Here is a 224,391-nt window from a genome sequence, read left to right on the forward strand (position 1 = left end):
GAGCTGGCCGAGGAGATCGTCTCCCGCACCCCCGTGGAGCGGGTCAGGCTGGTCAACTCCGGCACCGAGGCCACCATGTCGGCTATCCGGCTGGCCCGCGGCTTCACCGGCCGCTCCAAGATCGTCAAGTTCGCCGGCTGCTACCACGGCCACGTCGACTCGCTGCTGGCCGCGGCCGGCTCCGGCGTGGTCACGCTGGGGCTGCCCGACACCCCCGGCGTCACCGGCGCCACCACGGCCGACACGATCGTGCTGCCCTACAACGACGCCGTCGCGGTCGAGGAGGCGTTCACCGAGTACGGCAACGAGATCGCCTGCGTGATCACCGAGGCGTGCCCGTCCAACATGGGCGTGGTGCCGCCGATCGACGGGTTCAACCAGCTGCTGCGCCGGCTGTGCGACAAGGCGGGCGCGCTGCTGATCATCGACGAGGTGCTCACCGGCTTCCGGGTCACCCGCTCGGGCTGGTACGGCCGCGAGGGCGTGGCGGCCGACCTGTTCACCTACGGCAAGGTCATGGGCGGCGGCCTGCCCGCCGCCGCGTTCGGCGGCCGCGCCGAGGTCATGGACCACCTGGCCCCGGCCGGGCCGGTCTACCAGGCGGGCACCCTGTCGGGCAACCCGCTGGCCACCGCCGCGGGCCTGGCCACGCTGCGCAACTGCACACCCGAGGTCTACGCGAAGGTCGACCGGGCGGCGACCCTGGTCGGGCAGTGGGTGACCGAGGCGCTGACGAAGGAGGGCGTCCCGCACCGGCTGCAGGCCGCGGGAAATCTCTTCTCCGTCTTCTTCACCTCGGAGCGCGTGATGGACTTCGCCCACGCGCAGAAGCAGGACTCGGCGGCCTACGCCGCGTTCTTCCACGAGGCGCTCGACCGCGGCGTCTACCTGCCGCCCTCCTCCTACGAGGTGTGGTTCCTCAGCGCCGCCCACGACGACGCCGCACTGGAGCGGATCGCCGACGCGCTGCCGCACGCGGCGAGGGCGGCGGCCAAGAAGACCGGCTTGCCCGGGACGTGAGGGTAACCTGATCCAGCCATGACTGAGACCACCATCGTTCATCTCCTGCGTCACGGTGAGGTCCACAACCCCCGAGGCGTGTTGTACGGCCGTCTTCCGGATTTCCACCTCAGCGAGGACGGGCATCTGATGGCCAAGGCCGCTGCCGGCTGGTTCGCCGGCCGGAACGTCGCCGCGCTCTACACCTCGCCGCTGGACCGGGCGAGGGAGACGATCGCGCCCCTGGCCGCGGCCACCGGGCTCGATCCGGTGATCGACATGCGGCTGATCGAGGCCGACAACAAGTTCGAGGGCGAGGTCTTCCGGATGGGAAGGCTGGTCGACCCTCGGGTCTGGCGCCGGTTCGCCAACCCGTTCCGGCCGTCCTGGGGCGAGCCCTTCCAGGAGGTCGCGGACCGCATGTGGTCCTTCACCCAGGAGGCCCGGGAGGCCGCGCGCGGCCGGGAGGCGGTGTGCGTCAGCCACCAGCTGCCGATCTACACCGCGCGCAGGCTCGCCGAGGGGGTGCGGCTGTGGCACGACCCGCGCCGCCGCCAGTGCGGCCTGGCCAGCGTCACCAGCCTCGTCTTCGAGGGCGAGGCGCTGGTCCGGGTGGAGTACGCCGAACCGGCCGCCCATCTGGTCAGGCACCCGAGCATCCCGGGCGCCTGAGCCCGGGTACAGTCACGTACTACAGCTCGTAGTGCATGAGGAGTACCCCTGATGATCCGCCGTGCCGTCGCGCCCGCCCTCCTGGCGGCCGCCGCGCTGATGCTGGCCGCTGGTTGTTCCGGAGGCGGTACGGCTGCCGAACCGGGTGAGCCGATCCCGGCCGGCGACCGCCGCTCGCCCGCCGCCGCGGTCGCGGGCGAGACCCTGGAGGGCGAACCGCTCGACCTGGCCTCCTACGAGGGCAAGGTCGTGGTCGTCAACTTCTGGGCGTCCTGGTGCGGTCCGTGCCGTGCCGAGGCGCCGGCGCTGGAGGCGACCTACCAGGAGAACAAGGACGAGGTGGCGTTCCTCGGCGTCGACATCAAGGACACCAGGGACGGCGCCAAGGCGTTCGTGCGCAAGTACGGCAGCACCTACCCGAGCCTCTTCGACCCCGAAGGCAAGATCACCCACTCCTTCTCCTCGGTGAACCCGAGCGCGCTGCCGACCACCCTGATCCTGGACCGCGAGGGCCGGGTCGCGGTGCAGTTCCCGGGCATCGTGCACAAGTCCCGGCTCGATCCGGCCCTGGCGAAGATCGTCGCGGAGAAATGATCCTCGCCGCGGGAGTCGAGGAGACCATCACCAGCGGCACGCTGGCGCTCGCGCTGCCGCTGGCGGCGCTGGCGGGCATGGTCTCCTTCCTCAGCCCCTGCGTGCTGCCGCTGGTCCCCGGCTACCTGTCGTACGTGACGGGCATGACCGGCGAGGACCTGGCCGAGCGGCGCAGGGGCGGGCTCGTGACGGGCGTCGCGCTGTTCGTCCTGGGCTTCACGCTGGTGTTCATGGCCTACGGGTTCGTGTTCGGCGGGCTCGGCCACTGGCTGAAGTCCTACGAGGAAGTGATCACCCGGGTCCTGGGCGTGGTCACGATCGGCATGGGCCTGCTGTTCATGGGCTTCTTCGTCAACCTGCAGCGCACCTTCAAATCCGCCAGGCTGCCCGATCCGGGGCTGGCGGGCGCCCCCCTGCTGGGGCTGCTGTTCGGGCTGGGCTGGACGCCGTGCATCGGCCCCACGCTGACCGCCATCCAGTCGCTCGCCCTGTACGAGGCGACCCCGGTGCGCGGCGGGGTGCTCTCCTTCTTCTACTGCCTGGGCCTGGGCCTGCCGTTTCTGCTCACGGCGCTGGCGTACCGTAAGGCGCTCACCGTCTTCGGGTGGGTGAAACGCCACTACCGGCTGGTGATGCGGCTGGGCGGCGGCATGCTCGTCCTGATCGGGGTACTGCTGGTCACCGGGCTGTGGACCGAGTTGAACAACGAGCTGCGGGTGTGGATCGGCAGCTTCGGGACGGTGATCTAGATGGGTCTGACAGGGTGGCTGCGCTGGGGCTGGCGGCAGCTGACGTCCATGCGGACGGCGCTGATCCTGCTCTTCCTGGTGGCGCTGGCCTCGGTGCCGGGCTCGATCTTCCCCCAGCGGGGCCAGTCGCCGGAGCGGGTCGTCCAGTACTTCGAGGAGCACGAGACGCTCGCGCCCTGGCTGGACCGGCTGTCGCTGTTCGACGTGTTCGCCGCGCCGTGGTTCGCGGCGATCTACCTGCTGCTGTTCGTCTCGCTGGCGGGCTGCGTCCTGCCGCGCTCCTGGCAGCTCCTGCAGAACGTGCGGTCCCGGCCGCCGGCCGCGCCCAAGCGGTTCGGGCGGCTGCCGCAGAGCGCGGAGTTCCGCTCCGACGAGACGCCCGAGCAGGTGCTGGAGCAGGCCCGCCAGGCGCTGCGCAAGCGGCGGTTCCGCACGGTCGCGGACGACGGTTCGCTCGCCGCGGAGAAGGGCTACCTGCACGAGGCGGGCAACCTGGTCTTCCACCTGTCGCTGCTGGCGCTGCTCTTCGCCGTCGGCCTCGGCGCGATGTTCGGCTACCGGGGCAACCTGCTGCTGACCGAGGACACCGGCTTCTCCAACTCGGTGGCGTACTACGGCGAGTACCACCCCGGGCACATGGTCGACCCCGACGACCTCGCGCCGTTCCAGGTGACCCTGGACGACTTCGAGGTCGACTTCGTCTCCTCGGGCGAGCAGGTCGGCCAGGCCAGGGAGTTCACCGCGAGGATGACGTACCGCGAGAGGCCCGGCGCCGCCGAGCGCTCCGAGACGGTCAGGGTGAACCACCCGCTGGAGGTGAGCGGGGCGAAGGTCTACCTGCTGGGCCACGGCTACGCCCCGACCTTCAAGGTCACCGACGGCAGGGGGAACGTCGTCTTCGACGACGCGGTCCAGTTCCTGCCGATGGACTCGGCCAACCTCGCCTCCGAGGGCGTCATCAAGGCCCCCGACGCCGAGCCTCAGCAGCTGGGCTTCCAGATGATGTTCTGGCCCACCGCCGCGCCCACGCCGGACGGCTCCTCGGTCTTCTCCTCCTTCCCCGGCCCGCTGAACCCGATGGTCGCGGTGGTCGGCGCCTTCAAGGGCGACCTCAACATGGACTCGGGCGACCCCCAGTCGGTGTACGAGCTGGACGCCGAGAAGCTGGAGATGGTGAAGGTCGAGCGCAGGGCGATGGGCGTCGGCGAGACGCTGAAGCTGCCGGACGGGGCGGGCGAGATCACCTTCACCGGCTTCAAGGAGTACGCCTCGCTGACCGTCACCCACGACCCCGGACGCGTCCCGGCGCTGGTCGCCGCCTCGCTGGCGGTCGCGGGCCTGGTCGTCTCGCTGATGACCCGGCGCCGCAGGGTGTGGGTCCGTGCGAGCGCCGGAGAGGACGGGCGTACGGTGGTCGAGGTCGGCGGCCTCACCCTGGGTACCCCCACCGTCGAGTTCGACGACCTGCTGCGCGAACTGCGCCCCGAGGAACCGGAACCGGAGCCGGAACCGGCCTCCGCCGGAACGATCAAGGAGTGACACGGTGGTCGACACCGAACTCGCCGACCTGAGCAACAACATGTTGCTCGGCGCGGTCCTGCTGTACGTGGTGGCGATGCTGGGCTACGCGGCGGACCTGGCCTTCACCCCCCGCCCGGCGAAGGCGCGGGCCAAGGAACTCGTCGGCGCGGGCGCCCCGGTGGAGGGGAGCGCCGACGACGGCGCCGAACCCGCCGCCGCCCCGCGCCGCGACTGGGGCCGGTTCGCCGTGGTCATCACGGTGTTCGGCTGGCTGCTGCACGCCGGCGGCGTGGTCTCCCGCGGCCTGTCGGTCTCCCGCTGGCCGTGGGGCAACATGTACGAGTTCGTGGTGGCGATCTGCCTGGCCGCGGTGGCGGGCTTCCTGGTGCTGATGATCCGCAACAAGGCGCGCTACCTGGGCGCGTTCGTCATGCTCGCCGTGGTGCTGGGCCTGGGCGCGGCCACCATCTGGCTCTACCAGGCGCCCGGCGAGCTGGTCCCGGCGCTGAAGTCCTACTGGATCGCCATCCACGTCGGCGCCGCGATCGTCTCCTCCGGCGGGTTCACCGTCGGCTTCGTGGCCACGCTGCTCTACCTGGCCAAGGCCCGGCACGAGGAGAAGGCCAAGGAGGGCTTCCTCGACCGGCTGCCCGGCTCCACGGTCCTGGACGACCTCGCCTACAAGGCGACCATGTTCGTCTTCCCGGTCTGGACGTTCTCCATCATCGCGGGCGCGATCTGGGCGGACGAGGCCTGGGGCCGCTACTGGGGCTGGGACCCCAAGGAGACCTGGTCGTTCATCGTCTTCGCCATCTACGCCGGCTACCTGCACGCGCGGGCGACCGCGGGCTGGAAGGGTCGCAAGGCGGCGGTCGTGGCCACCGTCGGCTACGCGGCGCTGCTGTTCAACCTGGTCGGCGTGAACATCTTCCTCGAAGGCCTGCACTCCTACGCCGACGTTTAATGTGATCTTGTGCCTTTTCACGCTTGAATGGATGGAAGTGTCCATGAGGAGCGGGAGAAGGCCATGCGCTGGGGTCGACACCGGAGATCCGCCGACACGTCCCCGCGGGTCTCGCTCACCGAGGTGCGGCCCCGGGAGTCCCAGCCCAGGGACCAGGGCGGGCGGTTCCGCGCGGCGGGCCGCGACTACAGCGCCTACGAGCTGGACGAGTCGCCGGAGGAGCCCGAGAAGTCCTTCCGGGTCCCTCCGCACTCCCCGGACCATCCCTGGGGCGGGGACGGCAGGCTGCACTGCGGCCCGCTGGAGTCGATCCTGCACCGCCAGTGGGACCTCGCCGAAGGCTCTCCGCCGCCCGAGGTGATCCGGGCGGTGGAGAGCCTCGCCATGCTCCCGGAGCGGCTGAAGCTGAAACTGGCGGTCGGGCTCGACGGCATCTACGTCGGACCCGGCGGAGTGCCCGATCTGGACGACATGGGCGCTCTCAAGGGCAGGAGCCTGCCCTCGGGGCGCGCCACGTGGGACATCTGCGCGGGCGCCTACGGCAACCGCAAGGTGGTGGTGGGGGACCGTCCGTCCCCCACCCCGGATGTGATGATGCACGAGATCGGCCACGCCTTGGACGACGTGGACGATCCCGAGAACGGATGGGTCTCCGACGGAGACGACTTCCAGCGGCTCTATATCGCCTGCGTGCCATTCCTGCAGAGCGACTTCCATCACCAGAAGGGTGTGCTCGGAAGGCGCGAATTCTTCGCCGACGCCTTCGCCGCCATCGCCTCGCACCAGCGTCCCGCCCTCGTCGACATGCTGGGCGGCAACATCCGCCTGGCACTCGACGTGATGCTCTTCTTCAACCGCCGGTACGGAATCTGAGGGGTACGAGGATGTACGTGATCAGACTCGCCAACGGGAGGCTTCTCGTGCCGCACGGCGAGCTCACCGAGTCGGACGAGATCGTGCAGGCCTACGTGGAGATCGGCCCGGACGATCCCGACTACGAGCGGTTCGCCGAGAAGGCGCGCACCGAGGAGGAACTGGCCGGAATGCGTGAGCGGTGGCGGCGTGATGACGAGGCCCTGCGCCTGCAGTTCGAGGAGTGGAAGGCGAATCTGCCCGAGGAGTCCACCGGTCCCGGAACCCCGCCGGGGCCGGTGGGTGACTAGCGGACCTCCGCCAGCGGCTCGTCTCCGCGCAGCAGCGCGTGCACCTCGGACTCGCGGAACCGTCGGTGGCCCCCCGGAGTACGGATGCTGCTGATCCGGCCGGCGGCCGCCCACCGGGTGACCGTCTTGGGGTCTACCCGGAACAGGGCCGCTACCTCACCGGGGGTCAACAGACGCTCACTAGTGCTTTCCACGGATTCTCTCCCCTTTTGTCCCGCTCTGGACGCGGGTGGATAGATTCCAAGTGTGCCGGGTCGAGACCGATTCATGCCTTGTTTTCGGAAAACATAACTTTGAGTGACGCCCCGAACAGGCATTATCTCGTAAAGTAACAATGACATGCCTCGCAGCAGTCCCCCGAAGCCCGCTGACACCACCCTTGACCATGGCATACGCCCTCGGACGGGGGGTCGCGGACGGTGCCGCCGGACCGGCGCCGGACGCCCCTCCTCCGGTGCGCGCGCCGTTCGGAGGGATAGGCTCCCGGGCATGTCCGATCTGGTCACCCTGGCGGAGATCGAAGCGGCCGCCCGCCGGCTGGCGGGGGTCGCGGTGCGCACCCCGCTCGTGCGCTACCCGGACGTGCCGCTGTGGATCAAGCCCGAGTCGTTGCAGCCGGTGGGCGCGTTCAAGCTGCGCGGCGCCTACGCGGCGATGACCTCCGCGCCCCTGGGCAGCCCGCTGCCCGCCGGGGTCGTGGCGCACTCCAGCGGCAACCACGCCCAGGCGGTCGCCTACGCGGCGCGGGAGCTGGGCGTCCGGGCGGTGCTGGTGATCCCCCACGACGCGCCGGAGGTCAAGGTCTCCGAGTGCGTCCGGCTCGGCGCCGAGGTGGTCCTGGTGGAGCCGACGATGGAGGCCAGGACCCGCACGGCCGAGCAGCTGGCGCGGGCGCACGGCTACGAGCTCATCGCCCCCTTCGACGACCGGCGGGTGATCGCGGGCCAGGGCACGGTCGGGCTGGAGATCATGGCCGACCACCCGGGGCCCGGGGTGGTGCTGGTGCCCGTGGGCGGGGGAGGGCTGCTGGCCGGCACGGCCGTGGCGGTCAAGAGCCTGCACCGGGGCACCCGGGTGGTCGGCGTCGAGCCGGCCCTGGCCGCGGACGCGCGCGACTCCTTCCTGCTGGGCCGCCCGGTGTCGTGGGACATGGCCGAGACCCGGCGCACGGCCGCGGACGCGCTGCGCGTCGACCGGGTCGGCGACCTCCCCTTCCAGCACATCACCGAGTACGTGGACGACATCGTCACGGTGACCGAGGAGGAGATCCGCGAGACGATGCGGCTGCTGGCGGTGCGCACCCGCCTGGTCGCCGAGCCCGCGGGGGCCGTGGCCGCGGCGGCGTTCCTCTTCCACCGGGACGAGCTGCCCCCGGGCGAGGGAGTGGCGGTCCTGTCGGGCGGGAACGTGGACCCGGCACTGCTCTTCCCCGCCTGAGGGCACCCTGAACCAGGGCTCGCCCGACCTGGGGATAACCTCGAAGGACCATGCGTTCAGTCATCGTCTACACCCTCGCGCGCCTCCTGCTCGTCGCGGCCACGGCCGCGATCCTCTATCTGATCGGCCTGAGCGGCCTGCTGAACCTCGCGCTGGCCTTCCTGATCTCCGGAGTCGTGAGCTACGTCGTGCTGTCCAGGCAGCGCGACCAGGTCTCCGTCGCCCTCACCTCCAAGATGCGACCCCGGCGCGAGGGCACCGCCGGGGACACGCCCGTCGCGGATTAGGCTGCTCCCCATGACCCGCGCTGATCTGGACAAGAAGCCCTCCGACGTGGCCGCGATGTTCGACGACACGGCCGAGCGGTACGACCTGCTCAACACCCTCATGACGGGCGGCCAGGACCGCGCCTGGCGCAGGGCCGTGGCCCGCGCCGTCGACGCGCGTCCCGGCGAGCGGGTCCTGGATCTGGCCGCGGGCACCGGCACGTCCACCGCCGCGCTGGCCGAGAACGGCGCCGAGTGCGTCGCGTGCGACTTCTCGCTCGGCATGCTCCAGGTCGGCACGCGGCGGCAGGAGGGAAAGAGCGGTGTGACGTTCGTCGCGGGCGACGCGCTCCGCCTGCCCTTCCGCGACGCCTCCTTCGACGCCGTCACCATCTCCTTCGGGCTGCGCAACGTCGCCGACACCGAGGCCGCGCTGCGCGAGATGCTGCGGGTGACCCGGCCGGGAGGCCGCCTGGTGATCTGCGAGGTCAGCCACCCGACGAACCCGCTGCTGGCCGCCGGGCACCGGCTGCACCTCAAGGTGGGGCTGCCGCTGCTGGCCAGGGTGAGCTCCAACCCCGACTCCTACACCTACCTGGCCGAGTCCACGCTGCGCTGGCCGGACCAGCCCGCGCTGGCGGCGCTGGTCGCCGGGGCCGGCTGGGAGCGGGTCCAGTGGCGCGACCTCACCTTCGGGGTCGCCGCGATCCACCGCGCCCGCAGGCCGCAGGACGTGCCCGCCTGAGGGGGTCGCCGTGACCTCCGCGCCGTCCGGTGTTTCACCTGGTGAAGTCGGCGACGCTTCAATTACCGAACAGTAACAGCCTCGCCAGTCCATCCCTTGCGCAACGGGTGTAGCCTCGCAACGAAGGGTGCTTGTGAAGTAGTTCACAAACGCACTTGCCGCAGCGTAGCGAAAAGGGTTGGAAGTTGAGCGAGCATTCCCCCGAAGCCGCCGACGTGGTGGTCGTGGGCGCCGGTCCTGCCGGCTCCACCACGGCCTACTACCTGGCACAGACGGGTCTGAAGGTCCTGCTCCTGGAGAAGGCGACCTTCCCGCGGGACAAGATCTGCGGGGACGGCCTCACCCCCCGGGCGGTACGGCAGCTCATCGCGATGGGCGTGGACATCAACGCCCCCGGCTGGATCCGCAACAAGGGCCTGCGCATCTACGGCGGGGGAGTGCGGCTGGAGCTGCCCTGGCCCGAGCTCGCCACCTTCCCCGACTTCGGGCTCGTGCGCCCGCGCATGGACCTGGACCAGCTGCTGGCCGAGCACGCGGTGAAGGCCGGCGCCACCCTGCTGCAGAACACCACGGTCACCGAGCCGATCATCGACGAGCGCACCGACCGGGTGGTGGGCGTGCGCACCAAGGACGGCAGGGAGTTCCGCGCGCCGCTGGTCGTGGCCGCCGACGGCAACTCCGCCCGGCTCGCGCTGGCCATGGGCATCCGCAAGCGCGAGGACCGCCCGATGGGCGTGGCCGTCCGGCGCTACTACGAGACCCCGCGCCACGACGACGACTACCTCGAGTCCTGGCTCGAGCTGTGGGACGGCGAGCGGCTCCTGCCCGGCTACGGCTGGGTGTTCGGGTGCGGGAACGGCACCTCGAACGTCGGGCTCGGCCTGCTCAACACCTCCAAGTCCTTCCAGAACACCGACTACCGCGAGATGCTCCGCCGCTGGACCGCCGGAATGCCCAAGGAGTGGCAGTTCGACGAGGAACACGCGACGGGACCGACCCGCGGCGCGGCCCTGCCGATGGGTTTCAACCGGCAGCCGCACTACTCCCGGGGCCTGCTGCTGGTGGGCGACGCCGGGGGCATGGTCAACCCGTTCAACGGAGAGGGCATCGACTACGCGATGGAGTCGGGCCACCTGGCCGCCGACATCATCGTGCAGGCGCTGGCCAGGCCGACCGCGGCACAGCGGGAACGGGCGCTGTACGAGTACCCCCGCATCCTCAAGGAGGAGCACGGGGGCTACTTCACGATCGGGCGGGTCTTCGTGAAGGCCATCGGCGACCCGCGGGTGATGAAGTTCGTCACCCGGCACGGGCTGCCGCACCCCACGCTGATGCGGTTCACGCTGAAGCTGCTGGCCAACCTCACCGACCCGCGCGGCGGCGACGCGATGGACCGGATCATCAACGCGATGACCAAGATCGCGCCGAACGCCTGATTTCTGCCCACAACTGAACCCACCGGTACGGACCAATGCGCGTTCTCACTAGGATGATGCAGCTCACAAGGGTGAGATGCATCACGAGCTATGAGGGGGGTGTGTAAACCCGTGGACCTCTACTACCCGATCGTCGTACTGGCGGCGCTGGCGGCGGCCTTTGCCATCGGTTCGGTGATCATGGCGGCCTTCACCGGGCCGAAACGCTGGAACAGGGCGAAGCTCGAGGCCTACGAATGCGGGATCGAACCGACCCCGCAGCCGGTCGGCGGCGGACGCTTCCCCGTGAAGTACTACCTCACGGCGATGCTCTTCATCGTTTTCGACATCGAGATCATCTTCTTGTATCCCTGGGCCGTCGCCTTCGACAGCCTGGGGATCTTCGGTCTCATCGAGATGGTGCTGTTCATCGCCACCGTCCTCGTCGCGTACGCCTACGTCTGGCGGCGCGGCGGCTTGGAGTGGGACTGATTCACATGGGTCTGGAAGAGAAACTTCCCAGCGGGTTCCTGCTCACCACGGTCGAGCAGGTGGCCGGCTGGGCACGCAAGAGCTCCCTGTGGCCGGCGACCTTCGGTCTCGCCTGCTGCGCCATCGAGATGATGTCCGCGGGCGACCCGCGGCACGACTTCTCCCGGTGGGGCATGGAACGCGCCTCGGGATCGCCGAGACAGGCGGACCTGATGATCGTCGCGGGCCGGGTCAGCCAGAAGATGGCCCCCGTCCTGCGGCAGGTCTACGACCAGATGTCGGAACCCAAGTGGGTGATCGCGATGGGTGTCTGTGCGTCTTCTGGAGGCATGTTCAACAACTACGCGATCGTCCAGGGGGTGGACCACATCGTACCAGTGGACATCTACCTGCCCGGATGCCCCCCGCGGCCGGAGATGCTGCTGGACGCGATCCTCAAGCTGCACGACAAGATCCAGAACACCAAGCTGGGCGCGCAGCGCGAGAAGCAGGTACAGGAACTGGAGCGGGCGAAGCTCCGGCAGCTGCCGCTGCTGGGCCAGGCGGGAGCGCGGTCATGAGCGACATCGTCCAGCGCCGCGGCATGTTCGGTGCGAGCACCACGGGCGACACCTCCGGGTACGGCAGGCTGGTGGTGCCCCAGCCGGCGCGGGAGTCCACGCCCCGTCCCTACGGCGAGTACTTCGACGAGATCGCGGACGAGCTGGACCGGTCCGGTTTCTCTGACGCGGTCGAGCGCGTCGTGGTTCATCGCGGAGAGATAACTTTCCACGTGAAGCGCGAACGGCTGCTGGAGCTGGCCAGGACGCTGCGCGACGAGCCCGCGCTGCGGTTCGAACTGCTGTCCGGCGTCTCGGGCGTGCACTACCCCGCCGAGACCGGCAGCGAGCTGCACGCCGTCTACCACCTGCTCTCGATCACCCACAACCGGCGCATCCGGCTGGAGGTCGGCGTCCCCGACGCCGACCCGCACGTCGACTCCCTGGTTCCGGTGTACCCCACGGCCGACTGGCACGAACGGGAGACGTGGGACTTCTTCGGGATCGTCTTCGACGGCCACCCCGCGCTGACCAGGATCGAGATGCCCGACGACTGGGTGGGCCACCCCCAGCGCAAGGACTACCCCCTCGGCGGCATCCCCGTCGAATACCGCGGCGCGGAGATCCCGCCGCCGGACGAGCGGAGGTCGTACTCATGACCACCACCTACGATGCCTACAAGGCGGGAGCCACCGACGACGGGGCGGCCGAGGGCCGGGTGTTCAACCTCGCCGGTTCCGACTGGGACGAGGTCGTCGAGGGCGCCAAGGACGGCGACACCGACGAGCGCCTCGTGGTCAACATGGGCCCGCAGCACCCGTCCACCCACGGCGTGCTGCGGCTCATCCTGACCCTCGACGGCGAGACGGTCGAGAAGGTGCAGGTCGGCATCGGCTACCTGCACACCGGCATCGAGAAGAACATGGAGTTCCGGACCTGGACGCAGGGCACCACGTTCTGCACCCGGATGGACTACCTGGCTCCGATCTTCAACGAGACCGCGTACTGCCTGGCGGTCGAGAAGCTGCTGGGCGTCACCGACCGCATCCCCGAGCGGGCCAACGTCATCCGGGTGCTCATGATGGAGCTCAACCGGATCTCCTCCCACCTGGTGGCGATCGCGACGTTCGGCCTGGAGCTGGGCGCGACCACGGTGATGCTCAACGGGTTCATCGAGCGCGAGTACACCCTCGACCTGTTCGAGGAGATCACCGGGCTGCGCATGAACATGGCGTACGTCCGCCCCGGCGGCGTCGCCCAGGACCTCGGCCCGGCCGCCATCGCCAAGCTGCGCGACTACCTCAAGCGCATGCCCGAGCGGTTCAAGCAGATGCGCAAGCTGCTGGACGCCAACCCGATCTACCTGGCGCGGACCAAGGACATCGCCTACCTCGACCTGACCGGCTGCATGGCGCTGGGCATCACCGGCCCGGTGCTGCGCTCCACCGGCCTGCCGTGGGACCTGCGCAAGTCCCAGCCGTACTGCGGTTACGAGACCTACGACTTCCAGGTGCACACGCAGGAGTCCTGCGACGTGTACGGCCGCTACCTCGTCCGGATGGCCGAGATGGAGGAGTCGCTGAAGATCGTCGAGCAGTGCGTCGAGCGGCTCACCAAGGGCTCGGCCAAGGACGGCCCGGTGATGATCGAGGACAAGAAGATCGGCTGGCCCGCGCAGCTGGCCATCGGCACCGACGGCATGGGCAACTCGCCCGCCCACATCGGGCACATCATGGGCGAGTCCATGGAGGCCCTGATCCACCACTTCAAGCTGGTGACCGAGGGCTTCCGGGTGCCGGCCGGCCAGGCCTACGCGGCGATCGAGTCGCCGCGCGGGGAGCTGGCCGCGCACGTCGTCTCCGACGGCGGCACCCGGCCCTTCCGGGTGCACTTCCGGGATCCGTCGTTCACCAACCTGCAGGCCACGGCCGCGATGTGCGAGGGCAGCTTCGTCGCCGACGTCATCGCCGCGGTCGCGTCCATCGATCCCGTGATGGGAGGCGTTGACCGTTGAGCCACTTTCCTGAGGGCTCCCCGTACGACGTGGAGACCAGGCAGCGTCTGGAGCAGGACGCCAAGGACATCATCGCCCGCTACCCGCAGCCGCGCAGCGCGCTGCTGCCGCTGCTGCACCTGGTGCAGTCGCAGGACGGGCACATCACCCAGGAGGGCGTGCAGTTCTGCGCCGACATGCTCGGGATCACCCCGGCGCAGGTCGTCGGCGTCGCCACCTTCTACACCCAGTACAAGCGGGCGCCGATGGGCGAGTACCACGTGGGCGTGTGCGTCAACACGCTGTGCGCGGTGCTCGGCGGCGACGAGATCTGGGAGTCGCTGAGCGAGCACGTGGGCGTCGGGCACGACCAGGCCACCGAGGACGGCAAGGTCTCGCTGGAGCGCCTGGAGTGCAACGCGGCCTGCGACTACGCGCCGGTCATGATGGTCAACTGGGAGTTCTACGACAACCAGACACCCGAGAGCGCCAAGCGGCTCGTCGACGACCTGCGGGCCGGACGCCCGGTGCCGCCCACCCGCGGCGCGGACGGCCTCTGCTCGTTCAAGGAGGCCTCGCGGGTCCTGGCCGGGTTCAACGACGGCCGCGCCCACGAGGGCGTCCAGGCCGGCCCCGAGTCCCGGATCGGCGTCGAGCTGGCCAAGGAGAAGGGCTGGGAGGCGCCGTGAGAGAGCGAAGCGAACGAACCAGAAGGCACAGCCCGCTCTTCGCCGCGAGGCCGACGAAGGAGGCATCGTGACCACCCTTACCCCCGTTCTCACCAAGAACTGGGACCAGGCGGACTCGTTCACGCGCACGGCGTACGAGCGCAACGGCGGCTACCAGCCGTTGCGCAAGGCACTGGGCATGGAGCCCTCGGCCATCGTCGACGCGGTCAAGGACTCCGGTCTGCGCGGTCGCGGCGGCGCGGGATTCCCCACCGGCATGAAGTGGGGCTTCCTCGCCCAGGGCACGGGCAAGCCCACCTACCTGGTGGTCAACGCCGACGAGTCCGAGCCGGGCACCTGCAAGGACATCCCGCTCATGATGGCCGACCCCCACGTGCTCGTCGAGGGGGTGATCATCAGCTCGTACGCGATCGGCGCGCACCAGGCGTTCATCTATGTGCGCGGTGAGGTCCTGCACGTCATCCGCAGGCTCAGGCAGGCGGTGGAGGAGGCCTACGAGGCCGGATACCTCGGCAGGGACATCCTCGGGTCCGGGTTCGACCTGGACCTCGTGGTGCACGCCGGCGCCGGAGCCTACATCTGCGGCGAGGAGACCGCGCTCTTGGACTCTCTGGAGGGGTTCCGGGGCCAGCCCCGGCTCAAGCCTCCCTTCCCGGCCGTCGCGGGCCTCTACGGCGGGCCCACCGTGGTGAACAACGTCGAGTCGATCGCCTCGGTTCCCTCGATCGTGGACCGCGGCGCCGACTGGTTCGCCTCCATGGGCACCGAGAAGTCCAAGGGATTCGGGATCTTCTCGCTGTCGGGGCACGTCACCAGGCCCGGCCAGTACGAGGCGCCGCTGGGCATCACGCTGCGCGAGCTGCTGGAGATGGCCGGCGGGATCCGCGAGGGCCACGAGCTGAAGTTCTGGACGCCGGGCGGCTCCTCCACGCCGATCTTCACCGCCGAGCACCTCGACGTCCCGCTGGACTTCGAGTCCGTCGGCGCGGCCGGATCGATGCTGGGCACCCGGGCGCTGCAGATCTTCGACGAGACGACCTGCGTGGTGCGATCCGTGCTGCGCTGGACGGAGTTCTACGCGCACGAGTCCTGCGGCAAGTGCACGCCGTGCCGCGAGGGCACCTACTGGCTCAAGCAGATGATGAAGCGGCTGGAGGCGGGGCAGGGCACCGAAGAGGACCTGTCGACCCTCAACGACATCGCCGACAACATCCTCGGCCGGTCGTTCTGCGCCCTCGGCGACGGCGCGACCAGCCCGATCCACTCCTCGATCAAGCACTTCCGCGAGGAGTACCTGGCGCACTTCTCCCACGGCGGGTGCCCCTTCGACCCCGCCAAGTCCACGAAGTGGGGTGCATAAATGACTGCGACCTCCGAGACGGGCGTCGTTCCGCAGGAAGACCTGGTCACCGTCACCATCGACGGCTTCGAGGTCAGCGTCCCCAAGGGCACGCTGGTCATCCGGGCCGCCGAGCTGCTCGGCATCCAGATCCCGCGGTTCTGCGACCACCCGCTGCTCGACCCGGTCGGCGCCTGCCGCCAGTGCCTGGTGGACATCCCCGACGCCGGCAACGGCAGGGGCTTTCCCAAGCCGCAGGCGTCCTGCACCATCCCGGTCGCGCCCGGCATGGTCATCAACACCCAGCTCACGTCCCCGGTCGCCGACAAGGCGCAGAAGGGCGTGATGGAGTTCCTGCTCATCAACCACCCGCTGGACTGCCCGGTCTGCGACAAGGGCGGCGAGTGCCCCCTGCAGAACCAGGCGATGTCCAACGGGCGCGGTGAGTCGCGGTTCGTCGAGCGCAAGCGCACGTTCCCCAAGCCGCTGCCGCTGTCGTCGCAGGTGCTGCTGGACCGGGAGCGCTGCGTGCAGTGCGCCCGGTGCACCCGCTTCTCCGAGCAGATCGCGGGCGACCCGTTCATCGACCTGTTCGAGCGCGGGGCCAAGGAACAGGTGGGCGTCGCGGACGGCAAGCCGTTCTCGTCCTACTTCTCCGGCAACACCGTGCAGATCTGCCCGGTCGGCGCGCTCACCGGCGCTGCCTACCGGTTCCGGGCCCGGCCGTTCGACCTGGTGTCGGTGCCGTCGGTGTGCGAGCACTGCGCGTCCGGCTGCGCCCAGCGCACCGACCACCGGCGCGGCAAGGTCACCCGCCGCCTCGCCGGCGACGACCCGCAGGTCAACGAGGAGTGGAACTGCGACAAGGGCCGCTGGGCCTTCACCTACGCCACCCAGCCCGACCGGCTGCGCCACCCGCTGGTCCGCAACGCCGAGGGCGTGCTGGAGCCCGCCTCGTGGCCCGAGGCGCTCGCCGCGGCCGCGGCGGGGCTGGCCGGCAAGAAGACCGGTGTCCTGACCGGCGGGCGGCTGACGCTGGAGGACGCCTACGCGTACTCCAAGTTCGCCCGCATCGCGCTGGGCACCAACGACATCGACTTCCGGGCCCGGCCGCACACCGCCGAGGAGGCCGACTTCCTGGCCTACGGCGTCGCCGGGCACGGTATCGAGGTCTCCTACCAGGACCTGGAGAACGCGCCGGTCGTGCTGCTCGCGGGCCTGGAGCCCGAGGACGAGTCGCCGATCGTCTTCCTGCGGCTGCGCAAGGCGGTGCGCAAGAAGGGCATGAAGGTCCTGTCGATCGCACCGTTCGCCACGGACGGGCTGCGCAAGCTCGAAGGCAGGCTGCTGCAGGCCGGTCCGGGCGGTGAGCCGGAGGCGCTGAGCATCACCGGTGAGGCCGCCGAGGCGCTGGCCGCCGAGGGCTCGGTCATCCTGGTCGGCGAACGGCTCGCGCAGTCCACCGGGGCGCTGAGCGCCGCGGTGCGGCTCGCGCAGACCACCGGGGCCAGGCTGGCCTGGGTGCCGCGCCGCGCGGGAGAGCGCGGAGCGCTGGAGGCCGGTGTGCTGCCCGGCCTGCTGCCGATCGGCCGCCCGGTCGGCGACGCCGCGGCGCGGGCCGAGGTCGCGCGGGTCTGGGGTGTCGCCACCCTGCCGGACGAGCCCGGCCGCGACGGCGCGCACATCCTGGCCGCCGCCGCGTCCGGCGAGATCGAGGCGCTGCTGGTCGGCGGGGTGGACCCCTACGACCTGGAGCACCCGCGGTTCGCGCTGTCGGCGCTGGAGGGCACCGGTTTCGTGGTCAGCCTGGAGCAGCGGGTCAGCGCGGTCACCGACCGCGCCGACGTGGTGCTGCCGGTCGCGGCCGTCCAGGAGAAGTCCGGGACGTTCGTGGACTGGGAGGGCAGGGGCCGCCCGTTCGAGGCGGCGCTGAAGACGCCGAGCGCCATGTCGGACCTGCGGGTGCTGGGCGCCCTGGCCGACGAGCTGGACGTGCACCTGGGCCTGCCCGACCCGGCCGCGGCGCGCCGGGAGCTGGCCGAGCTGGGCGCGCACCGGGGCGAGCGCCCCGACGCGCCGGGCACGCTGGCGGACTTCACCTTCACGCCCGCCTCGGGCGAGGCGGTGCTGGCCACCTGGCGGCTGCTGCTGGACGACGGGAGCATGCAGGACGGCGAGCCGCACCTGAAGGGCACCGCGCGTCCCGCGGTCGCCCGCGTGTCGGCCAAGACCGCGGCGGAGAACGGGCTGAACGGCCTGGTCACCATCGCCACCGACGAGGGCGCGATCACGGTCCCGCTGCGGATCGACGACCTGCCCGAGGGAGTCATCTGGCTGCCGGCGAACTCGTCCGGCAAGAACCTGCTGCGCGAGCTCGGCGCCACGACCGGCAGCATCGTGAAGATCGGAGGTGTGGGCTGATGGGTCCCGATCCGTCGCTCCCCGCATTCGGCCAGGACCCGTGGTGGCTGATGCTCGGCAAGGTGCTGGTCATCTTCGTCTTCCTGGTCCTGACCGTGCTGCTGTCGATGTGGGTGGAGCGCCGCATCATCGGCCGCATGCAGCTGCGCGTCGGCCCCAACCGCGCCGGGCCGTTCGGCCTGCTGCAGGGCCTGGCCGACGGCGTGAAGCTGGCGCTCAAGGAGGACATCGTCCCCTCGGGCGTCGACAAGATCATCTTCTGGACGGCCCCGGTGGTCGCCGCGATCCCGGCGTTCGTGTCCTTCGCCATCATCCCGTTCGGGCCGACGGTCTCGATCTTCGGCCACCAGACGCCGCTGCAGGGCACCGACCTGCCGGTCGCGGTCCTGCTGGTGCTGGCGATGGCCTCCATCGGCGTCTACGGGATCGTGCTGGCGGGCTGGTCGTCCATGTCGCCCTACTCGCTGCTGGGCGGCCTGCGCTCCAGCGCCCAGGTCATCTCCTACGAGATCGCGATGGGCCTGTCGTTCGTGGCGGTGTTCCTCTTCGCCGGCACGCTGTCCACGTCCGGCATCGTCGAGGCGCAGGCCGACCGCTGGTTCGCGGTGGCGCTGCTGCCCTCCTTCGTGGTCTACGTGATCACGATGATGGGCGAGTCCAACCGCATCCCGTTCGACCTGCCCGAGGGCGAGGGCGAACTGGTCGCCGGCTTCCACACCGAGTACTCGTCGCTGAAGTTCGCGATGTTCTTCCTCGCCGAGTACATCAACCTCGCCACCCTCTCGGCCCTGGCCACCACCCTGTTCCTGGGCGGCTGGCGGGCCCCGGCGCCGATCTCCACCGTGTGGGCCGGCGCCAACGAGGGCTGGTGGCCGGTGCTGTGGTTCCTGGTCAAGATCTGGGCCTTCATCTTCTTCTTCATCTGGCTGCGCGCGTCCCTGCCCCGGGTGCGCTACGACCAGCTGATGAAGCTGGGCTGGAAGGTGCTGATCCCGTTCTCCCTGGGCTGGATCCTGCTGGTGGCCACCATGCGGGCGCTCACCCGGGAGGGCTACGGCACCGGCACCCTGGTCGTCGTCGCCGCGGTCGTGGTGGCGCTGGCCCTGGGCGCCTCGGTGCTCTACGACATGATCCGCAAGGACAAGCAGGCCGTCTCCGAACCGGACGACAAGGCCAGGGCCGAACGGGAGGACCCGTTCGCGGGCGGCTTCCCGGTGCCCCCGATGGACGCCCCGCACTACCACGGGACGTCCCCGCAGAAGGAGGTCGAAAGTGGGGTTCACTGACTTCCTGAACCCGGTGAAGGGCTTCGGAGTCGCGTTCCACCAGCTGTTCACCAAGGTGGAGACCGTCCAGTACCCCGAGGTCAAGAAGCCCACCGCGCCCCGGTTCCACGGCCGGCACCAGCTCAACCGCTGGGCGGACGGCCTGGAGAAGTGCATCGGCTGCGAGCTGTGCGCCTGGGCCTGCCCCGCCGACGCGATCTACGTCGAGGCGGGCGACAACACCGAGGACGAGCGCTTCTCCCCGGGCGAGCGCTACGGCCGGATCTACCAGATCAACTACCTGCGCTGCATCCTGTGCGGGCTGTGCATCGAGGCGTGCCCGACCCGGGCGCTGACCATGACCAACGAGTACGAGCTGGCCGACGACAGCCGCGAGTCGCTGATCTACACCAAGGAGATGCTGCTCGCCCCGCTGCGCGAGGGCATGGAGCAGCCGCCGCACGAGATGCGGCTCGGCGAGACCGAAGAGGACTACTACCGCCTCGGCCTCGGCGCCAAGGACGGTGACTTCTGATGGTGGCGTTCTGGATCCTCGCGGTGGTCTCGGTGGCTGCCGCCCTCGGCATGATCTTCCAGCGCAAGGCCGTGTACTCGGCGCTGCTGCTGGCCGTGGTCATGCTCAGCCTGGCCGCGCTGTACGCGGTGCAGGACGCGCCGTTCCTGGCGCTCGTGCAGGTGATCGTCTACACCGGCGCGGTGCTGATGCTCTTCCTGTTCGTGCTGATGCTGGTCGGCGTCGCCACCGTCGACTCGCTGGTGGAGACCCTCTCCGGCCAGCGGATCTGGGCGGCGGTCGCGGGCCTGGGCTTCGCCGGGCTGCTGGTCTTCGGCATCGGGAACGCGGTGTTCGCCGCCGACGCCGGTCTGGCCGCCGCCAACGGCGAGGGCAACGTCATGGGCCTGGCCCGGCTGATCTTCAACAAGTACGTGTTCGCCTTCGAGGTGACCAGCGCCCTGCTGATCACCGCGGCGCTCGGCGCGATGGTGCTGGCGCACAAGGAGCGCGTCTCGCCCAAGGCCAACCAGCGCCAGCTGTCCGAGCAGCGGTTCAAGTCCGGGGAGCACCCGGGCAACCTGCCCAGCTCGGGCACCTACGCCCGGCACAACGCGGTCGACATGCCCGCGCTGCTGCCGGACGGCTCGGTCGCCGAGCGCTCGCTCAACCCGGTGCTGACCGCCCGCGGCGACACCGTCGACCGGCATGCCGACCTCGCCGGCGAGAGCCAGACCGAGGCGATCGCTGGCGACGTCGAGGCAGTCGAGAAGACCGTAGAGGAGGCCCAGAAGTGAGCCATTACCTCATCCTGTCGGCGCTCCTGTTCAGCATCGGCGCGGTGGGCGTCCTGATCCGCCGCAACGCCATCGTGGTGTTCATGTGCGTCGAGCTCATGCTCAACGCCACGAACCTCGCGTTCGTGAGCTTCTCCAAGATGCACGGCAACCTGGACGGCCAGGTCATCGCGTTCTTCGTGATGGTCGTCGCGGCCGCCGAGGTCGTGGTGGGGCTGGCGATCATCATGACCATCTTCCGTTCCCGCAGGTCCTCGTCGGTCGACGACGCGAGCCTGCTGAAGTACTGAGGGGCTTGGGGACGTGGAAACACATCTGGTTGCGGCCACCGGGCTTCAGGCCTACGCGTGGCTGCTGATCGCCCTGCCCCTCGCGGGAGCGGCGATCCTGCTGCTGGGCGGGCGCGCCACCGACAAGTGGGGCCACTATCTGGCCACCGCGCTGTCGGGCGGCGCGTTCGTCCTCGGCTTCCTCATGTTCTGGCAGATGCTCGGCTACCCGGGCGAGGAGCGCGCCCGGAGCGTGCACCTCTACCAGTTCATCAAGACCGGCTCGGTCGACGTCGACATGGGCCTGCTGCTGGACCAGCTGTCGATCAGCTTCGTGCTGCTCATCACGTTCGTCGGCACGCTGATCCACGTGTACTCGATCGGGTACATGGCCGAGGACGCCAACCGGCGGAAGTTCTTCGCCTACCTGAACCTGTTCGTGGCGTCCATGCTCCTGCTGGTGCTGGCCGACAACTACCTCGGCCTGTTCGTCGGCTGGGAGGGCGTGGGCCTCGCCTCGTACCTGCTCATCGGGTTCTGGCAGCACAAGCCCACCGCGGCCGTCGCCGCCAAGAAGGCGTTCGTCGTCAACCGCGTCGGTGACATGGGCCTCGCGATCGCGATGATGCTCATGTTCGCCACCTTCGGCACCGTCTCCTACACCGGCGTCTTCGGCCTGGTGGAGAACCCGGCGGTGTCCGAGGGCGTCATGACCGCGCTCGGCCTGCTCCTGCTGCTGGGCGCGTGCGGCAAGTCCGCCCAGCTGCCGCTGCAGTCCTGGCTGCTGGACGCGATGGAGGGCCCGACCCCGGTGTCGGCGCTCATCCACGCGGCCACCATGGTCACCGCGGGCGTCTACCTGATCGTCCGCTCCGGCGTGATCTTCGAGGCGTCCCCGACCGCCCAGCTGGTGGTCGCCATCGTGGGCGCGGTCACGCTGCTCGCCGGTGCGATCATCGGTTGCGCCAAGGACGACATCAAGAAGGCCCTCGCGGGCTCGACGATGTCGCAGATCGGCTACATGGTGCTCGCCGCGGGCCTCGGCCCGGTCGGCTACGTCGTGGCGATCGGCCACCTGATCACGCACGGCTTCTTCAAGGCCGGCATGTTCCTGGGCGCCGGGTCGGTGATGCACGCCACGGAAGACGACGTGAACATGCGCAGGTATGGGGCGCTGCGCAAGCTGCTGCCCATCACCTTCGGCACGTTCTTCCTCGGCTACCTCGCGATCATCGGGGTGCCGCCCTTCGCGGGCTTCTTCACCAAGGAGGGCATCATCGAGGCGGCCTGGGACCAGAACGTGGTCCTGGGCGTCTGCGCGATCGCGGGCGCGGCCATCACCGCGTTCTACATGTCCCGCCTGATGTTCATGACCTTCTTCGGCGAGAAGCGCTGGGACCCCGACGTGCACCCGCACGAGTCGCCCGCGGTGATGACCGTGCCGCTGGTGATCCTGGCGGTCGGCTCGGCCGGCATGGGCGCCTTCCTCATGCTGGGCGGCAGGTTCGAGTCGTTCCTCGAGCCGGTCACCCGCACCCCGCACGCCGAGCACCACCTGATCACCCTCAACGGGGTCGTCACCCTGGTGCTGGTGGCGGTCGGCGTGGCCATCGCCTGGGTGAAGTACGGCGCCCGCCCGGTGCCGCAGACCGCTCCCCAGGGTTCGGCGCTCACCACGTTCGCCCGCAAGGACCTGTACGGGGACGCCCTGAACGAGTCGCTGTTCATGCGGCCCGGCCAGTGGCTGACCCGGCTCGCGGTGTTCTTCGACAACCGCGGCGTGGACGGGCTCGTCAACGGCCTGGCCGCCCTCATCGGCGGCACGTCCGGCCGGGTCCGGCGGCTGCAGACCGGCTACGTCCGGTCGTACGCCCTGTCCATGTTCCTCGGCGCGGGCCTCCTCGTCGCCGCACTGCTGGTGGTGAGGATCTGATGCTCTCCGCACTCATCGCCCTTCCCGCCCTGGGGGCGCTGGCCGTCGGCCTGCTCCCCAGGGGGAAGGACCAACTGGCCAAACCGATCGCGCTGGCGATCTCGGTGGCCGTCGCGGTCTACGCGATCGTGCTGGCCTTCGGCTACGACACCACGTCCGCCGAGCGCTTCCAGCTCACCGAGACGTACTGGTGGATCGAGTCGTTCGGCGTGCACTGGGCGCTCGGGCTCGACGGCGTCTCGCTGACGCTGGTCCTGCTGTCGGTCATCCTCGTCCCGCTGGTGCTGCTGGCCAGCTGGACGCCGGCCGACCGCTACGGCGGGGCGTCCACCGACGACGTCCCCGAGCGTTCGGCGAAGGGCTACTTCGCCCTGATCCTCTTCATGGAAGCGATGATGATCGGCGTCTTCGCGGCGACCGACGTCTTCCTCTTCTACGTCTTCTTCGAGGCCATCCTCATCCCGGTCTACTTCCTGGTCGGCCGGTACGGGGGACCGCAGCGCTCGTACGCGGCGGTCAAGTTCCTGCTGTACTCGCTGTTCGGCGGGCTGCTCATGCTGGCCGCCGTCATCGGCCTGTACGTGGTCGGCGGCAGGAACTCGTTCCTGCTGAGCGACCTGACCGGTCTCGACATCGACCCGGCCACCGCCAAGTGGCTCTTCCTCGGTTTCTTCATCGCGTTCGCGATCAAGGCGCCGATGGTGCCGGTGCACACCTGGCTGCCGGACACCGCGGGGCAGGCCCCGGCGGGCGCGCTGGTGCTGATCGTCGGCGTGCTCGACAAGATCGGCACCTACGGCATGATCCGCTTCTGCCTGGAGCTGTTCCCCGGCGCGTCGAGGTGGGCGACACCGGTGGTGATCACCTTCGCGGTGATCAGCATCATCTACGGCGCGGTCCTGGCCATCGGCCAGGTCGACCTCAAGCGGCTCATCGCCTACACCTCGATCAGCCACTTCGGGTTCATCGTGCTGGGCATCTTCGCGATGACGACGGCCGCCCAGTCCGGGGCCATGCTCTACATGGTCAACCACGGGTTCTCCACGGGCGCGCTGTTCCTGGTCGTCGGGTTCCTCATCTCGCGCCAGGGCTCGGCCCGGATCGACGCCTTCGGCGGGGTCCAGAAGGTCGCGCCGCTGCTGGCCGGGACCTTCCTGGTGGCCGGCCTGTCCGGCCTGGCGCTGCCGGGCCTGTCGTCGTTCGTCTCGGAGTTCCTGGTGCTGGTCGGGACGTTCTCCCGCTACCAGGTGGCCGCGATCATCGCGACCTTCGGCATCGTGCTGGCCGCGATCTACATCCTGTGGGTCTACCAGCGGGTGGCCGGCGGTCCGTCCCTGGTCGACTTCCCCGATCTGAGCAAGCGCGAGCTCGCCGCCATCGGGCCGATCCTGGCGATCATCGTGGCCCTCGGCTTCTTCCCGCAGCCGATCCTCAAGGTGATCAACCCCTCCGTGGAGCGCACGCTGACGGTCGTGGAGCAGAACGATCCGCAACCGACCGTCGCAGAGGCTCCCACTAGTCCGGGAGTGAGGCCGTGACCGCTTCAGTTCTCGCCGCGGGGAACATCCCCGCACCGCACGTGGAGTACGACCTCGTCGCGCCGCTGCTGCTCGTCTTCGGAACGGCCGTGCTCGGCGTCCTGGTCGAGGCGCTCTTCGGCCGGAGGTGGCGGCCCCGGATCCAGGTGCCGCTGGCGTTCGCCGGGCTCGGCGCGGCGTTCGTGTGGACCGTCATCCTGGCGGTCAACGCGGACCCGCACCAGGTGGCGGCCGAGGGCGCGCTCGGCATCGACGGGCCGACCCTCTTCATCCAGGGCACGATCCTGGTGCTGGCGATGCTCAGCATGCTGCTCATCGCCGACCGCCGGCAGGACACGTTCGCGGCGCAGGCCGCGGCGCTGCCGGGCACCGACGCCGAGGCGCGCGCCCTGGCCGGCGGGTCCGAGCACACCGAGATCTACCCGCTCACCCTGTTCGCGGTCGGCGGCATGCTGATGTTCCCGGCCTCGAACGACCTGCTCACGATGTTCGTGGCGCTGGAGGTCATGTCGCTGCCGCTGTACCTGCTGTGCGGTCTGGCGCGCCGTCGCCGCCTGCTCTCGCAGGAGGCGGCGGTCAAGTACTTCCTGCTCGGCGCGTTCTCGTCGGCGTTCTTCCTGTTCGGCATCGCGCTGCTGTACGGGTACTCGGGCAGCATGTCGCTCGGCGACATCGCCCAGGTCGTCCAGACGGGGCAGACCATCGTCCCCGAGGAGGTCGTCGGCCGGGTCCAGCCGCAGGAGGCCACCGAGGCGCTCCTGTACGGCGGTGTGGCGCTGCTGGCCGTCGGCCTGCTGTTCAAGATGGGCGCGGTGCCGTTCCACTCCTGGAAGCCCGACGTCTACCAGGGCGCGCCGACCCCGGTCACCGCGCTCATGGCGTCCGGGACGCTGGTCTCGGCCGTCGGCGCGCTGCTGCGGGTGTTCTACGTCGCGCTGGAGAACATGCGCTGGGACTGGCGTCCGATGATGTGGGCGGTGGCCATCATCACGATGGTCGTCGGCTCGATCGTGGCGATCACCCAGACGGACATCAAGCGGATGCTGGCCTACTCGTCCGTCGCGCACGCGGGCTTCCTGCTCACGGGCGTGATCGCCACCTCGGAGAACGGCCTGTCCTCGGTGCTGTTCTACCTGGCCGCCTACGGCGCGACGACCATCGGCGCGTTCGCGGTGGTGACGATGGTGCGCGACACCTCCGGCGAGGCGGGGCACCTGTCCCGCTGGGCCGGCCTGGGCAAGCGCTCCCCGGCCGTCGCGGGGATCTTCGCGTTCTTCCTGCTGGCCTTCGCCGGCATCCCGCTCACCAGCGGGTTCACCGGGAAGTTCGCGGTGTTCCGGGCGGCCTTCGAGGGCGGTGCCGCGCCCCTGGTGGTGGTCGGCGTGCTCAGCTCCGCCATCGCGGCCTTCTTCTACGTGCGTGTGATCGTGCTCATGTTCTTCAGCGATCCGGAGCCGGAGGGCCCGTCCGTGGTGGTGGCACCGGCCACCGCGGCGGCGGTGGCCCTGGGTCTTGCGGCTACTGTGGTACTCGGCGTGCTGCCGCAGCCGCTGCTGGACCTGGCCGGTCAGGCCGCCGGTCAGCTTTTCGTGCGTTAGAAGGGGTCTACTCCTGTGGGTGCTGCCGTGCCGTTCGGCCTGCGTGTGGACGACGCGCTGGCCGCGCAGATGCAGCGGGGGCTCGAGGACGTCGAGTCCCTGCTGCTGGAGACGGTCGACAGCGAGGAATCGCTGCTCACCGAGGCGTCCCAGCATCTGGTGACGGCCGGGGGCAAACGGTTCCGGCCCATGCTGGTGCTGCTGGCCGCGCAGTTCGGCGACACGTCGGCACCGGGAGTCGTCCCGTCCGCCGTCGTGGTGGAGCTGACCCATCTGGCGACGCTCTACCACGACGACGTGATGGACGAGGCCCCGCTGCGGCGGGGCCAGGCGTCCGCCAACTCGCGGTGGACCAACACCGTGGCGATTCTCACAGGCGACTACCTGTTCGCCCGTGCCTCGGACCTGCTGGCCGACCTCGGCACCGAGGCGGTGCGGATCCAGGCCCGCACGTTCGCCCGGCTGGTGCGAGGTCAGATCCAGGAGACCGTGGGGGTCCCCGAGGACGGCGACCCCCTCAAGCACTACCTGCAGGTGGTCGCCGACAAGACCGCCTCGCTGATCGCGACCTCGGGCCAGTTCGGGGCGATGATGGCCGGGGCCTCCCCGGCGGTCGTGGACACGCTGACGTCGGCGTGCGAGAAGATCGGCGTCGCCTTCCAGCTCTCCGACGACATCCTGGACGTGGCGTCCGAGACCGCCCAGTCGGGCAAGACGCCCGGCACGGACCTGCGCGAGGGCATCCGGACGCTGCCGATGCTGCACGTCCTGGCCGGTGACGACCCGGCCGACGCGCGGCTGCGGGAACTGCTGTCCGGGCCGATCGCCGACGACGGCGACCACGCCGAGGCGCTGCGGCTGCTGCGGGCCCACCCGGCGATGGCACGGGCCAAGGCCGACACCCGGCGGTGGGCGGAGGACGCCCGGGCCGAGCTGCTCACGCTCCCGGACGTCCCGGCACGGGCGGCGCTGGCGAGCCTGTGCGACTACGTGGTGTCCCGGACGGGCTGAGGGCTCAGTCCTTGGTCAGGTAGAACATGCCGGCCGCGCCGTCCGTCGACTGCGTGGCCCTGGCCAGCTTCTTCAGCGGCATGACATGGGTGCCGCCGTTGAAGTAGTAGTTGTACGGGTCCCAGATGGTGACGGTCTTGGCGCGCTTGTCGTACCCGTAGGCGATGATCAGATGGCCGGGGTTGCCGTCGATGAGCCCCTTGTACCAGGGCAGCCGCTTCATGTAGACCTGCAGCGGCACCGCCTTGCGCAGCACGCCGACGTCGTGCACGACCCGCTTGGCGAGCCGGCCCGGCTTGTTCGCGTCGTAGGCGAGGGAGAAGCGGTAGCCCTTCTTGCTCGCGTAGGAGTTGAGCACCCGGATGGCGTCGTAGTCGTAGGTGCCGTAGGGGGAGCGGGTCTTCATCTTCCGGGCCAGCGTCTTCTGGCCCACGTTGATGCCGAGTTTCGCCAGGGAGATCGAGGCGCCGGCCGGTGCGCACCACAGCGGCCGCGACTGGTACACCCTGTCGATCTTGAGGGTGAGACGGGAGGGCGAGCCCGAGACGCTGATCCCCTTGGCCTCCGCGGGGGCCGGAGGCTGGAGCACGACGAGCGTGGCGGTGAGCGCGGTGCCGGACACCAAGCTCGCGAGTACCTTGTTCACCTTGGCGGAACTCCGGACAGTCGGGGTGGTTCGTGCGGTAAGCCTGCCGAAGAGAACTGACCGGTGCAAGTGTCTCAGGCGGCAGCAGCGGCGACGGTTTCTCCGGCGCGGGTTTGACGGGCGGTACGTAGAGCGTCCCAGGTCAGTATCGACAACGCCACCCAAACAAGGGTGAAACCTATCCACCTGCTGGGTGGCATCGCCTCATGCTGTATCAGCAGTCCCACCAGGAACTGCAGCACCGGGGCGACGTACTGCAGGAGCCCGAGGCTGGTGAGCGGCAGGCGCTGCGCGGAGGCGTTGAAGAGCATCAGCGGGACGGCGGTGACGATCCCCAGGGTCAGGATCAGCAGGACGTTCCCGGTGCCCGCATGGCCGAAGGCGGCGGTGCCCTGGGCCTGCGTCCAGGCCATCAGGCCCAGCGCGGGCAGGGCCAGGACGGCCGCCTCGACCGTCAGGCTCTCGGCCGAGGGCATCGCGGCGCGCTTCTTCATCAGCCCGTAGGTGCCGAACGACAGCGCCAGGACGAGCGCGATCCACGGGGGCCTGCCGTAGTCGGAGGTCAGCACGGCCACCGCGACGGCCCCGACGCCCAGGGCGGTCCACTGCCACGCCCGCAGCCGCTCTCCCAGCAGGAGCACGCCTATGAGCACGGTGACCAGGGGGTTGATGAAGTAGCCGAGGGACGCCTCGATGGTGTGCCCGGAGTTGACCGCGATGATGTAGGTGACCCAGTTGACCGCGATCACCACCGCGGCGACGGACAGCAGCAGCCACTGGCGGCGGGTCATGCGGCGGATCCAGCTCCAGTTGCGGGCGGCCGCCAGCAGCAGCCCGACGGCCACCAGGGTCCAGACGACGCGGTGGGCGAGGATCTCGCCGGCCTCGGCCGGTTTGAGCAACGGGAAGTACAAAGGGAACAGACCCCAGAGCGCGTAAGCCGCGAAACCGTAGATCAGTCCCTTTCGTATTTCCATGTCGCGAAGGCTATCAACCAGTAATGAGTAACAACAGAGTCGCTCATGTCACGCCCGGCTGTCCGTGATGGCACCCCCGCCGGGGGAGGGAAGCGGCCCGGACCGGTTAGTCTGACAAGGTGTTCGGATTCGCGAAGACTGAGATGGTCACCCCGGAGAAGGCGCTTCCGGGCAGGGACAACCCCGTGCCCGTCGCCCCCCGTCACACCGTTCTGTCGGGCCCGCTGGCGCCGCCCTACCCCGACGGAGCCGAGGTGGCGGAGTTCGCCCTGGGCTGCTTCTGGGGCGCGGAACGCAAGTTCTGGCAGCTGGACGGTGTCCTGTCGACCGCGGCCGGCTACGAGGGCGGCTACACCCCCAACCCCACCTACGAAGAGGTCTGCTCCGGCCTCACCGGCCACGCCGAGGCCGTCCGCGTCGTCTACGACCCCTCCCGCATCTCCTACGAGGCCCTCCTGAAGGTCTTCTGGGAGTCCCACGACCCCACCCAGGGCATGCGCCAGGGCAACGACGTCGGCACCCAGTACCGCTCCGCCGTCTACACCCGCACCGAAGCCCAGCGGACCGCCGCCGAGGCCTCCCGAGCCGCCTACCAGAAGGTCCTCACCGAAGCCGGCCTGGGCGAGATCACCACCGAGATCACCCCCGCCACCGACTTCTTCTTCGCCGAGGACTACCACCAGCAGTACCTGTCGGACGCCAAGAACCCCGACGGCTACTGCGGTATCGGCGGCACCGGCCTCTCCTGCCCGATCGGCGTCGCCCCTGCGGAGTGAGGCCCTGGACGGATCGCGACGAGCTCGCGATCCTCTGGGCCGAACACTGCTGCCTCACTTTTCCTGACGACCTCAAGTTCACCGAGGGGCTGGACGAGTCCGTCCTGTTGGATCTGTACATTGCCGGGGCGGTGACGACCTGCCTTCGCGGCAGCCCTCTGAATCCGTTCGTCGTCCGGACGTTGCGGGAAGGGGCCACGTTGCTGCGCCGGTCCCTACGCAGGATCCCGCAGGGGGAGGGGCGTTCGTACGCTGTGCGCTTGATCCGGATGTCGAGATTGGCGTTGAACGAGCATTTCAGAGCAGTCACAGACTGATCTGATCATCTCCGAGGTCGAGCAGGTGCCCCGCTGCGTCAGCCTCATACGGGGTGGCCCTGCTCTCGCGGTTCGGTGACGACGAAGCGCCCCCGGCACCCTCGTTCGGCCTTCTCGCGCGGAAGTCCTGCCTGGTCCCGCTCGCCACTGCGGCGTTCTACATCGAGCTACTCGCAGAGCAAGGCGTGCTGCTGGGCGAGCCGTACACGCGGCAGCTCGACGGGAAGCTGCGAGAGCTGCGGTTCCATCTCGACGCCGAGGCCGTGCGCGTGACGTACTGGATAGCTTCGGGCAGGCGGATCATCCTGCTCACCGTGTTCCACAAGACCCGCATGCGGGAAGATCGAGAAGTCGCGCGGGCCCGTCGAGCACTGCGGTTGTGCGTGGCCGAAGCGCATACGGTGGACGCTGGGAAAGGGGAGGCCGATGAGTGAGCGGTCCGAATGGGACACGTTGCGGGATCGGCGTATGGCCGAACCCGGAGCGGCTGAGGCTTATGCGGCCACCCGGTTGGCCTACGAGTTGGGGTGTACCGTTCGCGCACTGCGGGAGGGGCGCGGATGGACCCAGAGCCGACTGGCCGAGGCCGCTGAGATGACGCAGTCGGCCGTGGCCAGATTCGAAGCCGGCGGTACCGTCCCGACGCTGCCGGTTCTCGAGCGCCTCGCCACGGCCCTCGGCGCCGAACTTGTCGTGCAACTCCGCACTCCGGCCGCATGAATCAGGCCAGAACACCTGGCAACCGCTATCACCAGCAGTACCTGTCGGACGCCAAGAACCCCGACGGCTACTGCGGCATCGGCGGCACCGGCCTCTCCTGCCCGATCGGCGTCGCCCCGGCCGATGGCTGACTCGTGTGGGAGTCCTGCCGATCGGTCGTTCTGCTCTGGCCGGGTGTTGCGAGACCCTCTTGCTTTGCTACTTGAAGTAGTAAACTCGGGGCATGGGCATGCCGGAACGGGAGTACGGGCTGGGTGAAGGCCCGTCGGTGAAAGCCAGCGTCTCTCTGCGAGCGGGAAACATCAGCGCGGTTCGACGAAGGGTGGGAGCGCGGGGGTTCTCCGCCTATGTCGATGCCGCGGTGGAGCGGCAGATCGAACGGGACCTGCTCGAAGAGGCCCTGCAGGCCAACGAGAGGGAAGCGGGGCCGATCCCCCAGGCGTTGCGGGATGAGGCGACGGAGCTGTTCCGTGCAGTGAAGGCGGCGGCCGAGTTGCAGGAGGGGGCGGAGTGGAGCGTGCACGAAGCAGGCTGACCGCCGGAACCTTGATCCTCGACTGCGAGGGGCTGGTGAAGTGGTGCCAGGCCGATCAGCGGGTCACCGCACTGGTCAGGGAGGCTCAGGACAACGACTTCCGCGTGGTCGTCAGCGCCCTCACTCCTGTCGAGGCCCAAGATGTCCGCACCAAACCGGACCGGCTCCGCTGGTTTCTGTCCAGGCTTCGCATCGAGCCGGTCACGGAAGAGATCAGCACGGCCGCGATCGATCTGTTGCGCACCCATCGCCTGCACGGGCATAAGTATGCGATTGACGCGGTTGTCGCCTCTATCGCTCTCCAGGCTCCGAAACCCGTCATCCTCCTTACCTCTGATGAGGACGACATGACCACCCTTTGCGGCAAGACGGTCAAGGTCGTTCCTGTGTGACCGCGCTCCCGAACACGTGATCAGGAGCCCTTCTCAGGTCCGCCGAGGACTGCCACCGGCAATGTCTCTCCGACGCCAAGAATCCCAACGGCCACTGCGGCAACGGCGTCTCCTGCCCGATCGGCGTCGCTCCGGCGGATGGCTGATCTGCGCGGTACGAGCCCGGCGAAAGGGCGGATGGGATCGGCGACCACGGTCCTGGAGGCGGTCATGTCATTTCATTGGGAGTCGCATGATCTCGGCTGGGACACCGCTGCTGCCGGACGTGGTCCGGGCGTATCCGTTCTCGTGGGGCTCCGGCTTCGTCTGGCCGTCGGAGACGGGGGAGAACGAGAAGAATCTGGCCTATGCGCGGGCTGTGCTCGAAGCATGCCTGCCTCGGGACGTGCTCGCCTTGCCCGAGCCGCCGGAGGAGCCGGTCGTCTGGGACTGCGAGGACGACGGGTACCCCGGGTGGGCGGGGGTCCGGGCCGTTCTGCGCGAGCGCATGCCCTACGCCCGGCACGTCACCGCGGAGCGCATGGCCGGTGCCAAGGCCGAGTGCGCTCGCCAGGGCATCGTCACCACGGACTTCGAGGAGGTCTGGGTCCGGCGCATCACCGCCTGGATCGCCGAGCAGACCCTGCACTGGTGCGGACTTGTGGTCGATGACGAAGAGGCGCTCACGCCCTGGCTCATGGACCTCGCGGAGCTGTACGCGCAGCGGGGGATGGCCGCCGAGAAGGCCGTGTGGGCGCTCCGCTGTACCAAGGCCGTGCCCGAGAGCCGTGCGGCTCTGACGCGATTGGCCGCGTACAGGGGACTGCCGGACGGGATCCGGGAGCAGATCGTGCACGAACTCCGCTCATGACCCGACCGCCGGTAGCACCCGCTCGGATCACCGTCCTTCCGCTGTCACCGGCACATCGTGTTGGCGGGCGCGGACATCTCCTGGTTTTCCGATGCGGGCGCGCCGCGCGGCCACCTGCCTGGTCGCGTCCTCACATGGCGCTGAGGCAGCCCGTAAGTTTGGCTTCCGGGTGAACGGTGATGAGGAGGGTTCGATGACCGCCCTGCCGGGAGACAGCTGGCTTTGCAGCATCCGTCCCCAGACCGAACTCGTCACCGCCGAGGAGTACGAGGCGCTCCCCGAGGAGATCGCCAGGGCGATCGAGATCGTCGACGGTTGCGTGGTCTACTGCGCGGCGCCCACGCCTGACCATCAGACCGCAGGCAGGCGGCTGGCCAACATGCTGGAACGTCATGCCCGTGACGCGATGGGCGAAGGGCATGAGCGCCTCACCGTGAACAATGACGTGGATCTGCGGTTATCGGCACCTTCATGAAGGACGAGTCCGGGAACGTCCCCAGCATCAGCAACCCGATCCCCATCGTCATCGACTGGGCGGAACTCGAGTTCCGAGTCCGGGCGGACAGTGCGGACCGGCTCGGGATGTCCGGTGGGGAACCGGCGGGACCACGCGGTCGTGGTGGCTGCGGGAGTTCCTCTTGATGACTCGTTCCCACCACCGAAGCCGAACAAGGCGTACGCGTAAATTCCGGTGGCGTCGGGATCGCGACCGGCGTTTTCCCGTTCGACGTGCGGACATGCCGTAGGGCAGGCCTGAGCCGGTTCGTTGGTCGAAGGCGTACGTCCGTACCGGATCGAGGTGGAGCTCGTGGGGGCCGAGGCAATCCGCGGTCAGGGCGGCGACGGGGGCGCCGCAGGGGCAGGACCGGTTGAGTCCTCCGGTACCGGAAGGGCCGCAGCAGCCGTGGTCGTTCGGCAGGTCGGGCAACGGCCGGAGGCCGGGCACGTCGTCCGGGTGCACGACGAAGGTGTTGACGGCTCCTGCGGAGATGGCCGGTGATCCGTTGATCAGCATGGTGGGGAATCGCGGTCGTGCGGGTACCGGCAGGGCCGGGTCGTGTGGAATGTAGGGCGCTCCCCAGGGTTCTGTCTCGACCGCGTAGTGGCCGGCGGGCACGGTGGAGGGTGCCAGCCGGGTCTTCTTGTCGCGGTCGCCGTCGCGAACCTTGAACTCGGGGACGGCGGGTAGCTCCGTGAGTTCGCGGGTGAGCGCGACTCCGCATCTGGAACAGAAGAAGATGGCCATGGGGCCGGGTCGCTTTCTGGGCCTTTGAATGGGGGGTGGCGGTGTGCCCACTGATGTTTATGGCGGGATCGAGGTCCTGGATCCTCATTATGATGAGGATTTCTGTGCGGAGGGCCCCTGGGTGCTCGCCTTGGATCTTTCGTTGTTGTGCTTCGACGGCGACCACACGGCCTTCGGCTGTCTGTTCGGGGTTCGGAACACAGCCGGATGGGATCCGGTCGTGCCTGCTCGAGGGCTGCCCTCCGATGCCTCCGCAGGAGTTCTTCGGCAGTACGAGGAATACCGGAACGAGTGGCACAGCCCCACCTGGGCGACGTGGAAAGAATTGCGGGACATCGATCTGGGCGAGACGCCGGTCGGGGTCCGCGGTCTGGTGACGGCGCTGGACACCGCTGACTCGGCCCTCCACCGGCTGTACTGGGTGTCCGACGTGTGGAACGCCTCGCTGGTCGAGCGTTTCGGTGTTCCGCCGCTCGGCGGGACTCCGGTGGCCGCCGATTACGGCGAATGGGCCGTGGGGGACGCGCGGCTTCGTTACGAGCGCTTCACGCGGCGGCAGGCCATAGGGCCTGGTAGCGACTGGGAGCACGTCTTCAACGTGATGGAGGCGCTGGCCGGGCGTTTCGGTGCGGAAGGGGTCCGGCTGGTGGTGTACTTCGACTGATCAGGCGCACACCGCCATTCCATTTCCCAGGTCCTTCTCAAACTTCGAGAAGGCTCGCCTTGGGTTGCTCCGGTGCGGGCGAAGGGACGCGTAGGGCGATCGCGGAAAGCACTGCAAGCGACCCGAGGACGGTCATGGCGACTGCCATGCCTCCGGCTCCGGCGTTGAAAAGCGGGGCGACGGCGAATCCTCCGGCGAGGGAGACGGCTCCGGAGAGGAAGCTGAGCAGGCCGGTGTAAGTGCCGAACCTTCCGGATGGCGCGCAGTGGGTGACGGCCTGGAACAGGGCCGACTGCATGATGCCGGCGGCCAGGCCATGAAGGACGGCGGCAGCCATCAATACGGCGATCCGGCTGTGATGGTCGGAAGGCGTGGCCAGCAGGACGAGATAGCCCGCGGCCGCGCAGAGCAGGCCGATGCGGAGCAACCCGGGGCGTTCGCCTCGGCCGCCGCACCACGGCTGGATCGCGGCCGTGGCCACCGCCACCGTGCAGAAGAACAGGGTCGTCGTGCCGGAATCCGCCTCTTTCAACGGGATCACGGTCGTGACCTGGGAGGTGAGCAGGGTGCTGGGGGCGGCGACCAGGGCGAACCGGAGGAAGCCGCGGTCCCGGAACACCGCCGACACCCCTTCGGTGAAGCTCCGCGCGTCCGGCCGGGTGCCCGCCTGAGAAGCGGGCACCCGGCGCAGCAGGAGGAACAGCACGGCCCCGGCCGTCCACGCGCCCGTCGTCACCGCCGTCAGCAGCCCGAACCCTCCGGCCAGCAGCGCCAGCCCGAGGGGAGGACCGGTCACCGCGGCCAGCTGACCGGCGATCACGTAGGCCGAGAAGCCGCGGGAGCGGTGCCGCGGCGCCACTCCGGCCAGCACGGACTGGGCGGCCGGGTGGAACAGGGCACCGCCGACCGCCATCACCACCACCGCGACGAGCAGGCCGCCGACCCCGTCGGCGGTGCCCAGCAGCGCGAACGACACGGCTCTCAGGGCGCAGGCCAGCGCTCCCGTACGTGCCGGGCCGACCGCGTCGGTGAGCGCCCCGGCGGGGAGGAACAGCATGTTCTGGACCGCGACGCGCACGGTGAGCACCACCGTGATGACACCGGCGAGCATGCCGAGGTCCTGGTGCAGGTGCGCGACCACGTGCGCCATCACCGCGTAGTAACCGAGCGAGATGGCGAGCTGGATCGCCACGACCACCGCGATCACGCGGCGGTCGGCGAGCGCCCGACGTACGTGCGGTGCGGTGGTCATGGCGGCGGGGTCCTCATGCGTGCGCGGCGTCCGTCAGGACCGGGGGAGGACGTCGAGGGCCTGCAGCAGGGTCCGGGCGAGCGGGACGCGCTTGGCGGTGTCCCCGTCGGCCTCGACGTCGATGTTGAGCGCGAAGGTGTAGAGGTTACCGCCGCGCTCGACCCAGCCCACCCACCAGCCGATGCCGGGCTCGGTCGACATGCCCCAGCCGGTCTTGGCGAACAATGCGTAGCCGTCCTTCTCCTCGACCTTCAGCAGGTCGCGCACCGTCAGCTGGTTGTGCCTGGACGCCGGCAGCTGCTGCCGGGCCAGCCGGGACAGGAAGCGGGTCTGCTCGACCGCGGAGATCTCCAGCGGGCCGTCGAGCCAGAAGCGGTCCACGACGGCGCCGATCTCGCGGTCGCCGTAGTGCAGCCGGTTCACCCACCGCCGCTCGCGTTCGGCGCCGATCCGGCGGGCGAGCGTCTGGAACACCGGCACGTTGGACGCCCGGACCGCGTCCCGCAGGTTCATGTCCTGCTCCCACTCGGGGAAGGGCTGCGGCTGCCCGCCGTAGGGGATCACCTCGTTCTCGTCCTGGACGACCCGGGTCTCCAGCGCGATCAGGCTGTGCGGGATCTTGAACGTGGAGGCGGGGATCAGCCGCTGCTCCGCCCGCTGCAGGTCGACGACGGTCGTCCGTCCCCGCTTCACGTCCAGGAGCGCGAACGTTCCGCGCACTCCCGCCTCGCGGAACGCCGCTTGGAGGTCGTCCCGCACGACCGGGCTGCTCGGGGCGGCCGCCTGGGGCACCGCGCCGCGGACGGTGTCGGCGCCGGTGGCGGGGACGGCGTGGACGGCTCCGCCGAGCAGCGCGGAGGCGGTCAGGACGGCCGCGCCCAGCGCCGCACGCAACCGGGTACGGGGGAGGGGGTGGTGCATGTCGGGCTCCTCGCTCTCGATCTTCGTAGGTGAGAGCAGACCAGAGCCCGGCAGATCATGTCCAATATCCATATGGAAAGAACATCTATATGAACATGGATATCACTGCTGGTCAGATGGGGTAGATCGCGGAAATTCCGGGCGGATTTCGCGCCGGAAGTCGGGGCCCGGCGGGAAGCGTGCTCCCGCCGGGGCCGGGTCAGCGGGGGACCGGGATGAAGGCCGGGGCGTCGGGGAAGACGAGGCTGCGGGTGGGCAGCGGGATGGAGATTCCCTCGGCGCGGAAGCGGGTGTGCAGGCGCTTGACGAACTCGTGCTTGACGATGAACTGGTCGGTGAAGTCGCGGGTGCGGAGGATGACGGTGAAGTCGATGCTGGACTCGCCGAAGGTGTGGAAGCGGACCAGGGGGTCGTAGTCGGGGACGCCGCCCTCGACCTCGGTCATCACCTCCTTGCCGACCTCGATGACGACCTTCTCGACGTGCTCGAGGTCGCTGTCGTAGCCGACCTTGGCCTGAAGGAGGAGGCCCATGTCCTGCTCGGGCTGGTGGTAGTTGGTGAGGATCGCGGCGGCGAACTTGGCGTTCGGAACGATCACCAGGTTGTCGGACATGGTGCGGACGGTGGTCTTGCGCCAGTTGATGTCGACGACGTGGCCCTCCTCGCCGGTGCTGAGGCGGATGAAGTCACCGGGCACGATCGTCTTGGACGCCAGGATGTGCACGCCGGCGAAGAGGTTGGCCAGGGTGTCCTGCAGGGCCAGGGCCACGGCCAGGCCGCCGACGCCCAGGGCGGTCAGCAGCGGGGTGATCGACACTCCCAGGCTCTGCAGCAGCACCAGCGTGCCGACCACGAACACGATGGTGCGGGTGATGTTGGCGAAGATCGTGACCGACTGGGAGATGCCCGACCTGGCCAGGGCGATCGAGCCGACGATGCCGCCCGCCAGCCGTGCGGCGGCCAGCGTCACCGCGAAGATCACCAACGCGACCAGGACCTGCCCGATCACCGTCCGCACGCTCGGCTGGAACCTCAGGACCAGCACCCCGATCCAGGCGCCCGCCGTCGCCGACAGGACGACGGCCAGGTCGTACAGCAGCCGCAGGATCAGGTCGTCCCAGACCCAGGTGTTGCCCTCGGCGCGCCGGATCAGCCGGCGCAGCACCAGCCGGAGGGCCACTCCCATGCCCAGCATGACCGCCACCACGACGGCCGCTCCGACGACACGTCCCCATTCAAGCTCAGGCACGACGATCCATTCTGTGTAGGGAAAAGGGGGATCTCGCCTGATGGTAAAGGGATCATGCGCTTCACGCCCGTGGACGGCGCTTTTGGCGGGGCGCCTCCCGCGGACCCGGGAAACGGTTCCGCGGGAGGCGGGGGGCGTCCGTTCGGGGGGAGGGCCACCGGCGGTCCCTGCTGGATTGACCCGTGAACCCACCATCGAAATGCACCATGATCCGGGTCTTTTGTGGTTCTAGGGTCGAGATCATGACACCTCAGCGCATGAACTTCACGACCGCCGCCCCCCACGTCTTCAAGGCCGTGTACGCCCTGGACGCGGCAGCGCGGAAGGGGCTCGACCCGGTCGTCGTCGAACTGGTGCAGATCCGAACATCGCAGCTCAACCGGTGCGCGTACTGCATCGACTACCACACGAAGGACGCCCGCAAGGCGGGCGAGACGGAGGAGCGGATCTACCAGCTCAGCGCCTGGGAGGAGTCGCCCCTCTTCACCGAGCGGGAGCGCGCCGCCCTGGCCCTCACCGAGGCCGTCACCCTGCTCCCGGGCGGCGTCTCCGACGAGGTGTACGACCGCGCCGCCGCGCACTTCCCGGAGCGGGAACTGGCCCAGCTCATCGCCGTGATCTTCACCGCGAACACCTGGAACCGGATGAACGTCACCACGCGCAAGACCCTGGGGACCGAGTGACCGCCGTTCTCGAGACCCGCGGCGAAGGCCGTTCCGCCCTGAAGGGCTGGCTCGCCGTCGCCGCGGTGACGCTGGGGATCTTCGCCCTGATGACGTCCGAGCTCCTGCCCGTCGGGCTGCTCACCCCGATCGGCACCGCGCTGGACGTCTCCGCGGGCACGGCGGGCCTGATGGTGACCGTCCCCGGCCTGGTCGCGGCGTTCTCGGCACCCCTGGTCACCGTGGCCACCGGGCGGGTGGACCGGAGGCTGGTCCTGGTCGTCCTGGTCGGCCTGATGGGCGCGGCCAACCTGGCTTCGGCGTTCGCGACGAACTTCGCCGTCGTCCTGGCGGCGCGCTTCCTGATCGGCGTCAGCGTCGGCGGCTTCTGGTCGATCGCCGGGGGCATCGCGCTGCGGCTGGTGCCGGAGCGGCACGTCGCCCGGGCCACCGCGGTGATCTTCGGCGGGGTCGAGACCGCCTCGGTCCTGGGCGTGCCGACCGGCACCCTGCTGGGCGAGCTCAACGGCTGGCGCACGGCCTTCGCGGCGGTCGGCGTCCTCGGCCTCACCGCGCTGGTCCTGCTGGTGTTCCTGCTTCCGGCGCTTCCCGCCGAACGGACGATCAGGCCGGCGGACCTGCCCGCTCAGTTCCGCGACAACGCGGGCGTCCGTCTCGGCATCCTCATGGCGTTCCTCATCATCACCGGACACTTCGCCGCCTACACGTTCGTCCGTCCGATCCTCCAGGGCGACGGTGTCGACGACGGCATGATCAGCGTGCTCCTGCTGGTGTTCGGCGTCGCCGGGATCTGCGGGAACTTCATCGCCGGAGCCCTGATGCCGCGGCATCTGCGGCGGGTCGTCGCGGGCATCGCCGTGATCCTCGCCTCGACGATGGCGCTGTCCGCGCTGCCGGTCGGCGGAACCGCCTCGTCCGCCGTCCTCCTGGCGCTGTGGGGCCTGGGCTACGGAGCCGTGCCGGTGACGTTCCAGACCTGGATGCTCCAGGCCGCCCCCGACGCCCCCGAGGTCGCGACGTCCCTCTACACCTCGGTGTTCAACCTGTCGATCGCCCTCGGCGCGCTGTTCGGCGGATTCGCCATCGACTCCCTCGCCGCAGGCGGCCCCCTGTGGCTCGGCGGGATCCTGTGCGCGCTCACCCTGCTCGCGCTCGGCACGTCGGGGAAGGGGAAGGCCCCCGCCCGGGGGAGAGATGGGGCGGGGGCCGGGGGGAGGGAGGTCAGTGCCTGAAGGCGGACTTCACCGTGCCGGGGGAGAAGAAGACCGTCTCGCCGGTGGCGTCGTTCACCGCGTCGTTGTCGGTGGCGATCCAGACGCGTCCGGCGCCGGTGACGCCCAGGCCCTCGACCTTCTCCTGGGTCCAGCCGCCGAGGCCGCGCAGGTCGGGCAGGAGGTCGCGCTCCAGGCGCTTGGCGAGGACGGGCAGGCCCTCGCCGGGCGCCCCGGCGGGCAGGGCGACCGAGTAGACCTTCTTGTGGGCGGCGGCGGTGCCGGACGCCTTGTCGCGCTCGACCAGCAGGAGCCGGCCGTCGGCGAGGGTGATCTCGGACAGGCCGTTCCAGTTCGCGGCGCTCGCCGAGGGCTCGATCGGGTAGCCGAACCAGGCCCACTCGCCGGAGGCGGGGCTGTAGCGGCCGAGGCGGACGACGTTCGCCGGGTCGCCGGCGAGGGGGCGCTGGAGGGCCGTCCAGACCTGCTCGGCCGCTCCGGAGTCGGCGACGGTGACGCCTTCGAGGCCCTGGGAGCCCAGCCGGGAGGCGATGTCCTCCGGGAGCGCCATCTCCTGCTGGACGGCCCCGGAGGCGTCCAGGCGCACCAGAAGGTTGCCCGGCCCCTTCGCGCCCTCGGAGGCGAGCCAGAAGCCGCCGCCGGGCCGTGCGGCGATGCCCTCCGCGTCGTAGGCGGCCGGAGCGCCGTCCTTGGTGACGGTCAGCGCCTCGGTGATCGTCGCGGGCTTCTCGCCGGTGTCGATCGTGAAGATCTCGGTGGGCTTGTACGCGGAGTCCCACACGCCGTACAGGCCGTCGCGGCTGCCGGGGACGGTGGACAGGCCCGACAGGGCGCCCCAGCCGATCGGGGCGCCGTCCTGGGAGGCGGAGACCAGGCCGGGAACCTCCGGCTTGCCGAGCCGGAAGACCTGGACGCCCGCTCGCAGCCCCGCGGAAGCGTCGTCGTTCTCGCTGGAGACGATGAACATGCCGCGTGACGGCACCGCCAGCAGGCCCTCGGGCCCGGCGTTGGTCGGCAGGAACTGCACGAACCGCGGCCGTGACGGGCGGTTCACGTCGTACACGGCGACGAAGTTCGACCGCTCGGAACCCACGAAGGCATAACGGCGGCCCTTGTAGGTCGCGACGGTGAGGCCTTCGGGCTCGCTGCCCTTGTTGCCTGCGCGGTCGTCGTTGTGGTGCCCGTACCGGACGGCCAGGTGCTCGAAGGTGTTCCCCGCGTCCCAGAGGACGTTCCCGCGGTCGTCGAACACCGTCCAGCCGCGGCTGCCGCCCTTCCAGTCGCCCTCGTTGGCGGTCGCCAGCGTACGGTCGTCGATCCAGGAGATCGCGTCGGGCTCCCGGGGGACGTCCTTGATGGTGCCCGTGAGCGAGATCTCGCCGTCCTCCTCGGTGTCGACACCCGTCACGGTGACGCTCCCGGCGGAGAAGACCCGCTCGATACGCCCGGTCCGCAGGTCGACGATGGCGATGCCGTTGTTCTCTTGGAGCGTGACGGCGACCTCGCCCCGGCGGTTGATCGTCACGTACTCGGGCTCGGGGTCCTGCGGGGCGTCCAGCCCGGCCGCGGTGAACGAGGGCAGCGCGCTCCCGTCCGCCCGGGTGAACGCGACCTTCCGCAGCCCCCACCGGGCCGGGTCCGCGCCCTTGAGGTCGAGGATCTGCAGGAATCCGGCGGGCGCCTGCGGGAGGTCGCCCTCTTCGCCCCCGGCCGGGGCGGCCTCCTCGTCCCGCTCGTTCTCGATGGCGACGGCCGCGTAGCGCCCCGACACCGCGATCGAGTCGGGCTGCCCGCCCAGCCCGATGCTCCGGACGGTCCTGCGGTCCTTGATCCGGATCACGTCGATCCGCCCGGACGGCTCGGTGTGGCTCTCGCTCGTGTCGACGACCACCAGCGCGTACGGCCCCGTGACGGCCACCGACGTCGGCTCGGCGTCCCCGAGGCTCAGCGTCCCCAGCCCCCTGGGCCGGTCGGGGGCGCTCAGATCCAGGAACCCGATGCGCCTGCCGGGCGCGTCGGTGTAGACCAGCGTCCGCCCGTCCTGGCTGACGGCGCTGATCTCCGCGACGGTCTCCTCGTCACCGCCGCCGTTCTGGTGCACGGGATAGGTCGCGAGCCGCTCGAACAGCGGGCCCTTCGGCTCGGCACCGGCCGGTGTCGTTCCGGACATCCCGGCGAACACCACGGCTCCCGCCGCCAGCCCGGCAGCCCACCGCACACGTCGTCGCATCGTCTCTCCCGCTCCGTTCCCCAACACGCGATCGAGCTTCGCAGCGCCCTGGAACGAACGGATGAATACCGGACGACCCCCGTCTGAAGCCCGATGGGAATCCGGGCTCGGCGGACGGCGGGAAAGGGGCGGCGAGGAGGGGTGCGGGGGGCTGAAGTAGGGTCGGGGGATGCGGATCTGCTGCGAGCGCATGCGTGCTCAGCTGGAGCGGCACTGCTCCGTGCACGACGATCCGTACCGCTGTCCGGACCGCCTGGTGGTGCATTCGGCGGAGTTCGGGGTGTGGGGCCTGGTCGTCCGCGGGGAGGGGCGGATGGCGGTGCCGATCGCCTTCTGCCCGTGGTGCGGGACGAGACTGGCCGGCCTCGTGGAGGCCGCCCGGTCAGTAGGGAAGGATCCGGCCTGAAGGGGTGCGCAGGTCCAGTGACTGGGGCTTGCGCGGGACTCGTGGAAGCTTGACGATCTGCTGCTGTCGTGCCATTTCGATCATCTCCCCTCATCCAGCGGCGGTGAACCGCCGGAATCGTCACCTGAGGCGGGAGAACCGCCAGGTTCTGGTGAGCTTATGCGACGTCAGGTGGTCGTTCATCCGATTTTCCGGTGCTGGCTATCACTCGGAGCGATCGTATGGTGTCTTGGGGTCAGGTCGCATCCACTTCGAAACGACACGCTTTCGGGGCTGGGAGCCGGTATGGGAGATCGGCGATGACCCTCCCGGGCTTCCTCGAGGGATACCCAGGGTGAAGCAGGAAAAAACGTTCCAAACCAATCGGCCGTCCCCGGGGCGCCCACAGCCCCGGGGACGGCGGTCTCAGGAGGTGACGTCCTTGGCGCGAAAGCGCCGGAACGCCAGCGCGAAGAGCACCAGGGCGTAGGTCACCGACAACGACGCGCCCTGGATCATGCCGGTCCAGGAGACGTCCGGCTGCAGGGCGTCCATCCAGGCGTAGCTGAAGCGGGTGGGCAGCAGGTCCCGCCAGTCGCCCAGCGCGGTGACCGCGTCCAGCATGTTGCTGACGATCACCAGCCCGACGGCGCCGCCGACCGCGCCCAGCGGCGAGTCGGTCAGCACCGACAGCAGGAACGCCAGCGCCGCCACGACCAGCTGGGCGACGAGCGAGTAGCCGACGATGATCGCCATGCGCCCGAAGGCGGTCTCGGCCGGGAACGTGCCGCCGGTCGGCAGGGTGATGTCGGACCACCCGAACGCCAGCGTCCCGGCCAGCAGCGACATCAGCGGCAGCACCAGGACCGCCGCCGTGGCGTACCCCAGCGCGACGATCAGCTTCTGCCGCAGCAGCCTGTCGCGCGGCACGGGCGCGGCCAGCAGGTACCGCAACGAGGACCAGCCCGCCTCGCTGGCCACGGTGTCGCCGCAGAAGAGCGCCACGGTGACCACCAGCAGGAACCCGGTGGAGACGAACAGGGTGAACAGCGCGAAGTTCAGCCCGCTGGTGGTGGCCACGTCGGCCAGGCTCATCCGCCCGTCCGGATCGTCGCCGTCCCCGCCGAGCCGGAACGCCAGCACCAGGATCCACGGCAGGAGCAGCAGCAGCCCGAAGGTGACCAGGGTCCGCCGGCGCCGGAACTGCCGGACGGCCTCGACCCGCAGCGGCAGCGGCCCGCTCATGTCCCACTCCCGATGATCTCCAGGAAGACGTCCTCCAGGCCGCGCCCGCCGACGATCTCGGCGACGGGCCCGTCGGCGACCTTACGCCCGCGCGCCATCACCACGACGCGGTCGCAGGTCTGCTCGACCTCGCTGAGCAGATGGCTGGAGACGATGACCGTCCGCCCCCGCTCGGCGTACCGGACGAGAACCTCGCGCATCTGCCGGATCTGCGGCGGGTCGAGCCCGTTGGTGGGCTCGTCGAGCACCAGCAGGTCGGGCAGCCCGAGCATCGCCTGGGCGATGGCCAGCCGCTGCCGCATGCCCTGCGAGTAGGTGCGGACGGGCCGCGCCAGCGCCTCGTCGGTGAGCGCGGCGACCTCCAGCGCCTCCGCCATGCGGGAGTCGGCGGCGGGCCGCCCGGTGGCCCGCCAGTACAGCTCCAGGTTGTCGCGCCCGGACAGGTGCGGCAGGAATCCGGGGCCCTCGACGAACGAGCCGAGCCGGGCCAGGACGGGCGCGCCGGGCCCCACGCGGTGGCCGAAGATCCGGATCTCCCCGCCGTCGGGATGGATCAGGCCCATGAGCATGCGCAGGGTGGTGGTCTTGCCCGCGCCGTTCGGCCCGAGCAGCCCGAGGACCTGCCCCTTCTCGACCCGGAACGACAGGTCGTCCACGGCCTTGTAACCGTTGCGGTAGGTCTTGGTGAGCCCCGTGATCCGCAGGGGCACCTCCGCGGACGCCTCGTCGAAGTCGCCGTCCCGCTTCCGCGGCCGCCGCGCCAGCAGCGCCGCGGCCGCGGCCAGCGCCGCGGCCGGCGCGACCCACACCCACACGGGCGGCCGCCGCACCGGCGCGGTCAGGGCGGGCACGGACGGCACGGACAGCCCGGAGACCGCCGAGATCTCGTAGGTCAGCGGCTCGGTCGGCCCGGCGAACCCGTAGTCGGTGGTGGAGAGCACGACCTGGAGCCGGTGCCCGCGGCTGAACTCGTAGTCCAGCGCGGGCAGGGCGATTTCGGCCTCCCCGTCGACCCGCACGGGCGTCGCGAGGCGCCGCGCGAGGGTCGCCCGGCCGCCGGGGGCGACGTCGTAGAGCTTGGCGAAGAGCGTCGCCTCGCGGTCGGTCCTGATCCGCACGCGAGGCGAACCCGTCACCCGCAACGACGAGTCCAGCGGTTCGGTGGTGAACGTGGCGTTCTGCCCGGCCATGTCCAGGCTGGGCACCCCGCCCAGGGAGCCCAGCGTGCTCAGCGCGCCCAGGCCGGGCAGCGCCGAGATGGAGGCGGGCACCCCGCCCGCCGGGTTCTGCACGGACTGCTCGCCGCCCTCCAGGGGCAGTTCCCGCGCGGCGTTCTCCAGCCCGGGATAGGTGCGGGCGGTGGCCGCCGCGACCTCCTGCCGTCCGCTGCGGGAGTCGACCCCGCCGCCCCGCGTGACGGTGAAGGCGGGCGGCAGCACGACGTCCTGCTCGCCCTTGAGGTAGTGGTCGAACCAGTCGGAGGTCAGCCCGGAGAGCCGCTCGGTCTCCGGCTCGCCGCCGTCGTGCCCGCCCTGGAACCAGACGACGGAGACGGGCCCCTCGGCCGCCCGCGCGTTCTGGTCGGCCTGGTCCAGCGGGAACAGCGAGTCGCTCTGCCCCTGGATGAGCAGCGTCGGCGCCTTCACGGGCGGCGCGGTGGCGGGCGAGGAGTCGCGCAGGAGATCCCACGCCTCGTCCGTGGCCCGCCCCGTCTGCGCGACCTCCTGGTACATCTCGCAGACGGACGGCAGGAACCGCCCGCAGGCCGTGGACCCGTCGGACTCGCCCGTGAAGAACAGGCCCGCCCACAACTTCTTGAACACTCCGCCGGGAATCAGCGACTGCGACAGGTCGTGCCAGGTGACGGACGGGACGATCGCGTCGACGCGCCCGTCGTAGGCCGCCGTCAGCAACGAGATCGCACCGCCGTAGGAGGGCCCCGCCATGCCGACGCGGGGATCGCCCTCCCCGTCCAGCCGCACCTCGGGCCGCTTCGCCAGCCAGTCGATCAGCTGCCGGGTGTCCTTGACCTCGTAGTCGGGCGAGTTCAGCGCGATCTGCCCCTCGGAGCGCCCGAACCCCCGCGCCGACCACGTCAGCACCGCGTAACCCTGCCGGGCGAGCCTGCGCGCCGCCCCGGCCTGGGAGTCCTTGCTGCCGCCGAACCCGTGCGCCAGCAGCACCGCCGGTGCCTTCTCCGCCCCGACGGGCCGGTAGAAGGTCGCGTCCAGCGCCACCTTCTGGTCGTCCTTCGGCCCGTCGACGACCGGGATCCGCACCGTCTCCTGCCGAACGGCGGGTGCGCCGTCCCCGGAGAGGACGTAACCCCCACCCGCCGCGAGCACGCCGACCGCGGCCGCACCCGCGACCCATCGCCGCCTCATGGCGCAGATGGTACGCCAGTGACCCGTAAGCCGGAGATCAAGAAAAGCGCCCGGTCACCTCCCGCGACGCGGCCGCCGGCGCAGCACGGCCCGCAGCCCCGCCAGTCCCAGGAACGCGGCGAGCAGGCCGCCCGCCGCCACCGCGGCCATGGTGCGCAGGACCGGAGCGTAGGTCCGGGCCTCCTCGCCGACCTCGCTGAGCAGCCCGAGGTCGTTGTCGTCGACGATGTCCTCCATGATCGACTTATGCCAGGGGCGGGCTCCGCGCAAGCCCAAGCAGAGGTCAGCGTTGCGGCGGGGTCAGCTCCGCCCGCCGGTGAGGTCGTGCACCAGCCGCTCGGCGTCGGAGCGGGTGAACCGGCCGGTGATGACCACCTCGCCCCCGGTGATCGGGCTGTCCACCCAGGGCGCGGCGACGACCTCGCCGTTCACCACCACGACGATCTGCTTGCCCCGCTGGGCCCGGGTGAGCCCGGCGAACGCCTCGCTGTCCGCGCCCACCAGCTGGAGGATGACCCCGTGGCTGTCGTCGCGCAGCAACCGCACCCCGGCCTCGCCCACCCTGCGGATGACGATGCCCTCGGTGACCTGGTAGCAGGACGGCTCGGGCCCGGTCACCCCCCTGGTGCCGGCCGGGCAGGCGCCCTCCGTCCGCTGGACGACGGGGTAGAGCAGCAGCGGGGAGGCCAGCTCCACCCGGCTCTGGCGGGCAGCCGCGACGACGACGCCGGTCGTCGCCACCGCGGCGGCGCACAGTGCGATGACGACGACCGCGGCGAGCATCGTGATCTTCGGCTGTCTGCGCACCCCGCCAGTCTTGCAGAAAAAGATCCCCGGAAAAGGGAAGGACCCGGGCACACGGCCCGGGTCCCCTGAGCTCCGGGGTCACCCCCGCGCCGGCTCGGTCAGTCGATCCGCCAGGTGTCTCCGCTGCGCAGGAGCGCGGCGAGGTCGCCGCGGCCCTGCCTGTCCTTGGCCTCGGCCACCTGCTCGTTGAGCAGCGAGTCGTAGGACGGACGCGGCGCCGAGCGGAACACGCCGATCGGGACGTGCGTGAAGGCCGGCTGGTCCAGCCGGGACAGGGCGAACGCCAGCGACGGGTCCGGGTCGTGCGCGTCGTGCACCACCACGCCGGCCTCGTCCGGGGTGCCGACCCGGAAGCCGAAGCCGTCCTGGATCAGCGCCTTGTCGCGGTCCCTGCCGAAGACGATCGGCTGACCGTGCTCCAGCCGGACGGTGATGTCGTCCCGCTGGTCGGCGTCCTTCAGCGGTTCGTAGGCGTTGTCGTTGAAGATGTTGCAGTTCTGGTAGATCTCCACCAGAGCCGCGCCCTTGTGCTCGGCCGCCTGCCGCAGCACCGACTGCAGGTGCTGGCGGTCGGAGTCGATCGTGCGGGCCACGAACGCGCCCTCCGCGCCGATCGCCAGGGAGATCGGGTTGAACGGGTGGTCCAGGGAGCCCATCGGCGAGGACTTGGTGACCTTGCCGAGCTCCGAGGTGGGCGAGTACTGGCCCTTGGTCAGACCGTAGATCCGGTTGTTGAACAGCAGGATCTTGATGTTGACGTTGCGGCGCAGCGCGTGGATCAGGTGGTTGCCGCCGATGGACAGCGAGTCGCCGTCACCGGTGATCACCCACACCGACAGGTCCTGCCGGGCCGAGGCCAGGCCGGTCGCGATCGCCGGGGCGCGCCCGTGGATCGAGTGGAACCCGTAGGTGTTCATGTAGTACGGGAACCGCGAGGAGCAGCCGATTCCCGAGATGAACACGGTGTTCTCGCGCTTGATGCCCAGCTCGGGCATGAAGCTCTGCACCGCGGCGAGGATCGCGTAGTCACCGCACCCGGGGCACCAGCGCACCTCCTGGTCGGTCTTGAAGTCCTTGGCCTTGAGCGGGATCTCGCTCTTGGGCACCAGGGCCAGCGCTTCACTCACTGTCCATCACATCCCGGATCACATCGGCGAGCTCTTCGGCCTTGAACGGAAGGCCGCGCACGCGGTTGTAGCCGACCACGTCGATCAGGTACTTGGCGCGCAGGAGGGTGGCGAGCTGTCCGAGGTTGATCTCGGGCACGATCACCTTGTCGTAGGACTTCAGGACCTCTTCCATGTTCGCGGGGAACGGGTTGAGGTGGCGCACGTGCGCCTGGGCGATCTTTCCGCCCGCCTTGCGGACGCGCCGCACGGCCGCGGAGATCGCGCCGTACGTGCCGCCCCAGCCCAGCACCAGCACGCGGGCGTCGCCGTCCGGGTCGTCCACCCGCAGCGGCTCGACGTCGCCTGCGATTCCGTCGACCTTGGCCTGGCGGAGCCGGGTCATCAGGTCGTGGTTGTCGGGGTCGTAGGAGATGTTGCCGGAGCCGTCGGCCTTCTCCAGGCCGCCGATCCGGTGCTCCAGACCCGCGGTTCCCGGGATCGCCCACGGGCGGGCCAGGGTCTCGGGGTCGCGCTTGAACGGCTGGAAGTCCTCCTGCAGCGGCTCGGCGAAGTTCGCCTCGATCACCGGCAGGTCCTCGACCTCGGGCAGCTTCCACGGCTCGGAGCCGTTGGCCAGGTAGCCGTCGGACAGGATGAACACCGGGGTGCGGTACTTGACCGCGATCCGCGCCGCCTCGACCGCCGCGTAGAAGCAGTCGGCCGGGGACAGCGGCGCCACGATCGGCACCGGGCACTCGCCGTTGCGGCCGAACATCGCCTGCAGCAGGTCGGCCTGCTCGGTCTTGGTCGGCAGGCCGGTGGACGGGCCCGAGCGCTGCACGTTGACGATCAGCAGCGGCAGCTCGACGGCGACCGCGAGGCCGATGGTCTCGGCCTTGAGCGCCACACCCGGTCCGGAGGTGGTGGTCAGGCCCAGCGCGCCGCCGAACGAGGCGCCCAGCGCCGCGCCGATCGCCGCGATCTCGTCCTCGGCCTGGAACGTGCGCACGCCGAAGTTCTTGTACTTCGACAGCTCGTGCAGGATGTCGGACGCCGGGGTGATCGGGTACGAGCCCAGGAACAGGTCGAGGCCGCTGCGGTCGCCGGCCGCCACCAGGCCCCAGGCCAGCGCCATGTTCCCCGTGATCTGCCGGTACAGGCCCGGCTCCTGCGTCGCCGGCTTGACCTCGTAGGAGGTCGCGAAGTCCTCGGTGGTCTCACCGAAGCTCCAGCCCGCCTGGAAGGCCGCGATGTTGGCCTTCATGATCTCGGGCTTCTTCGCGAACTTCTTCTCCAGGAAGGCGATCGTGCTCTCCACCGGGCGGTGGTAGAGCCACGACAGCAGGCCGAGCGCGAACATGTTCTTCGCGCGCTCGGCGTCCTTCTTGGACAGGTCGAAGTCCTCGAGGGCCTTGACCGTCATCGAGGTCAGCGGAAGGGCGTGCACCCGGTAGTCGGCCAGGGAGCCGTCCTCGACGGGGCTGGCCGCGTAGCCCACCTTGGTGAGGTTGCGCTTGCTGAACTCGTCGGTGTTGACGATCACATCGCCGCCCTTGGGCAGGTCGCCGATGTTGGCCTTCAACGCCGCCGGGTTCATGGCGACCAGGACGTTCGGGGCGTCTCCGGGCGTCAGGATGTCGTGGTCGGCGAAGTGGAGCTGGAAGCTGGAGACCCCCGGGAGGGTTCCGGCGGGGGCGCGGATCTCGGCCGGGTAGTTCGGGAACGTCGAAATGTCGTTTCCGAACTCGGCCGTCTCCGCCGTGAAGCGGTCGCCGGTCAACTGCATGCCGTCGCCGGAGTCACCGGCGAAGCGGATGATGACGCGGTCGAGTTGCTGGACCTGTTTGGTCACAGAGGAAGACCTTCCTCGACGCGCAGCCTCGTCCCAGGTGAGGGTCCCTGTGACAGGAGGGCTACTTGGGCTTGTGTTCATGGTACGACCCAGTCGAGATGGCTCATCCATCTCGGTTCCAGGCTCTGAGACCCTGCGCCGGGAGCCTCTGCAAGCCGGTCGGCGGCGACGTGAGGGCCCCGCGATACAGGACGCATCACCACGGCCCTCCGGTTCGTCGCCGACCTGGATATCGGTCGTGGCCAATGTACCGAACCGGCCCGGTGGGGTACTTACGCGCCCTGCTGTTCGGCCTCGAGTTTGCCGATCAGGGTGTCGGCCTTGCTCTTGGACACCGACTCGACCTTCAGCCAGGAGTTGAAGTAGTAGCGGCTGGTGGTCCCCGGCCTGATGCCGCGCACCCAGGACTTCCAGCCGCCGCTGGTCACCCGGCACTCCAGCGTGCTGGATCCGGCGCGCAGGGACTGGGTCCTGGTGCACCGGCCCAGCTCCTTGTCGCCGTCCTTGTCCTCCCAGATCCTGGCGATGTAGGTGACGGTGGCGGTGGGCCCGGTGTTGCTGTACTTGCGCTCGATGGTGCAGCCGCTGGCGCTGCAGTCGTCCCTGGTGGACGTCGAGGTCGGCTTGATCTCGGCGGCGGGGTCGAGGGCGCCCGCCAGGCCGTTGCGGACCTTGTCCTTCAGTTCGGTGTAGAGGGTGCCGACGGAGTCCGCGGTGAGCTCGGCGACGTCGAAGTCGAAGACCTGGGCGCCGCCCGCCCTGACCTTGACGAGCTGGTACGGGGCGGCGTCGGAGACGTAGTACTGGCCTTCGGAGCCCTCGAAGGCGATCGCCTGCCGGCCCGAGACGGGTTCGGAGGTCGGCGCGCCGGACGGCGGCACGAGCGGCGCGGCCTGCTGGAGGGCCTGGCCGAGCGCGGCGGGGACGAGCAGCTTGCGGATGTCGAAGGCGCGCAGCGAGTCCGGGGCCTTGGCCCACTTGTCGGCGAACTCGTCGAGGAGCTCCTCGTCCACGCCCTGCTGGCCGCGCCAGAAGGACTGCGGGGCCTTCACGTAGAGGTCGCCGTCGAGGAGCATCGCGTCGATCACGTCGCCGCTGACCGTCAGGCTCCCGGAGGCGGTGCCGGCCCGGGTCACCGACAGGTCGGCCTGGACGGACGTGCCGGAGGCGTCGTACGTCCCGGTGTAGCGCAGCCCCGGCAGCGAGTTCAGCTTCGTCACGGCCTGCGCCGACTTCTGCTGCGGGGTGAGGGCGGCCTTCTTCTCCTCGTCCCCGCCGGCCAGCATGATCAGGACCACGGCGAGGACGAGGACGAGCGCCACCGACGCGCTCAGCACGGCGATCAGCACGCCCTTGTTGCTCTTGGGCGGCTGGGCTCCGGGCGGTCCGAAGCCGGGCGGCCCGAAGCCGGGCTGGCCGAACGGCGGCGCACCGCCCGGGGCTCCCGGCCCCTGGAACGGCGGCGGCGTCCACCCGCCCTGGGGCGGCGGCTGGTTCCAGTGGGGCGGAGGCGTCTGCGGTCCCTGCGGGGGCTGCCCGCCCATCGGCGGCGGCTGCTCGCCCATCGGGGGCGGGTTCTGGCCGGCGGCGGCCGGATCCGGCTGCTGCTGCGGCGGGTGCGGTTGCCCGGGAGGGCCCCAGTTCTGCCCGGGAGGCTCCCAGTTCGGCTGCTCAGACCCCTGCGCCATTTGACCGCACCACCCCGTATTACCTGTCTTCTTGGAGAGACCTTATGTTTGTCGCCTAGATCCGTAAAGACGGACGCAAGGTGCGCGGCGGCGGTTCCCCATGACGGATTACGCTTCCCTCGTGCGCGACTACTACGGCTCCTACGTCCTCGTCGCCGTCCTGTTCCTCGTCGGCGGCGGGATCGTCGCGGGCGGGCTCGCGGCCAACCGGCTGCTGCGGCCCTCCCGGCCCACCCCCGAGAAGCTCACCACCTACGAGTGCGGCGTCGACCCCGTGGGGGAGGGCTGGGCCCAGTCCCATGTCCGCTATTACGTGTTCACGTACCTGTACGTGGTGTTCGCGGTGGACGCGATCTTCCTGTTTCCCTGGGCCACTATTTTCAGTGCCCAGGGGTATGGAGCAGTGACGCTCGGGGAGATGTTCGTCTTCCTCGGCTTCCTCGCCACGGGCCTGCTGTACGCCTACAAGAAGGGAGTGCTCACATGGGTGTAGTGGACCTCCCCGAGCCGACCGTGGGACCGCTGTCCCGGCTGGCCCCCCGACCGGTCAAGTTCGTGCTCAACTGGGGGCGCCGCTACTCGCTGTGGGTCTTCAACTTCGGGCTCGCCTGCTGCGCGATCGAGTTCATCGCCGCCTCGATGGCGCGCCACGACTTCATGCGCCTCGGCGTGATCCCGTTCGCGCCCGGACCCCGCCAGGCCGACCTCATGGTCGTGTCGGGGACGGTCTCCGACAAGATGGCGCCGGCAGTCAAGCGGCTGTACGAGCAGATGCCGGAGCCGAAGTACGTCATCTCCTTCGGCTCGTGCGCCAACTGCGGCGGCCCGTACTGGGACTCCTACTGCGTCACCAAGGGCGTCGACCAGATCATCCCCGTCGACGTGTACGTGCCGGGCTGCCCGCCGCGGCCCGAGGCGCTGCTGCACGGGATCGTCCGGCTCCAGGAGAAGATCGCGGGCGAGTCGCTCGGGGAGCGCTACACCGGCCCCGGGCCCGCGGAGCCGCCCTCCTGGGAGCACCGGCCGAGCGTGCTGCAGCGGCCGCTCCAGCCCGTGCCCGAACTGCTGGCCGAGGCCGACCAGCCGACCCAGGGCCTGCCCGTGATCGAGCCGGAGGGGCGGCCGCGGGACTCCGGGACCGCCGAAGGCTCCGAGGCCGGGGGCACGGTGGTCACCGAGAGCGCCGCGAGCACGGCCAGGACGCAGCGGTTCCGGATCGGCGGGACGCGGCCCGAAGGGGTCGTGGACTACTCGATCATCCCGGGGATGTCCGATGACGATGACTGAGGCGGAGGAGGAGTTCATCCGCCGCTTCGGCCCCGACGCGGAGACCGGGGACGTCTTCGGGCAGCCGGTCGTCGACGTCCCCGCGGCGCGGTGGACCGAGGCGCTGGAGTTCGCCAGGGACGACCTGGACTGCGACTTCTTCGACTGGCTGACCGGGGTGGACGAGCTGGAGGACGGTTTCCGGATCGTCGCCCACGTCTACTCCCTGGCGCGCCGCCACCACGTCCTGCTGCGCACCCTGGTGCCGCGCGGGGAGCCCGTGCTGGCCTCGGCCGTCGGGGTGTACCGGGGGGCGAACTGGCACGAGCGCGAGACGTTCGAGATGTTCGGGGTGGTCTTCGAGGGCCACCCCGACCTGAAGCCGCTGCTGCTGCCCGACGGGTTCGAGGGCCACCCGCTGCGCAAGGACTTCGTGCTGGCCGCCCGGGTCGCCAAGGCGTGGCCGGGCGCCAAGGAGCCGGGCGAGGGCGGCGGGGCGCCGTCGCGCCGCAAGAACCTCCCGCCGGGAGTGCCGCCGGGCTGGGGGCCGAATGCGTGACGTCGTGGCCCTGGTGCTGGTCACCGTCGCCTTCCTGACCCTCCCGCTGATCATCGGCCAGGCCGAGCACAAGGTGATGGCGCACATGCAGGGCCGCCTCGGCCCCATGTACGCGGGCGGTTTCCACGGCTGGGCGCAGCTGGTGGCGGACGGCGTGAAGTTCGCCCAGAAGGAGGACACCGTCCCGGCCGCGGCCGACAGGCGGATCTTCCTGCTGGCGCCGGGCGTGGCGCTGGTGCCGTACCTGGTGGTGCTCGCCGTGGTCCCGGTCGGTCCCGGGCAGGTCGCGGTCGACCTGTCGCTGGGGCTGTTCTTCGCGCTGGCCGTCATGGGCATCGGCGTGATCGGCTCGATCATGGCGGGCTGGGCGTCGGCCAACAAGTACTCGCTGCTGGGCGGCATGCGCGTGGCGGCCCAGCTGGTCTCCTACGAGCTGCCGATGGTGCTGGCGGCGGCGTCCGCGGCGATGGCCGCGGGCACCCTGAACCTCAGCGGCATCGCGGGGGCGTGGCAGTGGTGGTGGCTGGTCTGGCAGGCCCCGGCCGCCGTGGTGTTCTTCCTGGCGGGACTGGCCGAGCTGCGCCGGCCGCCGTTCGACATGCCGGTCGCCGACTCGGAGATCATCTTCGGTCCGTACACCGAGTACGGCGGGTTGCGGTTCGCGTTCTTCCTGCTCGCGGAGTACGCCGGGATCCTGGTGGTCTGCTCGCTGACCACCGTGCTCTTCCTGGGCGGCTGGCAGGGGCCGCTGCTGCCCGGCTTCCTGTGGACCCTGATCAAGGTGTTCCTGCTGGCCTTCGTGGTGATCTGGTTCCGTGTCGCCTTCCCCCGGCTGCGCGAGGACCAGCTCCAGCGCCTCGCCTGGGTGTACCTGGTGCCGATCGCCCTGGGCCAGCTGGCGCTGACCGGTGTGGTGAAGGTGGTGACCGGAGCGTGAGACCAGGCCTGGCCAAGGGGTTGGCCGTCACCCTGCGCACGATGATGAAGCGGTCGGGGACCCGCCAGTACCCCGAGGTGGCGCCGGACCTGGCGCCCCGCTCCCGCGGCGTGATCGCTCTTTTCGAGGAGAACTGCACCGTCTGCATGTTGTGCGCCCGGGAATGCCCCGATTGGTGCATCTACATCGACTCCCACAAGGAGACGATGCCCGCGGAGGGCTCGGCGCGCGCCCGCTCGCGCAACGTCCTCGACAGGTTCGCGATCGACTACTCGTTGTGCATGTACTGCGGGATCTGCGTCGAGGTGTGCCCGTTCGACGCGTTGTTCTGGTCGCCGGAGTTCGAGTACGCCGCCTACGACATCGCCGAGCTGACCCACGAGAGGGACCGGCTGCGCGAGTGGATGTGGACGGTCCCGCCGCCGCAGGCCCACGAGCCCAACGCCGACCCGCCCAAGGAGCTGCGTTGACGACGGCCGAGATCGTGTTCACCGCGCTCGGGGTCGTCGCCGTGGGGGCGGGCGTGCTGGTCGTCACGACCAGGCAGATCGTCCACGCGGCGCTGTGGCTGGTGGTCTCGTTCGGCGCGCTGGCCGGGATGTACCTGGTGCTGACCGCCGAGTTCGTGGCCTGGGTGCAGGTGCTCATCTACGTCGGCGCGATCGTGGTGCTGCTGCTGTTCGGCATCATGCTGACGCGCGCGCCCATCGGGCCCGGCGAGGGGATGGACTCCGGCAACCGGCTGCCCGCGCTGGCGGTGGCCGTGGGGACGGCCGCGGTGCTGGTGACGCTGCTCGTCCGCGGCTTCAAGGACGCCCGGATCGAGCTGGAGCCCGGCGGCGGCTCCGCCGACGCGCTCGGCGAGGCGATCTTCCGCGAGTGGGTGCTGCCGTTCGAGGTGCTCTCGGTCCTCCTGCTGGCCGCGCTCGTCGGCGCGATCGTGCTCTCCAAGGGCCGGGCCCGGACGACCGCAGCGGAGCGAGGATCGGCCGGGCCCGATGCGGGGGCCCGGGGGTCGTCCCCCGGCTCGAAGGGGAGAGAGCGCTGATGTCGGTCGTCTACCCGGTGGTGTTCTCGGCGCTGCTGTTCTCCGTCGGCGTGTACGGGGTCCTGGCGCGGCGCAACGCGATCCTCGTGCTGATGTCCGTCGAGCTGATGCTCAACGCGGTCAATCTCAACCTCGTCGCGTTCGACGTGTGGCTGCGCGACGCGCTGCACGGCGGCCAGGTGCTCACCCTCTTCACGATCGTCGTGGCCGCCGCCGAGGTCGGGCTCGGCCTGGCGATCGTGCTGCTGCTGTACCGCAACCGGCGGAACATCGACGTGGACCGGCAGGACACCCTGCGCGAGACGAAGCAGGAGGCACGGTGACGCTCCTCGCCGCGCAGGCGGTCGTCCTGCCCTTCCTCGGGGCGCTGTGCGGGCTGCTGCTCGGGCCCTGGCTCACCCGCGTCCTGGTGGCCGGGGGAGTGCGCACCGAGGACGGCCCCGCGGGGCCGCCGACCGAGGCGCGGGGCGTCGAGGAGCACGTGGAGGCCGTCCCCGGCGTGCCGGGGGAGCCGGTGCCAGCCGAGGGGCGCGCGGCGCCCGCCGGAGCGCCGGGGAGCGGATCGCGCGGCGCGCTCGGGCCGGTGCTGTTCGCGGTCCTGCCGACCGCGGCGATGACGGCACTCACCCTGATCATCGCGCTGACGGTGTGGCGGAACCCCGGCACCAGGACGGGCACGCTCGCCGAGATCCCGACCGGCGGCCCGCCGATCCTCGTCGGGCTGAGCGTGGACGGGCTGTCGGCGCTGCTGGGCCTGCTGGTCGGCGTGGTCGCGCTGGCCGTCCAGATCTACTCGGTCGCCTACATGCGGGACGAGCCGCGCTACTCGTCGTACGCGGCGTTCGTGTCGCTGTTCACCTCGGCGATGCTGCTGGTGGTCTTCGCCCGCGACCTCATGGTGCTGTACGTCGGCTGGGAGGTCATGGGCGTCTGCTCGTACTTCCTCATCGGCCACCACTGGGAGGACCGGGCCAACTCGCGGGCGGCGACCAAGGCGTTCCTGGTCACCCGCGTCGGCGACGCGGGGCTGCTGCTCGGGATCATCGTGCTGGGGCTGGGCGCGGGAAGCTTCGACATCGCCACCGTCCTGGCCGGGGCCGGCTCGATGCCGCACACCACCGTCGTGGTCGCCGCGCTCCTGCTGCTGTGCGGGGTCGCGGGCAAGAGCGCCCAGTTCCCGCTGCACACCTGGCTGCCGGACGCGATGGCGGGACCGACGCCGATCAGCGCGCTCATCCACGCCGCGACGATGGTCGCCGCGGGCGTCTACCTGGTGGCGCGGCTGTACGGGGTGTTCGCCGAGGCGCCCGCCGCGCTGGCCGTGCTGGGCGTCCTCGCGGCGGTCTCGATGGTCGGGGCGGCGCTCGCGGCGCTGGCCCAGCGGGACCTCAAACGGCTGCTGGCCTACTCGACGATCAGCCAGCTGGCCATCATGACGGCGGGGCTCGCGGTCGGGGCGAAGACGGCGGCGATCTTCCACCTCGTGACGCACGGGGCGTTCAAGGCGCTGCTGTTCCTCGCGGCCGGGTGCGTCATCCACGCCGTCGGCTCCAACCTGCTCTCCGACATGGGCGGGCTGCGCAAGGCGATGCCCGTGACGTTCGTGTGCGCGACCGTCGGGTACGCGGCGCTGGCGGGGCTGCCGCCGGTCGCCGGATTCTTCTCCAAGGACGCCGTCATCGAGCACGCGCAGCAGGTGGCGGTCGACGACGGGCGGCTCGGACTGCTTGCCGGGGCGGCGATTCCGGGCTGGACGGCCTGGACGGTCTACCTCGCGCTGCTCGTCACGACCGCGCTGACGGCCGCGTACGCGCTGCGGGCGTGGCTGATGACGTTCTTCGGGCCGGAACGGGCCGCGCACGAGGCTCCGGGCGCCATGCGATGGCCGATCGTGGTGCTGGCGGGCGCGAGCGCCGTCCTCGGGTTCTTCGGACTGGCGGCGGAGGAGCTGCGGCCCCACCTGGGAGCCGCGGCCATGGCGCTGCTGTTCACCGCCGCGGGCGCCGGCGCGATGTTCCTGGCCTGGCGCGACGCGCCGGCCTCCGACCCCGCCGAACGGATGAAGCGGGTGCGCCCGGTGCTGGAGAACGCCTTCTACCTCGACGGGCTGTACGACCTCGCCGTCGTCCGTCCCGTCAAGTGGCTGGGGCGCGTCGTGCGCACGGCCGACAAGCGGGTCCTGGACGGGGCCGTCGAGGCGGCCGTCCCGGCGGCGCGCGGCCTCGGGGCGCTGGCGAGGCTGCCGCAGACGGGCAACCCGCAGACCTACCTGACCGGCCTGCTGGCCGGAGCCCTGTTCCTCGTCCTGGCGGTGGTGGCCCTCACGTGAGCACTCTCGTCCACCTTCTCTGGCTGCCGCTGGCCGCGGCCGTCCTGCCCTTCCTGGTGCCCGCCTCGATCCGGCTCGACCCGATCGGGTTCGGGCGGGTGGCGTCCGGGTTCGTCCTGGCGATGGCGCTCGTGCAGGTCGCGGCGTTCGACTACGGCGAGCCGAGCCGGATGCAGCAGCCGATGGACGTGCCGTGGATCCCGGCCATCGGGGTGCGCTTCCACCTCGGCGTGGACGGGATCTCGTTGCCGCTGGTCGTCCTCACGGCGCTGCTGACGTTCCTGTGCTTCCTGTACCTGGGCCGCCAGGAGGTGCGCAACGCCCGGCTGATGACGGCGCTGCTGTTCGCCCTCGAACTGGGCATGATCGGCACGTTCCTCGCGCTGGACCTGGTGCTGTTCTTCGTGTTCTTCGAGATCGTGCTGATCCCGATGTACGCGGTCATCGCCATCTGGGGCGGCGAGGGGCGGCGGCGCGCGGCCCACAAGTTCATCCTCTACACGCTGCTGGGCTCCGCCGCGCTGCTGGCGGGCCTGATGCTGCTGGGCGTCGGCGCCGGGACGTTCGACATGGTCGCGCTGGCCGAGAGCCAGGGGATGCGGATCGCGCGCGGCGCCCAGATCGCGGCGTTCGCGTTCATCGGCCTCGGGCTGGCGGTGAAGACGCCGATGTGGCCGCTGCACACGTGGCTGCCCGACGCGCACACCGAGGCGCCCACCGTCGGCTCCGTGCTGCTGGCCGGGGTGCTGCTGAAGATGGGCACGTACGGGCTGGTGCGCATCGCCGTGCCCGCGCTGCCCGAGGGGGCGCGGTTCTGGGCGCCGCTGCTGGGGTGCCTGGCCGTCGTCGGGATCGTCTACGGGGCGCTGGCCTGCCTGGCGCAGACCGACCTGAAACGGCTCATCGCGTACTCGTCCATCGGGCACATGGGCTTCGTGCTGCTGGGCATCGCGACGCTGAGCGCCACCGGGCTCAACGCGGCGCTGTTCGGCAACATCGCGCACGGGCTCATCACCGGGCTGCTGTTCTTCCTCGCCGGGTCCATCAAGGAGCGGTACGGGACCGGCGACCTCGCCGGGATCGGCGGCGGGATGCTGGCCCGCGCGCCCAGGCTGGCGTCGGTGCTCGCCTTCGCGTCCGTCGCCTCACTCGGGCTGCCGGGGCTGGCCGGGTTCTGGGGCGAGATGCTCGCGCTGGTGGGCTCCTACCGGCCCGGCGCGGGACTGCCCCGGGAGGCCTTCGTGACGTACATGGCGGTGGCCGCGGTCGGCGCGGTGCTGACGGCCGCCTACCTGCTGCGGCTGCTCGGCAGGATCACCCACGGGCGGTCGGGGACGGGCGTCGTCGTGGCGGACGTGCGCCCCGCGGAGTGGGCGTCGTGGGCGCCGCTGATCGTCCTGGTGGTGCTGATCGGGTTGTGGCCGGGACTGCTGCTGGCGCTCACCGACGGGCCGGTGCGCGCGCTGATCGGAGCGGGGTCGTGAACGTGATCCAGGAGATCGACTACGCGGCGGTGGCGCCGGTGCTGATCGTCGCGCTCGCGGCGGTCGGGGTGCTGCTGGCCGGGGCGTTCGAGCTGGGCGCGCGGTGGCTGGGATGGCTGACGGCGCTGGCGCTGTCCGCGGGCCTGGCGGCGGTCTTCGCGCTCGTCCCCGGCGAGGTGCGGCGGACGTTCTGCGTGCCGGAGACGCTGCGCGGGGACGGGCCCGAGTCGTGCTCGTACGTCGTCGACCAGTTCACGCTGCTCTTCCAGGGCATCGTGCTGGCGGCGGCCGTCGTGGTCGTCCTGATGTCACTCGCGGAGCTGGAGTCCGCCGACGTCCCGGCGGGGGAGTACTACTTCCTGCTGCTGTGCGCGGTCACCGGCGTGCTGGCGCTCGTCGCCGCGCGGGACCTGGTGCTGCTGTTCACGGCGCTGGAGACGCTGTCGCTGCCGGTGTTCGCGCTGGTGGCGCTCAAACGCTACGACGGGCGGGCCACCGAGGCGGCGGTGAAGCTGTTCCTGGTGTCGGTGGTCTCGGCGGCGGTGCTGCTGTTCGGGATCAGCCTCGTGTACGGGACGACCGGGGCGATGCACTTCGACCGCATCTCCGCCGCGTCCGTCGAGGGGGCGCTGGAACCCGTCCTGGCGGCGGGCATCGTCATGGTCGTCGCGGGGTTCGCGTTCAAGGTCGCGGCGGTGCCGTTCCACTTCTGGGCGCCGGACGTCTACCAGGGCGCGCCGGTGCCGGTGGCGGCGTTCCTGTCCGTCGTCTCCAAGGCCGGCGGGTTCGCCGGGGTGGCGCTGGTCGTGGCGCTGGCGTTCCCGTCCCACGACCATGTCTGGGGGCCGCTGCTGGCGGTCCTGGCGGCCGTGACGATGACGGTGGGCAACGTGATGGCGCTGCGCCAGACGCAGGCCGTGCGGCTGCTGGCGTGGTCGTCGGTGGCGCAGTCGGGGTACATGCTGGCGCCGCTGGCCGTGGGGGCCGAGCACATCGGGCAGGGCATCGGGGCGACCGCCGGGTACCTGGCGTTCTACGCGGTGATGAACCTGGGCGCCTTCGCGGTCGTCCACGGGGCGGCGAGGGCGTCGGAGGAGAACCTGCTGGTGGATTACCGGGGGCTGGCCCGGCGAAACCCACTTTCTGGGATTTTGTTGGCGTTCTTCCTGATTTGTCTGGCAGGGTTGCCGCCCGGGGTGATGGGACTCGTCGCCAAGGTGCTCGTCTTCAAGGCCGTGGTGACCGGGCCGGTGCTCTGGCTGGCCGCCGTCATGGCCGTCAACGTCGTCATCGGGCTGTACTACTACCTGGTGTGGGCGGCACGGCTGTTCGCGCCGGGGACGGGCCCAATGCTGCCGTCCGGCCTGCCCTACAGGCTGGCGCTGGGCGTCACGGGAGCGGGCGCCGTCCTGCTGTCCGCGGCGCCCCAGGTGCTGCTGCAGGCGGTCTTCCCGACGGGCTGAAAGACCCGTCACGGAACGTTTCCCCTGATCCGAACGTTCTTCCGGACGTAGAGCCAAGGGGAGGTTCTGAGCTATGAACGGCGTGAAGACGGCAGTGTTGATCGCCGCGCTTTCCGCGGTGATGCTGCTCGTCGGGTGGGGGCTCGGCGGGCGGGGCGGGCTGCTGGTGGCCCTGGTGATCGCGCTGGTGAGCAACGGCGTCGCCTACTTCTTCAGCGACAGGATCGCGTTGCGTTCGATGCGCGCCCACCCGATCAGCGAGGTCGAGGCACCGGTCCTGTACGCGATCGTCCGCGAGCTGGCCACCGCCGCGCGCCAGCCGATGCCGCGCCTGTACGTCTCGGAGACACCGCAGCCGAACGCGTTCGCCACCGGACGCAACCCGCGCAACGCGGCCGTCTGCGTGACCCGCGGGATCCTGCAGATGCTCGACCGGCGGGAACTGCGCGCGGTCATCGGCCACGAACTGTCGCACGTCTACAACCGCGACATCCTCATCGCGTCCGTCGCGGCGGCGCTCGCCACGGTCGTCACCTACCTGACCTACCTCGGCATGTTCATGCCGGGCCGCTCCGACGACCGGGAGGGCCCGGGGATGTTCGGCGCCCTGCTGATGGTCTTCCTCGGCCCGCTGGCCGCCGGGATCATCCAGATGGCGATCAGCCGCACCCGCGAGTACCAGGCCGACGAGTCCGGCGCCCTTCTCAGCGGCGACCCGCTGGCCCTGGCCAGCGCCCTGCGCAAGATCTCCGGCGGGGTGCGCGCGCTGCCGCTGCCGGCCGACCCGCAGATCGAGTCGACCAGCGCGCTGATGATCGCCCACCCGTTCAGCGGCGGCGGCCTCAGCAAGCTGTTCTCCACGCACCCGCCCATCGCCGACCGGATCGCCCGCCTGGAGCGGATGGCCGGCCCGCGCGGCTGACCCCGGTCCTTTTTCAGGACCCGCCCACGTTCCGGGCGGGTCCTCGCACGTCCTACCGGTAGTTGATGAACTGCAGGGCGAGGTCGAGGTCCTCCTTGCCCTTCAGCAGCGCGATGATCTCCTGCAGGTCGTCCCGCTTCTTGGAGCTGACCCGCAGCTCCTCACCCTGGATCTGGGCCTTGACGCCCTTCGGCCCCTCCTCCCGGATGATCTTGCTGATCTTCTTGGCGTTCTCCTGCGAGATCCCCTCCTTGAGGTTCACCCCCAGTTTGTAGATCTTCCCGGACGCCTTGGGCTCCCCGGCGTCGAGGATCTTCAACGAGAGCCCACGCTTGATCAGCTTCTCCTTGAAGACGTCCAGGACCGCCAGGGCCCGCTCCTCGCTGTTGGCCTGGATCTCGATGGACTCCCCCGACCACTTGATCCCGGCGTCCACGTTGCGGAAGTCGAACCGGTTGGCCACTTCCTTGGCCGCCTGGTTCAGTGCGTTGTCCGTCTCCTGCCGGTCCAGCTTCGAGACGATGTCGAACGAACTCTCGGATGCCACGGTTTCAGATGTCCTCACGCATAACGACGATCTCCCTGAGGCGGACCGGTCCCGGTCCACCACCCCCAGTCTCCCAGCCTCCCGGCAACCCATGTGACGACCACCCCCGACGTCCGCTAGTATTTCTGACGTCGCAAGCGACACACGGCGGTTTGCCCGAGTGGCCAAAGGGAGCAGACTGTAAATCTGCCGGCTCAGCCTACGGTGGTTCGAACCCACCAGCCGCCACACTCGAAGAAGGGCCCCTGACCTGGGAGACCAGGCAGGGGCTCTTCGCTTTGCCCACCCGGCGGTTCCGGCGGCTACCGAGCTTTCACGGCCGTCTGTGGATGGGTAGTGGAATGGATCAGCGGGTTGGCGGGCAGGTGCCGACGGTCGACCGCGTACTCCAGGAAGTCGAACGGAGCCGGCCTGCGGCGGGCCCGGACGGCGGACGAGGCAGGCCCGTTGTCCAGCCTTCGGCTCTGCGGGATTTCGACGAGCACGACGTGATGACCTCCGGCGAACGGAGGCCATCACGCGTTTCGGGGACTGGGCGCAGCAACGGAAGAGCGAAGAAGGCCGACTGGCTTGGGGCCGGGAGCCGCCTGCAGGCGGCCGATACCGTCTCTGGCATGACGGACGGATTCGACCTCGGCCGGGCTCTCACCGAGGGGCTCGATGACCGGATCGGCGCTTGGCGCTTCATCCGGGGATTCGCTCAGCACTGGGTGACGCCCTTGGGCGAAGACGACGGCTGGAGCGAAGCGGATCTGTCGGCAGCGGAGGAGAGGCTGGGACTCCCGCTGCCGACGGCGCTGCGTGAGGCTTACCGTCTGTTCGGCCGCCGGAAGGACCTCAGTAGTAACCACGACGTTCTCCTGAGCCCGGCCGAGCTCTACCTGGACGATCGAAAGGAAGCCCTGGTCTTCCGGCATGAGAACCAGGGCGCTGCCTCCTGGGGTGTCCTCGTCACTGAGCTGGGCGAGCCCGACCCTGCGGTGTTCGTCAAAGAAGATCTGGCCGACAAGCAGGCCGAGACATGGGAAAGCTGGCTGGGCAAGCTCTCCTTGGCCTTCATCGAGATCGTCCTGTCGGAGTCCTTGAACGGCCCTGAGGAACTCACGGATTTCCTGAACGATCTCGACGAAGAAGGAGCCGGGGCGCTGGAGGAGCACTACGCGCTCCTCCCGTTCCCGGAGTATCCGATCAGTGGGAAATCGCTTGGAATTCGCTGGTTCGCCGGTCCTGACTCGCTCCTCCGTGAGGACGGCCGCATGGCCCTGCTGGCAAGAGCCCGTACCGGGGAGGCCCTCGGCCGCATCCGTGATCGGATTTCCGGCGATTGGCTCAACGACTGCTGAGACGGTGTCCCACTTCTCGTCCAGGTAGGAGATCGCCGGCTCGTACCAGGTGATCTCCTTCGGCTTCTCGATCTCGCCGACCGGCCGCCGGTCGAGATCTCCGAGGTCGGGCACTGCCCGATCGGATGAGGAGGGGCGCAGTCCTGGCAATCGGCCAGCGGCCGCTTGGCGGTGGGGCATCGGCATCGCTGAATACGGAGCCGGACCGGCTGGGGTCGATCGGCGGTTCTTGCTTTCCGGCCCTATGGACTGGCAGGGATCTGCAGGCGCTGGAACTGAAATGGTTATGTATCCCTTGCCCGGCTCTCGGAGGCGTCTCGGTGGCGCTGGCGCGTAGTCGCGCCGCCGGCAGGCGAATCGGGTTCCCGGCACCATGCCGTCCGGTCCGGACGAGGTTCGTGGGAGCGCTGTGCGCTGCCGTCCGCCGGGTCTCATCTAGGACGGCAGCCGACCTAGATGAGGCCTAGCGTCATCACCACGTTGAGGTGCTCGCACTCCAGGAGGCAGTCAGATGTCCGTGAACCCGGTTCCCCAGGGCTATGCCACCGTGACGCCGTGGATCATCTCCCGCGACACGGTGCAGCTCATCGACTACATGAAGAGGGCCTTCGGCGCGGAGGAGCTCGCGTGCCTGGCCGGCGAGGACGGCAGCGTCGAGCATGCGGAGGTGCGGATCGGTGACTCGGTGGTGATGATGTTCGACGCGCGGCCGGAGTGGCCGCCGACCCCCGGCTTCCTCCGCCTCTACGTCGAGGACGCCGACGCCGTGCACCGTCAGGCGGTCGCGGCCGGCGGCATCTCGGTCACCGAGGTCACCCACCTGTTCTTCGGAGACCGGGTCGGTCGGGTGCGCGATCCGCTGGGCAACCTGTACTGGATCCAGACCCGCGTGGAGGATCTGAACCCGCAGGAGTTGGAACGCCGCCTCGGCGATCCGGCGTTCACCAAAGCGATGGAGTACGTCCAAAGCGCCGACTTCTTCCCGGGCCGGGCCTTCGGCCTCGGCTGAGCGTTTCGGCGGCCGGTGAGGACGGCTTCTCGGTTGGGGTCTTGTGTCCGGGTGCGGTGCTCGCGAGTATGGGCGGATGATCACGACTGCGGGCGGCGATGCCGCGTAGGAATCCGGCGGCTGTTCGAGCCGCAGGGGACAAGCGGGCCGGCGGCGGTTCGCCGGTGGCGCCGGGCCTCTCTCGTTCTGCGGCCCAAGCGATCGCGAGGCTGGAAGCGCGCGACCTCGGTGCCGGGGCGGTGGCAAGGGCGTTCACCTTCTGGAAGCGGATGGTCCAGGGGCCGACGCGTTTCCTGCGGTTCAGGGAGGACGACTGCGGTGTGAAGGAGTGCTGCAGGGGGCACCTCGCCGCGCGTGACCTCTTGGAGGACGCGGCGCTCCGCCTTCCCGCCCGGGCGGCGAGAGAGTTGCGGGAGGCCGTCCGGCCCTACGACGAGATCTTCGAATCTCGCTCGATCGCCGACCCCGGCATGCCTGTGTCTGCCTTCTGGTGGAACCGCCGCTTCGTTCCTTGACCCGAGCTCGTCTCCGGTCCGTACCTGCGGACGCGGTACCCGCTCGGCGGGGTCTTCCGGAGAGTGAGGCGAACGGCTCGGGTGGTGCGATCGGATCCGTCGTTGACGCCCGACCGGTGGCCCGGGGAGACCCGGGACAGGTGAAACGTCCAAGATCAGGGAGCATTCGCAGGGGTTGCGGCCTTCTGTTGTCCTGGAGATTTCATACCCTTCGGCTACCTGATCACCGTGGCGCTCGTCACCTGGTGCACCTTCTTCGCCGTCGTCGCGCCACGGCGGCCCCTGCTGCTGGGGAGGGTGAGCTTCTGGTCCGGGCTGTGCCGTTCGTGGACCTTGACGCTCTGCCGGCCTCCATGGCGCTCGCCGCCGTCCAGGGCGATCTGGCGTCACCGGCCGCCAAGGCGGCGGTCGGGGTGGCCGCCCTCTCCGTCGCGGGGCTGGTCGTGTCGGCCTGGCGGGGCGTATCGACGCCAAGAAGGTCATCACCTGGGCCCGCGAGCACGCCTCCGAGTACGGCGGCGATCTGCCCGGCGGACAGCACTCGTTCGACCTCTTCCACTCCGCGCGCTTCGAGGCGGTCGTGGACGGCGTCGAGGCCTTCGCCGCCTGGGTCACGGCCACTCCGCAGCGCACTCCCGACTCGGTCCGCTTGGGTCGCACCGTTTGACGGGGAGGGAGAGCTTGTCCACCGGTCGGTGGACAACGGGTTCAGCCGGTCGTACGTGTCGGGGGAGGGGCCGTCTCGAACAGGATCGTCGGTATGACAGACCTCCTGGAAGATGCGGATTTTCGTGGTGGCGCCCGCGGGGCGCTCCGTCCGGCTGAAGTCGTGCGGCTCGAGTCGGTGCGCAAGGTCTACGGCGGCTCGAAGAACGCGGTGGTCGCGTTGGACGAGGTGAGCGTCGGGCTGCGGCAGGGCGGCTTCACGGCCGTGATGGGGCCGTCGGGTTCCGGTAAGAGCACCTTCTTGCAGTGCGCGGCCGGGCTGGACCGGCCGACTTCGGGATCGGTGGTCCTGGACGGGGTGGATCTCGGCTCGCTCGGCGAGCGCGAGCTGACGAGGCTGCGCCGTGAGCGGATCGGGTTCGTCTTCCAGGCGTTCAACCTGCTTCCCGCGTTGAGCGTGCGGGAGAACGTCGGCCTGCCGCTGCGGCTGGCGGGGCGCCGTCCCGACCGGTCGGCGGTGGAGGAGGTGCTGGAGCGGGTCGGCCTCGGCGGGCGGCTCGGCAGCCGTCCGGGGGAGTTGTCGGGGGGCCAGCAGCAGCGCGTGGCCATCGCGCGGGCGCTCATCACCCGGCCCGCGGTGCTGTTCGGCGACGAGCCGACCGGCGCGCTGGACACCGCCACGGCCCGCGAGGTGCTCGCCCTGCTGCGGGAGACCGTCGAGGAGCGGGGGCAGACGGTGGTGATGGTCACCCATGACCCGGTCGCGGCCGCGCACGCAGACCGCGTGGTCTTCCTGGCCGACGGCCGTGTCGCCGGCACGCTCGAACGGCCGACCGTGGACCGGGTCGCCGAGCGGATGACGCGGCTGGGCGCGAACGGGGCGGGCCGGTGATCGGGATCGCGCTGCGCACGCTGCGCTTCCACAAGGGCGGCTTCCTCGCCTCGTTCGTCGCGTTGTTCCTGGGCGCCTTGATCGTGGTGGGCTGCGGCGGGCTGCTGGAGACCGGCATCCGCGCCGACGCCCCGCCGCGGCGCCTTGCCGCCGCACCGATCGTGATCACCGGCGACCAGCGCTACCTGGGCACGCAACGGGAACTGGTGTTCCCCGAGCGGATCCACCTGGACGCCGCGCTGGCAAGCCGGGTCGCGGCGGTCCCCGGCGTCGCCGCGGCGGTACCGGACGTCTCGTTCCCGGCCGCGCTCGCCGGCGGCGGGCAGGTCACCGGACGCAACTGGGCGTCGACCCTGCTCGGCGACCACCGGGTCGTACGGGGCGCCGCGCCGTCCGGGTCCGGGGAGATCGTCCTCGGCGAGGGACTGGCCGGACGGGCCGGGCTGCGGACCGGCGACCATGTCCGGCTGCTGGTGCGCGGTGCCGCCGAACGGTACCGGGTCACCGGGCTGATCGCGGAGTCCGGCGACCTCGCCGAGGTGTTCGTCACCGACGCCGAGGCGGGCCGCCTGACCGGGCGGCCCGGCGAGATCGACTCGGTCGGCGTGCTCCTGGCGCCCGGCGCGGACACCGCACGGGTCGCCGAGGCCGTCCGGACCGCCGTGGGGCCCGGCCCCGCGGTGCTGACCGGTGACGACCGGGGCCAGGCCGAGGACCCCGGCGTCGTGGCCGACACCGGCGACCTGATCCCGCTCGCCGCCGCGTTCGGCAGCCTGGCGGCGATGGCGATGGTGTTCGTGGTGGCGGGCACCCTCGGCCTGTCGATCCGGCAGCGGCAGCGGGAGAACGCGCTGCTGCGCGCGGTAGGCGCCACACCGGGCCAGGTCCGCGGCATGATCCTGGGGGAGACGATGGTCCTCGCGGTGCCCGCCACCGTCCTGGCCTGCCTCCCCGCGTCGGGTTTCGGCGGCTGGCTGCTCGGCTTCTTCGTCGAGGCGGGGGTGGTGCCGGAGACGGTCGCGTTCCGCTCCGGGCCCTTCCCGCTGATCGCCGGTGCGGGTCTCGCGCTCGCCGCCGCACTGGGAGCCGCCCTCCTGGCCGCGCACGCCGCGGCACGCACCCGGCCGGTGGAGGCGCTCGCCGAGGCCACCCTCCAGCGCCGCTGGTTCAGCCGGGTCCGGCTCATCGCCGGACTGCTGTGCGCCGGCGGCGGCGTCGCGCTGGCGGTCGGCACCGCGGGCGCCGACGGTCCCGACGCCGGTGGCGTCGCCACCCCGGCCGCGCTGGTGTGGACCGTCGCCTTCGGACTGCTCGGCCCCGTGATGTCCCGCGCCATCACCAGGGGGCTGGTCCGCCCGGTCCGCGCGCTTTCCGGGGTCGTCGGCGAGCTCGCCACCCGCAATGCCGAGGCCCGTACGGCCCGGATCGTGACGGCGGTGATGCCGGTCATGCTGGCGACCGGGCTGGCCGTCAGCCTGACCTACCTGCAGACCACGCAGTCCGACGGCGCCCGCCGCGTCTTCGAACACGCCCAGCGCGCCGACCTGGTCGTCACCTCCGTCGCGGGCGGTCTGACGCTCGACGCGGTGGACACGATCAGAAAGGTGCCCGGCGTCGCCGCGGCGACCGCCCAGATCTCCAGCCGAGGCTTCATCGAGCCCGTCGCCGCACCCGTGGTCTCCCGCGACGAGGAGGAGGAATCGGCGGGCCCGCAGCCCACCGAACTCGCGCTCCAGGGCATCACGCCGCGGGGAGCCGACCAGACGACCGCCTTCCGCGCCTCCACCGGCGACCTGGCCGCGCTGCACGGGAACACCGTCGCGCTGCCCGCCCGTTACGCGGCCGGGCACCGGCTCGGCGAAACGATCACCATGCGGCTCGGCGACGGCACCCGCGCCCCGCTGAAGCTCGTCGCCACCATCGAGGGAGAACGCGGCTACGAGACCGCGCTCGTGCCGGCCGCGCTCCTTGCCGCGCACACCGAATCCGGGCTCGTCCCGCGGGTCCTCGTCCGTGCCGCACCCGGCACGGACCGCGCCGAGCTGGCGGCGGCCCTGGCCGGACCGGCCACCGGCCACCCCCACCTCCAGGTCACCGGCCGCGACGGTCTGGCCGCCGCCCAGCAGGACCAGGACCGCACCCAGGCGACGATGGCCTGGCTGCTGCTCGCCGTGGTCGTCGGCTACTCGGTGATCTCCCTGGTCAACACCCAGATACTGGCCACGGCCGAACGCCGCCGGGAGTTCGGCCTGCTGCGGCTGGTCGGAGCCACGCGGCGGCAGGTGCTGCGGATGATGGCGGTGGAGGCGGCCCTGATCGCCGCGGCCGGAATCGTGCTCGGCCTCCTCGTCGCGGCGCTGACCCTGGTCCCGCTGAGCCTGAGCGTGCTGGGCTCGCCGCTGCCGGGCGGCCCGCCGTGGATCCTCGCCGCGGTGGTGGCCGCCGCCCTGACGCTGACCTCCGCCACGACGCTGGCCGCGACCCGCCTGATCCTGCGCGGCCGCCCCGGCCTCGCGGCGTGAACCGGCCGCCCCGGCCCCGGCCGCCGGTCGAGACGACGGGGTCTCCAGCAGAGTCCGATGCACGGGCGCGCCGCTTTCAGGGACTTGTTCGCCCCTTGACCTCAACAAAGGTTGAAGTTGCATGATCTAGAGGTCCCTGTCGTGATCATGAGGAACGGAAGTACAGGCATGAAGGCGGTTCAGGCGGTCCGGTTCGGCGGACCGGAGGTGCTGGTGCCGGGCGAGGTGCCGGATCCGGTGGCCGGGCCGGGGCAGGTCGTGGTCGATGTGGCGGTCGCCGGGATGTCGTTCGTCGAGACGCAGATTCGGCGCGGTACCGACAGATGGCACGCCAGGCCGGAATTGCCGTACGTGCCGGGCGGCCTGGTGGCCGGCCGGGTGAGCTCGGTAGGGGCAGGGGTGGACGGAGCCTGGACGGGGCGGCGCGTCATCGCCGCGACGGGGGAGACCGGCGGTTTCGCCGAGCAGGCGGTGGCGGACGTCGGAGAGCTCTTTCCGGTGCCGGACGGGCTGGGTTCGCCGGAGGCCGTGGCCCTCCACAGCGACGGCAGCACCGCGCAGGGTCTGGTCGAGGGGGCCGGGATCCGTCCTGGCGAATGGGTGCTGGTCGAGGCGGCAGCCGGTGGTGTGGGAAGCCTGCTGGTGCAACTGGCCCGGACGGCGGGAGCGCGGGTCGTCGGAGCGGCCCGCGGATCGCGGAAACTGGAGCTGATCCGCGCGCTGGGCGCTGACGCCGCGGTCGACTACTCCGATCCGGACTGGACCCGGCAGGTGGTCGAGGCGACCGGCGGAGCGGGGCCCGACGTGGTGTTCGACGGCGTCGGCGGCCGGATCGGGCGGGAGGCGTTCGAGGTGACGGCACGCGGCGGCCGCTTCTCGGTGCACGGCGCCGCCGGTGGCGAGGTCACGGTCATCGACCCCGCGGAGGCCCGGCGGAAGGGCGTGGAAGTGATCGGTATCGAGCAGCTCATGGGTTTCGGAGCACATGTGGCGCGATGGGCCGAGCACATGATGTCCGAGGCCGCGGCGGGACGCGTCCGGCCGGTCATCGGGCAGACCTTCCCCCTGGAGCGCGCCGCCGACGCCCATGCCGCGATCGAGGACCGCACCGCCCTGGGAAAGACGCTCCTGCTGATCTGACGCGCCCTTCCGCGACCGTTCCGACCCGGGAGACCAGAAGGAGCCTGCACTGCGCGGAACCGGGACGGCGGGGGCGGCGTCGATGGTTGCGGGGGATGCGGTCCGGATCGGACGAAGGCGGAGGGCCCGGATGCGTTCTATTGGCGAGTATTCCCGGATGGTCAAGGTCGTTCTGCTCTGCCTGCTTCCGGGCGCCTTCTTCGTAGGGCTGTTCCTGGAGCCGCTGATCTCTTGTGAGCGGGATGCCGAGGCGTTTCTGGTCGCGGTGGGACGCGGGGACGGGGAGGCCGCGTGCGAGCGTTCCGAGATGGAGGCCCGGCGAACGCTCCTCGAGTACGGCGGCGGTACGTCGTGTGCCGAGTCCGTCCGGAGGTACAGCGCCTCGTTGAGCGATGCGCGGCGGCGGGCGCTCCTGGATCCCGATCTGCGGTTCTGGGACGTGAACACGGACAAATACCTGGACACGGCGAGGATCGGCTTGAAGGGGGACGTTCCGTTCTGGGAGTTGTCCCTTGAACGGTCGGGGCTCACCTGGAAAGTGAGCCGGATCGGCTGATCATGGTCGTCCTGGGGCACGGCACGTGTGAGGGCCCCTGATCCGCAAGATCAGGGGCCCTCGCGTTCTGTCCGAGGCCGGGGCGGCGGGGTCAGGGGAGCTGGGTGCACTCGACTTCGGCGCGGCGTTCGGTCATACCGAGGGCGACCGAGCGGGTGACGCAGGTGTTCTGCTCGGAAGTCAGGGAGATCTCGCCGCAGGCCGTGGTGCTGGAGTAGGTACGGCAGTCCTTGGCGGGGGCGGCCGCCGCGGAGGGCAGCAGGGCCGCGCCCCCGAAACCCGTCGCCGCCAGGGCGAGGGCCGCCGCCGCGGCCAGGGACTGAGCACGCTTGCTGACCTGCATGATGTTCCTCCTTCACTCTGCTGTCTACGACGCTATGTCCGGTTTGGTGGTGGAAGAGGTGGCTCTGGAGAACCATGACCACTCCTTGGTACAGCGCCGTTCCAGGTCGAGCCAGCCAAGATTCATTTCATCTGCTCGGATTCGGTGAGGGGTAGGACGTCGCCGGGATTTCCGATGCGGTGGCGGTGCGGGATTCCAAGGACCCGGACGGGGCGGGGCCGGTGTTCGGGCCGGTCGCGTTCGCCGCGCTCGTCCGCGGGGTTCGTTCCCTGTAGCGGGTGCGCCGTGGAGGGCCGTCGTCGCCCGCGCGTGCGCTCGGCGGGTCAGGGGGCGGGTTTGCGGGAGAGGACGCGGTAGGCGTTGCTGTCGCGGCGGGCCAAGGGGAGGGTGAGCAGGTCGGCGAGGATCGCGGCGGACATGAGGGGGGCTGCGAGGAGCAGGGTGCACAGGACGCGCAGGCGTTCGGCGCGGCCGGGCGGGCGGGGCCACCAGGGGCGGTCGACGTCCAGGCCCAGGAGGTTCAGGACGGCGGCGGCGGACGTGGTGAAGTCGGGGCCCTGGTCGGCCTCGCGGCGCTCCTCGGCCAGGATCTCCAGGCCGCGCCGCGCCAGCGCGGCCTTCAGGTTCCCGATCGGGATCATGTGCAGGTGCTGGGGGGCGAGCCAGGGCACCCAGAAGCCGCGCAGGATCCGGCTGAAGCGCGACTCCGGGTCGGGGAGCTCGATGAGCAGGTGGCCGCCGGGTCGCAGGATCTCGGCGGCGGTGTCGAGCTCGGCCTGGGGGTCGGAGGTGTGCTCCAGGTAGTGGTGCATGCTGATGACGTCGTAGTGGCCCGCCAGCTCGCCGGCGAGGGCGCGGAACTCGCCGCGGTGGCCGCGCTCGATCCAGCCGCGCGCGGCGCCCTCCTCGACGGAGGAGCCGAGGTCGAGGCCGTCGAAGCGCACGCCGGGCAGCAGGGTGCGGGCGACCCGGCAGAAGTGGGCCTTGCCGGTGCCGACGTCCAGCCAGCTCCGCGGGCGGGCGAAACGGGAGACCAGCTCGGTCCGGGCCCGGTACCAGGGCGTGTTCGAGCTCAGGATGCGTTCGGCCAGGACGTCGCCCAGCCCGTCGTAGACGTCCCGGTAGTAGAAGGCCAGGCCTTCGGGGGTCACCCGCGGGTTCTGGAAGACGTGGCCGCAGCGGACGCACCGGTCCAGGGGGAAGCGGCCCGGTTTGCCCTGGAGGACGTCGCGGGCGACGACATGCCGCCGGAGCTCGGGGGAGCCGCACCAGGGGCATTCTCCGGTCCGGGGGCCCAGGAAGCGCTCGACGCCCCGGTCGATCTCGGCGCGGTACCGGACGCGGGCCTCCTCGCGCGCGTCGACCAGTCGGCGTTCCCAGCGCGTCCGGGGAGCCGCCAGCGTCCGCCAGGCCGACCAGGGGGTGTGGAGCAGCCGGAGAGCGGCGACGCGGTGCAGGTCGCGCGGGTTCACCCGGGTCCCGGCGAAGGCCAGGTAGGGCGTCAGGCAGTACAGGACCGCCAGGCCCAGGCCGGCTGGCGGGGCGAGCAGCAGCCCGGCCACCACCAGGGCGTACCCGGCCAGGGACGCGGCGAGGGTCTGCGGCAGGGCCAGGGTCTGCGGGATCACCAGCGCCAGGGAGCGGATCCTGGCGCGCCGGAACTCCAGGCGGAGGGATCCCGGGACGTCGGCGACGACGATGTCGGCGGCATCAGTGTGCAGGCGGAGCTGGGCGGTGGCCTCGCCGAGCTCGTCGGGGTCGAGGCCGGAGAGCCGTTCGATCCCGGCGGCGGCGATCGCGGCGGAATCGGCCAGCAGGGCGTGGCACGCCCCCCGCCCCATCCCGAAGCGGTCCCGCCGGTAGGCGTCGAAGTCCAGATGCCGGGCCAGGTCCAGCGCCTCGTCCACCGGCAGGTCGCGCGGCAGCAGGTCGAGCATGCCGAGGCCGTGTTCACGCGCGTGGGCCTCGGCGGCCCGGCGCACCCCGTCGGGGACCTCCACCCCGGCCGCGGTCAGCAGCCCGTACCCTCGCGCGCCGTCCGGGACCGAGGCGGGCAGGCGCCGCAACCCGAGCAGTCTGCGCCGCAGCCGCAGCGCGTTGAGGACCATGCAAAGGCCCACCGGAAGGACGAACCAGATCGACGTGCCCACGCGAATTCTCCCTGGGTTGCGCGGATCGGGGCAGCCCGAAGAGAAAGGCCGCACCGGATGAGGAAAGTGCTAAAAGAGGCCGGAAACTAATCGTCCGGGAACGAGGAAATCCCTTGGGGGAAAGGGGAATGATGCACGCCCATGAGCATCGAGGTCCTCGACGAGGAACGGCTGGGCGACCGCCTCCGGAAACTGACCGTGCGCGCGGATGCCGTCGGTCCCGGCGAACTGGAGATCCGGGTGCTGCTGCCCCGCTCGTGGTCGGCGCGCGCCGCCCGGCGCTGGCCGCTGCTCACCCTGCACCACGGCGGTCTCGACGACTCCTCCTCGTGGACCGAGCGCACCGGCGTCGAGGAGCTCAGCCGCGACGACGAGGTGCTGGTCGTGATGCCCGACGGGGGAAGGGCCGGCGGCTACACCGACTGGAGGCGCGGCCCGCAGTGGCAGGCCTTCCAGGTCCGCGACGTCTTCGGGCTGATGCGCGACAGGTACGGGGCCGCGGACGTGCGCGCCGTGGCGGGCGTCTCCGGCGGCGGGTACGGGGCCTTGCTGAGCGCTGCGAGCAACCCCGGGACGTTCCGGTACGCGGCGTCGCTGAGCGGGCCGTGCACCATCCGCTCCCCGCTCGCCTCGGTCACGCTGCTGGCCGCCACCGGTGTCGCGGGCCGGGTCAACCCCTTCGACATGTGGGGCTTTCCGGTGGTCCACGACCGGTACTGGCGGGCCTGCGATCCCACGTACCTGGCGGCGGGGCTGCGGGGCACGGGCCTGTTCCTGTCCTGCGGTCTGACGGGGCGGCCCGGCTCCCTGGACGCCTCCGGCGCGCGCTGGAGCGCCGCGAACCTGGCAGAGCCGCTCGTCAGGTCCACCATCGCGCCGTTCCTGCGCCGTCTGCGCGCCCACCGGATCCCGGTGGCCACGCACCTGTACCGCGACGGCACCCATGACTGGCCCTACTGGGAGCGCGAGCTTCATCGCGTCTGGCCTGCGCTCATGAGGGCGCTGGCGTCGCCGTGAGAAAAGGGGAGGGGGATTCGCGGTCGCAAGGGTCCTCGTTCTGGAGAGAGAAAGGGAACCACAGTGTGCGTCGGCGGATGATTTTCACCTATGAAGCGGTCGCCGAATAATCGAAAGGCGATCCTTCACCGGGTGAGCCCTTTTCGTTCAGGGGCCGCGTCTCGCATCCAGCTGGAGGCGGACGAGCGTGCCCGGGTCGAGGGAGTGGATCTCCACCAGGTCGCAGAGTTGCCGGACGGTCCACATGCCGTGGCCGGAGGCCTGGTCCGGGGAGGGCGGAAGGTAGCCCGAATACCAAGGAGGGCTGGTGCCGCCCGTGTCGGTGACGTCGCAGACGACGCGCTCTCCGTCCCGCCACAGGGTGAGGAAACGCCGTCCGTCGCCGTGCCGGAGGGCGTTGGACGCCGTCTCGTTGACGGAGAAGACCAGGCGGTCGAGGCTCTCGGCGGGCAGGCCGAGCTCGGTGGCGCGGGCGGCGGCGAAGGCACGGACCGCCGACAGGTCGGAGCCGAACTCCATGCAGGCCGCCGAGGCGCCGGAAGGCGGTCGCGGGCGGCGCTCCCAGCCGCTGCCCTGGACGTCGGGCGGGCTGTAGTGGGGGCTGGGCAGGACCGCGTCGCCGTGCATCAGGTCGCTGTGGGCGCAGCGGGCTCCGGCGACGACGCTGACGGGCAGTCCGCGGGTGTCGTAGGGGCAGACGATCCAGGCGCGGCTGCCGGCGAAGGCCTTGTTGATGGCGGCCTCGTACCGGAGCCATTCGTCGGTCTCCACCGCGTCGCGGTCGTTCCACACCGGCTCGCCGATGATGCGGATCCGGGGGTACGCGTCTTCTCTGTCCTGGACGTACCGGTGGTAGGCGGCCAACGTGCGGCCGGGCGTGCGGTACCAGCCGGAGGCGGAGGCGAACTCCACCCGTTCGGCATCGCGGCCCAGTGCCTCGCGCAGCAGGGTCACGTTGGCCGGGGTGGTGACGGCCAGGACCGCCTCCCCCCGCTCCAGCCCGTCCCTGCAGAACGGGAGGGTCGCGGCCAGGAACTGCTCGTCGGTGTCGTAGATCAGGACGTGGTGGGCCAGCGGTTCCCCGTGGTCGTGGCCGGAGCTCATGACGGCGGCACCTCCCCGGAGGGGGAGACGACGAAGGCGGGCGACCGGTCGAGCCCCGCCAGCCGGATGACCTTGCGCAACATCTCGGGAAGGTGCTCGACCTTCAGGATCCGGCCGTCGCCGAGGGAGTCGGCGGTGCGGGCCAGGAGGCGCAGGCCGGTGAGATCGATGAACTCCAGGGCGCTCATGTCCACGCGGATGTCGCCCGGCCAGCTCCGGGCGGTCCGCAGGGCCTCGGCCAGCAGGTCGGTGGTCTGCAGGTCGACGCTGCCGATCACCCGCAGCGCCCGCCGCCCGTCCTGGAAGGCGGGGACGATGCGCAGCGCGCCGTGGCCGTGCAGCGGGGTGAGCTCCACCTTCAGGGGGTGGCAGTGGTCGAAGACGGCCAGCTCGTCGGGGCCGAACAGGCGGGCGTCGTAGTGGCAGACCGCCGAGGCGGGGTTGCCGGCGAACACCTCGGTGATCATTTTCTCGTACTCGGGCAGCAGCTCGGCTCCGGGCATGCCGCGCAGCGCCCAGCCCATCTCGCCGGTGACGCGCAGTCCGGTGTGGCCGTCGTCGAGGCTGCGCCGCACCTCGTCGTACAGGGTCTGGATCATGGCGTCGGGGTCGAAGCGGCCCGAGGCCAGGTAGCTGTCGCGGGCGGCGACCACCTGCAGCCGCCCGCGGGCGCAGGCCTCGCCGACGTCCACGCGGGCCGCGTGCAGCCAGCCTCGGACGGCCTCGGGGCTGCTCTGGTCGGTGAAGTACAGGATCCGTTCCCCCAGGGCCAGTCCGTCGGTCATGTACCGGGTCGCCACCCGGCGCTTCTCGGCGTCGTCGCCGAACACCAGGCACAGGTGGTCGCCGTGTCCCACCTTCTCGGCGGGGAGTTCCCGGTTCATCCTCTGGGTCATCCTCGCTCCACGGTCCGGCGGACCATCGGCGGAGGACGGCATATGCCCTATTACCGGAACTCTATGATCCGTCCTCATGGTCCGACTATCTTCTTATGCCCCATGAGGAGTGTTTATTGCCAAACTGGAGGATTTCTCCCCTAACTGTGAGAAAGCTCCCTATGTGGAGCGGTCAGCCGAAGTCGAGCTCGGGGACGACGGCGTCGCGGCCGGCCAGCCACATGCCCAGGGCCTCGCGGGTGCCGCGGACCTGAGGGGCGTTCGCCGGGCCCGCGGGACGGCCGCCGTCGGTCGGCACCACGCGGTGGGAGCGGATCCGCCTGTTCAGCGCGAGGCTCAGGAAGCGGCCCTCGCGCAGGACGGCGGCCGAGACCTCCTCCGGCAGCTCGCGGGTCAGGCCCTGGCCGCGCAGGATGTCCTGGTGGTGCACGCCGAGGTCGCCGAGGAGGAAGCCGGCGGCCAGCCTGGTGGTGGCGCTGGGGCGCTCGGCCCAGACGGCGGCCCAGTCCATCAGCCGCTTCCGGGACATCCGGCGGATCCGTTCGACCTGCTCCTCGTTGGCCTGGTCGAGCCGGCGCAGGAACGTGCGGGGGCCGCCGCGGAGCAGCCCGCCGTAGGTGACGGCGAAGTAGTCGATCCCGATCAGGTGGCCGAGCACGTCCCGGGGCGACCATCCGGCGCAGAGCGTGCTCCCCCGCTCGAACTCCTCGTCCGGCAACCCTTCCAGGGTGGTGATGACCCGGCGGCGTTCGGCGCGCAGTTCCTCGATCACGGGCACTCCTCTCGGTGGTGCCTTTTACCTTAGACACGGTTGTTCCCGTTAAGGGCGATGGGTGCTTTTTGAGGCGTCCTCATCGGGTCAGGGGCCGTCAGGTCGAGGGCGAAGCGGCTTCGGAAGGCCAGGGGGACGACGCCCGGTCCGGGGTGGCCAGGTCCTCGACGTAGCGGTGGCGGCTCTAGCGTTCATGGCATGGAGAACCTTTCGGGTACGGGGCTACGCGCCCTTTTCAAGGAACTGCACCATGCCGAGGCGCCGTTGGTGCTTCCCAATGCGTGGGATTACGCGTCCGCTGCGGCACTGGTCTCCGCGGGGTTCTCCGCCGTGGGCACGACCAGCCTCGGCGTGGCCGCTGCGGCGGGTAAGCCGGACGCGGAGGCCGCCACGGCGGCGGAGACGCTTGCGCTGGCGGAGACGTTGGCACGGTTGCCGTGCCCGGTGACCGTCGATCTGGAGGGCGGGTTCGGCCGTGCGGAGGAGCTGGCGGTGCGGCTCTCCGAGCTCGGGATAGCCGGTGTCAACCTCGAAGACGGCGGCCTCGCCGACCCTGCGGAGCTCTGCGCGATGATCCGGAGGGTGAAGGAGAGCGCTCCCGACCTGTTCGTCAATGCGCGGACCGACACGTTCTGGCTCGCGGCGCCTCGTCCGCTGGAGTCGGCGCTCGAACGGGTGCGGGCCTACGCGGAGGCGGGCGCGGACGGGGTGTTCGTCCCGGCGATCACGGCGGACGACGACATCGCCGCGGTGGTCGCCGCCGTCGACGTCCCGGTGAACGTGCTCTTCATGCCGGGGCGGCACACGGTGGCCGGGCTCGCGGAGCTGGGCGTCCGCCGGATCAGCATGGGCTCCCTGCTGTTCCGTGCCGCGCTGGGGGCGGCCGTCCGGACGGCCTCGGCGGTTCGGGACGGAGCCGCGATCGAGGGAGGGGCGCCGAGCTACGAAGAGGTGAACAGCTTGGTCTCACCGAGGGCTTCCCGTCCTGCCGGGGGCCCGCGGTGACGCGCGTCGTTCCGTACCGTTCCTCCTCCGGCGCCCGGATCACCGCCCTCCGGTCCGGATGAGCGGCGCCCTCCGCGCGGTGGGATTCCGAGGTCACCGCGAGGGCCGAATGCCGCCAGCGCGGGAGGGCCGAATGCCGCCAGCACGGGAGGGCCGGGGCCGGTTTCATTGAAACATCAACGAAACCTGTCTCGGGAGGCAGCATGAAGGACAAGGTGGCGCTGGTGACCGGGGGAAGCCGGGGCATCGGGGCGGCGACGGCGTTGCGGCTCGCCCGGGAGGGCGCCGACGTGGTGGTGACCTACCGGGAGGGCAAGGAGGCGGCCGGGGAGGTCGTGCGGCGGATCGAGGGGTTCGGCGTGCGGGGGCTCGCGGTGCGGGCCGACTCGGGTGACGCCGCCGAGGCGGCCGACTCGGTGCGGCAGGCGGCGGAGGCCTTCGGGCGGCTGGACGTCCTGGTCAACAACGCCGGAGTCGGAGTGCTGGGCCCGCTGGAAGAGCTCGGCCTCGCGGACGTGGACCGGGTGCTCGCGGTGAACGTCCGCGGCACTTTCCTGGCCTCGCAGGCCGCCGCCACGGTGATGCCGGCCGGCGGCCGGATCATCACGATCGGTACCTGCATGTCCCAGCGCGTGCCGGGGCCCGGCGGGACGCTGTACACGATGAGCAAGTCCGCGCTGATCGGGATGACCAAGGCGCTCGCCCGCGAGCTGGGCGGCCGCGGCATCACCGCGAACATCGTCCACCCCGGCCCGATCGACACCGACATGAACCCGGCCGACGGCCCCTACGCGGCCAGCCAGTCCGAGCTGACGGCCGTCGGGCGGTTCGGGACGGCCGAGGAGGTCGCCGCGATGGTCGCCTACCTGGCGGGGTCGCAGGCGTCGTACGTCACCGGCGCCGAATTCTCCGTCGATGGAGGTCACGCGGCCTGAGGCGGTTTCCCGACCGCCGGGGATTTCCGGATCTGTACGGGATTCCTTTCCGCGGGACACGGGGAATCCGGCGGTCTCCGGGCGGTGGCGCACCGCTCGGAGGCCGCCGGATTCTCCGGCTGGGCCCAAATATTAAGAAAACGGATAATCGACTCACTTAGTAGAACTTTGCTCGGTTTTCTGGCATCTCTAGAGCACATGAGATGCGTGATGTTGGTGTGCTCCCTGGCGCTGGTCGCGGGATGCAGCGCGGGCAAGGCGGAGAACGACGCCCCGCAGGGCGCGGCGGACGTCCCGCAGAGCACGCCCGCGGTGGCCGACCCGGGCAGCACGCTCGCGCAGGCCACGTTCGACGGGCCCAAGGGCGAGTTCGGGCTCGCCGTGGTGAGCCTCACCGCGCGGGGGCGCCTGGCCAACCTCACGCTGACGCTGACCCCGAGCTACCCCGGGAAGGACTCGGTGCTGGCCTTCATCTACTTCGGCGGGGAGCCGCCGGAGGTCTCGCTGGTCGATCCGGTCGGCCTCAAGCGCTACCTCGTCGTCAAGGACTCCGCCGGAAACGCCCTCGGCTCGGGGAACGAGAACTACAACGTCGGCCGGCCGAACACGCTGAACTACACCTTCGCAGCGCCGCCCGAGGACGTGGCGACCGTCGACGTGCAGTTCGACGACTACCCGCCCTTCCGCAACGTCCCGATCAGCCGGTGAGAGGCCTGATCGCCGCGGTCCTGCTGGCCGCCGCCCTGCCCGGCGCGGCCGCCGCCGAACCGGGGCCGGCCGCCTCGATCGAGACGTCGGTGCTCGACCTCTCGCCCGCGGTGCCGGACATCCTCCTGGCGGAGTCGGTGATCCCGCTCGAAGAGGAGGCGCAGACCGACGCGGGCACCAGGATCCGGATCAGCTCGGACGTGCTGTTCGAGTTCGACTCGGCGACGCTCACCCCGCAGGCCAGGGCGCACCTCGCACGGCTGGCGGAACGGCTGAAGGAGCGCAGGGTCCGGATCGGCGGGTACACCGACGCCCTCGGCGAGACCGCCTACAACCGGAGGCTCTCCCAGCGCCGGGCGGACGCCGTCAAGGACGAACTCGCCCGGCTCGGCGTCACCGACCTCACCGCGCACGGCCACGGCGAGGCCCGGCCCGTCGAGCCCAACGAGATCAACGGCAAGGACAACCCGCGGGGACGCGCCGCGAACCGCCGCGTGGAACTCGTCTTCGGCCCCTGACCGTCCGCTGACGGGAAACGGTCAGCGGACGGTGCGGGGGCGGTCAGCGGCGGGCCGCACAGTCGGGGCATGACGAACACAGAGGCGTTGCGGCTCGACGAGGTCCGCAAGGTGCACGGGACCGGCAGCAACCAGGTGGTGGCGCTGGCGGGAGTGACGTTGAGCCTGCCCGCGGGCACGTTCACGGCGGTCATGGGGCCGTCGGGATCGGGGAAGTCCACACTGCTGCAGTGCGCGGCGGGGCTGGAGCGGCCCAGCGGGGGACGGGTCTTCGTGGCCGGGCACGAGATGAAGGGCGGCGAGACGGAGCTGACGAAGTTCCGCCGGGAGCACATCGGGTTCGTCTTCCAGCACTTCAACCTGCTGCCCGCGCTCACCGTCCTGCAGAACGTGACGCTGCCGCTGAAACTGGCCGGCAGGCGGATCGACGAGGCGCGGGCGGCGGAGATCCTGCAAGCGGTCGGGCTGGGCGACAGGCTCTCTCACCGGCCGCAGGAACTGTCCGGCGGGCAGCAGCAGCGGGTGGCGATCGCGCGGGCGCTGGTCACCTCGCCTTCGGTGATCTTCGCGGACGAGCCGACCGGCGCGCTCGACACCCGCAGTGCGCGTGCCGTCCTGGCGCTGCTCCAGCAGGCGGTGCGCCGGTACGGGCAGACGCTCGTGATGGTCACGCACGACCCCGTCGCCGCCGCCCACGCCGACTCCGTGCTGTTCCTGGCGGACGGGCGGCTCGTCGGCCGCATGATCGACCCGACCGCGGAGGCCGTCGCCGAACGGCTGACCCGCCTGGGCGACGAGCTCGTCCGCAAGGGGGCCTGAGATGTTCTCGCTGGCACTGTCCTCCCTGCGGCACCGCACCGCCGCCTTCGTCGCGGCCTTCCTCGCGCTGTTCCTCGGCGCGGCACTGGTCATGTCGTTCGGATCGCTCATCGACACGGCGCTCGGCACGGGCGTCGACACGGCGAGCGAGGAGACACTGTTCATCATGGGCGGCGTCGTCGGCGGCTGGAGCCTGCTGCTGGTGGTCTTCGCCGTCACCTCGACCGCCACGCTGGGCGTCCGGCAGCGGGCGAAGGAGATCGCCCTGCTGAAGAGCGCCGGGGCGGTGCCCGGCCAGCTCACCCGGATGATCCTCACCGAGGTGCTGGTGCTGGCGCTCCTCGGCGCGGCGCTGGCCGTCCCGCTCGGGATGGCGGGCGGGAGCCTCGTGCTGGGGCTGCTGCAGGACAGCGGCCAGATCCCGGCCGGGATCGAGCACTCCTTCGGGGCGGTCGCGGTCGGGCAGGGCTTCGGGATCACGCTCCTGTCCGCGGTGGGCGCGTCGCTCGTCACCGCCCGCCGCGCCGTCCGGATGCGGGTGACCGAGTCGATGCAGGAGGCCGCCACGCCCCCGGCCCGGCTGAACGGCCGGCGCGTCGGGTTCGGGCTGCTGTTCCTCGCCGGGGCGGCCGCCCAGGCGGTGCTGACCGTCACGCTCGGCAAGGGCGAGGGCTTCGGAGCCCAGCAGTACGCCGGGACCGCCGACATCCTCTTCGCGATCGGGCTTGCCTGCTTCGCGCCGGTGGTCGTCCGGCGGCTGCCGCTGCCCGGTTTCGGCACGGCGGGCGCGCTGACCCGCGAGGCGCTGCGGGCCCGCACCGCGCCGCTCGCCGCCGTGCTGATCCCGATCGTGCTGTTCATCGGCGCCGGCGTCGGCACCCTCTACATGCAGGACCTCGACAGCGAGGCGTCCGCCGGCCTGCTGCCCGAGGAGGGCCAGCAGGCGGTCGAGACGCTCAACTACGTCGTCACCGGGATGATCGCCCTGTTCCTGTGCATCATGCTGATCAACACCCTGGTCGCCACGACGGCGGCCCGCTCCCGCGAGTTCGCCCAGTACCGCCTGGCGGGCGCCACCACCGCCCAGGTCCGGCAGATGGTCGTCCTGGAGAACCTGGCCGTCACCGTCGCCGGCGTGGTCTTCGGCACCCTGGCCTCCCTGGTCACCATCATCCCCTTCTCCTACGCCCGCACCGGCTCCTGGCTCCCCGACCTCGACCCGCTCATCTACCCCGCGGCCGTGGCCTTCACCGCCGCCGTCGTCTTCGCCACCACCCTGCTGACCACCCGCCGGGCCCTCGCCGTCCCGGCCGTCACCGCGGTCACCGCCTGATCCCCCGCCCCACCGGAAACCCGGCCCGCACACCGCGGGCCGGGTTCCCGGTGTCCGCGGACGGGGCGGTGCCGCGTGCTGCGGGTCGGGTTTCCGGCGTCCGCGGGTGGGGCCGTGCCGTGCGTCGCGGGTCTGGTTCCCGGTGCCCGCCGACGGGCCGTGCTTTCGGAAGAGGGCACGCCAAGGGTGGTGCGGCGGCGTTCCTGAGCCGTGGGTTTCCGGAGTTGAAGTATCGCCGTGACGCTACTTCATGTGATCGTCCTGGTTCTGGTCGTGCGGCGGGACGGAGGCTGTCAGGGAGGCCGTGAACCGGGTTATCTCGGTGGCGAGGCCGATGTCCATGCGGTACGTGTGGGCGGCGTCCGCGGCGGCGGTGGCATGGGTGAGAGCGGTGGCGTCGTCACCGCGGATGTGGGCGAGGCGGGCCAAGCCGAGAAGGGCGCGGGCACGGATTTCGGAGGTGTACCAGCGGGGAGGGCAGTCCGCGAGGGCGCGTTCGTAGTGGGCGGCGGCCGTGTCGAGGTCGCCTTCGAGGCGGGCCACGTCACCCAGGCCGCACTGGACGGCGACGAGGGTGCTCTGGGCGCCGGTCCGGCGGGCCGGGTCGGCGGCGGAGAGATAGGAGGTGCGGGCCTCTCCGAGGAGGCCGAGGCCGGCCAGCACGTCGCCGCGGCGGCACAGGATCTCGGCCGTGTCGACCGTCGAGCCGAGCTCGCGGACGAGGACCAGGGCCTCCTCCAGCAGGGACAGGGCACGACCGGGGTCCCCGCACTGCTGGGCGACGCTGGCCAGCGCGTCGAGCGTCTGGGTCATGCCCCAGCGTTCGCCGAGCGCGCGGAAGTCGGCGAGGGCGCGGTCCAGGTACGGCTCGGTGAGATCGGGCCGCCCCTCGAACAGGTGGAGGTAGGCGAAACCCATCTCGACCAGCGACCGGTTCCACGGATGCCCGTCGAACTGCACACCGCGCTGGACCATGAGCGTCTCGACGTCGGCGGAGCCGCCCGGCGGCCCGGCGGTCAGCGCCCACATCGCGAGCAGGAAGGGCTGCCGCAGCGGCCGGTCGATGCCTTCGAGCAGGCGTTCGCCGCGCTCCACCAGCGACGGGAGCTCCGGCACCTCGTGGCTGCCGAGGGAGACGAGCGCCACGGCGATCACGTACTCCTCGTCGAGGTCCGGCGGGGGCTCGTCGCCGAGCGCCTCGAGCAGGCGCAGCCCGGCCTCCGAGCCCTCGCTGCGGATGCCGCGCAGCCACCAGTAGGACGCCAGGACGCCGACGAACCGCGACGCCAGGACGGTGTCGGTGTCCAGGGCCCAGCGGAGGGCGGCGTGCAGGTTCTCCTGGTCGGCGTCGAGGCGCTCCAGCCAGGCGACCTGCTCGGCGGAGCGCAGATGGGCGTCGGCTTCGCGGGCGCGCGCGAGGAAGTACTCCGCGTGCGACCGGCGCAGCTCCTGCTTCTCGCCGGCCGTTTCGAGCTGCTCCGCGCAGTAGGCGTAGATCGTTTGAAGCATCCGGTAACGGCCGGAAGGGGTGCGTTGCAGCAGTGACCTGTCGGCCAGGTCGAGCAGCAGGTCCTCGTCGCCGCCGCAGACCTTCCGGGCGGCCGCTGCGGTGAACCCGCCGGTGAAGACGCTGAGCCGGCGGGCCAGGCGCTGCTCTTCGGGGCGGAGCAGGTCCCAGCTCCACTCGACGACCGCGCGGAGCGTCTGGTGGCGCGGGCTCTGCGTGCGGTCGCCGCGGGACAGGAGGCGGAACCTGTCGTCCAGCCGGTCCGCGATCTCCGCGACCGACAGCGTGCGCAACCGCGCCGCCGCGAGCTCGATGGCCAGCGGCTGGCCGTCGAGCGCCTCGCAGATGCGGACGGTGTCCTCCAGGTTGGCGACGGTGATCTCGAAGGCGGGGTCCGCGGCGGACGCGCGGTCGGCGAAGAGCCGGACGGCCGGAGCCGAGACGGCCTCCACCAGCGTCGCGCGGGAGTCCGGGACGGGCAGCTGCCGCACCGGCCAGAGCGTCTCGCCGGTGATCCCCAGGGCCTCCCGGCTGGTGGCCAGGACGCGCAGCCCCGGGCAGGCCGCCAGAAGGCGCCGCGCCAGCTGGGCCGCCGCGTCGACCACGTGCTCGCAGTTGTCGAAGATGAGCGGCGCCGGAAGGCCGCCGAGCGCCGTCTCGAGCAGTTCGACGGGACCGAGCCGCTCCCCGGACGGCAGGACACCGGCCTCACGCAGCCCGAGCGCCCCCATCACGGTCCGCGCCAGCGCGGTCTGCCCCTCCCCGGAGGCGACGGCCGCGAAGTCCACGAACACCGCGCCGGTCCGGCCGCCCGCCTCGATCGCGAGCCGCGTCTTACCCGCCCCGCCGGGCCCGATCAACGTGACCAGCCGCGCCTCGCCGAGCAGAGCCGTGATCCGCGCCAGATCCTCGTCCCGCCCCACGAAGCTGGTGAACTGCGCGGGCACCCGCGCCCTGCCGCCCCCGGCCTCCGGCCACGCCCCGGCCCCCGGTCCGTTCCCGGCTCCGGTCCCCGGTCCTGTTCCGGCTCCCGCTCCGTCCCCGGTCCCCGGTCCGGCTCCGGTCATGACTCCGGAACCGGGCTCCGGTCCGGCCCCGGCCGTGGCGGCCCGGGTTCCCGTCCCGTTCCCCGGTCCGGTCCAGGCGGCGGGCCCGGATGCGGCAGCCCGGGTTCCCGGTCCGGCCCCCGTCCCGGCCCCTGGTCCGGTCCAGGTCGCGGGCCCGGATGCGGGTTTCGGACCGGCTCCGGCGGCGGAGGCCGGGACGGGGGCGGCCGGAAGGGGCGAACCCGCCGCGGGTTCCGGCTCACCGCGCAGGATCGCCAGGTGCACCTGCGACAGCTCGGCCGAGGGGTCGGTGCCCAGTTCGTCGGCGAGCATCCGCCGTGTGCGCTCGTACAGCTCCAGCGCCTCGCCCTGGCGGCCCGAGCCGTACAGCGCCCGCATCAGCAGTGCTCGAGGCCGCTCCCGGAGCGGGTGCGCCTCGACGAGCTCCCGCAGCGGCGCGACGAGGTCGCGGTGCCCGCCGAGTTCGAGGAGGGCCGCCGACTGGTCCTCGATCGCGGTGACCCGCGCCTCCTCGAACCGCAGTGCCTGCCCGCGCAGCTCGGGCACGTCGGCGAGCGCCTCACCGCGCCACAGCCCGAGCGCCTCGTCGAGGATCCGCGCCTTCTCGCCCGCGTCCCGCCCGGCGGCCTCGCCGGCCAGCCGCAGGAACCGGTGCGCGTCCACAGCCTGTGGATCGACGGCGAGCCGGTACCCGGCCCCCGACGCCTCGATCTCGGCGAGCCCCTTGAGCGCCCTGCGCAGCCGCGACACCTGCGACTGCAGCGCGTTCCCCGCCCCCGCGGGCGGCCCGTCCCCGTACAACCCGTCGATGAGCGCCTCGACCGACACCACCTTGCCCGCGTTGAGCAGCAGCAGAGCCAGCAGCGCCCGCACCCGCGGCCCGCCGACGGAGATCGTGGACCCTCGCCCGTCCCAGACCGCCACCGTGCCCAGAATCCCCCACCGCATGTCCTTGATTGTCCACTAATCAGAGGGAGTCCGCTTGTTTCCGCGGTCACGTTCCCGCTGGAAGGCAGGTTTCGAGGAACGGAGGGGCCGGTGGAGCCGGCCGCCGTCGCGGCGGCACGGCCGTCCCAACCGACGTGCGGGACCCTTGCGCCATCGCCGGTTCGCGTCCCGTCGGCGAGAGCGGCCGAACGCACACGGGAGCCTCTACCGATGATGCTCAGGAGGCGTTCCGCCCGCGGCAGGGCACGCGTTCGTCGCGTGCCGCCGGGTCAGAGGCCGAGGGCGGAGACCGGCCGGGTTCCCGGCGGCGGCTGCTCGAGGCTGCGGGCGAGGATGCCCAGGGTGGCGCGGAGTCCGGCTTCGGGGATCACCGGGAAGATGCCGGTGCCGCGGTACGCGTCGTCGATCTGGCTCCAGTCGTAGTAGGACGTCACCAGCGTCCCGATCTCGCTGGGTTCCACCCGGTAGCCGTAGAGGTGGCGCAGCGGCGGCTTGATCGTCCCGTGGATCGTCCACTGGATGTGGGCGTCCCGCTCGAACTCGGTGATGATCACCTTGACGTCGTACTTGCCGAGCGGGTAGTCGTTGAGCGACTCGCGGTCCATGTGCACGACGAACTCGTCCCCGGCCCTGCTCACGGGCTCGCCCTCCGCGGACTGCAGCATCCCGGAACTGTCGATCAGGACATGACCGGCCGGGTCGCACAACACCGCGAACACCTTCTCCGGCGGCGCCGCGATCTCCCTGCTCACTTCAAATCGTTCGCTCGACATGTCCGACATCTTGGCACGCAGCGAAATATGCCGACTTGCTGGGTCCGGTGGTTGCCGGGAACCTCCAGCCGAGGCCGACCGGACACCTGGCCAGGAAGAGGCAGAGCTGATATTCCTTCCTGAAATTCCCGGGACGAGGACGGACGATGGATATCCGGTGGAAGACAACCGTGGCGGCGGCGCTTCTCGTGACGGTTCCAGGGTGCGGACTGTTGCCCGAATCCGGAGACGAAGGCGCCCGTGCCGCTCCGTCGCCGACTCCCACCGCAGTGGATCTCAGCCCGACTCCCGACGTGCCGGAGGACGAACGGGAGGACGCCGGGGAGGCGTGGCCGCTGGAACTCACGAAGCAGACCCGGTTGGCGCTGGCGGATGCCGCACGAGAGGCGGGCGCGGAGGGCGACGCGGTCGAAGTGGAGACACGAGGGACTGTCTATTACGGGGTCGTCTACGGGCGGAAGGCCAAGAACGACGACTACTACGTGGTCGCGAACACCGATTCCACGCACTACTGGCACCGCACGGGCGTCGGAGCGTGGAAATACCTGGGGACCTACGAATCCAAGAGGTGTACTTCTCCGGTGCCGGGCAAATTGGTGATGGCGTGGATCGGAATGCCCGCCTTCGGAGTCGGAAGCGCCAGCCCCTGTCCGGATGGGGGATGAGCGGTTCGGAGGGTTACGCTCGGCTGGAGCGGAGTGGCGCGGGAGGCCGGTGGACGTGAGGGCTGAGGCGAGGAAGGCGGCGGTCCGGTACCGGTACCAGCAGCCGGTGGGGATGTTGCTGCGCGAGCTGCGGGAGGAGCGGGGGCTCAGCCAGTTCGCGCTCGCCATGCAGACCGAGGTGTCGCAAAGGCATCTGAGTTTCGTGGAGACGGGAAGGGCGAATCCCAGCCCGGAACTCATAGGCAAGCTCTCCGACCGGCTGCAGTTGGCGCTGCGGGAGCGCAACCGGCTGCTGCTGGCCGCCGGACACGCCCCCGTCTACCGGGAGACGACCCTCGACGCCGTCGAGATGGACGGGGTGCGGGCCGCCGCCCGCCACATCCTCCGGGCGCACGAACCCACCCCGGCCCTGCTCGTCGACCGGCTCTGGAACGCACTGGAGATGAACGAAGGCGTCGTGCTCCTGGCCCGGCTCGTCGATCCCGCCCTGCTGGAGCCGCCGGTGAACGTCATGCGCGTCACCCTGCATCCCGACGGGCTGGCCCGCCACATCGTCAACCTCCCGGAGGTGCGCGCCCACCTGCTGGCGCGGCTGCGCCGCCAGATCGCGGTGAGTCTCGACGACGACCTGGCAGAACTGTACGAGGAGGTCTCCGCGTACCCGGGCGGAGACGGCCGTCCTCCCTCAGGCGGCGATGAGGCCGCCGACGTCCTCGTCCCCCTGCGCATGCGCGTCGGCGACACCGAACTCGCCTTCTTCAGCACCATGACGGTCTTCGGCACCGCCGTCGACATCACCGTCGCCGAACTGGCCATCGAGTCCTTCTTCCCGGCCGACGACAAGACGAGAGCAGCCCTCGAAGAACTTGCGTTATGCCGTCAGGGCGAGGCAAGCCGCTTCCAGGCCGCTGAGCTCCCGCACGCGACTCGAACGGCGGGCGGTCCTCGCCGGTCAGGGACGGGCGGGGCGGCAGTCGCCGTCGGGGTTCGTGAAGTAGGCGGCGCTTTCGGCGTCCGCCGGGTAGTACGACTCGATCGCGACCTCGTCCAGCGTGATGTCCATGGGGGTGCCGAACGTGGTGATCGTCGAGAACAGCCGCAGTTCCCGGCCTTCGAAGCGGATGAGCATCGGGATCACGACGTCGGATTCGGACGAAAGGCTCACCGCGTCCTCAGGGCCGGGTGCCAGGAGCTCCTCGTAGAGCGCGGTGAGCTCGGGGTCGGGGGCGACGGCGAGCTGCCGTGCGATGCGGGTGCGGAACACCGCGCGCACGTCGGCCAGGTTGACGACCAGGGGAGCGAGCCCGCGCGGGTGCAGTCCCAGCCGCACCAGGTTGACCGGCGGGCGCAGCAGGTCGGGGTCGACGGTCGCGAAGAACGGGTCGACGGCGCGGTTGCTCATCAGGATGTTCCAGCGGCGATCGAAGACCAGTGCCGGGTACGGCTCGTGCGCGCGGAGCACCCGGGCGATCGCGTCCCGGGCTGCCGTCAGCGCGCCGCCGTCGAGCGGCCGCTCGGTGTACCGGGGCGCGAAACCGGCGGCGAGCAGCAGCCGGTTGCGTTCACGCAGCGGCACGTCGAGGTGATCCGCGAGCCGGAGGACCATCTCGGCGCTCGGGTTGGACTTGCCGGTCTCGACCAGGCTGACGTGGCGGGCCGAGACGTCGGCGGCGATGGCGAGATCGAGCTGGCTGATCCGGCGGCGCCGCCGCCACTGCCGCAGGAGTTCACCGACCGTGTACACGGGCCCTGAGACTACTCATCGTGGAGCAGAGCGCCATGAAATCCCAGTTCATCGACAACCGTCGCAGCCGTCGGAACACTGCAGCCATGACCACAGAGAACAAGAACGTCGTTGAGCGGGCGCTGGCGGAGCTGATCGGGACGGGCGACGTCGACGCGCTCGCGCCGCTGCTGAGCGACGAATTCGTCCATCACAGGCCGGACGCCACCTCGTCGACCAAGACGGAATGGCTCGCCGCCGTGCGCGCGGCGTTGGGGACGATCGCCGGCATGCAGGTCGAGGTCCATCACGTACTGGCCGACGGTGACCACGTCGTGATGCACTCGCGGCGCCGGCTCCCCGCCGGACCGGAGATCACGGTCGTCGACATCTGGCGGATCGACGACGGGCTGATCGCCGAAGGATGGGAGATCATCGAGCCGACGGCCCAGGCCGCCGCCAACCTGGTGTGGTGGGAGCCCGCCGCCTCAAGGACTCACCCGATTCGTTGAGGACGGTGCGACCGGCCCACTGGACCAGGAGGCTTCGCCGCCGCTGTGACGTGGACAGGGGCGGGAGACGTCTACAGTTGCAGCCGTGCAGAAGGCTGAGATCGTCGTCAGTAAGCCGTCCGGGCCGGAGGGGCCGGTGCGGACCGGGGAACTCCTGGCCAGGGACAGGGGGATGCTCACCGTCAGGTGGGATGACGATGGGTCGGAAGAGCGGGTTCCGATCAGCGCCACCACCACGTTCATGCCGCGGGGGAGCCTGCGGCATGAGGCGTTCGCCGATCCGGCGGGGTTCGCCGCGCGGCTGGAGAAGGACGCGGTCGGGTTGTTCGCCCAGGTACTGCGGGAGGTCGGCGGCCGCCAGCGGTCCGGGGATCTCAAGAAGCACCTGGGCGAGCTCGGGCTCGACTCCGTGGCCGTGGACCGGGCGTGGAGGCGCGCCCAGAAGAGGCTCGGCGAGGTCGAGGGGGTCACCGAGGCGAACAACGCCTACCGGTGGAGGCCGGCTCGGCATGAGGCGCCGGTGACCGGAGGAGAGCCTCCGGCAGAAGAGGCCGGACCGGCGGCGGGAGCCGAGGTGCGGGCGGAGCCGGATGCGTTCGCCGAGGCCTCGACCCCGGCGTTCACGGGCGAGGACGCGTCCGCGCCGCGGCAGCTGCTCCGCGGGCTGCTGGAGCAGGGCGGCCGGGACGTCGAAGCGGCCCCGCTCCCCGCGGTTCTCGATCTGCTCATCGCGGTGGACGGCGATCTGACGGAAGACGACGAGCGGCGGGTCGACGAGGCCGCCCGGGTACTCGGAAATCGGTTGGAGTCCTCTTCCGCGGAGGAACGGGGCACCATCGGCTGGGACGGCCTCGCGAAGGTCGCGGCCCGGCTGCCCCTCACTCCGGGAGGCGGGCGAAGCGCGCTGCTCGCGGCGGCGTTCGAGCAGTGGCCCGAGCGGATCACCGAGGAGATCTGGTGGCGGGACGTCGACGCGCTGCGCCTTGCGGCATGCGAGTCCGACCTCCGGCGCCTGTTCTCCGACGCGGCCGTGCAGGAGCAGGTGATCGCGCCGCGCGTGAAGAGGGAGGCGGCGCAGACCGCGAACCGGAAGGGGCTCGCGCAGTTGCTGGCGCTTCCCGCCCGGTTCATGGAATGCCTGCCCGCCGAGGAGGTCGCCGCCGCGTTCAGGCGCGTGTCCCGGACCGACCCCTACGCGGCCGCCTGGCTGGACGCCCTGGAGGGAAAGAGCTCCTCGCACCACTGAAGACCCGCCGCGGCGGCTGCGCTTCAGACCTCCCAGAGCGCGCTGATGGGCATGGCGCGGAGGCGGGGACCGAAGGAGAGGGTCTGGGTGCCGGTGTAGAGGACCATGCCGGTGAGGAAGTCGTCGCCGAGGCGGTCGGCGAGGTGGCGGAGGCCGCGGAAGTCGCCGGGGCGGACGGTGGAGGCGGCTTTGACCTCGATGCCGACCACTTGACCTCGGCGGTTCTCCAGGACGGCGTCGACTTCGACCTTGTCCTTGGTGCGGTAGTGGAAGAGCTCCGCACGCTCCTGCGACCAGGTGAGCTGGCGGGCGAGCTCCATGAGGACGAAGCCCTCCATGAGCGGGCCGAACTGCCCGGTCGGCCGCAGGAGGCTGCGGGTGTCGGCGGAGATGAGGTTGGCGGCGATGCCGGAGTCGACGAAGGCGAGCTTGGGGGTGGCGACGGCGCGGGTGCTCAGATTGCGTGACCAGGCTGGGATGCGTTTGACCAGGAAGACCTCTTCGAGGAGGCCCAGATACCGTTGGACGGTTCTGGCGGAGATGCTGAGTTCGTCGGCGAGCGAGCTGGCGTTGATCAACTGGCCGGAACGGGCGGAGAGAAGGCGCAGAAGCGCATGCATCTCCGCGGTGCGCTCGATCTCTGAAAGCCGACTGACGTCCCGGGCGACCAGGTCGCCGACGTAGGAGTCGAAGAAACGTTCCCGACGACGGGCGGTGGTGCGAGCGACCGCCTCTGGGAAACCGCCTCGGACGACGCGTTCGGCGTAGTCGGACCGGGTGACCTGTGAGGTGTGCGCCAGGTCGGGTCCTTGAGCGAACACCGCGTCCAGAAATCCGTCAGGGGTGCCGTCGATCTCACCTTGGGAGAAGGGCCAGAGTTCGATGGTCTCCATCCGGCCGGGGAGCGCGTCGGGGAGTCCGCGCAGCCCCAGAACGCGCGCGGAACCTGTGAGGAGGAAGCGTCCAGGCCGGGGGTCGCGATCCACGACCTCCTTGATGGCGAGCATCAGTTCCGGTACGCGCTGGATCTCGTCCACGATCAGGAGTTCGCCGACGTCGACGAATCCGTCGGGATCCTCCATGGCCGCCAACCGGGTCGCCGTCGTATCGAGATTGCGCCATTCGGCTTCGGTGCCTTTGGCGCTGAGCCTGACGAGGGTGCTCTTGCCGCATTGGCGCGCACCGGTCACCAGCACTACGCGCGTGTCTTCCAGAGCGTCGCCGAGCATGCTCTGCGCCCGCCTGGCAGCACCCGGCCGAGCGGTGTCCTCGTCTCCTCACCCACCAGCCAGGGATGGCACGAGCACACCTGTGCTGTCCTGGAAGTCGCTGGTGTGCTGTCCAATTGGACGCTGATCAGCTGCCGGTTTAGTCGCTGGTTTGCTGCCGGATTGGTCGCTGGGTCGCTGTCAGATCGGTCGCTTCGGTCAGATCGTGGGGACGATCATGGGGGTGCCGGTGTGGGGGTCGGGGACGACGAGGTTGGGGAGGTCGAAGACCTTCTCGATCAAGGGGGCCGTGACGATGTCGGAGGGGGCGCCCTCGGCGATGACGGCGCCGTTCTTCATGGCGATGAGGTGGTCGGCGTAGCGGCAGGCCTGGTTGATGTCGTGGAGGACGGCGATGACGGTGCGGCCCTCGTCGCGGAGGCGGGCGAAGAGGGACAGCAGCTGGTACTGGTGGGCGATGTCGAGGTAGGTGGTGGGCTCGTCCAGCAGGAGGTAGGGGGTCTCCTGGGCGAGGACCATCGCCACCCAGACGCGCTGGCGCTGTCCGCCGGAGAGCGCCTCCACCTGGCGGTCGGCCAGGTCCGTCACGTCGGCGGCGGCCATGGCCTCGGTGACGGCTCGTTCGTCGTCCTGCGACCAGGTGGACAGGAAGGTCTGGTGGGGGTGGCGGCCCCGGGCGACGAGCTGGCGGACCAGGATGTTCTCGGGGGCGTCGGCGGCCTGGGGGAGGAAGCCGACCTGGCGGGCCAGGACCTTGGGGCGGGTGCGGGAGACGTCCCGGCCGTCGAAGGTGACGGCGCCCTCCTTCGGGGCGAGGAGGCGGACGAAGGAGCGCAGCAGCGTCGACTTGCCGCAGGCGTTGGCACCGACGACGGCGGTGAACGCGCCGTCGGGGATGTCGAGGGTCAGCTCGGTGGAGATCACGCGGTCGCCGTAGGCGAGGGTGAGATTCCGGGCGGAGAGGCGGGATTTCACGATTTCTTCGTCTCTTTGAAGAGCAGCCAGATGAAATAGGTGCCGCCGACGGCCGTCGTCATGACGCCGACCGGCAGGGAGGTGGGGGCGAGCAGCATCTGGGCGGCGAGGTCGGCGGCGAGCAGCAGGACGGCGCCGCTCAGGGCGGCGGGGACGAACGGGACGCCCGCGGCTCCGGCGAGGCGGCGGCCGATCTGGGGGGCGGCCAGCGCGACGAACACGATCGGGCCCGCGACGGCGGTGACCGTGGCGGTGCAGCCGACGCCGACCAGGACGACCAGCGGGCGCAGCACGTTCAGGTTCACGCCGGTGGAGGCGGCGAACTCGTCGCCCAGCACGCTCTGGTGCATCGCCTGGGACAGGGCGGCCATCAGCAGGAAGAGCACGGCCAGGACGGTGAGGCCGGGGGTGATGTCCGCCCAGTCGACGCCGTTGAGGGAGCCCGCGCTCCAGCTGGTCATGGCGATCGCGACCTCGAGTTCGGCGCGCAGCACGATCCAGTTGTTCAGCGCGGTGAGGATCGCGTTCATCGCGATGCCGATGACGATCAGCCGCAGGCCGCTCACCCCGGCCTTCCAGGACAGCAGGTAGATCGCCGCGGCGGCCAGCAGGCCTCCGGCGATCGAGCCCGCCGCCAGCGTCGCGGCGCCGCCCGACAACAGGACGGTCACCAGCAGCGCGCCGGTGTAGGCGCCCGCGTCGAGCCCGATGATGTCGGGGCTGCCGAGCGCGTTGCGGGTGAGGTTCTGGAAGACCGCCCCGGCGACGCCCAGCGCCGCGCCGAAGACGAGCGCGGCCGTCACGCGGGGCAGCCGCCACTCGCGGATGACGACCACCGAGTCGCCCTGCCCGGCGAGCGCGGCCAGCGCCTCGCCCGGCGTGGCCCAGGCGGCCCCGTAGCAGAGGCCGAGCAGGCCCAGCGCCAGTGCGACGACGACCAGCGCGGACGAGACCACGACGGTCCGGCGTTCGGCGCGGGCGGAGAACCGGCCCGCGCGCAGCACGAGAGAGGTCATAGCGTCACCGTTCCGTAGCGCCGTACGGCCCAGATCAGCACCGGGCCGCCGAGGAAGGCCGTGACGACCGCGACGGGCACCTCGCCGGTGGGGAGCAGCACCCGGGAGAGGATGTCGGAGACCAGCAGCAGGACGGGGCTGAGCACCATCGTGTAGGCCATCAGCCAGGGGATGGAGCCCCCGGCCGGCCGGCGGGCCAGGTGGGGGACGATCAGGCCGACGAAGGCGATCGGCCCGGCCACCGCGGTCGCGGTCGCGGCCAGCACGGTGATCAGGACCAGGACGGCCAGCCGGGTGCGCAGGATGTGGGCGCCGAGCGTCGAGGCGACCTGCTCGCCGAGGGCGAGGGCGTTCAGCGGGCGGGTCACGGCCATGGCCCCGACCAGGGCGAGCAGGAGCAGGACCAGCGGGATCAGGAACGGGGACTGCTCGCGTCCGGCGAGGGAGCCGATGTACCAGAAGCGGAACTCGTCGAAGACGGTCGGCATCAGGAGGCGCAGGCCCAGGGAGATTCCGGCGAGCAGCGAGCTGAGCGCCGTTCCGGCCAGGACGAGCCGCAGCGGCGAGGACCGGCCGACGGAGTGGACGACGAGCGCGGCGATCACCGATCCGGCGAACGCCAGCAGCAGCTGTGTGATCTGGGAGCCGGCCAGCCCGAGGGCCGCGCCGACCGTGATGGCGAAGCCCGCGCCTCCCGTGACGCCGAGGATGCCGGGTTCGGCGAGGGGGTTGCGGGTCAGCGTCTGGACGAGCGCTCCGGCCGTGCCCAGGGCCGCGCCCACGCAGACGGCGAGGATCGTGCGCGGCCCCCGGATGTCGCGGACGATGATGTGCTCGGCGCTTCCCGTGTAGTCGGTGAACGCCTTCAGCACCTCGGCGGGTGCGACCGCCTGTGCTCCCACACAGACGCTCGCACCCGCCAGGGCGACCAGGAGGAGAAGGGATCCGGCGAGGATCGTGGAACGCCGGAGAAGGTCAGTCCTCAAGGTCGGCTACTCCGCGCTTCCAGTAGCCGGTGAACAGCGAGTCGAGCCTCCCCTTGCTCCAGGCGCGCAGCGGCTTGATGTCGTCGCTCTCCCCGGCGGCGAACAGGAACGTCCGCGTGTCGGGGAGTTCGAGGCCCTGCACGGTCTCGGCGAGCGAGGAGCGGGCGTCGGAGCGGACCAGCCAGGTGACCGAGACGCCTTCCCGCGACGCCAGCGGGTAGGCGTGGTCGGCGGCGTCGTCCGTCTCGATCACGACGTGCGCGGAGACGTCGGAGGGCGACTCCTCCAGCCACCGCGCGGCCGCCGGGAGCGCCGTCGTGTCGACGGCGAACACGTAGTGGCCGTAGTTGTGCGGGAACGACTTTGCTCCGGGAGGCCCCGCGACGGCGACCATGTCGCCGACCGCGACGGAGGACGCCCAGGCCGAGCCGACACCGCCTTCGTGGACCACGGCGTCGATGTCCATCTCCCGCGCGGCCGCGTCGTAACGGCGGACCGTGTACTTGCGCGTCGTCGGAAACGGTTTCGGCCAGTCGAGCATCTGCTCTTCGTTGGGGACGGGGTGCCGGAGGGTTCCGTCGGGATCGGGGAAGACGATCCTGACATGGTCGTCCGCCTGGTAGCTGTGGAAGCCGTCCAGGCCGGGCCCGCCCACCGTCACCCGGATGATGTTCGGCGTCACGCACTCCGTCCGCAGGACGGTGGTGGTGCGGAAGCCGATGGGGTAGGGGACGCGGACCACGCCCTCGCCCTCCCGGTGGTGGGCGGCGACGCGTTCGCGGGGGTTGCTGCGGTCCATGGAGTCTCAGCTCTCCAGGAGGGGTGCGAGCGCCTTGTCGAGGGCGTCGAGGGTCTTGAGGGCCGAGGTGTAGGTCACCGCTTCGGTGTAGGGCACCGGGAAGGCCCTGCCCGCCTTGACCGCCGGAAGGTTCTTCCACAGCTCGTTGTCCAGGACGTACTTGACGGCGTCGGCGGGGGTGCCGTCGGCCTGCACCGTGTAGGTGATGGCGTCGGCCTCGGCGAAGCTCGCGGGGAGTTCCTCGATGGAGGAGTACTCGCTGACGTCCGCGCTGCCGCCGCCCTTCTTCTTGACCTCGCCGTAGTACTGCACGCCGAGGTCGACGGCGACGTTGGTGCCCCAGGAGCCGGCGAACTCGCGGTGGAACTCCCCGGACCCGACCTCGCCGTAGGCGCCGAGGTGACCGAACTTCAGGTCCTTCAGGACGTCCTTGTACTTGTCGGAGATCTGCTGCACCTTGCTCTCGTACGCCTTCTTGGTGTCCTCGAAGTTGTCGAGGCGGCCCGCGGCGTCGGACTGCTGGCGGGACTGCTCGCGCCAGGCGTCGGGCCGGGTCGGGCCGATCGCGACGACCGGGGCGATCGACTCCAGCCGCTTGATGTCGACGTCGGCGAGGACGGGCGCGGGCACGCCGATGACGATGAGGTCGGGCTTGACCGCGGCGATGGCCTCGTAGTTGGTCTCGGCGGCGGTCGCGCCCGCGACCTTCTCCAGCTTCTCGTAGGTGGCGCGGTCCTCGTCGGTCATCATCGGGATGCCGCGCGGCCAGGTGGAGATGCCGACGAGGGCGGCGTCGGCCTCGATGAGGACGGGCACGGCGTAGCCGGTCGCGACGACCCGCTTCGGATCGGTCGGAATGGTGATGTCGCCGTTGTCCGCCTTGAAACTGCGGGTGGCGGACTTGTCGGCCTTGTCGGATGCATCGCCGGAGCCGCAACCGGTGGCGGTCAGGGTGAGCGCGAGGGCCAGGGCACCGGCGAGACGCCAGGGTCTGCGAGAGGACATGTGGGGTTTCCTTAGATACGTGCAGGTGGGAGGCCTCTGGAGGATCCGGAAGCGTTACTTAGGCTAGCCTTACCTTCCCTCGCGGGATATCGGTGAGAGGTCAACCTGTGTCGGTCAGCGGACATTTCGCCGCGATCAAGGGGCCGTGTCCGCCTCTTTCCGCGCCAGGGTCGCCCGGCGCAGGCCCGGCACGCACACCGCCGCCAGCAGCGCCGCCGCCGCGCAGACCGCCCCGTTGACGACCGCGGCCCCGCCCGGGTTGAACCAGCGGGCCAGCGCCGCGGCCTCGGCGCCCGCCAGGACGCGTCCGCTGGTGTCCTCGGCGTTGAGCACGCCGTTGATCCTGCCGCGCAGCCCGTCCGGCGTGTGGTGCTGCACCAGGGAGTACTCCAGCACCTCGTAGACGACCCCGGCGGCCCCCGTGGCGGCGAGCATCACGAGCGCGACGGGCAGCGCCCCGCTCAGTCCGAACCCGACGGTCGCCAGACCGCCGAGGAACGCCGCGCCCAGCAGCACGAGACCCGGCCGGCGGGTCGTGCCGAGCCACCCGCTGGTCAGCGAGACGATCATGGCGCCGACCGCCGGGGCCGTGTAGAGCAGCCCCAGCACCATCTCGTCGCCCCCGAACCGCTTGTCGACGAACTCGGGGAACAACACGGTCGGAACACTGAACACCGCGGTGACCGCCCCGAGCGCGAGCAGCCCGCCCACGGTCGGGTGCCGCACCGCGAACCGGAAGGCGGAGCCCAGCGAGGTCGTGTCCCCCTCGCCCTCGACCCGCCTGGGCGGCAGCGATCCGACCCTGGTCAGCAGCAGCACGGTGAGCGCCGTGGAGACGGCCGTGGCGGTGTACGCCCAGCCCGGTTCCCACAGCGCGATGACGACGCCGCCCATGAAGGGCGCGACGACGGAGCCGAGATGGCCGGTGAGCGAGATGAGCGCGCCCGCCGCGGGCAGCTGCCGCGGTTGCACCAGCGTGGGCGTCGCGGCCATGAGCGCCGTCGTGCTGACCCCGTTGGCCAGCCCGTTCCAGCCGACGCACACGTAGACGGCCCACAGGGAGGGCTCGTCGACGAACGCGTTGGCGGCCAGCCCCGCGAACCCCAGACCGGCCGCGGTCCGGGACACGATGATCAGCGGCCGCCGGTCCATCCGGTCGGCGACCACCCCGCCGGCCAGCGAACCCAGCAGCATCGTCAGGCTCATCACCATCACCGTGACGGCCACCCCGAAGGACGAGCCCGTCAGGTCGTACACCTGGTCGGAGAGCGCGACCGCCGCCATGCCGATGCCCAGCAGCGACACCGTCCGCGCGATGAAGACGGCCCGGAAGGCCGGGCTCTCCCGCAACGGCGCGGTGTCGAGGACGAGATTACGCAGCCCCATACCCGTTCTTCTCCAGGAGTGGTTCGATCGCCGTCATGCAGGAACATCCGCGTATCGGGCAGGGAGGGCCTCCGCTGAATCGGAGGTGTTGCTTAGGCTAGCCTTGCCTTCCCTTGGCGGAATATCGGCAGGAGGTCAACCAGTGTCGCTCAGCGGACATTTCGGTGCTGATCCGGACTGGTGCGAGGGTTACGGCTACGGTCTGGGCAAACCCGACGGCATCCACGTGCTGAAGTACCGTTCGGCCAGGACGCTGGAGTTCGGGGAGGCGCGGGACGACTTCCTGCACCAGCTCTACTGGTCGCCCGACGGCCTGCTCGGCACCCTCGCCGGGACGGACGGCCGGTTCGTCGGGCCGGGAGAGGCGTTCTGGGTGCGCAAGGCGGTGAGCCACGAGGTCAGCGGGGGGGCGGGCCAGACCACCTACCGCGTCTCGCTGCGCGAGATCCCCCGGGCGCTGCGCGACGTGCGGGTCGCGGCGGTCTCCGTGAGCGCCGAGGCCGCCCGGCTCATCCAGTTCATCGCCTCCCCGGGAGTGGCCGAGGCCGAGGCGCTGGAGGCCCGCGTCCGCATCATGGAGGGCCTGGGCGCGACGACCCGCGAGTTCGCCGGCCACCACGCGGACGGCCGCGGTCTGGCGATGGTCGTGGCCCGTTCCCTCACCCGTGAGCCCGCCGACCCCACCCGGCTGGAGGAATGGGCCGTCCGGCTGTGCACCAGCGTGAAGACCCTGCAAAGGGACTTCGAGTGCGAGTTCGGCATGTCGTACACGCAGTGGCGTACACGGCTGCGCCTGCAGGTGGCCCGGGTGCTCCTCAAGGGGTCGCAGCCGGTCACCCAGGTCGCCCACCAGGTGGGTTACGCGAGCCCGTCCGCGTTCATCCAGGCCTTCTCGAAGGAGTACGGCCACACGCCGGGCGCCTACGTGCGCCTGCGGTAGCGGCGGCCCGCCCGCTGATCGCGCTCAGCGCGCGTTCGGCCGCGGGCGGGGCGCCGCCGGGCGCACGTCCCTCAGCGGAGGGTGGCCATCGCCCGCTCCGGCTCCCAGTGGGCGCGCAGCGAGGTGATGAGGCCGTCCTCGTCGACGGTGTAGACGATCACGCAGTCGACGGTCATGGTCGCGCCCTGGCCCAGCGTCATGGTGAGGGTGGCGATGTTGGCGCAGCAGGGGCCGTTGGCGAACGAGTCCTTGACGTGGAAGCGGATGCCCTGCACGGGGCCGACGAAGTCGTCCCAGAACTTCCCGATGCCCTCGTGGCCCCGGTGGCCCTCGCCTTCGGGGTCGAGCATGGAGGGCCCCACGGGGTCCTCCACCAGCGCGTCGGCGGCGAAGGCGGCGAGCCACTCGTCGCGCTTTCCGGCGGAGGCCGCGGTCATGGAGCGTCGAGCCGCGCGGCGGGCGGGATGCTCGCCGTCCGGCGCTTCCCACAGGACGTCTGAGGAGGAGGTCACACCCAAAACTGTAACGTGTTCTCGTTTTGGGTCAAGGGGTCGTGCCCGTCCCGCGGTCCCGGGACGGGGCGCACGCCCCGTCCCGGGACCGCGGGCGGAACGGGTCCGCTCAGCGGTCGACCTTGGCGATCACCGATTCGGCGAACCGCTCCAGCTTCTCGATCTTCTTGGCGAGCGGCTCGGTGTCCGGGCCCTTGACGTAGGGCATGCGGAAGCCGACGATCACGTCGGTGACGCCCTTGTCCTCCAGGCGCTTGACGCCGTCGGGGGTGTAGGCGTCCATGGAGATGACGTGCAGCTCGAAGGGGCGGTCGGCGGTGCCCTCCTCGGCGCGCAGGGCCGCGATCCGGTCCAGCAGGCGGTCGAGCTCCTCCGCGTCGCCGCCGCCGTGCATCCAGCCGTCGCCCAGCCGGACGGCGCGGCGCAGGGCGCGCTCGCTGTGGCCGCCGACGAGGATCGGGATCGGCTCGGAGGGGGTGGGGGACATCTTGATCGCGGGGAAGTCGAAGAACTCGCCGTGGTACTCGAAGTAACCGCCCGCAGTGAGTCCGCGGACCACTTCGATGCACTCGTCCATCCGCTTCCCGCGCCGCTCCCACGGCACGCCCATCACCTGGAAGTCCTCCGGCCACGGGCTCAGCCCGACGCCCAGGGCCAGCCGGTTGCCGGTCAGCCGGGCGATCGAGCTCGCCTGCTTGGCCACCAGCACCGGCGGGCGCACCGGAAGCTTCAGTACGAACGGGGTGAACCGGATCGTCGACGTCACCGCGCCCATGGCGGCGACGAGGGTGAACGTCTCGATGAACTCCTTGTCCTCGAGGAACTCGCGGGAGCCGTCCGCGGTGTAGGGGTAGCGGGCGTCGGACTCCCGGGGGTACACCAGCGAGTCCGCGACGCTGACGCTGGAGTAGCCCGCCGCCTCGGCGGCTCGGGCCAGCGGGAGGTGGTAGGAGGGGTCGGTCATGGCCTCGGCATAGGTGAACCGCATGACGCCGGAGCATAGTAGAACCTGTTCCAACCGTGGGGGACGTCCCGCTCAGCGGTCCGCCAGCGGCAGGCGCAACACGAACCGGGCTCCGCCGGAGGGGTTCTCGGCCGCGTACAGGCGGCCGCCGTGGGCCTCGGCGATCTCGCGGGCGATGGCCAGGCCGAGACCGGTGCCGCCGGGGTCCTTGCGGCGGGCCTCCTCCGAGCGGTGGAAGCGTTCGAAGATCCGCTCGCGCTCCTCCGGCGGGATGCCGCTGCCGTCGTCGAGGACCTCCAGCACCGCCTCGCCGCCCCGTGCCTCGACGATGATCCGGATCCGGCGGGCGGCGTGCCGGTCGGCGTTGGTCAGCAGGTTGGCCAGGAGGCGGGACAGCCGGATGCGCGAGGCGCGCACGACCACCCCGCGGTCGGGGCAGGTGAGGACCCGGTGCTTGAAGGCGTGGCGTCTGAGCTCCTCCTCGACCTGGACGCCCAGGTCGACCGGTTCGCAGGGGGCGTCCTTGTGGGCGTCGAGGCGGGCGAGCTCCAGCAGGTCGGAGACCAGGTCGTTGAGCCGCTGGGCGTCCCGCAGCACCGAGTGGAGGACCTCCCGGACGTCGACCTCCGGGTCGGAGAGCGCCTCCTCCAGCCGCAGTTGCAGGCCGGTGAGGGGGTTGCGCAGGTCGTGGGAGACGTCGGAGACGAACCGGCGCTGGCGTTCCACCGCCTCCTGCAGGGACGCGGCGATCTTGCGCTGCTGCTCGTGCGCCTGCTGGAGCCGCTCGTTGAACTCCTGGAGCTCCTGGGAACGGGCGTAGATGTGGCTCTCCATCGCCTCCAGTTCCGCGCGCGTACCGGTTTCGACCACCCCGCGGGCCCGGCGCAACCGCTGCAGGAAGCCGGTGACCTCCTCGACCTGGTGGATGACGAGCTCCACCTTCCCGTCCGGGCCGAAGACCGGCGCGGCGACCTCGCTCCAGTAGCGCTCCTCGAACTCCCCGGGCCTTCCAGGACGTTCGAGGTTGTACTTCAGCAGCGCCACGACGTCCCGTTCACCCGTCTTCAGAACCCGTTCGACAGAGCTGCGCAGGACGTGTGCGCCCTGGGAATCCGGGTCGGAGGGGTCGTCGGGGAAGAGGTCGAAGAGGGGCTTTCCGATCGTCTCCTCGGGCGGCCTTCCCGATGTCCTGCAGTAGGCGTCGTTGGCCGCCACGATGACGAAGTCGCCGTCGAGCAGCGCGGTCGGGGAGGGGCCGGCCCGGAACACGGCCGCATAGTCGATCTCGGAATCTTCCATTCAAGGCACCATTCGCAGAGCTTCAACGGAATGAAAAACAGGATCACTGCGGACGCCTATTCCGAATTTTCCGCCCCGACCGGTTTCTTTGCCCGGGCATTGCCGATTGTTTCGTCTCAACGGCCATGCGGGGGAGGGTCATGGAAAGGAGAACTATCTACCGATAGCCCGGTCAGCCGACGGCTTTACCGGCGCCTTGCGTCCCGCCGGGGCGCCGGCCGTCCCGGAGGCCGCGCGCGCCGTCCCGGCCCGTGACGCACCCGGGGGCGTGTCACGGTGCTCCGACATTTTCGGTTTCCCCCTAGGGCTGCCCGCTCCGCTGCGTGGATAATCCCGGGGTGTTCAAGACCCTCTTCGCCCGGGCGGGCACCCTCTTCTGGTATGCCTCTCTGGGGCTCCTGCTCTTGGCCCTCTGGCTCCTGCTCAAGGACGCCTCGCTGGCGCCGGAGGCCATCGCCCTGGCCGCGGGCGGGGTCCTGGCGATGGGGGTGTCCCTTCCCTGCCGCGAGACGCGCGTCGAGATCTCCGAGCACGGCATCGCCGGGCACGGCCTCCTGCGCGTCCCAGCGATCGGCTGGAGCGAGGTCAGCAGGATCAGCGCCACCCGCAGCCGGGGCCTGAACTACATCCTCGTCGGCTCCTACGCGGCCCCGGACGACTTCCGCCTCGGCCCGCTCACCCGCTCCGACGTCGAGCGGATCACCGACATCTGGGAGACCCGTCCCGACTGACGCCCAGGGCGGCGCGCTCCGCGGGGCGCACCGCCCTGGCTCCGGCGGGGCTCACCCGAAGGGGAGTCCGGGGTTGGTCGGCGCGGTGCCGCCGATGACGGTGTTGTCGGAGGCGACCTCGGTCGCGCAGTCCGCCGAGTGGTCGGGCGCGTTGACGCCGTAGGCGGTGCCGTTGACGCCGGGGGCGCCGGTCAGGTTGATGAGGTTGGCCTTGAACACGTTGCCGCAACCCCAGCCCTTGACGACGGAGTGCACCTGGAAGCCGTCGGCGAGCGCGTGGATCCCGTCGTTGTTGAAGACGACGTAGTCGTTGCCCTTGACGTCGATCCAGGAGTCGGCGGAGTCCTTTCCGCTCATCCCGGTGCCGTCGAAGGTGTTGCCGTTGACGGTCCCCCCGCGGGTGTGCTCCTTGGCGTCGATGCCCTCCGCGCGCACGTTCGGGCCGATCCTGTTGTGCAGGACGCGGTTGCGGTGGCTGCGGTCGTTCTTCATGTCGCCCTGGGGGCTTCCGATGGCGACGCCCTCGCCGAACTCCGGCTTGTAGAGCCCGGTGTCGTGGATCCAGGAGCCGCGCAGGACGTTGCCGGAGCTGTGGGCGCGAAAGCGCACGCCCTCCATCCCGCTGCGCCGCACGGTGAGCCGGTCGAGCAGGACGTTGCGGGAGCGGTCCAGCATGACGCCCTTCTGCCCGCCCTGGACGGTCAGGCCCTGGACGAGGACCCATCGGACACCGTTCAGGCGCAGCGTGACGCCCTTGAGGATCGACGGCCCGGACAGCACCGCGCCCTTACTCGCGATGATCTTGATCGGCCGCTTCTTCGTCCCGGAGCGGGTGAGGGAGAAGGAGCCGCGGTAGACGCCCTTGGCCAGCCGGATCGTCGTCCCCGGCTTGGCCTTCTTGAGGGCTTTGGTCAGTTGTGCGGCGTTCTTGACCTTGACCGCGGCGTGGGCGGCGGTCCCGGACGCGGTGACGCCCGCCACCGCCAGGCCCAGGGCGGCGACGGTGGCGGCGGCCCTGGAGAGCGAAATCGACATAAGGAAGATCGTCCCAGAGCGCACAGTGGCGATCGGCACGTTTCCGGCGGTCCGCCCGTTGGGATGGAGGTTGCTACCGGGGGTATCGGTTCGGTTGTGGTCCGGGGGCGGAAGGTGAGGAGAGCGGATGGAGATATCGACACTCGGATGGGGCTTGACCCTCGGATTCATCGCGGCCCTGTTCGTGCTGGACCTGGGGATGGGCGTGCTCCGGCCGCACCATGTGGGGTTCAAGGAGGCGGCGGCCTGGTCGACGTTCTACATCCTGATAGCCCTGGGATTCGGTGTCGTGCTGGCCACCCAGGTCGGGTGGGACTACGGCGGGCAGTACTTCGCCGGTTACATCGTCGAGAAGAGCCTGTCGGTCGACAACCTCTTCGTCTTCGTGATCATCATGTCGACGTTCGCGGTGCCCGACCGCTACCAGCAGGAGGTCCTGACGTTCGGGATCCTGCTGGCGCTGGTGCTGCGCGCCATCCTCATCGCGCTGGGCGCCACGCTGCTGGCGCTGTTCTCCTTCATGTTCCTGCTGTTCGGGCTGCTGCTGCTCTGGACGGCCGTGCAGCTCTTCCGGCACCGCAACGAGGACCCGCACGTGGACGACAACCTGCTGGTGCGCGCCGCCCGCAGGTTCCTGCCCGTCACCGACGAGTACGTGGACGGGCACCTGGTCACCAGGGTCGACGGCCGGCGGGTGGTGACGCCGCTGTTCATCGTCCTGATCGCCATCGGCGGCACGGACATCCTGTTCGCGCTCGACTCCATCCCCGCGGTGTTCGGCGTGACGCAGGAGGCCTACATCGTCTTCGTGGCCAACGCGTTCGCGCTGCTCGGCCTGCGGGCGCTGTTCTTCCTCGTGACCGGCCTGCTGGACCGGCTGGTGTACCTGTCGACGGGCCTGTCGCTGATCCTGGCCTTCATCGGGGTGAAGCTGATCATGCACTGGGCGCACGACCTCAGCGACGCGGTGCCGGTCATCACGACGCCGTTCTCGCTGGCCGTCATCGGCGTCATCCTGGTCGTCACGACGGTGGCGAGCCTCGTCAAGGTCCGCCGCGACCCGACCGCCAAGGCGCACGCCGGCACCGTCGTGGTGCGCCGGGCTCCGGGACGGTCGGCTCAGGGGCAGGAGGAGGAGTGAGGCGGCTTCTCCGGTAGCCGGTGCAGGATCCGCTCGCCGCCGCCCAGGACGTGCCTTCGCCCGTCCACGATGACGTCCACCGGGGCGGCGGCGCCCGGCCTCGCCCGGACCAGCACCTGCTCGTGGCTGATCTGGAAGTGCAGCCAGTGGCCCCGGTAGCGCAGGTCGAAGTCCAGCCACTTGAGGTTCTCGGGCAGGCAGGGGTGCAGCCGCAGCGCGTCGGCCCTGGTCTCCAGGCCGGTGTAGCAGCGCTGCAGGATGTCCACGGTCCCGGCCATCGCGCCGAGGTGGATGCCCTCCCGGGTGGTGCCGCCCTGGGTGTCGGCGAGGTCGGCGGAGAGCGCCTCGCACAGCAGCTCCCAGGAGCCCTGGCGGTTGCCGCGGGACGACACCCAGGAGTGCACGACCCGGCTGAGGGTGGAGCCGTGGCTGGTGCGGGCCTGGTAGTAGGCGATGGTCTCGGGGATGGTCTCCGGATCGAACGCGTAGCCGAGCCGCTCCAGCACGGGGACGAGCTCCTCGACGCTCAGCAGGTAGAAGAGCATGAGCACGTCGGGCTGCTTGGACGCCTTGTAGCGGTTGGTGGTGTCGCCCTCGGACTCCAGGATGAGGTCGAGCCTGCCGATGCCGCCGTACTTCGCGCGGTAGGCCGCCCAGTCCAGCTCCTCCAGGTCGGCGTAGCCCTCGAACTGGGCGAGCAGGCCGCCGGGCAGGAACGGCACGTGCAGCCGCCGGCTGAGGTGGTCCCACTGCCGCAGCTCGTCCGCGGTGACGCCGAGCCGCTGCCACAGGTCCTCGGTGTGGTGGCCGCCGAGGATCTCGTGCACCTCCTGGACGCGGGCGAACGTCCAGGCGGTCATGATGTTGACGTAGGCGTTGTCGTCCAGGCCGACGCCGGGCCGTTCGGGATAGCCGTCGTGGAACTCGTCGGGCCCCATCACGCCGCGCAGGTGGTAGCGGTCGTCGGCGGAGTCGTACTCGGCGAGGGACGCCCAGAAGCGGGCGATCTCGACGAGGAGTTCGGCGCCGTAGGCGGCGAGGAAGTCGACGTCGGCGGTGGCCTGGTAGTAGAGCCAGATGTTGTAGGCCACCGCGATGTCGATGTGGTACTGCCGCCGCGAGTTGTCGGCCATCCAGCGGCCGGAGCGGGGGTTGAAGAACTCCCGCGGTGTCTCCTCCCGTCCGTCGCTCCCGCTCTGCCAGGGGAAGAGGGCGCCGGAGGCCCCGGTCTCGCGGGCCAGCAGTCGGGCCTGGGGGAGGCGGCGGTAGCGGTACAGCAGCAGCGCCCTGGTCAGCTCCGGCATCCGCAGGTTGAGGATCGGGAAGACGAACAGCTCGTCCCAGAAGATGTGGCCGCGGTAGCCCTCGCCGTGCAGGCCCCTCGCCGGCACGCCCACGTCGAGGTCGGCGGTGTTGCGCGACAGGGTCTGGGCGACGTGGAAGATGTGGAGGTTGACGGCGCGCCGCTCGGCCGTCCCGTCGTCGCCCTGGAAGGACAGGTGGAAGCGCTTCCAGAGGTGCTCCCAGGCCAGGAAGTGCTCCTTGCGCAGGGAATCGAAGCCGGGTGTCGCGTTCAGTTCGATGCGGGCGGCCTCCAGCGGCTCTGAGATGGCCTTGTCCCGGGAGGTGAAGACCGTGACGGTCTTGTCGACCGTCACGGGGACGCCCGGCGAGACGGAGAGGGACAGCCGGTATCCCGCCCTGCGGGGATCCTCGACGTCCCGCACGGCTGCGATGACGGGCCGGTCCTCGCGGCGCAGCAGGGTCCGCGCCGCCATGGCGACGCGGATCTCGGACTGGTTGGTCTCGGCGACCAGCCAGTACGTGTCGCCGTGCCGGCCGGTGAGGGGCTCACCGAGGTGCTCCTTGGCGAGCGCGTCGAACGCGGCGACGTTGTCGTTGCGCACCTCCCCGTCCAGCAGGCTGCGGACGTGCAGCGTCCCGTCCCAGTCGATCGGGGTGAGGACGGTGCGCAGGGCCGCCGTGTGCGGCCGGTTCAGCGAGACGAGCCGCTCCTGCCTCAGGTGGGTGCGCCGCCGCGCGGGATCGCGCACGAACGCCTCCCGCAGGAGGACGCCGTGCTGCATGTCGAGCACCTCGTGCCAGTGCTCGACCTCGTACGCGCCGGGGGCGAACCAGGGTCCGTCCTCGGCGCGGAAGGTGACGGGCAGCCAGTTGGGCAGGTTGACGATGCTCTCGTCGTCCCTGGCATGGCCGTGGACCCGGGAGGTGAGCCGGTTGTAGACGCCCGCCACGTAGGTGGCGGGATAGCGGACGCCGTCGGCGGTGTCCTCCGGCGCGGCGCCGCGCGTGGCCAGGTAGCCGTTGCCGAGCGTCAGCAGCGCCTCCCGGGTCCCCTCGCCGGCCGGGTCGGCCTCGGTGTAGGACAGCAGCCACTGGCTGTCGGGCGTCTGGCACAGGGAGCAGACGAGGTGGGTGGTCATGCAGCCGTGCTGCCCGGTGAAAGCCCGGGTCAAAACCAGAGGTGTCTCACTGTGCGGCGGCCGGGGGATCAGCCCTTGTGGGAGCGGATGGCGTCGCGGACCCGGTCGGTGATCGCCGCGATGGGGCCGAGCAGCAGGTTCTTGGTGGCCGACTCGACGCCGGGCCGGGGGTGGGTGGGGGCGGTGGCCTCGGCGGCCTTCACCGCGGCGGCCATCGCGCGCAGCTGGCCCTCGCCGACGCGGTCGCGCAGCTGGGCGAACTCGTAGCGCTCCTCGGCGCGGGCGTGGGTGAGGACGGACATGCGCAGCCGGTCCAGCATCGACATGAAGTTGGGGTCGGAGGTGTCCATCTTCTCCAGGGTGGACAGGATCTCCTTGGCCTTGCGCTCCTCGGCGAGCCGGTCGTCGATGAGCGCGTCGCCGTTCGGCAGCGCCTTGCGGGCCGCCGGGTGGATGACCTCCTCCTCGGCGGTCTCGTGGACGGCGAGCAGATGCACCAGTTGCGCGAAGAACTTCTTCCTTTCCGCGCCCTCGCTCATCAGCGTCTGCATGAACAGGTGCCGGATCTGCGCGTGCTGCTCGACGAGGAGGTCGATGACGTCGGTACGGGCGGATGTCTGGGCCATGCGGATTCCTTCCATGGTGCCGGTGATCTGGCCCCTACCCGTCTTCCATACCCTTATGGCCTGATGATCTGTGACGTAGGTAATGAAATCTTTATTGTTATCGGGGAGGGGAGATCCGGGTAAGGGCGGGATGAATCCCATTGCTCGTACCGAATCCGTCTCTCTGAAAGGACCGGTCATATGGCGTTCAATCCGCTCGAACATCGTGGCATTCCCCTGGAAAAGCAGGTGCGCAGCTGGCGCGAACTGAACGTCGAACCGATCGACCCCGACAACGCCGACCCCTACACCCGGTGCCGCGTCATCACGATGAACGGCATCGAGGTGGAGGCCGTCATGTTCAGCCACCACCTCAACCGGGTGTGCGCGGACATGGAGGTCAAGCAGAAGCTCGCCGAGGTGCGCTACATCGAGCAGCAGCAGCAGAAGGCCGTGAACTGGCTGCTGCCCGGCCAGGCCTCGGTGCTGGAGACCACCATCGCCTACGAGCAGGTCGCGGTGGACCTCACCGGCTGGGTGGCCCGCATGGAGCCCGACCCGTACCTGCGCCAGGCGTACGAGTTCGGGGTCCTGGAGGACTTCGACCACCTGTACCGCTACGCCAACCTCTTCGAGATGATCGAGCACCGCAAGGCCGAGGAGATCGTGGACGGCCTCACCGAGGTCATGCCGGGCCGCCCCACCCGCCAGCACCACCGGCACCCGGCCGACAACCTCAACGAGCCCTACGACCGCACCTCCGCCGCCCCCCTGTCGAAGCTGCACGCGCTGACCATCATGGCCGCCGAGCAGCAGACCATGAACTACTACATGAACGTGGGCCCGCAGTACATGGAGCCGATCGCCCGGCAGCTCTACCAGGAGATCGGGATGGTCGAGGAGGAGCACGTCACCCACTACGAGTCGCTCGTCGACCCCGGGGAGACCTGGTGGGAGCGGCTGGTCAACCACGAGTACAACGAGTGCTACCTGTACCACTCGTTCATGGAGACCGAGAGCGACCCCAGGATCAAGGCGATCTGGGAGCTGCACCTCAACATGGAGCTGGCCCACCTGCACGCCGCGTGCGACCTGATGCGCGCCTACGACGGACGCGACCCGGAGAGCGTCCTGGCGCCCGAGCTGCCCGCGCCCGTCACGTTCGAGCCGAACAAGCAGTTCATCCGCGACCTGCTGGCCACCCAGGTGGACCTCACCAAGCTCGGCACCGGCTACGTCTGGGAGGCGCACGAGCGCTTCGAGAAGATGCAGCAGGAGCTCATGGGCGGCCGCCCGCCGGCCAGCGACGAGGTCATCACCGAGCACCGCGACCGCATGGGCGGCGACTACCGGCTGGAGACCGAGGGGCCCCACCCGGTCGAGCGGCTGCGCCAGTAGCCGCGCCGCGGGGGCCTCAGTCCCCGGTGAGGTCGCGCCGGTGGAAGGCCAGGAGGCCGAGCGCCGCCAGGACCAGGCCTAGGCCGGTCAGGACGGCGGCCGCGACGGGTGCGAAGGGCTCGGCGGGGACGGGCTCCAGATGGTGGAACGGGGAGAGCGCCAGGACGGGCTCCGGCCAGTCCAGACCGGGGCCGATCATCTCCACCAGGTAGGCCGTGAAGGCCGCGGCGGCAGGGAGCGCCACGGCGAGCCGCGGCGCGAGGCCGTAGACGAGCAGGGCGAGGCCGGTGAAGAAGGCGATGGCGGGCAGGGCGTTGAGGGTCGCGCCCAGCACGTCGGCCAGGGTGGGGCCGCCGCCCGTCAGCCGGATGCCCGCCCACATCGCCAGGCCCGAGGCGAAGGCGATGAGGGTGGCGCCGGCCGCGGTCAGCGCGAGGTGGCCGCCCAGCCACCGCTCGCGGGAGACCGGCCGCACGAGCACGGCGTCCAGCCGCCCCGCCGACTCCTCGGCGCGGGCGGCCCCGATCCGCCAGCACGCGTACAGGCTGGTGAACAGCCCGAGCATCGTGCCCATCATGCCGACGAAGGAGAGCACCATCTTCTCGGCGTCCCAGCCGATGGACTCCAGCATGGAGCGGTAGGAGGGGTCGTCGGCGATGAAGTCGGCGACCGCGTCGACGAGCAGGCCCGTGATCAGCGCGTAGAGGCAGATGCCGGCCGCCCAGCCCAGCAGCATGCCCCGGGTGGTGCGCCAGGCGAACGCGGTGGGGCCGCCCAGCAGGCGGTCCCGCGGCGGGCGGCTGTCCTTCTCCGCGAGCAGCGCGCCGCCGGTGTCGCGGGCGAGCCGCAGCCGCGCGGCCGCGACGGCCAGGGCGGCGGGCGCCAGGAGCAGCAGCGCCAGCGCCGCCCAGTTCGGGTCGCGGTAGGCGTGGAGCTCGTCCATCCAGCCGTACGGCGTGGCCCAGTGCAGCCAGGTGAGCGCGTCGTCGCTGTTGGCGACCATGCGCAGCACGTAGAAGGAGCCCAGGATCGTCGCGGTGAGCGCGGTGACCCTGCGGCGCATCACGAACAGCTGGGAGAGGACGGCGGCGATCCCGGCGAAGGTCGCGGCGAACCCGGCGATGCCCAGGCCGAAGAGCACCGAGCCGCCCGCCGCCGCGTCCGACGCCGACAGGGTCGCCGCTACGGCGGCGCCGGCCAGCAGGAGCGCGCACCCGATCACCAGGAACTGCAGGAGCAGCACCCGGCCGGCGTGGACCGGTCCGGTGAGGACGAACTCCGCGCGCTCGGTCTCCTCCTCGCCGCGCAGCAGGCGTCCGGTGACCAGCAGCGCCCAGATGGCGGCGATCGACTGCATCATCCAGCCGCCGTCCCAGACGACGAAGCCGCCGACGGTGTCGACGGCGTGCGGGAGGCCCTGCATCATGCGGACGGCGGGGCTGTCCTGGAACTCGCCGATCCGGGCGCGGGAGGCGGCGTCCGGGTAGGCGGCCGCGTAGCTGACGGCCTCGACCAGGGCGAAGAGGGCCAGGCCGAGGGCGAGCAGCAGGACGCCCCGCCGGACCAGGCGGACCATCAGCCGCAGGACGGCCGGGTCGGCGCCCGCGGGGGAGGGCGCGGCGTGGTGGGCGGGGGCGGCGGAGGCCATCGGCCGCTCCTATCCGTCGAGCCGCGCGGAGAGCCCGGTCTCGGGCTGCGCGGGCGGCGCGTAGTAGGTCATGAAGACCTCCTCGAGGCTGGGCTCGTGGCTGCGCAGCTTGAGCAGCCCCGCCCGGGTGAGCCGTTCCAGCAGCGGGACGGGCGAGCCCGCGACCGTCACCCGCACCCCGTCGGGCAGGGGTTCGGCCGAGGTGACCCCCGGCACGTCCGACAGGTCGGGCGTGGGGCCCTCCAGCGTCGCGTCGTAGACGGTGGCGTTCAGGCCGCGCAGGTCCGCCAGGGTGGCGACCTCGATCAGCCGCCCGTCCCGCAGGATGCCGACCCGCTCGCAGACGTCCTCGACCTCGGCGAGGATGTGCGAGGAGAGGAAGACCGTCTGGCCGCGGGCGGCGGCCTCCCTGGTCAGCGCCTGGAACTCGGCCTCCATCAGGGGGTCGAGCCCGGCGGTCGGCTCGTCCAGGAGCAGGAGGTCCGGGCGGGTCATGAACGCCGCGACCAGCGCGACCTTCTGCCGGTTGCCCTTGGAGTAGGAGCGCGCCCGCAGGCTCGTGTCGAGCCGGAGCCGTTCGACGAGCTCGTCGCGGTAGGCGGTGTCCACCCGTCCGGCCAGGCGCCCCAGGTAGGTGAGGATCTCCATCCCGGTGAGCTGCGGCCACAACGCCACGTCGCCGGGCACGTAGCCCAGGTGCCGGTGCGCGGCCCGCACGTCCCCGACCGGCACCCCCATGATCCACGCGTGCCCGGAGGTGGGCCGGATGAGGTTGAGCAGGAGCCTGATCGTCGTGGACTTGCCCGCCCCGTTGGGCCCGAGGAACCCGAAGACCTCCCCCCGCGGCACCACCAGGTCCAGGCCCTCCAGGGCGACCGTCTTCCCGAAGTGTTTGCCCAGCCGTTCGGTTCTGATCGCCTCGTCGGTCACCCGGCACCTCCGGTCTCGGTCTCCGCCCTTCCAGGCTAGATCGAACCCGGGTGAAGGGCCATGGGTCCGGCCGGGGAACGCGTGGCGTTTGCGTACGGGGGTTCGGGTAGGGATGTCCTTGACGGGGTGTGAGGAGTGGGGACGATGACGAGGACCGAACCGAGCAGGCGGGTGGAGCCCACCCGGTACGCGGCCCGGACTCCGCCGGTCCGGCGGGAGCCGTTCTGGGGAGGGGCGGTGCGGGGGGCGTTCGGCGCCGCCAGCAGGCTGCGCGGAGGCCATGTCTTCCACAACGCGGGGAACATCTATGTGGCGACCCTGACGATCGACCGTGGCGACTTCCTGCGGGGGGAGACCGAGCACCGGACGTACGAGGCGGTGGCCCGGTTCTCCCGGGCGCTGGCCCTGCCGGGCGGGCTGCCCGACATCCTGGGGATCGCGCTGCACATCCCCACCGGGGAGGGCATGATCGACCTGCTGTTCGCCACGACGGGGCGCCGGCCGGGGATGCGGCACGTCCTGCTGCCCCGCCGTTCGTTCACCTCCGGCGCCTACACCACCCTCCTGCCCTACTCGATCAAGGGGCGGACGGCGCTGCTCGGCCTGTTCCCCCAGGGGCACCGGCGCATCCCGGCCCGGCTGGGTCCGCTCGACGAGGCGATCGCCGCGGCTCCGCTGTCCTTCCGCCTGGCCAGCGCCTCCCTTCTGGGCCGCTGGCGCCCGCACGGGACCCTGCGCGTGCACACCCCTTGGGCGGGCGAGGACCTCGGGGCGTTCGACCCCGAACTGCACAACGTGCCCGAGCTGCACCCGACGGGCCCCTTCCAGACCTTCCGCCGGAAGGCCTACCAGGGTTCCCGCCGGGTGCGCGGGGAGTGAGCCGTCAGACGAAGTAGCGCAGCCAGACGTACACCCAGGCCATCACGGTGCTCAGCACGGTGACGACGACGCCGTAGCGGGTGAACTGCCAGAAGGAGATGCGGTTGCCCGTCTGGGCGGCGATGCCGATGGCGACGACGTTGGCGCTGGCGGCGATCGCGGTGCCGTTGCCGCCGAAGTCCGCGCCGAGCGCGAACGCCCACCACAGCGGTTCGCCGTCACCGGCGGGCAGCTGCGCGACGACCTCCTCGACGATGGGGGCCATCGTCGCGGTGTAGGGGATGTTGTCGAAGAACGCGCCGAGGACCGCGGAGCCGAAGAGCAGCGAGGTCGCGGCGGCCAGCGGCTGGTCGGCGAAGGTGTCCACGGCCCAGGTGCCGACGGCCTCGATCACGCCGGTGTGGACGAGGCCGGAGACCATGACGAACAGGCCGAAGAAGAACACCAGCGTGTGCCACTCGACCTCCTCGAGGACCTCGGCGGTCTCGGCCCTGGTGACCAGCAGCATGACGCCCGCGCCGACCATCGCCACGATCGACGGCTCCACGTGCAGCACCGAGTGCAGCGAGAAGCCGGCGATGACCAGGACCAGCACGGCCATGCAGCGGACGAGCAGCCCGGTGTCCTTGATGGCGCGGCGTTCCTGCAGCGACATGATCTCGGCCGCGCGTTCGGGGTCGTACTGGAACGACTTGCGGAACATCACCCGGGTCAGCAGCACGAACACCACGAACACGATCACGACGATCGGCGTCATGTGGACGAGGAAGTCGTTGAAGCTCAGCCCGGCCCTGCTGCCGATGATGATGTTGGGCGGGTCGCCGATGAGGGTGGAGGCGCCGCCGATGTTGGAGGCGAGGATCTCGGCGATGATGTAGGGCACCGGGGAGATGGCCAGCCGCTTGCAGACCACCACGGTGACCGGCACGACCAGCATGATCGTGGTGACGTTGTCCAGGAACGGCGAGGCGATCGCGGTGATGACCATGAGCATGACCATCAGCCGGTAGGGGCGCCCCCGGGAGCGTTTGGCCGCCCAGATGGCCAGGTAGTCGAAGGCGCCGGTCTGCTTGACGATCCCGACGATGATCATCATGCCGAACAGCAGGAACAGCACGTTCCAGTCGACGCCCTCGTGCTCGGAGAAGAAGACGTCGGCGCCCGGCGTCAGCCCGAGCACGGTCATGACGCCGGCCGCCACCAGCACGATCTTGACTTTGTCTATTTTTTCGGTGGCTATAAGGAAGAACGAGACCGCGAAAATGGAGAAGGCCAGGATTCCTGTCATATGAGGTCTCCCGTCACTCGCCCGGAGGCCCGGCCAGGGCCAGGCTGCCGACCAGGCGGTCCAGGGTGACCGCGCCCAGCAGGGCGCCGTCCTCGACCACCGCCACCAGGGGGCTGCGCACCCTGGCCATCAGCGCCGCGACCTCCAGCAGGGTCGCGTCGGGGCGGACGGTCGTCAGCCGCGCCGCGCCCGGGGTCACGCAGTCGCCGACCGTCAGCCCGTTGATCTCCTGCCAGAAGTGGTCGGCGTGCGCCTCGTCGACCGCGCGGCTCAACGCCGGATCGTCCCAGTACGCGCGTGGTACCAGGAGCCTCAGTACCTGGGTGCCGGGGAGCACGGCCCGCGGCCGGCGCCGTTCGTCCACGACGATCAGCCCGGGTACCCTGCCCAGTCCCATCACCCGTACCGCGGTCGCGACCGAGTCGCCGAAGGTGACGGTGGGGACCTGTACGGCGATGTCACGTGCCTGCATGGCTCATGTGCCTTCCGTTCGGCCTTCTGTGAAAGCTGGGGTTGTGTCACCCTCAAGTTTCGAAAAAAGGGACGAACGGTGACTATCCGTACAGTCCTCCATTTCTCCCGGGGACACCCCGTAGCCGAAAGGGGTGCGAACCCCCCGCCACGCTTGGGGATGGGGGCGAGCCCGCATGGACACCGGCCCGCACGGGGGACACTCTGAGGACAGGGCAACGAGGAGAAGGAGAACGCCGGTGGAGTCACCCACCCGGATCCTGCTGGCCGACGACCACGCGCTGGTCCGGCAGGGGCTCCGGCTCATCATCGACGCCGAGCCCGACCTGAAGGTGGTGGCCGAGGCCTCCGACGGGGCGGAGGCGGTGCGCGCCTGCGATCCCGAGGAGGTGGACCTGGCGATCCTGGACATCGCGATGCCGCGCATGACCGGGTTGCAGGCCGCCCGCGAGATCTCCCGGCGCGCTCCCGGCGTGCGGATCCTCTTCCTTTCGATGTACGACAACGAGCAGTACTTCTTCGCCGCCCTCAAGGCGGGGGCCAGCGGCTACGTGCTGAAGTCGGTCGTGGACCGCGACCTCATCGAGGCGTGCCGCTCCGCGATGCGCGGGGAGCCCTTCCTCTACCCGGGCGCGGTGACCGCGCTGATCCGCGAGTACCTCAGCCGGGAGGAGAACGCGCCGGAGAGCATCCTGACGCCCCGCGAGGAGGAGATCATCAAGCTGGTCGCCGAGGGCCACTCCTCCAAGGAGATCGCCGAGACCCTGACGATCAGCGTGAAGACCGTGGAGCGCCACCGGACCAACATCCTGGCCAAACTCGGGATGCGGGACCGGCTGGACCTGACCAAGTACGCCATCCGCACGGGGCTCGTCGAGCCCTGACGGCGTCCTCCGCAGGTCGTACGGCGGTCCGCCGCCGGGCTGATCCGGGCAGGCCGGGAGCGTGCGTACCCTGCGTTGATGACCGTCAAGATGGTGGAGCGGCTGCGGCGGCATCCGCAGGTCGTGGACCTGCTGTGGACTCTTCCGCTGCTGGCGTACGCACTGTTCGTCATGCGGGCCGTGCCCGACCCCAAGGTCCACCTTCTGGTGATCTTCGGTCTCCTGACGCCGCTGGTCTGGCGCCGGAAATGGCCTCGCACGGTGTTCGCGGTCGTGGCCCTGGTCTCCTTCGCGCAGTGGATGGCCGGGATGCATCCGCAGGTGGCGAACATGGCGGTGATGATCGCGCTGTACACGGTCGCGACACGGTCGACGCTCCCCTGGGCGCTGGCCGCGGCGGCCGTCAACGTGTTCGGGTTCAGTCTGGCGACCTTCGACGGGGAACTGTCTCTTCGGGACTCGCTGAGCGCGGTGGCGACCATGACGGTGTTCATCGGGGCGTTCCTCGTCTACGGCGTGTACCTGCGTACCCGCCGCGCCTACCTGCAGAGTCTGGAGGAGCGGGCCCTGCAGTCCGAGCACGAGCGCGACACCCAGGTGAGAATGGCGATGGCCGCGGAGCGGGCCAGGATCGCGCGCGAACTGCACGATGTCATCGCCCACAACGTCAGCGTCATGGTCGTGCAGGCGGACGGCGCCGCGTACGCCATCGACACCGACGTCGACCGGGCCAAGAACGCGCTGGAGACGATCTCCGCCACCGGAAGGCTCGCATTGGGCGAGATGCGGCGGCTGCTCGGGGTGCTGCGGGAGAGCGACGACACCGGCACCTACACACCGCAACCCGGGGTCGAGCAGCTCGACGAGCTGGTCGAGCAGGTGCGCGACGCCGGCCTTCCGCTGGAGTTCACGGTTGAAGGCGAGCCGAAGGAACTGCCGCAGGGACTTCAGCTCTCGGTCTTCCGCATCGTCCAAGAGGCCCTCACCAACACCTTGAAGCACGCGGGGCCGGGCGCGAGAGCGCGCGTACGGCTTCGCTACGACAATGGCGGGGTGGGGATCCACGTTCAGGACGACGGCCGCGGCAACGCCATGGTCGAGAACGACGGGAAGGGGCACGGCTTGGCCGGGATGCGCGAACGCGCGGCGCTGTACGGGGGGACGGTACGGGCCGAACCCGTCCCGGGCGGCGGGTTCGAGGTGGACGTGCGGCTCCCCGCCGGAGAGGCGGCCCGGTGATCAGGGTGGTGCTCGTCGACGACCAGGAGCTGGTCAGGGCCGGATTCCGCATGGTGCTGGACGCCCAGCCCGGCCTGGAGGTCGTGGGCGAGGCGGGGGACGGCGCCCAGGCGGTCGAGCTGCTGCGCTCGACCCGCGCGGACGTCGTCCTCATGGACGTGCGGATGCCCCGGATGGACGGCATCGAGGCCACCCGCCGGATCGCCCCCGCCGGGTCGAAGGTGATCATCCTGACCACCTTCGACCTGGACGAGTACGCCTTCGCCGCGATCAAGGCGGGGGCCGCGGGGTTCCTGCTGAAGGACGCCAGGCCCGCCCAGCTGATCGAGGCGATCCACGCGGTGCACTCCGGCGACGCGGTGGTCGCGCCCAGCACGACGCGCCGCCTGCTGGAGCGCTTCGCCGGCCACCTGCCCGAACCGGGGGCCGCCGCGCCCGCTCCCGTCGCCGAGGGGCTGACCGACCGGGAGCGGGAGGTCATGCTCCTGGTGGCCAAGGGCCTGTCGAACGCCGAGATCGGCGGGCGCCTGTACGTGGCGGAGGCGACGGTCAAGACGCACGTCGGCCGCATCCTGACCAAGCTGGGCCTGCGCGACCGGGTGCAGATCGTGGTGTACGCCTACGAGAACGGCCTGGCGCGCGGCGGCTCCGGCTGAGGTCGTACCCCTCAGGTCGTAGCGCCGCAGCGGTGAGGCCGCGGTGAAGATCCCTCGCAGGAGGTACGGGCCGGGGACCTGAGTGCGATGGCAGCGGGACCGCTCGTCCCTAATGTCGTTCACGTCCTGTTTCACTCTCCGATCTCGCAGAGGAGCCAGCCGTGACCGGCATCGCCTCCAGCCCTCCCGTACGGGAGCCGAGCCCGACCGCGCCCGTGGTGGCGGCCGTCGACGTCGCCAAGTCCTACGGACGCGGCGACGCGGTGGTCCACGCCCTGCGCGGCGTCAGCGTCGGCTTCGCCCGCGGCGGGTTCACCGCGATCATGGGTCCGTCCGGCTCCGGCAAGTCCACGCTCATGCACTGCCTCGCCGGGCTCGACACCGTCACCTCCGGCTCGGTGCTGCTCGGCGGCGCCGACCTCACCCGGCTCGACGACCGGAGGCTGACCCTGATGCGCCGCGAGCGCATCGGGTTCGTCTTCCAGTCCTTCAACCTGGTGCCCACGCTCACGGCGCGGCAGAACATCCTGTTCCCCCTGGAACTGGCCGGCCGGACGCCCGAGGCGCAGTGGTTCGACCGGATCGTCGACGTCCTGGGGCTGCGGGAGCGGCTGGACCACCGCCCGTCGGAGCTGTCGGGCGGCCAGCAGCAGCGGGTGGCGTGCGCGCGGGCGCTGCTGTCCCGGCCCGAGGTGATCTTCGCCGACGAGCCGACCGGGAACCTGGACTCGGTGACCGGCCGCGAGGTGCTGGAGCTGCTGCGCCGCTCGGTCCGCGACCTGGGCCAGACGATCGTCATGGTCACCCACGACCCGGTCGCCGCCTCGTTCGCCGACCGCGTGGTCTTCCTGCGGGACGGCCTGATCGTCGACGAGCAGCTCCGCCCGACCCCCGACGGGGTGCTGGACCGGCTCAAGCGGCTGGAGAACGCATGATCAGGATCGTGCTGTCGCGGCTGGGCGCCCAGCGCGGCAGGCTGCTGCTCACCGTGGTCGCCGTCGTCCTCGGCGTGGGCTTCATCAGCGGCACGTTCGCGCTCGGCGACCTGATGCGCGCCGGCTACGCCCGGGAGTTCGCCGCCTCCGCCGAGAAGGTCGACGTGGCGGTGCTGCCGGCGGAGCAGGGTGAGACGCTCCCCGCCGGGCTGCTGAAGAAGATCCGCGCGCTGCCGGGGGTGACCGACGCGCGGGGCCTCGTCCGCGACGAGGCGCCGCTGCTGGGCAGGGACGGCCGCACCCACGGGCACGTGCCGACCCAGGGTTTCTCGCTGCCGACCGACGGGCCGCTGCAGCGGTACACCGTGCTGGAGGGCCGGGTCCCGGCGGCGCCGGACGAGGCGGTGCTGAACGAGAGCCTGGCGGAGGACACCGGCTTCCGGCCCGGCGAGCGCATCCAGGTGCTCGACCCGAAGGAACGCAGGCACACCTTCCGGCTGGTCGGCATCGTCGACGTCGGCATCGACGCGGAGCTCACCGTGCGCGGCGGGGTGGGCTTCCTCGAGGAGACCGCCGTCCGCATGACCGGGCAGAAGGACCACGTCGAGATCGACGTGGCGGGCACCGTGACGCCCGCGCAGGTGCGCGCGGCGATCGGCGGCGCCGGCCACGAAGTGATCACCGGCAAGGAGCTGGCCAGCCGGCTGTCCGCGGCGGCCGGCGTCGACATCCAGATGATCACCACCGGGCTGCTGGCCTTCGGCCTGATCTCGCTGCTGGTCGCGGGGCTGGTCATCGCCAACACGTTCACGATCCTGGTGGCGCAGCGGGCGAGGGAACTGGCGCTGCTGCGCTGCCTGGGGGCCACCCGGCGGCAGGTCTTCGGCGCGGTCGTCGTCGAGGCGGCGCTGGTCGGGCTGGTCGGCTCCCTGGCCGGCCTGGCCGCGGGCCTCGGGCTGGCGGTCGGCGGGGCCGCGGCGGTGAACGCCATGGGCATGGACGTCCCGGCGGAGGTGTCGCTCAGCCTCCGGACGGTCGCCGTGGCGCTGTCCGTCGGGCTGGTCATGACGGTGCTCTCGGCGCTGCCGCCCGCCTTCCGCGCGACGAAGGTGGCGCCGCTGGCCGCGCTCCGCACCGAGCCCGAGCCCGGTGAGCGGTCCTTCCGGCTGGGGCGCGCCCGCTGGGCGCTCGCCGTGCCGTCCGCCGCCGGAGGCCTGGCGCTGACCGTCGTCGGCATGCGCATGGAGCCGGGGGAGACCGCGATGTTCACCGTCGCGGGCGGCGGTGCGCTGACGTTCCTCGCGGTCATCGCGGTGATGCCGCTGCTGGTGCGGGCGTTCGGCCTTCCCACCGGCGGCCGGCTCGGCGGGCTCCTGGGGCTGCCGGGGAGGCTGGCCGTCCAGAACGTGCGGCGGACGCCGCGCCGCACCGCCGCCACGACCGTCGCGCTGACCGTCGGCGTCGGCCTGATGAGCCTGTTCGCGGTGGTGGGCGCCAGCAGCAAGGCGACGGCCGACCAGAAGATGTTCGAGCAGTTCCCCATCGACTACCGGTTGCACACCGGCGTGACCGGGCGCACGATTCCGCGCGGGGTGGCCGACGAGCTGCGCAGGCGGAACGACCTGTTCTCCGTGGTCACCTCGATCCGCTCCGTCGAGACGAAGTTCGGTGCGAACGAGCGGGCGGTGGCGTCCATGACGCAGTCGTCGCTGGGCGTCGTGGCCAGACCGGAGATGAAGCACGGGTCCCTGGCGGACCTGCGGCAGGGCACCGTCCTGATCAGCGAGGGGTTCGCCGCGCGCGACGGGATCGCCATGGGCGACGAGGTGCCGCTCGAGACGGAGCGCGGCGTGGTGCGGGTGACCGTCTCGGCCGTCTACTCCGGTGACGCCGGCATGATCCCCGACATCCTCATCCCCGAAGCGGACTTCGCCCGAAACTTCGGACAAATGGACGACGCCGACGTCTACGTCAACCTCCGCGAGGACGTCCCGGTGGCCGAGGCGAACGCCGTCATCGACGCCGCGGTCCGTGACCACCCCAGGGTGCAGGTCGCCACGGGCGCGGCGATGAAGGCGGAGTTCGCCAAGGCCATCGACATGCTGATCGGGATCTTCGCGGGGCTGCTCGGGCTGGCGATCGTCATCGCGCTGTTCGGGATCGTCAACACGCTGACCCTCTCGGTGGTCGAGCGGACCCGGGAGTCGGCGCTGCTGCGGGCGCTGGGCGTCAGCCGGAGGCAGCTGCGCGGCATGCTGTCCGCCGAGGCGGTGATCATGTCGCTGCTCGGGGCGGGGGTGGGCGTGGTGCTCGGCACCGTCTTCGGCTGGGCCGCCACCCGCTCGCTCTTCACCGACTTCGTCTTCGCCGTCCCCTACGGGCAGATCCTGCTGTACCTCGGGCTGGCGGTGGTGGCCGGGCTGCTCGCCGCGGTCCTGCCCGCCAGGCGGGCGGCCAGGGCCTCCATCGTGGAGTCCCTGTCGGCGGACTAACCCGCGGCGCGCGCGCCGCCGATCGGGACGGCCAGGCGGACCCGGGTGCCCCCGGCGGGGACCCCGGTGATCGAGAGCCTGGCGCCGATCAGCAGCGCGCGCTCGCGCATGCCCAGGATGCCCGCGCCGTCCTTCTCCGGCGGCCCGCAGCCGTCGTCGGTGACCTCCAGGACGACGAGGCCGGGTTCGCGGGAGAGGGACAGCCGGGCGTGCCGGGCATGGGAGTGCCGGGCGACGTTGGTGAGGCTCTCCTGGGCGATCCGGTAGATCACGAGTTCGGTGTCCGGGTCGAGGTCCGGGGGCGCCTCCAGGTCCTTGACCGGCTCCAGGCCCTCCACGCTCTCGAACTCCGCGACCAGGGCGGCCAGGGCGCTGGTCAGGCCCAGGTCCTCCAGCACCCCGGGACGCAGCCGGCGGGCCACCCCGCGCACCTCGTCCAGGCAGTTCCGGACGTTCTCGCGGACCGTCCGCACCTCCTCGGTGAGCTCCTCGGGGACGCGGTCCACCACCCGCTTCAGCTGCAGCAGCACCACGGTCAGGCTCTGCCCGATCTCGTCGTGCAGCTCCCGCGCGATGCGCTGCCGCTCGGCCTCCTGCGCGGCCAGCACCCGGGCGGTGCTGGTGCTGCGGTCGGTCTCGAGCCGGTCGAGCATGGCGTTGAAGGTGGCGACCAGGTGGCCGAGGTCGCCGTTGCCGCCGGTGTCCATCCTGTCTCCCGAGCGCAGTGAGTCGACCCGTTCCATCAGCGCGGTCAGGCCGTCCAGGGGGGCGAGGCCGGCCCGCAGCAGGAAGGCGGTGGCGGTGACCATGAGCGCCAGCCCCACCGTCAGCACCGGCAGCTCGGTGACCAGGACGGGCGACGAGACGGTCGCGGGGGACAGGGCCAGCACGGTCGTCCCGACCGCGAAGATCAGCCCGTTGATCGTGAGCAGCCGCCAGAAGAGGCGGTTGACCGGGCTGCCCTTCCGGGCTCCCGCCTGGGTTGTCCGTGCCGTCATACCGTCCAGAGTCTCCTGTCACCAGGGGTTTTGTCGATGGAGGACGCCACCCGCCGGAGGTGGGGGGCGTCCGGCGCGGGGTTGGGGGTCAGTCCCTATGCGGTTTTCCGTGCCGAGCGGCGAACCTGGATGAAAAGCGTAAAAACCGGAGGGAGGCCCGATGTCCAGCGAACCCGACTACCTGCTCGGTTCCCTGGTGGGCGGCGTCCTGCTCGCCCTGCTCGCCCTGGCCGCGTCGGTCTGGCGGGTCGGCCCCGATGAGCGCCTGGTCGTCCGCCGCTCCGGGCGGGTCCGCGCGGTCACCGGACCGGGCCTGCGGTTCATCCTGCCCGGCCTCGACCGCGCCACCCGGGTGCCGGTCCGCCCCCTCCAGGCGGAGCTGTGGTGCAGGGGCGCCACCCGCGCGGGCGCACCCGTCCTGATCAGGGGCCGCGCGACCTTCCGGGTGAGCGACCCCGACCGGTACGCCACCGCCCCGGACCTCGCGCTGGACCTCGCCTGCCGTGCGGCGGAGGACGTCCTGCGCCGCTCCGCCGCCTCTCCGGCACCGGCCGGCGGCCGCGCGCTGGCCGCCGAAGTGCCCGAGACCGCCGGCCTGACCGCCACCGACCTGGAACCCCTCGCCTCTGCGATCCCCCTGCAGGGGCGGCCGTCCCGCCATGCGATCCCCGAGGAGGGGCTTTGGAGCTGACCCACACCACCCTGCCCGGATACGGCCGCGTCCACCACGCCCGCACCCGCGGCGGCCGCCTCCTGAGCGTCACCGTCGGCCGGGACGGCCACCGCGAGCTGGCCTTCTACACCGACGAGGACCCCGACACCCCCGTCCAGACCGTCCGCCTCGACCAGGACGAGGCCGACGCCCTGGCCGAACTCCTGCACACCATGTCCTTCGCCGACCGCCTGGCCGCGCTGGAACGCGAGGTGGCCCGCCTGGCCGCCCGGGGCTGACGCCCTCAGCCGGGGCCGCCGGCCGGCGGCCTGCTCCTGCCGGACGGGTGGAGGAGCAGGCCGCGGCGGTAGGCGACGGACAGGTCGGTGGTGGTGATCATGCCCACGACGCGACCGTCGCCGACGACCACCGCGACCAGCTCGCGCTCGACCGGGCGGACGGCCAGGAGCTCGGCGGCGGGGGCGTCGGGGGCCAGGACGTTGCGGTCGGGGAGGGCGGTCATGTGGTCGCGGACCCGGGCGGCGCGCCGGTCCTCGGGGAGGGCGGTCAGCACGTCGGCGTGGACGGCGCCGACCGGGGAGCCCGCGACGTCCACGACGGGGAAGACGTTCTGGCGGGAGAAGGCGACGGTCCCGCGCAGGAAGTCGCCGACCTCCTGGCGGTCGGGCGCCAGGTCCGGCGCGGGGTTCATGACCTCGCCGACCCGGACGTCCCGCAGGGAGTCGCGGACGAGGCGGGCGGTGCCCTCCGCCTTGGCGGAGATCATGAGGAACCAGCCGACCAGCATCGTCCACAGGCCGGCGCCCGACCGGGTGAACAGGAGCTGGAAGGCGCCCAGGACGACCAGCGCCAGGCCGACGGAGCGGCCCGCGCGGACGGCGGCCAGGTCGGCGCGCGTCAGGTCGTGGTAGCGCCGCCACAGGATCGCGCGCAGCACCCTGCCGCCGTCCAGGGGCGCGCCGGGCAGCAGGTTGAACGCGCCCAGCAGCACGTTCATCAGCGCCAGCCACGTTAGTGGTTGGACCAGCAGCGCCGGGGCGTCCAGCGTCCACGCCGCGACGGTCCCCGCGCCGAACAGCACGCCCAGCGCGAAGCTGGCCAGCGGCCCCGCCGCGGCGATCGCCAGGTCGGCCTGCGGGGTGGGCGCCTCGTCCTCCAGCTCCGACACCCCGCCGAGCATCCACAACGTGATCGAGTGCACCCGCACGCCCCGCCGCAGCGCGACCAGGCTGTGCGCGAGCTCGTGCACCAGCAGGCAGGCGAAGAACACCAGGGCGACCGGGACGGCGACCGCCCAGTAGACCCCGGCGGGCCGGCCCGGGTCGGCCCGGGGCAGCACCCCGGTGGCCAGGATCAGGCCGACCAGCCCGACGATGAACAGGGCCGACCACTGGGCGCCGATCCTGATGCCGGAGACCCTGCCCAGGGGGAGGACCTTGCTCATCGCCTTCACCGTCCGTCTGCTCGATCACGGTGGCCGCCCGCGCCGTCCGCCGCGGGTCTCCTTCCATCATGAGCAGGTCGGCGAGCCTGTTCCCAGGGGCGAAGGTCACTGCCGGGCAGGCCGGAAAGAGGTTGTGGAAATCGTGATCCTGTCGTCACTCTCCGCGATAATGGGGAGGTGGCGGACGAGAGCGGGAGACGGGACGCGCGGCCGGGGCGAAGGCGCCTGGCGGCCGTGGCCGTGCTGCTCTCGGCGGTGCTACCGGCCGGATGCGGCGGCGAGGAGGGCGGAGGAGCGCCCGTCGTCAACCTCTACAACGCCCCGCAGCAGAACCTCGCCCGGATCGTCGAACGCTGCAACGGGCTGGCGAAGGGCGCCTACCGGATCGTGCTCAACACGCTGCCGCGCGGGGCCGACGACCAGCGGGAGCAGCTCGTCCGGCGGCTGGCGGCCGAGGACCGCGGCCTGGACGTGCTCGGCCTGGACGTGACCTGGACGGCGGAGCTGGCCGAGGCCGAATGGATCAGGGAATGGACGGGGGAGTACGCGCGGCGGGCCAGGGAGGGCACACTCCAGCGGCCACTGGACACCGCGACGTGGCGGGGACGGCTGTACGCCGCCCCGTACAACACCAACGTCCAGCTCCTGTGGTACCGCTCGGACCTCATCCCCGAGCCGCCGTCCACCTGGACGGGGCTGATGCGGGCCTCCGCCCGGCTGGCCGCCGCCGGCGAGCCCCACTACGGCGAGGTGACGGGCGCCCAGTACGAGGGCGTCGTCGTCTGGTTCAACAGCCTCGTCGCCTCGGCCGGAGGCCGGATCCTCAGCCCCGACGGCGAGCACGTCGCGCTCGGGAGGCCCGCCCTGCAGGCCCTGCGGACGATGCGGGACTTCGCCCGCTCCCCGGCGGCGGACCCGTCGCTGTCCAACACCCGCGAGGACGACGCACGGCTGGCCGTCGAGTCGGGGCGCGCCGCCTACGAGGTCAACTGGCCGTACGTCCACGCCTCCATGGCCGCCAACCGCCCGGACCTCGTCCGGCACTTCAGGTGGGCGCCCTACCCCGGGATCACCGGAGCCGGGCGCTCCCCCCTCGGCGGCGCCAACTTCGCCGTCAGCCGCTACTCCGAGCACCCCGACCGGTCCTTCCGGGCCGCCCTCTGCCTGCGCGACCCCGAGAGCCAGCGCATCGCGGCCACCCTGGACGGCCTGCCCCCGACCATCGCCTCCGTCTACCGGTCCGCGGGCATGGCCGAGGCCTACCCCATGCGCGACGCCATCCTGCGGGCCCTCGAGACGGCCGCCCCCCGCCCGCAGACCCCCACCTACCAGAACGTCTCCACGGTCACGGCCGTCACGCTCTCGCCGCCCGCGTCGATCGACCCGCCCGAGACGCTCGCGCGGCTGCGCTCCCTCATCGGGGACGCGCTCCAGAGCAGGGGGGTGCTGCCGTGAGGAGGGCCCTCAGCGCGGGGGAGCGGTCGGAGCGGCGGCTCGCCTGGTGGCTGTGCGCGCCGGCGGCGCTGGTCATGGTGCTGGTGACGGCCTGGCCGGTCCTGTACTCGGTGCTGCTGTCGTTCCAGCGGTACGACCTGCGCTTCCCCGGCCGGCGGGAGTGGATCGGGCCGGACAACTACGCCACGGTCCTGGGCAGCGGGTTCTGGTGGAGCGCGGTGTGGGTCACGCTGCTGGTCACGGTGGTGAGCGTGCTCATCGAACTGGTGCTGGGGATGGCGCTCGCCGTGGTCATGTACCGGACCCTGGTGGGGCGCGGGCTCGTCCGCACGGTCGTGCTCATCCCGTACGGGATCGTCACCGTCGCGGCGGCCTTCGGCTGGAAGTACGCCTGGACGCCGGGCACGGGCTGGCTGGCCGGGCTGCTGCCGCCCGGCCAGGCCCCGCTCACCGAGCACTGGCCCGCCATCGCGATCATCATCCTGGCCGAGGTGTGGAAGACGACGCCGTTCATGGCGCTGTTGCTCATGGCGGGGCTGGCGCTGGTGCCGGAGGACGCGCTGAAGGCCGCGGCGATGGACGGCGCGAACGCCTGGCAGCGGTTCCGGATGATCACACTGCCGCTGATGCGGCCCGTGATCCTGGCGGCGCTGCTGTTCCGGACGCTGGACGCCTTCCGCATCTTCGACGACGTCTACGTCCTGACCAACGGGGCGCAGGGCACCTCCTCGGTGTCGATCATCGCCTACCACAACCTGATCGGCGGGCTGAACCTCGGCATCGGCTCCACCATGTCGGTGCTGATCTTCCTGATCACGGCGCTCATCGCGTTCTTCTTCGTCGCGGGGCTGGGCGCGGGGTCCCCGGCCGGGAAGGAGCGGCGCTGATGGCGGGCCGTGCGGGCTCCTCCCGGCGCGTCCGCTGGGCGCTGGCCGACCTCCTCGTCCTGCTGTACGCACTGGTGCCGGTGCTGTGGCTCGTCTCGTTGTCGGTCAAGACCCCGGCCGCGGTCGCCGACGGCTCGTTCGTCCCGAGCGAGTGGACCTGGCGCAACTACCGGAGCATCTTCGGCGACGGCGACTTCCTGCGCGGCCTGGTCAACTCGATCGGGATCGGGCTCATCTCCACACTCGTCGCGGTGGTGATCGGCACGATGGCCGCCTACGCCGTCGCCCGGCTGCGCTTCCCCGGCCGCTCGGCGATCCTGGGCGTCTCGCTGCTGATCGCGATGTTCCCGCAGATCTCGCTGGTGACCCCGCTGTTCCAGATCGAGCGGGCACTGGGCCTGTTCAACACCTGGCCGGGGCTGATCCTGCCGTACGTCACCTTCGCGCTGCCGCTGACGATCTACACCTTGAGCAACTTCTTCCAGGAGATCCCGTGGGAGCTGGAGAAGGCGGCGAAGATGGACGGGGCCACCCCGCTGCAGGCCTTCTGCCTGGTCATCGTGCCGCTGGCCGCGCCCGGCGTGGTGACCGCGGCGATCCTGGCGTTCATCGTCTGCTGGAACGACTTCCTGTTCGCGATCTCGCTGACCTCCTCCAGCACGGCGCGGACGGCCCCGGCGGCGATCTCGTACTTCACGGGCGCCTCGCAGTTCGAGGACCCCACCGGCTCCATCGCCGCCGCGGCCGTGGTCATCACGGTCCCGATCGTGCTGTTCGTGCTGTTCTTCCAGCGCCGGATCGTCTCCGGCCTGACCTCAGGCGCCGTGAAGGGATAGGCCGTGGCCGAGATCGTGCTCGACGGCGTGACCAAGCGCTTCTCCGACGGCACCGTCGCCGTGCGGGAGTTCGACCTGACCATCGCCGACGGAGAGTTCGTCATCCTGGTCGGCCCGTCGGGCTGCGGGAAGTCCACCACCCTCAACATGATCGCCGGGCTGGAGGACATCACGGACGGCGAGCTGCGCATCGGCGGCGAGCGCGTCAACGAGCGCGCCCCCAAGGACCGGGACATCGCGATGGTGTTCCAGTCCTACGCGCTGTACCCGCACATGACCGTCCGGCAGAACATCGGCTTCCCGCTGCGGCTCGCCGGGACGGACAAGGCGCGGGCGAACGCGAAGATCGAGGAGACCGCCGGCATCCTGGACCTGTCGGACCTCCTGGACCGCCGGCCCGCGAACCTCTCCGGCGGCCAGCGCCAGCGCGTCGCGATGGGCCGCGCGATCGTCCGCGACCCCAGCGCCTTCCTCATGGACGAGCCCCTGTCGAACCTCGACGCCAGGCTCCGCGTCCAGATGCGCACCATGATCTCCCGTCTGCAGAACCGCCTGGGCACCACCACCGTCTACGTCACCCACGACCAGACCGAGGCGATGACCCTGGGCGACCGCATAGTCCTCATGAAGGACGGCGTGGTCCAGCAGACGGGCGCCCCGGAGGACCTCTACGCCCGCCCGCACAACCTCTTCGTCGCCGGCTTCATCGGCTCTCCCGCCATGAACCTCCTCCCCGCCGAGCTCACCTCCGAAGGGCTTCGCACCCCTCTCGGCCTCGTTCCGCCCACCCCGCGCATCACCGCGGCCCTGCGAAGCGACCCGCCCCGCGAGGTCGTCATGGGCCTTCGCCCCGAGGCCTTCGCGGACACCCGCCTGCCCCGCCCTGTCGCCGACGGGGCGGCCCGCCTGGCCTTCACCGCCCGCACCGACATCGTGGAGTCCCTCGGCGCCGAGAAGTACGTCTACCTGGACCTGTCCCCGGAGCCGCCCGGCGCGCCCGCCCCCGGCCAGCTCGTCGCCCGCCTCGACGCCGCATCCCCCGTCCGGGAGGGAGAGCCCCTCGAACTCGACTACGACCCCACCCAGATCCACCTCTTCCATCCCGAAACCGGCGTCAACCTCACCGAGTCCCGCTGACCTCCACGATCACGCGGGCAGGGATCTCCTTCCGGCGGGAGCCCCCGGCTGCGCTGCCTGCGGCGGGCCCGTGCTCTTCGTGGTGCCGGGCCGTTCCCGTTCGGGGAAGCCGTGCGAGTGTGGCGGCGGGGCGTTGACGCGGGCCCACCCGATCCCTGATCACGCGGGCAGGGGCCTCCTCCCGGCGGAAGACCCTGGCCGTGCCGCCTGCGGTGAGTCGGGTGTTCTTCGTGGTGCCGGGCCGTTCCTGTTTCGGGGAATGCGTGCGAGCGTGGCGGCGGGGGCGTTGACGCGGGCCCAGCCGATCCCTATCGTTTCGCTTGGGATAACGGTGTATCCCTGAATGAAACGAGCGCCGGAGGAGGCTCCGGGCCGGGCGAGGGGAGCGCGGATGGCGGACGGGCCGCTGCACGGTCTGCGGGTGCTGGACGTCTCGACGATTCTCGCGGGGCCGCTGTGCGCGCAGATCCTGGGGGACTTCGGGGCGGACGTGGTCAAGGTCGAGCACTCCACCAGGCCGGACGGGATGCGCGGGCACGGGAGGTCCAAGGACGGGCACGCGCTGTGGTGGAAGGAGGTCTCCCGGAACAAGCGGACGATCGGGCTCACGCTGTCGGTTCCGGAGGGGGCCGAGGTGCTGCTGCGGCTGGCCGGGCAGTCCGACGTGCTCATCGAGAACTTCCGGCCCGGGACACTGGAGAAGTGGGGGCTGGGACCGGAGAGGCTGCATGAGGTGAACCCGGGTCTGGTCGTCGTGCGGGTCACCGGGTTCGGGCAGCGGGGGCCGTACGCGGGACGGGCCGGGTTCGGGACGCTCGCGGAGGCGATGAGCGGGTTCGCGCACCTGACGGGGGAGCCGGACGGGCCGCCGACGCTTCCGGCGTTCGGCCTGGCCGACAGCGTCTGCGGGATCGCGGCGTCGTCGGCGGTGATGATGGCGCTGTTCCACCGCGAGCGGTCGGAGGACGGGCGCGGCCAGGTCATCGACATGAGCCTGCTGGAACCGCTGATGGCGGCCGTGGGGCCGTCGCCGACCGTCTACGACCAGCTCGGCGTCGTCGAGATGAGGCACGGGAACCGCTCCACCAACAACGCGCCGCGCAACACCTACCGGACGTCCGACGGGTACTGGCTGGCCGTGTCGACCAGCGCGCAGGCGATCGCGGAGCGCGTCATGCGGCTCGTGGGACGCCCCGAGGTGATCGACGAGCCCTGGTTCGCCGACGGCAGGGGCCGTGCGGAGCACGTGGAGCTGCTCGACGAGCTCGTGGGCGGCTGGATCGGGGCGCGGACCCGCGCCGAGGTGGTCGGGGCCTTCACCGAGGCGGGCGCGGCCGTCGCGCCCGTCTACGACGCCAGGGACCTGGTGGAGGACCCGCACGTGCGGGAGACGGAGATGCTCACCAGGGTGCCCGACCCCGACCTGGGGGAGCTGCTCATGCACAACGTCATGTGGCGGATGTCGAAGACCCCGGGCCGTATCCGGTTCACCGGCCGCGCGCACGGCGCGGACACCGACGAGGTCCTGGCCGGCGAGCTCGGCTACGACGCAGCGGAGGTGGCGGCCCTGCGCGAGAAGAAGATCATCAGTTGACCCCCCGGAAGCCCCGGGACAGGAGGGGAACGTGAGCGGATTCGAGCTCGTCGTGAAGAACGTCCAGGTCGTCCGGCACGATCAGGACGAGCCGTTCGCCGCGGACATCGCGGTACGCGACGGCAAGATCGTGCAGGTGGCGCCCGGCCTCGACGTGACCGGGGTACCGCGGGTCGTGGACGGCAGGGGCAGGCTCGCCTTCCCCGGCGTCGTCGACGCCCACCAGCACTGGGGCATCTACAACCCGCTCGCCGAGGACACCGTCAGCGAGAGCCGCGCGAGCGCGCAGGGCGGCGTCACGACCGCGCTGAACTACATGCGCACCGGCCAGTACTACCTCAACAAGGGCGGCCCGTACGCCGACTTCTTCCCCGAGGTCCTGGCCGCCTCCGAAGGCCGCGCGTACGTCGACTACGCCTACCACCTCGCCCCCATGTCCCAGGAGCACATCGCGGAGATCCCGGACCTGGTGGAGCGGTTCGGCGTCACCTCGTTCAAGGTCTTCATGTTCTACGGCGGCCACGGGCTGCACGGCCGCTCGGCCGACCAGAACTCGTTCCTGATGATCCCCGAGGGCGAACGCTACGACTACGCCCACTTCGAGTTCGTCATGCGGGGAGTCCAGGCGGCCCGCGAGAGGTTTCCGCACCTGGCCGACGAGATCTCCTTGTCGCTGCACTGCGAGACCGCCGAGATCATGACCGCCTACACCCGGATGGTGGAGGACGCCGGAGAGCTGTCCGGGCTGGCCGCCTACAGCGCCTCCCGCCCGCCGCACTCGGAGGGCCTGGCGGTCTCCATCGCCTCCTACCTGGCGCACGAGACCGGGCTGCCGACCATCAACCTGCTGCACCTGTCGGGCCGCAAGGCCGTCGACGCCGCGGTGCGCATGTCCAGGGCGTTCCCGCACATCGACTTCCGCCGCGAGGTCACCGTCGGGCACCTGCTGGCCGACATCGACACCGCGAGCGGCATCGGCGGCAAGGTCAACCCGCCGCTGCGCCCGCGCGAGGACGTCGAGGCCCTGTGGGAGTACGTGGCCGACGGCACCGTCGACTGGGTCGTCAGCGACCACGCCTGCTGCCGCGCCGAGGCCAAGTTCGGCTCCGACCCCACGGACGTCTTCCTGGCCAGGTCCGGTTTCGGCGGCGCCGAGTACCTGCTGCCCGGCCTGGTCACCGAGGGCCGCAGGCGCGGCGTCTCCCACGGCCGGATCGCGGCCCTGAGCTCCCGCAACCCGGCCGTCCGGTACGGCCTGCGCGGCAAGGGCGTCCTGGCCGCCGGGTACGACGCCGACATCGCGCTGGTCGATCCGGACGCCACCTGGACGGTCCGCGCCGAGGAGTCGGAGTCCGCCCAGGGCCACACCCCGTTCGAGGGCTTCGAGCTCACCGCCCGGGTGACCGACACCTTCCTGCGCGGCGTCCGGATCCTGGAGGACGGGAAGGTCGTGGGCGACCCCTCGGGCAGGTACCTGCCCCGCCCCTACACCCGGGACTGATCCCGGACGCGAGGAGCCCCGAGAGCGGGACGGCCGGAGGACGCCTTCGGCCGTCTCCGGGTCAGCAGCCGCGCATCTCCTGCTCGATGAGCTCGAACTGCACGCGCATGGCCTCGGACATCGCGTGGACCGCCGACATGGGGCGGAGCATCACGCAGAACTCCTGGATGAGCCCGTCCTCGTTCATCGTCAGGAAGTCGCACCCGTGGATCTGGGTGTTGTCGATGCGCGCCTTGAAGACCAGGGCGTGCTCCGCGCCGTCCGCGAGCTCCTTGACGTAGTGGAAGTCCTGGAAGACCCGCATCGCGCCCTTGAGGATCGCGAACACCATCTCCTTGCCCTGGTAGGGCTTGAAGGCCACGGGACTGAGGAAGGTCGCGTCCTCGGCGAGCAGGTCGCGGACCGCGTCCAGGTCCTGCTTCTCCACTGCGGTACGGAACGGGTGCAAAGCGACCACCTTAACTGCGATCAGTGCCACTAGAGGGGTAAAGCGGGCAATCGGGGGGAATCCTACGTGGCGGCCGGTGGGCTGGGAACGACTAGCCTCCTAGGGATGAACCGGCTGGTGACCGCCTCGGGGGAACTGGAACTCACGCGCTTCCCCCACCGACCCCCGGATCCGCTGCGCGCGTGGGACGCCGCGGACGAGTACCTGCTCGGCCACCTGGCCGAGACGGGGGGCCCGCGAGGGACCGTCGTCGTCCTGGGCGACCGGTGGGGAGCCCTGACGACCGCGCTGGCCGGGCACCGGCCCGTCCAGATCTCCGACTCCTTCCTGGGGCGCTCCGCGACCCGCGAGAACCTCCTGAGGGCCGGGCACGATCCGGAGGCGGCGACCCTGCTGACCACCCGGGACGCCCCGCCGGAGCGGGTGGACACCCTCCTGGTGCGGGTGCCCAAGAGCCTCGCGCTGCTGGAGGACCAGCTCCACAGGCTGCGCCCGGCGCTGCACCCCGGCACCGCGGTGGTGGGGGCGGGCATGGTCAAGGAGATCCACACCTCCACGCTGCGGCTGTTCGAGGAGATCGTCGGGCCCACCCGGACGTCCCTGGCGGTGAAGAAGGCGCGGCTCGTCCTCGCCGAGCCCGACCCGTCCCGCGATCCCGGTCCCGACCCCTGGCCGCTGGTCCACACCCTGCCCCCGGACGCCGGAGCCGTCGCGGGGCGCACCGTCGTCAACCACGCCGGGGTCTTCTGCGCCGACCGGCTCGACATCGGCACCCGGTTCTTCCTGGAGCACCTGCCCGTACAGCCGGACGCGTCGCGGATCGTGGACCTGGGCTGCGGCAACGGCGTGCTCGGGCTGGCCGCCGCGCTGACCCACCCCGACGCCGAGATCGTCTGCACCGACGAGTCCCACCAGGCCGTCGCCTCCGCCGAGGAGACCTTCGCCGCCAACGGGCTGGCGGGACGCGCGGTGTTCACCGCCGCGGACGCGCTCGGAGCCGTCGGGCCGGGGTCCGTCGACCTCATCCTCAACAACCCGCCGTTCCACTCCCACCAGGCCACGACGGACGCCACGGCCTGGCGGATGTTCGCCGAGGCGCGCAGGGCGCTGGCCCCCGGCGGCGAGCTGTGGGTCGTCGGCAACCGCCACCTGGGCTACCACGTGAAGCTCCGGCGCCTCTTCGGCAACTGCTCGACGGTCGCGAGCAACCCCAAGTTCGTCCTGCTGCGCGCCGTCAGACGCGGACGCAGGCCTCCCGCCCGGTGAGCTCGTCCTCGACCGTGCCCCTGCGGGCGGCGTGCAGGCCCAGGGCGAGCTGCGGCACGACGAGCACGGCGAGGAACAGGATCGGGAGTTCCCAGCCGCCGGTGTACTGGTAGAGCACGCCGATCAGCACCGGGCCGGGGATCGCCATCAGGTAGCCCATGCTCTGGGTGAAGGACGACAACCGGGTCACCCCCTCCTGGGTGCGGGCACGCAGCCCGATCATGGTCAGGGCCAGCGGGAAGCCCGCCCCGTTCAGACCCAGCAGGATCGCGCACGGCCACGCCAGCGCGCCCGGGGCCAGGAGCAGCCCGGCGTAGGCGGCCAGCGCGCTCAGGCAGAACGCCCACACCAGCGGGCGCTGGTCGGGCAGCCGCGCGATCAGCCCCGGCAGGAACAGGGCGACCGGTGCGGCCAGGCCCAGAGCCACGGCGAGCATCAGGCCGGAGGTGCCGGCCGGGATCCCGGCGTCCCGGAAGATCTGCGGCAGCCAGCCCAGGATCACGTAGGCGGTCGTCGCGTTCACCGCCATGTAGACGGCCAGGCCGCGGGCGATCCTGCTGCGCCGCAGCGGGGGCAGCAGGCGCGGCGCGGAGGAGCGCGCGGGCTGGGAGACCCGGTTGCGGGCCGCGCTCAGCAGGGCCGCCACCGCGAGCAGCGCCCAGATCCCCAGGCCCCACCGCCAGGAGCCCAGCGCCCCGGCGAGCGGGACCGCCGAGGCGGCGGCGAGGGTGGCCGCCCCGGTCAGCGCTATCGAGTACAGCGCGGTCATCCGCTCGACCCGGCCGGGGAAGGCATGGCCGACGACCGCGGGCAGCAGCACGTTCGCCACCGCGACCCCGGCTATGGCGAGCATGCTGAACAGCAGGAAGACCCAGGCGTCGGCGGCCAGCGCCCGCACGGCGAGCCCGACGGCGAGCACCGCCATCCCCATCATGATCACGGACATCTGCCCGAACCGGCGGGACAGGGCGGGGGTCAGCGACCCGAACACGGCGAAGCACAGGGGCGGCAGGGTGGCCAGCACCCCGCTGACCACGTTGTCCATGCCCAGCTCGGCCTGCAGTTCCGGCAGCAGGGGGCCGATCGTGGAGGCCACCGGGCGCAGGTTCAGCGAGGTGAGCAGGACCAGCAGGACGAGGGGGAGGGCGGCGGGGAGCCGGCGGGGGGTCATACGACGGATCATAGAATCATTGGATGAATCTGGTAAATGAGACGATGGCGACATGACGTTGTCGGCGGCACGGCGCACCCCCCTGTTCGACCAGGTCGTGGAGCAGCTCCGCGAGCAGATCACCTCCGGCCGCTGGCCGGTGGGCTCCCGGATCCCGATCGAGCCCGAACTGGCCGAACAGCTCGGCGTGGCCCGCGGCACCGTGCGCGAGGCCGTCCGGGCGCTGGCCCACAACGGGCTCCTGGACATCCGCCAGGGCTCGGGCACCTACGTGGCGGCCACCAGCGAACTCGCCGGGGTCATGCGCCGCCGCTTCACCGGGATCGGCCGCGCCGACATCCGGGAACTGCGCATGACCCTGGAGACCTCCGCCGCCGCCCTGGCCGCCGTCCGCCGCACCGAGGCGGACCTGCTCCTGCTCCAGGAGACGCTCGACCAGCGCGACCGCGCCTGGGACGAGGGCGACACCGAGCGGTTCGTCCAGGCCGACGCCGCCTTCCACCACGCCGTTGTCGCCGCCGCCCACAACGCCGCGCTGACCGGCCTGTACGCCGACCTCGGCGAGGTGCTGCGCGACGAACTGCGCGACTACCTCACCAGCGGCCTCGTCCCCGAGCGCAAGATCGACCACGGCAGGCTGGTCGCGGCGATCCGGGCCGGCGACGCCGCGGCGGCCACCCGCGAGGCCACCCATTTCTTCCCGCAACTCGCCGAGGGTCGCGAAAGTCAATGATCTACTGGTTTTGGCGATAAGCCGGAAACCCTCACTGTTTCCCCGGGGAACAACTTCCTCAGGGCCGATCCGCACATGATCGGACTCGGGGGAAAAGACCATGGGAACACGTCTGTGGCTGGCACTCACCGGACTGGCGGCGGCCTACACCCCGGCCGCCCACGTGGTTCCGCCCGCCCTCTCCCGCCCCGCCCCGGGCCATGACCCGGTCTCCGGCTTCTACGCCCAGAAACCTCTCTGGACGTCCTGCGAGGTGGACCCGAGGTTCTCCTGCGCGACCCTCGAAGCCCCCCTGGACTACACCCGCCCGGGCGGCGAGACCATCCGGATCTCGCTCAACATGCTTCCCGCCTCCGACCCGTCGCGCCGCCTCGGCGCGCTGGTGACCAACCCCGGAGGACCCGGCTCCTCGGGACTGGAGTTCGTCTTCGGCGCGCACGCCTACTTCAGCGCCGTGCTGCGCGCCCACTACGACATCATCGGCATGGACCCGCGCGGGGTCGGCGCCAGCACCCCCGTCGTCTGCCGCAGTTCCGATCCCCGGCGGACCGCGGAAATGGAACAGGCGGAGGACTCCTCCGAATACGCGGCGCTTTTCGCCAGGAGCTGCGCGGACGCCTCAGGCGCGCTGCTCTCCAACGTCCGCACGCCCTCGGTGGCCCGCGACCTCGACCTGGTGCGCGCCGCCCTGGGGCAGGACCGCCTGCACTACTACGGGGCCTCCTACGGCACCCTCCTCGGCCGGTTCTACGCCCACCTCTTCCCCGCCAGGACGGGCAGGATGGCGCTGGACTCCGTGGTCGACCCCACCGGCTGGCCCGGCGACGCCACCGCGCAGGCCGTGGGCTTCGAGACCGCCTTCCGGGTGATGGTCGGCCACTGCGCCCGGCGTCCCGGCTGCCCGCTCGGCGCCGACCCGCCCGGGGCCCTGGCCAGGGTGGAACGGCTGGTCTCCCGGGCCGACGCCAGCCCGCTGGAGGCCGGCGCGAGCGGCCCGGTGACCGGACGCGACGTGCTGCGGGTCATCCAGACGGCCACCTACCGGGAGGAGACCTGGCCGCAGGTCACCGCGGCGCTCGCCGCCGCGCTGCGCGGCGACGGCGGGCCGCTGAGGACGCTGGCGGCCTGGCCCTCGGGTTCCGGCAGGGAGGCGCTCTCCGGCGGCTACCAGGCGGTCGTGTGCCCGCACCTGCGCCCCGAGGAGCGCACCGCCGAGGCCGCGCACGCCGCGGGCCGCGCCGCGCTGCGCGCCGCCCCGCTGTTCGGGCGGCGGGTCGAGGCCCAGCGCCAGGCCTGCGCCCGGTGGCCGGTGGCCTCGCTGCCCGAGGCGGGGCTGGCGGTGCGGACGGACGGCGCCCCGCCACCGCTGCTGGTGCACAACCGGCACGACGCCGCGACGCCCGTCCACTGGGCCAGGAGCGCGCACGGGCAGCTGCCGGGCAGCGCCCTGGTGCTCAACGACTCCGGAGGGCACGGCTTCTACCCGATGGGGGAGTGCACCCGCGGGATCGTCGACCGCTTCCTGACCGAGGGGGCCATGCCCGCCCCCGGCACCTTCTGCGAGGACCGCGCACCCGCTCTGAGCAGGGAGGAGAGGGGTGGGAACTAACCGGTTCGCGTAGCGCCCGGGGAGCGTGTAAGGTTTTCCCTGCGAGCACGACGCAAGCCCCTTTAGCTCAGTCGGCAGAGCGTCTCCATGGTAAGGAGAAGGTCTACGGTTCGATTCCGTAAAGGGGCTCGAGAAACGAAAGAACGCCCGGCCCGCGACGGGCACGGGCGTTCCGCGTTTCACCGGGTGGCTGGCTTCAGGTACTCTTAACGAGGCCGCCAGCGGCCTGTCATGGCGGGGTAGCTCAGTCAGGCAGAGCAAGCGGCTCATAATCGCTGTGTCGCCGGTTCAAGTCCGGCCCTCGCTACTCAAACTGATCTCCGGTCCCCCCGGGACCGGGGTCGGGATGTTCGTCCAGATACCTAGCAGAAAGGCACTCCACCGTGGCTGCCACCGACGTTCGGCCGAAGATCACGCTGGCCTGCCAGGAGTGCAAGCACCGCAACTACATCACGCGGAAGAACCGGCGCAACGACCCGGATCGCCTGGAGCTGAAGAAGTACTGCCCCAACTGCCGGTGCCACCAGGCGCACCGCGAGACCCGCTAGAACCGCACGCCTGCACCGTTCGGCCCGCTCACCGGAACCTCCGGGAGCGGGCCGAACGTCGTTCTGTTACTTTCACCCCCGAGCCCATCAGGAGGAGCGGCTCCCCTCGGAAGGAAACGGCATGGCACTGAACACAGATTTCATCGGGCGCAAGTTCCCGCCCAGCCCCCCGTATGAGGTATCCCGGGTGAAGATCCGCGAGTTCGCGGACGCCATCGGCGACCAGAACCCGATCTACCGCGACCCCGAGGCCGCCAAGGCCGCCGGCCACCCGGACGTGATCGCGCCGCCGACCTTCCCGATCGTGATCTCCCTGGGCGGCGACGCGCTGGCCGACCCCGAGCTCGGCCTCAACTACGCCATGGTCGTGCACGGCGAGCAGCGCTTCGAGTACGTCCGCCCGGTCGTCGCCGGCGACGTCCTGACCTGCGAGGCGTCCATCAGCGACATCCGCAAGGCCGGTGGCAACCACCTGCTCAAGCTCGTCACCGAGGTCAAGGACGCCCAGGGCGAACTCGTCGTGACCTCCTACAACACCATCGTGGAACGGGGGGCCTGACATGGCGGCGACCGTCAAGTACGACGAGGTCGAGGTCGGCACCGAGATCCCGGCCCGCTCCTTCCCCGTCAAGCGCCTCAACCTGGTGATGTACGCGGGCGCCTCCGGCGACTTCAACATCATCCACTGGGACGAGAAGTTCGCGACCTCCGTCGGCCTGCCCGACGTCATCGCCCACGGCATGTTCACCATGGCCCAGGGCGGCCGGTTCGTCACCGACTGGGCCGGCGACCCCGGCGCCGTCCTGGACTACGGCGTGCGCTTCACCGGCATGGTCCCGGTGCCCCACGACACCGGCAACGTCATCGAGATCAGCGGCGTCGTCGAGGAGAAGCTCGAGGACGGCAAGGTCGTCGTCGGCCTCACCGCCCGCGAGTCCGGCGGCCAGAAGGTGCTCGGCCAGGCCAAGGCCGTCGTCCGGCTCGCCTGAGCGAGACGGATCTCACCCGCGCCCGCCCCCGCCGGGGCGGGCGCGGGCGTCCTCGGAGAGGATGGACCGGACGACGGGCCGAGCCGACACGGAAGGACACCGAACCCCGATGAACGTGCGCTGTCAGGATGTGAGGCTCGCCGGATACACCACGCTGCGGCTGGGCGGGCCGGCCCGGACCTTCATCGAGGCGACGACCGAGGACGAGCTGGTCGAACAGGTCCGCGCCGCGGACGAGGCGGGGGAGCCCCTGCTCGTCCTGGGCGGCGGCAGCAACCTCGTCGTCGCCGACGAGGGCTTCCCCGGCACCGTCGTCCGCGTCGCCACCCGCGGCGTGACGATCGAGGGCGGCCGGGTCGAGGCCCAGGCGGGCGAGGAGTGGGACTCCCTCGTCGCCCGCGCCGTCGCCGAGGGCCTCAGCGGCGTCGAGTGCCTGTCGGGCATCCCCGGGCGGGTCGGCGCCACCCCCATCCAGAACGTCGGCGCCTACGGCCAGGACGTCAGCGAGACCATCACCGAGGTCCGCGTCTACGACCGGCGCGAGCAGCGCGTCCGCGCCTTCACGCCCGCCGAGTGCGCCTTCACCTACCGGCACAGCGCCTTCAAGGGGAACGACCGCTACGTGGTGCTCTCCGTCGCCTTCCAGCTGGCCGAGACGGGCGAGTCCCGTCCGGTCAGGTACGCCGAGCTCGCCCGCAGGCTCGGCGTGGAGGCCGGCGGCACCGCCGGCCTCGCCGAGGTCCGGGACGCCGTCCTGGCGCTGCGCCGCGGCAAGGGCATGGTGCTGGACCCCGACGACCCCGACACCCGCAGCGCCGGCAGCTTCTTCACCAACCCCGTCCTGACCGGGCAGGAGCTGAGGCTGCTGGCCGAACGGGCCGAGGGCTTCCCCGCCTTCCCCGAGCCCGACGGGCGCACCAAGACCTCCGCCGCCTGGCTGATCGACCGGGCGGGCTTCACCAAGGGCTACGCCCGGGGGCCCGTCCGGCTGTCCACCAAGCACACCCTCGCCCTGACCAACCCGGACGCCGAGGGCACCGCCCGCGACCTGCTCGCCCTGGCCCGCGAGATCCGCGCGGGCGTCCGCGAGGCCTTCGGCGTGACCCTCGTCAACGAACCCGTCCTCGTCGGGCTCACGCTGGACGAGGAGGGCTAGACGCCGACCGCGGGCCGGGGAGCGGCGGCGGCCAGCCAGTCGTCCACGCCCTCCAGGAGCTGCTTGCGCACCCCGGGCGGGGCGGCGGAACCCCGGATCGAGCCGCGCGCCAGCTCGGCCAGCTCCGCGTCGGAGAAGCCGTGCTCGCTGCGGACCAGCTCGTACTGCGCGGCCAGCCGCGAGCCGAACAGCAGCGGGTCGTCGGCTCCCAGCGCGATCGGCACGCCCGCCTCGAACAACCCGCGGACCGGAACCTCTCCGGCGCTGTCGGCCACCCCCAGCGAGACATTCGAGGCCGGGCACACCTCCAGGGTGATGCCCCGGGACGCGATCCGCTCCACCAGCCGCGGGTCCTCCACCGCGCGCACCCCGTGCCCGATCCGGTCGGCGCCCAGCAGGTCGATGCAGGGCCGCACCGACTCGGGGCCCTGCAGCTCCCCGCCGTGCGGCGTCGACAGCAGCCCGGCCCGCCTGGCGATCCGGAACGCGTGCTCGAACTCGTACGGGCGGCCGCGGCGCTCGTCGTTGGAGAGCCCGAAGCCGACGACGCCCCGCCCCGCGTACCGCGCCGCCAGCCTGGCCAGCGTCCGGGCGTCCAGCGGGTGGCGGGTGCGGTTGGCCGCGATGACCACGCCGATGCCCACGCCGGAGGCCAGTTCGGCCTCGCGCGCGGCGTCCAGCACCAGCTCGACCGTGGTGGTCAGGCCGCCGAACCGGTGGGCGTAACCGGAGGGGTCCACCTGGATCTCCAGCCAGCCCGAGCCCTCGGCCGCCTCGTCCTCGGCCGTCTCGCGCAGCAGCCTGCGCAGGTCCTCGGGGGTCTGCAGCACCGACCGCGCCAGGTCGTACAGGCGCTGGAAGCGGAACCAGCCGCGTTCGTCGGTGGCCCGCAGGGCCGGGGGCCACTGGGAGACCAGCGAGTCGGGCAGCTGGACCCGGTGGCGCAGGGCCAGCTCGACCAGGGTCGAGTGCCGCATCGACCCGGTGAAGTGCAGGTGCAGATGCGCCTTCGGCAGCTGGGTCAGATCCCGACGGGCCACATGAGGACGTGCGCCGGCACGCACTGAACGCTCCATTGCCCAATCCTGCCCCCTGAACGTCTGTTCACTCTGTTGACCTGCTCACGAACCACCCGGAAGCCACCCGGAAGGACTACCCGTGAGCCACCACCGGAGATTCCAGTTCGACGAGAGGGCTCCGGACACGTATGCTTCTCTTTCTAGTGGCGCGTGTTGCGAGCACGCCCGCTGAAGGGCAATGGCGCAATTGGTAGCGCTCCGGTCTCCAAAACCGGCGGTTGGGGGTTCGAGTCCCTCTTGCCCTGCGGAGCAGCTTCACGTTCCCAGCTGCACGTGAGCACGCATAAGGTGAGTACACGCGCGGCGGAACGTGCCGTGTCGGACGATCAATCCGAACGAGGGTGAGATGGCGACTGAGACCCGCGACGCGGCGACCGAGGACAAGGGAAAGCCGGCCAAGCGCAAGCGCACCAGCCCCCTGCTGTTCATCCGTCAGGTCGTCGGGGAACTTCGCAAGGTCATCTGGCCCACCCGCAGAGAGCTGATCAACTACACCATCGTATCGCTGGTGTTCGTCATGTTCATGATCGGTATCGTGACACTGCTCGACTGGGGAATTCAGCAAGGGGTCTACAAGCTCTTCGCCGGCTGAGTCTCAGCGGGCAGAGTGCCGCCGATCCAACCCGGGTTTCCACCTAGAGAGAGAGTCACTGCCGTGTCCGAGTCGTCGCAGTTCCACGACGAGCTCCAGCAGGAGCCGCTGGCGGACCAGGTGGCCGAGGAGGCGGAGGCGACCTCCGGAGACGAGTCCGCCGAACCCGCCGAGGTCCAGGAGACCGACGAGGCCGCGGAAGCCGCCGAGGACGCGGAGTCCGCCGAGGACGCCGACGAGGCGCAGGCCGAGCCCGCCGCCGACCCGCACGAGGAGTTCATGCGCGAGCTGCGCATGCAGATCGGCGAGTGGTACGTCGTGCACACCTACGCGGGCTACGAGAACCGGGTCAAGAGCAACATCGAGACCCGCACCGTCACCCTCAACATGGAGGACTACATCTTCCAGATCGAGGTGCCCCAGCACGAGGTCACCGAGATCAAGGGCGGCAAGCGCCAGAAGGTCAACGAGAAGGTCCTGCCCGGCTACATCCTGGTGCGCATGGACCTGACCGACGAGTCCTGGGGCGCGGTCCGCAACACCCCCGGCGTCACCGGCTTCGTGGGCCTGTCCAACAAGCCGTCCCCGCTCAGCCTCGAAGAGGTCGCCAAGCTGCTGGCCCCCGCGCCCGCCGAGCAGACCCCCGCCGCCAAGGCCGCCAGCACGAAGATCGCCGCGACCGTCGACTTCGAGGTCGGCGAGTCCGTCACCGTCATGGACGGCCCCTTCGCGACGCTGCCCGCCACGGTCAACGAGATCAACCTCGACACCCAGAAGCTCAAGGTGCTGGTCTCCATCTTCGGCCGCGAGACCCCGGTCGAGCTCTCGTTCAACCAGGTCTCCAAGCTTTAGCGGGTATCCTTGGCGAGTTCCTCACGCAAGTGAGGGTGGATCGAACAAGATCTCTGCGGTCGTCAAGGTTCTATCTTCCCCACACGCGTGGGGGTTCAGGGCTCCAACATCCCCGGCTCACGTTCCAGCCGGGGATGTTGCCTGTGAATGCAGGAGTCGGAGCCGAAACAATCTGGAACGGAAGGTAGGCGACCATGCCTCCGAAGAAGAAGAAGATCTCTGCCCTCGTCAAGGTCCAGCTGAACGCCGGTGCCGCGACCCCCGCGCCGCCGGTCGGTACCGCGCTCGGTCCGCACGGCGTCAACATCATGGACTTCTGCAAGCAGTACAACGCCGCCACGGAGGCCCAGCGCGGCAACGTGATCCCGGTCGAGATCACGATCTACGAGGACCGCTCCTTCACCTTCGTCACCAAGACGCCGCCGGCCCCGCAGATGATCCTCAAGGCCGCCGGCATCGACAAGGGCTCCGCGGTCCCGCACAAGACCAAGGTCGGCTCCATCACGCAGGACCAGCTCCGCGAGATCGCCGAGTTCAAGATGAAGGACCTCAACGCCAACGACATCGACGCCGCCGCGAAGATCATCGCCGGCACCGCCCGCTCCATGGGCATCGAGGTCAAGTAGTTCCCATCCGGTGGGAGGGCCCGCGCGGCCCGCACCACGAACTCCCGTGAAAGGGGAGCAGCATGAAGCGCAGCAAGAGCTACCGCGCCGCCGCGGAGAAGATCGACAAGGACGAGCTGTACTCGCCGCTGCAGGCGGTGCGCCTCGCCAAGGAGACCACGGTCACCAAGTTCGACCCGACCATCGAGGTCAACACCCGCCTGGGCGTCGACCCGCGCAAGGCCGACCAGATGGTCCGCGGCACCGTGAACCTGCCGCACGGCACCGGTAAGACCGCCCGCGTGCTGGTCATCGCCGGCGGCGCCAAGGCGGACGAGGCACGGGCGGCCGGCGCCGACTTCGTGGGCGCCGACGACATGATCGAGCAGATCTCCGGCGGTTTCCTGGACTTCGACGCGGTCGTCGCCACCCCGGACATGATGGGCAAGGTCGGCCGCCTCGGCCGGGTGCTCGGTCCGCGTGGCCTGATGCCCAACCCGAAGACCGGCACCGTGACGATGGACGTGGCCAAGGCGGTCACCGAGATCAAGGGCGGCAAGATCGAGTTCCGGGTCGACCGGCACGCCAACCTCCACTTCATCATCGGCAAGGCGTCCTTCGACGACCGCCAGCTGGTGGAGAACTACGCGGCGGCGATCGAGGAGATCATGCGGCTCAAGCCGTCCGCGGCCAAGGGCCGTTACCTGAAGAAGGTGACGATCACCTCGACGATGGCGCCCGGCGTCCCGGTCGACCCGACCGTGGTCCGCGCGTTCACCGCCGAGCTGGACGAGGCCAACGCGTAAGGCCTACCGCGCTTGGGTGAGGGCCCCCGGGGATTCCCCGGGGGCCCTCGTCCGTCTGAGGTCGGACGGTCCGGCCGGGAAGGTTGGTTCCGGCGGGTGATGTGCCGGAGATGGCGGACAGAGGAGACTTGGCACATGATGAAGATCGCGTCGGGTGCCGTGGCAGGCACCGTCCTCCTCCTGTCCCTCACCGCGTGCGACGACAGCGGCACCACCTCCAGCAGCGAACCGGGCACCACGGTCAACCTCAGCGCCGCCCAGGTCCTCGACCGTTCGGCGGACCGCACCGCGAAGGTGGAGACGTTCACCGCCGACGTCACCGTCGACGGGGCGGCCGCGGTGAAGGCCACCGGCCAGTTCCGGGCGAAGCCCTCGCCGGCGTTCTCGGTGAACGTCGAGCAGCTGTCCTTCGGCGGGATGTCGGTGGGCACCGGCGGCACCCGGGTGGTCCTGCTCGACAAGACGGTCTACGTGCAGAACGCCCAGCTGAGCCAGTTCCTGGGAGCGGGCAAGCCCTGGATGAAGATCACGCTGGGTGAGGCCGCGAGCGCCGCCGGCTTCAACGCGGACGAGCTGCTGGGCCAGTTCCAGCAGGCGGACCCGGGCGCGCTCGCCAAGATCATGTCGGACTCGACCGATGTGAAGAAGGTCGGCACCGAGAAGATCGACGGTGTCGAGACCACGCACTACCAGGGCACGGTCGACGTCAAGAAGGCGATGACGCAGTACGACCCCGAGCTGCGCAAGACCGCCGAGCAGCTGAGCAACGGCTCGGAGAAGCTCGGGTTCGACGTCTGGGTGGACGGCGAGCAGCTGCCGCGCAAGGTCCTCACCAAGGTGACCACGTCCGAGGCCAAGCAGTTCAACGTGGCGGTCGCCTTCCGCGACTACGGCGCGCCGGTCACGGTGGCGGCGCCCCCGGCCGACCAGGTGGGCGACATCAAGGTCCCGTGAGCATGGAGTCCGCCGGCGCACGCGAGCGGCGTGCGCCGGCGGATTTGGTACCCGTCCTCGATGTGGCGTACTCTGTTGCTTGCCGAAGACCGCCGGTCGTTGCCGCATGGCAGCCGAAGAGTCCTGAGCCACTCAGGACGGCCCGCGCAGGTGAACCCGAGCTTCACATGATCTTTCTCCTGTGACGTCCCGTGTGCATCTGCGCCGGGGCGTTTTGTGTGTTTCAGAGCCCTTCGTCCGGCGGATCAGACTTCTCCCCGTGGTACGGGGATGGTCCCAGTTGGAAGGAGTCCCATGGCGAGGGCGGACAGGGCAGCGGTCGTCGCTGAGCTCAAGAACGAGTTCGAGAGCTCCAGCGCCACCGTTCTGACCGAGTACCGCGGGCTCACTGTGGCTCAGCTCAAGGAGCTGCGCCGCAGCCTCGGTGACACGGCGAAGTTCGCCGTAGTGAAGAACACGCTGACCAAGATCGCCGCGAAGGACGCCGGCGTCGAGGGCCTGGAGTCGCTGCTCCAGGGTCCGTCGGCGATCGCGTTCATCAAGGGCGACGTGGTCGAGGCCGCCAAGGGCCTGCGCGAGTTCTCCAAGGCGAACCCCCTGCTGGTGATCAAGGGCGGCTACCTCGAGGGCAAGACCCTCGACGCCGCCGAGGTCACCCGGCTGGCCGACCTCGAGTCGCGCGAGGTCCTCCTCGCGAAGCTCGCGGGCGCCATCAAGGCCAAGCAGGGCCAGGCGGCGGCGATGTTCAACGCGCTGCCGACGCAGATGGCTCAGCTGTCCGAGGCTCTGCGCGCCAAGCGCGCCGAGTCCGGCGAGACCGTCACCGAGGAGGCCTCGGCCGAATAGGCCGGGTCCCCATCCCGTGGTCGTTAAGACTGAAGTAAGAAGCCGTACGGAGGAAAATCATGGCTAAGCTCAGCACCGACGAGCTGCTCGACGCTTTCAAGGAGATGACCCTTCTCGAGCTCTCCGAGTTCGTGAAGCAGTTCGAGGACGTCTTCGACGTCAAGGCCGCCGCCCCGGTCGCGGTCGCCGCCCCCGGTGGCGCGGGCGCCGGCGCCGCGGCTGAGGCCCCCGAGGAGAAGGACGAGTTCGACGTCATCCTCGAGGCCGCCGGCGACAAGAAGATCCAGGTCATCAAGGAGGTCCGCGGCCTCACGAGCCTGGGCCTCAAGGAGGCCAAGGACCTGGTCGACGGCGCGCCCAAGGCGCTGCTGGAGAAGGTCAACAAGGAGACCGCCGACAAGGCCAAGGCCGCCCTGGAGGGCGCCGGCGCCACGGTTACGGTCAAGTAACATCTTTCGCGTCGGTCGAACGGCCGGTCGTCCCCTCGGGGGGCGGCCGGCCGTTCGCTTTGTCGCCATCACCGCCATAAAACTTCCGGCTTGCTTATCACCTGGCTGACAAGAGGCGCTGCACGGTCCTTCCCCGCGGGCCGGGCATCGCGCGGGGCGTTGTCCTACCACCTTGAAGTGCTGCTCAACCCCCCAGTAGGCTCAGATGTGGCATAAGTAACGATTAACTTACAGCGTCTCTTTTATCCCTAGAACTTGGCTCCGGGCCCTTCCTTTTTGTGGATTCGGCACTAAGTTAGGGGAGCCCGGCCAGAAGCTACTGGTCGGTAGTCACGAAGCAGGCGCGCTGAGTGACGTGGAGCTTCTACTCGCTCATGGATCCGGAATCCCCCCGGCTGGACGAGAGGTGACGAGTGGGCGTCGAAATTCGGGTCGAAGGACTGACCAAACGCTTTGGCCGCCAGACCATTTGGGAAGATGTATCGCTGACGCTGCCGGCGGGTGAGATCTCGGTTCTGCTGGGTCCGTCGGGCACCGGCAAGTCGGTGTTCCTGAAGACCCTGGTGGGTCTGCTCAAGCCCGACCGCGGCAACGCGTGGATCGGTGACCGCAACCTCCCGCAGCTGCCCGAGGACCTGCTGTACGAGACCCGGAAGTTGTTCGGCGTCCTCTTCCAGGACGGCGCGCTGTTCGGCTCGATGAACCTCTTCGACAACATCGCGTTCCCCCTGCGCGAGCACACGAAGAAGAACGAGACCGAGATCAAGCGCATCGTCCTCGAGAAGATGGAGATGGTCGGCCTGATCGGCGCCGAGGGCAAGCTCCCCGGCGAGATCTCCGGCGGTATGCGCAAGCGCGCGGGCCTGGCCCGCGCCCTGGTGCTCGACCCCGAGATCATCCTCTTCGACGAGCCGGACTCGGGTCTGGACCCGGTGCGCACCGCGTACCTGAACCAGCTGATCGTGGACCTGAACGCCCAGATCGGCGCCACGTTCCTCATCGTCACCCACGACATCAACACCGCGCGGACGGTGCCGGACAACATCGGCCTGCTGTTCCGCCGCGAGCTGATCATGTTCGGCCAGCGCGAGATGCTGCTGTCCTCCGAGGAGCCGGTGGTGCGCCAGTTCCTCAACGCCCGCCGCGTCGGCCCCATCGGCATGTCCGAGGAGAAGGACGTGAGCGAGCTGGAGGCCGAGGCCGCGGCCGGCAACGACCCCGGCAAGCTGCCGCCCATCCCGCCGCAGCTGATGCCCTCCGACGGCCGGGTCCGGCCGACCCAGCACGCGCCCGGCGCCTGGCTGCGCGCCAACGGCGTCACCCCGCCGCCCGGCTCGTTCATCGACGACCTGGGCCGCAACTGGGTCGACGAGTGGCCGCGCTACGTCGCCAGCATGGGCGCCGCTCCCGCCGGAGGCGTCCGGAAATGACGACGGCCCGACCCGGCGCAGCCTCCAGCAGGCTGCGCCCTGTCGCCGACGGCGCGGCCAACCTGCTGATCAAGGAGCCGGGTCGGTTCTTCGGCCTCTCGCTGGACATCTTCCGGGCCGTCTTCAAGTGGCCCTTCCAGTGGCGCGAGTTCATCCAGCAGGCGTGGTTCATCGTCGGCGTCACCGTGATCCCGACCGCACTGGTGGCGATCCCGTTCGGCGCGGTGCTCGCGCTGCAGATGGGCGGGCTGATCCGCCAGATGGGCGCCCAGTCCTACATGGGCGCCACCAGCGTCATCGCGATCGTGCGCGAGGCCAGCCCCATCGTGACCGCGCTGCTCATCGCCGGCGCGGCGGGCTCGGCGATGTGCGCCGACCTGGGCGCCCGCAAGATCCGCGAGGAGATCGACGCGATGGAGGTGCTGGGCATCAACCCCCTGCACCGGCTCGTCGTCCCCCGGATGCTGGCCTGCGCCTTCGTCGCGCTCTTCCTCAACGGCATGGTCAGCGTCGTCGGCATCGTCGGCGGCTACGTCTTCAACGTCATGCTGCAGGGCGGTACGCCCGGCGCGTATCTGGCCTCCTTCAGCGGCATGGCGCAGCTGCCCGACCTCTACCAGGCGGAGTTCAAGGCCTTCATCTTCGGCCTGACGGCGGGCCTGGTCGCGGCGTACAAGGGGCTGAACGCCAAGGGCGGCCCCAAGGGCGTGGGTGACGCGGTGAACCAGACCGTCGTCCTCACCTTCGTGCTGCTGTTCCTGGAGAACTTCTTGATCAGCACCATCTACTTCGAGTTCGTCCCGCCGAAGGGGTCGTGACGGTGTCGACTCTTCGCAAACCCCTCGACGGCCTGGACGACCTCGGCCGGCAGCTGTCCTTCTACGCACGGGCGTTCGCCTGGTTCTTCCGGGCGGCGACCCGCTACCGCACCGAGGTGATGCGGCTGCTGGCCGAGGTCTCGCTCGGCACCGGCGGCCTGGCGGTGGTCGGCGGCTCGGCGGCGATCGTCGGGTTCATGACCTTCTTCACCGGCACCGAGGTGGGGCTGCAGGGCTTCAACGCCCTCAACCAGATCGGCACGGAGGCCTTCACCGGGTTCATCTCCTCCTACTTCAACACCCGGGAGCTGGCCCCGCTGGTCAGCGCCCTGGCGTTGTCGGCGACGGTCGGATGCGGCTTCACCGCCCAGCTCGGCGCGATGCGCATCTCCGACGAGATCGACGCGCTGGAGGTCATGGCGGTTCCCTCGCTGCCGTTCCTGGTCTCCACCCGGCTGATCGCCGGCCTGATCGCGGTCATCCCGCTGTACGTGATCGGCCTGCTGGCGTCCTACCTCGGCACGCGGCTGATGGTCACCGTCGTCTACGGCCAGTCGGCCGGTACCTACGACCACTACTTCAACCTCTTCCTGCTGCCGCAGGACATCCTCTGGTCGTTCGGGAAGGTCCTGATCTTCGCCACGCTGGTCATGCTGATCCACTGCTACTACGGCTACAACGCCAGTGGCGGCCCGGCGGGCGTCGGGGTGGCGGTCGGCCGCGCCGTCCGCACCAGCATCATCGTGGTGAACGTGCTGGACCTGCTGCTGGGCCTGGCGATCTGGGGCGCCGGCACGAGTGTGAGAGTGGCGGGATAGCCCATGACCCACGCATCCCCCGGAATGGGGCAGACATTCCGCTTCCGCCTGTACGGCGTGGTCTTCCTCGTCGTCTGCGTGCTGTTCACGGCGCTGTGCATCGCCTTCTACAAGCGAGCCTTCTCCCCGGTGGTCGAGGTGCGCTTCACCAGCGACCGGGCGGGGCTCCAGCTGCTGGAGCACTCGGACGTGAAGATCCGCGGCCTGGTCGTCGGCGAGGTGCGCAAGATCAGCGTCTCCGACGAGGGCGCCGTGATGGACCTGGCGATCCAGAGGGACAAGGCGAAGTTCATCCCGTCGAACGCGACGGGCAGGCTGCTTCCCAAGACGCTCTTCGGTGAGAAGTACGTCGACCTGGCGACCCCGGCGCAGCCGGCCGAGCCGATCCGCGACGGCGTGGTGCTGCGCCAGGACAAGTCGGCGGTGTCGATCGAGATCGACCAGGTGCTCAACAACCTGATGCCGCTGCTGCAGGCGGTCCAGCCGGAGAAGCTGAACGCCACGCTCACCGCGGTCGCGACGGCCCTGGAGGGCCGTGGCGACGAGCTGGGCGAGAACCTGGAGCGGCTGGACACGCTGCTGGGCAAGGTCAACCCCGAGCTGGACACCTTCGTCGCGGACGTGAAGGCGCTCGGCGAGGTCTCCGACATCTACGCCGACGCGACGCCCGACCTGGTGCGCGTGCTGAAGAACATGAACGTCACCAGCAACACGATCGTGGAGAAGGAGGCCGCCATCGAGGCGCTCATCCCCGCGGTCACCTCGACGTCCGAGAAGACCACCCGGTTCATGATGGACAACGGGAACAAGATCATCGGCGTGAACATGGCGTCCCGGGACGTGGTGAAGCTGCTGGCGACCTACTCGCCCCAGTTCCCGTGCGTCCTGGACGGCATGACGTTCATGATCGAGCGCGCGAACGAGGCGTTCGGCGACGGCGTCAGGCCGTGGTCCAGCCTCTACATCGAGATCGTGAAGCCGCGGCCGGCCTACAAGAACCCGCTGGACCTGCCGGAGGCCAAGGACTACCGCAAGCCGCGGTGCTACGGCCTGCCGAACCCGAAGGTGCCCTTCCCCGACTACGTCGCCCTGGACGGCACCGAGGACGACATCTGGTGGAAGAAGCGCGGCATGTCCAACCTCTTCGTCCAGCCGGGCGAGGAGGCCTCCCAGAACGACGTCGTGAAGTCGGTCGTCGCGCCGGTGCTGCGGCAGGAGGCCGCTGACGTCCCGGACTTCGCGACCCTCCTGTTCGGCCCCCTGGCGACCGGATCGGTGGTGACCATCAAGTGAGCGAGAACAAGCAGACCGTCGCCTCGGGTCTGAAGCTGCTGGCGTTCGTCCTGGCCACCTCGCTGCTCACCGGCGTGCTGGCGATCACCATCGCCAACGTGCGGTTCGCCGAGTCCCGCGAGTACGGCGCGGTCTTCACCGACGCGACCGGCCTGCTGGAGGGGGACGAGGTGCGGGTGGCCGGCGTCCGGATGGGGCAGGTGACCGGGGTCGAGCTGTACAAGAACAGCCTGGCCAAGGTGAGCTTCACCCTGGACCGGACGGGTCCGTTCGTCTCCGGCCTGCCCAGCGGCAGCCTCGCCCAGATCCGCTACCGCAACCTGGTCGGCCAGCGCTACCTGGCGCTGTCGGAGGGTCCGGGCACCTCGAACGAGATGCTGCGGGAGAACGGCGTCCTGCCGGTCGAGCAGACCGAGCCCGCGCTGGACCTGACCGTGCTGTTCAACGGCTTCCGCCCCCTGTTCAAGGCGCTGGACGCCGAGGACGTCAACCAGCTCTCCTTCGAGATCATCAAGGTGCTGCAGGGCGAGGGCGGGACGATCAACAGCCTGCTCACCCATGTGGCGTCGCTGACCAACACGCTCGCCGACCGGGACGAGGTCATCGGCCGGGTCATCACCAACCTCAGCGAGGTGCTGGGCACGATCTCCGACCGCACCGACCAGACCAGTCGGCTGATCAAGGAGCTGCAGGGCTTCGTCAGCGGGGTGGCCGGCGACCGGGAGGCGATCTTCGACTCGCTGGAGTCGCTGAACACCCTCGGCGACGTGACGGCCGACCTGCTGAAGGAGGCCCGCCCGTCCCTCAAGAGCGACATCGACGGGCTGAGTGAGCTCACCCGCACGCTGGGCAGCGACACCAAGATGATCGACACGACGATCAAGTCGGCCACCGAGCGGCTGGAGATGCTGGGCCGCACCTCGTCCTACGGCTCGTGGTTCAACTACTACCTCTGCAGCATGGACGCGCGGATCGTGCTCCCCGGCGCTCCGGCGTATTACACGCCGAAGATCGTCAATGAGAACGCGAGGTGCAAGCAGTGAAGGTCCCGTTCAGTCAGAAGAACCCGACCGTCCTGGGTGTCGCCGCGCTGACCGGTATCGCGGTGGGCCTGTCCGTCGCGCTCAACCTCGACTCCATCCCGCTGTTCCAGGGCGGCAGCACCTCCTACCACGCGCACTTCGCCGAGGCGGCCGGCCTGCGCGAGGGCGAGGAGGTTCGCGTCGCCGGGGTCAAGGTCGGCAAGGTGACCGGCCTGGAACTGGACGGCAACCGGGTGCGCGTGGACTTCCGCGTCGACGACGGGGTGCGGATCGGCGACCAGAGCAAGGTCGGCATCAAGATCAAGACCTTGCTCGGCGCGCACTTCCTCGCGGTGGACCCGCGGGGCACCGCCCGCCAGAACCCGGACCGGGCGATCCCGGTCTCCCGCACCTCCACCCCCTACGAGGTGGTCCCCGCCATCGCGGACCTGAGCAAGAACATCGACGAGATCGACACCGACCAGCTCGCCGAGTCCTTCGACACCCTGTCCGCCACGTTCGAGAACTCGCCGGAGGAGATCAAGGCCTCGCTGCGCGGCCTGCGCCGGATCTCCCAGACGATCTCCAAGCGCGACGAGGAGCTGAACGAGCTGCTCGTGCGCGCCAAGGACGTCACCGGCGTCCTCAACGACCGCAGCGGCGAACTCGTCAAGCTCATGCAGGACGGCGACAAGCTGCTCCAGGCGGTGCAGAACCGGCGGGACACGATCCACCAGCTGCTGGTGAACACCTACCGGCTCGCCCAGCAGCTGAACGCGGTGATCGACGAGAACGAGGACGAGATCAAGCCGCTGCTGGCCAACCTGCAGAAGATCACCAAGGTCCTCCTCGACAACCGGGACAACCTGGACAGGTCGCTCCAGCTGATGGCGGTGTACGCGCGGCAGTTCTCCGACGCCACCGGCACCGGCCGGTGGTTCGACTCCTACATCCAGAACTTCATCCCGCTACCTGCCAGCATCGGCGACCCGTCCAAGGACAAGAAGCCGTCGTCGAAGAACAAGAAGAAGTCCTCCAACGAGAAGTCGTCCGGCAACGGCTCCCTCCCGCTGCTTCCGTGAGGTCACCAGTGCGAACTTTCTTCAAAGCCGTGGTGCCACTCGCGGTAGTGGTCATGGCCGTGGCCGCCGTGGTGGTGTTCTGGCCGAGCACGCCCGTGAAACGGCTCACCGCTTACTTCACCAACACCGTCGGCCTCTACGAGGGCGCCGACGTGACCATCCTCGGCATCCCGGTCGGGCGGGTCGACAAGGTCACCCCGGCCGGCGAGGCGGTGCGGGTCGAGCTGCACTACGAGGCCAAGTACAAGGTCCCGGCGAACGCGCAGGCCGTGATCGTCGCCCAGTCGCTGGTCTCCGACCGGTTCGTCCAGCTCACCCCGGTGTTCGAGAACGGCGCCGTCCTGCAGGACAAGGCGACGCTGGACGTCTCGCGCACCGCGGTCCCCGTCGAGGTCGACGAGGTCTCCAACAGCCTCAACGAGCTGAGCAAGGCGCTGGGCCCCGAGGGCGCCAACGCCGACGGATCGCTCTCCAAGATGCTGGAGGTGGCCGCCCGCAACCTCGACGGCAACGGCGAGGAGATCCGCGGGACCATCGGCGACACCGCCGAGGTCCTGTCGACGCTGGGCGACAACAGCGAGAACATCACCGCCTCGATCGAGAACCTCGAGGGCATCACCCAGGCCCTGGCGGACAACGACACCTCGGTGCGGCAGTTCACCGACCGCCTGGCGCAGGTCTCGGCGCAGCTGAACGGCGAGAAGGAGGAGCTCACCCAGGTGCTCCAGATCCTCGGCCCGACGCTGAAGAACGTCACCTCCTTCGTCCGCGACAACCGCAAGGCGCTGTCCTCGAACGTCAACGACCTCGCCGAGGTCACCGCGGTCCTGGTCAAGCAGCAGGAGGCGCTGGGCGAGTTCGTCCGGGTGGCGCCGGTGGGCATCAGCAACATGACCCGCGCCTACGACCCGATCTCCGGCACGCTGCACACCCGCACCAACTTCCTGCAGTTCAAGAACCCGGCGGACTGGATCTGCTCGCTGGCCTACTCGCTGGGCACCCCGGCGGACGAGTGCCTGGAGACCATGAAGCCGATCTCCGGCGGCCTGGGCCTGGACCTGCACCTGGACATCTCGTGGATCACGGCGCTGACCACGACCTACAACCCCGAGCCGCTGCCGCCGGACGCCTACGGGCCCAACAAGCCGAAGAAGAACGACAAGAAGTCGGACAAGTCCGCGAAGAAGACGACCTCGAACAACTCCGGCCCTGCCGACAAGACCCTCGGCGGCCTCCTGCTGGGAGGTACCTCATGAAGCGGCTGGCCCTCGCCCTCGCCGGGAGCCTGCTCCTGACCGGCTGCGGTTTCCAGGGGGTCTCCTCCGTCCCGCTGCCCGGCGGCCCCGACCTGGGGGACGACCCCTACGAGGTGAAGATCCACTTCGCCAACGTGCTGGACCTGGTGCCCCAGTCCACGGTCAAGGTCAACGACGTGTCCGTCGGCCGGGTCGAGAAGATCGAGCTGGACGGCTGGCAGGCGCGGGTGACCGTCCAGATGAACAAGGACGCCAGGCTGCCCGACAACGCCACGGCCACCATCGCCCAGACCAGCCTGCTGGGTGAGAAGTTCATCGACCTCAAGGCGCCCGCGGAGGGGCCGGTCGGCGAGCTGGGCCAGGGCGACGTGATCCCGGTGGGCCAGACCAACCGCAACACCGAGGTGGAGGAGGTGCTGTCGGCGATGTCGCTGCTGCTCAACGGCGGCGGCATCGAGCAGGTCTCCACCATCACCAAGGAGCTCAACGCGGCGCTGTCCGGCCGCGAGGAGTCGATCAAGTCGGTGCTGCGGCGCGTCGACGTGTTCGTGGGCACCCTGGACCGGCAGCGGCACACCATCACCGACGCGCTGGACAAGATCGACCGGCTGATGGTGAAGCTGGAGGCCGAGAAGGCCACGATCGCCCAGACGATCGAGCAGACCGAGCCGGCCCTGGCGATCCTCGAGGAGAACCGGGCCGACCTCACCAAGATGCTGGTCAGCCTGTCGAAGCTCGGCGACGTGACCACCAGCGTCGTCACCCGGTCGAAGAAGGACCTGCTGGCGAACCTGAAGAACCTCCAGCCGATCCTGAAGAACCTCAACAAGACCGGTGACAAGCTGCCGGAGAACCTCGGCGCACTGTTCACCTATCCGTTCACCGCGGACTTCAACAACACGGTGCGCGGCGACTTCGCCAACATGACCATGACGGTCTCCCTCGACTTCGAGGAGCTCGCGCACAACCTGCTGACGGGCACCGACCTCGACCCGGCGCTGAAGAAGTCGGCGAAGAAGCAGGGCGAGGCGCTGCGCGACCTGCTGACGCCGCCGAGCGTCAGCATCTCCCAGACCCCGCCCGGCGTGCTGGGCGCCGGCGACGAGCCCGGGTTCGGCGGTTCGCCGCTGCCCACCATCGGGATGGAGGACACCGACACCGAGGTGAACTCCCTGATCATGGGAGGCCTTTCGTGATCCTCAAGCGTGGTGTCAAGATCCAGCTCCTGGTCTTCGCGATCATCACCGTCCTGGGCGTCACCTACACGGCGGTCCGGTACATCGGGGTGGGCGGCTCGCTGTTCGACCGCACCTACACCGCCTATGTGGAACTGCCCGACTCCGGCGGCGCCTTCACCAACTCCGAGGTGACCTACCGCGGCGTGACGGTGGGCCGGGTCGGCCCGATCAAGCTCGTCCCGGGCGGCGTCCGGATCGAGATGGAGATCGAGAAGGGCGCCCGGATCCCCCGCGACACCCTCGCGGTGGTCGCCAACCGCTCCGCGGTCGGCGAGCAGTACATCGACCTGCAGCCGCGGTCGGACGACGGGCCCTTCCTCGACGAGGGCCGCGCCCACACGATCCCCGCGGCCAACACCCGGATCCCGGTCAAGACCTCCGACCTGCTGATCAACGTCGACAAGACCGTGGCCTCGGTGGACACCGAGGACCTGCGGACCATCGTCGACGAGCTGGACAAGGCGTTCAACGGCTCCGGCTCGGACCTGCAGTCGATCATCGACGACAGCGGCAAGATCATCCGCGAGATGGACGAGAACTTCGAGACCACCCGCGACCTGCTGGACAACAGCAAGATCGTGCTGAACACCCAGAAGGACAAGGGCTCGTCGATCAGGAACTTCGCCCGGGAGCTGGCCGCCCTCACCGACACGATCCGGGAGAACGACGGCAACATCCGGGAGACGATCGACGCCACCGTCCCGGCCACCGAGCAGGTCGACAAGCTGGTGGACGGCCTGTCGGACGACCTGCCGGTGCTGCTGGCCAACCTGTCCACCACCGGTCAGGTGCTCACCGCCAACCAGGACTCGCTCCGCTCCCTGCTGATCGCGCTGCCGTTCACGGTGGCCGGTTCGCAGACGATCCTGCCGGGCGACGGCTACCAGCACATGGGCCTGGCCCTGAACATCGACAGCCCGGCCCCCTGCACCGAGGGCTACGAGAACACCAAGCCGCGCTGGCCGCAGGACACCAAGGAGATCCCGGCCCGCACCGACATCGGCTGCACCGCGCCGAAGAACTCCCAGACCGCGGTCCGCGGCGCGCGCAACGCCCCCGAGTCGCGGCCGTTCATGAAGCTGCCCCCCGGCGCGCTGGACGGCGCCGGCGAGCCGCCCGCGGCCAGCACGCGCCAGACCGGGACGGACGCCGAGGAGCAGAGCCGGCCGGTGTACCAGACGAATTCGACCAAATCGGTCTTCGTGACCGGTTACGATCCGACGTCCGGCAAGTACGTCGGCCCGGACGGAGTGACCTACACCATCGGTTCCTCCGGCGGAACCAAGAGCCTGTTGGGGGATGAGTCGTGGAAGTGGCTGCTGCTGGGCCCGCTGTCGTGAAAGGCGGCGGCCGGTGGAGGACGATCACGGTGGCGGTGCTCGCCGTGGTCGCCCTCGGGCTGCTCGGCGGCGGGATCTACCCGCCCGTCGCCAAGGGGATCGCGTCCGCGAGCGCGGCGGACGACCGGGACGCCATCCTCCAGGCGGCCCGCCAGGTCGGACTGAACCTGATGTCCATGGACCACAAGACGATCGAGCAGGACACCCAGCGGGTCCTCAGCGGCAGCACCGGGACGTTCAAGGACCAGTACGCCGCGCAGACCAAGACGTTCATCGAGGAGATCACCAAGAACCAGGCCACCTCGCAGGCCCAGGTCCTCGGAGCCGGCGTCACCGACTACGACGACGACTCGGCCGAGGTGATCGTCGCGGTGTCCGCGGTCGTCACCAGCCCGTCCGTGCCCAACGGCACCCCCCGCAACATGCGCTTCCTGATCGAGATGAGCAAGGTCGACGGGAAGTGGCTGGCCTCGAAGTTCGGAGTGATCCAGTGAAGCTCGACAAGCTCCAGGACAAGGACCTGCCCGAGGAGGCCGCGGCCGAGGAGGCCGGGTCCGAGCCGGCCGAGGAGGTCGTCGAGGGCCAGCTCTCGCTGATGGAGACCGAAGAGGCCGAGGAGACCGGAGAGGCCGAGGGGTCCGAAGATCCTGAGGGGTCCGCGGAGCCCGAGGAGCCCGAGGGCGCCGAGGCGTCCGGGGAGGGCACCGCGGAGGCCGAGGACGCCGAGGAGTCCGAGAAGGACGCCGAGGCCGCCCAGGACGACGACGGGGAGGCGGGGGAGGCCGAGGAGGCCGAAGCCGGTGCGGCCGCGGCGTCGAAGAAGAAGGCGTCCAAGGCCGGGAAGCCGAAGAAGAAGGCGCTCCGGCCCGCGCGGGTCCGCCGGGACGCCCCGCTGTGGTCGGTGATCGTCATGGCGGTGGCCGTGATCGGCCTCGCCGCCGGGACCTTCGTGCTGCGGGCCGGGTCGGGGGAGACCCTCACCAGGGACGAGGTGGACAAGGCGGTGCGCACGGCGGCGGCGACCGCCCAGCACATCTCCTCGTGGGACTACCGGACGATCGAGAGCGACACCAAGCAGGTGCTCGGCGAGACCACCGGGGACTTCCGCGAGGCGTACGAGAAGAGCGCGGTCAAGCTCCTGGAGAGCGCTCCGGAGCAGGAGGCCGTCACGGTCGGGCTGACCAGCAAGGCCGGCGTGGAGTCGGTGAGCAAGGGCCAGGTCAAGGTTCTGGTCTTCCTCAACCAGCAGACCACCAGGAAGGACGCCGACGCGCACATCGAGCAGCACCGGCTTCTGCTGACTATGGTGGAGAAAGATGGGGAATGGCTGGTGTCCAAGCTGGACATCCTGGGCTGACGCCCCGCGACCCCCGGTCAAGATCTTTTTAGTGGTCCTTGGGCTGCTCCTCCCGCGGGGGGAGCGGCCCTGCCTGTTTTTCGGGCGGATTTATGGTTATTCCATGTGATGCTCGTCTCCAAACTATGAGCCTTGTCACTGCTGCTCAGAGCCCGAAAAGTCCCTGTGCGGCCTTGACTTGGCAGCCCTGAGGGACGATGCTGCGAGGCAACTGTGATGTGCATAGCGAACGTAGGCTTGCCAGCGGTGTAGCACTCGGCTACACTGCCCCTTTGCGCTGCCCTTTAGCTATCCTCCGTGCAACCATGCCGTGATCTTGGTGCCGCGATCCGGTCTCCAGCAGTTCCAGAGCCAGTCGCCAGCCACATGTCACGGGTTTTTCGGGGATGCATTGGCGTGCACGTCGACAGTCCGCCGCGAGCCCTCGGAAGGACCACTCTTGGCAGCCTCGCGCAACGCCTCGAAGACCCTGACCGGTCCGAACCGCGTCTCCTTCGCGCGCATCAACGAACCGCTTGAAGTACCCGATCTCCTCGCTCTCCAGACAGAGTCTTTCGACACTCTGCTCGGCAACGAGCGGTGGAAGTCCCGGGTCAAGGCGGCTCAGGATGCGGGCCGTAGGGATGTACCCACCCAGTCGGGTCTCGAAGAGATCTTCGAAGAGATCAGTCCCATCGAGGACTTCTCCGGGACCATGTCCCTCTCGTTCCGGGACCACCGGTTCGAGCCACCCAAGTACTCAGTCGATGAGTGCAAGGACAAGGACATGACCTTCTCCGCCCCGATGTTCGTCACGGCGGAGTTCATCAACAACACCACCGGCGAGATCAAGAGCCAGACGGTGTTCATGGGCGACTTCCCGCTCATGACGCCCAAGGGCACCTTCATCATCAACGGCACCGAGCGCGTCGTCGTGTCGCAGCTCGTGCGTTCACCCGGTGTCTATTTCGACCGCCAGCTGGACAAGACGTCCGACAAGGACATCTACGGCTGCAAGGTCATCCCGTCCCGGGGCGCGTGGCTCGAGTTCGAGATCGACAAGCGTGACAACGTCGGCGTGCGCATCGACCGCAAGCGCAAGCAGGGCGTCACCGTCCTGCTCAAGGCCCTCGGCTGGGACGAGGCACGCATCCGCGAGCGCTTCGGCCAGTACGAGTCCATGAACATCACCCTCGAGAAGGACCACACCTCCGGGCAGGACGAGGCGCTTCTCGACATCTACCGCAAGCTCCGGCCGGGCGAGCCCCCGACCAAGGAGTCGGCGCAGACGCTGCTGAACAACCTGTACTTCAACCCCAAGCGCTACGACCTGGCGAAGGTCGGCCGCTACAAGGTGAACAAGAAGCTCGGCCTGGACCTGGAGATGAACCAGGGCACCATGACCGAGGACGACATCGTCTCCACCATCGAGTACCTGGTCCGCCTGCACGCGGGCGAGGAGGAGTGCACGGCGCCGAACGGCCGGACCATCCCGGTCGAGGTCGACGACATCGACCACTTCGGCAACCGGCGCCTGCGCTCGGTCGGCGAGCTCATCCAGAACCAGGTCCGCCTGGGCCTGGCCCGGATGGAGCGCGTCGTCCGCGAGCGGATGACCACCCAGGACGTCGAGGCGATCACCCCGCAGACCCTGATCAACATCCGCCCGGTCGTGGCGTCGATCAAGGAGTTCTTCGGCACCTCGCAGCTGTCGCAGTTCATGGACCAGACCAACCCGCTGGCGGGCCTGACCCACAAGCGCCGCCTGTCGGCGCTGGGTCCGGGCGGTCTGTCCCGTGAGCGCGCCGGCATGGAGGTCCGTGACGTCCACCCCTCGCACTACGGCCGCATGTGCCCCATCGAGACGCCCGAAGGACCGAACATCGGTCTGATCGGCTCGCTGGCTGCGTTCGGGCGGGTCAACCCGTTCGGGTTCATCGAGACCCCGTACCGCAAGGTCATCGAGGGCAAGGTCACCGACCAGATCGACTACCTGACCGCCGACGAGGAGGACAGGTACGTCAAGGCGCAGGCGAACTCGCTGCTCAACCCCGACGGCTCCTTCGCCGAGGCCCGGGTCCTGGTCCGCACCAAGGGCGGTGAGACCGAGCTCGCGCGCGCCTCCGAGGTCGACTACATGGACGTCTCCGCGCGTCAGATGACCTCGGTCGCCACCGCGATGATCCCGTTCCTGGAGCACGACGACGCCAACCGGGCCCTGATGGGCTCGAACATGCAGCGCCAGTCCGTGCCGCTGCTGCGCAGCGAGGCGCCGCTGGTCGGCACCGGCATGGAGTACCGTGCCGCGACCGACGCCGGCGACGTGATCACCGCCGAGAAGGCCGGCGTGGTCGAAGAGGTCTCCGCGGACTACGTCACCGTCATGAACGACGACGGCACCCGCCAGACCTACCGCGTCGCCAAGTTCAAGCGCTCCAACCAGGGCACCTGCTTCAACCAGAAGCCGATCGTCGACGAGGGCCAGCGGGTCGAGGCCGGCCAGGTGCTGGCCGACGGCCCCTGCACCGACCAGGGCGAGATGGCGCTGGGCAAGAACCTCCTCGTGGCGTTCATGCCGTGGGAGGGCCACAACTACGAGGACGCGATCATCCTGTCGCAGCGCCTCGTGCAGGACGACGTGCTGTCCTCGATCCACATCGAGGAGCACGAGGTCGACGCCCGCGACACCAAGCTGGGCCCCGAGGAGATCACCCGGGACATCCCGAACGTCTCCGAGGAGGTGCTGGCCGACCTCGACGAGCGCGGCATCATCCGCATCGGCGCCGACGTCGTCACCGGCGACATCCTGGTCGGCAAGGTCACGCCCAAGGGCGAGACCGAGCTGACCCCCGAGGAGCGGCTGCTGCGCGCGATCTTCGGTGAGAAGGCGCGCGAGGTCCGCGACACCTCCCTGAAGGTGCCGCACGGCGAGTCCGGCAAGGTCATCGGCGTCCGCGTGTTCTCGCGCGACGACGGCGACGAGCTGCCCCCGGGCGTGAACGAGCTGGTCCGCGTCTACGTGGCGCAGAAGCGCAAGATCACCGACGGTGACAAGCTCGCCGGCCGCCACGGCAACAAGGGCGTCATCTCCAAGGTGCTGCCCGTCGAGGACATGCCGTTCCTCGAGGACGGCACCCCGGTCGACATCGTCCTGAACCCGCTGGGCGTTCCGGGCCGCATGAACGTCGGCCAGGTCCTGGAGACGCACCTGGGCTGGGTCGCCTCCCGCGGTTGGAAGATCGAGGGCGACGACGCCGACTGGAAGCGCCAGCTCAAGTCGCTGGGCCTGGAGGAGGCCGGGCCGTGGACCAACACGGCCACGCCGGTCTTCGACGGCGCGCACCAGGAGGACGTCCAGGGCCTGCTGGGGAGCACCATCCCCAACCGGGACGGCGAGCGCATGGTCGGCCCCGGCGGCAAGGCCAGGCTCTTCGACGGCCGCTCCGGCGAGCCGTTCAAGGACCCGATCTCCGTCGGCTACATCTACATCCTCAAGCTGCTCCACCTCGTGGACGACAAGATCCACGCGCGTTCGACCGGCCCGTACTCGATGATCACCCAGCAGCCGCTGGGCGGTAAGGCGCAGTTCGGCGGCCAGCGCTTCGGTGAGATGGAGGTGTGGGCGCTGGAGGCTTACGGCGCCGCGTACGCCCTCCAGGAGCTGCTGACGATCAAGTCCGACGACGTCCTGGGCCGCGTGAAGGTCTACGAGGCGATCGTCAAGGGCGAGAACATCCCGGAACCCGGCATTCCCGAGTCCTTCAAGGTCCTCATCAAGGAAATGCAGTCGCTGTGCCTGAACGTTGAGGTTCTGTCCAGCGATGGCATGAACATCGAGCTGAGGGACACCGACGAGGACGTGTTCCGGGCCGCTGAAGAGCTGGGCATCGACCTGTCTCGGCGTGAGCCGTCCAGCGTCGAGGAAGTCTGAGAGGGGAGCCAGTGCTAGACGTCAACTTCTTCGACGAACTTCGCATCGGCCTCGCGACCGCCGACGACATCCGTCAGTGGTCGCACGGCGAGGTGAAGAAGCCTGAGACCATCAACTACCGGACCCTCAAGCCGGAAAAGGACGGGCTCTTCTGCGAGAAGATCTTCGGTCCGACCCGGGACTGGGAGTGCTACTGCGGTAAGTACAAGCGCGTCCGGTTCAAGGGCATCATCTGCGAGCGCTGCGGCGTCGAGGTGACCCGGGCCAAGGTGCGCCGCGAGCGGATGGGCCACATCGAGCTCGCCGCCCCGGTCACCCACATCTGGTACTTCAAGGGCGTTCCCTCGCGGCTGGGCTACCTGCTGGACCTGGCCCCGAAGGACCTCGAGAAGATCATCTACTTCGCGGCCTACATGATCACGAGCGTCGACGTCGAGCGTCGCGACCGTGACCTGCCGACGCTGGAGGCGCACGTCTCCGTCGAGCGCCAGCAGCTGGAGCAGCGCCGTGACAGCGACGTCGAGGCCCGCCAGCAGAAGCTGGAGTCCGACCTCGCGGAGCTGGAGGCGGCCGGTGCCAAGGCCGACCAGCGCCGCAAGGTCCGCGAGGGCGCCGAGCGGGAGATGAAGCAGCTGCGCGACCGCGCGCAGCGCGAGATCGACCGCCTCGACGAGGTGTGGACCCGGTTCAAGAACCTCAAGGTCCAGGACCTCGAGGGCGACGAGATGCTCTACCGCGAGATGCGGGACCGCTTCGGCAAGTACTTCTCCGGCGGCATGGGCGCGGCGGCCATCCAGGCGCGCCTGCAGAACTTCGACCTCGACGCCGAGGCCGAGAAGCTGCGCGAGATCATCCGCTCGGGCAAGGGCCAGAAGAAGGCGCGCGCCCTCAAGCGGCTGAAGGTCGTCTCGGCGTTCCTCAACACCACCAACAGCCCGCTGGGCATGGTGCTGGACTGCATCCCGGTGATCCCGCCGGACCTGCGTCCGATGGTGCAGCTGGACGGCGGCCGCTTCGCGACCTCCGACCTCAACGACCTGTACCGCCGCGTGATCAACCGGAACAACCGGCTCAAGCGTCTGCTCGACCTCGGCGCGCCCGAGATCATCGTGAACAACGAGAAGCGGATGCTGCAGGAGGCCGTCGACGCGCTGTTCGACAACGGCCGCCGCGGCCGCCCCGTCACCGGCCCGGGCAACCGGCCCCTGAAGTCCCTCAGCGACATGCTGAAGGGCAAGCAGGGCCGTTTCCGCCAGAACCTGCTCGGCAAGCGCGTCGACTACTCCGGCCGTTCGGTCATCGTCGTCGGCCCGCAGCTGAAGCTGCACCAGTGCGGCCTGCCCAAGCAGATGGCGCTGGAGCTGTTCAAGCCGTTCGTGATGAAGCGCCTGGTCGACCTGAACCACGCGCAGAACATCAAGAGCGCCAAGCGCATGGTCGAGCGTGCCCGCCCGGTCGTGTGGGACGTGCTGGAAGAGGTCATCACCGAGCACCCGGTGCTGCTCAACCGCGCGCCCACCCTGCACCGCCTGGGCATCCAGGCGTTCGAGCCGCAGCTGGTCGAGGGCAAGGCCATCCAGATCCACCCGCTCGTGTGCACCGCGTTCAACGCGGACTTCGACGGCGACCAGATGGCGGTGCACCTGCCGCTGTCGGCCGAGGCCCAGGCCGAGGCGCGGATCCTGATGCTGTCCACGAACAACATCCTCAAGCCCTCCGACGGCAAGCCCGTCACCATGCCCACCCAGGACATGGTGATCGGCCTGTACTGGCTGACCGGCGAGCGCGAGAACGCCGCGGGCGAGGGCCGCACCTTCACCAGCGTGGCCGAGGCGATCATGGCCTACGACCGCGACGAGCTCTCGCTCCAGGCGAAGGTCCAGATCCGGTTCAAGGACGCCGTCCCGCCGCGCGGCTGGGTGGCGCCCGAGGGCTACGAGGCGGGCCAGCCGTTCCGCCTCGAGACCACGCTGGGCCGCGCCCTGTTCAACGAGACGCTGCCCGCGGACTACCCCTTCGTCAACTACGAGGTGGGCAAGAAGCAGCTGTCGGCGATCGTGAACGAGCTCGCCGAGACCTACCCCAAGGTCGAGGTGGCCGCGGCGCTGGACGCGCTGAAGGCCGCGGGCTTCCACTGGGCGACCCGCTCGGGCGTCACGATCTCCATCGACGACGTCATCGCGCCGCCGAACAAGGCGGGGATCCTCGAGGGCTACGAGCGCCGCGCCGACAAGGTGCAGCGCGAGTACGAGCGCGGCCTGATCACCGACGACGAGCGCCGCCAGGAGCTCATCGAGATCTGGACGCACGCGACCAAGGAGGTCGCGGACGACATGATGGTCGAGTTCGAGAGCAACCCGAACAACCCCATCTGGATGATGGTCAACTCGGGCGCCCGCGGTAACCCGATGCAGGTCCGGCAGATCTCCGGTATGCGTGGTCTGGTGTCGAACCCCAAGGGTGAGACCATCCCGCGGCCGATCAAGTCCTCCTTCCGCGAGGGCCTGACCGTCCTGGAGTACTTCATCTCCACGCACGGCGCCCGCAAGGGTCTGGCCGACACCGCGCTGCGGACCGCCGACTCGGGTTACCTGACCCGTCGTCTGGTGGACGTCGCGCAGGACGTCATCGTGCGCGAGGTGGACTGCGGCACCGACCGCACCATCCCGTTCCGGATCGCCGAGAACGACAGGGCCGCGGACGGCTCGCTGGTCAAGCTCGGCACCTCGGAGTCCAGCCTGATCGGCCGGACCATCGCGGTGGACGTCGTGGTCGACGGGACGGTCATCTTCCCGGCCGACACCGACCTGTCCGACGCGGTGATCAGCCGGCTGATCGAGGCCGGCGTCGAGGAGGTCCGCACCCGCAGCGCCCTGGTCTGCGAGGCCAAGATCGGTGTCTGCGCCGCCTGCTACGGCCGCTCGCTGGCCACCGGCAAGCGGGTGGACGTCGGCGAGGCCGTCGGCATCATCGCCGCGCAGTCCATCGGTGAGCCCGGCACCCAGCTGACGATGCGCACCTTCCACACCGGTGGTGTGGCCGGTGGCGACATCACGCACGGCCTGCCCCGTGTCCAGGAGCTGTTCGAGGCGCGCATCCCCAAGGGCGTCGCCCCGATCACCGAGGTCGCGGGCCGGGTCAAGATCGACGAGACCGACCGCACCCGGAAGATCATCATCGTTCCGGACGACGGCTCGGACGAGATCGCCTACCCGGTGTCGATGCGGTCGCGCTTCGAGGACGGCATCTTCGAGGGCGCCCACGTCGAGGTCGGCCAGCAGCTGATCAAGGGCGCGGTCAACCCGCACGAGGTGCTGCGCATCCTCGGCCCCCGCGCCGTGCAGCTCCACCTGGTCCAGGAGGTCCAGGAGGTCTACCGGTCGCAGGGCGTGTCGATCCACGACAAGCACATCGAGATCATCGTCCGGCAGATGCTCAAGCGCGTGAACGTGCTGGAGGCCGGCGACACCCACCTGCTGCCCGGTGACCTGGTGGAGCGCCCGATCTTCGAGCGCACCAACCGCCAGGTCGTGGCCGAGGGCGGCGGCCCCGCCGCCGGCCGTCCGGTCCTGATGGGCATCACCAAGGCGTCGCTCGCCACCGAGTCCTGGCTGTCGGCCGCCTCCTTCCAGGAGACGACCCGCGTCCTGACCGAGGCCGCCATGCACTCCAAGAGCGACTCCCTGCTGGGCCTCAAGGAGAACGTCATCATCGGCAAGCTCATCCCGGCCGGTACGGGCATGCCCCAGTACCGCAACGTCCGGGTCGAGCCCACCGAGGAGGCCAAGGCCGCGGTGTACAGCGTCGGCTCGTACGACGACGCCGGCGAGTACACCTTCGGCACGGGCTCCGGCGAGGCCGTTCCCCTGGAGGAGTACGACTTCGGCCAGTACGGCCGCTAGTCCCCGTTCCACGGCGGACGCCCCGGGCACCTTCGAGGTGCCCGGGGCGTCCGCCGTTTGCGGTTAGGGTCGCTCCCATGGGACTGGCGAACGTGGTCGTGGTGGTGGGCGTGCTGGCGCTCGTGGCGGTGGGGTGCCTGGTGCTGATCAGGGCTCTGGGGCGGCTGGGGTAGCACTACGCTGGAAGTCATGGAGATTGTGTTCGAGCATGAGCTGCACCCCGACCTCAAGGCGCTGGAATGGCTGGTGGGGACCTGGGAGGGGGACGGGATCGGTGACTACCCGACGATCGAGCAGTTCCGGTTCACGCAGCAGATCTCGTTCACGCACATCGGGAAGCCCTACCTGATCTACACGAGCCGCACCTGGCTGCTGGACGAGAACTTCAAGCAGGGCCGGGCGCTGGCCATGGAGACCGGGTTCTGGCGGGTTCCGGGCGGCGGCCGCGAGGTGGAGGTGCTGCTGTCGCACCCCACGGGGATCCAGGAGATCTACACCGGTGAGGTGGCCTTCCACAAGGTGGAGCTGGTCACGGACGTGGTGGCGCGCACGCAGACCGCCAAGGAGGTGACCGGGGGCAAGCGGCTGTACGGGCTGTTCCCGGCCAAGGACGGCGAGGCGGAGCGGGACCTGGGCTGGGTGTACGAGATGGCGGCCCAGGGGCAGCCGATGCAGGTGCACATGTCGGCGCAGCTGAAGAAGGCGCGGCAGTAGCGGAGAAAAGGGCGATCCCCGGACCATTCCCTGAGTGGGAGCCGTCAGGACTGGACGGCGGTCCGGGGATCGGGTGTCTGCTGGAGATTCGCCAGGAGACTCATGTCCCGAGCGGGCGCTCCTAGCGAGCAGCCACCTCGCAAGTCCTCGCATGAATCATGTTGTGGACCACCTCCTTTCCTGCGTGACCCGAAACTATGCGATGGTCCGGGACAGGGCAAACGATTTATCCCGCGGCATAGGATCGGGGTATGGCAGAGACCACCTGGCAGGAGGAGCTGCGTTCCCGCGGCTACCGGGTGACACCGCAGCGCCAGCTCGTCCTGGAAGCGGTCGCCTCGCTGGAGCACGGGACACCCGAGGAGATCTGCGCCGAGGTGCAGCGCACCGCCAAGGGCGTGAACATCTCCACGATCTACCGGACGCTGGAGCTCCTGGAGGAGCTCGGCCTGGTCAAGCACGCGCATGTCGGGCACGGTCCGCCGAACTACCACCTGTCCACCGAGGCCGATCACGTGCACCTGCGCTGCCGCGGCTGCGGCAGGGTCGAGGACGTGCCGCCCTCCGTCGCGGACGGCCTGGTGCAGGCCCTGGAGACGGGATACGGCTTCGAGACCGATGTCCACCATCTGACGGTTTTTGGACGGTGTGGAGAGTGCCGGAAATGACGTTCTACGCAGAGGCTCCCGATGAGGCGCTGGCCGCCCACTTCGGCGACCCGTACGCCGAGCAGAAGGCGCTGGAGGCCGGTTCGGCCGTGGTCGCCAGGTCCAACCGGGGCGTGGTCCGCGTCGCGGGCCCGGACCGCCTGTCGTGGCTGCACAGCCTGCTCACCCAGCATCTGGCGGGCCTGCGCCCGGGGGAGGCGGCCGAGGCGCTGCTGCTGAGCCCGAACGGCCACCTGGAGCACCACCTGTCCCTGGTGGACGACGGCGAGGCCGTGTGGGCGCACGTGGAGCCCGGCACCGCCCCGGCGCTGGCGGCCTTCCTGGAGCGGATGAAGTTCCTGCTGCGGGTCGAGGTCGCCGACGTCTCCGGTGAGTACGAGGTGGTCACCGGCGCCGGGCTGGAGGGGGAGCGGGCCCTGCCCGACGTCGCGGGCATGACGAGCCTGATCGTCCCGCGCGGCACGGAGGTCGCCGACCGTTCGCCCGCCGGGATCTGGGCGTACGAGGCGCTGCGGATCGCCGCGCACAAGGCCAGGTTCGGCCTCGACACCGACCACAAGACGATCCCGCACGAGATCGGCTTCATCGACACGGCGGTGCACCTGGACAAGGGCTGCTACCGGGGGCAGGAGACCGTGGCCCGGGTGCACAACCTGGGCCGCCCGCCGCGCCGCCTGGTCTTCCTGCACCTGGACGGCAGCGCCGACAGGCTGCCCGCGCGCGGCTCCGACCTGGAGCTGGACGGCCGCCGGGTGGGGTTCGTCGGGTCCGCCGCCCGGCACCACGAGCTGGGCCCGATCGCGCTCGCCCTGGTGAAACGAAACGTGCCTGTCGAGGCGCAGCTGACCGCCGATGGGGTCGCCGCGGCCCAGGAGGTCGTGGTCTCGCCGGACACGGGGGCCAATGTGACGATCGATCCGGCGCTGCGGGGCCGCCGCCTGTGATTACCTTCGCGGATCTGGGATAAACAAAGATCGAGGTGTGCTTCCGAAAGAAGGCGGTACGCGATCATGGTCTCTCTGCCCCGCAAACCCTCCGTACCGCCCCGCAAGTCCCCCCGGCGCCGGGCCGACCGGGACTTCGAGCAGATCGCCTGGTGGCTGCTGTTCGCCGTCCTGGGCACCTACGGCGCCGTCATGCTGAACTGGCGCGTGCTGCTGCTCACCCTGCTGCTGTGGAGCTTCTACGAGTTCTGCATGGTGCGCACCCGCTGCCGTGTCAAGACCAGGCAGGGCTTCGAGTGCGTCGAGCCGGTGCGCGGCCGGATCTTCGCCCATGACAGCCGCCACCAGGACGTCAAGAACGACGGCCTGTGGAACCTCATCGGCCGCCACAACCCCCGCTACACCCCGCGGATCTCCGAACCCAACCGCGACACCGGGGTGGTCCTGGTCGCCCCGCGCGTCCGCCACCGCCTGGACAGGAACGACCGCTACCTGCTGTACCTTGCCGCCTTCGGCACGGTCGTCTCCCTCGTCGGGATGCTCTGGGGCCTTCTCTGACCCGCCAGTCCGGGGGCTCCGGCCCGCGGGCGGCCCCGGACGGTCAGACCTCGACGATCAGGGTGACGGGGCCGTCGTTGACCAGGCGGACGGCCATGTCGGCGCCGAAGCGGCCGGTGGCCACGGTGGCGCCCAGGCCGCGCAGGGCGTCCACGACGGCGTCGACGAGGGGCTCGGCGACGTCGCCTTTGGCGGCGGCCAGCCAGGACGGGCGGCGGCCCTTGGCGGTGTCGCCGTAGAGGGTGAACTGGCTGATCACCAGCAGCGGGGCGTCGAGGTCGGAGCAGGACCTCTCGCCGGGCAGGACGCGCAGCCCCCACAGCTTGGCGGCGAGCCGGGCGGCCTTGGCCGGGTCGTCGCCGTGGGTGACGCCGACCAGGACCACCAGGCCGGGTCCGCGGATCTCGCCCACGACCTCGCCGCCGACGCTGACAGAGGCTTCGCTCACCCGTTGGACCACCGCACGCATGCGCCCAGTCTCCCAGGCCGCTTCGGAACGACCTCCCGTAGTACTACGGTGTGTCCTGAGTCACAGGGTAGGATAAAAGACGTGAAAGGTCTGGGAGAGCTCGAACGCGCTGTGATGGAAGTGTTGTGGGCCAGGGAAGCACCGGCCACGGCACGCGAGGTGGGGCGGGCACTGGCCGACCGGGACCTCGCGCACACCACGGTGATGACGGTTCTGGACCGCCTGGCCAAGAAGGGCTTCCTCGCCCGCGAGCGGGACGGCCGCGCCTGGTCGTACCGGCCCGCCGACACCCGCGAGGGGTACGTCGCCGAGCTCATGCTGGGCGCCCTGGCGCTCAGCGGCGACCGCGACGCCGCCCTGGCGCACTTCGCCCGTTCGGTCACCGGCGACGAGGCCGCCGCGCTCCGCCGCGTCCTGGAGGACCTCGAGTGACGAGCTGGGTGGCGCTCGCGGCCCTGTCTCTCGCGACTCTTCCGGGCGCGGAGCTGCTTTCCCGCGCCCGCTGGACCTGGCGCACACCGCGGATCGGCATCCTGCTCTGGCAGGCGCTCGGCCTCGCCTGGGGTCTGGCGACCATCGGCGCGCTGCTCGGTTTCGCGCTCTCCCCCTACGGGGCGGGCGTGCTGCACGGCCTGTTCGCGCTGTCGGAGGACGGCTCGGGTCTCGGCCTGCACCACAAGGCGGCGCTGCTGGCCGGGATGGCGCTGGCCGGCTCCCTCATCGGCATGCTGTTGCTGTCGGGCTTCCGGGTGGTGCGCGCCCGCGCGCGGCACCGCGCGCTGCTCAGCCTGATCGCCCGCCGCACCGGCAGGGGCGGCACCCTGGTCGTCGACCACCCCGAGGCCGCCGCCTACTGCGTGCCCGGCATGCGCTCCAAGATCGTGATCAGCGCGGGCACGCTGGAACTGCTGGACTCCCGGGAGCTGGACGCGGTGCTCGCCCACGAGCACGCCCACGCCAGGGAGCGCCACGACCTGGTGCTGCTGCCGTTCACCTCGCTGCCCCGCATCGGCCTGGTCGCCCGGTCGCTGGACGCCGTCGCGCTGCTCATCGAGATGACCGCCGACGACCGCGCGCTGCAGGACCGCCCGCCCAGGGAGCTGGCCAAGGCGCTGCTGCGCTTCGCCACCGCGCCCTCGGCCGCGACGCCCTCCTGCGCCCTGTCGGCGCTGCCCGAGGGCGGTCCGGTGATGGCGCGGGTGCAGCGGCTGCTCAACCCGGCGCCCCGGCCCGCCTGGGTGCAGTCGGCGGCCCTGGTGTCGGCCGTCCTGCTGACCTCGGGTCCGCTGCTGCTGTGGGTACTGCCGCACTGACAGGGCCCGGCACCGTTAGAATGCGGTCCACCTTCGGGAACCCGGTGATGTGCCCCGGGTGGTTCACCGTGGTCTCGCCGGGCCCGCTCCATGGACCCGGCCGCTTCGTGTCGTCTTCATAGTGCAGGGGAGCCCGTGCGCCGGAAACTCACGTGCGGTCTGACGGCGCTCGCGCTGCTCACCGGATGCTCCGCCTCTCCGGCGGCCGGACCCGAGAGTCCCCCCGCGACGTCGAGCACGCCCCAGACGCAGCGGGCGCCCGTCGTGATGTTCCTCGGGGACAGCTACACCGCGGGCACCGGCAAGGTGTCGCCGGAGCGCACGTACGCCGGCGACCTGGCCCGCAAGCTCGGCTGGCAGGCGATCATCGGGGGCTGGCCGGGCACGGGCTTCCTGGCCCGCGGCAGGGTCGGCAAGGACTTCACCCGGCTGTTCGCCGACCAGCTCGCCTGGCGGCCCGCCCCGGACCTGGTGATCGTCGCGGGCGGCCACAACGACGCCAACCGCAAGCACCCGCTGAACGGGCTGAACGACGCGGTCTGGCAGCTGGTCAACGGGATCAAGGAGCGCTGGCCCGGGGTGCCGCTGGTGCTGGTCGGGCCGATGTGGGGCGGGACTCCGACGAAGCCGGCGCTGGCCGTCCGCGACGTCATGCGCACGGTCGCCGGGCAGCTCCAGGTGCCCTTCGTCGACCCGCTGGCGGAGAAGTGGATCACCGGGGACGTGAGCAGGGGCACCGGCAACGCCGACCTGTACATCCGGCGGGACGAGGTGCACCCCAACGAGACGGGCAACGCCTACTTCGCCGACAAGATGCTGGCCGCGCTGACCCGGCTGGGCATGGACAAGCCCGCGGCGGGCTGACCGCGCGCGGGCTCGTGACGGGGGGAGCGGGCTACCAGGGACCGTAGGGGCCCATGTTGCGGTGGCCGCCCCCGCCGATCGCCTTGACGGCGGGGCGGACGTCCGCGAGGTAGATCACGGCGGCGATGAACGCGGCGATCGAGAAGATGCCCAGGGCGCCCATGCCGGGGAAGCCGACCGCGGAGGCGAATCCGAAGAGGGTCGCGAACCCCAGGATGATCACCCACATCTTCTTGGTCTGCTTGCCGGCCGCGGGGAACGCCTGGGCGGGGCGGCGGACGACGTCGAACAGGGCGAAGGCCTCCATCAGGAACGCGATGATCGCCAGCGCCAGGAACACGTAGGCCAGCCCGTTGTGGATGCTGCCGAGCAAGAGGATCACCTTCCCGAGGTTCCGCTGTGGTCACCTTACAGAACAATCGCCCCCACCCGAAGGTTCCGGATGGGGGCGGGCAGAACAGGGAGACGCCGCACGTGGCGGCTCAGTCGGTCGCCTTGCGGGCGGCGGGCCTGCGCGCGGCCGTGGTGGTCCTGGCGGGCCTGGCGGCGGCGGGAGCCTCCACCGACTTGGCCTCCTGGGCCTCGGAGGCGACCTCGTCGGCGGCCTTGTTGATGACCGTGCGGCCCCGCTCGGCGAGCTCCTCGATGACCCCGTTGACCTTGGCGGTCATGGTCGCGACGTAGTCCTGGATCGAGACGGCCTCGGTCTTGCCCTGGGCCTTGGCCACGTTGGCCTTGACCTCGTTGAGCCGGACGGTGGCGGTGGTGCGGGCCTTGGTGACCCGTTCGTTCACCTCGCCGCGCACGTCGTTGACGTTCTCCAGCACCGTGACGCGGTACTTGCCGTAGTTCTCGGTGAGCTCGGCGCGCACCTTGGTGATGGTCTCGGGCATCTCACGGAGCTTCTCGACGGCCAGGTCGACCGCTCCGGCCCCGGTGTAGACGGCCTTGTTGTCCCTGATCTTCTCGGCCAGAGTCATCTTTCCTGATCCTCTCTGTCGGGTAGAGCCTCGTGCTCAGGCCCGGTGTCGGCTGCGTTCTCCCTCCGGAAGGACTCGTAGATGTCCAGCAGCACCTGCTTCTGCCGTTCGGAAAGAGAGATGTCGGCGCGTATCGCGGTCTGCACGTCCGTGTCCGCCTCGCGGTGTTCGAGGATGCCGGCCTGGATGTAGAGGGCCTCGGCGGAGATGCGCAGACCCTTGGCGATCTGCTGCAGGATCTCCGCGCTCGGCTTGCGCAGCCCGCGTTCGATCTGGCTGAGGTAGGGGTTGGACACCCCCGCCTGCTCCGCCAGCTGGCGGAGCGAGATCTTCGCGCGCTGCCTCTGCTCCCGGATGTACTCCCCGATGGAGCCGACCTTCGGACCTGCCATGTCTCCACCCTGCTTGCTGATGCTTGCTATTGCAAGCGCCAGGGGGTGTTCTTTCGGGTGAGTCCGATCACAGGGCGCGATGATCTCGTGACGGCGGTGGCCTTTTCTCGTTCCACTGTTTCCGGTCGCTGACGCAAAGTGAGGAAGAATGCGTGCTCCTGCAAGCATTTGAGCTTGCTCAAGTTCGCATAGTGGCGCTGAGTGGTACCCACTACGCTTTGTGCACATGCTGGGTCGTATACGGCTGCTAGCCGCCCCCCTGGTCCTGCTGTTCCTGGCCGCCTCCCCCGGGCCCGCGCACGCCGCGGACACCGTGGCGGCCGCAGCGGCCGACACCGCCGATGACCGGGTGGTCCGTGACGAGGTGCTCCTCACCCTCGGGACCGACGGGGTACTGCACGCGAAAGAGATCATCACGTATGACTTCGGAGCCGGAGGGGACGGCTTCGAGCGGGTCTACAGCACCCGCATCCACCACGACGGGAAGCGGGACCGCGTCTTCGAGGTGGAGAACCTCCAGGTGACGCAGCCTTACACCGCGTCACTGGCACAGGAGGACGAGCGGACGCTGGTGAAGGTGAGCGGCCCGCAGGCCTCCGGGCGGCAGACCGTCACGCTCGAATACGACGTGGCGGGCGCGATCCTGCCGCTCCCGCAGGGCCAGGAGCTGCGCTGGACGGCCGTCGGCGGCTGGCGGGTCCCGGTGCAGGAGGCCGCGGTGGTCCTCGACACGGGGGTCATGATCCGCAACGTCAACTGCTTCGCGGGCACGCTCAGCAGCGTCATCGGGTGCAGCGAGTTCAGCACGAAGATGAAGCGGCGGCGGGCGGTCTACGGGCAGCAGAACATGCTTCCCGACGAGTACCTGACGGTGGTCTCGGGCCTGCCTCCGGAGGCGACCAGCGGCGGCCCCTCCTACGTCGAGCGCAAGACGCTGGCGACATCCTTCGCCATCAACGCGGTGACGGGCGGCGCGCTGGCGGCCCTGCTCGTCCTGCTGGTCGGCGGGCTGGCGCTGCTGTACTTCCTGCGCGGCCGCGACAAGCGCGCCGACTCCAGCGTCCGGGTGCCGCTGACGGCCACCGGCGACGGGCAGGCCGGGTTCGAGCCGCCGGACGGGGTGCGCCCCGGCCAGATCGGCACGCTGATCGACGAGCAGGCCGACGTCATCGACGTGACGGCGAGCATCATCGACCTCGCCGTCCGCGGCTACCTCCTGGTCGAGGAGGAGGAGGGCAAGAGCGACTGGGCGCTGCGCAGGCTGAACCGCCCGGTCAACGACCTGCACCCGTACGAGCAGATCCTCTACGACGGCCTGTTCCTCATGGGCGAGCGCGTCCGGCTGTCCCAGCTCGGCGGCACCTTCGCGCACAAGCTCGCCCAGGTGCGCAGCGCGCTGTACGAGGACGTGGTCGCGCAGGGCTGGTTCGCCCGGCGGCCCGACGCCGTCCGGTCCCGCTGGACGGTCGCCGGCCACGTCGTCACGGCGCTGGCGGCGGTGGGGACCGTCGTGCTGGCGGTCCTCACCAACTACGCGCTGGTCGGCTTCGCGGTGCTCGCCTTCGGCCTGGCGATGGCCTTCTTCGGCAGGCACATGCCGGCCAAGACCGGCAAGGGCTCCACGGTCCTGGCCCACACGCTGGGCTTTCGTGACCACCTCCGGCGAGGGGAGGCGGCCGAGGTGCCCGATCGGCAGCGAATTGCACTCTTCTCCCGTTATCTTCCGTACGCAGTGGTGTTCGACGTCGTCGGACCCTGGGCCCGGACCGTGGAGGACGCGGGGGTGCAGGGCGGCGACAACCTCTACTGGTACGAAGGCCCGGCGGAGTGGGACCTGTCGAAGTTCGCCGACTCCATGCGGGCCTTCACCTTCGCCCTGTCGGGTGCGCTGGCGCAGTCCCGACCGTACGTAGGGAAGTAGCGATGATCGGACGGGTCGCGGGATCGGCGGCGCTGGCCGTGGCACTGGCCGCCGGATCGACCGGCGCGGCGGTGCACGCGGCGCCGAAGGGCAAGCCGAAGTGGCGCGCCCAGCAGGGGCCGGGGCCGCGGCTCGTCGGATCGCTCAACCAGGTCGAGTTCGCCGGGGACCAGCACGGGTGGGCCGCCGGGGTGGAGGGTCCCGACAACGACCTGGCCCTGTGGAAGTGGAACGGCGGGAAGTGGAAGCGCGCCAAGGCCGGCTGGAGGTTCGCTCCGGCCGGCCTGGCCGTTTCCGGCCCGAAGAAGGCGTGGCTCACCGGCGTGACGCTCTCCGCGGCGCACGCCCTCCACTACAACGGCAGGAAATGGCGCGAGGTCGCCTTCCCCGGGCCGGGCGCGCCCGTGGACCTCGCCGCTGCCCCGGACGGCACCGCCGTCTCCGTCGCCCGGCACGTGTTCGACGGCGTCAACACCGTCCAGCGCTGGAAGGACGGCAGGTGGCGGCCGATGAAGGTGCCGCTGCCGTCCGGGGCGTCCCTGGCCACCGTCGCCGTCGCGTCGAAGAAGGACATCTGGCTGGGCGGCGGCCGCCGCGTCGGCGAGGACGAGGTCGAGCCCCTGCTGATGCGCTGGAACGGCAGGTCCTGGAAGCGCATCGCGCTGAAGGGGGCCGCCGACAAGGCGGTCACGAAGATCATCGCGGACGGGGACGGGAAGGCGTGGGCGCTGCGCGGCTCCACGGAGACCACCCTGCTGCGCTGGGACGGCGAACGGGTACGCGAGCGGAGGCTCCCCGGCGGCGTCGGCGCGCTGACCCTCACCCATGACGGCGCGGGCGGCGTCTGGGTGCTCCCCTACAGCCGCTCGGACGCGAAGGCCGCGCCCTACCTGCTGTGGAGCAAGGGCCGCTGGAAGTCCTTCACCGGGCCGCGCCGCAACGGCGTCGTCGGCCTCGGCGACCTCGACCTGATCCCCGGCACCTCCCGCGTGGTCTCCGTCGGCGGCCTCCAGCAGAAGGAGCCCAAGGAGCGGAAGTTCCCGATGCTGGAGATGTTCTCCTGAGCCCTTACCTTGGACGGCGTGCGCGCGCGTAGGCCGGAGGGGGAGAGGACCAGGGGGACCACCAACGCCAACCGGCTGCGGCGCCAGGACCTGTGGATGGCGGCGACGCTCCGCCTCCCGGAGCACCCGCTGGTCGTCGACCTCGGGTACGGGGCCTCACCCGTCACGACCGTGGAGCTGTACGAGCGCCTGAGGGCCGTACGGCCGGACGTCCGGGTCGTGGGACTGGAGATCGCCCAGGAGCGCGTGGAGACCGCCAGGGAGTTCCTGAAGGCGCACAGGGGGCGCTACCCGGGCCTGTCGTTCGGGCTCGGCGGCTTCGAACTGCCCGTCGAGCGGGCACCCGACCTGGTGCGGGCGGCCAACGTCCTGCGCCAGTACGACGAGGACACCGCCTGGCGCGTGTGGGACCGGCTGCGCGAGGGACTGGCCCCCGGCGGGACGCTGGTCGAGGGGACCTGCGACGAGATCGGCCGGCGGCACGTGTGGGCGGCGCTCGACCGGAGCGGCCCGGCGACCGTCACGTTCGCCGCCGACCTGCGGCACCTGCCCCGCCCGTCGGCGCTGGCCGAGCGGCTCCCCAAGACGCTGATCCACCGCAACGTCCCCGGCGAGCGGATCTACGACCTTCTCCGGGACCTGGACCGCGCCTGGGCCGTCGCGGCCCCCCAGTCGGTGTTCGGCCCCCGGCAGCGCTGGCTGTCGACCGTCGCGCTGGCCCGGCGGCGCTGGCCGGTGCTCACGCGCCCGCCCCTCGGCGGCCGCCGCCGCTGGCGGCTGGGCGAGCTGACCCTGCCGTGGGAGGCCGTCGCGCCCTACCGGTAGAACTCGACGATGGGCAGCTGCTTCTTGTTCTTCTCGACGCTGCCGACGGCGACGATCTGCCTGGTGCCGGGGATCTGCGCGATGTCGTGGATGTAGGTGTTCTTCTTGCGGTCCGGACCGCGCAGCGTGCGCCACTTGCCGGCCCAGTGGAGGTACTGCGACCGCGTCTTGCCCGTGCCGGGGGAGGGGATCGTCCAGGCGCCGCTGCCGCCGTCGGGGGCGAGGGCGTAGTGCGAGATCAGCGGGGAGGCGGCCTCGGACCACTTCGAGCCGTTCCAGCGCAGCAGGCCACCGCCGTTCTGCGCCCGGATCGCCCAGACCTTCCCGGGCCCGGCGGCGGCGATCTCCTGGATGATGTTGTGCGGCTGGCCGACCACGCCCCACGAGCCGCCCGGCGCGGCGAGCTGCTTCCACTTGCCGCCGCTCAGCCGCAGCACCGTCGCCACCACCTGGGTGCCGTTGGCGGTGGTCGTCCCGCCCAGCCAGACGTCGTCCTTGCCCCGGACGGACACCGCCGTCAGCGAGGCGCCGGCGGCCCCGGGGACGTTCACGTTCACGAACGCCCTGCCGTTCCAGCGGCGCACGGCGCTGGCCCCGTCGTTCTTGGAGTTGAGCCCCGCCACGGACCAGACGGCGCCGTCCTTGCCCGCCGAGAGGGACAGCGGGATGAGCGGGAGGTCCAGGGGCCCGAACTTCGCCCCCTGGTAGCCGACCTTCTTCCACTTCCTGCCGTTCCAGTGGGCCGCGACCGGCGTGACCCCCGTGTAACCCACCGCCCAGGCGCTGCGGGCGCTGCTCGCCGCGATCCCGGTGGGCCGGAACCTGAAGGGCGCCTTCTTGGCCGTCCACTTCCTGCCGTTCCAGTGGAACGGCTTCCCGTTCTCGTTGATCGCGAAGATCGTCCTCTTGTTCACCGCCGCGACCTGCAGCAGCGCCCCCGCGCTCTTGAACGCCTTGCTCCCGGCGTCCTTCCAGCCCGGCGCGGCCGAGGCGGGCTGCGGCACGAGCAGCACACCCGCGACGACCGTGGCGGCGACGACGATCCGCATGATGCTTCCTCCTGCTATGGGGGGATCTGCGGGGCAACCCTAGGGGAAGCGGGGCATGCGGGCTAGGAGGTCCGGTGGATCCGGTAGGGGGCGGCCTGGGCGCGGGGCTGGACGTCGATGCGGTCGATGTTGACGTGCGGGGGGCGGGTGACGGCCCAGGCGATGCAGTCGGCGACGTCCTCGGCGACCAGGGGGGCCTCGACGCCCTCGTAGGGGCGCTCGGCGGCCTCGGCGTCGCCCCGGAAGCGCACCAGGGAGAACTCCTCGGTCTTGACCATGCCGGGGGCCACCTCGGTGATCCGGACGGGCCGGTCGACCAGTTCCAGGCGCAGCACCTCGTTGACGGCGACCGCGGCGTGCTTGGCCGCGTTGTAGCCGCCGCCGCCCACGTAGGGGACGTGCCCGGCCAGCGAGGTGACGTTCACCACATGCCCCGCGCCGGCGACCAGCTTGGGCAGCAGGGCACGGGTCATGCGCATCAGGCCCAGCACGTTGGTGTCGTACATGACCCGCCAGTCCTCGGTGACCGCCTCGGCGACGGACTCCAGGCCGTGGGCGCCGCCGGCGTTGTTGACCAGGACGTGGCATTCGCGCAGCCCGGCGGCGAGGGCGGCCACCGACTCCTCCGAGGTCACGTCGAGCGTGACGGCCCGGGCGAAGCCGCGCCGGCCCGCCGGGTCGGCGGCCTCGATCTCCTTGACCAGATCGTCCAGCCGGTCCCGGCGGCGGGCGGCCACCACGACGTCGAAACCCTCGGCGGCCAGGCGGCGGGCGGTGGCAGCGCCGATACCGCTGCTCGCACCGGTGATCACAGCAGTCTTACGCATATATCCCATCTTGGCGCATATGCCACGAGTGTCCGGGGGTGGGTGGGGGAACAAGCCTGGTTCGTAGGTAGTTTCAAGTGACCGGATTGTTCTGTTCTCGACCGAAGCGAGGTCCCGTGGTCCGTCGGGTCGCGACGCTCTCCGTGCACACCTCGCCTCTCGACCAGCCCGGTACGGGCGACGCGGGGGGCATGAACGTCTACATCGTGGAGACCGCGAAACGGCTGGCCGAGCGGGGCATAGAGGTCGACATCTTCACCAGGGCGACCTCCCGGCAGCTGCCCCCGGCGGTGGAGCTGGCGCCCGGCGTGCTGGTCCGCCACCTCACGGCGGGGCCGTTCGAGGAGCTCGACAAGAGGGAGCTCCCGCGGCAGCTGTGCCAGTTCACCTCGGGGCTCCTGCGGGTCGAGGCCGCCCACGAACCGGGCCACTACGACCTCGTGCACTCGCACTACTGGCTCTCCGGGCAGCCGGGCTGGGTCGCGGCGCACCGCTGGGGGGTGCCGCTGGTGCACTCCATGCACACCCTGGCCAAGGTCAAGAACGCCAACCTGGCCGCCGGTGACGCGCCCGAGCCCGTGCTGCGGGTCGCGGGCGAGGAGCAGATCGTCGCCGACGCCCACCAGCTGATCGCCAACACCTCGGACGAGGCGCGGGAGCTCGTCGACCTCTACGAGGCCGATTCCCGAAGGGTGCAGACCGTGGCGCCCGGCGTGAACCTGGACGTCTTCCGTCCGGGGGACCAGGAGGAGGCCCGGCGGCGGCTGAACCTGCCCCGAGACGCCTACATGCTGCTCTTCGTGGGGCGGATCCAGCCGCTGAAGGCGCCCGACGTGCTCGTACGGGCGGCGGCCGAGCTGCTGGAACGCCGGCCCGAGCTGCGGTCCCGGCTGGTCGTGGTGATCGTGGGCGGGCCGTCCGGATCGGGCAAGGAGCGCCCCGAGGAGCTGCAGAAGCTCGCGGCGCGGCTGGGCCTGACGGACATCGTCCGGTTCGAGCCGCCGCAGGCCCAGCCGGAGCTGGCCGAGTGGTACCGGGCCGCGGACGTGACGGTGGTGCCGTCCCACAACGAGTCCTTCGGGCTGGTCGCCGTGGAGGCCCAGGCGTGCGGTACGCCCGTCGTGGCCTCGGCCGTGGGAGGACTGCGCACGGCCGTCGGACACGGCGTCTCCGGCCTTCTGGTGAACGGACACGACCCCCGCGACTACGCCGCCGTCCTGGGGCGCCTGGCGGACGAGCCGCTGCTGCGCGCCCGGCTCGGCGAAGGTGCCGTACGCCACGCCCGCGTGTTCGGCTGGGACGCGACTGCGGGACGGCTCCTGGGGGTATACAAAAGCGCTGTGAGTGATCGGGTGTGCGCATGAGCGCGGTAGAGGCGGCCGTCGAGACGATCCGGAAGGTCCTGGAGGACTCGGAGCTGACCTACGAGGTGCCCCGGGAGGGCTCCTTCTTCGTCAGGCTCCCCGGAGAGCACAAGCTGGCGACGATGGTGTGGCTGATCGTCGGGCCCTACAGCGTGCACGTGGAGGCGTTCTTCTGCCGGCAGCCGGACGAGAACCACACGCAGTTCTACCGCTGGCTCCTGGAGAAGAACGGCCGCATGTACTGCCTGTCGTTCACCCTGGACGAGGCCGGCGACGTCTACCTGACCGGCAAGATCCCCCTGTCGGCGGCGGCCGACCCCGCGGAGATCGACCGCGTCCTCGGCTGCGCCCTGGCCTACAGCGACGAGAACTTCGACCGCGCCCTGGAACTCGGCTTCAAGACCTCCATCCAGAAGGAGTGGGACTGGCGGGTCTCGCGCGGCGAGTCCCTGGCCAACCTGCAGGCCTTCGCGCGTTTCGCCGATCCCAGAAACCGCTGACCTGAGCCTTCTCGTTAGGATGGGCGACCATGGCGACCTTGGTTTTGCTCCGGCATGGTGAAAGTGTGTGGAACGCGGAGAATCTGTTCACCGGCTGGGTGGACGTGGACCTCTCCGCGAAGGGCGAGAGCGAGGCCGCGGTGGCGGGCGAGCTGCTCCTCGACGCCGACCTGACCCCCGACGTGCTGCACACGTCCCTCCTCAAGCGGGCCATCCGCACCGCGAACATCGCCCTGGACACCGCCGACCTGCTGTGGCTGCCGGTGAAGCGCTCCTGGCGCCTCAACGAGCGCCACTACGGCGCCCTCCAGGGCAAGAACAAGGCGCAGACCCTGGAGGAGTTCGGCGAGGAGCAGTTCCAGGTCTGGCGGCGCTCCTACGACACCCCGCCCCCGCCCATCGCCGACAAGGACCCCCTGTCCCAGGTCGGCGACCTGCGCTACGGCGGCCTGCCCTCGGAGCTGATCCCCCGCACCGAGTGCCTGGCCGACGTCGTGGACCGCCTCCTGCCCTACTGGTACGACGAGATCGTCCCCGACCTCGCCGCCGGCAAGACCGTCCTGGTCGTCGCCCACGGCAACTCCCTGCGCGCCCTGGTCAAGCACCTCGACGTCATCTCCGACGACGAGATCGCCGGCCTCAACATCCCCACCGGCATCCCCCTGAAGTACGAGCTCGACGCCGACTACGTCCCCCGCAAGCGCGGTGGCGAGTACCTCGACCCGGCCGCCGCCAAGGCCGCCATCGAGGCCGTCAAGAACCAGGGCAAGAAGTAACCGGATCCTTCGGACGGGGCCGTGCTGATCCAGCACGGCCCTTTCGCCTTCCGCCGGGGCGTCCGTTCCCCCGCGGGCGCGGACGCCGCGGCACGGGTCGCGAGGGCCCGCTCGGGCGGGGCGCGGGAGGCCCGCGCCCCGCCGCGGGGCACGGGTCAGCGGAGCTTGATCGCGCCGCCGTCGGCCATGACGGTCTGCCCGGTCATGTACCGGGCGTCGTCGCTCGCGAGGAAGGCGATGATGGGCGCGACGTCCTCGTCGGGGTCGCCGAAGCGGCCCAGGGGCACCTTGGCCGCGGACTGCGCGTACTGCTCGGGGCGCGCCTGGGCCCACTGGGCCACCCCGGCGGTCAGGGCCATGGGGCAGACCACGTTGACGCGGATGTTGAACGGGGCCCACTCGTTGGCCACGACCCGGCTGAGGCCGCGGATGGCCTCCTTCGCCGCCGCGTAGGAGGCCTGGTTGGGCTGGCCGTCGAGTCCGGCGCCGGAGCCGAAGTTGACGACCGACGCGTTGCCGGTCTTCTTCAGCTCCGGCAGGGCCGCGAGCATGAAGTTGCGCGTGGCGTACAGGCCGCTGCCCATGGCGAGGTCCCAGTCGTCGTCGGTCTGCTCCTCGAACGGCTTCTGCCGCGACGCGCTCGCGTTGTTCACCAGGACGTCGAGCTTCCCGAAGCGCTCGACGGCGGCCGCCACGGCGGCCTGCGCGACGGCCGGGTCGGAGACGTCGCCCTGCAGGAAGACCACGGAGTCCCCCAGCTCGCGGACGAGGGCCTCCCCGGCCTCCTGCTGCAGGTCGACGACGACGACCCGGGCCCCGCGCGCGACGAACAGCTTCGTGATGGCGCCGCCGATGCCGGAGGCGCCCCCGGTGACGATGGCCGACTTTCCTTGCAGGCCGGGGTTGTTCATGGCGCTTCCTTTCATGAGCGTCTGCGAGGGCGCGCCATCGGTGGAAGCGGCTGCGCACGTCTCCGCAAACGTTTCTTTCGGTGTTCTGTGACCAAGTGCATGCCTTGGCCGGGTGCCGAGCGAGTGCGCCATGGAGCTCAGCGGCCACGCATCCCCGAAACCCCCCCTTTTCGATAGGTGTCCCTGGGTAAGGCCGCTGGTATTCCCGTCGAACCGGGGCGACACCCGCAAAGGCCATCATCCCCCTGGACGGGCCGCTCACCCCGGAGGAGTCCACTGATCGGGAGCACCGTCCAGCGGACAGGGCTGCGAAGACGCGGAAGGGGCCGCGCACCGAGGCGCGGCCCCTTCGCCCTTCACGGGGCTTCAGGAGAACTCGTCGATGATGTCCTCGGGGCGCTGGCCCGTCACCATGTAGACGATGTCGCCCGCGACGTGGACGGCGTGGTCGGCGAAGCGCCCGTAGTAGCGGTCGGCGAGGGTGACGACCAAGACGGATTCAGGTTTGCGTTCATTGCATCTGCTGCACATACTGCGTATGAGAGGAGCGGTCATGGCGGTGAGAACACCGAAATCCCTGGAGCCCGGCAAGGTGGACGCGCAGGAGTCCGCCCGCGCCCTGCGCAGGATCAAGGACTACCTGGCAGCCCACCCCGGTACCGAGAACGTCCGTGTCACGGGCGAACTGGTGGGCGAGGAGGCACTGGTCCTGCCCCGCGACGTCGTGACCATGCTCGCCTACATGCTCGCGCAGCTCGCCGAGGGCCGCGGCGTCACGGCGATGCCCAGCCACGCCGAGCTGACCACGAGCCAGGCGGCGGACGTCCTGAACGTCTCCCGTCCCTACCTCATCGGCCTCCTCGAAGCGGGAAAGATCCCTTACCGGCTGGTCGGCCGCCATAGGCGCGTCCTGTTCGAAGACCTCATGGCCTACAAGCGGCAGAGCGACGCCGAAAGCCGCAAGGCCGCCGACGACCTGATCGCTCTCAGCGAGGAACTGGACCTCTACTGATGGCGTTCACGGCCGCCTACGACGCCAACGTGCTGTACGGCAACGAAGTCCGCGATCTGCTCATCCGGATCGCCAGGTCGGGCCTGGTCCAAGCACGCTGGACGAGCACGATCCTGGAGGAGGTGACCCGCAACCTCGCCGCCAACAGGCCGGACATCCCGGCTGAAAAGCTGTCGGTCCTGCGCGAGCGGATGAACGCCGCCGTGCCGGGAGCGCTGGCGGGGGTTATGAGGAACTCATGGAAGGCCTGAAGCTCCCCGACGCGGACGACCGGCACGTTCTCGCGGCCGCGATCAAAAGCGGCGCGGAGTTCGTCGTCACCTCGAACCTCAGGGATTTTCCCGCCGACGTGCTCGGACGCTATGAAATCGAGGCCAAAAGCCCCGACGACTTCGTGCTCGACCAGCTCGACCTCGACGAGAGCACCGTGCGTGATTGCGTCCACCAGATCGCGAACAGCAGGACACGTCCCCCGAAGACCTTCGCCGCGATCCTGGACGCTCTCGAACGCGCGGGACTGGTGGAGTCGGCCGCGCTCCTTCGCGACTGAGAATGCGCGCGGGAGCAAGGCGCTGCGCAGACAGGGAAGATCAGACGCCGGGCCGGGTTCCGGAAGGACACATGTCGGGCCCAGGCGCTCTGGCCCAGGCGGCGTAGGCGAAGCCGCCGCCCTGTGAGCGCTCCTCGCCCACCGGCACCCTCGGCCCGGCTGTGAAGGGGCCGCGCACCGAGGCGCGGCCCCTTCGGCCTTCACGGGGCCTTCGGGAGGGCTTCAGGAGAACTCGTCGATGATGTCCTCGGGGCGCTGGCCCGTCACCATGTAGACGACGTCGCCCGCGACGTGGACGGCGTGGTCGGCGAAGCGCTCGTAGTAGCGGCCGGCGAGGGTGATGTCGACGGCCTTCTCGACGCCGTGCTTCCACTTGGGGGACAGCAGGACGTCGAAGAGCCTGCGGTGGAGCTTGTCCATGGCGTCGTCGTCGGAGTCGAGCTCCAGGCCCATGGCGACGTCCTGGGAGGCGATGACGCTGCCCGCCTTGGCGACGAGGCGGACGGCGATCTGGCCCATCTGCAGGACGGTGGGCTGCAGCTCCGGCGGGACGCAGGACTCGGGGTGGCGGCGGCGGGCCGTCTTGGCGAGGTGGGCCGCCAGGTCTCCCATGCGCTCCAGGTCGGCGCTCATCCGCAGGGACGTGATCAGGGTCCGCAGGTCGCCGGCGACGGGCTGCTGGCGGGCCATGAGGTCGAAGACGGTCTCCTCGATCTCCAGGTCGATCTTGTTGATCGCCTTGTCCCCGCTGATGACCTCCTCGGCGAGGCGGGCGTCGGCGTCCAGCAGGGCGGTGGTCGCCCGGTCCATGGCGGAACGGACCAGACGGGTCATCTCCACCAGCTTGTAGGAGATTCCGTCGAGTTCGTCGTGGTAGGCGTCGCGCAAAGTGTTTCCTTGTGTTCGCACGGTCGTGTTCCGCTGTGGCCGCTTCTCTCGTCTCACATGCTCCACAGGGGCTGTGAACTCAACCGGATATAGAGGTGAACATTGGGCGAACGCCCTGACCCGGTGCCCTTCTGTAGTGCGAGGACGCCCCGGAAGCCGCTTACCATCCGTCATGTGAACATCGAGATGGCCGCGGGCCTGGCCGGACTGGTCGGGCTGATCGGGGGCTTGGCCACCGGGTTGGCGATCCGGTTCAGCGAGGCCGCGCAGGGCAAGAGCTCCCCGCCCCCCGACGCCGCCGGGGCGCTGCCCAAGGGGCTCGCCGCGGTCCTGGGCGTCCTGCCCTTCTCGGTCGTCGTGGTGGACCGCGAGGACCGGGTGCGCCGCTCCTCCCCGGCCGCCCGCGCCCTGGGCATCGTCAAGGACGAGCGGCTCATGGTGGACGAGCTGCTGGCGCTGTCCCGGCTCGTGCAGCGCGACGGCGAGATCCGCGAGACCGAGCTGCAGCTGGGCCCCAGCCGGCACGACACCCGCTGGTTCGCCGTGCGGGTCGCCCCGCTGGGCGTCCAGGGGCTGGTGCTGGTGCTCGCCGAGGACCTCACCGAGCTGCGCCGCGTCGAGTCGATCCGGCGGGACTTCGCCGCCAACGTCAGCCACGAGCTCAAGACCCCCGTCGGGGCGCTGCTGCTGCTCGCCGAGACCGTCGAGGCGGCCGCCGACGACGAGGAGGCCGTCCGGCGGTTCGCCGGGCGGATGCAGCTGGAGGCGGCGCGGCTGTCCAGCCTCGTCCAGGACCTGATCACCCTGTCGCACGTGCAGGGCGACGAACCCCTCGCCGAGGACCAGCGCGTCTGCCTGGACGCCGTCGTCGCCGAGGCGGTGGACCGCGCCCGCACGACCGCCGAGGGCAAGGGCACCGAGCTGGTCGTGACCGGAGTCCAGGGGCTGGAGGTGCGCGGCGACCAGGAGCTGCTCAACACCGCCCTGAAGAACCTGATCGACAACGCCGTCTCCTACAGCCCCGAGCGCACCCGGGTCACCGTCGAGACCCGGGTCCTGGACGGCAGGGCCGAGCTCAGCGTGACCGACCAGGGCATCGGCATCCCCGAACGCGAGCTGGAGAGGATCTTCGAACGGTTCTACCGGGTGGATCCGGCCCGCTCCCGCGAGACCGGCGGCACCGGTCTCGGCCTGGCCATCGTCAAACACGTGGCCACCAAACACGGAGGCGAGGTGACGGTCTGGAGCAAGGAGGGCTCCGGCTCCACCTTCGGCCTGCGGCTTCCCCTGCTGGAACACCCCCGATCCCCAGAAGAACAGTCAGTCCGGGAGGACATTCCGTGACCCGCGTACTCGTCGTCGAGGATGAAGAGTCCTTCAGTGACGCCCTGTCCTACATGCTGCGCAAGGAGGGCTTCGAGGTGGCCGTGGCGGCCACCGGGCCCGACGCCCTGGAGACCTTCGACCGCAACGGCGCCGACCTCGTCCTGCTGGACCTGATGCTGCCGGGGCTGCCCGGCACCGAGGTCTGCCGCGAGCTGCGCTCCCGCTCGAACGTCCCGGTGATCATGCTGACCGCCAAGGACAGCGAGGTCGACAAGGTGGTGGGACTGGAGCTGGGCGCCGACGACTACGTCACCAAGCCGTTCTCCTCCCGCGAGCTCGTCGCCCGGATCCGCGCGGTCCTGCGCCGCCAGGGCGACGTCGAGGAGCTCACCCCGGCCGTCCTGGAGGCCGGGCCCGTCCGGATGGACGTGGAGCGCCACATCGTCAGCGTGGGCGGCGACACCGTCCAGCTGCCGCTGAAGGAGTTCGAGCTGCTGGAGGTGCTGCTGCGCAACGCCGGCCGCGTCCTGACCCGCATGCAGCTGATCGACCGCGTCTGGGGCGCCGACTACGTCGGCGACACCAAGACCCTCGACGTCCACGTGAAGCGGCTGCGCGCCAAGGTCGAGCCCCAGCCGTCCGAGCCGCGCTACATCATCACCGTCCGCGGCCTGGGCTACAAGTTCGAGCCCTGAGTCCCCGCCGGACGAGGAAGGCCCCCGGCTGAGCGCCGGGGGCCTTCTCGCGTGTACAAGCGGAGCGTCAGTTCTCGTGCTGCTCCTGCTCCTGCTCCTTGTTCCCGTTCCTGGGCTTCTTGGAGGCGGTGGGGTTGGCGGCCGGGGTGGCCTCGACGCCGGTCTCGGCGTGGTCGCCGGTCTGGCCGTGCTCGTCGCCGTGCTCGCCGGCGGGGGCGGAGCTCTGGCTGGGCGAGGGGGTGGTGACGGTCGCCGGGGCCAGGGTGGAGAACTCGCCGTGGGCGGGGATGACCTGGACGGTCACCTTGATCGCCTGGGCGTCGCGGAACTGGAGGGTCAGGCGGAGGTACTCGCCGCCGAGGAACTCCTGCTTGGTGTTCTTCAGCACCACCGCGGAGCCGCCCTCCTGCTCGGCGGCCTGGCCGGTGGGGGCCTGGGACGGCATCCGGGTGGGGGCCGGGGTCGCGCTTCCGGCGGGGCCTGCGGCCGGCTTGGACAGGTCGACCGCGGTGTGCCGGGGCAGCTCCACGGCGCCGCCCTTGACGGTGCCGAGCTCGACCATGCCGTCGGCGACGGTGACGCCGGTGAGGGCGTCGCTCTGGCCGGAGCCGTTGTTGATCAGGGAGCCGTACACCGAGAGGGAGGAGCCGATCGGCAGCTTGGCGCCGGGCGCAGGGCCGAGCACGAAGAGGTTGCGGACGTCGATCCCGTTCTGGGAGAGGTTGACGCCCTCGGTCAGCTGGCTGGGCTTGCTGCTCTCCGCGTTGTTCCCCGTGCCGCATCCGGTCAGGGCGAGGGAGCCGGCAACGGCCAGCAGGGCGACTTTGCGGATCACGACGACGAGCTCCTCAGAAGTGCACGCACAGTGCTGTGACGGTAGTGAATGGAGGTTTGTCCGGACGAATCGTAGCGAGGGGGTACAGGTGCTTCGGCCCGGGGGTGCGTTCTGCGATCAGACCTTGATGAGGCGGGAGTGGATCTCCGGTCCGAGGTCGCGGAGCACCTGGGAGACCAGCCCGTCGGCGCGCACGGTCACCACGGTGAGGCCCTGCGCCCGGTAGGCGGCGGCCAGGGCGTTCTGCGGGTCGTCGACGACGCCCGTCACCGCCTCCGTGATGCGGTTCACCACCGGGCGGAGGTCGCGGTGGGCCTCCTGAACGCTCCGGTCGCCCTTCCTCAGGTCGGCCAGGAGGTAGAAGCGCAGGGACTGGCCGACGGCCTGCCGGGCCAGCGCGTGCAGCTGCCGCTCGCAGCCGCACTCCGGCGGCAGGATCACCAGGAGGGCGGGGCGGAGGGTCTCGGCGGGGCGGGAGGTGGCGTTCACCACGACCCGGACGTCCGGCAGGGAGCCGCCGACCGAGCCCACGGCGGCGGTGGGGGAGGCCAGCGGCGCCGCGGGGCTCTGCGGCAGGGGCCGGGGGCCGAAGAAGGTGATGAGGACGCCGCTGACGAGAGCCAGCACCACGGTGAGGGCCAGGACCGGCAGGGCGAGCCCGTGCCGGGTGAGCGGGCGCAGCAGGCGGCGCAGGCGCTCCCTGCGCCGCTTCTCCTTCTCCTCGCGCCGCCACGCGGCCACGTCGGCGTCCAGCTCGCGCGCGTCGTCCGGGACCACCACGTCCACGCGGGGAAGGCCGTAGTCGTCGTCACCGCCATGTCTCATGCCGCACCTCGCCTCCGGCGGCCGTACCCGATTCCCAGTATGGTCCGCTCCGCGCCGAAGGCCACGTCCAGGGCCGAGAAAATCAGCGTTCTTCCGGAAGGCGTGAACAGAGTGAGAAGGGGCGTTTCTCCTTGTTGCCGGTAGGTTGCAGAGATGTTGCCCCTGGGTAGAACAATGAGCTCAGGGGCGGTGCTTGCACCGGTCGGAGGGTTTGTCAAGACCCCAATTACTGGCGTGACCTGCGGAAATGTACGCTTGTCCGGTACGCAGGGTGAGCGGAGCGTGGTATCCTAGTCCCTAGCGGAAGGGGTACTTGTCACATGACTTTCACGGTCGGCGACACTGTCGTCTACCCCCACCATGGGGCTGCTCGGATCGAAGCCATCGAGACTCGCACCATCAAGGGTGAGGACAAGACCTACCTGGTGCTGAAGGTCGACAAGGGAGACCTTACAGTACGCGTCCCCGCAGACAACGCCGAGCTGGTGGGTGTCCGGGATGTGGTCGGCCAGGAAGGCCTGGAGAAGGTGTTCGAGGTGCTGCGGGCGCCCTACACCGAGGAACCCACCAACTGGTCTCGGCGTTACAAGGCGAACCTGGAGAAGCTGGCCTCCGGTGACGTCAACAAGGTCGCCGAGGTCGTTCGCGACCTCTGGCGGCGCGACAAGGAGCGCGGCCTGTCGGCCGGCGAGAAGCGCATGCTCGCCAAGGCCCGGCAGATCCTCGTCAGCGAGCTCGCACTCGCTGAGAAGACCAACGAGGACAAGGCCGAGGCTCTGCTGGACGAGGTGCTCGCCGGCTGATCCTCTTCACCGGGAGGTCTTCCCCGGGTCGTGGGCTTTAATACCCCACATGACACAGATGCATCCACGGGTGGGCGTCGGTACCGACGTCCACCCGTTCGCTTCCGGCCGCCCGCTCTGGGTGGCCGGGCTGCAGTGGCCCGGTGAGGGCGACGGCATCGAAGGCCATTCCGACGGCGACGTGGCCGCCCACGCCGCCTGCGACGCGCTGCTGAGCGCCGCGGGGCTGGGCGACCTGGGCGCCGTCTTCGGCACGGCCGACCCCCGCTGGCACGGGGCGTCCGGCGCGGTGCTGCTCACCGAGGTGCACCGGCTGGTGCGCGAGGCCGGGTACGAGATCGGCAACGTCGCGATCCAGGTGATCGGCAACCGCCCCAAGATCGGCAAGCGGCGCGGCGAGGCGGAGAGGACGCTCAGCGCCGTGCTCGACGGGGCGCCCGTCAGCCTCTCGGCCACCACCACCGACGGTCTCGGCCTGACCGGGCGGGGCGAGGGCATCGCCGCCGTCGCCACCGCACTGATCTTCCCCCGCTGAGGCCCGGTCAGCCCTTCTCGGGCGGGACGGGACCGCTGCGCAGCGTGCCGGACGGGGGATTGCGCTCGGGGGAGTAGGTCGCCCAGTCCTCGAGGGTCTCCTCGCCGTCTTCCGTGCCGTCCTCCTGCGCGCGGGCCTCTTCGGGCTCGGGGCGTCCGGGGAGGGGGAACTCCGGCACGGTCGTCGCGGCAGGGGCCTCCTCGTCCGGCTCGTCCGGTTCGGGGGCGGGCTTCTTCTCGGGCCGGCCGACCAGCTTCACGTCCGTCGGCAGGGTCGGGGACGGGCGTACCGGGCGTTCCTCCTCCTCCGGCGGTTCCGGCAGGGCCTGCCGGGCCTCGCGGGCACCGTCGGGCCACGGGGTGTCCCACGGGCCGGGGTCGGGCTCGGGCTCGGGTTCGGCGGGCTCCCGGTAGGCCTCGGGGAGGTCCTCGGCGGTCGGCAGCGGCAGCGGGTCCGTCTGCTGTTCCGGACGGTCCTCGTCGCGGTTCTCGGCGGCCGGGCCGGGGATCGGCTCGGGCGTGTCGTCGGCCTTCCTGGTGCTGGAGGGCCGGTGCCGGCCGGACCGCCGCCCGGCGCGCCGCTGCGCGCCGTCCCGCAGCTGCCGGAACATCGACACCCACAACCAGATCGCCAGCAGCGCCGCCACCCACGGGGCCGACGCCACCCCCGCCTCCAGCGCGGTGCCCCGGACCGGCTCGAAACCGTCGAGCGCGTGCTGCACCGAGGCGGCGATCCCGCCCGCGACCAGGGCGAGCAGCACCAGCCAGCGCACCCAGCGCACCCACCAGGGCGAGTGGCGGGCGACGAAGACCGCCAGCAGGGCGACCGCGACCAGACCGTCGTAGACCACCGGGTAGTACCGGCCGAACCGGTCGGCGTTGCCGCCCTCCAGTCCCGCCAGGGCCAGCAGGCGCAGGGCGTCGTAGGAGAGCACGAACGCCCCGGCGGTGAGCCCGGCGGCGGCCAGGAAGCCGATCACGGTGAAGGCGCGCTGCGAACGGGAGGGAGCGGGATTCATGACGCCTCGGGGGAAGACGAACGTATGGAAGATCCATCTTCCCCTTCCAAGCACCACTTATGCGTCACTTGCCGACAACTGCCTCAACGCCATCACCGGGGCCCCGGTGCCTAGTAGCCTTGCGTCTCGTGAGTCTGCGCCTTTATGACACCAGTACGCGTACCGTCCGGGAGTTCGAGCCGCTGCGGCCGGGTCGGGTCGGGCTGTACGTGTGCGGGGCCACGCCGCAGGCCGCGCCGCACATCGGCCACCTGCGCTCCGGAGTGATCTACGACCTGCTGGTGCGGTGGCTGCGGCGCTCGGGGTACGAGGTGACGTTCGCGCGCAACGTCACGGACGTCGACGACAAGATCATCGCGGTGGCGCAGGAGTCCGGCGTGCCGTGGTTCGCGGTGGCCGAGGCCAACCAGCGGATCTTCAACCGCGGCTACGGGGTGCTCGGCTGCCTGGACCCGACGATCGAGCCGCGGGCCACGGGGCACGTGCCCGAGATGATCGTGCTGATGAGAAGGCTGATCGACAAGGGCCACGCCTACAACGCCGGCGACGACGTGTACTTCGACGTGAAGTCGTGGGCGGAGCACTACGGGCGGCTGTCCAACCAGAAGCTCGAGAACATGCGCTCGGCAGGGGACACCCCCAACGAGGACCTCAAGCGCGACCCGCGGGACTTCGCCCTGTGGAAGGGCGCCAAGCCGGGCGAGCCGAGCTGGGAGACGCCCTGGGGCCCCGGACGGCCCGGCTGGCACCTGGAGTGCTCGGCGATGGCCACCAGGTACCTCGGCGAGACGTTCGACATCCACGGCGGCGGCGTCGACCTGATCTTCCCCCACCACGAGAACGAGATCGCCCAGTCCCAGGCGGCCGGAGACGGTTTCGCCCGGTACTGGATGCACAACGGGCTGCTCACCATCGACGGCGAGAAGATGAGCAAGTCCCTCGGCAACGTGGTGTACCTGGACGACCTGCTGGCCCGGGTCCGTCCCGTCGAGGCTCGGTACTACCTGGCGTCGGCGCACTACCGCTCGATCATCGACTTCACGCCCGGCGCCCTGGACGACGCGGCCGCCGCCTACCAGCGGATCGAGGGCTTCCTGGTGCGGGCCGGGGAGGCGCTCGGCGAGGTCAAGCCGTCCGCGGACCTGCCCCGCGCGTTCATCGAGGCGCTCGACGACGACCTGGGCGTCCCGCAGGCGCTCGCCGTCGTGCACGAGACCGTCCGGGCCGGCAACAGCTCCCTGGCGTCCGGCGACCAGGCGGCGGCGCGGGAGGCCGCTGCGTCGGTGCGGGCGATGACGGGCGTGCTGGGGCTCGACCCGCCGTCCACCGGGGGAGGCGACGACCTGCGTCCGGTGGTGGAGGCGCTCGTCAAGGTCGCGCTGGAGCAGCGGCAGGCGGCGCGGGCGCGCAAGGACTGGGCGGCCGCCGACGCGATCCGCGACGGGCTGGCCGAGGCCGGGATCGTGGTGGAGGACACACCGCAGGGACCGAGGTTCGACATCCGGCGGGGTTGATCCCGTCCGGCGGGGGCGCGCGGGCCTATACCCTGGAGAGACGGTTTTTTCCAGGGAGGGGCAGCCGGATGACCAAAAAGGGCAAGAAAGGCCCGAGCGTCACCGCCAAGGCCGAGGACAGGCACTGGCACGGCAAGCGCGTCAAGGCGCGTGCCGCCAAGAACGCGTCCCGTACCGGCAGCAAGACCCTGGGACCGCGCAAGCCCGGCGCGCCGCGCGCGGGCTCCGCGCAGAGCCGTCCGGAGCGCCCCGCCGCCGCCCGGCGCCCCGACGCGCCCGAGCTCGTCCACGGCCGCAACCCGGTCCTGGAGGCGCTGCGCGAGGGCGTGCCCGGCACCACGCTGTACTACATGGCCGACAGCGACGAGCGCACCCGCGAGGCCATCAAGATCGCCGCCGACCGCGGCATCCCGCTGCTGGAGTGCGGCAAGCCCGAGCTGGACCGCCTGACCGACCGCGCCGTCCACCAGGGCCTGGCCCTGCAGGTGAAGCCGTACCGCTACGCCCACCCCGACGACCTCCTGCAGGGCACCGCCCCGCTGATCGTCGCCCTCGACGGCGTCACCGACGCCCGCAACCTCGGCGCGATCGTCCGCTCCGCCGCGGCCTTCGGCGCCAGCGGCATCCTGCTGCCCGAACGCCGCAGCGCCGGCGTCAACGCGGGCGCCTGGAAGACCAGCGCCGGCACCCTGGCCAACCTCCCGGTCGCCCGCTGCACCAACCTCACCCGCCAGCTCAAGGCATACCAGGACGCCGGCTGCTTCGTCGCGGGCCTCGACGCCCACGGCGGCCACTCCATCGCCGACATCCCCGCCGCCGACGGCCCCTTCGTCCTGGTCGTGGGCTCCGAGGGCAAGGGCCTCAGCCGCCTGGTCACCGACCACTGCGACCTCCTGGCCCACATCCCCATGTTCGGCCACGCCGAGTCCCTCAACGCCGGGGTCGCCGCCGGAATCGCCCTCTACGAACTGGCCCGCCAGCGCCACACCTGATTTCCGGCTACCATGCCCCTGTGGCTTCTCCGCCTCGTTAGCTCAGCCGGCCAGAGCAGCTGTCTTGTAAACAGCAGGTCATCGGTTCGAATCCGATACGGGGCTCCACGTCGAAGGCCCTCCGCGCATCCGCGGAGGGCCTTTGTGTTCATACCGGCGCTCGCGTTCCGGCCGTTCCGTCCGGAGCGGCGCCGTGCCGCTTTTCGAGGTGGCCGAGCGTGCCGGAGCGGCGGCGCGAGACCGTTTCGGTCAGGGAGAGACGTACCTGTGACGGTCACGTACGGCGACGTCGGGGTTCGGCTTCGGGAAAGTCACCGCAGCTCCGTGTCCTCGTGGTCGGGCGCGGGTCCCTCCGGGCGCCGGGATGGAAGGCCGCGGGCGAACACGAGGCCGAGGACGGCGATGCCTCCGGCGCCGAGGATGGCGGTCTTGAGGCCGGTGAGCTGGGCTGAGGAGTACTGCTCCACGAGGGCGTCGGCTTCGGCCGACGGGATCCCGGCTTCGGCGAGGGCGACGCGCACCTCACCGGAGGGCACGAAGGAGATACCGGATTGCAGGGCGACTCCCGCCTGCTCCTTGACGGCGGCCGACACACGTGGGTCGTCGGCTACCCGGTAGGTGAACGCCGCGGCGAGGGCGCTGATGACCAGGGCGCCCATGAACGCCGTGCCGAGCGCCGAGCCCAGGTTCTGGGAGGTGTACTGGAGGCTGCCGGCCTCGCTGCGCTCCCTTTCCTCGACGCTGGATTGCACGACGTTGCCCAGCTGGGAGGCCAGCAGGCCCATGCCCAGGCCGAGTACCGCCATCGCCGTCAGGAAGGAGGGGTCGTCGATCCGGGGGTCGATGGTGGTGAGCAGCCACAGGATCGCGATGAGCAGGACCGCGAATCCGGCTCGGACCACGGTTCGGGGCGAGGCCATCCGGGACAGCGCGGGTCCGCTCAACGACGCCAGCAGCATGGTGGCCGACACGGGGAGCAGCCGCAGCCCCGTCTGGAACGCGTCCAGGCCCTGGACGACCTGGAGGTAGAGCGGAATGGCGAAGAACAGGCCGAGAAGGATGGTGTTCTGGCCGAGAAGCACCGCCAGTCCCGAACGCAGAGGCGCGATGCCGAAGAGCTCGAAGCGGATGAGCGGATCGCGGCCGTGCTCCTCACGGTGCCGTTCCCATGCCCGGAAGCACCACAGCAGAAGGGCTCCCGCCCCGATCACGAACACCGTGAGCGAGAATCCGAAGACCGTGACCGGTGAGTTGCGCGGTTGGAGGAAACCCCAGGAGCTGCTCTGCAGGACGCCCAGGACGACCAGTGCCAGCCCGGCGGCCGACAGCACCGCGCCGACGGTGTCGAAGGCCACGCGGCGGCCGGAAGGAGGATCTCGCTCGACCCAGCGGAGTACCGCCAGCATGGCGACGACGAGGACGACCTCCCCGACGAAGACCAGCCGCCAGGTCAGGTAGGAGGTCAGCCATCCGCCGAGCAGCGGGCCGACCGCGATGCCCGCCCCGGCCAGGCCGCCGATGACACCGTAGGCGACGACGCGGTCCCGGCCCTGGTAGGCCCCGGCCACCAGAGCGGCGAGGGCGGGCAGGACCATCGCCGCGCCGAGCCCCTCGATGACCGACCAGCCGAGTGCCAGCATCCACAGGGTGGGCGCGACCGCGGTCAGCGCGGATCCCGCGCCGTACACGGCCAGGCCGATGCCGAACAGGCGCCGCCGCCCGAACATGTCCCCGAGCCTGCCACCGGTGATCATGAAAGCGGCCATGACCAGGGAGTACAGGGTGATGACGGCCTGGATCGCGGTGACCTCGGTGTCGAAGTCCTCGACCAGCCGGCTGATCGACACGTTCATCACCGAGGTGTCCAGCACCATCAGGAACTGGGCGGTTCCCAGCACGACCAGCGGCTTCCACCGGCCCATCTCGCCTCCCGGCCGATCTTCCTGCATCGCGGCAGTACGTAAAGAGATATGACGACCAGGAGTTGTCATGTCAGGCTCCGGGCGGGAAGCCGTCCCTTGCCGCTCGGCGAGGAACTCCCGGAAGCGCGGTGTCCGTGACGCGCCCTCGGCGGTCTGCTCAGGCGGCGAGCACCTGTTCCTTGGCCCGCTGGTACTCCTCTTCCGTGATCTCGTGGTGGTTCTTGAGGTCGGCGAGTGTGGCCAGCGCGTCGGCGTGATTCGACGGTGTGCTCTCCGCCGCGAGGTGGCGCGTATAGGTCTTGAGGGCGATGCGCCGCTCCCGTTCCATCTCGCGTTCGGCCATGCCGCCTCCACGGGCGAGGATGTAGACGAAGACGCCGAGGAACGGCAGCACGATCACCAGGAGCGTCCAACCCGCCTTGCCCCAGCCGCCGAGGTCGTGGCTGCGGAAGATATCGGCGAAGACCCTGAAGAGAATGGTCAGCCAGATGATCCACAGAAAGAAGACGAACATGGTCCAGAAGATCTCGAGAAAGGGGTAATCATCCATAAGATGAAGTCCTATCTTATTGTGATCGATATCGGGAACTTTCCATCGATCATTTCTCCTTAAGGATTCTGTAGATATGGATTTCGTTCATTGAACGAACCGTTGGAGAGGGCGGGTGCGGTCTGTTCGGCGAGACCCGGGCGGTAGGCCGGCAGGGCCCGGACGGTGGGGCGGATCGGCGGGTCCGGCGTCGTCCGGAGGTCGGGTCGAGGGCCGCCGCGAGAAGTGCGCCGGAGTCGAAGGTGCCGGGATCCTGGCGTTCGGGTCGTGATCGAAGCGGTGACCGCGCGGTACTGGAGGGATTCCCCGGCAAGGCTGGCCAGAATTCGGATGTGTTCAACCGTAGTGCTTTGTTTAAGGAGAATTTGCGGAAGAGCGGTTGATGTCTGGTTTATTGAGGCTGTTGGTCCAGAAGTAGCTGTTTGTATCCTCTATGTGGAGATTTCTTGGGGTATTAGTTGATGCGGGCGGCCGTGCGTCCACACCGGTTCGGAGGAACGCGTATGAGTGATCTGATCGCAGTCGCCCATCCTGATCTCGCCACCGCGCGACAGGCCCGTGAGCACGGCATCGAACTCCACCGGACCGGGGACGGAGATACGGGGATCGGCTCTCTTGGCGGCGCCAGTTGATCCACATGTCCCTTTCGGGTGAGGACGAGCAGGCACTTCGAAGCGCTGTGCGCGCGGCCCGGGCAAACGCGCCGGTCTGACAGAACAAGGAAAACGAGATGTTCGGACGCAACAAGTCCGGTACCGCTCCGGCGGTCACCGAGACATACCAGATGCAGCAGAAGATGCTCTCGTTCGGCGATGATTTCTGGATCGAGAACGGCGTCGGGCAGCGCGTCTTCCGCGTCAACGGCAAGACCCTGCGGCTGCGCAAGACCTTCAGGCTGGAAGCCGCCGACGGTTATGAACTGCTCGATATCCACAGCAAGTTCCTGCGGCTGCGGCAGACCTTCGTCATCGAGCGGAAAGGGGAGACCGTCGCGACCCTGAGCAAGGCGCTGATCGGGATCCGCGACCGGTTCACCGTGAACATCGCCGATGGCGAGGATCTGCACATCCGCGGAAACGTGGTCGACCACGACTACGCGATCAGCCGGGACGGCGTCGACATCGCCAGGGTCTCCAAACGGTGGGTGCGCGCCCGTGACACCTATGGTGTCTCGATCGCCTCCGGCGAAGACGTTCCGCTGCTGCTGGCCATCGCCGTGTGCATCGACGCGATCAGCCACGCCGGCCGCTGAGGGGAGGAGACACCCGCTCTCCGAGACGAAGGCCCTCCACGTGGTCGCGGAGGGCCGTTGCCGACGGCGGGCCGTCCGCCCCGCCACGACTGTGATCAAGGGTTGCCCTCGCGGCCCGGCCTCAGGCCGGGAGATCGTTTTCACCGGATCTGTGAACCGCCCGCCCGGCTCGAAGGCGTTCCGGCCGCCTTGGCCATGTCTTCGGTCCGGAATGCGGTGAAAGCTCCTTCCGAGGCGTTCTCTCCGTGGAGTCCGCCGAACAGATCGAGCGTTTGATCGGCCATGAACTGTCCGCAGCGCAGAGCTCGGTGATCCAGGACGGCGGAGTGCTCGTCCGGCCCTTCTCGTCATCAAAGAGGGCGACACGGCGAACGGACCCACCGCGACTCCCTCTCGAGGCGTGCTCCCGCTCCGGCCTCCCCGTGCATGCGGGAAGAAACGAGTGCGATTGGATCGTGGAAGCCGGGTTCCGAAGTTCCCGCCCACAGCCGACCGAAGGGAAGGCCGGGCACGGGCCTGAGCGGCGCTGCAGGGCCGACACCCCCGACGACCAGTGGAATACAGGGCCCGTCGGCCTGGGCGCCCGTGCTCAGAAGACCGGTGAGTCCTTTTCCAGGGCTCGGCTCACCTCTGTGGATCGCGGTGAAGCCGTCCTTGCCCTCATGCCGCGGCGAACACGACGGGCAGGAACAGCCAGAGCACGGGAAACACCAGCGGGGCGAGGAGCCAGCGCGACCGTGCGCGCAAGCCGAGCAGCACGCGGAACATCGCGACACCGGCGATGCCGGGGACGGTGACCAGGAAAAGAAACCACAGTCCGAGGTCCAGATCCTCGCCGAGCATCGCGGCGGAGGATCCCGAGAGGAGTGCCATCATCGGCCACATCAGACCGAACCCGAGCACTCCCAGGGCGAGCACGGCGAGGAACGCATCGCTCAGCCACTTATTGAACGTGTTCAACACGCCCTGAGGCTACTGCACGACGCCGAAGTGCCGGTGCGCTGGCGGCTGCGGAATGTTCCTTTTCCTGCGGCGTTCCCCGCAGGTCAGTCCTTGAAGTAGACCCACTGGTGGGTGGAGGCGAGGAGGGTGCCGGTGCGGGACCAGAGGCGGGCCGACTGGTCGAAGTAGCCGCGGGAGAACCGGTGGGTGCGGGCGGTGCCCAGGACGTGGCCGTCGGGGAGGGACTGGAGTTCGGCGGCGTCGGTGTGGAAGTAGATGGTGAGGGAGACGGTGCCCGCGGCCATGTAGCGGCCCTGGCGGAGGAAGACGCGGGGGTAGAAGGCGTCGCAGAGGGCCGTGAGGGCGGGGAAGTCCAGGGGGCGGGGCGGGGTTTCGCGCATCCAGAGGGTGCTGGTGGAGTCGGGGTGCTCGCCGTCGCCTTCCTGGGGGATGGGGCCTTCGACGAAGCGCATCTCGTAGTTGCGGGCCCACCGGATGAAGTCCGGGAAGCCTCCGGCGGGGACGGTCTCGGGGGCGGGGGCCTGCGGCATGTCGGCTTCGGTGTCGGACCAGGTGTCGCGGCGGGTGCCGAAGACGGCGGTGGCGGTGGTGGTGACGACGCCGTCCTGGGCCAGTTCGAGGATCCAGTGCTGGGTGGTGCGGTTCGTGCGGACGGGGCGGGCGGTGATGTCGAAGTCGCCGTCGGCCACGGGGCCCGCGTAGTTGACGGTGAGGGACAGCGGGTCGCCTAGGCGGTCGGGGTGCTGCAGGACGGCCTGGAGGAGGGCGGCGGCGGTGACGCCGCCGAAGGGGCCGACCATGTTCGCGTAGCCCGGGTGGGTCCGGCCGCGCAGGAGGCCGTCGGCGGCGGGGGTGAGGGTGACGGCCGTGTCGAACGGGTGCGGAAGGGCGTCGATCTCGGTCACGCTGTCTCCTTACGGCGGGACGGATTCCGGTGCGCACCGGAAGTATGTATGACACCCTACATAGAAACAGCGGCAGGGGAGCGGGCGGTATGGGAAGAAGGCCGGACCCGAACGGGCCACGGAAGGCGATGATCCGCAGCGCGATCGAGCTGATCCGCCGGCGCGGCGTGGCCGCGACCTCGTTCGCGGACGTGCTGGCCGACAGCGGCGCGCCGCGCGGCTCGGTCTACCACCACTTCCCCGGCGGCAAGCCCCAGCTCGTCGAGGAGGCCACCCGCGGCGCCGCCGAACACCTGAGCGCCGGGATGGCCCGGGTGCTGGAGGCCTCGGACGCGCCGGGCGCCCTGCGCGCGCTGGCCGGCCTGTGGCGGCGCGGCCTCGAGGCGGGCGACTACGCCGTCGGCTGCCCGATCGTCGCGGCGGCCCTGGGCACCGAGCGTTGCGCCCGCGACGTCGCGGGAACGGCGTTCGAGACCTGGCGCGACCTGATCGCCGACAGGCTCGTCGCCGACGGGGCCGAGCGGCGGCGGGCCCGCTCCGTCGCGATGCTCGTCGTCGGCGGCCTCGAAGGCGCGCTCGTCATCGCCCAGGCCCAGCGCACCTCGGCCCCCCTCGACGAGGCGGTCGAGGAGCTGAGCATCCTGTGCCGCTCGGTGACCGGATCCCCGAACCCGACGGTTCCGGCGGACGAACGGTGAACTCCCGCGGCCACGGGACGTCCTGCCGGGGGAGCAAGCCGCCTTCGAAGCACAGGAAGCGTCAGGCGGCGGGGTCGACGGCGCGGAGCCTGCGTTGCAGGTGGGTGCGTTCGGGTGCCGTGCCGGCCAGGGCGAGGGCCTGGCGGTAGGCGGCCGCGGCTTCGGGGAGGCGGCCCAGGCGGTGGAGGAGGTCGGCGCGGGCCGCGTGGTACGGGTGGTGGGCGCGGAGCTCGTCCTCGTCGGCCAGGGCGTCCAGGAGGAGCAGGGCGGGTTCGGGGCCGTCGCGCATGGCCAGGGCCGCGGCGCGGTTCAGGGCGATCAGAGGGGAGGGGGTGAGGGTGAGGAGGACGTCGTAGAGGGCGACGATCTGGGGCCAGTCGGTGGTGGCGAAGGTGGGGGCCTCGGCGTGGAGGGCGGCGATCGCGGCCTGGACGGCGTAGGGGCCGGGCGGGCCGCCCGCGAGCGCGGCGGGCAGGAGGGGGAGCGCCTCCTCGATGAGGGGGCGGTCCCACCGGGCGCGGTCCTGGACGGCCAGGAGGACGAGGTCGCCGTTCGGGGCGGTGCGGGCGGCGCGGCGGGCGTGGGTCAGGAGCATCAGGGCCAGGAGGCCGGTCGTCTCCCGTGCGGCGGGCAGGAGGCGGTGCAGGACGCGGGTCAGGCGGATGGCCTCCTCGGCCAGGTCGGGACGCTGGAGGTCGGGTCCCGAGCTGGCGCTGTAGCCCTCGTTGAAGAGGGAGTACAGGGTCTGGAGCACGCCCGGGAGGCGGGCGGGCAGCTCGTGGGGCTCGGGGACGCGGAAGGGGATGCGCGCTTCGCGGATCTTCTTCTTCGCGCGGACGATGCGTTGCGCCATCGTCGTCTGGGGGACGAGGTAGGCGCGGGCGACCTCGGGCGTGGTCAGCCCGGCGAGGCAGCGCAGCGTCAGGGCGCCGCGCGCCTCCGGGGGCAGGGCCGGGTGGGCGCAGGTGAAGAACAGCTGCAGGCGCTCGTCGGGGATGTCGGCGCCGTCGTCCGCGGGTGGCGGGGCGGCGCGGTCGGTCTCGGCCTGCAGGACGGCCAGCCGGGCGGCGTACGCCTGGTCGCGGCGCAGCCGGTCGACGGCCTTGCGGCGCGCCGTGGTCAGCAGCCAGGCGCCGGGCCGGTCGGGGACGCCCTGGACGGGCCAGTGCACGAGTGCGGCCTCGAGGGCCTCGGAGGCCACCTCTTCGGCGAGGTCGAGGTCGCCGAAGCGGCGGACGAGGACGGCGAGGAGGCGGCCGTGCTCCTCACGGAAGACCGATTCGACGGCTCCGGCCGCCTCCCCGCGCATCGCCTCAGGCCCCGAAGTCGGCGACCGGGCGGACCACGACGCTGCCGCCGCCGCGCGCGCCCGGGCAGCGGGCCGCCCAGTCCAGCGCGACGTCGAGGTCGGGGACGTCGATGACGTAGAAGCCGCCGAGCACCTCGCGGGTCTCGGCGAACGGCCCGTCGACGACGGTGCGCTCACCGTCGGCGGCGACCCGGACGGTGGTGGCGGTGACGAGGTCGGCCAGCGACTCGCCCGACACGAAGATCCCGGCGTCCTGCACCGACTTGTCGTACTCCATCCAGTCCTGGACGGTGCAGCCTTCGGCGCCGCCCTCCGCGTTGACCGCACCGGCGTGGATCAGCAGCATGTACTTCAAGGTTCGGACTCCTGTCGTCTCTTGCTCCGTGCGGCGAGGCGCCGCACACCATGACGACGTACGCGATGCGCCCGGATCGACAACGCCCCCGGATTTTTTCGGGACACCCCGAAACGGTCAGGATACGTGGGAGCCCCCACGGGACCCGCCGGGAGGAAGATTCCGCTCGTCCCGCCGCAACGGGAATGAGGGGCTCCGGTACCGCCCTGGCCGGGATCTTCGGAAAGGCTGTTCATTGACGGACTTATCCACAGCTGTGGACGGAGTTGTGGACGGCCGGGGACCTCGACGGAAAGGCGAGAGCCTGGAGAGGCAGGTGACTTCGGCGGTGCATGAGATCTGCGGAGTATCCGGTGGCGTCGTCACGCCGGACGGGCACCGCCGGGAGCGCCGGAGTTTCAAGGGAGGGTCGGGGAGGCCGCGTGTCGGGTCCGGGTTCGGTAGGTCATCGGCATGAGTAAGGAATAACCGGAGGCCGGGGAGAGGCGGGATCCGCGTTAGATGTGGGCGGCTTTCGAGAGGACGTCTGGGAGGACTGGCCATGGAGTGGATGCCGCCGATGGGGGATTACCGGAGCGTGCCGGCGCGGCCGCGGTGGGACGGGCCGGGGTGGGGGACCGTGGTGCTCGCCGGAGTGGTGGTGGCGGGGATGGGCTGGGCCGTGCTCGCGGAGCGGGGTGAGGGCGACGCGCCGGCGGCGGCGGTCGGGGCGGTGCCGGGCGGGAACGGGGCGGCGGCCGTCGTGCTCGGCGGGGAGCGGGGACGGGAGCGGGAGGCGCGGCGGGTGCCGGTCGCCTGGGTGCGCAAGACGGGGGCCGGGGAGAGGCCGGACGCCGGGGAGGCGACGCGGGCGGCCGATTCCGCGCCGAGGCGGGTGAAGGCCGCGCCGCGGAAGCGGGTCGAGCCGAAGCGCCGGGCGGCGGAGCCGGTGCGGCGGGCCGAACCGGCTCGGGCCGTGCGGTACGCGAAGGCGGACGCTCACCGGCGGGTCTTCAGGGCCGTGCCGCCGGTGGGGCCGCGGAGCGCCGGGGATCCGGTGGCGAACGCGTTGTCAGGGCTCGTGGGACGGGAGTGCGAGCGGCAGGCGGCCGGGGCGGGGCTCTTCTGCGCCGCGGTGATGGAGCGGGTCTTCGCGGATCAGGCCCACGGCGGGCGGTAGGACTCGTCGTGCGGGTCGACGTCCGGCCCCGCCGGCGCATGGACGGACGGGCGGGGCTCCTCGGGAGCCGGAGGCGCCGAGGGGATCGCCGCCGGAGGGTCGTTCATGCCCATGAGGGCGCCCACCGGTTCGCCGTCGAAGGGGTCGTCCCGGCGGGAGTTGCGGCGGGAGCGCCAGGCCAGGCCGAGGCCGGCGGTGACGAGGACGGTCCCCCCGGCGAGGATGATGATGACGAAGCCGGAGAAGCCCTCTTCCTTCTTCTCCTTCTCCTTCCGGGCCTCCTCGGCCGCCGTGGCCCTGGCGGAGTCCGGTGCGGACTTCGCGGGCACGGGCGGGGGCTCGGCGGTCGGGTCCGTGGCCGCCTGCTCGGCGGGCGAGAGGATCACCGAGTCCGTCGACTCGGCGATGCGGTGGGCGGCCAGCAGCGCCTTCCACGCGTGGACCACGCCCGAGCCGACCTGGTCGTTGCGGCCGGAGGCGGGCCGGTGGGTGGTGCCGCGTTCGAGCGCGTCCTTGATCTGGGCGGGGGTCAGGTCGGGGTAGCGGGCGCGGATGAGCGCGGCGACGCCGGTGACGATGGCGGCGGAGGCGCTGGTGCCGTCGTCGGTGGCGTAGGCGTTGTCCGGCTGGGTGGTGACGATGCCGACGCCGGGCGCCGCCACGGAGATCCACGGGTTGTGGTTGCTGGACTTCCAGTGCTTGAACGACTTGTCCACCGCGCCCACGGCGATGACGTTGTCGTAGGCGGCGGGGAAGTTGCGGCGGTTCTCGTCGGCCCCGTCGTTGCCCATGGACGCGATGACGACGACGCCCTTGGAGGCGGCGTAGTCGATGGCCTCCTGCTCGGTCTCGCTGCCGGTGTAGTCGGCCTTGCCGCCGCCGAGGGACATGTTGATGACCTTGGCGCCGTTGTCGACGGCGTGGCGGATGCCCTTGGCCATCGCGTCCTTGTTCATCTCCAGGAACTGCTTCTTGTTCCGGGCGGGGTCCTTGTTCTCCCAGGTCACCTTGAGGGAGAGGATCCTCGCGCCGGGCGCGACGCCCATGACGCCGTCGCCGCGGTTCGCGCCGTGGCCGCGCCCGGCGATGATGCCGGCCATCGCGGTGCCGTGCAGCGCCCAGTACCTGCTGTCCGGAGGGGTGCTGCGCCCGGTGTAGTCGGGCCCGGTGATGACCTTGCCCTTGAGGTCGGGGTGGGTGGGGTCGACGCCGGTGTCCAGGACCGCGACGGTCACGCCCGCGCCCCTGGAGTACTTCCAGGTCTTGTTGAGCTGCAGGTTCTTGTGGATCCACTGCATGTCGCGGATCTGGTCGGCGTGGGCGGCCGCCGGTACCAGCACTCCGGGGGTGCAGGCGAGAAGGGCGAGGATGGGCAGTGCCGCGCGCGCCCGCATGCGGACCTCCTCATTCATCGTGGATGGGACATTGTGCCATGGGCGTCGGGAGCTCCCCGCGTCCGGCCGCTCACCGAGAGTCCTCCACCCGGGAGAAGATCTCGCAGAGGTCGCCGGAGTCCAGGGGCTCGGCGCAGACGCCTTCGGTGAAGGCCGTGAGCAGCCTGGCGAACTCCCTGCGGTCGGCCTCGGGCCAGGTCCGCATCACCCTGGAGACGTAGGCGTTGCGGTGCTCGTCGGCGGATTCCAGCACCCGCAGGCCGGTCTCGGTCAGCTGGAGGTCGGCCCGCCGCGCGTCGGAGGTGGACGGGCGGCGCGTGACGAAGCCCGCGTCGATGGCGTGCCCGACGAGCCGGGACGCGGTCGAGGGGTCGATCTCCAGCCGTTCGGCGACGGCTCCGACCGTGACTTCGCCGCCGCACGCGCCGAGCCGTCCGACGGCGGTGACGACCATGAGGTTGGACAGCTGGAGCGGGCGGCTCCCCGGCGTCTGCTCCCCGACCTTGCGCACCAGATCGGGGCGGGCCCAGACCCGGCGCAGCCGCAGCAGGGAGCTCCCGATCCGGGAGGGCACGGAATCGTCGGCGGAGGTCTGCATCAGGCCTTCCCGAGGGTCGGGGGCCGCGCCGGACGGGAGGGGGCACGGCAGGTCTTCACCTGCACGCTACAGGCGTCTCCCCGTTTCGCGCACGGGCCCCGGGACGCGGCGGACGTCCCGTCCGGGATCACGTTAATCGTTTTCCTCCCGGGCGCGTTCCGTCACCTGTCCATTCATGATCTCTTTTCACCGTCATATTTCTTCGCAAACCATGATCGGATGCGAAAAGCGGTGACTTCGTCGACACGCTCCGCAGAGCAGCAGGTCAGCGCCTCGCGGCCGGTACGGATGTGAGCGAAGTGACAGCCGGGAAACGGGCGGGAAGAGGGAAGCCGGGGAAGGGGGAAAACCGGGGGGCCACCGGGTGGATAACCGCGTAGATGGACGGCCGGAATGGCAGCCAGGTGTCAGATGGGCCCGCTAGAGTGATGCGCCAAACCCGGACGACGGGCTCACAACCCCATGGAAAGGGACCCCCGATGAACGCGGCCGATGTTCCCGAAGAAGATCCCGCGTCCGGCGCGGCCGGCGCCGATCAGGACGACCCGCGTGCCTTCCCCTCAGACCTCCTGTCCGACCGGGACCGCAAGATCCTCGCCTTCGAGCGGCAGTGGTGGAAGCACGCGGGCGCCAAGGAGCAGGCGATCCGCGAGGCCTTCGAGATGTCCTCGACCCGCTACTACCAGTTGCTCAACCTCGTCATCGACCGGCCGGAGGCGCTCGCCCACGACCCCATGCTGGTCAAGCGCCTGCGCAAGGTGCGGGCGCAGCGCCAGCGGCAGCGCGCCGCGCGCCGTTTCGGCTTCAACCCCTGAATCCGCCGGACAGGGGCGGCTCCCGGACCTCCGGGGAAGGCGGGTGTTCCCGCTTCGCCGCGGCCGCCCGGCCTTCTTGAGAGACTGGGAGGCGTGACCGTACTCGCGCCGCTCCTCAAAGACCCCGGCAAGGCGCTCGTCGCCCTCGACTTCGACGGCACTCTCGCGCCCATCGTCCCCGATCCCGCGCAGGCCAGGGCGCTGCCCGAGGTGGCACCCGTGCTGGCGAGGCTGGCTCCCGTCCTGCGCTCCATCGTCATCATCACCGGACGCCCGGCGGCGCTGGCCGTCGAGTACGGCGGCCTCGCCGGCGTCCGCAACCTCACGGTCCTGGGCCAGTACGGGCTGGAGCGCTGGTCGGAGGGCGGGCTGGTGAGCCCGCCCGAGCACCCGGGCGTGACCGAGGCCCGCCGCAAGCTGCCCCTCCTGCTGGAGCGCGCCCCCGAAGGCGTGCACCTGGAGGACAAGGGGCACGCCCTGGCGGTGCACACCCGCCGGGCGGCCGAGCCGGAGGTGGCGCTGGAGCGGCTGCGCTCGATCGTCGCCGCGCTGGCCGAGCGCACCGGCCTGGTCGTCGAGCCGGGGCGGCTGGTGCTGGAGCTGCGTCCGCCGGGCATGGACAAGGGCAGGGCGCTCACCGCGTTCGCCGCCGAGGTGGGGGCGGGCTCCGTCCTGGTCGCCGGCGACGACCTGGGCGACCTGGCGGCCTTCGACGCCGCCGACGCCCTGGGCGTGCCCGCGGTGAAGGTCTGCAGCGGCTCGGACGAGGTCACCGCGCTGGCCGAGCGCGCCGACATCGTGGTCGACGGGCCGCGCGGCGTGGTGGCACTGCTGGGCGAACTCGCCGACGCCGTGACCTGAAGAAATTTCATGAACTAGCCACCGGGCGGTCGGTGGTTCTATGGTTTCGGCCACACTGGAGACCATTGACCGATCGACGACCTGGGGGTGCCATGCCCGAGGCGGAGCCGCTGCGGCCGGGCGATCCGGTGCGGCTCGGTCCCTACCGTCTGCTCGGCAGGCTCGGCGAGGGCGGCCAGGGCGTGGTCTACCTGGCGCTGGCCGGGCCGGGCCGGCAGGTGGCGCTCAAGCTGCTGCACACCCGCCTCACCGGCAACCCCCAGGCCCGCCACGCGTTCGCGCGGGAACTGGCCGCGGCGCAGAAGGTCGACCCGTTCTGCACCGCCCGGGTGCTCGCCGCCGACGTGGAGGGCGACGTCCCCTACATCGTCAGCGAGTACATCCACGGGCTGTCCCTCAAGCGGATGGTGGAGAAGTGGGGGCCGCGCAAGGACACCCAGCTCCACCGGCTGGCCATCGGGACGGCCACCGCGCTGGCCGCCATCCACAAGGTCGGGGTGGTGCACCGCGACTTCAAGCCGTCCAACGTGCTGCTGGGCCCCGACGGGCCGCGCGTCATCGACTTCGGCGTGGCCCGCGCCATGGACCTGATGACCGCCCCGTCCAGCGGCGGGCCGATCGGCACCCCCGCCTACATGGCGCCCGAGCAGTTCTCCAACACCCCCGCGGACACCTCCGCGGACGTGTTCGCGTGGGCCTCCACCCTCGTCTACGCCTCCTGCGGCGAGCCGCCGTTCGGCGACGACTCCATCTCGACGGTCATCAACCGCATCCTGCACGTCGACCCGGACCTCGGCGGCCTCACCGGCGGCCTGCGCGAGCTGGCCGCGGCCTGCCTGGTCAAGGATCCGAGGAGCCGACCGACCGCCGAGCAGCTCGTGCTCGACCTCATCGGATCGGGCGGGCAGGAGCGGGAGCTGCCCGTCCCGCCGCCGCCCGTGTCCCTCACGCCTTCGGCGTCCCCGGCGCCCCCGGTGTCCCAGGTGCCCGCGGTGCGGCCGCCCGCCGGATCCGCCGCGCAGCCGACGGTGTCCCGCGCCGAGATCCGGGCGGTGCAGCGGGCGCAGCGGCGCGGCGGCAGGGCCAAGGCGGGACTCCTCCTGCTGGCGGGCGCGCTGTCCGGGGCGCTGGCGCTCGGCGCGGTCATGGCCTGGCCGTCCGGGGGCGAGCAGAACCCGCGGCCGGGGCGGACGGCGGCGGGCACCGCCCCCGCCGAGGCGATGCCGAAGCTCGGCCCGGTGATGGAGCTGAGCTCCACCGACGGTTACGGCTACACGCTCGCCGCCGTGAAGGGCGGCACCGAGGAGATCGGCGGGGACGAGTACGCCTACATCGACTACATGATTGCCAACGTCCAGGAGCAGCCGGTTCCGCTGGAGAAGCCCGGCGACCTCTTCCTCTCCCGGGACAAGGCGCCCGAGGGCGTGCCGTGCGCCCCCCAGCCCGGCGCGCCCGCCGACCGCTGCACGGTCGGGAACGCCACCACCGTCCGCGCGGTCCTGGGCGACTCCCAGCCGATCATGATGATCGACGGCGAGGAGCACATGGCGGCCGGATCGTCCTACCTCCTGCGGGTGCGCACCCTGGATCCCGTCGCGAAGGGGCTCACCGAGGCGGACCTGGGGCTGTACGTCTGGGAAGTTCGCTTCGTCGCCGACCGGATGGCACGGCATCTTGAGTTCCCCGAATAACCCTGGCCGCACCCGGCCAGACGGTCCGGCTTACGCGCACCCCCGCCGGGCGAATATTCCGGGCATGGAAGACCTCCTGCCCGCCGATCCCGAGGCGATCGGCCCCTACGGGCTGCTGGCCCGGCTGGGGCGCGGTCCCAAGGGCGTGGTCTACCTGGGCGAGCGCGAAGGCGGGCTGGCGGCGGTGAAGCTGCTGCACGCCGGGTTCGGCGGCGCGCACTGGCTGCGCACGCGGTTCGCCCAGGAGCTGGCCGCCGCCCAGCGCGTGGAGGACCCCGGCGTGGCCCGGGTGCTCGGCGCCGGCCTGGAGCGCGGCGTGCCCTGGGTGGCCTCGGAGTACGTGCGCGGCCTGTCGCTGCGCGACGTGGTCGAGGGCGCGGGGCCGCGGACGGGACCGCCCCTGGACCGGCTGGCCATCGGGACGGCCGGGGCGCTGTGGGCGATGCACCGCGCCGGGGTGATCCACCGGGACCTCGGGCCCGGCAACGTGCTGCTCGACTCCGGCGGCCCCCGCGTGATCGACTTCGGCTACGGCCCGGCGCTGGACGCGGTCGGCGGGCGCGGCATGCCGGGCGGCCCGGCGTTCCGCGCGCCCGAGCAGGTGTCCGGGGCGGAGATCGGCTCGGCCGTGGACGTGTGGGGCTGGGCCTGCCTGGTGGCGTACGCGGCCACCGGGAGACCGCCGTTCGGCGGCGGTCCCGCCGCCGAGGTGGTCGAGCGCATCCTGCACGGCGAACCCGACCTCGCCGGGTTCGAGGGCCTGGACGGCAGGCTGCGCCACCTGGTGGAGGACTGCCTGGCCAAGTCGCCGCGGGAACGCCCCTCGGCCCAGCGGCTGCTGCTGGAGCTGAACGGCACGACCGCGCCGTCCGCGCGCTCCTGGCCGTCCCTGCCGGTGATGCGGGTACCGCCGCGGCGGCCGCAGCCGAAGGTCGAGCCGATCCACCCGCACCTGGGCCTGAACGGCATGCCGACGATGCCGCTGCGCCCGCTGCTGGTCGCCGCCTCGGCGATGATCCTGGTGGTGTTCGGCGGCGCGGTGGTCACCTGGAACGACGACCGCCAGGAGGTCGTCACACAGCAGGCCGCGGCGGCCTCGCAGGCGGCGCCCGTGGAGCTCAACGGCCCCTACCGCATCAAGGCGCTGCGCGGCGGGACGTCCGGGACGCGGGCCTTCATCGAGTACGAGCTGGCCAACACCGCCCGCAGGCCGGTGACGCTGGAGACGCCGGGCGAGCTGCTCATCCGCTCCGAGGCGCTGCCGGCGGCGGTCAGGGCCCGGTGCCAGCCGGTGCGGGGCATGTGCGCGCTGCGCACCGGCACCGTGGTGGTCGACCGGCTGAAGGACACGCCCGTCCCCGGGGTGGGGGAGAACGGCTCCCTGACCATGCCGCCGAAGGCCAGGTACGTGCTGCGGGTCTCCACCGCCGAGTCCGTCGGCGCGGAGCTGGCCCAGCACGACCTCGGCCTGTACGTGCTGGACCCGAAGTTCAGTGAGAAGGCGCTGACCCTGCCCTTCAAGCGGGTCAAGCGGGCTTCGGAGTGAGAACCGCCCGGGGCAGGGCATGGATCCGGGCATGGAGAAGACGACCTGCGCCATCGCGGGAGGCGGCCCGGCGGGGCTGATGCTGGGGCTGCTGCTGGCCCGGGCGGGGGTGGAGGTCGTCGTGCTGGAGAAACACGGCGACTTCCTGCGGGACTTCCGCGGCGACACCGTCCACCCGTCGACCCTGGAGATCCTGGACGAGCTGGGCCTCGGCCACCGGTTCGCCGGGCTGCCCCAGCGCCGGGCGGAGCGGATGACGGCCGTCACCGACCAGGAGGAGCTGCTCGTCGCCGACCTGACGCGGTTGCGGGGACGGCACCGCTACATCGCCTTCGTCCCGCAATGGGATTTCCTGGACCTGCTGGCCGACGAGGCGCGCCGGTACCCGAACTTCACGCTGCGGATGAACTGCGAGGTCCTCGGCTTCACCGGTTCGGGGTTGCGCTACCGGGACGAGCAGGGGGAGGAGCACGTCCTGGAGGCGGTGTTGTCGGTCGCCGCGGACGGCCGCAGGTCGGTGCTGCGCGAGGGGCTTCCGCTGCGCGAGTTCGGCGCGCCGATGGACGTCGGCTGGTTCCGGATGCCGCGCCTGGCGTCCGACCGCACCGGGCCGTTCCTGCGGGTGGGCGGCGGGGGGCGGCTCATGGTCGCCATCGACCGCGACGCCTACTGGCAGATGGGCTACGTGGTGCCCAAGGACAGCCCGGCCGGCGACCGGGAGGCGGTCGGGGCCGCGGTCGCGGAGCTGGTTCCGTGGATGGCCGGGCGCGTCGGCGAGATGGGGGAGGTCAGCACCCTGCGGGTCCAGGTCAACCGGCTGCGCCGCTGGTACCGTCCGGGCCTGCTGTGCGTGGGCGACGCCGCCCACGCGATGTCGCCGGTGCTGGGCGTCGGCATCAACCTGGCGGTCCAGGACGCCGTGGCCGCCGCGAACCTGCTGTGGGAGCCGCTGTCGAGGGGCCGGGTCGCGACCGCGGACCTGGCCGCCGTCCAGCGCCGCAGGACGCCCGCCACCGTCGCCATCCAGAGCCTGCAGCTCCTGGTCCAGCGGCGGCTCATCGCCCCCGCCCTGGCCGGGCGCTTCTCGGCCGCCCCGCTCAGGGCGATGTCGCGGCTGGGCCCGCTGACCCGCCCGGTGGTCACCCTGCTGGCCCACGGCGTCCGCCCCGAGCACGTGCGCGTCCCCGAGCGGCGCTAAGGACTGTTTCGAAGTAGCCGAAACAGTCCGGTGCCCGGTGGTGTCTGTCCGGTGTGGTCCCTTTCGGGCCCCTGTCCGGGGTCGGCTCCACTGGCGTTCCGGAATTAGCCGGGCAGAGGCCCCACCCGTGCGGGTGCGGCTGCCGTCTCGTCCCCGGCCCCGCTGTCGGGCGGGGTGGGGGCGGGTGACGGTTGACCCGGCCAGGGCTCCTTGCAGCCCCGGCCCGAACACGCCCAGGGCGTGCCGGGAAGAGAGGTAGTCGACCGACGCCGTACGAGGGTCGGTCTCATCGGTCCAGACGACGAACGCGCTCAGCGCTGCCGAGACCAGGTCCCGATCTCCGGTCAGTCCGCAGGCGGGGCAGTCGTGGACGCGCTGGGTGAGGGTCTTGGTCACGCGTTGTCCGCACAGGCAGTGCTGGGACAGCGCCGTGGTGAACGTCGACGCCCGCCCCAACCACCCACCGGCCGCTGCGCACTCGGTGGCCAACGTAGTGGTGAGCATGCCGGGCGCAAACACCGCGCATGCCCGCCCCCAGCGCCGGAACCAGGTGGGCAGGTGGCAGGCCTCCACCGTCAGACGCGCCCCGTGCGCTTCGACGAGCCGGGCCGCCACCGCCCGGGCCCGGGCTTGTTTGGCCTCGGTGCGCCCGGTCTGCTCGGCCCGGGTGCGGGTGCGGGTGCGCAGGGCACGGTAGCCGCCGGTCAGCCGGTCTGTGCGGTAGGAGTCGAGGGGACGGCCTGCGGCGTCGGCCCGGCGCGGACCCTTGGGCAGATCGACGTGCCGGTCCGGCAGCCCGTTGGCCTGTCTGCGTCGCTGTCGTTCGAGCTGGCGGCGTGACAGCTCGTACCGGGCTTTGTTGGCGGCGCGGCGGGAGCGCTCCAGGGCTCGGGAGCGTCGGCGGGCGGTGCGCTGCTCCCGCTCTACGGCGGCCTTCTCGACCTCGGTGAGGACGTTCTGGTCGGCCAGCACCGGTCCGTCGGCCGGATCCAGGGTGGCGGGCAGAGAGAGGACCGACAGGTTGGAGACGTTCGCGTCCACCCCGCCGACCCGATCGAGTGCGGAGGCGCGTCGTCTGCGCTCGCGGGTGGCCGGGGAGGTGTAGCCGCCGTCCAGGACCATCAGATGCGCCTCATAGACCCATCCTCCGGGTGCCGAGGCGTGGGGCCTGCGCACCAGGTCGATCTTGTGCCAGAGCTCGGGACGATCCAGGAAGTGGCGCAGCCACCGCCACCGGCCCGCGCCCGCAGGCAGGCGCACCGGCAGCACCAGCTCGCCGCGTCCGCTGTCGGGGCCGCCGTTGAACACCACCATCAGCGGACCGTCGTAGCCCCACCATGCTCCGCGCCTCACCCCGCCCGCACCACCCGTACCACCGGCACCGGGAGGCGGCATGCGGCGGGGCTGGGCGAGTACCGGAGTTCCCGGTTGCAGGACCGAGGCCTGCGCCGGGCTGGTCACCTCGGGAGACAGGGCGGGGTGCCGGTAGGCGTCCAGATGGCCCTGCAGGCTGCCGTGCAGCCGGAACGTCTCCCACTTACGAGCCTGGGTGTGGGAGCGGGCCCGGCCCGCGATCCGCTTGTACTCCCACCACGAACCCGTTCGGGGACGGCCCGCCCTGCGTCCGGAGGAGTCGGGGAACAGGTGGCGTTCCACCCCCGTCCACACCTCGTCGGCCTGATGCATCACCAGCGCCTTCGAGGCGTGATGCCGCAACCAGCCCGAGGCATCCAGATGAGCGTAAGCGGCCCGCTCCAGCCCCGGGCGCGACAGGCCCAGCTGCTTGCGCCACTCCACCACATCCCTCTCGCGCCGGTGCACACCCGTCCAGAACACCGCCACCCGCGCCCGCGCATCCCGCTGCAACGCCCGCTTGATGCAGAACATCGCCCAGAACAGCGACTCCAACCGGGCCGCAGCCTGCTCATCGACCGCCAGCGGCAGGCGGATCACCGCCACCGGACCGTCATACCGCCACGCCGCGGCCTTGTTCGCCCCACGCGTCCGGCGCCCACCGCCACGGCCGGCGGGTGTCCCCGAGGGGCCCGCGTCCGGGGTGGTGGTCGTCTTCATGACCCTGCATCCTGCCATGCGCAACCGACAGAACGCAGAGAGTCACCAAAGTCTTCCTCGTCACCCCGCAAAACCACAACAGAACCCGGCCGGGTGAAAACCGCATCCGCCACACACCTCACTTGAGACAGGCGCTAGCCCAGGCCGGCGTCCTTGGCCAGGGCGACGGCCTCGGCGCGGCTGCGGGCGCGCAGTTTGGCCAGGATGTCGCTGACCCGGTTGCGCACGGTCTTCTCCGACAGGAAGAGCCGCCGGGCGATCGAGGCGTTGTCCAGGCCCCGGGCCAGCAGGTCGAGCACCTCCCGCTCCCGGTCGGTGAGCTGGGGGAACGGCACCGGCACGGGCGCGGAGCCCGCCGGGACGCGGGCGAAGAAGGCCAGCACCCGGGTGGCGATGCGCGGCCCGAAGACGGCCTCGCCGCGCGCCACGCCGAGCAGGGCCCGCCGCACGTCCTCGCCGTCGTCCTCCTTCAGCAGGTAGCCGCGGGCCCCGGCGCGCAGCGCGGCGAACACCGAGTCGTCGTCCTCGTCCATGGTCAGGACGACCACCGCGACGTCGGGGAACCGGGCGGTGATCTGCTTGGTGGCCTCCAGGCCGCTCATGCCCGGCATGCGCAGGTCCATCAGCACCACGTCGGGCAGCAGCCGGCCGACCGCCTCCAGCGCGCCCGGCCCGTCCCCGGCCTCGCCGACGACCTCGAGGTCGTCCAGGTCGGCCAGCACCGTGGTCATGCCGGTGCGGAAGACGGGATGGTCGTCCACGACGAGCACTCTTACCGACATCTCACTCCTTCAGGGGGAGGACCGCCCGGACCCTGGTGCCGCCGCCGGGGACGGCCAGCAGCTCCAGCCGGCCGCCCACCTCCTCGGCCCGCTCCCGCATGCTGCCCAGGCCCACTCCGGCCCGCGGACGGGCGGGCAGCCCGCGGCCATTGTCCTCCACGGTGAGGACGAACCGGCCGTCGCTGATCTCGGCCAGCAGGCGCAGGCTGCCCGCGGCGCTGTGCCGCACCCCGTTGTTGACGGCCTCGGCCGCGATCCGGTACGCGGCGACCTCGACGGCCGCGGGCAGGTCGGCGCACTCCGGGCCGATCAGGTGGGAGCAGGCCGGGGTCTCGTAGCCGCTCACCAGCTCGCGCAGCGCGCCGGGCAGCCCCAGCTGGTCCAGGATGGGCGGGCGGAGCCCCTGCACGACGGTCCGCAGGTCGCCGACGGCCGCCTTCACCCGGTCGCGCTGGCCGCGCAGCCGCTGCGACCACTCCTCGTGCCCGGCCCTGCCGAGCCTGCGCGCGAGCGCGTCGAGCTGGTGGGCGGTCCCGGCCAGCGCGGGCCCGAGCCCGTCGTGCAGGTCGGCGCGCAGCCTGCGGCGCTCCTCCTCGCGGGCGGCGACGATCCGGGCGCGGGAGGCCGCCACGTCCTGGACGAGCCCGGCCGCGTAGGCGAGGGTCGCGGCCCGCCCGGCGACCTCGGCGACGGCCTCCCGCTCCTGGGGCAGCAGCCGTTCGCCCGGATGGCGCAGCCCCACGCGCAGCTCGCCGAGGTCGCGGCCGAGCGCGGGGCAGGGCACGGTGTGCAGGTCGGCGACGGGGCTGCCGGAGGAGACCTCGGCGGCGGGTCCGGCGAACGCGACGTAGGGGACCTCCAGTTCCCGGCGCAGGGCGTCGACGAGCCGCTCCAGCGCCTCGACCGGCTCCCCGGCGGGGGCGACCTGCCGGCCGACCCGGGAGACCACCGCGTACGGGTCGCGGCGGTGCCCGAACAGGAGCGACTCCACCCACCGCTGCACCGCGCCGTGCCCGGCGGCGACCGTGACGGCCGCCGCGCCGACCAGCAGGTAGCCCAGGGTGCTGCCCGTGGCCAGCCTGCCGAGCCAGATGACGGCCAGCGCGTAGGCGGCGAGCACGAACCCGCTGAGCAGCGTGTAGACCACCGAGCGGCCGAGCAGCGCCTCGACGTCGAACAGCCGGTGGCGCAGCACGGCCACCACGATCGAGGCGGGCAGGGCGAACAGGCCGATGCTCAGCGCGACCTCCGGGAGCAGCCCCGCCTGGGAGTACAGGGCGGCGAAGCCCAGGCAGACGCCCATGACCAGGCCGCCGAACATCAGCCACTGCAGCTGGTCCCGCTCCACTCCGGTGGCCCGCCTGCCCCGCCACACCAGGCAGGCGACGCCGCCGAGCGTGCCGAAGAACAGGGTCGCGTAGGAGCCTGCCATCGCCGCCAGCCCCAGCGGCGCGTCCAGTGCCGCGACGCCGAGCGGGTTGACGACCCGCGGGGAGACGTCCGTGCCGCCGGGGTGGAACATCGCGGCCAGCGCAGCGCACGCCCCCGCGGCCGCGACGGCCTTGGCGAACAGGCCCCAGCGCCGGGACGGGGCACGGCCGTCGGGGAAGAGGATCGGGAGCAGCGGCACGGACAGCCAGTAGACGGCGAAGCCCCAGGAGGCGACCCAGGCGCCGAAGGCCGCGCCCGGCAGCGGCCGGACCAGCGCGTCGGCCGCCGCGTAGTGCGCGAGCAGCAGGTAGGGGCCGATGGCGGAGGTGAGCAGCAGCAGCCAGGCCGCCCGGTTGCGCGGCTGCCGGGCCGCCACGAGCGCCCCGACGACGGGCCAGACGGTCCCCAGCACCAGGTCGGCCGCGTACAGCGGGGTGACCTCGGCGCGGGCGGCGACCCAGCGGTGCAGGAGGACGGCGCCGGCGCAGGACAGGACGCCCGCGGCCGCGACCGTCCATGCGGCGCGGACGAGCGCGCGGTCGCCGAGAACCGGTTTCATACCGGCAATCGTGCATTAACCGACAAAGGGTGTCAGCTATCCCGAAGGGGTCTCCCGGCAGGTCGGGTCGGGTGTCCCTGTCACCCGGGACGGCTCCCGCCGCACCGTGCAGCCATGACAGAGCCCTACGCAACCCCAGGCGCACCCGCCCACCCCCGTCCGCCCCGGCCCGCCGAAGGCCGGGCACGCTGGCCCTGGGCCGGCGTCGCGGCCGGCGTCCTCGGCATCGCCGCCACCCTGATCTCCGACGTCCACCCCGTGGTGGAGAAGGGAGAGGGCTACACCAGCGAGTACCTCGACGAGGTGCCCCGGATGATGGCGCACATCAGCATCGTCACGGGTTTCGCGACGGTCGCCCTCCTCCTGGTCCTCGCCGCCGCCTGGCGCCGCCGCGTCGAGCCCCGGCTGCCCGGCAGCACCGCGGCCCACCTCGTCCCCCACGCGCTGACCGCCTCGGCGGGCGCGCTGACCCTCGGCTACGCCTGGAAGGGCTCCCTGGCCCTCTACCTGCCCGGCGGGGTGGAGGCGGGCGGCTTCGACGAGGCGGCGCTGTACACGATGTTCGTCCTCAACGACTTCGGCAGCTTCATCGGCTGGCTGGGCGTCATCGTCGCCGCGGGCGCCATCGCCTGGATGGGGCTGCGCGAGCGCACGGTCTCCCGCTGGATCGGAGCGATCAGCCTGCTGCCCGTCCTGATCGTCGCCGGGGCCGTCGGCTCCACCGGCCTTCCCGGCTTCCAGGGCGTCATCGGGCCCGTCTGGCTGACCGCGGCCTCCCTCGGGCTGGCCTTCGGGCGCAGCACGATCGTCCGTGACTGACCGGCGGAGCCCCCGGCCCCGCGGCGGCACCGCCGCGGGGTCACGGGGCCTGGAGCTCCAGGCCGTCGAGGATCCGGTCGGTGAGGTCGGGCTCCCCGGTCTGCTTGATGCGGACCCAGGCGGCGTAGGTGCGGGCGGAGTCCACCAGGCCCACCTCGGTGATCATCGGAACGCCGCTCTTGCACCGGGTCCACAACGTGACCGTGGCGGTCAGCCCGCCGACCTCGCGGGTGCGCGGCTCGCCCTTGGTGCAGTTCTCGGAGTGGTCGGCGTGCCGGGCGGGCGGGACGTCCAGCGCGGTGGTGAGCCCCACGAACAGACCCGGACCGGTGTGGTCGGCCTCGCGGAAGTTGTCCTTGTCCGGGGTGGCGCGCAGCACCGGCCGGGGGGCGGAGTCGTCCAGCCCCGCGTTGCTCGCCGGATTCCAGGTCCGCTCCCCGTCGTCGGGCACCCACGCCTGCGGCACCCGTGCCTTGATCTTCTGGGAGGCGTCGGCGACCTGCGCCATCGGCGGCCCCGGCGGGGTGACGGGACCGGCGTCCTCGCCGCCCAGCCGGACGAGCACCACCGCGACCGCGCCGATCACCAGCACGCCCACCCCGACCACCGCCGGGATCAGCAGCCTGCTCGACCGGGACGGCCCCGGCGCGGGCGGCGGCGGAGGGGCGGCGGGCGCCCGGTGCCGGTCGGACGGCGGGGCGGGCGGGCCCGTCGGCTGCGCGGAGGGCCGCTGGAACGGGGTGTCGGACCGCTGGCCGAGCAGCGAGCCGCGGTCCAGGTAGGTGGCCTCCGGGTCGGCGGCCGGGAACGGGATCGCCGCGGTCCGGTCCGGATCGGGGTCCGGCGTGGTGGCGCGCGCGTAGGGCTCGAAGTTCTGCAGGTCGGGCGAGGTCTCCAGCAGGGAGGGCTGCGGCGCGGGCTCCGGGCGCCGCACCGGGACCGGCTCCTCGCCGCGGCGCAGCCCCGCGATCGCCTCGGCGTAGGCGGCCGCGGTCGGCCAGCGGTTCTCCCGGTCGGCCTCCAGCGCCTTGAGCACCACCGCGTCGACGGCCGGGGGCACCTCGGGGTTGTGCCCGCTCGGCGGGACCCGCACCGGGGCGGGGCCCGGCGCCCGTCCCGCCAGCAGGTGGTAGCTGAGCGCGCCGACGCCGTACACGTCCGCCCGCACGTCCAGGCCGCCCCCGAACCTGGCCTGCTCGGGGGACATGTAGCCGGGGGTGCCCACCGGGAGGGTGAACGCGCCCGAGGCGTGGGCCAGCGCCTTGGCCAGGCCCAGGTCGGCGATGAGCAGCCGCTCGCCCTGCCCGTCCTTGGTGGTCTGGAACAGGATGTTGGACGGCTTGAGGTCGCGGTGGATGACGCCCAGCTCGTTGATCACCTCGACGCCCTGCGCGATGTCCTCGATCAGCGCCAGCGCCTGGTTGACCGCAAGTGGCCGGTCGCCCGTCATGCGGTCGGCCAGCGACCCGCCGTCGGCGTAGGACATGGCGAAATAGGGGCGGCCGTCCGGCAGTTCGCCGAACTCGTGCACCCGCACCAGCCGCTCGGAGTCGGCGCGGCGCAGGATCCTGGCCTCCTCGAGGAAGCGGTTGCGCACGTCCAGATCGTCCAGCAGGGCGCCCGACAGCACCTTGATGGCGACCTGGTCGTTGAGGTCGTCGTCAAGGCCCAGCCAGACGGAGGCGAAGGCCCCCTGTCCGAGGACCCGATCAATTCGATAACGGCCGACGGCCGAAGGCATGGACACCCCGATATCATGCCCAAAGACCGGTCATGATTGGGAGCGCGATCTGCGCGGGTCGGCGTTCCAAAGCGAGCAGAGGGCGGCATGGCGTTCAACGAGCGGACCGAGGAACTGGCGCTGCGTGCGGCCAAGGGAGATCAGGCGGCTCTGAACGAGCTGCTCGGCGCGATCCAGAACGACGTCCTGCGGCACGCGGGCAGGTTCCTGCCCTGCCGGCAGGACGCCGAGGAGGCGTGCCAGGACGCGCTGCTCCAGGTGGCCCGCAACATCCACCGGTTCGAGGGCAGGTCCCGGTTCTCCACCTGGCTCCACGTGGTCGTGGCGAACTCGGCGCGCTCGACCTACCGCTCCCTCAAGCGCCGCTCGGTGGAGCAGGCGGGCGAGCTGCCCTCGCAGCGGCCCGACCCGCGGCGCACCAGCGTCATCGCCGGATCCCGCGTCGACATCCTCGACGCCATGGAGACGCTGGAGGCCAAGAAGCCGGACCTCATCCAGGCGCTGGTGCTGCGGGACGTCTCCCAGCTGGAGTACAGCGAGATCGCCGAGCAGCTCAACCTGCCGCTGGGCACGGTGAAGTCCCGCATCCACGAGGCGCGCAAGCAGGTGCGCGCCACGCTGGGCGAGTCCTACAGCTGACGGGACGGGCGGCCGCGGCGAGGGCCCGCCGTCCCCCGGTGAGCGGGGACCGGCGGGTCTACCGGGGCGTCCGCCAGCCGTAGCGGCTGATCAGGACCGCGGCGACACGGGTGAACCGGTCGGCGTCCAGGACCGCGCCCTCGCGGCGCAGGTCCCGCTCGTCGAGCTCGAACACCCGGTCCAAGCACAGGTAGGAGTCCCGCGCGTCCCGGTCCCAGGGGCCGGGGCCCAGCGGGTACCAGCCGCGCTGCCCCGCGCGGTCGCGGCTGGACAGCTGCATGCCCAGCAGCCGCTTGCCGTGCCGCCCCACGACGAGCAGGGGCCGGTCCTTGCCCCGGGACGGGTCCTCCTCGTAGGGCACCCAGGCCCAGACGATCTCGCCGGGGTCGGCCAGCCCGTCCAGCTCGGGGGAGTACTCCAGACGTGCGGCGCCCTCGACGCCGTAGACCTCGCGGATCGCACCCATCGGCGGATGATAGCGCCGTTCGCCCGGGGCGTCTTGGGGGCGGATCAGTCCAGCGCGGCGAGCTGTTCGGCGAACCACGCGCCGGGCGGCAGCGCGGTGGCGGCGGCGGCCAGCCGGGCGGTGCGCTCGCGGCGCTCCTCCGCGGACATCAGCAGCGCCCGGTTCAGGGCGCGGGCGGTCTGGGAGACGTCGTAGGGGTTGACGGTCAGCGCGTCCTCGGCGAGCTCGCCCGCCGCGCCGGCCTCCCGGGAGAGCACCAGCGCGCAGCCCTTCTCCGACAGGACGGGCCCCTCCTTGGCGACGAGGTTCATGCCGTCGCGGATCGGGTTGACCACCAGGACGTCCGCGAGCCGCAGGGCGGCCAGGGAGCGGGCGTAGTCGTCCTTGACCTGCAGGACGAGGGGGGTCCACTCGGCGGTGCCGAACTCGTCGTTGATCTCCGCGGCGAGGCGCTCGACGGCCGCGGTGTAGTCGCGGTAGCGGGGCAGGTCGGTGCGGGAGGGGTAGGCGAAGGCCACGTGCACCACGCGGCCGTGCCACTCCGGATGGTGCAGCAGCAGCTCCCAGTAGGCGGCCAGGCCCCGGACGATGTTCTTGGACAGCTCGGTGCGGTCGATGCGCAGGATCAGCTGCCGGCCGCCTGCCTGCTCCAGCAGCGCGGCGCGGCGCTCGGCGACGTCGTCCAGCGCCGCGCGCCCGCGCAGCTCCGCGCCGTCCACGCCCAGGGAGTGCACGCCGACCCGGGTGACGCGGCCCTGGTGCCGGACCGTGCGGGCGAACCTGTCGACCTTGGCGTCCAGGACGGCCTCGCAGCAGTCCAGGAAGGCCTCGGCCCACCGGTCGCACAGGAAGCCGGCGTGGTCGGCGCCCAGGACGCCCTCCAGCACCGCGGCCGCGATGTCGTCGGGCAGCAGGCGGAAGTACTCCGGCGGGGCCCAGGGGGTGTGCGAGAAGTGGGCGATGCGCAGGTCGGGGCGGCGCTCGCGCAGCATCCGGGGGACGAGCGCCAGGTGGTAGTCCTGGACGACGACCTTGGCGCCGGGCTCGGCGTCCTGGGCCAGGGCGTCGGCGAACGCCGATCCGTAGGCCTCGTAGGACTGCCAGTCGCGCCGGAAGGTGCTGTCGAAGTGCGGCTCGTTCGGGGTGTCGTAGAGCAGGTGGTGGACGAACCAGAGCGTGGAGTTGGCGACCGAGTTGTAGGCGCGCTGGAACGTCGTCTCGGGGATGTCCAGCATCCGGACGGCGCCCGTCTCGTGCCCGGCCTCGTCGAGCCGGCCCGAGGGGTTCTGGCGGGCGGCGAGCCGGTCGGCCTCCGACATCGCGGCGCAGACCCAGACCAGGTCGGTGCCGGCAGCCACCGAGGCGAGCCCGGAGACCAGGCCTCCGCCGCCGCGGCGCATGGTCAGCGCGCCCTCCTCGGACAGGGAGAAGGACACCGGGCCGCGGTTGCTGGCGACGAGTACCTGCATGATCCGAGTCTCGCACGCGGCGCCGCGCCCGCCGAGGGGAGGACCGTTCCCACCTTCCGGAGAGTGATCAAGCTAACAGCGGGAGACGTCCAAGGAGTGAGACCCCCGTGCTGTCAAACGGACACCTGCGATAAAGTCGGCACACAACTTCATACGAGCCCGCGAGCAGTCTTACGCGGGCGCTCATCCAGAGGGGTGGAGGGACCGGCCCTGCGAAGCCCCGGCAACCCTCCCGGCTCGCCTTCGCGCCCATGCGAGGCTTCGGCCGGGACGAGGTGCCAACTCCGGCCTGTGACCAGAGCGGCACAGGAAAGATGAGGGAGAGGCCTCGCACCCATGCCCGACCTGGGTAACGCCACCGCGCTGATCTGCCGCGAGTGCGGGAACACCGTCGAACTCGGCCCCTACTACGCCTGCTCGGAGTGTTTCGGGCCGCTCGAGGTCGCCTACGACTTCAGCGGCGTGACGCGCGAGTCCATCGAGGCGGGGCCGCACAACATCTGGCGCTACAAGGACCTGCTTCCGGTCCCCTCGAACGTCGCGGAGATCCCCAACACCGAGCCCGGCTTCACCCGGCTGGTGAAGGCCGACCAGCTCGCCTCCGCGCTGGGTCTGCAGACCCTGTGGGTCAAGGACGACAGCGGCAACCCCACCCACTCCTTCAAGGACCGCGTCGTCGGCGTCGCCCTGGCCGCCGCCCGCGAGCTGGGCTTCAAGGTGCTGGCCTGCCCCTCCACCGGCAACCTGGCCAACGCCGTGGCCGCCGCGGCGGCCCGCGCCGGCATCCGCAGCGCCGTGTTCGTGCCCTCCGACCTGGAGCAGCAGAAGATCATCACGACGGCCGTGTACGACGGCACGTTCGTGACCGTGGACGGCAACTACGACGACGTCAACCGGCTCGCCTCGGAGCTGGCGGGCGAGCAGGAGGACTGGGCGTTCGTGAACGTGAACGTCCGCCCGTACTACGCCGAGGGCTCCAAGACCCTGGGCTACGAGATCGCCGAGCAGCTCGGCTGGCGGCTGCCCGACCAGATCGTCGTCCCGATCGCGTCGGGCTCCCAGCTGACCAAGATCGACAAGTCGTTCCAGGAGCTGATCAAGCTCGGTCTGGTCGAGGACAGGCCCTACAAGGTGTTCGGCGCCCAGGCCGAGGGCTGCAGCCCCGTCTCCGCCGCCTTCAAGGCCGGCCACGACGTGGTCCGTCCGGTCAAGCCGGACACCATCGCCAAGTCGCTGGCGATCGGCAACCCCGCCGACGGCCCCTACGTGCTGGACGCGGTGCGCCGGACGGGCGGCGCCGTGGAGGACGTCACCGACACCGAGGTCGTCGAGGGCATCCGGCTGCTCGCCCGCACCGAGGGCATCTTCGCCGAGACCGCGGGCGGGGTGACCATCGGCGTGCTGAAGAAGCTCGTCGAGAGCGGCCGGCTGGACCCGTCGCTGGAGACCGTCGTCATCAACTCGGGCGAAGGCCTGAAGACCCTGGACGCGGTGGCCCCGGTGGCCAAGCCGTCCGCCAACATCGCGCCCAACATCGAGGCGTTTCGCGCTACCGGATTGGTCTGACCATGAGTGTTTCCGTTCGCATTCCCACGATCCTGCGCACCTACACGGGCGGCGAGTCCGAGGTGAAGGCCGAAGGCGGCACGCTCCGCGAGGTCATCGCCGACCTGGAGAAGAACTTCGTCGGCATCTCCGACCGGGTGCTGGACGACGCGGGCAAGCTCCGCCGGTTCGTCAACGTCTACGTCGGCGACGAGGACGTGCGGTTCGCCGAGGGGCTGGACACGGCCACGCCCGCGGGCGTCCAGGTGTCCATCATCCCCGCGGTCGCCGGAGGCTGATCCTCCGCCGGAAGGGCCCGTCCGGCAAGGGCGGGCCCTTCCGTGCCGCGCGCACGGGACGCATGGCCACACCCGGTCGGGACAATTCCCCCGTTATTGGGACCAGGGGTATCTTCCGGTGCCATCTCCGTCACGGGTGGGTCTCAGGACCGTCTCGCAAGGGGGTCGGGGTTCCGAGGTGGACGCCCCGGGCGTTCCGCGGTCCAGGGGGGCCGCGGCTGCAGGCAGGGTTCGTGCAATGGCTCAGGGCACCGTCAAGTGGTTCAACGCGGACAAGGGCTACGGCTTCATCGCGGTCGACGGGGGACGTGACGTCTTCGTCCACCACTCCGCCATCCAGATGGACGGCTACCGCACGCTGGAGCAGGGGCAGCGGGTGGAGTTCGAGATCACCCAGAGCGACAGGGGGCCGCAGGCCGACCTGGTCCGCGCCCTCTGATCCGCCGCTTCGACGGGACCCGCAAGCCCACGGGCCTGCGGGTCTCCTTCTTCCCCCGGGCGTCCCCGGGCGGGTCACCGGTTGGCGGAGGTGCGGCGCCATCCGTCCCCGTAGTCGTACCGGTCGTCGTCGTACCGGTCGTACTCGTCGTCGTAGTCCCCGTAACGGCCCTGCCAGTCGTCCCGGTCCCACAGCCGGAACGGGCGGCTGTAGTGGGAGTAGGTGCGGTAGGTCGGCGGCACGTAGACGCGGTACCACTGGCCCCAGTTCCTCTTCGAGGTCAGCCGCTGCCCGCGCAGGCGGTCGGCGCGGCCCCAGAAGTCGTCGCCGTAGAAGCGGAAGTTCACCCGGCCCCAGCGGTTGGTGCGCTTGCAGCCGATGGTGTAGTAGTCGCCGCCCCAGCCGCTCCTCTGCTGGAGGCAGGCTCGGGCGTAGGAGAGAGGCGCACGGCGTCCCCAGTCGGAGTAGCGGTAGACGAGGACCTCCGCCCCGCCGCTCCGCCCGTTCCAGGAGTAGGGGCGGACCTTGGTCCGCACCCGCCAGCGGTACGCCTTCTGCTGTTGCCGCTCCTGCTGCCGGGCGTTCTCCTGTTGTTGTCGCGCAGAGGTCTCGGAGGCCTGCGCCGGAGCGCCGGTGGCGGCCGTCAGGCTCAGGGCCATCACGCCGGAGAGCGCCAGCCCCAAGGTCTTCTTCACGGTTCGTCCCCTTCTCATCGGACGAAGTAACCCTTGCCCCCAGGAACTTCTCCCCGCCACGCTTCGCGTAAAGTCAATTACAGATAGTAATTTCCCTAGCTCATCCCCCCACCGCATGGTGAGTCGCCCATACCGCCCAAGCAGGTCGTCGGGTGGAGCTCTTGCCTGCTCAGCACCGGTCCCGCTTGCACTCGACGGGGGAGAGTGCTAGACAATGGTTAGCACTCTCCCCGTGAGAGTGATAACTCTGAAGAACTTTCTGGGTCGGGACGATGAGGTCTCGCCGCCGCGGCACACATGGGGCCGCGGGAACGGCGCGGCCGTCCGTCGCGGGCGTCTGCCCGATCCGCCATGTTCCGTATCCACTCCATCCAAGGAGGATCTGGAGCCTATGGCTGCCAAGATGATCGCGTTCAACGAGGAGGCCCGGCGCGGTCTCGAGCGTGGCATGAACCAGCTGGCCGACGCCGTCAAGGTGACCCTCGGTCCCAAGGGCCGCAACGTCGTGCTCGAGAAGAAGTGGGGCGCCCCCACGATCACCAACGATGGCGTGTCCATCGCCAAGGAGATCGAGCTCGAGGACCCGTGGGAGAAGATCGGCGCCGAGCTGGTCAAGGAAGTCGCCAAGAAGACCGACGACGTCGCGGGTGACGGCACCACCACGGCCACCGTGCTGGCGCAGGCTCTGGTCCGCGAGGGCCTTCGCAACGTCGCCGCCGGCGCCAACCCGATGTCCCTGAAGAAGGGCATCGAGGCCGCCGTCGCCGCCGTCTCCGAGCAGCTGTCCCAGCTGTCCAAGGACGTGGAGACCAAGGAGCAGATCGCCTCCACCGCCTCCATCTCCGCCGCCGACCCCGAGATCGGCGCCCTCATCGCCGAGGCCATGGACAAGGTCGGCAAGGAAGGCGTCATCACCGTCGAGGAGAGCAACGCCTTCGGCCTGGAGCTCGAGCTCACCGAGGGCATGCGCTTCGACAAGGGCTACATCTCGCCCTACTTCGTGACCGACCCCGAGCGGATGGAAGCGGTCCTGGAGGACCCCTACATCCTCATCGTCGGCGGCAAGGCGTCCTCCAACAAGGACCTGCTGCCCGTGCTCGAGCAGGTCATGCAGGCCGGCAAGCCGCTGCTGATCATCGCCGAGGACGTCGAGGGCGAGGCCCTGGCCACCCTGGTCGTCAACAAGATCCGCGGCATCTTCAAGTCCGTCGCCGTCAAGGCGCCGGGCTTCGGTGACCGCCGCAAGGCCATGCTCGGCGACATCGCCGTGCTGACCGGCGGCCAGGTCATCACCGAGGAGGTCGGCCTCAAGCTCGACTCCGTCACCGTGGAGCAGCTGGGCCGCGCCCGCAAGGTCGTCATCGCCAAGGACGAGACCACCATCGTCGAGGGCGCCGGCGACGCCGGTGAGATCCAGGGCCGGGTCAACCAGATCCGCACCGAGATCGACAACACCGACTCCGACTACGACCGCGAGAAGCTCCAGGAGCGCCTGGCCAAGCTCGCGGGCGGTGTCGCGGTCATCAAGGCCGGCGCCGCCACCGAGGTGGAGCTCAAGGAGCGCAAGCACCGCATCGAGGACGCCGTCCGCAACGCGAAGGCGGCCGTCGAGGAGGGCATCGTCCCCGGCGGTGGCGTCGCGCTGCTGCAGGCCTCCGTCTCCGCCTTCGACAAGCTGGACCTGTCGGGCGACGAGGCCACCGGTGCCGCGATCGTCAAGAAGGCGCTCGAGGAGCCGATCAAGCAGATCGCCGTCAACGCCGGCCTCGAGGGCGGCGTCGTGGTGGAGAAGGTCCGCTCGCTGCCCGCGGGCCAGGGCCTGAACGCCGCCACCGGCGACTACGTCGACATGTTCGCCGAGGGCATCATCGACCCGGCGAAGGTCACCCGGTCCGCGCTGCAGAACGCCGCCTCCATCGCGGCCCTGTTCCTGACCACCGAGGCCGTCATCGCCGAGAAGCCGGAGAAGAACCCGGCCCCGGCGGGCATGCCCGACGCGGGCGGCATGGACTTCTGATCCACGCCTGACGGTTCACCGCTTCACCAGAAGCACGGGAAGGGCGGTCTCCTCCGGGAGGCCGCCCTTTCGGCTTCCCGCCCGAGCGCCGTCCGAGCACGGGCCCGGGTGTACCTGGATGCACCCGGTCCGGGCATCCACCTCCAGCGCGCGGAGCCGTGCGGCACGGAATCGTCGACGCCATGCGAAGGAACCCCCCGGACGACCGCGTCCTCACCGTTTTCCTGATCACGGCGTTTCTCGGCGCGGGCGCGCTCGGTGTGATCCAGGCCCTGACACCGCTCTCACCCGATCTGCTCACGCTCAACCAGTTCGGGCCCGCGCTGGGCGTCGGCCTGGTCGTGCTGCTGTGGCCGGCCCGGGTCCGCGCCCTCCTGGCGGGCGCGGTGTCCGGACGGGGGGAGGGGGCGGGGCGCGGCGGACTCCTGCTGTCGACCGCTCCGCTGACCGTCGTGTCGGCCGCCGGTGTGGTGGCGGCGTTCGGCGGCGATGTGGCCGCCGCCCTGCCGTACTCCCCGCTCGCGCTGTTCGTCGTGGCGCAGTTCGTCGGGGCGTGCGGGGAGGAGATCGGCTGGCGCTGCCTGATGCAGCCGCTGCTCGGCGAGCGGTTCGGCACCCTGGCGGCCGCCGTCATGGTCGGTCTGGTCTGGGGCGTGTGGCACATCCAGATCTTCGCCGAGCACCCCGCGTACGCCGTCGCGTTCGTGGTGATGGCCGTGGCCCTCTCGGTCGTGATGGCGGTGGCGTTGGACGGCATGAGGGCGCC

Annotated in this window: 221 protein-coding genes, 5 tRNA genes, 4 pseudogenes and 1 riboswitch (2 of these 231 running past the window's edge); of the genes and pseudogenes, 158 read left to right on the forward strand and 72 right to left on the reverse strand. The window is 70.8% G+C overall.

The annotated features are described in order from the left end of the window. The 8 genes from hemL to C2865_RS05800 all read left to right on the forward strand — a co-directional run. On the forward strand, positions 1-1,020 hold the 3' portion of the coding sequence (hemL, locus tag C2865_RS05765; RefSeq protein WP_106397186.1) for a glutamate-1-semialdehyde 2,1-aminomutase. The gene continues 288 nt to the left of window position 1, outside the view; only the last 1,020 of its 1,308 coding nucleotides appear in the window; the start codon falls outside the window, past its left edge; its stop codon occupies positions 1,018-1,020. An 18-nt stretch (positions 1,021-1,038) separates the two neighbouring features. Beyond that, positions 1,039-1,671 (forward strand): histidine phosphatase family protein, encoded by a 633-nt coding sequence (locus C2865_RS05770; RefSeq protein WP_106397187.1) that lies wholly within the window; start codon positions 1,039-1,041, stop codon positions 1,669-1,671. A gap of 51 nt (positions 1,672-1,722) precedes the next feature. Next, complete coding sequence (locus tag C2865_RS05775; protein WP_106397188.1) at positions 1,723-2,265, forward strand: TlpA family protein disulfide reductase; 543 nt, start codon at positions 1,723-1,725, stop codon at positions 2,263-2,265. Then, positions 2,262-3,014: a cytochrome c biogenesis CcdA family protein gene (locus C2865_RS05780; protein WP_106397189.1), complete on the forward strand. Its 753-nt coding sequence runs from the start codon at positions 2,262-2,264 to the stop codon at positions 3,012-3,014. Before C2865_RS05775 ends, C2865_RS05780 begins: the two co-directional genes overlap by 4 nt. Beyond that, a complete protein-coding gene (gene resB / locus C2865_RS05785; RefSeq protein WP_106397190.1) occupies positions 3,015-4,553 on the forward strand; it encodes a cytochrome c biogenesis protein ResB in 1,539 nt (512 codons plus the stop codon). Between the two features lie 4 nt (positions 4,554-4,557). Continuing rightward, positions 4,558-5,499, forward strand: coding sequence for a c-type cytochrome biogenesis protein CcsB (gene ccsB, locus C2865_RS05790; protein WP_232835382.1), 942 nt, complete (start codon positions 4,558-4,560; stop codon positions 5,497-5,499). Between the two features lie 63 nt (positions 5,500-5,562). Beyond that, the gene (locus C2865_RS05795; protein ID WP_232835383.1) at positions 5,563-6,372 is read left to right on the forward strand and encodes a hypothetical protein; all 810 of its coding nucleotides are present in this window, start codon (positions 5,563-5,565) and stop codon (positions 6,370-6,372) included. Between the two features lie 11 nt (positions 6,373-6,383). Beyond that, the gene (locus tag C2865_RS05800; protein ID WP_106397191.1) at positions 6,384-6,662 is read left to right on the forward strand and encodes a hypothetical protein; all 279 of its coding nucleotides are present in this window, start codon (positions 6,384-6,386) and stop codon (positions 6,660-6,662) included. On the opposite strand, the gene C2865_RS05805 is transcribed toward C2865_RS05800, so the two are convergent. Then, positions 6,659-6,856: a BldC family transcriptional regulator gene (locus C2865_RS05805; protein WP_106397192.1), complete on the reverse strand. Its 198-nt coding sequence runs from the start codon at positions 6,854-6,856 to the stop codon at positions 6,659-6,661. The genes C2865_RS05800 and C2865_RS05805 overlap by 4 nt on opposite strands. 295 nt (positions 6,857-7,151) lie before the next feature. Here C2865_RS05805 and C2865_RS05810 point away from each other — a divergent pair, with 295 nt between their 5' ends. The 19 genes from C2865_RS05810 to C2865_RS05900 all read left to right on the forward strand — a co-directional run bounded on the left by C2865_RS05810 (position 7,152) and on the right by C2865_RS05900 (position 26,923). Then, positions 7,152-8,099, forward strand: coding sequence for a threonine ammonia-lyase (locus tag C2865_RS05810; RefSeq protein WP_106397193.1), 948 nt, complete (start codon positions 7,152-7,154; stop codon positions 8,097-8,099). 50 nt (positions 8,100-8,149) lie between these two features. After that, positions 8,150-8,386 carry a DUF4229 domain-containing protein gene (locus C2865_RS05815; protein ID WP_106397194.1) on the forward strand — a complete coding sequence of 79 codons (237 nt, stop codon included), beginning with the start codon at positions 8,150-8,152 and terminating at the stop codon, positions 8,384-8,386. A 10-nt stretch (positions 8,387-8,396) separates the two neighbouring features. Further along, positions 8,397-9,110, forward strand: a complete 714-nt coding sequence (locus tag C2865_RS05820) for a demethylmenaquinone methyltransferase (RefSeq protein ID WP_106397195.1) — start codon at positions 8,397-8,399, stop codon at positions 9,108-9,110. 185 nt (positions 9,111-9,295) lie between these two features. Further along, positions 9,296-10,546, forward strand: a complete 1,251-nt coding sequence (locus C2865_RS05825; RefSeq protein ID WP_198652946.1) for a geranylgeranyl reductase family protein — start codon at positions 9,296-9,298, stop codon at positions 10,544-10,546. A gap of 111 nt (positions 10,547-10,657) precedes the next feature. Further along, complete coding sequence (locus C2865_RS05830) at positions 10,658-11,017, forward strand: NADH-quinone oxidoreductase subunit A (RefSeq protein ID WP_106397197.1); 360 nt, start codon at positions 10,658-10,660, stop codon at positions 11,015-11,017. A 5-nt stretch (positions 11,018-11,022) separates the two neighbouring features. Continuing rightward, complete coding sequence (locus tag C2865_RS05835) at positions 11,023-11,577, forward strand: NuoB/complex I 20 kDa subunit family protein (RefSeq protein WP_106397198.1); 555 nt, start codon at positions 11,023-11,025, stop codon at positions 11,575-11,577. Continuing rightward, a complete protein-coding gene (locus C2865_RS05840; RefSeq protein ID WP_106397199.1) occupies positions 11,574-12,215 on the forward strand; it encodes an NADH-quinone oxidoreductase subunit C in 642 nt (213 codons plus the stop codon). The genes C2865_RS05835 and C2865_RS05840 overlap by 4 nt, the downstream gene beginning before the upstream one ends. After that, entirely contained in the window at positions 12,212-13,570 is a 1,359-nt protein-coding gene (locus C2865_RS05845; RefSeq protein WP_106397200.1) for an NADH-quinone oxidoreductase subunit D, read from the forward strand. The genes C2865_RS05840 and C2865_RS05845 overlap by 4 nt, the downstream gene beginning before the upstream one ends. After that, positions 13,567-14,238 carry an NADH-quinone oxidoreductase subunit NuoE gene (gene nuoE, locus C2865_RS05850; RefSeq protein WP_106397201.1) on the forward strand — a complete coding sequence of 224 codons (672 nt, stop codon included), beginning with the start codon at positions 13,567-13,569 and terminating at the stop codon, positions 14,236-14,238. Before C2865_RS05845 ends, nuoE begins: the two co-directional genes overlap by 4 nt. A gap of 67 nt (positions 14,239-14,305) precedes the next feature. Beyond that, positions 14,306-15,598, forward strand: coding sequence for an NADH-quinone oxidoreductase subunit NuoF (gene nuoF, locus C2865_RS05855; protein ID WP_106397202.1), 1,293 nt, complete (start codon positions 14,306-14,308; stop codon positions 15,596-15,598). Next, positions 15,599-17,998 (forward strand): NADH-quinone oxidoreductase subunit G, encoded by a 2,400-nt coding sequence (locus C2865_RS05860; protein WP_106397203.1) that lies wholly within the window; start codon positions 15,599-15,601, stop codon positions 17,996-17,998. After that, on the forward strand, positions 17,998-19,284 hold the full coding sequence (gene nuoH, locus C2865_RS05865; RefSeq protein ID WP_106397204.1) for an NADH-quinone oxidoreductase subunit NuoH: 1,287 nt from the start codon (positions 17,998-18,000) through the stop codon (positions 19,282-19,284). Before C2865_RS05860 ends, nuoH begins: the two co-directional genes overlap by 1 nt. Continuing rightward, complete coding sequence (gene nuoI / locus C2865_RS05870; RefSeq protein WP_106397205.1) at positions 19,271-19,798, forward strand: NADH-quinone oxidoreductase subunit NuoI; 528 nt, start codon at positions 19,271-19,273, stop codon at positions 19,796-19,798. The genes nuoH and nuoI overlap by 14 nt, the downstream gene beginning before the upstream one ends. After that, positions 19,798-20,574: an NADH-quinone oxidoreductase subunit J gene (locus tag C2865_RS05875; protein ID WP_106397206.1), complete on the forward strand. Its 777-nt coding sequence runs from the start codon at positions 19,798-19,800 to the stop codon at positions 20,572-20,574. The genes nuoI and C2865_RS05875 overlap by 1 nt, the downstream gene beginning before the upstream one ends. Continuing rightward, positions 20,571-20,864: an NADH-quinone oxidoreductase subunit NuoK gene (nuoK, locus tag C2865_RS05880; protein ID WP_106397207.1), complete on the forward strand. Its 294-nt coding sequence runs from the start codon at positions 20,571-20,573 to the stop codon at positions 20,862-20,864. The genes C2865_RS05875 and nuoK (C2865_RS05880) overlap by 4 nt, the downstream gene beginning before the upstream one ends. Before the next feature lie 13 nt (positions 20,865-20,877). Further along, a complete protein-coding gene (gene nuoL, locus C2865_RS05885; protein WP_232835384.1) occupies positions 20,878-22,776 on the forward strand; it encodes an NADH-quinone oxidoreductase subunit L in 1,899 nt (632 codons plus the stop codon). Further along, entirely contained in the window at positions 22,776-24,314 is a 1,539-nt protein-coding gene (locus tag C2865_RS05890; RefSeq protein WP_106397208.1) for an NADH-quinone oxidoreductase subunit M, read from the forward strand. Before nuoL ends, C2865_RS05890 begins: the two co-directional genes overlap by 1 nt. Beyond that, positions 24,311-25,912, forward strand: coding sequence for an NADH-quinone oxidoreductase subunit NuoN (gene nuoN, locus C2865_RS05895; protein ID WP_106397209.1), 1,602 nt, complete (start codon positions 24,311-24,313; stop codon positions 25,910-25,912). The genes C2865_RS05890 and nuoN overlap by 4 nt, the downstream gene beginning before the upstream one ends. Before the next feature lie 15 nt (positions 25,913-25,927). Beyond that, the gene (locus C2865_RS05900) at positions 25,928-26,923 is read left to right on the forward strand and encodes a polyprenyl synthetase family protein (protein WP_408608294.1); all 996 of its coding nucleotides are present in this window, start codon (positions 25,928-25,930) and stop codon (positions 26,921-26,923) included. Positions 26,924-26,927: 4 nt separating this feature from the next. Here C2865_RS05900 and C2865_RS05905 read toward each other — a convergent pair whose 3' ends face one another. Both C2865_RS05905 and rarD read right to left on the reverse strand, forming a co-directional pair. After that, entirely contained in the window at positions 26,928-27,569 is a 642-nt protein-coding gene (locus C2865_RS05905) for a C39 family peptidase (RefSeq protein ID WP_157963579.1), read from the reverse strand. A gap of 74 nt (positions 27,570-27,643) precedes the next feature. Continuing rightward, a complete protein-coding gene (rarD, locus tag C2865_RS05910) occupies positions 27,644-28,546 on the reverse strand; it encodes an EamA family transporter RarD (RefSeq protein WP_106397211.1) in 903 nt (300 codons plus the stop codon). 119 nt (positions 28,547-28,665) lie between these two features. On the opposite strand from rarD, the gene msrA reads away from it, so the two are divergent. The 10 genes and pseudogenes from msrA (at position 28,666) to C2865_RS05970 (ending at position 34,046) form a co-directional block, all read left to right on the forward strand. Further along, complete coding sequence (gene msrA / locus C2865_RS05915) at positions 28,666-29,322, forward strand: peptide-methionine (S)-S-oxide reductase MsrA (protein ID WP_106397212.1); 657 nt, start codon at positions 28,666-28,668, stop codon at positions 29,320-29,322. Positions 29,323-29,692: 370 nt separating this feature from the next. Continuing rightward, entirely contained in the window at positions 29,693-30,073 is a 381-nt protein-coding gene (locus C2865_RS05925) for a type II toxin-antitoxin system RelE/ParE family toxin (RefSeq protein WP_232835385.1), read from the forward strand. Next, positions 30,066-30,359 (forward strand): helix-turn-helix domain-containing protein, encoded by a 294-nt coding sequence (locus tag C2865_RS05930; protein WP_106397214.1) that lies wholly within the window; start codon positions 30,066-30,068, stop codon positions 30,357-30,359. The genes C2865_RS05925 and C2865_RS05930 overlap by 8 nt, the downstream gene beginning before the upstream one ends. 26 nt (positions 30,360-30,385) lie before the next feature. Next, positions 30,386-30,490, forward strand: a pseudogene (locus C2865_RS05935) (peptide-methionine (S)-S-oxide reductase MsrA); the annotation flags it as partial. 92 nt (positions 30,491-30,582) lie between these two features. Next, positions 30,583-30,894, forward strand: a complete 312-nt coding sequence (locus tag C2865_RS05940) for a hypothetical protein (RefSeq protein ID WP_198652948.1) — start codon at positions 30,583-30,585, stop codon at positions 30,892-30,894. Further along, the gene (locus C2865_RS05945) at positions 30,870-31,286 is read left to right on the forward strand and encodes a PIN domain-containing protein (protein ID WP_106397215.1); all 417 of its coding nucleotides are present in this window, start codon (positions 30,870-30,872) and stop codon (positions 31,284-31,286) included. The genes C2865_RS05940 and C2865_RS05945 overlap by 25 nt, the downstream gene beginning before the upstream one ends. Before the next feature lie 41 nt (positions 31,287-31,327). Next, positions 31,328-31,432 (forward strand): annotated as a pseudogene (locus C2865_RS40555) (peptide-methionine (S)-S-oxide reductase MsrA); the annotation flags it as partial. A gap of 86 nt (positions 31,433-31,518) precedes the next feature. Beyond that, positions 31,519-32,136: a hypothetical protein gene (locus C2865_RS05955; protein WP_106397216.1), complete on the forward strand. Its 618-nt coding sequence runs from the start codon at positions 31,519-31,521 to the stop codon at positions 32,134-32,136. A 193-nt stretch (positions 32,137-32,329) separates the two neighbouring features. After that, entirely contained in the window at positions 32,330-32,611 is a 282-nt protein-coding gene (locus C2865_RS05960) for a PDDEXK family nuclease (protein WP_198652950.1), read from the forward strand. Between the two features lie 814 nt (positions 32,612-33,425). Further along, the gene (locus C2865_RS05970) at positions 33,426-34,046 is read left to right on the forward strand and encodes a hypothetical protein (protein ID WP_157963580.1); all 621 of its coding nucleotides are present in this window, start codon (positions 33,426-33,428) and stop codon (positions 34,044-34,046) included. A 37-nt stretch (positions 34,047-34,083) separates the two neighbouring features. On the opposite strand, the gene C2865_RS05975 is transcribed toward C2865_RS05970, so the two are convergent. The 3 genes from C2865_RS05975 to C2865_RS05985 all read right to left on the reverse strand — a co-directional run bounded on the left by C2865_RS05975 (position 34,084) and on the right by C2865_RS05985 (position 37,468). Further along, positions 34,084-35,298: an MFS transporter gene (locus tag C2865_RS05975; RefSeq protein WP_106397218.1), complete on the reverse strand. Its 1,215-nt coding sequence runs from the start codon at positions 35,296-35,298 to the stop codon at positions 34,084-34,086. Between the two features lie 33 nt (positions 35,299-35,331). Continuing rightward, positions 35,332-36,219 carry a class D beta-lactamase gene (gene blaOXA / locus C2865_RS05980; RefSeq protein ID WP_106397219.1) on the reverse strand — a complete coding sequence of 296 codons (888 nt, stop codon included), beginning with the start codon at positions 36,217-36,219 and terminating at the stop codon, positions 35,332-35,334. Positions 36,220-36,418: 199 nt separating this feature from the next. Continuing rightward, positions 36,419-37,468 carry a mechanosensitive ion channel family protein gene (locus C2865_RS05985; protein ID WP_198652952.1) on the reverse strand — a complete coding sequence of 350 codons (1,050 nt, stop codon included), beginning with the start codon at positions 37,466-37,468 and terminating at the stop codon, positions 36,419-36,421. A 242-nt stretch (positions 37,469-37,710) separates the two neighbouring features. On the opposite strand from C2865_RS05985, the gene C2865_RS05990 reads away from it, so the two are divergent. Together C2865_RS05990 and C2865_RS05995 are read left to right on the forward strand one after the other, a co-directional pair. After that, on the forward strand, positions 37,711-38,151 hold the full coding sequence (locus C2865_RS05990; protein ID WP_198652967.1) for a carboxymuconolactone decarboxylase family protein: 441 nt from the start codon (positions 37,711-37,713) through the stop codon (positions 38,149-38,151). Next, positions 38,148-39,383, forward strand: coding sequence for an MFS transporter (locus C2865_RS05995; protein WP_232835386.1), 1,236 nt, complete (start codon positions 38,148-38,150; stop codon positions 39,381-39,383). Before C2865_RS05990 ends, C2865_RS05995 begins: the two co-directional genes overlap by 4 nt. Here the strand turns inward: C2865_RS05995 and C2865_RS06000 are convergent. Continuing rightward, positions 39,373-41,613, reverse strand: coding sequence for an esterase-like activity of phytase family protein (locus C2865_RS06000; RefSeq protein ID WP_198652969.1), 2,241 nt, complete (start codon positions 41,611-41,613; stop codon positions 39,373-39,375). The genes C2865_RS05995 and C2865_RS06000 overlap by 11 nt on opposite strands. A 169-nt stretch (positions 41,614-41,782) precedes the next feature. On the opposite strand from C2865_RS06000, the gene C2865_RS06005 reads away from it, so the two are divergent. Next, on the forward strand, positions 41,783-42,019 hold the full coding sequence (locus tag C2865_RS06005; protein WP_106397222.1) for a DUF6980 family protein: 237 nt from the start codon (positions 41,783-41,785) through the stop codon (positions 42,017-42,019). Between the two features lie 405 nt (positions 42,020-42,424). On the opposite strand, the gene C2865_RS06010 is transcribed toward C2865_RS06005, so the two are convergent. The 7 genes from C2865_RS06010 to C2865_RS06040 form a co-directional block, all read right to left on the reverse strand. Then, a complete protein-coding gene (locus tag C2865_RS06010; protein ID WP_106397223.1) occupies positions 42,425-43,243 on the reverse strand; it encodes an ABC transporter permease in 819 nt (272 codons plus the stop codon). Further along, positions 43,240-45,627: an alpha/beta fold hydrolase gene (locus tag C2865_RS06015; RefSeq protein WP_106397224.1), complete on the reverse strand. Its 2,388-nt coding sequence runs from the start codon at positions 45,625-45,627 to the stop codon at positions 43,240-43,242. The genes C2865_RS06010 and C2865_RS06015 overlap by 4 nt, the downstream gene beginning before the upstream one ends. Before the next feature lie 54 nt (positions 45,628-45,681). Then, positions 45,682-45,864, reverse strand: coding sequence for a hypothetical protein (locus C2865_RS06020; RefSeq protein WP_106397225.1), 183 nt, complete (start codon positions 45,862-45,864; stop codon positions 45,682-45,684). Between the two features lie 63 nt (positions 45,865-45,927). Then, positions 45,928-46,434, reverse strand: coding sequence for a SecDF P1 head subdomain-containing protein (locus C2865_RS06025; protein WP_157963582.1), 507 nt, complete (start codon positions 46,432-46,434; stop codon positions 45,928-45,930). 98 nt (positions 46,435-46,532) lie between these two features. After that, a complete protein-coding gene (locus C2865_RS06030) occupies positions 46,533-47,561 on the reverse strand; it encodes a 2-oxoacid:ferredoxin oxidoreductase subunit beta (protein WP_106397227.1) in 1,029 nt (342 codons plus the stop codon). Further along, positions 47,554-49,395 (reverse strand): 2-oxoacid:acceptor oxidoreductase subunit alpha, encoded by a 1,842-nt coding sequence (locus C2865_RS06035; protein ID WP_106397228.1) that lies wholly within the window; start codon positions 49,393-49,395, stop codon positions 47,554-47,556. The genes C2865_RS06030 and C2865_RS06035 overlap by 8 nt, the downstream gene beginning before the upstream one ends. 272 nt (positions 49,396-49,667) lie before the next feature. Next, complete coding sequence (locus tag C2865_RS06040; protein WP_157963583.1) at positions 49,668-51,083, reverse strand: hypothetical protein; 1,416 nt, start codon at positions 51,081-51,083, stop codon at positions 49,668-49,670. A 100-nt stretch (positions 51,084-51,183) separates the two neighbouring features. On the opposite strand from C2865_RS06040, the gene C2865_RS06045 reads away from it, so the two are divergent. The 11 genes from C2865_RS06045 (at position 51,184) to htpX (ending at position 61,091) form a co-directional block, all read left to right on the forward strand. Next, positions 51,184-51,576 (forward strand): NADH-quinone oxidoreductase subunit A, encoded by a 393-nt coding sequence (locus C2865_RS06045; RefSeq protein ID WP_106397230.1) that lies wholly within the window; start codon positions 51,184-51,186, stop codon positions 51,574-51,576. Further along, the gene (locus tag C2865_RS41730; RefSeq protein ID WP_332873336.1) at positions 51,567-52,370 is read left to right on the forward strand and encodes an NADH-quinone oxidoreductase subunit B; all 804 of its coding nucleotides are present in this window, start codon (positions 51,567-51,569) and stop codon (positions 52,368-52,370) included. The genes C2865_RS06045 and C2865_RS41730 overlap by 10 nt, the downstream gene beginning before the upstream one ends. After that, positions 52,357-52,908: an NADH-quinone oxidoreductase subunit C gene (locus C2865_RS06055; protein ID WP_198652971.1), complete on the forward strand. Its 552-nt coding sequence runs from the start codon at positions 52,357-52,359 to the stop codon at positions 52,906-52,908. Before C2865_RS41730 ends, C2865_RS06055 begins: the two co-directional genes overlap by 14 nt. After that, positions 52,901-53,845 carry a complex I subunit 1/NuoH family protein gene (locus C2865_RS06060; protein ID WP_106397231.1) on the forward strand — a complete coding sequence of 315 codons (945 nt, stop codon included), beginning with the start codon at positions 52,901-52,903 and terminating at the stop codon, positions 53,843-53,845. Before C2865_RS06055 ends, C2865_RS06060 begins: the two co-directional genes overlap by 8 nt. After that, positions 53,842-54,315, forward strand: a complete 474-nt coding sequence (locus tag C2865_RS06065) for a NuoI/complex I 23 kDa subunit family protein (RefSeq protein WP_232835387.1) — start codon at positions 53,842-53,844, stop codon at positions 54,313-54,315. Before C2865_RS06060 ends, C2865_RS06065 begins: the two co-directional genes overlap by 4 nt. Beyond that, a complete protein-coding gene (locus C2865_RS06070) occupies positions 54,312-54,893 on the forward strand; it encodes an NADH-quinone oxidoreductase subunit J family protein (protein ID WP_106397232.1) in 582 nt (193 codons plus the stop codon). Before C2865_RS06065 ends, C2865_RS06070 begins: the two co-directional genes overlap by 4 nt. Then, a complete protein-coding gene (gene nuoK / locus C2865_RS06075) occupies positions 54,893-55,216 on the forward strand; it encodes an NADH-quinone oxidoreductase subunit NuoK (RefSeq protein ID WP_106397233.1) in 324 nt (107 codons plus the stop codon). Before C2865_RS06070 ends, nuoK (C2865_RS06075) begins: the two co-directional genes overlap by 1 nt. Continuing rightward, positions 55,213-57,222 carry an NADH-quinone oxidoreductase subunit 5 family protein gene (locus tag C2865_RS06080; protein ID WP_106397234.1) on the forward strand — a complete coding sequence of 670 codons (2,010 nt, stop codon included), beginning with the start codon at positions 55,213-55,215 and terminating at the stop codon, positions 57,220-57,222. Before nuoK (C2865_RS06075) ends, C2865_RS06080 begins: the two co-directional genes overlap by 4 nt. Continuing rightward, a complete protein-coding gene (locus C2865_RS06085; RefSeq protein ID WP_106397235.1) occupies positions 57,219-58,706 on the forward strand; it encodes a complex I subunit 4 family protein in 1,488 nt (495 codons plus the stop codon). The genes C2865_RS06080 and C2865_RS06085 overlap by 4 nt, the downstream gene beginning before the upstream one ends. Then, positions 58,703-60,169 carry an NADH-quinone oxidoreductase subunit N gene (locus C2865_RS06090; RefSeq protein ID WP_232835388.1) on the forward strand — a complete coding sequence of 489 codons (1,467 nt, stop codon included), beginning with the start codon at positions 58,703-58,705 and terminating at the stop codon, positions 60,167-60,169. The genes C2865_RS06085 and C2865_RS06090 overlap by 4 nt, the downstream gene beginning before the upstream one ends. Before the next feature lie 73 nt (positions 60,170-60,242). After that, positions 60,243-61,091 (forward strand): zinc metalloprotease HtpX, encoded by an 849-nt coding sequence (gene htpX / locus C2865_RS06095; RefSeq protein ID WP_106397236.1) that lies wholly within the window; start codon positions 60,243-60,245, stop codon positions 61,089-61,091. 52 nt (positions 61,092-61,143) lie between these two features. Here htpX and C2865_RS06100 read toward each other — a convergent pair whose 3' ends face one another. Then, a complete protein-coding gene (locus C2865_RS06100) occupies positions 61,144-61,638 on the reverse strand; it encodes a YajQ family cyclic di-GMP-binding protein (RefSeq protein ID WP_232835389.1) in 495 nt (164 codons plus the stop codon). 146 nt (positions 61,639-61,784) lie between these two features. Here C2865_RS06100 and C2865_RS06105 point away from each other — a divergent pair. From C2865_RS06105 to C2865_RS06140, 8 genes are all read left to right on the forward strand, one after another. Continuing rightward, positions 61,785-61,866, forward strand: a tRNA-Tyr gene (locus tag C2865_RS06105). Between the two features lie 386 nt (positions 61,867-62,252). Further along, positions 62,253-62,981: an SMI1/KNR4 family protein gene (locus C2865_RS06110; RefSeq protein WP_106397519.1), complete on the forward strand. Its 729-nt coding sequence runs from the start codon at positions 62,253-62,255 to the stop codon at positions 62,979-62,981. Between the two features lie 511 nt (positions 62,982-63,492). Further along, a complete protein-coding gene (locus tag C2865_RS06115; protein ID WP_106397238.1) occupies positions 63,493-63,990 on the forward strand; it encodes a VOC family protein in 498 nt (165 codons plus the stop codon). A 239-nt stretch (positions 63,991-64,229) separates the two neighbouring features. Next, the gene (locus tag C2865_RS06120; protein ID WP_106397239.1) at positions 64,230-64,505 is read left to right on the forward strand and encodes a hypothetical protein; all 276 of its coding nucleotides are present in this window, start codon (positions 64,230-64,232) and stop codon (positions 64,503-64,505) included. 829 nt (positions 64,506-65,334) lie between these two features. Next, positions 65,335-66,063 carry an ABC transporter ATP-binding protein gene (locus C2865_RS06125; protein ID WP_332873337.1) on the forward strand — a complete coding sequence of 243 codons (729 nt, stop codon included), beginning with the start codon at positions 65,335-65,337 and terminating at the stop codon, positions 66,061-66,063. Continuing rightward, positions 66,060-68,585 carry an ABC transporter permease gene (locus C2865_RS06130; protein ID WP_106397241.1) on the forward strand — a complete coding sequence of 842 codons (2,526 nt, stop codon included), beginning with the start codon at positions 66,060-66,062 and terminating at the stop codon, positions 68,583-68,585. The genes C2865_RS06125 and C2865_RS06130 overlap by 4 nt, the downstream gene beginning before the upstream one ends. Before the next feature lie 168 nt (positions 68,586-68,753). Next, positions 68,754-69,725 carry a zinc-binding dehydrogenase gene (locus tag C2865_RS06135; RefSeq protein ID WP_106397242.1) on the forward strand — a complete coding sequence of 324 codons (972 nt, stop codon included), beginning with the start codon at positions 68,754-68,756 and terminating at the stop codon, positions 69,723-69,725. A 157-nt stretch (positions 69,726-69,882) separates the two neighbouring features. Continuing rightward, on the forward strand, positions 69,883-70,281 hold the full coding sequence (locus C2865_RS06140; protein WP_157963584.1) for a hypothetical protein: 399 nt from the start codon (positions 69,883-69,885) through the stop codon (positions 70,279-70,281). A 91-nt stretch (positions 70,282-70,372) separates the two neighbouring features. On the opposite strand, the gene C2865_RS06145 is transcribed toward C2865_RS06140, so the two are convergent. Continuing rightward, positions 70,373-70,624, reverse strand: a complete 252-nt coding sequence (locus C2865_RS06145) for a hypothetical protein (RefSeq protein ID WP_106397244.1) — start codon at positions 70,622-70,624, stop codon at positions 70,373-70,375. Between the two features lie 167 nt (positions 70,625-70,791). Between C2865_RS06145 and C2865_RS41780 the strand changes: the two genes are divergently transcribed. After that, complete coding sequence (locus C2865_RS41780) at positions 70,792-70,899, forward strand: DUF397 domain-containing protein (protein WP_106397245.1); 108 nt, start codon at positions 70,792-70,794, stop codon at positions 70,897-70,899. 48 nt (positions 70,900-70,947) lie between these two features. On the opposite strand, the gene C2865_RS06155 is transcribed toward C2865_RS41780, so the two are convergent. Next, positions 70,948-72,774: a class I SAM-dependent methyltransferase gene (locus tag C2865_RS06155; protein WP_232835390.1), complete on the reverse strand. Its 1,827-nt coding sequence runs from the start codon at positions 72,772-72,774 to the stop codon at positions 70,948-70,950. Between the two features lie 141 nt (positions 72,775-72,915). On the opposite strand from C2865_RS06155, the gene C2865_RS06160 reads away from it, so the two are divergent. Then, positions 72,916-73,791: an alpha/beta hydrolase gene (locus C2865_RS06160; RefSeq protein ID WP_106397246.1), complete on the forward strand. Its 876-nt coding sequence runs from the start codon at positions 72,916-72,918 to the stop codon at positions 73,789-73,791. 147 nt (positions 73,792-73,938) lie between these two features. Here C2865_RS06160 and C2865_RS06165 read toward each other — a convergent pair whose 3' ends face one another. The 3 genes from C2865_RS06165 to C2865_RS06175 form a co-directional block, all read right to left on the reverse strand. Then, positions 73,939-74,895, reverse strand: a complete 957-nt coding sequence (locus C2865_RS06165) for an anti-sigma factor RsbA family regulatory protein (protein ID WP_106397247.1) — start codon at positions 74,893-74,895, stop codon at positions 73,939-73,941. Further along, positions 74,892-75,791, reverse strand: a complete 900-nt coding sequence (locus tag C2865_RS06170) for an MEDS domain-containing protein (protein WP_198652975.1) — start codon at positions 75,789-75,791, stop codon at positions 74,892-74,894. Before C2865_RS06170 ends, C2865_RS06165 begins: the two co-directional genes overlap by 4 nt. Before the next feature lie 172 nt (positions 75,792-75,963). Continuing rightward, on the reverse strand, positions 75,964-76,563 hold the full coding sequence (locus C2865_RS06175; RefSeq protein ID WP_232835391.1) for a maleylpyruvate isomerase family mycothiol-dependent enzyme: 600 nt from the start codon (positions 76,561-76,563) through the stop codon (positions 75,964-75,966). Between the two features lie 198 nt (positions 76,564-76,761). Here C2865_RS06175 and C2865_RS06180 point away from each other — a divergent pair, with 198 nt between their 5' ends. The 6 genes from C2865_RS06180 to C2865_RS06205 all read left to right on the forward strand — a co-directional run bounded on the left by C2865_RS06180 (position 76,762) and on the right by C2865_RS06205 (position 81,881). After that, the gene (locus tag C2865_RS06180; protein WP_106397250.1) at positions 76,762-77,568 is read left to right on the forward strand and encodes an isocitrate lyase/PEP mutase family protein; all 807 of its coding nucleotides are present in this window, start codon (positions 76,762-76,764) and stop codon (positions 77,566-77,568) included. A gap of 203 nt (positions 77,569-77,771) precedes the next feature. After that, the gene (locus tag C2865_RS06185; protein WP_106397251.1) at positions 77,772-78,503 is read left to right on the forward strand and encodes an SDR family NAD(P)-dependent oxidoreductase; all 732 of its coding nucleotides are present in this window, start codon (positions 77,772-77,774) and stop codon (positions 78,501-78,503) included. A gap of 210 nt (positions 78,504-78,713) precedes the next feature. After that, positions 78,714-79,211 carry a hypothetical protein gene (locus C2865_RS06190; RefSeq protein ID WP_106397252.1) on the forward strand — a complete coding sequence of 166 codons (498 nt, stop codon included), beginning with the start codon at positions 78,714-78,716 and terminating at the stop codon, positions 79,209-79,211. Further along, positions 79,208-79,729 (forward strand): OmpA family protein, encoded by a 522-nt coding sequence (locus C2865_RS06195; RefSeq protein ID WP_106397253.1) that lies wholly within the window; start codon positions 79,208-79,210, stop codon positions 79,727-79,729. The genes C2865_RS06190 and C2865_RS06195 overlap by 4 nt, the downstream gene beginning before the upstream one ends. Before the next feature lie 69 nt (positions 79,730-79,798). Then, positions 79,799-80,548: an ABC transporter ATP-binding protein gene (locus C2865_RS06200; RefSeq protein WP_106397254.1), complete on the forward strand. Its 750-nt coding sequence runs from the start codon at positions 79,799-79,801 to the stop codon at positions 80,546-80,548. Between the two features lies 1 nt (position 80,549). Continuing rightward, positions 80,550-81,881, forward strand: a complete 1,332-nt coding sequence (locus tag C2865_RS06205; RefSeq protein WP_106397255.1) for an FtsX-like permease family protein — start codon at positions 80,550-80,552, stop codon at positions 81,879-81,881. Positions 81,882-82,124: 243 nt separating this feature from the next. Here the strand turns inward: C2865_RS06205 and C2865_RS41330 are convergent, their stop codons facing one another. Both C2865_RS41330 and C2865_RS06215 read right to left on the reverse strand, forming a co-directional pair. Then, a complete protein-coding gene (locus C2865_RS41330; RefSeq protein WP_269802691.1) occupies positions 82,125-85,403 on the reverse strand; it encodes an AfsR/SARP family transcriptional regulator in 3,279 nt (1,092 codons plus the stop codon). Between the two features lie 269 nt (positions 85,404-85,672). Next, complete coding sequence (locus C2865_RS06215) at positions 85,673-86,176, reverse strand: SRPBCC family protein (protein ID WP_106397256.1); 504 nt, start codon at positions 86,174-86,176, stop codon at positions 85,673-85,675. Between the two features lie 146 nt (positions 86,177-86,322). On the opposite strand from C2865_RS06215, the gene C2865_RS06220 reads away from it, so the two are divergent. Further along, complete coding sequence (locus tag C2865_RS06220) at positions 86,323-86,841, forward strand: hypothetical protein (protein ID WP_157963585.1); 519 nt, start codon at positions 86,323-86,325, stop codon at positions 86,839-86,841. A 112-nt stretch (positions 86,842-86,953) separates the two neighbouring features. Then, positions 86,954-87,697 (forward strand): annotated as a pseudogene (locus C2865_RS06225) (helix-turn-helix domain-containing protein); the annotation flags it as partial. A gap of 96 nt (positions 87,698-87,793) precedes the next feature. Here the strand turns inward: C2865_RS06225 and C2865_RS06230 are convergent. Next, positions 87,794-88,585, reverse strand: coding sequence for a helix-turn-helix domain-containing protein (locus tag C2865_RS06230; protein ID WP_106397258.1), 792 nt, complete (start codon positions 88,583-88,585; stop codon positions 87,794-87,796). A gap of 20 nt (positions 88,586-88,605) precedes the next feature. Between C2865_RS06230 and C2865_RS06235 the strand changes: the two genes are divergently transcribed. Next, positions 88,606-89,076 carry a nuclear transport factor 2 family protein gene (locus tag C2865_RS06235; RefSeq protein ID WP_232835392.1) on the forward strand — a complete coding sequence of 157 codons (471 nt, stop codon included), beginning with the start codon at positions 88,606-88,608 and terminating at the stop codon, positions 89,074-89,076. An 85-nt stretch (positions 89,077-89,161) separates the two neighbouring features. Beyond that, positions 89,162-90,322, forward strand: a complete 1,161-nt coding sequence (locus C2865_RS39255; RefSeq protein ID WP_157963586.1) for a hypothetical protein — start codon at positions 89,162-89,164, stop codon at positions 90,320-90,322. 23 nt (positions 90,323-90,345) lie between these two features. Here the strand turns inward: C2865_RS39255 and C2865_RS06245 are convergent, their stop codons facing one another. The 7 genes from C2865_RS06245 to entS form a co-directional block, all read right to left on the reverse strand. Continuing rightward, positions 90,346-91,551, reverse strand: coding sequence for an ATP-binding protein (locus C2865_RS06245; RefSeq protein ID WP_106397260.1), 1,206 nt, complete (start codon positions 91,549-91,551; stop codon positions 90,346-90,348). A 198-nt stretch (positions 91,552-91,749) separates the two neighbouring features. Then, positions 91,750-92,529 carry an ABC transporter ATP-binding protein gene (locus tag C2865_RS06250; protein WP_198653055.1) on the reverse strand — a complete coding sequence of 260 codons (780 nt, stop codon included), beginning with the start codon at positions 92,527-92,529 and terminating at the stop codon, positions 91,750-91,752. Continuing rightward, on the reverse strand, positions 92,523-93,542 hold the full coding sequence (locus C2865_RS06255) for a FecCD family ABC transporter permease (RefSeq protein ID WP_106397262.1): 1,020 nt from the start codon (positions 93,540-93,542) through the stop codon (positions 92,523-92,525). The genes C2865_RS06250 and C2865_RS06255 overlap by 7 nt, the downstream gene beginning before the upstream one ends. After that, positions 93,539-94,528: a FecCD family ABC transporter permease gene (locus tag C2865_RS06260; RefSeq protein ID WP_106397263.1), complete on the reverse strand. Its 990-nt coding sequence runs from the start codon at positions 94,526-94,528 to the stop codon at positions 93,539-93,541. Before C2865_RS06260 ends, C2865_RS06255 begins: the two co-directional genes overlap by 4 nt. Then, positions 94,518-95,327: a siderophore-interacting protein gene (locus tag C2865_RS06265; RefSeq protein WP_106397264.1), complete on the reverse strand. Its 810-nt coding sequence runs from the start codon at positions 95,325-95,327 to the stop codon at positions 94,518-94,520. The genes C2865_RS06260 and C2865_RS06265 overlap by 11 nt, the downstream gene beginning before the upstream one ends. A gap of 6 nt (positions 95,328-95,333) precedes the next feature. Then, a complete protein-coding gene (locus tag C2865_RS06270) occupies positions 95,334-96,332 on the reverse strand; it encodes an ABC transporter substrate-binding protein (RefSeq protein ID WP_106397265.1) in 999 nt (332 codons plus the stop codon). 135 nt (positions 96,333-96,467) lie between these two features. Then, positions 96,468-97,718 (reverse strand): enterobactin transporter EntS, encoded by a 1,251-nt coding sequence (gene entS, locus C2865_RS06275; protein WP_106397266.1) that lies wholly within the window; start codon positions 97,716-97,718, stop codon positions 96,468-96,470. A gap of 142 nt (positions 97,719-97,860) precedes the next feature. On the opposite strand from entS, the gene C2865_RS06280 reads away from it, so the two are divergent. Beyond that, positions 97,861-98,658, forward strand: a complete 798-nt coding sequence (locus C2865_RS06280) for a helix-turn-helix domain-containing protein (protein ID WP_198652977.1) — start codon at positions 97,861-97,863, stop codon at positions 98,656-98,658. A 71-nt stretch (positions 98,659-98,729) separates the two neighbouring features. Here C2865_RS06280 and C2865_RS06285 read toward each other — a convergent pair whose 3' ends face one another. The 3 genes from C2865_RS06285 to C2865_RS06295 all read right to left on the reverse strand — a co-directional run bounded on the left by C2865_RS06285 (position 98,730) and on the right by C2865_RS06295 (position 101,433). Beyond that, a complete protein-coding gene (locus tag C2865_RS06285; RefSeq protein WP_106397267.1) occupies positions 98,730-99,170 on the reverse strand; it encodes a nuclear transport factor 2 family protein in 441 nt (146 codons plus the stop codon). A gap of 109 nt (positions 99,171-99,279) precedes the next feature. Then, a complete protein-coding gene (locus C2865_RS06290; protein ID WP_106397268.1) occupies positions 99,280-100,158 on the reverse strand; it encodes a TIGR03619 family F420-dependent LLM class oxidoreductase in 879 nt (292 codons plus the stop codon). A gap of 48 nt (positions 100,159-100,206) precedes the next feature. After that, positions 100,207-101,433 (reverse strand): PAS domain-containing sensor histidine kinase, encoded by a 1,227-nt coding sequence (locus C2865_RS06295; RefSeq protein ID WP_106397269.1) that lies wholly within the window; start codon positions 101,431-101,433, stop codon positions 100,207-100,209. 338 nt (positions 101,434-101,771) lie between these two features. Between C2865_RS06295 and C2865_RS06300 the strand changes: the two genes are divergently transcribed. Continuing rightward, positions 101,772-102,164, forward strand: a complete 393-nt coding sequence (locus tag C2865_RS06300; protein ID WP_106397270.1) for a hypothetical protein — start codon at positions 101,772-101,774, stop codon at positions 102,162-102,164. Between the two features lie 51 nt (positions 102,165-102,215). Here the strand turns inward: C2865_RS06300 and C2865_RS06305 are convergent, their stop codons facing one another. After that, positions 102,216-103,199, reverse strand: a complete 984-nt coding sequence (locus C2865_RS06305; protein WP_198652984.1) for a right-handed parallel beta-helix repeat-containing protein — start codon at positions 103,197-103,199, stop codon at positions 102,216-102,218. A 127-nt stretch (positions 103,200-103,326) separates the two neighbouring features. Here C2865_RS06305 and C2865_RS06310 point away from each other — a divergent pair, with 127 nt between their 5' ends. Then, a complete protein-coding gene (locus C2865_RS06310; RefSeq protein WP_106397271.1) occupies positions 103,327-104,340 on the forward strand; it encodes a TerC/Alx family metal homeostasis membrane protein in 1,014 nt (337 codons plus the stop codon). Here C2865_RS06310 and C2865_RS06315 read toward each other — a convergent pair. Together C2865_RS06315 and C2865_RS06320 are read right to left on the reverse strand one after the other, a co-directional pair. After that, positions 104,319-106,784 carry a glycoside hydrolase family 65 protein gene (locus C2865_RS06315; protein WP_106397522.1) on the reverse strand — a complete coding sequence of 822 codons (2,466 nt, stop codon included), beginning with the start codon at positions 106,782-106,784 and terminating at the stop codon, positions 104,319-104,321. The two genes, C2865_RS06310 and C2865_RS06315, sit on opposite strands and share 22 nt — an antisense overlap. Positions 106,785-106,852: 68 nt before the next feature. Then, complete coding sequence (locus tag C2865_RS06320) at positions 106,853-107,410, reverse strand: hemerythrin domain-containing protein (RefSeq protein WP_106397272.1); 558 nt, start codon at positions 107,408-107,410, stop codon at positions 106,853-106,855. A gap of 180 nt (positions 107,411-107,590) precedes the next feature. Here C2865_RS06320 and C2865_RS06325 point away from each other — a divergent pair, with 180 nt between their 5' ends. Next, a complete protein-coding gene (locus C2865_RS06325; RefSeq protein WP_106397273.1) occupies positions 107,591-108,787 on the forward strand; it encodes a hypothetical protein in 1,197 nt (398 codons plus the stop codon). 16 nt (positions 108,788-108,803) lie between these two features. Here the strand turns inward: C2865_RS06325 and C2865_RS06330 are convergent, their stop codons facing one another. After that, positions 108,804-110,435, reverse strand: a complete 1,632-nt coding sequence (locus C2865_RS06330) for an ABC transporter permease (protein WP_106397274.1) — start codon at positions 110,433-110,435, stop codon at positions 108,804-108,806. Positions 110,436-110,444: 9 nt separating this feature from the next. After that, entirely contained in the window at positions 110,445-111,365 is a 921-nt protein-coding gene (locus C2865_RS06335; protein WP_232835393.1) for an ABC transporter ATP-binding protein, read from the reverse strand. Positions 111,366-111,509: 144 nt separating this feature from the next. Between C2865_RS06335 and C2865_RS06340 the strand changes: the two genes are divergently transcribed. Then, positions 111,510-112,244, forward strand: coding sequence for a hypothetical protein (locus C2865_RS06340; protein WP_232835394.1), 735 nt, complete (start codon positions 111,510-111,512; stop codon positions 112,242-112,244). Positions 112,245-112,248: 4 nt separating this feature from the next. On the opposite strand, the gene C2865_RS06345 is transcribed toward C2865_RS06340, so the two are convergent. Next, positions 112,249-113,532, reverse strand: coding sequence for an ArsB/NhaD family transporter (locus C2865_RS06345; protein ID WP_106397277.1), 1,284 nt, complete (start codon positions 113,530-113,532; stop codon positions 112,249-112,251). 13 nt (positions 113,533-113,545) lie between these two features. Beyond that, entirely contained in the window at positions 113,546-114,004 is a 459-nt protein-coding gene (locus C2865_RS06350) for a CBS domain-containing protein (protein ID WP_106397278.1), read from the reverse strand. A 238-nt stretch (positions 114,005-114,242) separates the two neighbouring features. Here C2865_RS06350 and C2865_RS06355 point away from each other — a divergent pair, with 238 nt between their 5' ends. The 5 genes from C2865_RS06355 (at position 114,243) to C2865_RS06375 (ending at position 120,209) form a co-directional block, all read left to right on the forward strand. Continuing rightward, entirely contained in the window at positions 114,243-114,887 is a 645-nt protein-coding gene (locus C2865_RS06355) for a response regulator (RefSeq protein WP_232835395.1), read from the forward strand. 78 nt (positions 114,888-114,965) lie between these two features. Next, a complete protein-coding gene (locus tag C2865_RS06360; protein ID WP_106397280.1) occupies positions 114,966-116,126 on the forward strand; it encodes a sensor histidine kinase in 1,161 nt (386 codons plus the stop codon). Continuing rightward, a complete protein-coding gene (locus C2865_RS06365; RefSeq protein ID WP_106397281.1) occupies positions 116,123-116,782 on the forward strand; it encodes a response regulator transcription factor in 660 nt (219 codons plus the stop codon). Before C2865_RS06360 ends, C2865_RS06365 begins: the two co-directional genes overlap by 4 nt. Positions 116,783-116,943: 161 nt before the next feature. Beyond that, positions 116,944-117,717 (forward strand): ABC transporter ATP-binding protein, encoded by a 774-nt coding sequence (locus C2865_RS06370; protein WP_106397282.1) that lies wholly within the window; start codon positions 116,944-116,946, stop codon positions 117,715-117,717. Continuing rightward, a complete protein-coding gene (locus C2865_RS06375; RefSeq protein WP_106397283.1) occupies positions 117,714-120,209 on the forward strand; it encodes an ABC transporter permease in 2,496 nt (831 codons plus the stop codon). Before C2865_RS06370 ends, C2865_RS06375 begins: the two co-directional genes overlap by 4 nt. Here the strand turns inward: C2865_RS06375 and C2865_RS06380 are convergent. Beyond that, complete coding sequence (locus C2865_RS06380) at positions 120,206-121,207, reverse strand: HAMP domain-containing sensor histidine kinase (protein WP_106397284.1); 1,002 nt, start codon at positions 121,205-121,207, stop codon at positions 120,206-120,208. The genes C2865_RS06375 and C2865_RS06380 overlap by 4 nt on opposite strands. A 160-nt stretch (positions 121,208-121,367) precedes the next feature. Between C2865_RS06380 and C2865_RS06385 the strand changes: the two genes are divergently transcribed. Both C2865_RS06385 and C2865_RS06390 read left to right on the forward strand, forming a co-directional pair. Further along, complete coding sequence (locus C2865_RS06385; RefSeq protein ID WP_106397285.1) at positions 121,368-121,898, forward strand: SPFH domain-containing protein; 531 nt, start codon at positions 121,368-121,370, stop codon at positions 121,896-121,898. Further along, entirely contained in the window at positions 121,889-122,158 is a 270-nt protein-coding gene (locus C2865_RS06390; RefSeq protein ID WP_106397286.1) for a cation:proton antiporter regulatory subunit, read from the forward strand. The genes C2865_RS06385 and C2865_RS06390 overlap by 10 nt, the downstream gene beginning before the upstream one ends. Before the next feature lie 5 nt (positions 122,159-122,163). Here the strand turns inward: C2865_RS06390 and C2865_RS06395 are convergent, their stop codons facing one another. Next, positions 122,164-123,324, reverse strand: a complete 1,161-nt coding sequence (locus C2865_RS06395; protein ID WP_157963588.1) for a site-2 protease family protein — start codon at positions 123,322-123,324, stop codon at positions 122,164-122,166. Positions 123,325-123,501: 177 nt separating this feature from the next. On the opposite strand from C2865_RS06395, the gene C2865_RS06400 reads away from it, so the two are divergent. From C2865_RS06400 to C2865_RS06425, 6 genes are all read left to right on the forward strand, one after another. Beyond that, positions 123,502-124,779 carry an ABC transporter substrate-binding protein gene (locus C2865_RS06400; protein WP_232835396.1) on the forward strand — a complete coding sequence of 426 codons (1,278 nt, stop codon included), beginning with the start codon at positions 123,502-123,504 and terminating at the stop codon, positions 124,777-124,779. Continuing rightward, positions 124,776-125,666 carry a carbohydrate ABC transporter permease gene (locus tag C2865_RS06405; RefSeq protein ID WP_106397288.1) on the forward strand — a complete coding sequence of 297 codons (891 nt, stop codon included), beginning with the start codon at positions 124,776-124,778 and terminating at the stop codon, positions 125,664-125,666. Before C2865_RS06400 ends, C2865_RS06405 begins: the two co-directional genes overlap by 4 nt. Then, positions 125,666-126,502 (forward strand): carbohydrate ABC transporter permease, encoded by an 837-nt coding sequence (locus C2865_RS06410; protein WP_106397289.1) that lies wholly within the window; start codon positions 125,666-125,668, stop codon positions 126,500-126,502. Before C2865_RS06405 ends, C2865_RS06410 begins: the two co-directional genes overlap by 1 nt. A gap of 3 nt (positions 126,503-126,505) precedes the next feature. Next, entirely contained in the window at positions 126,506-127,639 is a 1,134-nt protein-coding gene (locus C2865_RS06415; RefSeq protein WP_106397290.1) for an ABC transporter ATP-binding protein, read from the forward strand. A 391-nt stretch (positions 127,640-128,030) separates the two neighbouring features. Beyond that, complete coding sequence (locus C2865_RS06420) at positions 128,031-129,233, forward strand: CaiB/BaiF CoA transferase family protein (protein ID WP_106397291.1); 1,203 nt, start codon at positions 128,031-128,033, stop codon at positions 129,231-129,233. Between the two features lie 31 nt (positions 129,234-129,264). Beyond that, positions 129,265-130,734 (forward strand): dihydroorotase, encoded by a 1,470-nt coding sequence (locus C2865_RS06425; protein ID WP_106397292.1) that lies wholly within the window; start codon positions 129,265-129,267, stop codon positions 130,732-130,734. 61 nt (positions 130,735-130,795) lie between these two features. On the opposite strand, the gene C2865_RS06430 is transcribed toward C2865_RS06425, so the two are convergent. Beyond that, entirely contained in the window at positions 130,796-131,161 is a 366-nt protein-coding gene (locus tag C2865_RS06430; RefSeq protein ID WP_232835397.1) for a nuclear transport factor 2 family protein, read from the reverse strand. Between the two features lie 126 nt (positions 131,162-131,287). Between C2865_RS06430 and C2865_RS06435 the strand changes: the two genes are divergently transcribed. After that, complete coding sequence (locus C2865_RS06435) at positions 131,288-132,448, forward strand: methyltransferase (RefSeq protein ID WP_198652986.1); 1,161 nt, start codon at positions 131,288-131,290, stop codon at positions 132,446-132,448. Here C2865_RS06435 and C2865_RS06440 read toward each other — a convergent pair. Next, positions 132,417-133,619, reverse strand: coding sequence for an MFS transporter (locus C2865_RS06440; protein ID WP_157963589.1), 1,203 nt, complete (start codon positions 133,617-133,619; stop codon positions 132,417-132,419). The genes C2865_RS06435 and C2865_RS06440 overlap by 32 nt on opposite strands. Positions 133,620-133,671: 52 nt before the next feature. Here C2865_RS06440 and C2865_RS06445 point away from each other — a divergent pair, with 52 nt between their 5' ends. The 8 genes from C2865_RS06445 (at position 133,672) to C2865_RS06480 (ending at position 138,654) form a co-directional block, all read left to right on the forward strand. Next, positions 133,672-134,352, forward strand: coding sequence for a FadR/GntR family transcriptional regulator (locus tag C2865_RS06445; protein ID WP_106397295.1), 681 nt, complete (start codon positions 133,672-133,674; stop codon positions 134,350-134,352). A 100-nt stretch (positions 134,353-134,452) separates the two neighbouring features. Continuing rightward, complete coding sequence (locus C2865_RS06450; RefSeq protein WP_106397296.1) at positions 134,453-135,961, forward strand: alpha/beta hydrolase; 1,509 nt, start codon at positions 134,453-134,455, stop codon at positions 135,959-135,961. A 56-nt stretch (positions 135,962-136,017) separates the two neighbouring features. Then, a tRNA-Thr gene (locus C2865_RS06455) sits at positions 136,018-136,090 on the forward strand. Between the two features lie 104 nt (positions 136,091-136,194). After that, a tRNA-Met gene (locus tag C2865_RS06460) sits at positions 136,195-136,268 on the forward strand. Between the two features lie 76 nt (positions 136,269-136,344). Next, entirely contained in the window at positions 136,345-136,509 is a 165-nt protein-coding gene (gene rpmG, locus C2865_RS06465) for a 50S ribosomal protein L33 (protein ID WP_106397297.1), read from the forward strand. Positions 136,510-136,630: 121 nt separating this feature from the next. After that, positions 136,631-137,068, forward strand: a complete 438-nt coding sequence (locus tag C2865_RS06470; RefSeq protein WP_106397298.1) for a MaoC family dehydratase N-terminal domain-containing protein — start codon at positions 136,631-136,633, stop codon at positions 137,066-137,068. A gap of 1 nt (position 137,069) precedes the next feature. Beyond that, positions 137,070-137,498 carry a MaoC family dehydratase gene (locus C2865_RS06475; protein ID WP_106397299.1) on the forward strand — a complete coding sequence of 143 codons (429 nt, stop codon included), beginning with the start codon at positions 137,070-137,072 and terminating at the stop codon, positions 137,496-137,498. A 109-nt stretch (positions 137,499-137,607) separates the two neighbouring features. Next, complete coding sequence (locus C2865_RS06480; RefSeq protein ID WP_106397300.1) at positions 137,608-138,654, forward strand: UDP-N-acetylmuramate dehydrogenase; 1,047 nt, start codon at positions 137,608-137,610, stop codon at positions 138,652-138,654. Here the strand turns inward: C2865_RS06480 and C2865_RS06485 are convergent. Further along, on the reverse strand, positions 138,651-139,730 hold the full coding sequence (locus tag C2865_RS06485; protein WP_106397301.1) for an adenosine deaminase: 1,080 nt from the start codon (positions 139,728-139,730) through the stop codon (positions 138,651-138,653). The two genes, C2865_RS06480 and C2865_RS06485, sit on opposite strands and share 4 nt — an antisense overlap. A 175-nt stretch (positions 139,731-139,905) precedes the next feature. Between C2865_RS06485 and C2865_RS06490 the strand changes: the two genes are divergently transcribed. The 25 genes from C2865_RS06490 (at position 139,906) to C2865_RS06610 (ending at position 167,187) form a co-directional block, all read left to right on the forward strand. Continuing rightward, a tRNA-Trp gene (locus tag C2865_RS06490) sits at positions 139,906-139,978 on the forward strand. Between the two features lie 101 nt (positions 139,979-140,079). Continuing rightward, entirely contained in the window at positions 140,080-140,325 is a 246-nt protein-coding gene (gene secE, locus C2865_RS06495; protein WP_106397302.1) for a preprotein translocase subunit SecE, read from the forward strand. Between the two features lie 63 nt (positions 140,326-140,388). After that, positions 140,389-141,177, forward strand: a complete 789-nt coding sequence (nusG, locus tag C2865_RS06500; protein WP_106397303.1) for a transcription termination/antitermination protein NusG — start codon at positions 140,389-140,391, stop codon at positions 141,175-141,177. Between the two features lie 194 nt (positions 141,178-141,371). After that, the gene (rplK, locus tag C2865_RS06505; RefSeq protein ID WP_106397304.1) at positions 141,372-141,803 is read left to right on the forward strand and encodes a 50S ribosomal protein L11; all 432 of its coding nucleotides are present in this window, start codon (positions 141,372-141,374) and stop codon (positions 141,801-141,803) included. Positions 141,804-141,865: 62 nt separating this feature from the next. After that, complete coding sequence (gene rplA / locus C2865_RS06510; protein WP_106397305.1) at positions 141,866-142,588, forward strand: 50S ribosomal protein L1; 723 nt, start codon at positions 141,866-141,868, stop codon at positions 142,586-142,588. Between the two features lie 135 nt (positions 142,589-142,723). After that, entirely contained in the window at positions 142,724-143,542 is an 819-nt protein-coding gene (locus tag C2865_RS06515; protein ID WP_157963590.1) for an SCO4651 family lipoprotein, read from the forward strand. A gap of 294 nt (positions 143,543-143,836) precedes the next feature. After that, positions 143,837-144,388 carry a 50S ribosomal protein L10 gene (gene rplJ, locus C2865_RS06520; RefSeq protein ID WP_106397307.1) on the forward strand — a complete coding sequence of 184 codons (552 nt, stop codon included), beginning with the start codon at positions 143,837-143,839 and terminating at the stop codon, positions 144,386-144,388. Between the two features lie 59 nt (positions 144,389-144,447). Next, on the forward strand, positions 144,448-144,837 hold the full coding sequence (rplL, locus tag C2865_RS06525) for a 50S ribosomal protein L7/L12 (RefSeq protein WP_106397308.1): 390 nt from the start codon (positions 144,448-144,450) through the stop codon (positions 144,835-144,837). Between the two features lie 413 nt (positions 144,838-145,250). Continuing rightward, a complete protein-coding gene (locus C2865_RS06530) occupies positions 145,251-146,267 on the forward strand; it encodes an ABC transporter ATP-binding protein (RefSeq protein ID WP_106397309.1) in 1,017 nt (338 codons plus the stop codon). Continuing rightward, positions 146,264-147,085, forward strand: coding sequence for an MlaE family ABC transporter permease (locus tag C2865_RS06535; RefSeq protein WP_106397310.1), 822 nt, complete (start codon positions 146,264-146,266; stop codon positions 147,083-147,085). The genes C2865_RS06530 and C2865_RS06535 overlap by 4 nt, the downstream gene beginning before the upstream one ends. Positions 147,086-147,087: 2 nt before the next feature. Beyond that, positions 147,088-147,903 carry an MlaE family ABC transporter permease gene (locus C2865_RS06540; protein WP_106397525.1) on the forward strand — a complete coding sequence of 272 codons (816 nt, stop codon included), beginning with the start codon at positions 147,088-147,090 and terminating at the stop codon, positions 147,901-147,903. A 24-nt stretch (positions 147,904-147,927) separates the two neighbouring features. Further along, complete coding sequence (locus C2865_RS06545) at positions 147,928-149,196, forward strand: MCE family protein (protein ID WP_232835399.1); 1,269 nt, start codon at positions 147,928-147,930, stop codon at positions 149,194-149,196. After that, positions 149,193-150,239, forward strand: coding sequence for an MCE family protein (locus C2865_RS06550; protein WP_106397312.1), 1,047 nt, complete (start codon positions 149,193-149,195; stop codon positions 150,237-150,239). Before C2865_RS06545 ends, C2865_RS06550 begins: the two co-directional genes overlap by 4 nt. After that, positions 150,227-151,300 (forward strand): MCE family protein, encoded by a 1,074-nt coding sequence (locus C2865_RS06555; RefSeq protein WP_106397313.1) that lies wholly within the window; start codon positions 150,227-150,229, stop codon positions 151,298-151,300. Before C2865_RS06550 ends, C2865_RS06555 begins: the two co-directional genes overlap by 13 nt. Positions 151,301-151,332: 32 nt before the next feature. Further along, on the forward strand, positions 151,333-152,556 hold the full coding sequence (locus C2865_RS06560; RefSeq protein WP_232835400.1) for an MCE family protein: 1,224 nt from the start codon (positions 151,333-151,335) through the stop codon (positions 152,554-152,556). Beyond that, positions 152,553-153,752 (forward strand): MCE family protein, encoded by a 1,200-nt coding sequence (locus C2865_RS06565; RefSeq protein WP_106397315.1) that lies wholly within the window; start codon positions 152,553-152,555, stop codon positions 153,750-153,752. The genes C2865_RS06560 and C2865_RS06565 overlap by 4 nt, the downstream gene beginning before the upstream one ends. Further along, entirely contained in the window at positions 153,749-155,134 is a 1,386-nt protein-coding gene (locus C2865_RS06570; protein ID WP_106397316.1) for an MCE family protein, read from the forward strand. Before C2865_RS06565 ends, C2865_RS06570 begins: the two co-directional genes overlap by 4 nt. 29 nt (positions 155,135-155,163) lie before the next feature. After that, positions 155,164-155,628 (forward strand): hypothetical protein, encoded by a 465-nt coding sequence (locus tag C2865_RS06575; protein ID WP_157963592.1) that lies wholly within the window; start codon positions 155,164-155,166, stop codon positions 155,626-155,628. Further along, a complete protein-coding gene (locus tag C2865_RS06580) occupies positions 155,625-156,491 on the forward strand; it encodes a hypothetical protein (protein ID WP_106397318.1) in 867 nt (288 codons plus the stop codon). Before C2865_RS06575 ends, C2865_RS06580 begins: the two co-directional genes overlap by 4 nt. Positions 156,492-156,930: 439 nt before the next feature. Next, a complete protein-coding gene (gene rpoB / locus C2865_RS06585) occupies positions 156,931-160,401 on the forward strand; it encodes a DNA-directed RNA polymerase subunit beta (protein WP_106397319.1) in 3,471 nt (1,156 codons plus the stop codon). An 11-nt stretch (positions 160,402-160,412) separates the two neighbouring features. After that, positions 160,413-164,303 carry a DNA-directed RNA polymerase subunit beta' gene (locus C2865_RS06590; RefSeq protein WP_106397320.1) on the forward strand — a complete coding sequence of 1,297 codons (3,891 nt, stop codon included), beginning with the start codon at positions 160,413-160,415 and terminating at the stop codon, positions 164,301-164,303. A 189-nt stretch (positions 164,304-164,492) separates the two neighbouring features. Continuing rightward, the gene (locus C2865_RS06595) at positions 164,493-165,017 is read left to right on the forward strand and encodes a heme-binding beta-barrel domain-containing protein (protein WP_106397321.1); all 525 of its coding nucleotides are present in this window, start codon (positions 164,493-164,495) and stop codon (positions 165,015-165,017) included. A 251-nt stretch (positions 165,018-165,268) separates the two neighbouring features. After that, entirely contained in the window at positions 165,269-165,685 is a 417-nt protein-coding gene (locus C2865_RS06600; RefSeq protein WP_106397322.1) for a Fur family transcriptional regulator, read from the forward strand. After that, on the forward strand, positions 165,682-166,629 hold the full coding sequence (gene ygfZ / locus C2865_RS06605; RefSeq protein WP_106397323.1) for a CAF17-like 4Fe-4S cluster assembly/insertion protein YgfZ: 948 nt from the start codon (positions 165,682-165,684) through the stop codon (positions 166,627-166,629). Before C2865_RS06600 ends, ygfZ begins: the two co-directional genes overlap by 4 nt. Before the next feature lie 66 nt (positions 166,630-166,695). Further along, entirely contained in the window at positions 166,696-167,187 is a 492-nt protein-coding gene (locus C2865_RS06610) for a hypothetical protein (protein WP_232835401.1), read from the forward strand. Between the two features lie 43 nt (positions 167,188-167,230). Here C2865_RS06610 and dtd read toward each other — a convergent pair whose 3' ends face one another. After that, positions 167,231-167,656 (reverse strand): D-aminoacyl-tRNA deacylase, encoded by a 426-nt coding sequence (dtd, locus tag C2865_RS06615; protein WP_106397325.1) that lies wholly within the window; start codon positions 167,654-167,656, stop codon positions 167,231-167,233. Positions 167,657-167,737: 81 nt separating this feature from the next. On the opposite strand from dtd, the gene C2865_RS06620 reads away from it, so the two are divergent. The 3 genes from C2865_RS06620 to C2865_RS06630 all read left to right on the forward strand — a co-directional run bounded on the left by C2865_RS06620 (position 167,738) and on the right by C2865_RS06630 (position 169,833). Further along, complete coding sequence (locus tag C2865_RS06620) at positions 167,738-168,088, forward strand: BlaI/MecI/CopY family transcriptional regulator (RefSeq protein WP_106397326.1); 351 nt, start codon at positions 167,738-167,740, stop codon at positions 168,086-168,088. Continuing rightward, positions 168,085-168,969, forward strand: coding sequence for a M56 family metallopeptidase (locus tag C2865_RS06625; protein ID WP_106397327.1), 885 nt, complete (start codon positions 168,085-168,087; stop codon positions 168,967-168,969). Before C2865_RS06620 ends, C2865_RS06625 begins: the two co-directional genes overlap by 4 nt. Positions 168,970-169,104: 135 nt before the next feature. Beyond that, positions 169,105-169,833: an SGNH/GDSL hydrolase family protein gene (locus tag C2865_RS06630; protein ID WP_106397328.1), complete on the forward strand. Its 729-nt coding sequence runs from the start codon at positions 169,105-169,107 to the stop codon at positions 169,831-169,833. 31 nt (positions 169,834-169,864) lie between these two features. On the opposite strand, the gene C2865_RS06635 is transcribed toward C2865_RS06630, so the two are convergent. From C2865_RS06635 to C2865_RS06645, 3 genes are all read right to left on the reverse strand, one after another. Further along, positions 169,865-170,215, reverse strand: coding sequence for a DUF2516 family protein (locus C2865_RS06635; RefSeq protein ID WP_269802692.1), 351 nt, complete (start codon positions 170,213-170,215; stop codon positions 169,865-169,867). A 100-nt stretch (positions 170,216-170,315) separates the two neighbouring features. Further along, positions 170,316-170,813, reverse strand: coding sequence for a hypothetical protein (locus C2865_RS06640; RefSeq protein ID WP_106397329.1), 498 nt, complete (start codon positions 170,811-170,813; stop codon positions 170,316-170,318). Beyond that, positions 170,810-171,205 carry a helix-turn-helix domain-containing protein gene (locus C2865_RS06645; protein ID WP_106397330.1) on the reverse strand — a complete coding sequence of 132 codons (396 nt, stop codon included), beginning with the start codon at positions 171,203-171,205 and terminating at the stop codon, positions 170,810-170,812. Before C2865_RS06645 ends, C2865_RS06640 begins: the two co-directional genes overlap by 4 nt. A 226-nt stretch (positions 171,206-171,431) precedes the next feature. On the opposite strand from C2865_RS06645, the gene C2865_RS06650 reads away from it, so the two are divergent. From C2865_RS06650 to C2865_RS06660, 3 genes are read left to right on the forward strand one after another with little or no spacing between them, the layout of a single operon-like run. Further along, a complete protein-coding gene (locus C2865_RS06650; RefSeq protein ID WP_106397331.1) occupies positions 171,432-173,126 on the forward strand; it encodes a DUF2207 domain-containing protein in 1,695 nt (564 codons plus the stop codon). A gap of 2 nt (positions 173,127-173,128) precedes the next feature. After that, entirely contained in the window at positions 173,129-174,190 is a 1,062-nt protein-coding gene (locus C2865_RS06655; protein ID WP_106397332.1) for a hypothetical protein, read from the forward strand. Positions 174,191-174,208: 18 nt separating this feature from the next. Beyond that, complete coding sequence (locus tag C2865_RS06660; protein ID WP_106397527.1) at positions 174,209-175,015, forward strand: class I SAM-dependent methyltransferase; 807 nt, start codon at positions 174,209-174,211, stop codon at positions 175,013-175,015. Here the strand turns inward: C2865_RS06660 and C2865_RS06665 are convergent. Both C2865_RS06665 and C2865_RS06670 read right to left on the reverse strand, forming a co-directional pair. Further along, complete coding sequence (locus C2865_RS06665; RefSeq protein WP_106397333.1) at positions 175,006-176,064, reverse strand: hypothetical protein; 1,059 nt, start codon at positions 176,062-176,064, stop codon at positions 175,006-175,008. The two genes, C2865_RS06660 and C2865_RS06665, sit on opposite strands and share 10 nt — an antisense overlap. A 62-nt stretch (positions 176,065-176,126) precedes the next feature. Further along, complete coding sequence (locus tag C2865_RS06670) at positions 176,127-176,891, reverse strand: SDR family NAD(P)-dependent oxidoreductase (protein WP_106397334.1); 765 nt, start codon at positions 176,889-176,891, stop codon at positions 176,127-176,129. Between the two features lie 116 nt (positions 176,892-177,007). Between C2865_RS06670 and mshA the strand changes: the two genes are divergently transcribed. Genes mshA through C2865_RS06685 form a run of 3 tightly spaced genes read left to right on the forward strand, consistent with a single transcriptional unit; the run spans position 177,008 to position 179,531 of the window. After that, positions 177,008-178,255, forward strand: a complete 1,248-nt coding sequence (mshA, locus tag C2865_RS06675; protein ID WP_106397335.1) for a D-inositol-3-phosphate glycosyltransferase — start codon at positions 177,008-177,010, stop codon at positions 178,253-178,255. After that, positions 178,252-178,755, forward strand: coding sequence for a type III secretion system chaperone family protein (locus tag C2865_RS06680; protein ID WP_198652992.1), 504 nt, complete (start codon positions 178,252-178,254; stop codon positions 178,753-178,755). The genes mshA and C2865_RS06680 overlap by 4 nt, the downstream gene beginning before the upstream one ends. 29 nt (positions 178,756-178,784) lie before the next feature. Further along, positions 178,785-179,531, forward strand: a complete 747-nt coding sequence (locus C2865_RS06685; RefSeq protein ID WP_106397337.1) for a phosphoglyceromutase — start codon at positions 178,785-178,787, stop codon at positions 179,529-179,531. Positions 179,532-179,686: 155 nt separating this feature from the next. On the opposite strand, the gene C2865_RS06690 is transcribed toward C2865_RS06685, so the two are convergent. Together C2865_RS06690 and C2865_RS40560 are read right to left on the reverse strand one after the other, a co-directional pair. Beyond that, positions 179,687-180,442, reverse strand: a complete 756-nt coding sequence (locus C2865_RS06690) for an SDR family NAD(P)-dependent oxidoreductase (protein WP_106397338.1) — start codon at positions 180,440-180,442, stop codon at positions 179,687-179,689. Between the two features lie 366 nt (positions 180,443-180,808). Further along, a complete protein-coding gene (locus C2865_RS40560; RefSeq protein ID WP_408608296.1) occupies positions 180,809-180,934 on the reverse strand; it encodes a hypothetical protein in 126 nt (41 codons plus the stop codon). A gap of 61 nt (positions 180,935-180,995) precedes the next feature. Here C2865_RS40560 and C2865_RS06695 point away from each other — a divergent pair, with 61 nt between their 5' ends. The 3 genes from C2865_RS06695 to C2865_RS40570 are packed head-to-tail and all read left to right on the forward strand — an operon-like array spanning position 180,996 to position 182,004. Further along, complete coding sequence (locus C2865_RS06695; RefSeq protein ID WP_106397339.1) at positions 180,996-181,454, forward strand: excisionase family DNA-binding protein; 459 nt, start codon at positions 180,996-180,998, stop codon at positions 181,452-181,454. After that, entirely contained in the window at positions 181,454-181,705 is a 252-nt protein-coding gene (locus C2865_RS40565; RefSeq protein ID WP_232835402.1) for a hypothetical protein, read from the forward strand. The genes C2865_RS06695 and C2865_RS40565 overlap by 1 nt, the downstream gene beginning before the upstream one ends. After that, the gene (locus tag C2865_RS40570) at positions 181,693-182,004 is read left to right on the forward strand and encodes a VapC50 family PIN domain-containing toxin (protein WP_232835403.1); all 312 of its coding nucleotides are present in this window, start codon (positions 181,693-181,695) and stop codon (positions 182,002-182,004) included. The genes C2865_RS40565 and C2865_RS40570 overlap by 13 nt, the downstream gene beginning before the upstream one ends. Positions 182,005-182,226: 222 nt before the next feature. Here the strand turns inward: C2865_RS40570 and phoU are convergent, their stop codons facing one another. Further along, positions 182,227-182,892: a phosphate signaling complex protein PhoU gene (gene phoU / locus C2865_RS06705; RefSeq protein WP_106397340.1), complete on the reverse strand. Its 666-nt coding sequence runs from the start codon at positions 182,890-182,892 to the stop codon at positions 182,227-182,229. 174 nt (positions 182,893-183,066) lie between these two features. On the opposite strand from phoU, the gene C2865_RS06710 reads away from it, so the two are divergent. Then, positions 183,067-184,236, forward strand: a complete 1,170-nt coding sequence (locus tag C2865_RS06710; protein ID WP_106397341.1) for a sensor histidine kinase — start codon at positions 183,067-183,069, stop codon at positions 184,234-184,236. Next, a complete protein-coding gene (locus C2865_RS06715; protein WP_106397342.1) occupies positions 184,233-184,913 on the forward strand; it encodes a response regulator transcription factor in 681 nt (226 codons plus the stop codon). Before C2865_RS06710 ends, C2865_RS06715 begins: the two co-directional genes overlap by 4 nt. A 67-nt stretch (positions 184,914-184,980) precedes the next feature. Here C2865_RS06715 and C2865_RS06720 read toward each other — a convergent pair whose 3' ends face one another. Beyond that, on the reverse strand, positions 184,981-185,748 hold the full coding sequence (locus C2865_RS06720) for a copper chaperone PCu(A)C domain-containing protein (protein WP_106397343.1): 768 nt from the start codon (positions 185,746-185,748) through the stop codon (positions 184,981-184,983). Between the two features lie 117 nt (positions 185,749-185,865). Beyond that, entirely contained in the window at positions 185,866-186,573 is a 708-nt protein-coding gene (locus C2865_RS06725; protein WP_157963593.1) for a hypothetical protein, read from the reverse strand. 320 nt (positions 186,574-186,893) lie between these two features. Between C2865_RS06725 and C2865_RS06730 the strand changes: the two genes are divergently transcribed. Both C2865_RS06730 and ispF read left to right on the forward strand, forming a co-directional pair. After that, positions 186,894-187,376, forward strand: a complete 483-nt coding sequence (locus C2865_RS06730) for a CarD family transcriptional regulator (protein WP_106397345.1) — start codon at positions 186,894-186,896, stop codon at positions 187,374-187,376. Between the two features lie 49 nt (positions 187,377-187,425). Continuing rightward, positions 187,426-187,911, forward strand: coding sequence for a 2-C-methyl-D-erythritol 2,4-cyclodiphosphate synthase (gene ispF / locus C2865_RS06735; protein WP_198653000.1), 486 nt, complete (start codon positions 187,426-187,428; stop codon positions 187,909-187,911). Between the two features lie 7 nt (positions 187,912-187,918). Here ispF and C2865_RS06740 read toward each other — a convergent pair whose 3' ends face one another. Next, the gene (locus C2865_RS06740) at positions 187,919-188,929 is read right to left on the reverse strand and encodes an MFS transporter (protein WP_106397347.1); all 1,011 of its coding nucleotides are present in this window, start codon (positions 188,927-188,929) and stop codon (positions 187,919-187,921) included. A 128-nt stretch (positions 188,930-189,057) separates the two neighbouring features. Between C2865_RS06740 and cysS the strand changes: the two genes are divergently transcribed. The 3 genes from cysS (at position 189,058) to C2865_RS06755 (ending at position 191,543) form a co-directional block, all read left to right on the forward strand. Then, the gene (cysS, locus tag C2865_RS06745) at positions 189,058-190,443 is read left to right on the forward strand and encodes a cysteine--tRNA ligase (RefSeq protein ID WP_106397348.1); all 1,386 of its coding nucleotides are present in this window, start codon (positions 189,058-189,060) and stop codon (positions 190,441-190,443) included. Between the two features lie 68 nt (positions 190,444-190,511). Beyond that, positions 190,512-191,435 carry a 23S rRNA (guanosine(2251)-2'-O)-methyltransferase RlmB gene (gene rlmB / locus C2865_RS06750; protein WP_106397349.1) on the forward strand — a complete coding sequence of 308 codons (924 nt, stop codon included), beginning with the start codon at positions 190,512-190,514 and terminating at the stop codon, positions 191,433-191,435. A 31-nt stretch (positions 191,436-191,466) separates the two neighbouring features. Next, positions 191,467-191,543, forward strand: a tRNA-Thr gene (locus C2865_RS06755). A gap of 203 nt (positions 191,544-191,746) precedes the next feature. On the opposite strand, the gene C2865_RS06760 is transcribed toward C2865_RS06755, so the two are convergent. Continuing rightward, on the reverse strand, positions 191,747-193,357 hold the full coding sequence (locus tag C2865_RS06760; protein WP_106397350.1) for an MFS transporter: 1,611 nt from the start codon (positions 193,355-193,357) through the stop codon (positions 191,747-191,749). A gap of 157 nt (positions 193,358-193,514) precedes the next feature. Beyond that, positions 193,515-193,871, reverse strand: a complete 357-nt coding sequence (locus C2865_RS06765; protein WP_232835404.1) for an SHOCT domain-containing protein — start codon at positions 193,869-193,871, stop codon at positions 193,515-193,517. A gap of 539 nt (positions 193,872-194,410) precedes the next feature. Here C2865_RS06765 and C2865_RS41335 point away from each other — a divergent pair. Then, the gene (locus tag C2865_RS41335; protein WP_269802693.1) at positions 194,411-194,539 is read left to right on the forward strand and encodes a hypothetical protein; all 129 of its coding nucleotides are present in this window, start codon (positions 194,411-194,413) and stop codon (positions 194,537-194,539) included. 98 nt (positions 194,540-194,637) lie between these two features. Next, complete coding sequence (locus C2865_RS06770) at positions 194,638-195,159, forward strand: LURP-one-related/scramblase family protein (RefSeq protein ID WP_198653009.1); 522 nt, start codon at positions 194,638-194,640, stop codon at positions 195,157-195,159. A gap of 660 nt (positions 195,160-195,819) precedes the next feature. On the opposite strand, the gene C2865_RS06775 is transcribed toward C2865_RS06770, so the two are convergent. Together C2865_RS06775 and C2865_RS06780 are read right to left on the reverse strand one after the other, a co-directional pair. Further along, complete coding sequence (locus C2865_RS06775; RefSeq protein ID WP_157963594.1) at positions 195,820-196,122, reverse strand: hypothetical protein; 303 nt, start codon at positions 196,120-196,122, stop codon at positions 195,820-195,822. Between the two features lie 83 nt (positions 196,123-196,205). Continuing rightward, positions 196,206-197,027 carry an acyl-CoA thioesterase gene (locus C2865_RS06780; RefSeq protein WP_106397353.1) on the reverse strand — a complete coding sequence of 274 codons (822 nt, stop codon included), beginning with the start codon at positions 197,025-197,027 and terminating at the stop codon, positions 196,206-196,208. Positions 197,028-197,155: 128 nt separating this feature from the next. Between C2865_RS06780 and C2865_RS06785 the strand changes: the two genes are divergently transcribed. Continuing rightward, complete coding sequence (locus C2865_RS06785) at positions 197,156-197,725, forward strand: TetR/AcrR family transcriptional regulator (protein WP_198653011.1); 570 nt, start codon at positions 197,156-197,158, stop codon at positions 197,723-197,725. 61 nt (positions 197,726-197,786) lie between these two features. Here C2865_RS06785 and C2865_RS06790 read toward each other — a convergent pair whose 3' ends face one another. Together C2865_RS06790 and C2865_RS06795 are read right to left on the reverse strand one after the other, a co-directional pair. Continuing rightward, positions 197,787-199,034: an RNA polymerase sigma factor gene (locus tag C2865_RS06790; RefSeq protein WP_106397355.1), complete on the reverse strand. Its 1,248-nt coding sequence runs from the start codon at positions 199,032-199,034 to the stop codon at positions 197,787-197,789. A 4-nt stretch (positions 199,035-199,038) separates the two neighbouring features. Then, positions 199,039-199,380, reverse strand: a complete 342-nt coding sequence (locus C2865_RS06795; RefSeq protein WP_232835432.1) for a YciI family protein — start codon at positions 199,378-199,380, stop codon at positions 199,039-199,041. A 568-nt stretch (positions 199,381-199,948) separates the two neighbouring features. Between C2865_RS06795 and C2865_RS06800 the strand changes: the two genes are divergently transcribed. Continuing rightward, on the forward strand, positions 199,949-200,548 hold the full coding sequence (locus C2865_RS06800; RefSeq protein ID WP_157963595.1) for a hypothetical protein: 600 nt from the start codon (positions 199,949-199,951) through the stop codon (positions 200,546-200,548). Here the strand turns inward: C2865_RS06800 and mycP are convergent. Together mycP and C2865_RS06810 are read right to left on the reverse strand one after the other, a co-directional pair. Further along, positions 200,527-201,942, reverse strand: coding sequence for a type VII secretion-associated serine protease mycosin (gene mycP / locus C2865_RS06805; RefSeq protein WP_157963596.1), 1,416 nt, complete (start codon positions 201,940-201,942; stop codon positions 200,527-200,529). The two genes, C2865_RS06800 and mycP, sit on opposite strands and share 22 nt — an antisense overlap. A gap of 70 nt (positions 201,943-202,012) precedes the next feature. Further along, positions 202,013-202,540: a MarR family winged helix-turn-helix transcriptional regulator gene (locus C2865_RS06810; protein ID WP_106397359.1), complete on the reverse strand. Its 528-nt coding sequence runs from the start codon at positions 202,538-202,540 to the stop codon at positions 202,013-202,015. Between the two features lie 479 nt (positions 202,541-203,019). Here C2865_RS06810 and C2865_RS06815 point away from each other — a divergent pair, with 479 nt between their 5' ends. From C2865_RS06815 to C2865_RS06835, 5 genes are all read left to right on the forward strand, one after another. After that, on the forward strand, positions 203,020-203,355 hold the full coding sequence (locus C2865_RS06815; protein WP_106397360.1) for a DUF3263 domain-containing protein: 336 nt from the start codon (positions 203,020-203,022) through the stop codon (positions 203,353-203,355). A 93-nt stretch (positions 203,356-203,448) separates the two neighbouring features. Continuing rightward, positions 203,449-204,216 (forward strand): trehalose-phosphatase, encoded by a 768-nt coding sequence (gene otsB / locus C2865_RS06820; protein WP_232835405.1) that lies wholly within the window; start codon positions 203,449-203,451, stop codon positions 204,214-204,216. 92 nt (positions 204,217-204,308) lie between these two features. Next, positions 204,309-205,907 carry a serine/threonine protein kinase gene (locus tag C2865_RS06825; protein WP_106397362.1) on the forward strand — a complete coding sequence of 533 codons (1,599 nt, stop codon included), beginning with the start codon at positions 204,309-204,311 and terminating at the stop codon, positions 205,905-205,907. Positions 205,908-205,971: 64 nt separating this feature from the next. Next, entirely contained in the window at positions 205,972-207,453 is a 1,482-nt protein-coding gene (locus C2865_RS06830) for a serine/threonine protein kinase (protein WP_106397363.1), read from the forward strand. Positions 207,454-207,484: 31 nt separating this feature from the next. Continuing rightward, a complete protein-coding gene (locus tag C2865_RS06835) occupies positions 207,485-208,651 on the forward strand; it encodes an FAD-dependent oxidoreductase (RefSeq protein WP_106397364.1) in 1,167 nt (388 codons plus the stop codon). Positions 208,652-208,981: 330 nt separating this feature from the next. Here the strand turns inward: C2865_RS06835 and C2865_RS41970 are convergent. The 3 genes and pseudogenes from C2865_RS41970 to C2865_RS06850 form a co-directional block, all read right to left on the reverse strand. After that, a pseudogene (locus C2865_RS41970) lies at positions 208,982-210,742 on the reverse strand (hypothetical protein); the annotation flags it as partial. Between the two features lie 116 nt (positions 210,743-210,858). Further along, positions 210,859-211,506 (reverse strand): response regulator, encoded by a 648-nt coding sequence (locus C2865_RS06845; protein WP_106397366.1) that lies wholly within the window; start codon positions 211,504-211,506, stop codon positions 210,859-210,861. 1 nt (position 211,507) lies between these two features. Next, positions 211,508-213,496: a sensor histidine kinase gene (locus C2865_RS06850; RefSeq protein WP_106397367.1), complete on the reverse strand. Its 1,989-nt coding sequence runs from the start codon at positions 213,494-213,496 to the stop codon at positions 211,508-211,510. A gap of 114 nt (positions 213,497-213,610) precedes the next feature. On the opposite strand from C2865_RS06850, the gene C2865_RS06855 reads away from it, so the two are divergent. Further along, entirely contained in the window at positions 213,611-214,315 is a 705-nt protein-coding gene (locus C2865_RS06855; RefSeq protein ID WP_106397368.1) for a hypothetical protein, read from the forward strand. Between the two features lie 40 nt (positions 214,316-214,355). On the opposite strand, the gene C2865_RS06860 is transcribed toward C2865_RS06855, so the two are convergent. Beyond that, entirely contained in the window at positions 214,356-216,056 is a 1,701-nt protein-coding gene (locus C2865_RS06860; RefSeq protein WP_232835433.1) for a serine/threonine-protein kinase, read from the reverse strand. An 87-nt stretch (positions 216,057-216,143) separates the two neighbouring features. Here C2865_RS06860 and C2865_RS06865 point away from each other — a divergent pair, with 87 nt between their 5' ends. Further along, positions 216,144-216,695 carry an RNA polymerase sigma factor gene (locus C2865_RS06865; RefSeq protein ID WP_106397370.1) on the forward strand — a complete coding sequence of 184 codons (552 nt, stop codon included), beginning with the start codon at positions 216,144-216,146 and terminating at the stop codon, positions 216,693-216,695. 58 nt (positions 216,696-216,753) lie between these two features. Here C2865_RS06865 and C2865_RS06870 read toward each other — a convergent pair whose 3' ends face one another. Both C2865_RS06870 and C2865_RS06875 read right to left on the reverse strand, forming a co-directional pair. Beyond that, the gene (locus tag C2865_RS06870) at positions 216,754-217,161 is read right to left on the reverse strand and encodes a type II toxin-antitoxin system PemK/MazF family toxin (RefSeq protein WP_106397371.1); all 408 of its coding nucleotides are present in this window, start codon (positions 217,159-217,161) and stop codon (positions 216,754-216,756) included. A 44-nt stretch (positions 217,162-217,205) separates the two neighbouring features. Next, positions 217,206-218,630, reverse strand: coding sequence for an alpha,alpha-trehalose-phosphate synthase (UDP-forming) (locus C2865_RS06875; RefSeq protein WP_106397372.1), 1,425 nt, complete (start codon positions 218,628-218,630; stop codon positions 217,206-217,208). A gap of 180 nt (positions 218,631-218,810) precedes the next feature. Continuing rightward, positions 218,811-218,951, forward strand: a riboswitch (SAM riboswitch). A gap of 15 nt (positions 218,952-218,966) precedes the next feature. Here C2865_RS06875 and thrC point away from each other — a divergent pair. The 3 genes from thrC to C2865_RS06890 all read left to right on the forward strand — a co-directional run bounded on the left by thrC (position 218,967) and on the right by C2865_RS06890 (position 220,913). Then, entirely contained in the window at positions 218,967-220,196 is a 1,230-nt protein-coding gene (gene thrC, locus C2865_RS06880) for a threonine synthase (protein ID WP_106397373.1), read from the forward strand. Between the two features lie 2 nt (positions 220,197-220,198). Next, a complete protein-coding gene (locus C2865_RS06885; protein ID WP_106397374.1) occupies positions 220,199-220,474 on the forward strand; it encodes a MoaD/ThiS family protein in 276 nt (91 codons plus the stop codon). A gap of 238 nt (positions 220,475-220,712) precedes the next feature. Continuing rightward, positions 220,713-220,913: a cold-shock protein gene (locus C2865_RS06890; RefSeq protein ID WP_106397375.1), complete on the forward strand. Its 201-nt coding sequence runs from the start codon at positions 220,713-220,715 to the stop codon at positions 220,911-220,913. Positions 220,914-220,987: 74 nt separating this feature from the next. Here the strand turns inward: C2865_RS06890 and C2865_RS06895 are convergent, their stop codons facing one another. After that, a complete protein-coding gene (locus C2865_RS06895; protein WP_106397376.1) occupies positions 220,988-221,608 on the reverse strand; it encodes a hypothetical protein in 621 nt (206 codons plus the stop codon). Between the two features lie 391 nt (positions 221,609-221,999). Here C2865_RS06895 and groL point away from each other — a divergent pair, with 391 nt between their 5' ends. Together groL and C2865_RS06905 are read left to right on the forward strand one after the other, a co-directional pair. Further along, complete coding sequence (groL, locus tag C2865_RS06900; protein ID WP_106397377.1) at positions 222,000-223,625, forward strand: chaperonin GroEL; 1,626 nt, start codon at positions 222,000-222,002, stop codon at positions 223,623-223,625. A 182-nt stretch (positions 223,626-223,807) separates the two neighbouring features. Next, positions 223,808-224,391, forward strand: partial view of a CPBP family intramembrane glutamic endopeptidase gene (locus C2865_RS06905; RefSeq protein ID WP_106397529.1) — the 5' portion only. Its footprint extends 193 nt past the window's final position; the window shows 584 of its 777 coding nt (coding positions 1-584); its start codon is at positions 223,808-223,810; its stop codon lies beyond the right edge, outside the window.

The sequence above is a fragment of the Actinocorallia populi genome (genome assembly GCF_002995495.1).
In the GTDB taxonomy this organism is placed as follows: Bacteria; Actinomycetota; Actinomycetes; order Streptosporangiales; family Streptosporangiaceae; genus Actinocorallia; species Actinocorallia populi.

Excerpts from the sequence above, each read along its gene's own strand:
- C2865_RS06800 (WP_157963595.1), top strand. The coding sequence starts at position 199,949 with ATGGGGGATTACCGGAGCGTGCCGGCGCGGCCGCGGTGGGACGGGCCG.
- C2865_RS05775 (WP_106397188.1), top strand. The coding sequence starts at position 1,723 with ATGATCCGCCGTGCCGTCGCGCCCGCCCTCCTGGCGGCCGCCGCGCTG.
- C2865_RS06350 (WP_106397278.1), bottom strand. The coding sequence starts at position 114,004 with ATGCAGGCACGTGACATCGCCGTACAGGTCCCCACCGTCACCTTCGGC.
- C2865_RS06265 (WP_106397264.1), bottom strand. The coding sequence starts at position 95,327 with ATGGACCGCAGCAACCCCCGCGAACGCGTCGCCGCCCACCACCGGGAG.
- rplA (WP_106397305.1), top strand. The coding sequence starts at position 141,866 with ATGAAGCGCAGCAAGAGCTACCGCGCCGCCGCGGAGAAGATCGACAAG.
- C2865_RS05800 (WP_106397191.1), top strand. The coding sequence starts at position 6,384 with ATGTACGTGATCAGACTCGCCAACGGGAGGCTTCTCGTGCCGCACGGC.
- C2865_RS06220 (WP_157963585.1), top strand. The coding sequence starts at position 86,323 with ATGGATATCCGGTGGAAGACAACCGTGGCGGCGGCGCTTCTCGTGACG.
- C2865_RS06725 (WP_157963593.1), bottom strand. The coding sequence starts at position 186,573 with ATGAGACATGGCGGTGACGACGACTACGGCCTTCCCCGCGTGGACGTG.
- C2865_RS06190 (WP_106397252.1), top strand. The coding sequence starts at position 78,714 with ATGTTGGTGTGCTCCCTGGCGCTGGTCGCGGGATGCAGCGCGGGCAAG.
- groL (WP_106397377.1), top strand. The coding sequence starts at position 222,000 with ATGGCTGCCAAGATGATCGCGTTCAACGAGGAGGCCCGGCGCGGTCTC.
- C2865_RS05815 (WP_106397194.1), top strand. The coding sequence starts at position 8,150 with ATGCGTTCAGTCATCGTCTACACCCTCGCGCGCCTCCTGCTCGTCGCG.
- C2865_RS06245 (WP_106397260.1), bottom strand. The coding sequence starts at position 91,551 with ATGCTCGGCGACGCTCTGGAAGACACGCGCGTAGTGCTGGTGACCGGT.
- C2865_RS06790 (WP_106397355.1), bottom strand. The coding sequence starts at position 199,034 with ATGCGCGGGGAGGCGGCCGGAGCCGTCGAATCGGTCTTCCGTGAGGAG.
- C2865_RS06205 (WP_106397255.1), top strand. The coding sequence starts at position 80,550 with ATGTTCTCGCTGGCACTGTCCTCCCTGCGGCACCGCACCGCCGCCTTC.
- C2865_RS05795 (WP_232835383.1), top strand. The coding sequence starts at position 5,563 with ATGCGCTGGGGTCGACACCGGAGATCCGCCGACACGTCCCCGCGGGTC.
- C2865_RS06040 (WP_157963583.1), bottom strand. The coding sequence starts at position 51,083 with ATGGCGCAGGGGTCTGAGCAGCCGAACTGGGAGCCTCCCGGGCAGAAC.
- C2865_RS06680 (WP_198652992.1), top strand. The coding sequence starts at position 178,252 with ATGAGCGCGGTAGAGGCGGCCGTCGAGACGATCCGGAAGGTCCTGGAG.
- C2865_RS06545 (WP_232835399.1), top strand. The coding sequence starts at position 147,928 with ATGGGGCAGACATTCCGCTTCCGCCTGTACGGCGTGGTCTTCCTCGTC.
- C2865_RS06345 (WP_106397277.1), bottom strand. The coding sequence starts at position 113,532 with ATGACAGGAATCCTGGCCTTCTCCATTTTCGCGGTCTCGTTCTTCCTT.
- C2865_RS06020 (WP_106397225.1), bottom strand. The coding sequence starts at position 45,864 with ATGGAGGACATCGTCGACGACAACGACCTCGGGCTGCTCAGCGAGGTC.
- C2865_RS06855 (WP_106397368.1), top strand. The coding sequence starts at position 213,611 with ATGACAGAGCCCTACGCAACCCCAGGCGCACCCGCCCACCCCCGTCCG.
- C2865_RS05860 (WP_106397203.1), top strand. The coding sequence starts at position 15,599 with ATGACTGCGACCTCCGAGACGGGCGTCGTTCCGCAGGAAGACCTGGTC.
- mycP (WP_157963596.1), bottom strand. The coding sequence starts at position 201,942 with ATGCGGGCGCGCGCGGCACTGCCCATCCTCGCCCTTCTCGCCTGCACC.
- C2865_RS06015 (WP_106397224.1), bottom strand. The coding sequence starts at position 45,627 with ATGAGGCGGCGATGGGTCGCGGGTGCGGCCGCGGTCGGCGTGCTCGCG.
- C2865_RS06135 (WP_106397242.1), top strand. The coding sequence starts at position 68,754 with ATGAAGGCGGTTCAGGCGGTCCGGTTCGGCGGACCGGAGGTGCTGGTG.
- secE (WP_106397302.1), top strand. The coding sequence starts at position 140,080 with ATGGCGACTGAGACCCGCGACGCGGCGACCGAGGACAAGGGAAAGCCG.
- C2865_RS06290 (WP_106397268.1), bottom strand. The coding sequence starts at position 100,158 with ATGCGGTTCACCTATGCCGAGGCCATGACCGACCCCTCCTACCACCTC.
- C2865_RS06045 (WP_106397230.1), top strand. The coding sequence starts at position 51,184 with ATGACGGATTACGCTTCCCTCGTGCGCGACTACTACGGCTCCTACGTC.
- entS (WP_106397266.1), bottom strand. The coding sequence starts at position 97,718 with ATGGGGCTGCGTAATCTCGTCCTCGACACCGCGCCGTTGCGGGAGAGC.
- C2865_RS05990 (WP_198652967.1), top strand. The coding sequence starts at position 37,711 with ATGACACCTCAGCGCATGAACTTCACGACCGCCGCCCCCCACGTCTTC.
- C2865_RS06360 (WP_106397280.1), top strand. The coding sequence starts at position 114,966 with ATGACCGTCAAGATGGTGGAGCGGCTGCGGCGGCATCCGCAGGTCGTG.
- C2865_RS06535 (WP_106397310.1), top strand. The coding sequence starts at position 146,264 with ATGACGACGGCCCGACCCGGCGCAGCCTCCAGCAGGCTGCGCCCTGTC.
- C2865_RS06395 (WP_157963588.1), bottom strand. The coding sequence starts at position 123,324 with ATGAGCAAGGTCCTCCCCCTGGGCAGGGTCTCCGGCATCAGGATCGGC.
- C2865_RS06845 (WP_106397366.1), bottom strand. The coding sequence starts at position 211,506 with ATGTCGGTAAGAGTGCTCGTCGTGGACGACCATCCCGTCTTCCGCACC.
- C2865_RS05770 (WP_106397187.1), top strand. The coding sequence starts at position 1,039 with ATGACTGAGACCACCATCGTTCATCTCCTGCGTCACGGTGAGGTCCAC.
- C2865_RS06440 (WP_157963589.1), bottom strand. The coding sequence starts at position 133,619 with ATGACCCCCCGCCGGCTCCCCGCCGCCCTCCCCCTCGTCCTGCTGGTC.
- C2865_RS06565 (WP_106397315.1), top strand. The coding sequence starts at position 152,553 with ATGAAGCGGCTGGCCCTCGCCCTCGCCGGGAGCCTGCTCCTGACCGGC.
- C2865_RS06170 (WP_198652975.1), bottom strand. The coding sequence starts at position 75,791 with ATGACCCAGAGGATGAACCGGGAACTCCCCGCCGAGAAGGTGGGACAC.
- C2865_RS41335 (WP_269802693.1), top strand. The coding sequence starts at position 194,411 with ATGAGTGATCTGATCGCAGTCGCCCATCCTGATCTCGCCACCGCGCGA.
- C2865_RS06685 (WP_106397337.1), top strand. The coding sequence starts at position 178,785 with ATGGCGACCTTGGTTTTGCTCCGGCATGGTGAAAGTGTGTGGAACGCG.
- nuoK (WP_106397233.1), top strand. The coding sequence starts at position 54,893 with ATGTCGGTCGTCTACCCGGTGGTGTTCTCGGCGCTGCTGTTCTCCGTC.
- C2865_RS06310 (WP_106397271.1), top strand. The coding sequence starts at position 103,327 with ATGGAGATATCGACACTCGGATGGGGCTTGACCCTCGGATTCATCGCG.
- C2865_RS06320 (WP_106397272.1), bottom strand. The coding sequence starts at position 107,410 with ATGGCCCAGACATCCGCCCGTACCGACGTCATCGACCTCCTCGTCGAG.
- C2865_RS05940 (WP_198652948.1), top strand. The coding sequence starts at position 30,583 with ATGGGCATGCCGGAACGGGAGTACGGGCTGGGTGAAGGCCCGTCGGTG.
- C2865_RS06255 (WP_106397262.1), bottom strand. The coding sequence starts at position 93,542 with ATGACCTCTCTCGTGCTGCGCGCGGGCCGGTTCTCCGCCCGCGCCGAA.
- C2865_RS05810 (WP_106397193.1), top strand. The coding sequence starts at position 7,152 with ATGTCCGATCTGGTCACCCTGGCGGAGATCGAAGCGGCCGCCCGCCGG.
- C2865_RS06850 (WP_106397367.1), bottom strand. The coding sequence starts at position 213,496 with ATGAAACCGGTTCTCGGCGACCGCGCGCTCGTCCGCGCCGCATGGACG.
- C2865_RS06315 (WP_106397522.1), bottom strand. The coding sequence starts at position 106,784 with ATGACCACCCACCTCGTCTGCTCCCTGTGCCAGACGCCCGACAGCCAG.
- C2865_RS05820 (WP_106397195.1), top strand. The coding sequence starts at position 8,397 with ATGACCCGCGCTGATCTGGACAAGAAGCCCTCCGACGTGGCCGCGATG.
- C2865_RS06830 (WP_106397363.1), top strand. The coding sequence starts at position 205,972 with ATGGAAGACCTCCTGCCCGCCGATCCCGAGGCGATCGGCCCCTACGGG.
- ygfZ (WP_106397323.1), top strand. The coding sequence starts at position 165,682 with ATGACGTTCTACGCAGAGGCTCCCGATGAGGCGCTGGCCGCCCACTTC.
- C2865_RS06865 (WP_106397370.1), top strand. The coding sequence starts at position 216,144 with ATGGCGTTCAACGAGCGGACCGAGGAACTGGCGCTGCGTGCGGCCAAG.
- C2865_RS06760 (WP_106397350.1), bottom strand. The coding sequence starts at position 193,357 with ATGGGCCGGTGGAAGCCGCTGGTCGTGCTGGGAACCGCCCAGTTCCTG.
- C2865_RS06475 (WP_106397299.1), top strand. The coding sequence starts at position 137,070 with ATGGCGGCGACCGTCAAGTACGACGAGGTCGAGGTCGGCACCGAGATC.
- C2865_RS05840 (WP_106397199.1), top strand. The coding sequence starts at position 11,574 with ATGAGCGACATCGTCCAGCGCCGCGGCATGTTCGGTGCGAGCACCACG.
- C2865_RS06645 (WP_106397330.1), bottom strand. The coding sequence starts at position 171,205 with ATGGCAGGTCCGAAGGTCGGCTCCATCGGGGAGTACATCCGGGAGCAG.
- C2865_RS06485 (WP_106397301.1), bottom strand. The coding sequence starts at position 139,730 with ATGGAGCGTTCAGTGCGTGCCGGCGCACGTCCTCATGTGGCCCGTCGG.
- C2865_RS05890 (WP_106397208.1), top strand. The coding sequence starts at position 22,776 with ATGCTCTCCGCACTCATCGCCCTTCCCGCCCTGGGGGCGCTGGCCGTC.
- blaOXA (WP_106397219.1), bottom strand. The coding sequence starts at position 36,219 with ATGCACCACCCCCTCCCCCGTACCCGGTTGCGTGCGGCGCTGGGCGCG.
- C2865_RS06740 (WP_106397347.1), bottom strand. The coding sequence starts at position 188,929 with ATGAATCCCGCTCCCTCCCGTTCGCAGCGCGCCTTCACCGTGATCGGC.
- C2865_RS06695 (WP_106397339.1), top strand. The coding sequence starts at position 180,996 with ATGGCGGTGAGAACACCGAAATCCCTGGAGCCCGGCAAGGTGGACGCG.
- C2865_RS06860 (WP_232835433.1), bottom strand. The coding sequence starts at position 216,056 with ATGCCTTCGGCCGTCGGCCGTTATCGAATTGATCGGGTCCTCGGACAG.
- C2865_RS06270 (WP_106397265.1), bottom strand. The coding sequence starts at position 96,332 with ATGTCCTCTCGCAGACCCTGGCGTCTCGCCGGTGCCCTGGCCCTCGCG.
- C2865_RS06330 (WP_106397274.1), bottom strand. The coding sequence starts at position 110,435 with ATGGCCTCCGCCGCCCCCGCCCACCACGCCGCGCCCTCCCCCGCGGGC.
- C2865_RS06420 (WP_106397291.1), top strand. The coding sequence starts at position 128,031 with ATGGCGGACGGGCCGCTGCACGGTCTGCGGGTGCTGGACGTCTCGACG.
- C2865_RS06690 (WP_106397338.1), bottom strand. The coding sequence starts at position 180,442 with ATGAACAACCCCGGCCTGCAAGGAAAGTCGGCCATCGTCACCGGGGGC.
- C2865_RS05845 (WP_106397200.1), top strand. The coding sequence starts at position 12,212 with ATGACCACCACCTACGATGCCTACAAGGCGGGAGCCACCGACGACGGG.
- C2865_RS06815 (WP_106397360.1), top strand. The coding sequence starts at position 203,020 with ATGAACGCGGCCGATGTTCCCGAAGAAGATCCCGCGTCCGGCGCGGCC.
- rarD (WP_106397211.1), bottom strand. The coding sequence starts at position 28,546 with ATGGAAATACGAAAGGGACTGATCTACGGTTTCGCGGCTTACGCGCTC.
- C2865_RS06000 (WP_198652969.1), bottom strand. The coding sequence starts at position 41,613 with ATGCGACGACGTGTGCGGTGGGCTGCCGGGCTGGCGGCGGGAGCCGTG.
- C2865_RS05875 (WP_106397206.1), top strand. The coding sequence starts at position 19,798 with ATGGTGGCGTTCTGGATCCTCGCGGTGGTCTCGGTGGCTGCCGCCCTC.
- C2865_RS06160 (WP_106397246.1), top strand. The coding sequence starts at position 72,916 with ATGAGCATCGAGGTCCTCGACGAGGAACGGCTGGGCGACCGCCTCCGG.
- C2865_RS06055 (WP_198652971.1), top strand. The coding sequence starts at position 52,357 with ATGACGATGACTGAGGCGGAGGAGGAGTTCATCCGCCGCTTCGGCCCC.
- C2865_RS06340 (WP_232835394.1), top strand. The coding sequence starts at position 111,510 with ATGACGAGGACCGAACCGAGCAGGCGGGTGGAGCCCACCCGGTACGCG.
- C2865_RS06515 (WP_157963590.1), top strand. The coding sequence starts at position 142,724 with ATGATGAAGATCGCGTCGGGTGCCGTGGCAGGCACCGTCCTCCTCCTG.
- C2865_RS05955 (WP_106397216.1), top strand. The coding sequence starts at position 31,519 with ATGATCTCGGCTGGGACACCGCTGCTGCCGGACGTGGTCCGGGCGTAT.
- rplJ (WP_106397307.1), top strand. The coding sequence starts at position 143,837 with ATGGCGAGGGCGGACAGGGCAGCGGTCGTCGCTGAGCTCAAGAACGAG.
- C2865_RS05835 (WP_106397198.1), top strand. The coding sequence starts at position 11,023 with ATGGGTCTGGAAGAGAAACTTCCCAGCGGGTTCCTGCTCACCACGGTC.
- C2865_RS06410 (WP_106397289.1), top strand. The coding sequence starts at position 125,666 with ATGGCGGGCCGTGCGGGCTCCTCCCGGCGCGTCCGCTGGGCGCTGGCC.
- C2865_RS06295 (WP_106397269.1), bottom strand. The coding sequence starts at position 101,433 with ATGGAAGATTCCGAGATCGACTATGCGGCCGTGTTCCGGGCCGGCCCC.
- C2865_RS06480 (WP_106397300.1), top strand. The coding sequence starts at position 137,608 with ATGAACGTGCGCTGTCAGGATGTGAGGCTCGCCGGATACACCACGCTG.
- rplK (WP_106397304.1), top strand. The coding sequence starts at position 141,372 with ATGCCTCCGAAGAAGAAGAAGATCTCTGCCCTCGTCAAGGTCCAGCTG.
- C2865_RS06140 (WP_157963584.1), top strand. The coding sequence starts at position 69,883 with ATGGTCAAGGTCGTTCTGCTCTGCCTGCTTCCGGGCGCCTTCTTCGTA.
- nuoH (WP_106397204.1), top strand. The coding sequence starts at position 17,998 with ATGGGTCCCGATCCGTCGCTCCCCGCATTCGGCCAGGACCCGTGGTGG.
- C2865_RS06655 (WP_106397332.1), top strand. The coding sequence starts at position 173,129 with ATGATCGGACGGGTCGCGGGATCGGCGGCGCTGGCCGTGGCACTGGCC.
- C2865_RS40565 (WP_232835402.1), top strand. The coding sequence starts at position 181,454 with ATGGCGTTCACGGCCGCCTACGACGCCAACGTGCTGTACGGCAACGAA.
- dtd (WP_106397325.1), bottom strand. The coding sequence starts at position 167,656 with ATGCGTGCGGTGGTCCAACGGGTGAGCGAAGCCTCTGTCAGCGTCGGC.
- C2865_RS06600 (WP_106397322.1), top strand. The coding sequence starts at position 165,269 with ATGGCAGAGACCACCTGGCAGGAGGAGCTGCGTTCCCGCGGCTACCGG.
- C2865_RS06470 (WP_106397298.1), top strand. The coding sequence starts at position 136,631 with ATGGCACTGAACACAGATTTCATCGGGCGCAAGTTCCCGCCCAGCCCC.
- htpX (WP_106397236.1), top strand. The coding sequence starts at position 60,243 with ATGAACGGCGTGAAGACGGCAGTGTTGATCGCCGCGCTTTCCGCGGTG.
- C2865_RS06145 (WP_106397244.1), bottom strand. The coding sequence starts at position 70,624 with ATGCAGGTCAGCAAGCGTGCTCAGTCCCTGGCCGCGGCGGCGGCCCTC.
- C2865_RS06785 (WP_198653011.1), top strand. The coding sequence starts at position 197,156 with ATGATCCGCAGCGCGATCGAGCTGATCCGCCGGCGCGGCGTGGCCGCG.
- C2865_RS06765 (WP_232835404.1), bottom strand. The coding sequence starts at position 193,871 with ATGTTCGTCTTCTTTCTGTGGATCATCTGGCTGACCATTCTCTTCAGG.
- C2865_RS06885 (WP_106397374.1), top strand. The coding sequence starts at position 220,199 with ATGAGTGTTTCCGTTCGCATTCCCACGATCCTGCGCACCTACACGGGC.
- C2865_RS06325 (WP_106397273.1), top strand. The coding sequence starts at position 107,591 with ATGGCGTTCAATCCGCTCGAACATCGTGGCATTCCCCTGGAAAAGCAG.
- ispF (WP_198653000.1), top strand. The coding sequence starts at position 187,426 with ATGACACAGATGCATCCACGGGTGGGCGTCGGTACCGACGTCCACCCG.
- C2865_RS41730 (WP_332873336.1), top strand. The coding sequence starts at position 51,567 with ATGGGTGTAGTGGACCTCCCCGAGCCGACCGTGGGACCGCTGTCCCGG.
- C2865_RS06890 (WP_106397375.1), top strand. The coding sequence starts at position 220,713 with ATGGCTCAGGGCACCGTCAAGTGGTTCAACGCGGACAAGGGCTACGGC.
- C2865_RS06730 (WP_106397345.1), top strand. The coding sequence starts at position 186,894 with ATGACTTTCACGGTCGGCGACACTGTCGTCTACCCCCACCATGGGGCT.
- C2865_RS06185 (WP_106397251.1), top strand. The coding sequence starts at position 77,772 with ATGAAGGACAAGGTGGCGCTGGTGACCGGGGGAAGCCGGGGCATCGGG.
- C2865_RS06770 (WP_198653009.1), top strand. The coding sequence starts at position 194,638 with ATGTTCGGACGCAACAAGTCCGGTACCGCTCCGGCGGTCACCGAGACA.
- C2865_RS06165 (WP_106397247.1), bottom strand. The coding sequence starts at position 74,895 with ATGAGCTCCGGCCACGACCACGGGGAACCGCTGGCCCACCACGTCCTG.
- C2865_RS06650 (WP_106397331.1), top strand. The coding sequence starts at position 171,432 with ATGCTGGGTCGTATACGGCTGCTAGCCGCCCCCCTGGTCCTGCTGTTC.
- rplL (WP_106397308.1), top strand. The coding sequence starts at position 144,448 with ATGGCTAAGCTCAGCACCGACGAGCTGCTCGACGCTTTCAAGGAGATG.
- C2865_RS05975 (WP_106397218.1), bottom strand. The coding sequence starts at position 35,298 with ATGACCACCGCACCGCACGTACGTCGGGCGCTCGCCGACCGCCGCGTG.
- C2865_RS06825 (WP_106397362.1), top strand. The coding sequence starts at position 204,309 with ATGCCCGAGGCGGAGCCGCTGCGGCCGGGCGATCCGGTGCGGCTCGGT.
- C2865_RS05780 (WP_106397189.1), top strand. The coding sequence starts at position 2,262 with ATGATCCTCGCCGCGGGAGTCGAGGAGACCATCACCAGCGGCACGCTG.
- C2865_RS06810 (WP_106397359.1), bottom strand. The coding sequence starts at position 202,540 with ATGCAGACCTCCGCCGACGATTCCGTGCCCTCCCGGATCGGGAGCTCC.
- C2865_RS06115 (WP_106397238.1), top strand. The coding sequence starts at position 63,493 with ATGTCCGTGAACCCGGTTCCCCAGGGCTATGCCACCGTGACGCCGTGG.
- C2865_RS06670 (WP_106397334.1), bottom strand. The coding sequence starts at position 176,891 with ATGCGTAAGACTGCTGTGATCACCGGTGCGAGCAGCGGTATCGGCGCT.
- C2865_RS40570 (WP_232835403.1), top strand. The coding sequence starts at position 181,693 with ATGGAAGGCCTGAAGCTCCCCGACGCGGACGACCGGCACGTTCTCGCG.
- C2865_RS06005 (WP_106397222.1), top strand. The coding sequence starts at position 41,783 with ATGCGGATCTGCTGCGAGCGCATGCGTGCTCAGCTGGAGCGGCACTGC.
- C2865_RS06375 (WP_106397283.1), top strand. The coding sequence starts at position 117,714 with ATGATCAGGATCGTGCTGTCGCGGCTGGGCGCCCAGCGCGGCAGGCTG.
- C2865_RS06795 (WP_232835432.1), bottom strand. The coding sequence starts at position 199,380 with ATGCTGCTGATCCACGCCGGTGCGGTCAACGCGGAGGGCGGCGCCGAA.
- C2865_RS06110 (WP_106397519.1), top strand. The coding sequence starts at position 62,253 with ATGACGGACGGATTCGACCTCGGCCGGGCTCTCACCGAGGGGCTCGAT.
- thrC (WP_106397373.1), top strand. The coding sequence starts at position 218,967 with ATGCCCGACCTGGGTAACGCCACCGCGCTGATCTGCCGCGAGTGCGGG.
- C2865_RS05930 (WP_106397214.1), top strand. The coding sequence starts at position 30,066 with ATGAGTGAGCGGTCCGAATGGGACACGTTGCGGGATCGGCGTATGGCC.
- C2865_RS06435 (WP_198652986.1), top strand. The coding sequence starts at position 131,288 with ATGAACCGGCTGGTGACCGCCTCGGGGGAACTGGAACTCACGCGCTTC.
- C2865_RS06665 (WP_106397333.1), bottom strand. The coding sequence starts at position 176,064 with ATGCGGATCGTCGTCGCCGCCACGGTCGTCGCGGGTGTGCTGCTCGTG.
- C2865_RS06180 (WP_106397250.1), top strand. The coding sequence starts at position 76,762 with ATGGAGAACCTTTCGGGTACGGGGCTACGCGCCCTTTTCAAGGAACTG.
- C2865_RS06215 (WP_106397256.1), bottom strand. The coding sequence starts at position 86,176 with ATGTCGAGCGAACGATTTGAAGTGAGCAGGGAGATCGCGGCGCCGCCG.
- C2865_RS06835 (WP_106397364.1), top strand. The coding sequence starts at position 207,485 with ATGGAGAAGACGACCTGCGCCATCGCGGGAGGCGGCCCGGCGGGGCTG.
- C2865_RS06875 (WP_106397372.1), bottom strand. The coding sequence starts at position 218,630 with ATGCAGGTACTCGTCGCCAGCAACCGCGGCCCGGTGTCCTTCTCCCTG.
- C2865_RS41330 (WP_269802691.1), bottom strand. The coding sequence starts at position 85,403 with ATGCGGTGGGGGATTCTGGGCACGGTGGCGGTCTGGGACGGGCGAGGG.
- rlmB (WP_106397349.1), top strand. The coding sequence starts at position 190,512 with ATGACCAAAAAGGGCAAGAAAGGCCCGAGCGTCACCGCCAAGGCCGAG.
- C2865_RS06445 (WP_106397295.1), top strand. The coding sequence starts at position 133,672 with ATGACGTTGTCGGCGGCACGGCGCACCCCCCTGTTCGACCAGGTCGTG.
- C2865_RS06060 (WP_106397231.1), top strand. The coding sequence starts at position 52,901 with ATGCGTGACGTCGTGGCCCTGGTGCTGGTCACCGTCGCCTTCCTGACC.
- C2865_RS06595 (WP_106397321.1), top strand. The coding sequence starts at position 164,493 with ATGGAGATTGTGTTCGAGCATGAGCTGCACCCCGACCTCAAGGCGCTG.
- C2865_RS06010 (WP_106397223.1), bottom strand. The coding sequence starts at position 43,243 with ATGAGCGGGCCGCTGCCGCTGCGGGTCGAGGCCGTCCGGCAGTTCCGG.
- C2865_RS05960 (WP_198652950.1), top strand. The coding sequence starts at position 32,330 with ATGACCGCCCTGCCGGGAGACAGCTGGCTTTGCAGCATCCGTCCCCAG.
- C2865_RS06380 (WP_106397284.1), bottom strand. The coding sequence starts at position 121,207 with ATGACGGCACGGACAACCCAGGCGGGAGCCCGGAAGGGCAGCCCGGTC.
- C2865_RS06385 (WP_106397285.1), top strand. The coding sequence starts at position 121,368 with ATGTCCAGCGAACCCGACTACCTGCTCGGTTCCCTGGTGGGCGGCGTC.
- resB (WP_106397190.1), top strand. The coding sequence starts at position 3,015 with ATGGGTCTGACAGGGTGGCTGCGCTGGGGCTGGCGGCAGCTGACGTCC.
- C2865_RS06200 (WP_106397254.1), top strand. The coding sequence starts at position 79,799 with ATGACGAACACAGAGGCGTTGCGGCTCGACGAGGTCCGCAAGGTGCAC.
- C2865_RS06450 (WP_106397296.1), top strand. The coding sequence starts at position 134,453 with ATGGGAACACGTCTGTGGCTGGCACTCACCGGACTGGCGGCGGCCTAC.
- C2865_RS06870 (WP_106397371.1), bottom strand. The coding sequence starts at position 217,161 with ATGGGTGCGATCCGCGAGGTCTACGGCGTCGAGGGCGCCGCACGTCTG.
- C2865_RS06610 (WP_232835401.1), top strand. The coding sequence starts at position 166,696 with ATGGTCTCTCTGCCCCGCAAACCCTCCGTACCGCCCCGCAAGTCCCCC.
- C2865_RS06305 (WP_198652984.1), bottom strand. The coding sequence starts at position 103,199 with ATGTCGATTTCGCTCTCCAGGGCCGCCGCCACCGTCGCCGCCCTGGGC.
- C2865_RS06640 (WP_106397329.1), bottom strand. The coding sequence starts at position 170,813 with ATGACTCTGGCCGAGAAGATCAGGGACAACAAGGCCGTCTACACCGGG.